The sequence below is a fragment of the Acidobacteriota bacterium genome, assembly GCA_016196035.1.
Taxonomy (GTDB): Bacteria; Acidobacteriota; Blastocatellia; order RBC074; family RBC074; genus JACPYM01.
In genome coordinates this window covers 1-228,106 of the sequence record JACPYM010000064.1, presented here as the reverse complement: position 1 = coordinate 228,106, position 228,106 = coordinate 1, and the positions used below count along the sequence as shown (strand labels likewise).

146 protein-coding genes, 5 tRNA genes and 1 other RNA gene are annotated in these 228,106 nt (G+C 58.7%); 92 read left to right on the top strand and 60 right to left on the bottom strand.

All coding sequences use genetic code 11. The features are described from left to right. Nucleotides 1-1,549 (top strand): amidohydrolase (locus HY011_19965; GenBank protein MBI3425216.1); only part of this gene is annotated, 1,549 nt, incomplete at its 5' end. Between the two features lie 357 nt (nt 1,550-1,906). Here HY011_19965 and HY011_19960 read toward each other — a convergent pair. From HY011_19960 to HY011_19935, 6 genes are all read right to left on the bottom strand, one after another. Continuing rightward, on the bottom strand, nt 1,907-5,203 hold the full coding sequence (locus HY011_19960) for a protein kinase (protein MBI3425215.1): 3,297 nt from the start codon (nt 5,201-5,203) through the stop codon (nt 1,907-1,909). Further along, on the bottom strand, nt 5,142-6,647 hold the full coding sequence (locus tag HY011_19955; protein ID MBI3425214.1) for a serine/threonine protein kinase: 1,506 nt from the start codon (nt 6,645-6,647) through the stop codon (nt 5,142-5,144). Before HY011_19955 ends, HY011_19960 begins: the two co-directional genes overlap by 62 nt. Before the next feature lie 16 nt (nt 6,648-6,663). Beyond that, complete coding sequence (locus tag HY011_19950) at nt 6,664-9,900, bottom strand: protein kinase (GenBank protein MBI3425213.1); 3,237 nt, start codon at nt 9,898-9,900, stop codon at nt 6,664-6,666. Between the two features lie 186 nt (nt 9,901-10,086). Next, a complete protein-coding gene (locus HY011_19945) occupies nt 10,087-10,509 on the bottom strand; it encodes a hypothetical protein (GenBank protein ID MBI3425212.1) in 423 nt (140 codons plus the stop codon). Nucleotides 10,510-10,825: 316 nt separating this feature from the next. After that, on the bottom strand, nt 10,826-14,128 hold the full coding sequence (locus HY011_19940; GenBank protein MBI3425211.1) for a protein kinase: 3,303 nt from the start codon (nt 14,126-14,128) through the stop codon (nt 10,826-10,828). A 227-nt stretch (nt 14,129-14,355) separates the two neighbouring features. Continuing rightward, entirely contained in the window at nt 14,356-17,445 is a 3,090-nt protein-coding gene (locus tag HY011_19935) for a protein kinase (protein MBI3425210.1), read from the bottom strand. A gap of 383 nt (nt 17,446-17,828) precedes the next feature. Between HY011_19935 and HY011_19930 the strand changes: the two genes are divergently transcribed. The 5 genes from HY011_19930 (at nt 17,829) to HY011_19910 (ending at nt 23,177) form a co-directional block, all read left to right on the top strand. After that, nucleotides 17,829-18,782: a MoxR family ATPase gene (locus HY011_19930; protein MBI3425209.1), complete on the top strand. Its 954-nt coding sequence runs from the start codon at nt 17,829-17,831 to the stop codon at nt 18,780-18,782. A gap of 96 nt (nt 18,783-18,878) precedes the next feature. After that, the gene (locus HY011_19925) at nt 18,879-20,231 is read left to right on the top strand and encodes a DUF58 domain-containing protein (GenBank protein MBI3425208.1); all 1,353 of its coding nucleotides are present in this window, start codon (nt 18,879-18,881) and stop codon (nt 20,229-20,231) included. A gap of 172 nt (nt 20,232-20,403) precedes the next feature. Then, entirely contained in the window at nt 20,404-20,730 is a 327-nt protein-coding gene (locus tag HY011_19920; protein ID MBI3425207.1) for an SdpI family protein, read from the top strand. Nucleotides 20,731-20,879: 149 nt separating this feature from the next. Then, the gene (locus HY011_19915) at nt 20,880-22,097 is read left to right on the top strand and encodes a Gfo/Idh/MocA family oxidoreductase (protein MBI3425206.1); all 1,218 of its coding nucleotides are present in this window, start codon (nt 20,880-20,882) and stop codon (nt 22,095-22,097) included. 27 nt (nt 22,098-22,124) lie between these two features. Then, nucleotides 22,125-23,177, top strand: a complete 1,053-nt coding sequence (locus HY011_19910) for a WG repeat-containing protein (protein MBI3425205.1) — start codon at nt 22,125-22,127, stop codon at nt 23,175-23,177. A gap of 364 nt (nt 23,178-23,541) precedes the next feature. Here the strand turns inward: HY011_19910 and HY011_19905 are convergent, their stop codons facing one another. The 8 genes from HY011_19905 to HY011_19870 all read right to left on the bottom strand — a co-directional run bounded on the left by HY011_19905 (nt 23,542) and on the right by HY011_19870 (nt 32,917). Next, a complete protein-coding gene (locus HY011_19905; protein ID MBI3425204.1) occupies nt 23,542-25,452 on the bottom strand; it encodes a serine hydrolase in 1,911 nt (636 codons plus the stop codon). Nucleotides 25,453-25,645: 193 nt separating this feature from the next. Further along, nucleotides 25,646-26,662 carry an inositol monophosphatase gene (locus HY011_19900; protein MBI3425203.1) on the bottom strand — a complete coding sequence of 339 codons (1,017 nt, stop codon included), beginning with the start codon at nt 26,660-26,662 and terminating at the stop codon, nt 25,646-25,648. 7 nt (nt 26,663-26,669) lie between these two features. Further along, the gene (locus HY011_19895; GenBank protein MBI3425202.1) at nt 26,670-27,089 is read right to left on the bottom strand and encodes a nuclear transport factor 2 family protein; all 420 of its coding nucleotides are present in this window, start codon (nt 27,087-27,089) and stop codon (nt 26,670-26,672) included. Between the two features lie 99 nt (nt 27,090-27,188). Next, nucleotides 27,189-28,013 carry an enoyl-CoA hydratase/isomerase family protein gene (locus HY011_19890; GenBank protein MBI3425201.1) on the bottom strand — a complete coding sequence of 275 codons (825 nt, stop codon included), beginning with the start codon at nt 28,011-28,013 and terminating at the stop codon, nt 27,189-27,191. 4 nt (nt 28,014-28,017) lie between these two features. After that, a complete protein-coding gene (locus HY011_19885) occupies nt 28,018-28,578 on the bottom strand; it encodes a hypothetical protein (GenBank protein ID MBI3425200.1) in 561 nt (186 codons plus the stop codon). Then, nucleotides 28,578-29,306, bottom strand: a complete 729-nt coding sequence (locus HY011_19880; GenBank protein ID MBI3425199.1) for a hypothetical protein — start codon at nt 29,304-29,306, stop codon at nt 28,578-28,580. Before HY011_19880 ends, HY011_19885 begins: the two co-directional genes overlap by 1 nt. A 349-nt stretch (nt 29,307-29,655) precedes the next feature. Next, nucleotides 29,656-32,310, bottom strand: a complete 2,655-nt coding sequence (locus HY011_19875) for a protein kinase (protein ID MBI3425198.1) — start codon at nt 32,308-32,310, stop codon at nt 29,656-29,658. Between the two features lie 22 nt (nt 32,311-32,332). Next, nucleotides 32,333-32,917 (bottom strand): sigma-70 family RNA polymerase sigma factor, encoded by a 585-nt coding sequence (locus tag HY011_19870; protein MBI3425197.1) that lies wholly within the window; start codon nt 32,915-32,917, stop codon nt 32,333-32,335. A gap of 715 nt (nt 32,918-33,632) precedes the next feature. Here HY011_19870 and HY011_19865 point away from each other — a divergent pair. Then, the gene (locus tag HY011_19865; GenBank protein ID MBI3425196.1) at nt 33,633-36,125 is read left to right on the top strand and encodes a VCBS repeat-containing protein; all 2,493 of its coding nucleotides are present in this window, start codon (nt 33,633-33,635) and stop codon (nt 36,123-36,125) included. 98 nt (nt 36,126-36,223) lie between these two features. Here HY011_19865 and HY011_19860 read toward each other — a convergent pair whose 3' ends face one another. The 6 genes from HY011_19860 to HY011_19835 form a co-directional block, all read right to left on the bottom strand. Beyond that, on the bottom strand, nt 36,224-36,691 hold the full coding sequence (locus HY011_19860) for a DUF1801 domain-containing protein (protein MBI3425195.1): 468 nt from the start codon (nt 36,689-36,691) through the stop codon (nt 36,224-36,226). Further along, complete coding sequence (locus tag HY011_19855; GenBank protein MBI3425194.1) at nt 36,688-38,283, bottom strand: DUF1957 domain-containing protein; 1,596 nt, start codon at nt 38,281-38,283, stop codon at nt 36,688-36,690. Before HY011_19855 ends, HY011_19860 begins: the two co-directional genes overlap by 4 nt. Before the next feature lie 100 nt (nt 38,284-38,383). Next, nucleotides 38,384-39,430 (bottom strand): DUF4912 domain-containing protein, encoded by a 1,047-nt coding sequence (locus HY011_19850; protein ID MBI3425193.1) that lies wholly within the window; start codon nt 39,428-39,430, stop codon nt 38,384-38,386. Nucleotides 39,431-40,201: 771 nt separating this feature from the next. Further along, nucleotides 40,202-44,035, bottom strand: a complete 3,834-nt coding sequence (locus HY011_19845) for a TonB-dependent receptor (protein ID MBI3425192.1) — start codon at nt 44,033-44,035, stop codon at nt 40,202-40,204. 414 nt (nt 44,036-44,449) lie between these two features. Continuing rightward, complete coding sequence (locus tag HY011_19840; protein ID MBI3425191.1) at nt 44,450-48,397, bottom strand: VCBS repeat-containing protein; 3,948 nt, start codon at nt 48,395-48,397, stop codon at nt 44,450-44,452. A gap of 196 nt (nt 48,398-48,593) precedes the next feature. After that, the gene (locus tag HY011_19835) at nt 48,594-49,037 is read right to left on the bottom strand and encodes a BrxA/BrxB family bacilliredoxin (GenBank protein ID MBI3425190.1); all 444 of its coding nucleotides are present in this window, start codon (nt 49,035-49,037) and stop codon (nt 48,594-48,596) included. 221 nt (nt 49,038-49,258) lie between these two features. Here HY011_19835 and HY011_19830 point away from each other — a divergent pair, with 221 nt between their 5' ends. The 4 genes from HY011_19830 to HY011_19815 all read left to right on the top strand — a co-directional run bounded on the left by HY011_19830 (nt 49,259) and on the right by HY011_19815 (nt 53,063). Next, the gene (locus HY011_19830; GenBank protein MBI3425189.1) at nt 49,259-50,899 is read left to right on the top strand and encodes a GMC family oxidoreductase; all 1,641 of its coding nucleotides are present in this window, start codon (nt 49,259-49,261) and stop codon (nt 50,897-50,899) included. Between the two features lie 79 nt (nt 50,900-50,978). Then, on the top strand, nt 50,979-51,599 hold the full coding sequence (locus HY011_19825) for a 1-acyl-sn-glycerol-3-phosphate acyltransferase (GenBank protein ID MBI3425188.1): 621 nt from the start codon (nt 50,979-50,981) through the stop codon (nt 51,597-51,599). A 74-nt stretch (nt 51,600-51,673) separates the two neighbouring features. Beyond that, nucleotides 51,674-51,747 (top strand) — tRNA-Met (locus tag HY011_19820). A gap of 380 nt (nt 51,748-52,127) precedes the next feature. Continuing rightward, nucleotides 52,128-53,063 (top strand): esterase family protein, encoded by a 936-nt coding sequence (locus HY011_19815; protein ID MBI3425187.1) that lies wholly within the window; start codon nt 52,128-52,130, stop codon nt 53,061-53,063. An 87-nt stretch (nt 53,064-53,150) separates the two neighbouring features. On the opposite strand, the gene HY011_19810 is transcribed toward HY011_19815, so the two are convergent. Further along, nucleotides 53,151-53,471 (bottom strand): hypothetical protein, encoded by a 321-nt coding sequence (locus tag HY011_19810; protein MBI3425186.1) that lies wholly within the window; start codon nt 53,469-53,471, stop codon nt 53,151-53,153. 1,132 nt (nt 53,472-54,603) lie between these two features. On the opposite strand from HY011_19810, the gene HY011_19805 reads away from it, so the two are divergent. From HY011_19805 to HY011_19790, 4 genes are all read left to right on the top strand, one after another. Beyond that, nucleotides 54,604-55,737 (top strand): hypothetical protein, encoded by a 1,134-nt coding sequence (locus HY011_19805; GenBank protein MBI3425185.1) that lies wholly within the window; start codon nt 54,604-54,606, stop codon nt 55,735-55,737. A gap of 170 nt (nt 55,738-55,907) precedes the next feature. Further along, on the top strand, nt 55,908-57,089 hold the full coding sequence (locus HY011_19800; protein MBI3425184.1) for a hypothetical protein: 1,182 nt from the start codon (nt 55,908-55,910) through the stop codon (nt 57,087-57,089). 476 nt (nt 57,090-57,565) lie between these two features. Beyond that, a complete protein-coding gene (locus HY011_19795; protein ID MBI3425183.1) occupies nt 57,566-64,945 on the top strand; it encodes a DUF11 domain-containing protein in 7,380 nt (2,459 codons plus the stop codon). Between the two features lie 290 nt (nt 64,946-65,235). Next, entirely contained in the window at nt 65,236-73,347 is an 8,112-nt protein-coding gene (locus tag HY011_19790) for a putative Ig domain-containing protein (GenBank protein ID MBI3425182.1), read from the top strand. A 101-nt stretch (nt 73,348-73,448) separates the two neighbouring features. Here HY011_19790 and HY011_19785 read toward each other — a convergent pair whose 3' ends face one another. Both HY011_19785 and HY011_19780 read right to left on the bottom strand, forming a co-directional pair. Then, nucleotides 73,449-73,982: a hypothetical protein gene (locus HY011_19785; protein ID MBI3425181.1), complete on the bottom strand. Its 534-nt coding sequence runs from the start codon at nt 73,980-73,982 to the stop codon at nt 73,449-73,451. 13 nt (nt 73,983-73,995) lie between these two features. Then, the gene (locus HY011_19780; GenBank protein ID MBI3425180.1) at nt 73,996-74,946 is read right to left on the bottom strand and encodes a tetratricopeptide repeat protein; all 951 of its coding nucleotides are present in this window, start codon (nt 74,944-74,946) and stop codon (nt 73,996-73,998) included. 495 nt (nt 74,947-75,441) lie between these two features. On the opposite strand from HY011_19780, the gene HY011_19775 reads away from it, so the two are divergent. From HY011_19775 to HY011_19750, 6 genes are all read left to right on the top strand, one after another. Beyond that, entirely contained in the window at nt 75,442-77,745 is a 2,304-nt protein-coding gene (locus tag HY011_19775) for a PD40 domain-containing protein (protein ID MBI3425179.1), read from the top strand. A 118-nt stretch (nt 77,746-77,863) separates the two neighbouring features. Next, a complete protein-coding gene (locus tag HY011_19770) occupies nt 77,864-78,520 on the top strand; it encodes an N-glycosylase/DNA lyase (protein MBI3425178.1) in 657 nt (218 codons plus the stop codon). 60 nt (nt 78,521-78,580) lie between these two features. Further along, nucleotides 78,581-80,215, top strand: coding sequence for an aspartyl protease family protein (locus tag HY011_19765; protein MBI3425177.1), 1,635 nt, complete (start codon nt 78,581-78,583; stop codon nt 80,213-80,215). An 83-nt stretch (nt 80,216-80,298) separates the two neighbouring features. Further along, nucleotides 80,299-80,760: a type II toxin-antitoxin system VapC family toxin gene (locus HY011_19760; GenBank protein ID MBI3425176.1), complete on the top strand. Its 462-nt coding sequence runs from the start codon at nt 80,299-80,301 to the stop codon at nt 80,758-80,760. 97 nt (nt 80,761-80,857) lie between these two features. Next, entirely contained in the window at nt 80,858-81,076 is a 219-nt protein-coding gene (locus HY011_19755; GenBank protein ID MBI3425175.1) for a hypothetical protein, read from the top strand. Between the two features lie 9 nt (nt 81,077-81,085). Then, nucleotides 81,086-81,868 (top strand): DUF3881 family protein, encoded by a 783-nt coding sequence (locus HY011_19750; protein ID MBI3425174.1) that lies wholly within the window; start codon nt 81,086-81,088, stop codon nt 81,866-81,868. A gap of 101 nt (nt 81,869-81,969) precedes the next feature. Here HY011_19750 and HY011_19745 read toward each other — a convergent pair whose 3' ends face one another. From HY011_19745 to HY011_19730, 4 genes are read right to left on the bottom strand one after another with little or no spacing between them, the layout of a single operon-like run. After that, nucleotides 81,970-83,001 carry a tetratricopeptide repeat protein gene (locus tag HY011_19745; protein MBI3425173.1) on the bottom strand — a complete coding sequence of 344 codons (1,032 nt, stop codon included), beginning with the start codon at nt 82,999-83,001 and terminating at the stop codon, nt 81,970-81,972. 3 nt (nt 83,002-83,004) lie between these two features. Then, the gene (locus HY011_19740) at nt 83,005-83,928 is read right to left on the bottom strand and encodes a putative sulfate exporter family transporter (GenBank protein MBI3425172.1); all 924 of its coding nucleotides are present in this window, start codon (nt 83,926-83,928) and stop codon (nt 83,005-83,007) included. A gap of 49 nt (nt 83,929-83,977) precedes the next feature. Further along, nucleotides 83,978-84,463: a DNA starvation/stationary phase protection protein Dps gene (gene dps, locus HY011_19735; GenBank protein ID MBI3425171.1), complete on the bottom strand. Its 486-nt coding sequence runs from the start codon at nt 84,461-84,463 to the stop codon at nt 83,978-83,980. A gap of 27 nt (nt 84,464-84,490) precedes the next feature. After that, a complete protein-coding gene (locus HY011_19730) occupies nt 84,491-84,901 on the bottom strand; it encodes a transcriptional repressor (GenBank protein ID MBI3425170.1) in 411 nt (136 codons plus the stop codon). A 328-nt stretch (nt 84,902-85,229) separates the two neighbouring features. On the opposite strand from HY011_19730, the gene HY011_19725 reads away from it, so the two are divergent. The 14 genes from HY011_19725 (at nt 85,230) to HY011_19660 (ending at nt 105,731) form a co-directional block, all read left to right on the top strand. Further along, nucleotides 85,230-87,824, top strand: a complete 2,595-nt coding sequence (locus HY011_19725; protein ID MBI3425169.1) for a sigma 54-interacting transcriptional regulator — start codon at nt 85,230-85,232, stop codon at nt 87,822-87,824. Between the two features lie 343 nt (nt 87,825-88,167). Continuing rightward, nucleotides 88,168-88,317 carry a hypothetical protein gene (locus HY011_19720; GenBank protein MBI3425168.1) on the top strand — a complete coding sequence of 50 codons (150 nt, stop codon included), beginning with the start codon at nt 88,168-88,170 and terminating at the stop codon, nt 88,315-88,317. A 123-nt stretch (nt 88,318-88,440) separates the two neighbouring features. Next, nucleotides 88,441-88,956 carry a DUF4136 domain-containing protein gene (locus HY011_19715; protein MBI3425167.1) on the top strand — a complete coding sequence of 172 codons (516 nt, stop codon included), beginning with the start codon at nt 88,441-88,443 and terminating at the stop codon, nt 88,954-88,956. A 524-nt stretch (nt 88,957-89,480) separates the two neighbouring features. After that, nucleotides 89,481-90,200 (top strand): hypothetical protein, encoded by a 720-nt coding sequence (locus tag HY011_19710; GenBank protein MBI3425166.1) that lies wholly within the window; start codon nt 89,481-89,483, stop codon nt 90,198-90,200. Next, the gene (locus tag HY011_19705) at nt 90,197-92,662 is read left to right on the top strand and encodes a carbohydrate-binding family V/XII (GenBank protein MBI3425165.1); all 2,466 of its coding nucleotides are present in this window, start codon (nt 90,197-90,199) and stop codon (nt 92,660-92,662) included. The genes HY011_19710 and HY011_19705 overlap by 4 nt, the downstream gene beginning before the upstream one ends. Nucleotides 92,663-93,541: 879 nt before the next feature. Further along, the gene (locus HY011_19700) at nt 93,542-94,906 is read left to right on the top strand and encodes a TolC family protein (GenBank protein MBI3425164.1); all 1,365 of its coding nucleotides are present in this window, start codon (nt 93,542-93,544) and stop codon (nt 94,904-94,906) included. Between the two features lie 52 nt (nt 94,907-94,958). Beyond that, entirely contained in the window at nt 94,959-96,359 is a 1,401-nt protein-coding gene (locus tag HY011_19695; protein MBI3425163.1) for an efflux RND transporter periplasmic adaptor subunit, read from the top strand. A gap of 118 nt (nt 96,360-96,477) precedes the next feature. Beyond that, nucleotides 96,478-100,134: an efflux RND transporter permease subunit gene (locus HY011_19690; protein ID MBI3425162.1), complete on the top strand. Its 3,657-nt coding sequence runs from the start codon at nt 96,478-96,480 to the stop codon at nt 100,132-100,134. A gap of 37 nt (nt 100,135-100,171) precedes the next feature. Continuing rightward, nucleotides 100,172-100,669 (top strand): protein kinase, encoded by a 498-nt coding sequence (locus tag HY011_19685; GenBank protein ID MBI3425161.1) that lies wholly within the window; start codon nt 100,172-100,174, stop codon nt 100,667-100,669. A 36-nt stretch (nt 100,670-100,705) separates the two neighbouring features. Further along, the gene (locus HY011_19680; GenBank protein MBI3425160.1) at nt 100,706-102,820 is read left to right on the top strand and encodes a protein kinase; all 2,115 of its coding nucleotides are present in this window, start codon (nt 100,706-100,708) and stop codon (nt 102,818-102,820) included. 187 nt (nt 102,821-103,007) lie between these two features. Next, nucleotides 103,008-103,424 (top strand): thioesterase, encoded by a 417-nt coding sequence (locus HY011_19675; GenBank protein MBI3425159.1) that lies wholly within the window; start codon nt 103,008-103,010, stop codon nt 103,422-103,424. Nucleotides 103,425-103,452: 28 nt separating this feature from the next. Next, nucleotides 103,453-104,772 (top strand): NAD(P)/FAD-dependent oxidoreductase, encoded by a 1,320-nt coding sequence (locus tag HY011_19670; GenBank protein MBI3425158.1) that lies wholly within the window; start codon nt 103,453-103,455, stop codon nt 104,770-104,772. Beyond that, nucleotides 104,769-105,443 (top strand): hypothetical protein, encoded by a 675-nt coding sequence (locus HY011_19665; protein ID MBI3425157.1) that lies wholly within the window; start codon nt 104,769-104,771, stop codon nt 105,441-105,443. Before HY011_19670 ends, HY011_19665 begins: the two co-directional genes overlap by 4 nt. A gap of 6 nt (nt 105,444-105,449) precedes the next feature. Next, complete coding sequence (locus HY011_19660) at nt 105,450-105,731, top strand: hypothetical protein (GenBank protein MBI3425156.1); 282 nt, start codon at nt 105,450-105,452, stop codon at nt 105,729-105,731. A 556-nt stretch (nt 105,732-106,287) separates the two neighbouring features. On the opposite strand, the gene HY011_19655 is transcribed toward HY011_19660, so the two are convergent. After that, nucleotides 106,288-106,524: a hypothetical protein gene (locus tag HY011_19655; protein MBI3425155.1), complete on the bottom strand. Its 237-nt coding sequence runs from the start codon at nt 106,522-106,524 to the stop codon at nt 106,288-106,290. 411 nt (nt 106,525-106,935) lie between these two features. On the opposite strand from HY011_19655, the gene HY011_19650 reads away from it, so the two are divergent. Further along, nucleotides 106,936-118,266 (top strand): DUF11 domain-containing protein, encoded by an 11,331-nt coding sequence (locus HY011_19650; GenBank protein MBI3425154.1) that lies wholly within the window; start codon nt 106,936-106,938, stop codon nt 118,264-118,266. A gap of 86 nt (nt 118,267-118,352) precedes the next feature. On the opposite strand, the gene HY011_19645 is transcribed toward HY011_19650, so the two are convergent. Further along, a tRNA-Ser gene (locus HY011_19645) sits at nt 118,353-118,435 on the bottom strand. 175 nt (nt 118,436-118,610) lie between these two features. Here HY011_19645 and HY011_19640 point away from each other — a divergent pair. Further along, nucleotides 118,611-119,399, top strand: a complete 789-nt coding sequence (locus tag HY011_19640) for an enoyl-ACP reductase (protein MBI3425153.1) — start codon at nt 118,611-118,613, stop codon at nt 119,397-119,399. A 10-nt stretch (nt 119,400-119,409) separates the two neighbouring features. Here the strand turns inward: HY011_19640 and HY011_19635 are convergent, their stop codons facing one another. The 4 genes from HY011_19635 to dnaX all read right to left on the bottom strand — a co-directional run bounded on the left by HY011_19635 (nt 119,410) and on the right by dnaX (nt 122,963). Further along, nucleotides 119,410-119,934 (bottom strand): hypothetical protein, encoded by a 525-nt coding sequence (locus HY011_19635; protein MBI3425152.1) that lies wholly within the window; start codon nt 119,932-119,934, stop codon nt 119,410-119,412. Nucleotides 119,935-119,961: 27 nt separating this feature from the next. Continuing rightward, nucleotides 119,962-120,576, bottom strand: coding sequence for a recombination protein RecR (gene recR / locus HY011_19630; protein MBI3425151.1), 615 nt, complete (start codon nt 120,574-120,576; stop codon nt 119,962-119,964). Between the two features lie 94 nt (nt 120,577-120,670). Further along, the gene (locus HY011_19625) at nt 120,671-120,982 is read right to left on the bottom strand and encodes a YbaB/EbfC family nucleoid-associated protein (GenBank protein ID MBI3425150.1); all 312 of its coding nucleotides are present in this window, start codon (nt 120,980-120,982) and stop codon (nt 120,671-120,673) included. Nucleotides 120,983-121,079: 97 nt separating this feature from the next. After that, the gene (gene dnaX, locus HY011_19620) at nt 121,080-122,963 is read right to left on the bottom strand and encodes a DNA polymerase III subunit gamma/tau (protein ID MBI3425149.1); all 1,884 of its coding nucleotides are present in this window, start codon (nt 122,961-122,963) and stop codon (nt 121,080-121,082) included. Between the two features lie 354 nt (nt 122,964-123,317). Between dnaX and HY011_19615 the strand changes: the two genes are divergently transcribed. Beyond that, complete coding sequence (locus HY011_19615) at nt 123,318-123,650, top strand: hypothetical protein (GenBank protein ID MBI3425148.1); 333 nt, start codon at nt 123,318-123,320, stop codon at nt 123,648-123,650. Nucleotides 123,651-123,669: 19 nt separating this feature from the next. Here HY011_19615 and ffs read toward each other — a convergent pair. From ffs to tadA, 4 genes are all read right to left on the bottom strand, one after another. Continuing rightward, an RNA gene (gene ffs, locus HY011_19610) (signal recognition particle sRNA small type) lies at nt 123,670-123,768 on the bottom strand. 71 nt (nt 123,769-123,839) lie between these two features. Continuing rightward, nucleotides 123,840-123,926 (bottom strand) — tRNA-Ser (locus tag HY011_19605). A 41-nt stretch (nt 123,927-123,967) separates the two neighbouring features. Then, nucleotides 123,968-124,057 (bottom strand) — tRNA-Ser (locus tag HY011_19600). Nucleotides 124,058-124,094: 37 nt separating this feature from the next. Next, complete coding sequence (tadA, locus tag HY011_19595) at nt 124,095-124,604, bottom strand: tRNA adenosine(34) deaminase TadA (GenBank protein MBI3425147.1); 510 nt, start codon at nt 124,602-124,604, stop codon at nt 124,095-124,097. Nucleotides 124,605-124,760: 156 nt separating this feature from the next. On the opposite strand from tadA, the gene HY011_19590 reads away from it, so the two are divergent. Both HY011_19590 and HY011_19585 read left to right on the top strand, forming a co-directional pair. Further along, nucleotides 124,761-125,102, top strand: a complete 342-nt coding sequence (locus tag HY011_19590) for a hypothetical protein (GenBank protein MBI3425146.1) — start codon at nt 124,761-124,763, stop codon at nt 125,100-125,102. Between the two features lie 114 nt (nt 125,103-125,216). Continuing rightward, nucleotides 125,217-125,426, top strand: a complete 210-nt coding sequence (locus HY011_19585; protein MBI3425145.1) for a hypothetical protein — start codon at nt 125,217-125,219, stop codon at nt 125,424-125,426. Between the two features lie 151 nt (nt 125,427-125,577). On the opposite strand, the gene gph is transcribed toward HY011_19585, so the two are convergent. Continuing rightward, nucleotides 125,578-126,237 (bottom strand): phosphoglycolate phosphatase, encoded by a 660-nt coding sequence (gph, locus tag HY011_19580; protein ID MBI3425144.1) that lies wholly within the window; start codon nt 126,235-126,237, stop codon nt 125,578-125,580. 123 nt (nt 126,238-126,360) lie between these two features. Here gph and HY011_19575 point away from each other — a divergent pair, with 123 nt between their 5' ends. From HY011_19575 to guaB, 3 genes are all read left to right on the top strand, one after another. Next, nucleotides 126,361-128,433: a thioredoxin domain-containing protein gene (locus HY011_19575; protein MBI3425143.1), complete on the top strand. Its 2,073-nt coding sequence runs from the start codon at nt 126,361-126,363 to the stop codon at nt 128,431-128,433. A gap of 143 nt (nt 128,434-128,576) precedes the next feature. Beyond that, on the top strand, nt 128,577-129,416 hold the full coding sequence (locus HY011_19570) for a helix-turn-helix domain-containing protein (protein ID MBI3425142.1): 840 nt from the start codon (nt 128,577-128,579) through the stop codon (nt 129,414-129,416). Nucleotides 129,417-129,585: 169 nt separating this feature from the next. Continuing rightward, entirely contained in the window at nt 129,586-131,052 is a 1,467-nt protein-coding gene (gene guaB, locus HY011_19565; protein ID MBI3425141.1) for an IMP dehydrogenase, read from the top strand. 227 nt (nt 131,053-131,279) lie between these two features. On the opposite strand, the gene HY011_19560 is transcribed toward guaB, so the two are convergent. Continuing rightward, nucleotides 131,280-132,068 (bottom strand): DUF3380 domain-containing protein, encoded by a 789-nt coding sequence (locus HY011_19560; GenBank protein ID MBI3425140.1) that lies wholly within the window; start codon nt 132,066-132,068, stop codon nt 131,280-131,282. A 33-nt stretch (nt 132,069-132,101) separates the two neighbouring features. Between HY011_19560 and HY011_19555 the strand changes: the two genes are divergently transcribed. From HY011_19555 to HY011_19530, 6 genes are all read left to right on the top strand, one after another. After that, nucleotides 132,102-132,440 (top strand): hypothetical protein, encoded by a 339-nt coding sequence (locus HY011_19555; GenBank protein MBI3425139.1) that lies wholly within the window; start codon nt 132,102-132,104, stop codon nt 132,438-132,440. Between the two features lie 248 nt (nt 132,441-132,688). Next, nucleotides 132,689-134,089: a TIR domain-containing protein gene (locus HY011_19550; GenBank protein MBI3425138.1), complete on the top strand. Its 1,401-nt coding sequence runs from the start codon at nt 132,689-132,691 to the stop codon at nt 134,087-134,089. Between the two features lie 168 nt (nt 134,090-134,257). Then, nucleotides 134,258-135,226 carry a MoxR family ATPase gene (locus HY011_19545; GenBank protein ID MBI3425137.1) on the top strand — a complete coding sequence of 323 codons (969 nt, stop codon included), beginning with the start codon at nt 134,258-134,260 and terminating at the stop codon, nt 135,224-135,226. Between the two features lie 2,819 nt (nt 135,227-138,045). Then, the gene (locus HY011_19540; protein MBI3425136.1) at nt 138,046-138,789 is read left to right on the top strand and encodes a formylglycine-generating enzyme family protein; all 744 of its coding nucleotides are present in this window, start codon (nt 138,046-138,048) and stop codon (nt 138,787-138,789) included. Nucleotides 138,790-138,869: 80 nt separating this feature from the next. Further along, the gene (locus HY011_19535) at nt 138,870-139,010 is read left to right on the top strand and encodes a hypothetical protein (protein ID MBI3425135.1); all 141 of its coding nucleotides are present in this window, start codon (nt 138,870-138,872) and stop codon (nt 139,008-139,010) included. Between the two features lie 278 nt (nt 139,011-139,288). Further along, a complete protein-coding gene (locus HY011_19530) occupies nt 139,289-139,828 on the top strand; it encodes a transposase (protein MBI3425134.1) in 540 nt (179 codons plus the stop codon). Between the two features lie 102 nt (nt 139,829-139,930). Here the strand turns inward: HY011_19530 and HY011_19525 are convergent, their stop codons facing one another. The 5 genes from HY011_19525 to HY011_19505 form a co-directional block, all read right to left on the bottom strand. Then, the gene (locus HY011_19525) at nt 139,931-141,013 is read right to left on the bottom strand and encodes an Rpn family recombination-promoting nuclease/putative transposase (protein ID MBI3425133.1); all 1,083 of its coding nucleotides are present in this window, start codon (nt 141,011-141,013) and stop codon (nt 139,931-139,933) included. Between the two features lie 24 nt (nt 141,014-141,037). After that, on the bottom strand, nt 141,038-142,339 hold the full coding sequence (locus HY011_19520; protein MBI3425132.1) for a hypothetical protein: 1,302 nt from the start codon (nt 142,337-142,339) through the stop codon (nt 141,038-141,040). Nucleotides 142,340-142,488: 149 nt separating this feature from the next. Then, nucleotides 142,489-143,178, bottom strand: a complete 690-nt coding sequence (gene lepB / locus HY011_19515; protein MBI3425131.1) for a signal peptidase I — start codon at nt 143,176-143,178, stop codon at nt 142,489-142,491. 202 nt (nt 143,179-143,380) lie between these two features. Beyond that, on the bottom strand, nt 143,381-144,322 hold the full coding sequence (gene rnc, locus HY011_19510; GenBank protein MBI3425130.1) for a ribonuclease III: 942 nt from the start codon (nt 144,320-144,322) through the stop codon (nt 143,381-143,383). A gap of 165 nt (nt 144,323-144,487) precedes the next feature. Next, nucleotides 144,488-145,657 (bottom strand): hypothetical protein, encoded by a 1,170-nt coding sequence (locus HY011_19505; GenBank protein ID MBI3425129.1) that lies wholly within the window; start codon nt 145,655-145,657, stop codon nt 144,488-144,490. A 509-nt stretch (nt 145,658-146,166) separates the two neighbouring features. Between HY011_19505 and HY011_19500 the strand changes: the two genes are divergently transcribed. The 7 genes from HY011_19500 (at nt 146,167) to HY011_19470 (ending at nt 157,345) form a co-directional block, all read left to right on the top strand. Next, nucleotides 146,167-147,300, top strand: a complete 1,134-nt coding sequence (locus tag HY011_19500; GenBank protein MBI3425128.1) for a M20 family metallopeptidase — start codon at nt 146,167-146,169, stop codon at nt 147,298-147,300. Between the two features lie 77 nt (nt 147,301-147,377). Then, nucleotides 147,378-148,643, top strand: a complete 1,266-nt coding sequence (locus HY011_19495; protein MBI3425127.1) for an HD domain-containing protein — start codon at nt 147,378-147,380, stop codon at nt 148,641-148,643. Beyond that, complete coding sequence (locus HY011_19490) at nt 148,640-149,605, top strand: energy transducer TonB (GenBank protein ID MBI3425126.1); 966 nt, start codon at nt 148,640-148,642, stop codon at nt 149,603-149,605. The genes HY011_19495 and HY011_19490 overlap by 4 nt, the downstream gene beginning before the upstream one ends. A 206-nt stretch (nt 149,606-149,811) precedes the next feature. Further along, nucleotides 149,812-151,206 carry a hypothetical protein gene (locus tag HY011_19485; GenBank protein ID MBI3425125.1) on the top strand — a complete coding sequence of 465 codons (1,395 nt, stop codon included), beginning with the start codon at nt 149,812-149,814 and terminating at the stop codon, nt 151,204-151,206. A gap of 37 nt (nt 151,207-151,243) precedes the next feature. Next, nucleotides 151,244-152,197, top strand: a complete 954-nt coding sequence (locus HY011_19480; GenBank protein ID MBI3425124.1) for a hypothetical protein — start codon at nt 151,244-151,246, stop codon at nt 152,195-152,197. Between the two features lie 765 nt (nt 152,198-152,962). Next, entirely contained in the window at nt 152,963-154,783 is a 1,821-nt protein-coding gene (locus HY011_19475; GenBank protein ID MBI3425123.1) for a CRTAC1 family protein, read from the top strand. 150 nt (nt 154,784-154,933) lie between these two features. Next, a complete protein-coding gene (locus HY011_19470; GenBank protein ID MBI3425122.1) occupies nt 154,934-157,345 on the top strand; it encodes a penicillin acylase family protein in 2,412 nt (803 codons plus the stop codon). A 122-nt stretch (nt 157,346-157,467) separates the two neighbouring features. Here HY011_19470 and HY011_19465 read toward each other — a convergent pair whose 3' ends face one another. After that, nucleotides 157,468-158,982, bottom strand: a complete 1,515-nt coding sequence (locus tag HY011_19465) for a B12-binding domain-containing radical SAM protein (protein MBI3425121.1) — start codon at nt 158,980-158,982, stop codon at nt 157,468-157,470. A 516-nt stretch (nt 158,983-159,498) separates the two neighbouring features. On the opposite strand from HY011_19465, the gene HY011_19460 reads away from it, so the two are divergent. The 3 genes from HY011_19460 (at nt 159,499) to HY011_19450 (ending at nt 165,140) form a co-directional block, all read left to right on the top strand. Next, nucleotides 159,499-161,883 (top strand): DEAD/DEAH box helicase family protein, encoded by a 2,385-nt coding sequence (locus tag HY011_19460; GenBank protein ID MBI3425120.1) that lies wholly within the window; start codon nt 159,499-159,501, stop codon nt 161,881-161,883. 139 nt (nt 161,884-162,022) lie between these two features. Beyond that, nucleotides 162,023-163,453: an N-6 DNA methylase gene (locus HY011_19455; GenBank protein MBI3425119.1), complete on the top strand. Its 1,431-nt coding sequence runs from the start codon at nt 162,023-162,025 to the stop codon at nt 163,451-163,453. Between the two features lie 376 nt (nt 163,454-163,829). Further along, on the top strand, nt 163,830-165,140 hold the full coding sequence (locus HY011_19450) for a restriction endonuclease subunit S (GenBank protein ID MBI3425118.1): 1,311 nt from the start codon (nt 163,830-163,832) through the stop codon (nt 165,138-165,140). Between the two features lie 321 nt (nt 165,141-165,461). Here HY011_19450 and HY011_19445 read toward each other — a convergent pair whose 3' ends face one another. Together HY011_19445 and HY011_19440 are read right to left on the bottom strand one after the other, a co-directional pair. Continuing rightward, the gene (locus HY011_19445; GenBank protein MBI3425117.1) at nt 165,462-168,680 is read right to left on the bottom strand and encodes a glycosyl hydrolase; all 3,219 of its coding nucleotides are present in this window, start codon (nt 168,678-168,680) and stop codon (nt 165,462-165,464) included. A 107-nt stretch (nt 168,681-168,787) separates the two neighbouring features. Next, the gene (locus HY011_19440) at nt 168,788-169,402 is read right to left on the bottom strand and encodes a Uma2 family endonuclease (GenBank protein ID MBI3425116.1); all 615 of its coding nucleotides are present in this window, start codon (nt 169,400-169,402) and stop codon (nt 168,788-168,790) included. A gap of 188 nt (nt 169,403-169,590) precedes the next feature. Between HY011_19440 and HY011_19435 the strand changes: the two genes are divergently transcribed. From HY011_19435 to HY011_19405, 7 genes are all read left to right on the top strand, one after another. Beyond that, nucleotides 169,591-170,889, top strand: a complete 1,299-nt coding sequence (locus HY011_19435; GenBank protein MBI3425115.1) for a TolC family protein — start codon at nt 169,591-169,593, stop codon at nt 170,887-170,889. Next, the gene (locus HY011_19430; protein MBI3425114.1) at nt 170,886-172,214 is read left to right on the top strand and encodes an efflux RND transporter periplasmic adaptor subunit; all 1,329 of its coding nucleotides are present in this window, start codon (nt 170,886-170,888) and stop codon (nt 172,212-172,214) included. Before HY011_19435 ends, HY011_19430 begins: the two co-directional genes overlap by 4 nt. Before the next feature lie 45 nt (nt 172,215-172,259). Next, on the top strand, nt 172,260-172,922 hold the full coding sequence (locus tag HY011_19425; protein MBI3425113.1) for a Uma2 family endonuclease: 663 nt from the start codon (nt 172,260-172,262) through the stop codon (nt 172,920-172,922). Further along, nucleotides 172,919-175,996 (top strand): efflux RND transporter permease subunit, encoded by a 3,078-nt coding sequence (locus HY011_19420; GenBank protein ID MBI3425112.1) that lies wholly within the window; start codon nt 172,919-172,921, stop codon nt 175,994-175,996. The genes HY011_19425 and HY011_19420 overlap by 4 nt, the downstream gene beginning before the upstream one ends. Before the next feature lie 271 nt (nt 175,997-176,267). Further along, nucleotides 176,268-176,642 (top strand): hypothetical protein, encoded by a 375-nt coding sequence (locus HY011_19415; protein MBI3425111.1) that lies wholly within the window; start codon nt 176,268-176,270, stop codon nt 176,640-176,642. 30 nt (nt 176,643-176,672) lie between these two features. Beyond that, nucleotides 176,673-177,692, top strand: a complete 1,020-nt coding sequence (locus HY011_19410; protein ID MBI3425110.1) for a YncE family protein — start codon at nt 176,673-176,675, stop codon at nt 177,690-177,692. Nucleotides 177,693-177,705: 13 nt separating this feature from the next. Continuing rightward, the gene (locus tag HY011_19405) at nt 177,706-180,279 is read left to right on the top strand and encodes a TonB-dependent receptor (protein ID MBI3425109.1); all 2,574 of its coding nucleotides are present in this window, start codon (nt 177,706-177,708) and stop codon (nt 180,277-180,279) included. Here HY011_19405 and HY011_19400 read toward each other — a convergent pair. From HY011_19400 to clpS, 4 genes are read right to left on the bottom strand one after another with little or no spacing between them, the layout of a single operon-like run. Beyond that, nucleotides 180,268-180,852, bottom strand: coding sequence for a Uma2 family endonuclease (locus tag HY011_19400; protein MBI3425108.1), 585 nt, complete (start codon nt 180,850-180,852; stop codon nt 180,268-180,270). The genes HY011_19405 and HY011_19400 overlap by 12 nt on opposite strands. Before the next feature lie 11 nt (nt 180,853-180,863). Then, a complete protein-coding gene (clpA, locus tag HY011_19395; protein ID MBI3425107.1) occupies nt 180,864-183,161 on the bottom strand; it encodes an ATP-dependent Clp protease ATP-binding subunit ClpA in 2,298 nt (765 codons plus the stop codon). Nucleotides 183,162-183,167: 6 nt separating this feature from the next. Beyond that, a complete protein-coding gene (locus tag HY011_19390) occupies nt 183,168-183,707 on the bottom strand; it encodes a hypothetical protein (GenBank protein MBI3425106.1) in 540 nt (179 codons plus the stop codon). Nucleotides 183,708-183,713: 6 nt separating this feature from the next. Beyond that, nucleotides 183,714-184,022, bottom strand: coding sequence for an ATP-dependent Clp protease adapter ClpS (gene clpS / locus HY011_19385; GenBank protein MBI3425105.1), 309 nt, complete (start codon nt 184,020-184,022; stop codon nt 183,714-183,716). Nucleotides 184,023-184,336: 314 nt separating this feature from the next. Between clpS and HY011_19380 the strand changes: the two genes are divergently transcribed. After that, nucleotides 184,337-186,406, top strand: a complete 2,070-nt coding sequence (locus tag HY011_19380; GenBank protein MBI3425104.1) for a hypothetical protein — start codon at nt 184,337-184,339, stop codon at nt 186,404-186,406. 396 nt (nt 186,407-186,802) lie between these two features. Further along, nucleotides 186,803-187,768 carry an aldo/keto reductase gene (locus HY011_19375; protein ID MBI3425103.1) on the top strand — a complete coding sequence of 322 codons (966 nt, stop codon included), beginning with the start codon at nt 186,803-186,805 and terminating at the stop codon, nt 187,766-187,768. A 114-nt stretch (nt 187,769-187,882) separates the two neighbouring features. Here the strand turns inward: HY011_19375 and HY011_19370 are convergent, their stop codons facing one another. Then, nucleotides 187,883-189,199, bottom strand: coding sequence for a nucleotide sugar dehydrogenase (locus HY011_19370; protein ID MBI3425102.1), 1,317 nt, complete (start codon nt 189,197-189,199; stop codon nt 187,883-187,885). Nucleotides 189,200-189,792: 593 nt separating this feature from the next. Here HY011_19370 and HY011_19365 point away from each other — a divergent pair. From HY011_19365 to HY011_19325, 9 genes are all read left to right on the top strand, one after another. After that, the gene (locus tag HY011_19365; GenBank protein MBI3425101.1) at nt 189,793-192,840 is read left to right on the top strand and encodes a hypothetical protein; all 3,048 of its coding nucleotides are present in this window, start codon (nt 189,793-189,795) and stop codon (nt 192,838-192,840) included. Then, complete coding sequence (locus HY011_19360) at nt 192,824-193,486, top strand: response regulator transcription factor (protein MBI3425100.1); 663 nt, start codon at nt 192,824-192,826, stop codon at nt 193,484-193,486. Before HY011_19365 ends, HY011_19360 begins: the two co-directional genes overlap by 17 nt. Nucleotides 193,487-193,733: 247 nt before the next feature. Next, nucleotides 193,734-194,141 (top strand): response regulator, encoded by a 408-nt coding sequence (locus tag HY011_19355; protein ID MBI3425099.1) that lies wholly within the window; start codon nt 193,734-193,736, stop codon nt 194,139-194,141. Between the two features lie 31 nt (nt 194,142-194,172). Continuing rightward, nucleotides 194,173-200,553: a putative Ig domain-containing protein gene (locus tag HY011_19350; protein ID MBI3425098.1), complete on the top strand. Its 6,381-nt coding sequence runs from the start codon at nt 194,173-194,175 to the stop codon at nt 200,551-200,553. A 250-nt stretch (nt 200,554-200,803) separates the two neighbouring features. Then, a complete protein-coding gene (locus tag HY011_19345; protein ID MBI3425097.1) occupies nt 200,804-201,739 on the top strand; it encodes a cobalamin-binding protein in 936 nt (311 codons plus the stop codon). After that, nucleotides 201,736-202,788: an iron ABC transporter permease gene (locus HY011_19340; protein ID MBI3425096.1), complete on the top strand. Its 1,053-nt coding sequence runs from the start codon at nt 201,736-201,738 to the stop codon at nt 202,786-202,788. Before HY011_19345 ends, HY011_19340 begins: the two co-directional genes overlap by 4 nt. Nucleotides 202,789-202,897: 109 nt before the next feature. Then, a complete protein-coding gene (locus tag HY011_19335) occupies nt 202,898-203,683 on the top strand; it encodes a hypothetical protein (GenBank protein MBI3425095.1) in 786 nt (261 codons plus the stop codon). A gap of 90 nt (nt 203,684-203,773) precedes the next feature. Beyond that, on the top strand, nt 203,774-204,229 hold the full coding sequence (locus tag HY011_19330) for a hypothetical protein (GenBank protein MBI3425094.1): 456 nt from the start codon (nt 203,774-203,776) through the stop codon (nt 204,227-204,229). A 15-nt stretch (nt 204,230-204,244) separates the two neighbouring features. After that, the gene (locus HY011_19325) at nt 204,245-204,661 is read left to right on the top strand and encodes a hypothetical protein (GenBank protein ID MBI3425093.1); all 417 of its coding nucleotides are present in this window, start codon (nt 204,245-204,247) and stop codon (nt 204,659-204,661) included. Nucleotides 204,662-204,801: 140 nt separating this feature from the next. On the opposite strand, the gene pta is transcribed toward HY011_19325, so the two are convergent. The 3 genes from pta to HY011_19310 are packed head-to-tail and all read right to left on the bottom strand — an operon-like array spanning nt 204,802 to nt 207,026. Further along, entirely contained in the window at nt 204,802-205,812 is a 1,011-nt protein-coding gene (pta, locus tag HY011_19320; GenBank protein MBI3425092.1) for a phosphate acetyltransferase, read from the bottom strand. 30 nt (nt 205,813-205,842) lie between these two features. After that, nucleotides 205,843-206,466, bottom strand: a complete 624-nt coding sequence (locus tag HY011_19315; protein MBI3425091.1) for a DedA family protein — start codon at nt 206,464-206,466, stop codon at nt 205,843-205,845. Continuing rightward, on the bottom strand, nt 206,463-207,026 hold the full coding sequence (locus tag HY011_19310; protein ID MBI3425090.1) for an HD family hydrolase: 564 nt from the start codon (nt 207,024-207,026) through the stop codon (nt 206,463-206,465). Before HY011_19310 ends, HY011_19315 begins: the two co-directional genes overlap by 4 nt. 119 nt (nt 207,027-207,145) lie before the next feature. Between HY011_19310 and dusB the strand changes: the two genes are divergently transcribed. The 3 genes from dusB to HY011_19295 all read left to right on the top strand — a co-directional run bounded on the left by dusB (nt 207,146) and on the right by HY011_19295 (nt 209,264). Further along, the gene (dusB, locus tag HY011_19305; GenBank protein MBI3425089.1) at nt 207,146-208,198 is read left to right on the top strand and encodes a tRNA dihydrouridine synthase DusB; all 1,053 of its coding nucleotides are present in this window, start codon (nt 207,146-207,148) and stop codon (nt 208,196-208,198) included. A gap of 61 nt (nt 208,199-208,259) precedes the next feature. Further along, a complete protein-coding gene (locus tag HY011_19300) occupies nt 208,260-209,057 on the top strand; it encodes a caspase family protein (GenBank protein ID MBI3425088.1) in 798 nt (265 codons plus the stop codon). A gap of 131 nt (nt 209,058-209,188) precedes the next feature. Further along, a tRNA-Phe gene (locus HY011_19295) sits at nt 209,189-209,264 on the top strand. A gap of 140 nt (nt 209,265-209,404) precedes the next feature. On the opposite strand, the gene HY011_19290 is transcribed toward HY011_19295, so the two are convergent. The 3 genes from HY011_19290 to HY011_19280 all read right to left on the bottom strand — a co-directional run bounded on the left by HY011_19290 (nt 209,405) and on the right by HY011_19280 (nt 210,790). Then, nucleotides 209,405-209,800, bottom strand: coding sequence for a helix-turn-helix domain-containing protein (locus HY011_19290; GenBank protein MBI3425087.1), 396 nt, complete (start codon nt 209,798-209,800; stop codon nt 209,405-209,407). Between the two features lie 35 nt (nt 209,801-209,835). After that, nucleotides 209,836-210,027 carry a cold shock domain-containing protein gene (locus HY011_19285; protein ID MBI3425086.1) on the bottom strand — a complete coding sequence of 64 codons (192 nt, stop codon included), beginning with the start codon at nt 210,025-210,027 and terminating at the stop codon, nt 209,836-209,838. 325 nt (nt 210,028-210,352) lie between these two features. Beyond that, nucleotides 210,353-210,790: a hypothetical protein gene (locus HY011_19280; protein ID MBI3425085.1), complete on the bottom strand. Its 438-nt coding sequence runs from the start codon at nt 210,788-210,790 to the stop codon at nt 210,353-210,355. A 1,563-nt stretch (nt 210,791-212,353) separates the two neighbouring features. Between HY011_19280 and HY011_19275 the strand changes: the two genes are divergently transcribed. After that, nucleotides 212,354-213,805 carry a VCBS repeat-containing protein gene (locus HY011_19275; protein MBI3425084.1) on the top strand — a complete coding sequence of 484 codons (1,452 nt, stop codon included), beginning with the start codon at nt 212,354-212,356 and terminating at the stop codon, nt 213,803-213,805. 320 nt (nt 213,806-214,125) lie between these two features. Here the strand turns inward: HY011_19275 and HY011_19270 are convergent, their stop codons facing one another. Next, a complete protein-coding gene (locus tag HY011_19270; protein ID MBI3425083.1) occupies nt 214,126-214,881 on the bottom strand; it encodes a hypothetical protein in 756 nt (251 codons plus the stop codon). Between the two features lie 432 nt (nt 214,882-215,313). Between HY011_19270 and HY011_19265 the strand changes: the two genes are divergently transcribed. Further along, nucleotides 215,314-216,567, top strand: coding sequence for an SGNH/GDSL hydrolase family protein (locus tag HY011_19265; GenBank protein ID MBI3425082.1), 1,254 nt, complete (start codon nt 215,314-215,316; stop codon nt 216,565-216,567). Nucleotides 216,568-216,631: 64 nt separating this feature from the next. Here the strand turns inward: HY011_19265 and HY011_19260 are convergent, their stop codons facing one another. Further along, entirely contained in the window at nt 216,632-217,459 is an 828-nt protein-coding gene (locus tag HY011_19260; GenBank protein MBI3425081.1) for a response regulator, read from the bottom strand. 201 nt (nt 217,460-217,660) lie between these two features. On the opposite strand from HY011_19260, the gene HY011_19255 reads away from it, so the two are divergent. The 10 genes from HY011_19255 to HY011_19210 all read left to right on the top strand — a co-directional run bounded on the left by HY011_19255 (nt 217,661) and on the right by HY011_19210 (nt 227,779). Next, nucleotides 217,661-218,236, top strand: a complete 576-nt coding sequence (locus HY011_19255) for a DUF1572 family protein (GenBank protein ID MBI3425080.1) — start codon at nt 217,661-217,663, stop codon at nt 218,234-218,236. 246 nt (nt 218,237-218,482) lie between these two features. Further along, entirely contained in the window at nt 218,483-218,902 is a 420-nt protein-coding gene (locus tag HY011_19250; protein MBI3425079.1) for a hypothetical protein, read from the top strand. 266 nt (nt 218,903-219,168) lie between these two features. Beyond that, nucleotides 219,169-220,209 (top strand): ketopantoate reductase family protein, encoded by a 1,041-nt coding sequence (locus HY011_19245; protein MBI3425078.1) that lies wholly within the window; start codon nt 219,169-219,171, stop codon nt 220,207-220,209. Nucleotides 220,210-220,534: 325 nt separating this feature from the next. Beyond that, entirely contained in the window at nt 220,535-223,549 is a 3,015-nt protein-coding gene (gene bamA / locus HY011_19240; protein MBI3425077.1) for an outer membrane protein assembly factor BamA, read from the top strand. A gap of 55 nt (nt 223,550-223,604) precedes the next feature. Beyond that, nucleotides 223,605-224,168, top strand: a complete 564-nt coding sequence (locus HY011_19235) for an OmpH family outer membrane protein (protein ID MBI3425076.1) — start codon at nt 223,605-223,607, stop codon at nt 224,166-224,168. A gap of 54 nt (nt 224,169-224,222) precedes the next feature. Continuing rightward, nucleotides 224,223-224,849, top strand: coding sequence for an OmpH family outer membrane protein (locus HY011_19230; GenBank protein MBI3425075.1), 627 nt, complete (start codon nt 224,223-224,225; stop codon nt 224,847-224,849). A 92-nt stretch (nt 224,850-224,941) separates the two neighbouring features. Further along, complete coding sequence (lpxD, locus tag HY011_19225; GenBank protein MBI3425074.1) at nt 224,942-225,973, top strand: UDP-3-O-(3-hydroxymyristoyl)glucosamine N-acyltransferase; 1,032 nt, start codon at nt 224,942-224,944, stop codon at nt 225,971-225,973. Between the two features lie 64 nt (nt 225,974-226,037). Next, nucleotides 226,038-226,472: a 3-hydroxyacyl-ACP dehydratase FabZ gene (fabZ, locus tag HY011_19220; GenBank protein ID MBI3425073.1), complete on the top strand. Its 435-nt coding sequence runs from the start codon at nt 226,038-226,040 to the stop codon at nt 226,470-226,472. Between the two features lie 90 nt (nt 226,473-226,562). Further along, nucleotides 226,563-227,333: an acyl-ACP--UDP-N-acetylglucosamine O-acyltransferase gene (gene lpxA, locus HY011_19215; protein MBI3425072.1), complete on the top strand. Its 771-nt coding sequence runs from the start codon at nt 226,563-226,565 to the stop codon at nt 227,331-227,333. An 11-nt stretch (nt 227,334-227,344) separates the two neighbouring features. Continuing rightward, nucleotides 227,345-227,779: a hypothetical protein gene (locus HY011_19210; GenBank protein MBI3425071.1), complete on the top strand. Its 435-nt coding sequence runs from the start codon at nt 227,345-227,347 to the stop codon at nt 227,777-227,779. The last annotated feature ends 327 nt before the right edge of the window (nt 227,780-228,106 follow it).

Here is a 228,106-nt window from a genome sequence, read left to right as displayed (position 1 = left end):
GGTGTCCACAAGCGTTATCTCAAAGACTACGTGGCGACCTATGAAGCCATGTACAACGCCAAACGCATCAATGCGATGCTCATTCGACGAATGTGCCGGACAGCAACGATGCAAACTGGTTACACATGAGCCACATTTTTTTGACGGCGGTGCGGGTTTGGCGAGCGTGCAGTTGCGTGATGCCAAAACTCCAACAGAATTCCGCGACCGCATCGGCGCGTTTGCCAAAAAGCTGCCCAAAGGCCGCTGGGTGCTCAACGGCAATTGGGATCACGAGAATTGGCCGCCCGCCGCGCTGCCTACGCGGCAGTTGCCCACTCGGCAATTAATTGATGCCGTCACGGCGGACAATCCGGTCTTCATCAACCGGCTTGACGGGCACATGTGTTTGGCGAATTCGCTGGCGCTCAAACTGGCAGGCGTTACGCGCGCGATGCTCGATCCGCCCGGCGGCACGATTGTGTGCGATGCCCAAGGCGAACCGACTGGCGTGCTCAAAGACGCCGCGATGAATTTTGTCTACCGCGTCATCCCCAATCCGACCGCCGAAGAGATTGCCGAGGCGCTCAAGGCCGCGATGCGCTACGCCGCCGAAAACGGTGTGACCAGCGTGCAGGACATGTCCGCTTCGCCGGATGTGCTGGCCGTTTATCAAATGCTATTGCAACACGGCGAATTGACCGTGCGCGTCAGCGGGCATCAACCGCTCTCGCAATGGGAACGGCTCGCCCGCGTAGGCATTCAGGCCGGCTTCGGCAGCGACAAACTCAAGATCGGTGGACTGAAAGGCTTCGCCGACGGCTCGCTCGGTTCGACCACCGCGTTGTTTTTTGAACCCTACCTCGACGACCCGAAAACAGCGGGTCTGCCCAGCGACGAGATGGTCAAAGCAGCCGAAATGCGCGACCGCATCAGCGCCGCCGACAAAGCCGGCTTACACATCGCCATCCACGCCATTGGCGACAAAGCCAACCAAACCATCCTTGATTTTTACGCCGCCGCCGCCCAAGCCAACGGCCTGCGCGACCGCCGCTTCCGCATCGAACACGCGCAGCATTTACGAACGGAAGAGATCAAACGTTTCGCCACGCAACAGGTCATCGCCTCGATGCAGCCGTACCACGCGATTGACGATGGCCGCTGGGCCGAAAACCGCATTGGCCCCGAACGCGCCAAAGGCACCTACGCCTTCCGCTCGCTGCTCGACGCAGGCGCGGTGCTGGCCTTCGGTTCCGATTGGTTCGTCGCGCCGCTGGTGCCGCTGCTGGGCATTTACGCCGCCGTCACGCGCCGCACGCTGGACGGCAAACATCCCGACGGCTGGGTGCCTGAACAAAAGATCACCGTCGCCGAAGCCGTGCGCGCCTTTACATACGGCTCGGCCTACGCGAGCTTTGATGAAAAGGTGAAAGGCACGCTGGAAGTTGGCAAGCTGGCGGATTTGGCCGTGCTCTCGGCGGATATTTTCAGGATTGATCCGGTCCAGATTGAGAAGGCGAAAGTGGTGCTGACCGTGTTTGATGGCCGCGTGATTTACCAGCGCGATTGAGATTGCTGGTCACGCTCAAAGCATTGGGTTTTGCCGCGTAGCGGCAGTTGGATTTAGCCGTGGGTTGCAAACAGGGCTTGTTCAAGCAGGCTGCAACTCTCGCTGCCAGGGCTACTGACGGCTGATTTCTTGAACATCAGGAGCCGGGAATCAGGGCATTACTTGCAGAACACAGGTTCGTGATTTTGCGCAAGCCTTGCTGACCAACCCTTTTTTGCAGCAGCAAGGGGGCGGGTCGGAATGGCTTTTGGGCGCGGCCTGAAAGCCAGTGAAGTAAAGCAACGCGGCGGCAACGGTCTCAACAGACCGTTGCCGCCGCGTTGCATATTTACGAAAGGGAAGTTTGGCAGGCGTCGTTCACAGCGCAGATGTTCTTGCCGGTACGGAACGCCGAAAGACACCCGTCAACGCCGCGAACCAGCTGCGCCGTTCAGCTCTTAACTGCTGGTCTAATTGTTCGCTGTGGGCGCTCGTCTCCGCCTTTTTGAGGGCGACGAGTTCGTTTTTGGCGGCGACGACGATGGGCAAATTGGCATCGGCGTCTTTCCACTGTTCGAGAAACTTTTTGTAATACAGACGGCTCTCTTCGGTATCGCCGATAAAGGCGCGCGCGCGCGCGGTGGCCAGGTGCGCCAGCGGATAAAGCAACGAGGCGGCCTCCAGCCCGTGATTGCCGATGATCCTTTTGAATTCGATCTCGGCTTCATAGCCGCGTCGCATTTTCAACAAGGCTTCGCCGCGCGCCCAGTTCGAGTAATTGGACGAGCTGCCTTCGTATTGCGCCTGGTGTTTTAACAGTTCCAGCGCCTGTTCGTAATTGCCTTGTCTGTTCGCCAGGATGGCTTTGGTGATGGGCAGCCAGACCTGGTTGGCGAGCGTGTTCTGCGGTTGGTTGCGCGCGACTTCGTCCCCCAGACTTTGGGCTTTATCGCTGGCGCCCGCCAGCGCGTAAGTCAGCGGCCCGAAGGGTGCTGTTGAAAGCACTGAATAGTGCGTGAAGTTATCACGCGCCAGCGCATTGGCTTCATCTAGCCAACGTTGTCCCTCGGATGTTTGCCCGGCCAGCGCCAGACTCAGGCCCGCCGCCAGCGCATAAGGCGCACCGAGTTCTTTTTGACCGCGTTGTTTCACGGCATCCATCGCTTGCCGCCAAAGCCCTGTCGCTTCTTTCAAGCGACCGCCCGCCGCCGCCCGTTGCGCCTGCCAATCCAGCGCCTTGTCAGGGTGCTGATTTTCGCGCGCCCAATTGATTTGCTGTTGCAGCAGGGCCTGATCGTCTTGCAACCAGGCGCATTGAAAGAGCGCCGCGCGCAACCCCAGCCCGTCAATCTTTTGCGCCTGCGATTCAGTCAGCTTCTGGTTGGCTTCATCCAACCGGTTCAACCGCATCAACGCCGTGGCGCGCAACAGATGCGGCGCGACTTCGTTGGGATCGAGTTTGAGGGCGGTTTCGGCCTCGGTCACGGCCAGGGGCAATTGCCCTGTCTGGCGGTAAACGCCCGCCAGGCCGCTGTGTGGCAGCGCGGAATTGGGATAGCTTTGCGCCATCAGTTTATAGGTTTCGACGGCCTTTTCGGTTTCGCCGGTCACGAGCGAGTAATAGAGCGCGGTGATGGTCAGGCGTTCGCGTTCGCTGGTGCGTTCGCGCAGGTTGAAGGCTTTGGTCGAATGTTCGATGCTCAAGCGCGGCTGGCCCAGCGTGGTGTAAATCATGGCCAGTTGGTAATGCGGCATGGCGAAATTCGGATCGAGTTCGATGGCGCGCTGATAAAGCGGAATCGCTTCGCGCAAGTTGGCTTTGAAATTGAGTTGCTGGTACCCCTGCGTATAGGCCTGCAAGGCTTCGAGCGAAGAGGTGGTGGCGTTCTCAATGGGCGCGTTGAATTTGGTCGTCGAAGCGAGCGATTCGCCCAGTTGTTCGCGTAATTTCAAGGCCGCCTGGCCCAGCGTTTTGATGACCTGGTCTTTGCTCTCGGCTTCAAAGAAAACGCGCGAGAGCGATGCGCCGGTTTCCGTATTCAGCGCTTCGAGCGTGAGCGCGTAATGGCGGTCGAGCTTGTCAATCTGCCCGGCGAAGATGGCTTTGAGGCCGCGCCGCTGCGCGATTTCGCGGGCGATGGCGCGCGTAATTTTTTCTTCGGGTTTGCGGTTCATAAAATGCAGCGTCTCGCGCACCTTGTCGTCGCCCAGCATGTTCAAGAAAGGCGATTGCGCCAATTGCACGGCCAGCGCCTGTTTGAGCGTTTGATCGAAAACCTCTTCGCCCGTCGTGTTGTCAAAATCGGCCAGCATGATTGTGTCTTTGGCGCTCAGTTTGGGGCGGCTGCTGAGATAGAAATAAACGCCTGCCATACCTGCCAAAAACACCACTGCGGCCGTGGTCAGCCAGGGCTTGTAATTCTTGGGGCGGGTGGTGTTGACCAGCATGGCGGTGGTAAAGCGCGAGGCTGCCGGCGCCGTGGCGTTGCTGGCGGATGTTTGCGCGGCGACGCCGGACGTTACCGCGCCCGCCGATCCTGTCGTTGAGACGAAGGTGGCTGACGAGGCGGTTTGGCTGATGCCGCGTGCGGGTGGCGGTGGCAGCGAGCGCTGTGCTGCCGAAGTCTGTTTGGCGGAACGAGGGCCGGAACTGGAAAGACTTGCTGACGGCGCACTGCCGGGGCTGACGTGAGTTGAGGTGAAGTTGGTCTGTGGCGCTTCGGTGGGCAGCGTGCCGAAATGATTGCGCACGGCGCGTTCAAACTCCTCGGCGGCGGCGGCGGCTGTGGCCGGGCGGTATTGCGGGGTTTTGGCGAGCAAGCGGTTGACCAGATTTTCGACTTCGAGCGGCGTGTCAGGGCGCAATTCGCGCAGCGGCGGCGGCGTTTCCAGCAAATGCAAGCGCACCAATTCATGGATGCTGCCTGCATCGAAAGGCAGCCGCCCGGTGAGCATGCGATACAAGAGCACGCCCAGCGAATAGATGTCGGATTGGCCGCTGATTTCCTCGCCGATGCGGAACTGTTCGGGACTGGCGTAATGCGGGGTGCCCAGCGCGGACGAAACCTGCATGTCCGACGCTTCGGTGGCGACCTTGGCCAAGCCGAAATCGAGCACCTTGACGGTGTCGCGCCCATCGGGGCGGGGCACGAGCATGACATTGCTCGGTTTCAGATCGCGATGGATGATGCCTTGCGCGTGCGCGGCATCGAGCGCGGCGGCGATTTGGTTTAAGAGCCGGGCGCAGCGCGCATAGTTGAGTTGGCCTTCCTGGCGCAACTCCCGTTCGAGCGTTTGCCCGTCCAGCCATTCCATCACCAGATAGGCCAAGTCGTCAGAGGTGTGGCCGCTGTCATGCACGGTGGCGATGTTTTCGTGCATCAGCAGGCCCGCCGTGCGGGCTTCTCGTTCAAACAGCGTGCGCATCATGTTGTTGTTGACGGCCAGATTCGGCAGCAGCACTTTGAAAGCCACCTGGCGTTCGACGCCCAGTTGCTCGGCGCGGTAAATCGCGCTCATGCCGCCGATGCTCATCAATGAACCGATGCGGTATTTGTCATTGATCACACGGCCTGTCATGCCATACAGGTCTTTGAGCACCAGCGCTTCGCCGTCATGCTGGCAAATGGTTTGCGAGGCGGCGAACGAGGTTTCGCACTTCGGACAATATTTCATGGTTCTCTCCGCGAATCGGATGTGATGTCAGGTGGTGGGATGCGGAGTCTGTGGAAGTAGCCGGCGTGGTGTGCTGGCTGGTCAATATCGGGTTGCGATGTAAGAAAAAGTAGCCAGCCAAGGCGACCAGCAATAAAGTTACCAAGCCGATCAACAGTAACGTGCCGGTCTCAAGGCGCGGCGGGTTGGCTTTTTTGGGCGCCGCCTTTTTGGACGAGGCCTTTTTGGACGACGTGGCTTTGGGCCGTGGCTGGTTGGGGGCGGTTGGCGCGGCGTTGACCGGCTTCACCGTGTCCTGGGCCGCAGGTGCGACGGGCGCCGGCGGGGTGAGTTGTTTCGTTTGCCGCACCTCATTGAAATCTGCCGCATGCCGGGCGGCGTGCGTGGATGCGGCTCTATTTTGCTTGCGCCCGCGTTGCGGTGTGAGCGGGTGTGTGCCGAGGGCCAGCTTGGCCTGTTCGGCGGACCGTGATTTGACCGGTAGCTCGCGTTCCCGTTCAGCCGCTGGCAGGGCCTGGATGATTTCATCAAACAGGTCTACGGCTTCCGTCGCCGTCGCGGGCCGGTAATGCGGCGTCTTGGCCAGCATGCGCGCGACCAGTTGTTCGAGGGCGGTGGGCACTGCGGGCCGCCAGCGCGCCAGCGGCGGCGGCACTTCCAGCAAATGCAGCCGAATCAATTCGTGAATATCCGGCGCGTCAAACGGCACGTGGCGCGTCAACAGGCGATACAGAATGATTCCCAGCGAATAAATATCGGATTGGCCGCTGATTTCTTCGCCCGGGCGAAACTGTTCGGGACTGGCGTAATGCGGCGTGCCCAGCGCGTGCGAGATTTGCAAATCCATGCTGTCGGCCAGCACCTTAGCCAACCCGAAATCGAAAACCTTGACCCAGTCGCGGCCATCCGGACGCGGCACGATCATAATGTTGGTGGGTTTCAGGTCGCGGTGAATGACGCGCGCCGCATGGGCTGCATCCAGCGCCGCCGCGATTTGGCGCAGCAGATAGGCAATGCGCTGGTAACTTAAAAAATAGCGTTGCTGCAAAGCGCTTTCCAGCAACTCGCCGTCGAGCCACTCCATCACGATGTATGCGAGGCTGTCCGGCGTCTGTCCGGCGTCGTGGATGATGGCGATATTTTCATGCGTCAAGCGGCCAGCCAGATGGGCTTCGCGCTCAAACCGATCCAGCATGCGCGGGTGTTCGAGCGCCAGATTGGGCAACAGGATTTTGAACGCCACGTGGCGTTTCACGCCGATTTGATGCGCGTGGTAAACGGCGCTCATGCCACCCAGGGCGGCCAACTCGCCGATCTGATATTTGTCAGCGATGACGCGCCCACTCAGTCCATAAGTGTCTTTCAAGGCCAAGGCCGTCCCGTCGGCGGGGCAGACCGCGAGCGTCACGGCAAAGTTTTTTTGGCATTGGGGACAAAATTTCATGGATGTCTTAGCCGTTTTATTCGCGCAACGCTGCCGCTTCTTTTTTGGCGGCGGCCAGCACGCTCAAATCCGCATCCGCTGCTTTCCAGATGCCCAAAAATTCGTCGTATGACTTACGGCTTGCTGCCGTGTCGCCCAGCAGCACTTGCGCCCGCGCCAAGCCCAGACGCGCCAGCGGGCGCATGGGCGAGGTCGGCTCGTAACCGCGCAGGCTGAGAATCTTTTCAAACTCGGCGGCGGCCTCGTGGCCTTGCTTCAATTTCAACAGCGCGTTAGCCCGCAACCAGGCGGGATAGAAAAACGCGCCGGCTTCGTAATTGGAAACCGTGCGCAAGAGTTCGAGCGCCTTGTCCGGTTGATTGCGTTGCAGCGCGATTGCCGCGCGGCTCAACGGCAGCCAGATCGAATTGGCCAGTGTGTTGTGCGGCTGGCGTTTGACCAATTCGGCGTCAAAAGCTTCGGCCTGTTGCACCGCGCCGCCCAGGGCCAGCATCAACGGCCCGAAGGGCGCGGCCTTGCTGGCCGAATAAAGCGAGAAGGTCGTGGGCGACAGGGTGACGGCTTCGTCTAACAGCTTTTGCGCCGCCTTAGTGTTGCCGCCCAGCGCCTGGCGCAAGGCATTTTGCATGGCCAGCGAGACGACCACTTCGGTCAGATTGCGCTGCCGGGCGCCTTCCATCGCGCGGCGATACAACTCGTCGGCTTCGCGCAGACGGCCCTCATAAGCCAGCGTTTGCGCCTGCCATTCATAGCTGCGGAATTCATCCGGCTTGCCTTTGACCCAGGCCAGTTGCTGTTGCATCAACGCGCCATCGCCTTTCAGAAAGCCGATTTGGAAGAGCGTGGCGCGGAAGCCCAGCCGATCCAGTTTCTGGGCTTGCGCGGCGGCGATAACTTGCAGCGCTTCGTCCTCGCGCCCCAAACGCACCAGCAAATCAGCCTGGTTTTGATAGGCCGTGCCGTTGGTCGGATCGAGGCGCACGGCCTCTTTGGTTTCGGCGACGGCGGCTTCCAACTGGCCCAAGCGGTTGAGACAGACCGAGAGATTGACGTGCGGCGCGACCAGGCGCGGATAGGTTTGCACGGTCAGGCGTTGCGCTTCGATGGCGCGCTCGACTTCGCCATTGACCAGGAAGTAAGACGCGGCAATCGCCAAGCGCTCGCGTTCGCTGACACGTTCGCGCAGGTTATAGGCTTTACCGGCGTATTCAATCGCCAATTCGCCCTGGCCGGTGTTCATGTAAATGATGCTCAGCCCGTTGTAAGCCAGCGCGAAATTCGGATCGAGTTCGATGGCGCGTTTATACAAGGCGACGCCTTCGATGTAATTGTCTTTCAAACTGTATTGGTCGCGGCCTTGCGAATAGGCTTTCAAGGCATCGAGCGATGACGTCGTGGCCTGATCAATTGGCGCGTTGAATTTTTGAATCGAACTGAGCGATTCGCCCAGGCGTTCGCGCAATTCGGCGGCGGCCTGGCCCAGCGCTTTGATGACGTTGTCTTTGCCGTCGGCTTCGACCAGCGTTTGCGCAAAGGGTTCGCCGCTTTGGGCGTTGAGGGCTTCGAGCGTGATCGAATAGTGGCGGTCGAGTTTGTTGATCTGCCCGGCGATGGCCGCTTTTAAGCCCAACCGTAACGCGATCTCGCGCGCGACTTCACGCGTGAGACGTTCATCGGCCTTGCGATTCATAAAGCGCAAGGTCTCGCGCACCTTGTCGTCGCCTAGCATATTCAGGAAGGGCGATTGCGCCAGTTGCACGGAGAGGGCTTGTTTCAGCGTGCGGTCAAACACGTCTTCGCCCGTGGCATTGCTGATGTCGGCCAGCAGGATCGTGTCTTTTTCGGTCAGCGTGAGTTTGGTGCGGAAGAATTGATAGCCCACCCACAGGCTGCCGAGCAAGGCCAACGCCAAGACGCCCAACCCTGCGCGGCGCAATTTCGAGGACGGTTCGGGCGGCGGCGGAATGGCTGGTGGCACGTCCAATTCCTGCGTGGAATTCAGCGGCGAATAAGCGGGCGCATCGTAAGAATTGGCTTCCGGTGCGCCCGTGTAAACGTAATTCCCCGAACGCCTGACGCTAGGGGAATCAAAGGGGCTATTCGTAGGCCGATTGAAACTGACAGGTTCAATGCGTGTTGAGCCGCTACGGCTGCTGGCGCCGGAACCGGAGCGGCGCCCTGAGTTGCCCGCGTTCAAACCGGAAGTGCCGCCCGAATTTGACCCCGAATTGTGCCCGCTGTTGCTGTGCCAGGGATTGCTGTTGATGTGCAGATTCTCTTCACTGGCCAGCAATTCGCCGCCTAATTCGTAATCGGGCAAGTCGCGGACGGCCTCGATAAATTCGTAGGCCACCTCTGACGCATGGCGTGGCCGGTAATGCGGCGTCTTGGCCAGCGTGCGATTGATCAGATTCTCGATCTCGCTGGGAATGCCGGGACGATACAGGGAAAGCGGCGGCGGCGTTTCGAGCAAATGCGAGCGAATCAATTCGTGGACATTGGCGGCCTCAAAGGGGAAACGGCCCGTCAAGAGCCGATAGAGCATGGCCCCCAGCGTATAAATATCGGAGCTGGGGCCGATCTCTTCGCCGGTGCGGAATTGTTCGGGGCTGGCGTAATGCGGCGTGCCCAGGGCGGAGGAGACTTTGATGTCCACGCTGTCGGCGATGACTTTGGCCAGGCCGAAATCGAAGACCTTGACTCGTTCGCTGCCATCGGGCCGTTTGGTGATCATGATGTTCGCGGGTTTCAGATCGCGGTGGATGATGTTGATTTCGTGAGCGGCATCCAGCGCGGCCCCCACCTGCTGCAAGAGAAAACCGATGCGTTCGTAGCTGAGATAACGGCGCGCGTGCAACTCGGCTTCCAGCGTGTGTCCTTCCAGCCATTCCATCACGATGTAAGCGACGTGGTCTTCGGTTTCGCCAGCGTCATAAATGGTAGCGATGTTCTCGTGCGAAAGCCGTCCCGCCAATTGGGCTTCGCGCGCGAACAGATAAGGCATGTCCGCGTTGTTGACGGCGATGTTGGGCAAGAGGATTTTGAAGGCCACGGGCCGGTGCACGCCGATCTGATGCGCGCGATAGATGGCGCTCATCCCGCCGACGGCGGCCAGGGCCGTGATTTCATATTTATCGGCGATGATGCGGCCCGTCAGGCCGTAGAGGTCTTTCAGCGAAAGCGGCTCGCCGTCTTCCAAACAAAACGCCTGGCTGGGCGGATAAGAGCGCTGGCATCTCAAACAATACTTCATCTGGCACCTCACTGAGTGCTCCCGGCACACCGGGAAAGCTACGATTTCAACTGGCTGCTACAGTCGGCGGCCAGCGCGTCCGGTCTAAAGCCGTGCGCGCCAACCGCTGACGATACTGAACAGCGGCTTTGCCTGGTCAACCTGATGCAGCGCGTCACCGCCTCGGGTTGACCAGGCACACGCTGTTCAACCAGCATAAAGATAAAGAACGGAGGCGCCCGCCAGCAGCGTAAGCAAAAGCGCCAGCGTCAGATTTTGCGGGTCTCGACGCAGCGTGCGAACGGCTGTGGTGAGGGCGTTAAAATTCAACCGAAGCCCGGACCGTTCAGCGCGCCTGACCTGCTTCGAGGGGGAAGCTTGGTCTGGCGTCTGGCTGGCAATTCTGTCGCTGAGCGCAACAAAACTCACCCGGGGCGGTTGATTGAATGTCGGCGGTGGAGCAAAGACGGCGTTGCTGGCTCCGGCAAGCGGTGCCGCGACGGGGTCAAGCTCATGCGCGTTGCGGTTACGGAAGCCGGGCTGGCCGTGGTGTGTAGGCGGCGCGCCAGCCGTTGGGCGGTAGTTTGGGGTAAGTGAATCAGCACCTGTGTGCTTCAAACGATGGTTCATGTCTCCTCCACTAGGGGAACCCGCGTGTCTGGCGCGGGTGTGTGGTCGTGGTTGCGGAGAGGCAGCAAGTGCCTTCCCATGAAGGGCAGTTCAAAAGCACCTTGTCCTGAAAGGCCGGGTGGGGCGTTTTCAGGGCAAATGACCTTTGAATACTGACGATGGAAAATGGCACCACACCGCCAGACAAAGTCGGTCTCAAGGCTTATGCAAAGGTGGCCACCGTGATGTTGCGGTGACGGTAAGCGGGGCAAAATGTCCGCTTGCCGTGGCCGCAGACCGCTGTGGCAAACACCTTCGCGATTTGCATAAGCCCCGATTATTTCAAAGCAGCAAACTCCTTTTTAGCTTCGGCCAGCACCGGCAAATCGGCGTCGGCCCCTTTCCAGAGCGTGAAGAAATCCTTGTAGTAAATGCGCGCGCGTGCGCGATCATTGGCCACTGCCTGGGCGCGCGCCATCGCCAGATGGGCCAGCGGATAAAGCAGCGAAACCGGATCAGCGCCGCGCTGCGAGAGAATCTTTTGAAATTCGGCAGCGGCTTCCGGGCCGCGCTTGAGATTCAGCAGCGCCAGACCGCGTACCCAATTGAAATAATGCTGGGTGCCGTTCTCATAGGCTGCTGCGGGCCGGAGCATTTCCAGCGCTTGCTCGGCCTGGTTGGCTTGCACGGCTCGCAAGGCGCGCGTGAGCGGCAGCCAGGCGTTGTTGAACAACAGATTTTGCGGACGCTTGTGACTGAGTTCGTCGGCCAGCGCTTGCGCTTTCTCCGGCTTGGCGGCGAGCGCGTAAGTGAACGGGCCGAACGGTAAATTGGTGTTGAGCGCGTGGCTCAAGAAACCATCCGGCGCCAGCGTCTCGGCTTCATCCAATAATTTCAGCGCTGCGGTTGGCTGATCGCTCAAGGCCAGGCGAATCCCGGCGGCCAGCGCATAACCGGCGCTCAACTCTTCGCGACCGCGTTGCTGGTTCAGATCAATCGCCTTGCGCCACTCGGCGGCGGCTTGCTTGATGCCGCCATTGGCGGCGGCGACCTGCGCCTGCCAATCCAGGGCTTTGTCTTCGAGTTGATGTTCGCGCGCCCAATCAATCTGCTGTTTCAACAAATCGCCGTTGCCTTGCAAAAAGGCGAGTTGGAAGAGGGCCGTGCGCAGACCCACACCGTCGAGCTTTTGCGCGCGGGCCTGTTCGATTTTCTGTTTGGCTTCGTCGAAGCGGTTGAGCCGGAGCAGCGCGCTGGCTTGCAGATTGTGCGCATTGACTTCAGCGGGAGCGAGGCGCAACGCCGTCTCGGCTTCGTCCAGCGCCTGTTGCGGCTGGCCTAGTAGCAACAGGAGTTTGGCTTGGCCGATATGCGCTTGCGCATCGTTGGGATAGGTCTGGGCCATCAGGCGATAGGTTTCGAGCGCCTTGTTGGCGTCACCGGTAACGACTGAATGGTACAGCGCGGTAATGGTCAGGCGTTCGCGTTCGCTGACGCGCTCGCGCAGGTTGTAGGCCTTGGTGGCGTTTTCGGCGCTCAAGCGCGCCTGCCCGGTCTCGCCGTAAAGCGCGCCCAACGCGTGATAGGGCATGGCGAAGTTCGGATCGAGTTCGATGGCGCGTTGATAAAACGGAATGGCCTCGAAGGGATTGGCATTCTGATAAAGCTGTTCGCCGCCGAGCGTGTAGGCTTTCAAGGCATCGAGCGAAGCGGTCGTGGCCTGCTCGATGGGCGCATTGAATTTCTTGACGGTGTTGAGCGATTCGCCCAACTCTTCGCGCAATTTGAGGGCGGCCTGACCCAAGGCTTTCAACACGTTGTCTTTGCCGGGAGCTTCGGCCAACGCGCGCGTGAGCGTTTCGCCGGTTTGGCTGTTCACCAGTTCGAGCCGCAGGCTGTAGCTTTGATCGAGCTTGTCGAGTTGACCGATCAGGGTGGCCTTCAATCCGCGCCGCAACGCGATTTCGCGGGCGATGTCGCGCGTCAGTCGCGTGTCGGGCGGACGGCTCATGAAACCGAGCGTCTCGCGCACTTTGTCTTCGCCCAGCAAGTTCAGAAACGGCGATTGCGCCAATTGCACGGTTAGGGCGGGTTTGAGCGTTTTATCGAAGACCTCTTCGCCCGTCGTGTTGTTGATGTCGCCCAGCAGGATCGTGTCTTTTCCGGTCAACGGCGCGCGGCCTCGGCGAATCAACGAGAACAGCGCCAGCCCAATGGCCACCGCGCAAACCAGCACCAGGGCGACTTTCTTCGGGTCTTTGGCGGCTTTGACGGCCTGGGCGGCGAAGCGGCTGGACAGGAATCCGGCCGGCACGGCTAGATTGGTCGTGGTGTTCGAGGTCACGCTGCTGGCGTTCGAGCCGTTGGCGGCGTTGACCGAGACAAACGTTGCGCCTGCCAACGTCGCGGGTAATGTTCCGGTGGATTTGACCTGGCCAGAGGAGGCTTGGTTGCCGCTAGCTAGATTGGCTGTTGCGCCATTCGTTTCAACCGTATGATTACCGGAATTGAGGACGCCAAGTGGCGCGGTCTGCGGGCCGGAGGGGGTGCCATATTTACCGCTCTGGGGTTCGCTGAAATTGCTAAAGGCCGTCAGTGAGCGCGTCGTGTAATTGCCTGAAAGAGTGCTCGTGGCAAAGCTGTTTTTGTGATTGCCGGAACTGCCATTGGCAAACAACTCCCCGCTGGAGAAATGCTCGCGCAAGGACTGTTCCAACGCTTCGATGGCTTCACCGGCGGTGCCGGGCCGGTAATGCGGCGTCTTGGCGAGCATGCGATTGACCAGATACTCGACTTCGCTGGGCACGTCGGCCCGACGGTTGCGCAAAGGCGGCGGCGTTTCGAGCAAATGCAGGCGAATGAGGGCGTGTACGCTGGTTGCCTCGAACGGCAGAAAGCCCGTCAGCATGCGGTAAAGGATGACGCCGAGCGAGTAAATGTCTGAGCGCCCATCAATCTCCTCACCGATGCGGAATTGTTCGGGGCTGGCGTAATGCGGCGTGCCCAGGGCCGAAGAGACTTGCAGGTCGGTGCTTTCACTGGTGACTTTGGCGAGGCCGAAATCGAGTACTTTGACCAGATCGCGATCTTCATCGCCGCGCGCGCCGCGCGGCAAAATCATAATGTTGGCGGGTTTCAAATCGCGGTGAATCACGCCCTGGGCGTGCGCGGTGTCCAGGGCGGCGGCGATCTGGCGCAAGAGGTGCAGCATGCGCCGATAGCTCATCTGCCCCCCGTTATTGAATTCCTCTTCGAGTGTTTTGCCTTCCAGCCATTCCATCACGATGTAGGCCAATTCGTCCGGCGTCCGGCCCGCATCGTGAACGGTCGCGATGTTTTCGTGCGTCAAGCGCCCGGCAGTGCGGGCTTCGCGTTCGAACAGCACCAACATGTTTTGATCATTGACGGCCAGGTTAGGCAGCAGGATTTTGAAGGCTACCTGCCGCTCGACGCCGATCTGGCGGGCACGGTAAACGGCGCTCATCCCGCCAATGGTGAGCATTGATTCGATCCGATACTTGTCATTGATGATGCGGCCCGTCAGACCATAGAGGTCTTTGATGAGCAACGCTGCGCCATCATTCTGACAAACGCTGTGCGAAATCGCGTAATGACGTTGGCATTGCGGGCAGTATTTCATTCAAAACCTCCAGACACCTAAACAAAACCAAATCACCGAATACTGCTAAGCGAATAACCGGTTGAAAATATTCGGCGGGCCATTGAGCGACGCTCAAGGTTCCCGCCCAAAGGTGGAAAACCTGCTGCTTTGACTTGGGAAAAGCGGCAAGTCCAAAACGGCCCGGCGATCTGCCGAAGCTTGGCCCGCGTTCCGGCTTACCTGTCCGCAGGCAGCCGTCACGGTGTTCAGCGCAGGGCCGCGAACTCTCGTTTGGCGGCGGTGAGGACGGGCAAATCGGCGTCTGCTTCGCGCCAGAATTTGAAGAGTGCTTGGTAATGTTTACGCGCTTCGGCGGCATCGCCCAGTTGGGCATAGGCCCGCGCCAAACCGAGTTCCGAAAGCGGATAAAAGACCGAAGCCGGTTCCCAGCCGCGCTGTGTCAGTAACTTCTGGAATTCACCGGCGGCTTCGCGCCCCTTGTTCAAGCGCAAATAAGCCTGCCCGCGCAGCCAGACGGAGGTATAAATGGCCGCCGGATCGTAAGTACTGACCGGACGCAGCGCTTCAATGGCTTTTTCCGGTTGCACCTGTTTGAGCGCAATGGCGGCACTGGTCACGGGCAACCAAAGATTGTTGGCTAGCGTATTTTTCGGGGCTTGTTGCGCGGTTTCGGCGATCAAAGCCTGGGCCTGCTGGCTATCGCCCGCCAGCGCCAACGCGAACGCTCCGTAAGGTGTCTGGTTGCTGACGGCATATTTGACAAACGCATTGCGCGAGAGAGCCAGCGCGCTGGTGAGCGTGGTGCGCGCTTCGGCTTCCAGCCCAAAGAGAGCCTGGCGCAAGGCCAGCGAAGTCTGAATGGAGGCTTGTTGCGCGGGCTGTTTGTTTAATTCCCCAAGATTTTGATAATGCCGCGCGGCTTCGCGTAATTTCCCGTGAAAGGCGGCTGTCTGGGCCTGCCAGGTGAGCGCGCGGTTGTCATCCTGCTTACTCAAGGCCCAATTGATCTGCTGCTGCACCAAGGCCGGATCGTCTTGCGCCATGCCCAATTGGAAAAGCAATCCGTGCATCGCGGCCGTGTCGAATTTCTGCGCCGTCATTTCACTGAGGGCCGCATTGGCCTCAGCGAAACGATTGAGACGAATCAGCAACTCGACCCGGTTATGCAAGGCGCGCAGGTTGCGCGGGTCAATCTTGATGGCTTCCTGCGCCTGATTCAGCGCGGCTTCAAACAAGCCCATCTGCCCCAGGCTGACCGATAGATTGATCAGCGGCGAAGCCGAGCGCGGATAGGTTTGATGGGCCAACCGCAAGGTCTCGATGGCTTTTTCCAAATCGCCCATCACCAGGTAGTGGTAAAAGAAGGCGGCGGTGAGTTTCTCAGATTCGCTCACACGGTCAATCAATTGGAAGGCGCGCTCGGCATTGGCGGCGCTCAACTCCGTTTCGCCCTTGTTGGCATAAATGGTAGCCAGGCCGATATAGGCCAGGGCGAAATTGGGATCGAGTTGAATGGCGCGTTGGTAAAGCGCCAAGGCTTCATTGGGATTGCCGCGCAGGCTGTTCTGTTCGCGTCCGAGCGAATAGGCCTTGAGCGCGTCGAGCGAAGAGGTGGTGGCGTCCTGGATCGGTTTGTTGAACTTTTCGAGGGAACTCAGCGATTCGCCCAGCTTCTGCCGAAACTCGGTGGCCGCCTGGCCGAGCGCTTGCAGCACCTGGTCTTTGCTTTGCGCCTCGACCAGCGTGTCGCCGAACGCCTCGCCCGTTTGGCTGTTGATCGCCTGTAACGAGATGGCGTAGTGATTGGCGATTTTATCAATGCGCCCCACGATAATCGCCTTCAAGCCTTGCCGCTGCCCAATTTCACGCGCGATGTCGCGGCTAAGCTGCTCGTCTGGCTTGCGGCCCATAAATTTCAGGGTTTCGCGCACCTTATCTTCGGGGAAAAGATTCAGAAAGGGCGATTGCGCCAATTGCACTGTCAGCGCGTGTTTCAGCGCGACATCAAAAACATCATCCTGCGTTTTATTGATGAAATCGGCGACGAGCACGGTGTCTTTTTCTGTCAGGAGCGGTTTGGCGGCGAAGAAAACGCCCAACGAGGACAGCAAGAGGAAAGTCGCCACGGCCCAGGCAGCCGCTACTTTGTGCTGTTTGAACCAGCGCAAGAAACGGTTGGGGGGCGGGGCGAGTGCCGAAGTGGCCAGCTCCGCCAGGCTCGGATAGTCCAAATTATCGTCGAGCAGGTTGACGCGCGAACCAAGCCCCGATGAGCGTTGTGAACGCGTTTGGAAGTTATTGGCTCCGCCGCTGCGGTGCGAACGGACTTGAAACGGATTGCTCGTCGTGTGGGCATCCTCTTCGGTCAGACCGCGGGTTTGTCCGTGATGCTGGGCATTGGCGTGCACGTGGGAGCCGTAAGGCAGGTCGGCCAGGGTTAATTCGGGTGGCAAATGCATGGAAGGGTCATCATCCAGCATTAAGGCCAAAGCCCGCTCAAACATAAATACCACTTCACTGGCTTTTTGCGGACGATAGTGCGGATTTTTGGCGAGCATCCGCTGCACCAGGTCGTCAATGGATTGCGGAATTTCCGGGCGTACCTCACGGACTGGCGGCGGCACTTCGAGCATGTGTTGGCGGATGACTTCGTGCACCGAGCCGGAATTGAACGGCAAGCGCCCCGTCAGCATTTGATAGACCGTCACGCCCAGTGCGTAAATATCGGTGCGCGCATCAATCTCGGCGCCGGTCTGAAACTGCTCCGGGCTGGCATAATGCGGCGTGCCGACGGCGGTCGAAACCAACACGTCTTTCGCTTCATTGGCGAGTTTGGCGAGACCGAAGTCAAGCACTTTGACCTGTTCCTGCCCGTCGCTACGGCGCGCCAGCATAATGTTGCTGGGCTTGAGATCGCGGTGAATGATCATTTTGGAATGTGCTACATCGAGCGCCGCGCAAATCTGGCGCAACAAGACGGCGCTGCGTTCCAAACTTAACGGGCCATTTTGGGCAATTTCGTCTTCCAGCGTCTGCCCATCCACCCATTCCATGGCGATGTAGGCGATTTCATCAGTCGTGTGGCCGGCGTCGAAGATGGTGGCGATGTTTTCGTGGGAGAGTTGACCGGCCGTTTTGGCTTCGCGTTCAAACAGGTTGGCGACGTGTTGGGCATTGTTGGCGAGATGCGGCAGCAGAATTTTGAAGGCGACGCGGCGGCCCACACCAATCTGTTGCGCCGTATAAACCGCGCTCATGCCACCGACGCCGACGAGGGCTTCAATTTGATATTTGTCCGCGATGATCCGCCCGGCCAAACCGTAGCGGTCTTTCATGGCGAGGACAGTTCCGTCCTTGGGACAGAAACTTTGGGAATTAGGATATGAACTTTGGCAGTTCGAGCAGTACTTCATCACCACCTCCAACACCTTTACCGTCGCAAAATGCTCGTGCTCCTACCGTGAGAGGCCATATAAATACTATATTCAATATGATAAAGCGAGCTAATTTTTACACTTTATATGCAAAAGTGACTAGGCTAATTACTGACAGCAGGGGATTTTACAAATTGCGGCACGTTGTAGGAGTGATGCTGACATGCCTTTGTAGGAATAGCGGAAGTATGAACGTCAAAATTTGTCGCCAGCGCATACTTTGGCTATAGTGGCAGCCTATCGCAAGTATTTCCCAGACCAAAACGCCGCACCCGTGAGATCGCATGAGTGAATATGTAAGCCAGATTGCCGCCCACATCCGCCACGAAGTCCACAAGGTCATCGTGGGCCAGGATGAAATTATTGACCAGATTATGGTCTGCCTCTTTGCCGAAGGGCACGCCCTGCTCGAAGGCGTACCAGGCACGGCCAAGACGCTGTTGGTCAAAACCCTGGCACGACTGATTAACGCCGGGTTCAATCGCATCCAGTTCACGCCCGACCTGATGCCTTCGGACATCACCGGCACCAATGTCTTCAACTTAAGCACTTCGCAATTCACCTTGCGCCACGGCCCGCTTTTTACCGATATCTTGTTGGCTGACGAAATCAATCGCACGCCGCCCAAAACGCAGGCCGCGTTGTTGGAGGCAATGGAAGAGCGCCAGGTGACGATTGACGGCGAAAGCCATCATCTTTCACCACTCTTTTTAGTGTTGGCGACGGAAAATCCGATTGAATATGAAGGCACCTATCCCTTGCCCGAGGCGCAACTCGACCGCTTCCTGCTAAAAATCCTGATTCAGTACCCCACGCATGAACAAGAGTTGCAGGTCGTCGCCAACTGGCAGGCCGGGTTCAACGCCCGCAAACTCGAAGCCGTCAACCTGGAGCCGCTCGAAGACCCCGCCGCCATCCCGCAGTGCCGTGCTTATGTCCGGCAAGTGCGCGTCGAGCCGGGCATTCAAAATTATCTGGTCACGCTGGTGCGCCGCACGCGCGAAAATCCCAACCTGCTCTGGGGGGCTAGCCCGCGCGCATCGGTGGCGATGCTCTTGTCAAGCAAAGCCCTGGCTGCCATGCGCGGCCGCGATTACGTCACGCCGGACGATGTGCGCGATGTCGCCCGTCCGGCCTTGCGGCACCGCCTTTTGCTGCGCTCTGAAGCGGAAATTGATGGGTTGACCGCCGATGCCGTACTCGACGAAATCCTGACGGCGGTTGAAGTTCCGAGATAGTAGTCAGTAGTCGGTAGTCAGTAGTCAGCATCAGCGGCCACCGACCACCAGCAACCAACTACTGACTACTGTCTACCGACTACTGTCTACTGCTTTATGATTTTCACCTGGCGTTTCTTCATCCTGATTGTGTTGGGCGCGTTGCCGTTGGCCTTTGTCTGGGATCAACCGGCGCTGCGATGGGGCTTGCTCGCATACGATCTGTTCTTGCTGGTCATGGCTAGATGGGATTATGGGCAAACTGAAGACGCAGCGGCCCTGGAAGTCAAACGCGACCTACCTAGCCGCTTTATGATCGGGGCCGAAAATGAGGTCGAGATTACGATTAGCCATCAACTGCCGCGTCAAATCACCTTCATCCTCAAAGACGAATATCCGCCCGAGCTGGAATTGCGTGGCGAACGCATCATGACAGTCACGCCCGTGCGGCAACCGGCGGCAAATACCTTTGGCTTGTCCGCCAGACAGCCATTGGCAGCAAGCGTCAATTACAAACTGTATGCAGCGGCGCGCGGCGATTATCACTTTGGCGATGTCGTCTTGCGCTGGCCCGCGCCGTGGGGCTTGGTGATCAAACAGGCTTCGGTTCCGGCAGCCCAACACGTCAAGGTCTATCCCAACCTGCACGAAGCGCGCAAATACGAATTACAGGCGCAGCGCAATCGCCTGTTGCAAGCCGGGCTGCGCCGCGTGCGCATGCGCGGGCAGGGCCGCGAATTCGAGAGCCTGCGCGATTACGTCCCAGGCGATGAATTGCGTCACGTCGCCTGGGCCACCACCGCCCGCCGGGGCCGCCTGACGACCAAGCAATATCAGGTCGAACGCAATCAAAGCATCGTCGTGATGCTGGATGCCGGACGCCTGATGACTTCACGCATAGACAAGCTGGCGAAACTCGATCACGCCATCAACGCCGCGCTGGCGATTGGTTATGTAGCGACCAGTGGCGGCGACAACCTGGGCCTGCTGGTCTTCAATCGCCAGGTCACGACCTATCTGCCGCCTCAACGCGGGCACGCCCAAATGGGCGCCTTGCTCGAAGCGCTTTACAACGTCAAAGCCCAAATGATCGAGCCGTCATACGCACGCGCCTTTCAATACCTGGCCAAACACTGCAAGCGCCGCTCGCTGGTCATTATCCTCACCGATCTGGTGGACAGGGAAGCTTCGGCGGAATTGCTGACCTACACCGAAACGTTGCTGCCACGCCATCTGCCGCTGATCGTGACCATCGGCGATAATGATTTGCGCGCGCTCGTCGCCAAAACGCCGCACACGGTCAAAGACGTCTATCAGCAAAGCGTCGCCGAAGAGTTGTTGCAACAACGCGAAGAGGCGCTGGCGCGGATTACGGAGTTGGGCGGTTTGGCGCTGGATGTGCCCGCCGGGAATTTGTCGTTGCAATTGGTGAACAAGTATTTGGAAGTGAAAGAGCGCGGCTTGCTTTGAATACAGTTGCTGGCTGCAAGCCAAAGTCTTCAAGAAAATGAAACCACGAAGCAACGAAGAGCACGAAGTGAGCAGGCAAACTTGCGAGTCTTTCTTCCTCTTCGTGTTCTTCGTTTCTTCGTGGTAAACACTCTTCATTGTTTTCAAACTACACCAAGCCAGGAGTCTCGCAATGGTCAATCTGTTATGGATGTTCGCGGGCATCGCGCTTATTGTCGCCGGCTATCCGCTGATGACGCGCCGCGTGCCGCCGAATCACTGGTACGGCTTCCGCGTGCCCAAAACGCTGCGCGATCCGTATGTCTGGTACGAAGCGAATCAAGTCGCGGGCCGCGACCTGATTCTTGCTGGCGTAGCCGTGTTGCTCGCCGCGCTGTTTGCCTTGTTGACGGCGTGGCTGTTGCCGCTGTGGCTCACAAATTCGCTTGTGTATGGCGTCTTCCTTGTGATGCTGCTGCTGGTCGTCGTGGACAGCTTCCGCGCCTTGCGCAAGCTCTGAAGCCGTAGGGACAGTACCGCGCGCGTCAGCAAGCGGTCGTGCGGTCTTGACCCACACAATCAAACAATGCCGCTGGCTAACGCGCGCGGTACCGCTTTTCAACAGTCGCGCTGGCTGACGCGCGGTACTGCTTTTCAATCGAGGCTGACATGAAAAACACAACGCTTTCGCGCCGCAACTTTCTCAAAACATCTGCGACGGGCGTCACCGTCACGACCGCGCTTTCCTATTCAAACGTCCTCGGCGCGAATGACCGCATTCGCCTCGGCGCCATCGGCACCGGCGGACGTTGCCGTTCGCTGATGGGAAACGCCAAGAAAAATCCTGACGTAACCTTCACCGCCATCTGCGATGTCTATTCGCCGCGTATGGGCGATACCATCGAACACGCGCCCGACGCCAAACAATACGGTGATTATCGCGCGCTGCTCGATGACAAAACCGTAGACGCCGTCATCATCGGCAGCCCCGACCACTGGCACGCCAAGATGACGACTGACGCCGTCAACGCGGGCAAGGATGTTTACTGTGAAAAGCCCGTCACGCACTCAATTGAAGAAGGCGCGGCGCTTGTCAAAGTCGTCGAAGCCAGCCGCCGCGTCGTGCAAACCGGCACGCAACAGCGCAGTTGGGAGCACTTCATCCTCGGCAAACAATTGGTGGACGGCGGCGCGCTCGGCCAAATCACCGCCGTGCGCATGTGGTGGTATCAGAACTATTATTCGCGCGTTGTGCCCAAAGAACTCAACTACGCCAAGTTCGATCAAAAAGCCTGGCTCGGCAACGCGCCTGCGCAGGAGGTCACGCCGCTCAAATACCGCACCTGGCGCTGGTTTTGGGATTTCGGCGGCGGTGCGCTGACCGACCTGATGTCGCACTGGATTGACGTCGTGCACTGGTACACCGGCTCGCCCACGCCCGCGAGCGCGCTGACGACGGGCCAACGCTACCTGCTCAAAGACCTCGAATGCCCCGACACGCTGACCTGCGTGCTCGACTATCCCAAAGATTTCAGCGCCACCTATCTCGGCCAAATGCATTCCGCCGTAGACGACGGCGGCCTCGAACTGCGCGGCACCAAAGCGACCATGAAACTCGACCGCAACGTTATGACGATTCACCCTGAAGGCGGCGAACCCGGCATCAACGCGGGCGAAATCAAACCTACGATCACGATTCGTTCGCGCGCCGACGGCACCATCGCGCACATCCGCAACTGGCTCGATTGCATCAAGAGCCGCCAAACGCCCAATGCGAACATCCGCGTGGCGGTCGAATGCGCGCGCGCTTGCCACATTGGCAATTTGGCATTGCGGCAGGAACGGAAAGTGAAGTGGAATGCGCAGACAGAGCGGGTGGAAGGGTAAGCCAGATTCACTTTGAGGTAGCGAGCCATGCAAATTGAAAGAGCAGTCGTAATTTGGGTGTACTTGTTCTTTGTAGCTATGCCGCTAACTGCATACGGACAAGGTAAGACGAGCAAATTGTTCCCAGTCGTTCAACGCGGCAAATGGGGTTACATCAACAACGAAGGTAAAGTCATTATCAAATTGCAGTTTGATAGAGCGGATGAGTTTAGCGAAGAGCTAGCCGTTGTCAGGGTCGGCAAGAAAAATGGCTATATAAACGAATCCGGAAAAATCGTAATTAGCCCGGCATTTGATGTTGCAGTCGGATTTTCCCAAGGCTTGGCAGGCGTGGTGATTAACAAAAAGGTGGGTTTTATTAACAAAGCGGGGAAGTTTGTTATTCAACCTCAATTCGACTGGATTGGATTCGGCCAGTTCGATGAAGAAGGTATGGCTATGGTGTCTCGAAGGAGGAAATTCGGCTTCATTAATCGCGCGGGCAAATTTGTTATTCAGCCTTTGTATACGTTGGACAGAGGCTGGTCAGAAGGATTGAATCCTGTCGTTATTGACGAGAAATGGTTGTTCATTAACAGAAAAGGGGCAGTAGTAATCCAACCGGCTTTTGACGACACCGATTCATTTTCTGAAGGATTGGCCGCTGTACAGATCGGTAGTAAGTGGGGGTACATTGATAAAACAGGGAAAATCGTAATCAATCCTCAATTTGATAGGGCCAGAGAATTTTCGCAAGACATGGCCGCCGTCGAATTCAATGGGAAATGGGGCTACATAAATAAGCAGGGCAAGCTAGTGCTTGCAATGAATTACTATAATGCGTGGCCTTTTGTTAATGGCCTGGCTCAAGTCGTTTTGGAGCCTAATCGCCAATATACAACGCCAGCAGGGACATTTATTGAAGATATAGGTTACAAATGGGGACTGATTGATGTGACTGGCAATGTAGTCTTAAAGATAGACGGGTATGCGAATAGCTTGGGCGATTTTGTTGAAGGGATCGCCAAAGTTGAATTTCGAGACGGAAACATCGGCTACATTGATAGAGCGGGGAAATATGTTTGGGGGCCAGCCAAATGACCTAAGCCAATAGGAAAGGATAACCGTTATGGAATATCAAATTTTTGTTGAATACGAGCCACAGATTGGCTTCGTTGCTACCCGCTTGGTTGGTCGGATTGTGTTGCCACGGGTCACACCAAACATGAAGCTATCGAAAACGTTCGTGCTGCTTTGGAAGAACGACTGGCACGCGGCGAGGTTTTGCACGTGCAAATCGGGGGCTCACAATCTAGCCAAGAACTTGATCCGTGGGAAACTATGATCGGCAGGTTTGCTGATGACCCAACTTGGGACGAGTATCAAGAAGAGTTGCGGCGCATTCGAGCAGAAGCGAATCGTGCTTAAAGTTTCAGGTAATCGCCTAGTTCAGACATAAACAACTTCACAAACTCAGCCGCGTCGTAAGATCCGAAAACTCATACTGCCGCGCCGTCCCTTTCGCCTTCCCCCGCCGATGCTTGATCTGAAAGGTCACGACGGTTTGGCGATCAATCTTCAATCCAAACTCTGTCGCCGTCGCCGCACCGTTGCGCGGACGTGCGGGCAGAAACGAGATGCGTTCGGCGGTCAGCGCATTCACATCCAACGCATCCAGCCGCGAATCCCATTTCACTTCGCCATCTACGCGGTCGAAGATGATGACGCGGCTGGCGTCGTTGCCGTGTTTGTAATGGCGCAGTTGCTTGAACAGGTGTTGCGCGGCGGCAAGGTTGGTCGCGCGGGCGCGGCTGAAATCACTAGCGGCGCAATCGCTGAGCGCGAGTTTGCGGATGAGGACTTCGGCGACCAGGCGCGCGACGTGGCGGTAATTGGCTTTCAACTCCGCTTCATCCGCGAAGCCCAATTCGCGGATCAGCCCGTCATATTCCTCACGCGACACGTTGAAATAGCGCGCCAGCCATTTGTTGAACAGGTCGGGCGTCTGGCCTTCGGCGACGGCTACCTTGTTCGATTTGTCGGTCTTGACCGAGACGGGCAGCGCCGTGCCGTCGGTGAATTCCAACCGCACATCAGCCGCGTGAGCATCGGCGAATTCGCGCGCCGTATGCCGCACTGTGGCGAGCGTTCTGCCACTGTCAGTCAGTAATGCTCGTGCGCCTTGCTGGGCGGCGCTGCGGATGTATTCCACCTCGCGTTGCAGGCGGGCGCGGCGCGCATCAGTTGCCGGCAACTGCGCGAGCGCGGCATTCAACTTGGTTTCGGTCTTGGTGACGGCAAAAGGCATTTGTGTGAGCTGGCCTTGCGCGATCAATTGATTCGCCAGCAGCAATTCGGCGTAAGTGCCGAGCGCGTCGTGAAAGTGGCCTTCGATGTTGTCGAAGGCTTGCTTGCTGAGTTGGGCTGATCCTTCTTCCTGTTTGGGTGGCGCGGGTTTTGTTTCGGGCGGTTTGCCCAAACCGTCGAGCAGTAATTCAGACAGCCGCGATAGCAGCAACAGGCCCGGATTGTCGGGCGACCAATCCGCCTCTGGCATGTAATCGGTCGTGATGGCGTAAGCGATGCGCCCGCGTGGCGCATAGAGAATGCCTACGTCCGCGCGCAACGCGTCGAGCGCACCGGTTTTGTTGGCGATGGTGACGCCTTTGAGGTGGCGGCCTACGCCATCGTGAACCTGCTGGCGCTTGAGGATGGCGATCATCTCTTGTGACGCGGCGGGCGAAATGATTTCGCCGCGTTCGAGCCGTTCGAGCAACGCGACCATCTCTTGCGGCGTGCTCATGCCGATGCCGTAGGTCGTGCCGTCCGCGCGTTTGTTGCTCGCGTCGCTGAAGGCCCGGCTCTCACCGCCGCCATTGATCTTGCGTAACGAACGCAGGTTTTTGAAGCCGAGCGCGTCCATCCGCGCATTGACTTCGTCCGCCGTCACCGCATCAAGCACCAGATTGGTGGCCGTGTTATCGCTGATCGTAATCATCAAATGCACGGAATCGCGCAGCGTGATTTTCAGCCCGTCGTGAAACTCGAACAGGATGCCTGAACCCGCAACTTTTTTGGCGTCGGTCAGCACGAGTTCATCCGTCCATTTGAGTTTGCCGTCGGCGACAAGGCCGAAGGTCGCCACCATAATCGGCAGCTTGATTGTGCTGGCGGTGCGCGTGCGCTGGTCGCCGTTGAGGCTATAGGTCGCGCCAGTGTCGAGGTTTTTGGCGTGCAGCCAGACTTGGCCTTTGAATTGGGCGATTTCGGCGCGGATTTGCGCGTCGAGCGGGCTAGTGGCTGGCACTTGCGCCAGCGCCTGCAAATGCGCCGTGAACAAGAGCACGAAGGCGAGGCTGAAACGAAGTGGTCGCATAGGTATTTTTAAGGATAGTTGCAAAAGAGCGCACACCCCTGGGCGCGCAGGCATCTCTGCCTGCTAAAAATAAATGCCGCGCAGCGTTCCTTATCCTTGCTTCCGCACCAAGCGAAAACAGAGGAAAGGAAGCTTGCGTGCCTTCTTTTATAACAGGCAAGGATGCCTACGCGCCCAGGGGTAGGCGCCGGTTTCAAAATAAGCCGTGTTGCGCCAACAAAGAAAGCAACACCGGCTCAACCTCCGCGCGAATCGCCGCATTTGCAAAGCCGATCCACGAGACATCGCTGGTCGTATCCATTGGCGCGTCGAAGGTCTGGCCGCGCCCATCGGTGAGCAACACGCCTGCTTCTGCGGCAATCAAGGCGGTGCACAGATCGTAAGGATGACAAGCGTGGCCGGTGGCCTTGCCCGCGCGCGCGAACTTTTCATAGAGCAGCCCGCGCACATCCACCAACAGCCGATCACGCCCGCACATCAATTCATAAAGCTGTCCGCCGGTGGTCAAGTACTGTTCGTCAAACAGCGCCGTCTTGCTGACTTCCAAGCCGCCGATCAGGCGTTGCGCCAGTGCCTCTTCCATTGCCGCGAAGACTTCTTTGCCGCCGGGAAAAGGGTGAAAGAAGGACGCAAAGCCGCCGCTGATTGTGATCGCGCGTGAGGGCTGCGGCGTAAAAGACGTGCGTTCGTTGGTGAATAGATTGAGCGTCTCGCCGTGTGCGCCTTGCCCGCGCAACGCCCAAAGATTATCGGTTAAGGCCGCGCGTGTCGTCGGGATTTCGACCTGCACGGCGATTTCGATGTCGCTGAGTCTGGTCGCCGCGCCTTTATTCGGCGCGAGGCCGGCCAGCCACCAGGCTGAGCGCTTGTTGTACATAATCGGGCGCGTGCCATCTATCGGATCAATGATCAGCCGCGCCGCGCATTCATCCAACGGCGTGCCAGCCGGGAAGGCCAGCGGCTCTTCGTCATTTACGCCTTCGCAAATCAGCGCGAACGAAGTCAGCGGCTGAATCTCGGCGACCAGCGCGGGCAGCATAATCGTTTCGACCGAGCGGTCAATGACGTAGATTTTGTCCGCCGCCGTTTCAAACGCGACTTCCGACAGCGCCTCGGTGGATTGCCGCCGCAATTCGGCCAGCACGTGATCGCGCACCGTTTCGCCTACGCGCAACAACCGCGTGCGCAACTCTTCCGCTTGATTCAGCATTCGTTGTTTATCCTTGCGCGAATTGCTCCCACATGCCTTGTTCGGCCAGCTTGCGTGCCATCGCCTCGCCCAGCGCCTGCAAGCCCTTGGCCGGGCGGATCAGCACCTCGAATTCTTCGATCTGGCCTGCGTCATTGAAGCGAATGATGTCCACACCCTTCAACTCGATGGCGCCGATGTGCGCGCTGAATTCGAGCGTCCACGACGTGCCATCGGTCATCTGGCGGTGATAGGCGAAATCCTCGAATATTTGTGAGGCTGCGTTCAGCACGAGTTTCAGCATCGCTTTGCCCGGTTTCGGCTTCCACAAAAAGGGCGAACGAAAGATGACGTTGTCGGCTGTCAATTCGTCCAGCTTCGCCATGTCGCCGCTCGCCACGCACTCGTGCCAACGCGCCAAACCCGTCTCTATTTCCGGTGCTGACATTCTTTCTCCCAAAACTGTCCTCCACGAAAGCACACGAAGAAGACACGAAGACAAGCAAATAACTTCGTGTCTTCTTCGTGTGCCTTCGTGGGCAAAACATCAGTGCCCGTTAAACACAGGCCGCCGCTTTTCGCCAAACGCCTGCATTGCCTCTTTGGTGTCTGCGCTCGCCAGGCATTGCATGATGCCGTTGATCTCGCGCCGCAAGTGATTGCGCAAGTCCGAATCCATCGAAGCCAGCAAGAGCCGCTTCGACAACGTCAGCGCCAGCGGCGGCCCGGCGGCCAATTGTTTGGCGTATTCGGCCACGCCCGCCGCAAAGTTTTCGGCAGGCAAGACGCGGCTGACCAAACCGATGCGCTCGGCCTCTTCGGGTTTGATGTCGCGCGCGGTCAAAATCAATTCCGCTGCGCGCGACCAACCAACCAGACGCGGCAGGAAGTAACTCACGCCCGCATCCGGGCAGAGCGCGATGCGCGTGTAGCCCGTGCTGATTACTGCCGCCTCGCTCAACAACCGAATGTCGCAAGCCAGCGTCAACCCGCAACCTGCCCCGATCACCGGGCCATTGATCGCGGCGATGACAGGCTTGTCGCAACCCGTCACGGCCAGCACCCAGCGTCCCACCCAATGCAAATCGTCCAGCCGTTCGTGGCGCGTCTTGTTGCCCGCTTCGCGCATCGCGGCGACGTTGGCGGGCGACAATTCCAAACCCGCGCAAAAGCCGCGCCCCGCACCGGTGATGACGACCACGCGCACGGCATCGTCCGCGCTGGCGGCGTTGAGCGCGTGCGGCAACTCTGCGGCGAGTTGCAGGTTCACCGCGTTCAGTTTGTCGGGGCGATTGAGCGTGATGGTGTGGACGCCTTCGGGCGTGGTTTCGATTAGCAGGTGTTCGTATGAAGTGCTCATGACTTGCCTCATTGGTTCAAATTGTTTCGTCAAGCAGAGGTTTCACTAACAGATATTTCACGTTGTTAGCCCGCGCCAGTGGTGCCAGCGTTCTATCATCGTCTGTCAGCAGTACGCAGTTTTCCTGCCGCGCCAACTCAATCAATGCCGTGTCGGTCGGCCCAATTTCGCAGACTGCTTGTTGTAAGCTGTTCTGGGCATATAAATCCAGCAGCCGGAGCAAGCGTTCATTCAGGTTTTTCTGTTGCAACAACTCCATTGAACATAACCAGAAATTGCGCAAATCTGCTCCATATAAACTTTGATCGTGAGACTTGATGCGCTTTTGCTGCCCTTGTAATTCACCGATAACGTGTGAAGTCGTGAGCATCACCGGAATGCTTGCAAACAGCCGTAAGTAATTTTCTTGCCGCGTGGGGCTCTCCAGAAGGTACCAATCAAGTCCTGCACCTCTCAGCAAATTTTGGCGTTTTTGTGCGGGATACTGTGTACGTTGGACAAAGTTCAGGACAAGAACGGTAAAAAGCGGGCCAGTATCAATGACTGCTTTTTGAATAGGGAGAGGGTTGTGCTTCATCAAAACCTCTGTAGGGCTGGGATGGCGTTATACTCTCTTGCCTCAAAATACGGAACATCGTATTCCAGCGAAAGAGTTAGGCGGCAGTTTTTTAGTAGTTCGACGAGTTTGCTTGTTGCTAGGCGTAAGGCGGCTCCCCGCTGGCACGTTGCCTCATAATGGGGCTTGATTGAAGCGTCTTTGAGCACTGCTAGGAACTCATCTCGATGGCGATTCCAAAGCGGGGAGGTTGTGTAGTAACTCTGTAGTTCACCAAGATTGTTGACGATATGCTGCGCCAGCGAAGCAAGATGATTTTCCAGCGGGTAGCCGCCGAAAAGGTCGGTCAGTTTGACTCCCAGTTCAGCCAGCGACTCTGGCGTCGTGGTCTTTTGGTAAATAGTCTGTAAGGCAGCACTCTGGATCAGCGTGTCATGTAACTGTCGGCAGGCATCGGCTAACCAATCCACCGCTTCATCGTGTTCAGCGGCGGCTGATTTGATTTCCTGGTGAAAATCAAAAAACTGCTCCGCATTACCGCGCATCCAGGTGTCGAGATATGCCTGCGTGTGCCGGAAGAATTCCAGTTGTTGCGGCAGATAACGCCAACTCCAATTTTGCCGAGTGAGAAATTCCTGCTCCTGTTCAAAGGCTTGTAAAAGCGGATTGATTACCGTATCGAACCAAGCGCGAACGATGTTTGGACCAACGGGTATTCTCTTTTTGGCAGTCATAGTTTTTTTGTTCATTGTGTTTCCTTCCATCATCGGCAACTTGGAATCCAAGCGACCGGCTCTTAACTGGGCATTAGGCCGATTGCTTCCAGCACCATTCTCGTTTACCAAAGGGCATTACAGCATAAATACTTGCTCAGTCGCGGTCCGCTTGGCAACATAGCCCTACCTTATCGCAATCACCCCAGGAGGGAAATAGTTATGCAGAAGTTCTACTCATCCATTGCTCTCATTGGTTGGACTTTGCTCGCCTTTACGACTTCAAGCTTTGCACAACAGTCGCCCACGCAAGACTATCTCCTCTATGTCCTCTCCGAATCCGCCGACAAAATTTCGCTGATCCGCTTCGGCGCCAACGTCGCCCTCAACGCTCGAGTTGGCTTTTGCATTTGGCAATTTCACTTTGCAAGGACGCCTCTTGTTGCGCGTCAACTTGCCGCACCAGTCCCTTTTCTTTGAGTTGTTGCAACAAGTCCAGGCTGCGTTGATAGCTTTTGAGCGCAGCTTGCCAATAGCGCTGGCTCTCTGCCCTTGTCACGCCGCGCCGTTCCGCGCAGAGGACGTTGACTTCGCCGTCGTAGCCGTAAATCTCCTTCGCCATATTGAGCAAGCCGGGCGCGGTCGCGTTGGTTTTGAGCAACGCCGCTAATTCGGTGAGCGCCTTGTCGCAGTAAGGTTGCGCCTGGGCGACGTGGCCCTGTTGTGCCAGCGTATAGCCGACATTTTGGCTGTTGACGATCAGGCTGCGCCGCATCTGCACGTTGTTGGGATCGTTCCTGACGCAAAGCTCATCCAGTTGCAGCCCTTGGCGGTAATGTGCTTCGGCTTGCGGCAAGTCTTTGGCCTCCCAGTAATAATTGCCAAGGGAAGTATGTTGCGCCGAGAGCGCGAATTGCGCCTGCGCGTTGTTCGGTTCGGCTTGCGCGAGGGCGGTGAACTGTTCCAACGCACGCAACGCCAGCGCCAGGCCCGCTTGCTGCTGGCCGCGCATCCATTCGACATCGCCGTATTTGCGCAAGTTGATCGCCAGGTTCCGCTGGTATCTGGCTTTGTCGGCAGGTGCAGTCGCCGTTTGAAAGAGCGCCTCAAAGCCCGACAGGCTCTTGCCATAGTTGGCCAGCGCGCCGTCGAAATTTTTGTTCGCGCGCAAGGCATTGCCGACGGTTTCGTGACTGCTCGCCAACAGTTGGCGGCCACGTTCGCTGGCGGGTTGCGTTTGCAATGCGCCGTTGCAAAGTCCCAAAGCGCGCTGCCCCAGTTTCAACGCGGCGTCCGCGCCTTCGGCATATTCGACCGCGCCGCAGAGTTTGAGCAGGCTATCGGCCAGATCAAGTTGCGCCGCCGCGTCACGCGGATTTTTTTGCAGGACGGCTTCGCGCAAAGCCAAGGCCTGGCGATAACTTTGCAGCGCGCCCTGGCCGTTGCCGAGATTGGCGCGATAGGGATTGCCCTGTAGGTCGCCGATTCTTTCATACGCTGTGGCGAGTTCGCGTTGCAGCGCAACATCGCTCGCGGCTTCGCGGGCGAGGCTGTCGAGATATTCAATTGAACGTTGCACGAGCAAAGCGCGCGCGGGCGTTGAGCCGGGCAAAGTTTCGATGGCGTCGTGCAATTCAAAAACGACGGTGTGCGCCAGCTTGCGCACGTCGTTGAAGCGTTGTTCGGCTTTGACCCGTTCGGCGCGGGCCACACGCGCTTGCCAGGCGGTCGTGATGATTCCGGCAATCAAGGAAAGAGTCACCAGCGCCGCCGCCGCTACGCCCGCCCGGTTGCGCCGCATGAATTTGGCGCTGCGATAGGCGAAAGTGTCGCGGCTGGCGCGCACCGGCAAACCGTCGAAGTGACGTTGGATGTCTTCGCTGAATTGTTCGACCGAGGCGTAACGCCGCTGCGGTTCTTTGCGCAGCGCCATCAGCACGATGTTGTCCAAATCCCCGGCCAACTGGCGGCACAATCTCTCCGGCGCTTCCTGACGCGCGCGACCGACTTCGGCAGGCGTGATGGTGGCCCGTTCACGGCCATCGCTGCCGGTGATGACTTCGGCGCGCGTCACGATGGCGCTGGGTTTGGGTGGTTCCGTTTCGCAAATCACGCGCGCCGTCTCGTGCAGCGAATGTACCGCAAGCTGATAAGGCCGATGGCCGGTCAGTAATTCGTAAAGCACGACGCCGAGGGCATAAACATCGCTGGCGGTCGTGATCGCCTCGCCGCGCACCTGTTCGGGGCTGGCATAGGCGGGCGTCATCAGACGCACCGAGGGCAGCGTTTGATCAATCGTTTGGTCAAAGCTTTCGGGATTGAGGATTTTGGCGATGCCGAAATCGAGCAGCTTTGGCGTGCCCGCTTGAGTGATGAGTATGTTGCTGGGTTTGAGGTCGCGATGCACGACCAGGTTTTGATGGGCGTAATGCACTGCTGAGCAGACCGTGCGGAAGAGTTGCAACCGTTCGCGCAGTGATAGCTGTTGGCCGTCGCAGTATTCATCCAGCGGCTGGCCTTCGACGTATTCGAGCACCAGGTAAGGCAGCCCTGCTGGCGTCGCACCGCCATCGAGCAAGCGCGCGATATTCGGATGTTCAAGCGAGGCGAGAATCTGCCGTTCCTGCCGGAAGCGGCGCACGATCAATTCGCTGTGCTGGGCTTGCATGGAAGAACCGACCCGCAAGAGTTTGACCGCCACCTGTTTTTTGAACTGCTTGTCATCGCGCTCCGCCAGGTAAACCGATCCCATGCCGCCGTGCCCAATTTCGCGCAAGATGCGATAGGGGCCGAGTTGTTGACCGACCATTGAGTCAGCGGTGCTACTGAGCGGCAACGTGGCATCGTCGAGCGCCTCTTGCAATAACGCAGCGGCGTCAATGTAACTGGTCTGTTCGTTGGCGGCGAGCAACTCATTCACTTCGGCGCGCAACGTCTGATCCGCTTGGCAAGCCGCAACAAGGAAGGCTGTGCGTTCCGCTGGCGTGCGTTCCAGGGCGGCTTGAAATAGCTCTTTGAGTTGGTGGTAACGTTCTTTCATTGAGCCTTTCTGCTTGCTGGCGCTACCGGCTAATTTCACGGTGCAACCAGGCGCGCGCCCATTGCCAATCGCGTTTGACTGTGGCGGGTGAAATCCCGAGGACTTCAGCGATTTCGTCTATTTCCAAACCGCCGAAGTATTTCAATTCAACAATCCGGCTCTGGCGCGGATCGAGCGCGGCCAGACTGGTCAGCGCATCATCGAGCGCCAACAGCGCGACCTCGCGCGGCTGAGCTACGTCCAAGGCTTCATCCAACGCCAAGCGGGTTTCGCCGCCACCGCGTATGCCTGCGCTGCGCCGCCGCGCATGATCCACCAAGATGCGGCGCATTAGCTCCGCCGCCACACCCAAAAAGTGCGCCCGGTTTTGCCACGTCAGGCGCTTGGTCTGGACGAGCCGCAGCCAGGCTTCGTGCACCAACGCCGTCGGTTGCAAAGTGTGCTCGTGGCGTTCGCGGCGCAACTGCCGCGCGGCAATTTGGCGCAACTCGGCATAGACGAGCGGCATGAGTTCGGCGAGCGCAGCCTGATCGCCCGCGTTCCAATCCAACAACAATTGGGTTACGTCTGTCGGCAAAACCCTCTCCCTTTCGGCTTTATGCGCCAGTGACGATCTGCCGCAAGTGATCCGCAAGAAGAATAAAGTGTGGATGGCGCGCAGCTTAAGTCTTGCGTTCAAGGCAAGTCAATTTTTGTCTCGCAATACTCAGTAACTGATGTTATGCAGCGGAAGTTTGACGATGTAGTTTGACGGCTAAAGACGGCAGTTCTTGTGCGCCGGAGGCGCCAGGGAGCTTAGCCGGTGGTGGAGCGCGGCGCGCAACCACCGGACGGCCAAAGCGCAGCGCGCCAAGCCCTGGAAGGGCGACAGACGAGCTGTGGTCTAGCGCCCTTTCAGGGCTGGGAATCAATCCTGACGCGGTTCCGGTGGTTCCGCCTGACGCTCCACCACCGGCTAATGTCCGCCGCGCCTCCGGCGCGAAGCAGACTGTCAAATTAAAACTCAATCTTTTCACTGCGTCACATGAGTCAGTAAGCTAGCAGTGCGTCAAACATTCCCTACTTTTTTATCCCGCGTGAGCTTCCTGGCCGCTCCGCTGCGCCTTAGTTGGTTGAAAGGCAAATTCTATGGGAAGTATGACGGGCCACCCGCAGCTTCCTCAACTTGGTCTTCCAAGCAACCAATCCTATGAGGTGTATTTATGTTCAGGCTTAACAGATTGTATCAACGACTCGCAATCGCCCTTATCGCTGGCTTGCTCTGCTGCGCAACACTGCTTTGGTCAACGCCCCCCGTTCACGGCGCAGCCGAAGTCGGGAAATTGCCGTCCTTATCTTTGCGCGGCGCGGCGGCCACCGCATACCTCAAGCAGCAAGGATTTGCTGTAGCGCTGGCTGAGGCCGCGCCTGCCAACTCATCCGCAACGGCGGCAGCGCTAGGGGCGTTGTCACCGGACGCTCCCTGCGAAACAAAAATCGTCGCGCCGGACGGATTGGCGGGAGCGCTGTTTGGCTCGTTAGGAATTGAGGGAAATACCTTAGTGATCGGGGCGCCCGGAGACACCGTCGGCGGCAACTTAAGTCAAGGGTCGGTTTACGTTTACGTGCGGGGCGGCACAAACTGGGTTCTCCAGCAAAAACTAACTGCGCCTGATGGTAGAAACGGCGATTATTTTGGGCGTGCCGTGGGCATCAGCGGCAACACAATTGTGATTGGCGCATCGCAAGCTGACCTGGGCACAACGGCAGCCAATCAAGGCGCGGCCTATGTTTTCGTCCGCAACAGCAATAACGTTTGGACGCAACAGGCAAAGCTCTTTGCCTCAGACGCTTCCGGCGGGGATATTTTGGGTGAGATTGTGCGCATTGAGGGCGACACCGTGATCGCCGGGGCGCGGGGCGCTGACCGTGTGGGGCCGCCCTTGCAAGTTGACAGCGGTGCGGCCTACGTTTTCGTCCGCAATGGGACGACTTGGACGCAGCAAGCGAAACTCACTGCCAGCGATGGCGTGGGCGGTGATAATTTCGGAATGAGCGCCGATATTTCGGGCGATACGGCGGTGGTCGGCGCTTGGTTCGACGCGGAAGGCATCAACACGCAGCAAGGCTCGGCTTATATTTTTACGCGCAACAGCGCGGGACAGTGGTCGCAGCAAACCAAAATACTCGCGGGCGACGGTATCGCAGGGGATTGGTTTGGCATTTCATCGGCAATTGATGGCGACACAGTGGTCATCGGCGCGCGGCAAGACAATCTCAATCCGGGTACGCCGGGCTCTGGTAACGGTGAAGGCTCGGCCTACATTTATGTTCGCAGCGGGGCGACTTGGGCGCTTCAGCAAAAGATCATTGCCAGTGACCCGTCTATAGGCGCGACCTTTGGTGAGAGTTGCGCGATTCTCGGCAACAGAATTGTCGTCGGCGGGTTTAATGTCGCCGGCAAAGGCGCGGCATATCTTTACCAGCGCACTGGAACGAGCTGGGGATTCCAACAAAAGTTCACCGCTAGCGACGGTCTGGCAAACGATTTTTTCGCTGATTTTGTGGCGCTTGGAAGCTCCACTGGCGGAGGTTACGTCGTGGTGGCGAGTTCTTATGGCGACGACATCGGCTTCAATATCAACCAAGGCTCGGCGTATGTTTACCAGATGATTACCCTTGATCCGCCGAGCTTGCCCAATAGTGTAATCGGTGTGCCTTACAATCAGGCGCTCACGGCCAGTGGCGGCACAGGGCCTTACAACTTCAGCCTCACTGCGGGCGCATTGCCGAACACCCTGACGCTCTCAGCGGCTGGTGTTATCTCCGGCACTCCCACAGCGCCCGGTACGTTTACCTTTACGGTCACTGCCACCGCTGCCAATGGGTGTAGTGGCGCCTACAATTACACGCTGGTAGTGCAGCAGCACAAAACTGCCAAAGCCGATTTCGATGGCGATGGCAAAACCGATCTGAGCGTCTTCAATCCCAGCGCTGCACCGCCGCTGCCGAATTGGACGGTACTCAATAGCGGCAATGGCGCGACCGCCACGCAGCAATGGGGCGCGGGTTATGCGCCCTACTTCGACAACATCGTGCCGGGTGATTACGACGGCGATGGCAAGACCGATCACGCCATCTGGCGCGGCCAGGATTCGATCTGGTACATCCGTAAGAGCAGCGATGGCCAAGCCATCCTTGATCTATGGGGGGCGAACTATGCGCCGTATTTCGATATTCCGGTGCCGGGCGATTATGACGGCGATGGCAAGACCGACATTGCGGTTTTCCGGCGTAGTGGCACTTGGTTCGTCAAACGCAGTTCGGATGGTTCGTTCCTGATTCAAACGCACGGGCAGCAGGACGACATCCCAGTGCCGGCTGATTATGACGGCGATGGCAAGACGGACTTAGCGGTCTTCCGGCCCAGCGCCATTGCGCCCACGCCGAACTGGCTCATCCTGAACAGTTCGACGAATACAGTGACCAGCATTCAATGGGGTGCGGGGTATGCGCCATACTTCGACACACCGGTGCCAGCGGACTATGACGGCGACGGCAAAGCCGACTTGGCGATCTGGCGCGGGGCGGATTCGATCTGGTACATCCGCAAATCTTCGGATGGGCAATTCATGCTCGACCTGTGGGGAGCGAATTATGCGCCGTACTTCGACATTCCCGCGCCCGCCGATTACGACGGTGATGGCAAGGCGGATATTGCAGTCTGGCGGCGATCGGGGACGTGGTTCGTCAAGCGCAGTTCAAACGGCAGCTTCCTGATTCAAAACCAGGGGCAAAGCGGCGATGTGCCGGTGCCTGCGAATGGCGTGCGGTGAAAATACGCAATCCCTTTTAACCGTGCCAAAAGAGGCGCGGGCAGTTGGTCGGTGGCACCACCACTGACCAACTGCCCGCGCTGTTTTGGATATGCAGCTTAACGCGGCCGACGTTTAGTCGGGCTGATGCCTTTGACGATGGACTTGGCGGCAGCGGTCTTGAGTTTGGGCGTGGTTTGTTTGTTGTGCTGGATCGCTGCGCATAGGTATTGTCGGATGTGCGGCTGTTTCAAATCGTCCGTCTCGGCGATGCGAAAGTGACGAATCAACTTGCCCGTGCCTTTGAGTACGCCCGCCGGATCGTCGAGTTCCGCACCGCGTTGAAAGCCCAGGTTGACGTAGCGACGGTACACCGCAATGTGGCAGAAGCCTTCCAGCCATTTGTCGGTGAAGGTGAACGCGATGGCAACAGCGTTGTAGGCGTCGTAGATAAATTCGTTGGCAGTGGGCGCTTCGGACAAAACTACCTCGCGCAAGGCCAGCGCGAGTTCGCCGACGGTTCGCTCATAAACGGCAAGGAATCTCAGCAAGTCGGTGCTGGGTGGTCGTGGCGCGGTCTTTTTCATAGACTGGGTGCGTAAACACGGTAATCAAGTTCAGCAAAGATATTATCTTTGCCTTCCACATCAGTCAGCCAGGCTTCGTCAAGCTCGCCCGCCTCGATCATTTCATACAAGCGCGTGAACCGGTGGATGTGGTCTTTGAAGCGTTTGACCGCGTATTGCACCATCGTGCCGGTTGTGATGATAAAGGCCCAGTCGGAGGATTGCGCCAGCAACAATTCGCGCGCGGCCTGATTCAACGCGCGTTGCAGCAATCCTTCTGTTTGTGGGAAGCGTTCGGCCAATTCGACCATGCGCAGTTCGGCGACTTGTTGGTGCAGGTAAAGCCAGTCGGTTTGCCGGTTGATCCAGACGCGGTTGTAGCCTTCGGCGCCCCAGGATGAAGCCGAGGGCGTTTGCGTCTGGTTGTCGGGATACATTTCCAGATAATCAATCGGCGAGATGGCCTGAATCTGGTTCTGGTCGTGATGCAGTTTCTGGAACAGGTAATAGAGAAAGAACGGCCCCTCGAACCACCAATGGCCGAAGAGTTCGGCGTCGTAAGGCGCAACGATGATGGGCGGACGGCCCAGCGTGTAGCTCAAATGCGCGGCCTGTTTCTGGCGGTTTTCGAGGAAGTTGCCGGCGTGTTCGGCCACGCGTTCCTGCGCCCATTCGGGCACGTAAGGTTCTTTGGCGTGCAGTGGGACTTTGCCGGTGATGCGGTGATATTTGAGGCCGATGTTGCGGCGCACGCCATCGTCGTGCAGGTATGGTTTGATGTAGTCGAAATCCTGTGCGTCGTAACCCAGGTCGCGATAAAACTCGCGGTACAGCGGGTCGCCGGGGTAGCCGATCTCGCTGCTCCACACCTGTTCGCTGGTTTCGCTGTCGCGGGCAAAGACGGCCACGCCGGTTTCGGTGACAACCGGCGCATAAATGCCCCGGCGCGGGCGCGGTGTGCCGTAAAGAATCGCGTGCGCGTCGGTGATGAAAAACTGGATGCCGGCTTCGGCCAGATATTTGTCATCGCCGGGATTGAAGGCGCATTCGGCCAGCCAGATGCCGCGCGGCGGGCGTCCGAAATGTTTGCTGTAATTGGTGCGGGCGATTTGAATCTGCGCGCGTTTGGCTTCCTCATTCGACATCAGCGGCAGAAAGCCGTGCGTCGCGCAGCAGGTGATGATCTCGACAAAACCCGCGTCCTGCAATTCGCGGAAGCCGCGCACCAGATTGCGTTCGTAGCGGTTGAAGACCTCGCGGCATTCGTTGAAATGACGTTGATACATCAACGCGGCAGAATGGAAATCGGGCGCTTCCCTGGCTGTGCGTTCGACCTCTTTTTCGGAAAGCTCGCAGAGCTTGTCCAGATGGCGCGCGTAACGTTCCTGCAACAAGGCATCGCTGAGCATCTCGCACAGCGGCGGCGTCATGGACATCGTCACGCGGAACTTGACGCCGTCATTGCGCAGCGTGTTGAAGGCCGTCAGCAGCGGGATGTAGGTCTCGCTGATCGCTTCGTACAGCCAGTCTTCTTCGAGGAAGTCGGGATATTCGGGATGACGCACAAAGGGGAGGTGCGCGTGCAGGATTAAGCTTAAATAGCCGGTTTCCATAATTGGTGGTCAGTGATCAGTGATCAGTGATCAGCGAAAAGTTAAGAGGCCGCAGCAACTGACCACTGACCACTGGTCACTGACCACTTTTCAAAAATGTCTACAGATTCAAACTCGGCAGCCATTGCCCGTGCACGATGCTGCCCGGCGCAATGGGCTGGGGCGTGACATTGGGGGCCTGTCCCGCGTTGTGTTCGGAGGCGACCTGACCCAGACGCTCTGCCAGATAGAGCGTGATGGGTTTGTCAATCTCCAATTCGCCACTGCTTTGCTTGCCCAATTCGGCATTCACGGCGCGCCTCAACACTTCGGGCAGATAGCGCAGCAAGAGCATATAGCCCAACTCGCCATCACCCATCTGCGCGATGGTGCGCAAAAACTCTTTCACCCATTCGGCCAATTCGGCTTCGCTCAGGCGTTCCCACCAGCGTTCATACTCGCGCCCGGCCTGCACATCAGCCATCGCGGTGATCAACTGGCGGAAAGAATCAGGCAGCGCTTCCCAAACGTGCACGTGGTCGCCATCCGCCTGCACGCCGTCGCTGGCGGGCAACAAGGCTTCGACGGTGTAAGCGCGCTCGGGCACCAGATGGCTTTCGCGCAGCACCTGCAAATAATCATCGGCCTTGATCTGATATTCGACTTCTTCGGCGATTTGGTCTGAAGGCGCGCCGCGCGGCATCCGTACCGATTGCGAACCCAGCAATTTGATGAAGCCGAACTGCGGCGAACGCAAGCCGAGTTCGACGCGATAGGTGCGATCCGGAAAAACGTTGAACCAGTATTCGCGCGCATACGCGGCGTCAAAGAACACGGCGATGGCATTGCTCTCGTCCACCAGTTTGAGCACGGTCTGAAACGATTCGGCGGCCTGCGCGGGAAACATCCGTTGCAGGCGTTCAAACGGATCGTCTTTCAACTGCCAGTGCACGAAGAGATGAAACGGGTCTTGCACCAGCGCGCGCATCAGATCGAGTTGGTACGAGGCAGGGATGGGCAAACCGCGATCCACGTGCGGCTCGGCTTCGGTTGCGGCCTCAGCCGCATAGCCCAACTCGGTTTCGACTTCATCCGCCACCACGACCGGCTCGAACGGATTGCGTTCGACAGTGGGCAGCAGCGACGAGAGATCAAAGAAAAATGGCACGCTTAGCTTCTCCGCCAGGGAAAGGGTACTGCTTTGATGAGATGAGTAAACTGCCGGTAGAACAGAAATGCGAATGACGACAGTTCAAAATTGAATTCGCAGGCAGCTTAAAAGCCGCTGGTCTGATGTGTCAAGCTAAGGGCCAGAGTCTATTCATTCGCGCCACTTTCGGGCCACAAGTTCCGCCAACCCAAGCCGGAATTTCACAGGATTGACCGGATGTTCAGGATTCACAGGATGGGAGCAAGGTTTATTATGACCGACTTTTTCGTCTCATCATGTTAATCCTGAACATCCTCTCCATCCTGTGAAATTCCGCTTTCGTCTTCCGGGAATGAAGAGCCCCTGGGTTAAGGGCTTGTCCTTACCCAAATCTTTGCACAAAACGTGCGATTTGGTTTTCAGCCCGCGCGAAGCCGGGCGGCAGCATAAAGCCCAGGGTGGAGCGCGCTCGGGCGCGGAACCCTGGGAACATTGGCGATGGCGCATCCAGCCCGCGAAGGCGGGCGACAGACCGTGGGATACTGCGCTCCGCTCTCTGCCGCCCACGCGCGTGGGCTTAGGCTTCAATTTGACACTCACCTGGGGTTGCGGCTCTGCCTTCACCCCAGGCTTTATGCTGCCGCCCACGTTCGCGGGCTGAAATCGTGTAAAGATTTGGGTAAAGACGAGGGCTAAGGGTAGCACAGGCAAAGCAAAGGCCGTGGCCGCTGTGCAAAACAAGCTTGCGCAGCGGCCACGGCCTCAATCTCACAATTCAAACGCCGCGCGTCAGAATTGCAACCGCGCGCCGAATTGCAGCACGCGGAAGGTGTCATTGGGCGCGACCGTTTGCGCCAGGCGGCCAAAGGTCGGGCTGTTGATGTTGAACAGCGCCCCCGCGCCGGTTTGCAGCGTATTCACGCCGTCCACGCCAAAGTTGGCGCGGTTGAACAGATTGAACGCTTCGGCGCGCAACTGGAATTTGATCTTCTCCGTGATTGCGAAGTTTTTCAGGATCGAGGCGTCCACGTTGGCATACAACGGCCCGTTGACAAAGGCGCGTTCCAGCGTACCCGTCGCCCCCGGCGGGACGTTGAAAAAGACCTGGCCGTCAAATGGCGTCGTGCCGAAACCGCGCGCGGCGCGGCCCGTGCCCGAACAATCGTTGAGGTTGATGTCCACGACTTTCGGGTCAATGAAAAAGACGCCGCATTTCGTCCGGCGCACCCCAATCAAATCTTTGATCTGGGATTTGCTCAGCGCGGACGTCGGCGTTTGCCGGGCCGAACGCGCCGTGCGATTGAGTGTGCCGCGCGCGTCAATGAACGTCAGCGGTGCGCCGCTGGCCAGCCGCACGATTGAGGTCAATTGCCAGCCGCCCAGCACTTTGTCGGTCACGCCGCCGCCCGACATCCAGCGCCGCCCTTTGCCGAAGGGCAGTTCATAGATGCCGTTGAAATTGAAGCTATGCGTCGTGTCGTAATCGGCGCGCGAATATTCGAGACCCGGCTGTTGCAAATCCAGATACGGATCGAAACGCGCCTGGGCCGTGCCGATGGCGTTCGTCAGCACTTTCTGGAAGGTGTAGTTGGCCTGCAAATACAGCCCTTGGGCGTAACGCTTGCGGGCTTCGACTTGCAGTGCGTGATAGTTGTAACCGGCGCCATTGGTCAGCACATCGGCGACGCCGGTGTTGGGATTGGGCAGGAATTTGAAGCCGCGCGTTTGCCCATTCGTGACGTAATCAGCGGCCAGATCGGCAGGCTGCCCCGACCGCAATCGGTTCAGGATGGTCGCCGCGCCCAGCGTACCGACTTGCGTTGTGCCGATGATCTGCAACGGCTGGCAACCGGTGAAATTTGGGCTGCAATTGAAATTGGTGCTGGCGTTGACGTTGCCATTGCCCGCCGTCAACAGATTGTTGCGCGCCCGCAGAAAATCATTCAGGAAGCCATTGCCGCGAATGTCTATCTGGTTGTAATCGAGCGCGCGAATCAGGTTGTTGCTGTGGCTGCCGACGTAACGCGCCTCGAGTGCCACGCCGCCCGCCAGTTCGCGCTGAATGCTGAAGTTGTATTCATACGTTTGCGGCGTGCCCAGATGCGGGTCTACCGCGAAGACCGTGCCGAAGTTGCCAAAGCCCGGGCCATTGTTGGCCGCATAGGATTTCGGCACCGTGATCGCCGGCGCGACGAAGCCTAGCGGCGACGCACCCAACCGTCCATTCAGCAAGGGCGTCGCCGTCCCGTTGATTGTTTGCACCGCATTGACTGCCGTGGCCCCCAGGCCCGCGTTGCCGACCAGCGCGTTGCGCGGTGCGGTCACGATTTCGTCATTGACGTAACTGATGCGATAACCGCCGCGCAGCACCGTCTTGCCGCCGCCGGGCAGCACGCGGCTCAACCATTTCTGCGAGAAGTTCGGCGACCAGGCCAAGCTCAGCACCGGCGCAAAGTTGTTGGTGTCCGCGTGATAAAGCTTGTTCCCGCCCGCGTTCGTGCCGACGAAGTTATACGTGCCATTCGGATCGAGCACGGCCTGCACCGGATCACCTTTGATAACGGGTTCGAGCAGCACGCTGTTGGTGTTGCGCAACGCCGACTGGTATTCGTAACGCAAGCCCAGATTGAGCGTCAGCGCGGGCCGCACGCGCCATTGATCGGCCAAGTAAAACGAGTGCGTTTCCCAAGCGTACTTTTGCAAGCTGGTCGCGCCCTGCACAAAGCCGGAATCGCGGCCCGTGACATTGAACGTCTGTTTCGCCAACCCCACGACGCCGCCCAGCAAGGCATACAACTGATTGGCCGTGGCGAGTTGTGTCGCGCTGATGGACGCGCCCGCTGGCAACACCGCCGCAAAACTGGCCGCCGTCAATTGCGGTGTATTGGCATTCGTCCCCAACAACACGGTCGGCACGATGCCCGCGTCGTTGTAGGGCGAGATGCGATAAAGCTGGCTGTTGAAGCCGAAGCGCAGCGCGTGATTGCCACGCTGGTAATCGGCGTTGTCCTGATAGTTGTAAACATTGGCATCGCGCCCCTGATTGAGGAACGAGACTTCCGGCCCGCTAATCAGCGATGTGCCGGCGGGCGTGATCGGATCGTTCGCAGCGGCAGCGGGCGTCACCACGCCGCCGATGAAAAAGCTCGGCGCGGCAGAGGTGCGGCCAAAGGTCGGGCGGGATAGGAAATAGCCGCCGCGCACTTCGTTGGTGAAACGCGTGCCCAGATTCAGGCGATAGGCTGCGACGAAAAGATGGTTGCGGTCGGGTTGGATGATGTTTGGCGTGGTGCTGTAACCATCCGGCTGATCGGCGTCCGGGCGCAGCAGATTGCCTTTCTTGTAGTTGTACACGAAGTTGAAGGTGTGATTCTGACTGAGGTCGAAATCCACGCGCGTCGCATAGCCATCACGGTTTTGATTGTTGGCCTGATCGAAGCCATAGCCCGTCGTGTTCAAGCCGTCGCCGATGTCGGTGCGATTCCCGGCGGCGGGCAGTTTGTCCAAAATGCGCGATTGAATCAGCGGGTCAATGCCCGTTGGTGCAGGCGCGCCGCCCGCGCCCGCCGCCGCCGCCAGCGCAAAGAGATTAACGCTGCGCCGCGTATTGGTGCTGTCCAGAAAGGTGAACACGCCCGTGCGCGCCGCGGGCGTCAGGATCGTGCGGCTGCGCGAGCTGAAATTGCGCCGCCGCAAGCCCTCAAAGGCGAAAAAGAAATACAACTTGTCTTTTAGAAACGCCGGGCCGCCCTGGCCGAAACGCGGCAATCCGGCGGGCCCTGAGATCGTGCCGCCATACTGATTGCGATTCAGGAACGGGCGCGGCAAGCCCGCCGCGTTGTTAAAGAAATCATTCGCCGCAAAGACCGAAGCGCGGTTGAAATAAAACAGCGCGCCGTGAAAATCCTGTTGCCCGCGCGGCGTGACCAGTTGCACCTGCGCACCGCCGTTTTGCGCCGCGTTGCCATTTTGTGTGGTCAATGTGAACTCGCCCGTGTCGTCTACGGTCGGGCGTTCGGGCGAAAAGGTGCCCGAATTTTGCCGGATAAAATTGTCATTGACGTTCAACCCATCGCGCGTGATGTTGGTGAATGAAGGCCGCTGCCCGTTGATGCTTTGAAAGCCGTTGGCCCCGTTGTTCGAGACGCCCGCTTGCATCGCGATCAGGTTGAGCGGATTGCGTCCGTTGAGGGGCAGGTCTTTGATCTGTTGCGAACTGATCGTCGTATTGAGTTCCGCGTTGGAAGCGTTGAGGACATCTGTGCCCGCCGTGATGGTGACGCTGTCTTGCGTGCTGCCGATTTCCAGCGTGGCATTGAGCGAGTATTCCTGCCCAATATCAATTTTCAGTTGATTGGCCGTAAAGGTTTTGAACCCGTTGGCGGAAACCGTCACGGTGTAAGCGCCGATTTCGAGTTGCGGCACGGTGAATGAACCCTCGCCGCTAGTGCTGACCGTGCGCGACTTGCCGGTCTGGTTATCTGTGACTTTGACCGTTGCGCCTGGAATTACACCGTCCGGCCCGGCCACCGTTCCCACCAACCGGCCCGTGTTGGTTTGCGCAAAGGCTGAAAAGGCTAGTAACGTCAGCCAGGTTACCGTTGCAAAAATTCTGTTAGGCATATTGCTCTCCTTACCTGCAATTGTTTTGTTGGGCTGTAACTATTTCCAAAATAGCCGCCAGTATTTTCCGCCACGTAAAAGGCAACCGCCGTACCGGCTGTCGCGTGGTGCAGCAATCCGCCCGGAGCGCTTGAAAAAGCGCTTGTTTGTTTGGAAATTCTTCCAGCTTACATGGGGAATGAAGGCGGGTTGACCGCGTCTGAAGTGGATGGTTGTTACTGCATTTGGATCGGCGGAGTTGGGGATTCAAACAAAGCGGGTGTCAGCTCTGCGAAACGCAAGAGAAACGCGATGCGGGCAATTTAGTATTTCGGATGCGTCGGCAAAAATTCGTTTGCCAGGTTGATTGCACGACGCGGCTGTTTTTTGGAGTTGAGGATGGTGTGAGTCTCAGCCGAAGCAATTGCGCTGAGATCAAAGCGTTCGATTCAGCAACGTCGTCAGTTGCCAAAAGAAATCTGCGGCCAGCACCAAATCCGGTTTGCCGTCCTGATCAAAATCGCCCAGCGCCACACCCACGCGCCGGTCGGTATTGGCAGTCGCGGGATTGATGCCCTTGGCGGCGCAGAAAGTTCCATCGCCCGCGCCCAGCAACAGCAACACGCCTTCAGCGCCCGTCATGCCCGTGAGGATCAGCAAGTCCGCGCGCCCATCCCGATCAAAATCCGCCGCCGCCAGCGGCCCCGCGCCCGCGTTGGTCGAACGCAATGTGAAGCCGCCCGCGCCATCGCCCAGCAAGATGAGCGTGACGTTATTGCGCGTTGCCGCTTCAATCCCCGTCACCGCCAAATCGGCTTTGCCGTCATTGTTGAAATCCGCCGCGAGGATGTAGCTGGTCGAGAAATCGCTGAACGGCAAGGACTGCGTGCGCGGCGCGGCAAATTCGCCGTTGCCCGTGCCCCGCAAGACCAGCAAGCTGGCGCGAAATGTCGTCACGGCCAAATCGGGCCAGCCATCGCGATTGAAATCGCCACTAACCAGCCGCGCGCCATCCGTCGGCAAGGCTATGTTGCGCGCCATTGCAAAGCCGCCATTGCCGTCGCCGAAGAGCACGGCGAGTTGCTGCTTGCCATCCACCAGGGCGGCAAGGTCTAAGCGGCCATCGCCATTCAGGTCGGCGCTCAGGGTGGTGAAGAAGGCTTGTGCAACTGCGGTGCGGCGGGGTGGCGCGAATGCGCCGGTGCCGTCGCCGAGCAGCACTTCCAGCACGCCGCTATCGGCCTCGCTGTAGCTATACGCCAGATCGGCCTTGCCATCCTGATTGAAATCCGCCGCCAGCAATCCGGCGGCAAAGCGCGCGGGCCGCAGCGTTTTCCATTTCTCCAACCGGCCCGCGCCAGTGTTGTGCAGCAGCGTGATTTCGGCGCTCGGTTCAGCGGGCAAATTGGTCGCGGCCAAATCCAGGTTGCCATCGCGGTCAAAATCCGCCGTGGCGAGCAAGGTTGGATGATGCGTCAGTGTGAACGTTTCGGCACTGAACGCCGGCGCGCCGCAAGCGCCCGGCAAGTTGACCGTCAGCGTGAAGCGCTGCGTGGCTGTTGCGCCACAACGATCCGTCGCTGTCACGAGCACGGTGTAAACGCCGCTGCTCACGGCGTTGGCAATGCGCACTTCGCCCGTCGTGGTGTTGATGGAAAGCGCGCCGTTGAAGCCCGCCGCACCGACCACCAGCGTGAAGCTGCCGTTGTCCGCCGGCGGCGCGCTGGGTTTGACGGTGAAGGCCGCGCCGCTCGTGATGATTGTCTCGGGATACGCGCCGAGTTGCGGCGGAGAATTTGGTTGAAGGTTTAGCGTCAAAGTTGTTTGCGCTTTGGCAAGGCATTGGTCGGTCAGCAATACCTCGAACGCCCGCGCGCCGAGCGCGGCCTCGCAAGGCACAGTGAAGCTGCCATAAAGCGCGCCACCTTCCACCGACAAGGTCGCGGCGAAACCCGCCGGCAAGTTGAGCGCGACGGCATTCAACGCGCCGGGCGCGGCGTCAACATCGGCGACATCCGCCAGCTTCAAACGCGCGTTTGCATCGCCTTGCGCCAGGTTCAACGATTGTGTGCTGGCGTGCAGCGTGGGCGCTTGATTGGCTTGCGTGAGGTTGTGCAGCAGCACGAGGCGATTGGTCGTTTGATTGATGACGGCGATGTCGCCACGCCCATCGCCATCAAAATCACCAACCACCGCACGGCCCGGCGTGCCGCCGATAGCATAACCGTTGTAGCCGCGCCCTGCCGCCTGATTGATGGGCAGGACAAAGCGCTCGACTGCCGGATTCAAAATCACGGCCAAAGCATCATTGCCAAGCTGCACCAGATCGTCCTTGCCGTCGTTGTTCAAATTACCCACAGCGAAGGCTGTCCCGCCGTATAACACCGTGCCGCCGGGGCCGCGTTGATAGTTGTAGCCCAGATGCACCTGCACGTCATTGTTTGAGGCGTCCAAATCCGCTGTTGCCAGATCGAGCCGTCCATCGCCATTGAAATCGCCCACTGCACCGGCCACGCCCGCGCCATCGCTGATCGAAACACCTTGGCGGATGGTGAAGCCGCCCGTGCCATCGCCCTGCGCCACGCGATAGCCGATGAAGCCGGTGGTGTCGAAGAAAATTACATCACCTTGCGCATCGGCATCGAATTGCCCAGCCAGAAAGCCCAGGCCAATCGGCCTGCCGACGTTGACGCTGGGCGCAGGCGTAAAGGCGAGTCTGTCCGGCCTTGTTTCATTGAACAGTACACGCAAACTGACGCCATCGTGCACGGCCAGATCGGGCCAGCCATCGGCATTGAAATCGGCGCTTTGCAACGCGCGCGTAGGAAAGGGCAGCGGCGTGTCGTTGAGCAAACGCAACGCGCCGTCAGCGCCGCTGGTCAACAGGTAAATGCCTTGCGCGCCCGCGACGGCGCAATCCGCGTTGCCATCGCGGTTGAAGTCAGCGGTCAGTAACGCGGCAGTCGTGAAGCTTTGCGTACCGACCGGCGGCAGCTTGAAGGTGCGCGGCGCGGCGAAGCCGTTGCGGCTGCCGAGCAAAAGGTTGACCTCATCCGTCTGGCTGGCCGTCACGACATCGGGGATGCCATCGCGGTTGAAATCGGCTTGGGCCAACAGGCGCGGCGCGTTTCCGGCGGCAAAGCCGGGCGGCAGGTTGAAGCCGCCCGCGCCGTTGTTCAGCAAGATCAAGACGCGCCCGCTGGCGTTGTCAGCGGCTGTCACGACCGCCAAATCCTGCCGCCCGTCTTCGTTGAAATCGCCGTTGGTGATGAAGCCGCTGGTGGGCGCGGCCATGAACGAAGACGCCGTGAAACCCGCCGGGCCGCCGCGCAGAAGCGTGAGGCGTCCGGCGAAGCTGACGGCCAGATCGAGCCATTCGTCGTTGTCGAAATTGGCTGCCGTCAGGCCTGCCGCGCCGTTGGTCGTGACGGTTTGCGAAACGAAACTGCCATTGGGTTGATTGAACAGCAGCGTGATGTCTTGGTTCGCGACGGCCAAATCCGTGCGGCCATCACGGTCGAAATCGCCCGTGACCAGCGCGGTAGGGCGGCTGGCAAGTTTGATGGGCGGATTGGCGGCGAGCGTGCCAGCGGCTTGGCTAAGCAGGATGGTCAACTCATTCGCCACCTGATCGGCCAGCGCCAAATCGGCCTTGCCGTCCTGATTGAAATCGGCGGCGGCGAGCAGCACGGCATTGGTATTGAGCTTGAATGGCGCGCCCAGGCTGGCCGGAAAGCGGCCCGTGCCGTCGCCGCTGAGCAAGGTGAGTTCGCGCGCCGTGCCGTCGGCCACCGCCAAATCGTTTTTACCGTCGCCGTTGAAATCCGCGCTGATTGCCGCGCTGGCGTTGCGATTGGTGTATGTGCCGAATGCGCCCGTTGTGGTTGTGAAGCGGCCATTGGCGGCGCTGAGTTGCAGCAACAAAGGTTCGTTGCCAAGGCCACGCGGCATTACTAGATCGGGTTTGCCATCGCCGTTGAAATCGCCTGTCGCGATGAAAGATTGGCTGCCCGGCCCGCCCAACGCGCCGTTGCTCAAGTCAAAGCCGAAATTGCCGCGCCCGTCGCCGGCGCGCAGCCGTGTGCTGCTGCCGCTGGCCGTGTCCAAATCATTGGGCAGCAAATCCGCATGGCCATCGCCATTGAAATCGCCCACCGCCACCTGTGTCAGGCAACAGCCGGTCGCCAAACTGAGCGGCGCGGCGAAGGCCGTTGTGAAACAGGTGCGCGAAGGCAGCACCTGGGCCGGATGCGCCGGGCGCGGCGGCACGGGCGGATTTTGAAACGCGCGGCTGCCGCTCAGCGCATGCGCGCATAGTGCAAACAGCAAGACCACGCAACTCGCGATACCAATGCGGCAGATTGCACGGCGGGAAGAGCGCATCTTGAACCTTGCGATGAGAGCGGAAATGGTGGGGCGCTTGTGGGGCGGGGAAAAGTATCTTTGATGCGTAGCGTCTTTGGAGTGCGCGCGGCACAGGCCGCCGCTTTGGTTTCCCTGTGTTAGCTATAGATCAAAGGACTACCAAAGCGGCGGCCTGTGCCGCGCGCACTCCAAAGGCCACGCCAACCGGAAGGCTCTAGTTCGCCGCCGCCGCCTGCGCCGGGGCGCAATACTTGTTAAAGGCGGCCTTCAAAATGTCCGCGATCTGATAGGCGTCGCGCCCTTCTATCTCGTGGCGTTGCAGCATCCAGATGATCTCGCCGTTTTTCAGCAACCCAATCGAGGGTGACGAGGGCGGATAGCCTTTGAAATAGGCGCGCGCGCGTTCGGTCGCGGCGATGTCGGCACCGGCAAAGACCGTGACGCTGTGCGCGGGTTTGATTTCGTTTTGCAGCGCCAGCATCACGCCGGGCCGCGCTTTGCCGGCGGCGCAGCCACAGACGGAATTGACGACGACCATCAGTGCGCCCGGCGTGTTTTTGACGGCGGCGTCCAACTGTTCGGGCGTGCGGGTTTCTTCGATCCCGAGCTTGGATAAATCCTCGCGCATCGGTTTGATCAGGATTTCGGAATAAGGCATAAGTTCACTTCTCCTTCGTTTTGCAGTGGTGAATTGGTTGGTTGAATGCATTGCTTCACACGCTGTGAAGACTGGGATAGTATGCGCCAGCAGACAGGCTTTCAAGCTGACTCGCTCATGGGCAAGTCATTCGGATTCGTCCTTCATTCAAACTTCGGGCAAAACTTCGGGCAATTACATCGCTTTTTAGGGACAAGCGCCGCAGGCGCTGAGGCGGCAGTATGCAGATCAAAAAGTCTCCGACCACCTACGATGTTGTCATCATCGGCTCCGGCGCGTCCGGCGGGATGGCGGCGTGGAATCTGACGCGGCAGGGCGTGAAGGTGTTACTGTTGGACGCGGGCGACCGCTACGACCCGGACAAATACTGGATGGCGCTGCTGCCTTACGAACGGCGCGAACGTTTGCAACGCGGCGAACGGCCTGAGTTGGGTTACTTGAGCACCAAAGAACAGCCTTATCTGGTGCCGGATGGCAAGACCTACACGCTCTATCGCGTCTGGGGCCACGGCGGCAAAACGAATATGTGGGGCCGCGTGTCGCTGCGTTACTCTGACGTGGATTTCAAAGTGAATGACGGCTACGGCATTCCGTGGCCGTTTGAATACAAGGACATCAAACCTTACTACGACAAGGTTGACCAACTGATCGGCGTCTGCGGCGGCAACGATGACACCGACACCTTGCCGGGCAGCCAGTTTCATCAACCCGCGCCCGCCTTGCGTTGCGGCGAATGGGCGTTGCTGAAGGCGGGCAAGCGCGTGGGCATCAAACTCGTCAATGGCCGCCGCGCGAATTTGACCAAGCCGCTGCATGGCCGTGCCGCCTGTCATTATTGCGGCGATTGCGGGTCGGGCTGCACGACGGGCAGCTTTTTCAATTCGGCCATGCATTTGTTGCCGGCGGCCATGCAAACAGGCCGCTTGAAAATCATCAGCAACGCCGTGGTCGCGCGCATCACCGTTGATCCGAAAACGGGCCAAGCCAACGGCGTGCAATACCATCACCGCCACACCAAACAGGAAGAGCAGGTGCGCGCCAAAGTCGTCGTGCTTGGCGCGTCTTCGGTAGATTCGACGCGCATCCTGCTCAACTCCAAATCGGAGATTTATCCCAACGGCATCGGCAATACGTCGGGCGTGATCGGCAAGTATTTCACCGAGCAATTCCGCTTTCACGTCACGGCATTTCTGCCGCATCTGTATGGCCGCGCGACGACGCACGACAGCGGCATCGGCGGCGAACACGTTTATATGCCGCGCTTCAACAATCATGGCAAGCGGCGTGATTATGCGCGCGGCTTCGGCATGCAATTCTGGTCGAGCGGCTGTCAGAACAACGCCTCGTGGGCCAGGAACCTACCCGGCTTCGGCGGCGCGTTCAAAAAAGAAGTGCTGGAAATGTATCCCGCGCTCATGCAATTACATCCTTACGGCGAAATCCCGCCGCGCGTCGAGAACCGCATTGAGGTGGATGAAACCAAGACCGATCAATACGGCGTGCCGCTGCCGCGCATTCATTTGAGTTACACCGACAACGAACGCAAGATGTCCGAAGAGATGTATGACACCGTCGAGACGCTGGTGCACGAGGCCAAAGGCGAACTCTTCAATTACCAGCGCGGCGAATGGGATGTGCCCGGTTCGGCGATTCATGAACATGGCACCTGCCGCATGGGCAGCGATCCGAAAACGTCAGCATTGAACGGCTTCAATCAAATGCACGCGGTCAAAAATCTGTTCGTGGTGGATGGCTCTGCGTTCCCGTCGGCGACCGAAAAGAATCCGACGCTGACGATTTTGGCCGTCGCCTGGCGCGCGACTGACTATCTGGCCGCGCAACTCAAGAAAGGAAGCCTCTGAACAGTGGCCGGTGGTCGGTGGTCAGTGGTCAGAAAAATGACGCACTGACCACTGACCACTGACCACTGACCACTAATGAATGGAACGTACCTGGGCATTTGTCATCACGCGTTGGATTGCGCTGACGCTGTTTAAGCTCTACAACCGCGTCGAATTTGAAGGCGAAGCGCACGTCCCGCTGACCGGGCCGGTGATCGTCGCGCCCAACCACGTCAGCTACCTCGACCCCATCTGGATTTCGCTGCCGATCAAACGGCCCTTGCGCTACATGACCTGGGATCGCATGTTCAAAGTTCCGCTGTTGGGGCCGCTGATGCGGGCTTACGGCGCGTTCCCGGTCAATGTGGACAAAGGCGACCGTGCGGCCTTCAAGCATTCGCTCTTGCATCTGCGCGCGGGTGGCGGCCTGGTGATCTTCCCCGAAGGCGGGCGCAGCCGTGATGGCGCGCTGATGCCGTTCAAACCAGGCGTGATCCGGCTGGCGTTGGATACACAAGTGACCATCGTGCCCGTCACGATCATCGGCGGCTATCGCACGTTCAATCCGCATCACTTATTCCCGCGCCCCTACAAGCTCAAAATCGTCTACCACCCGCCCCTCGCCTTGCAGCCGCCGAGTGATGAAACGCAGTTGAAGGAGTACATGCGCGCACAAGCCGAACAACTGCAAAAAATCGTGGCCGCCGCTTTGCTGGGCTAGTAGGCGTATGCTAGATTACGCGCTCGTTTTTGGGCCGGTCGCGGTGCAAACCGAGTTAATCACATTGATAACAGGGCGGCGTAGCTCAGTTGGTTAGAGCGAGGGATTCATAACCCCTAGGTCACTGGTTCGAGTCCAGTCGCCGCCATCAACTTTTCGATAGTTTTATCCCCTTGCTGCCACGTCGCAGGCGAGGGGCACCCACAGGGATACAGATGAGCCAAAATTCTTTTTAGCTCCCTTGTGTCCCTTTTGATTTTCCCGCATACCCTCTCAACGTTTTAGCTAGCCTGTTTGACTTGGCTGCGACCACCTTTGTTGGCGTGGCCCGTGCAATGGGCTGGCGGGTGAAGTCATTTTCCAGCCGGAGGAGTTTTCAACATGAGCAGAGCATTACGGTACGCCATCGGTTTCACGTTGATGGGATTGTCAGGGCTGGCCCTGGCCCAAACTCCCGTGCAGCAACCGCCGCCGGGGCAAGCGGCCCCAGGGCAGCAAGGTGCGCGCGGCAACAATCAACCGCCGCCGATGCCGCCCGGGCCGAATCCGAATTCGCAATACCGGCTTGGCCCTGATTCGCTGCCGCAGGAAGGCGTGCCGAAAGGCGAGGTGCGCGGGCCGTACACGCTGCTCAGCACCAGCGGCGCCTATCCCGGCACGCAACACACCTATTGGGTCTATGTGCCCGCGCAATATGATCCAGCGGTGCCAGCGGCGCTGATGGTGTATCAGGATGGGCAGGCCTTCAAAGAAGAGTTCGGCGACATTCGGGCCCAAAATGTGATGGACAATCTGATCTACCGGCGCGAGATTCCGGTGATGATCGGCGTGTTCATCAATCCAGGCCGCACGCCCGAACAGCCCGAACCCAACGCGCAGGAATGGGGCGACCGCACCACCAACCGGCCCACCGAATACAACACGCTCGATGACAAGTATGCGCGCGTCGTTACCGAAGAACTGCTGCCGGTGCTTTACAAAGATTACAACATTTCAAAAGACCCGGAGCTGCACGGCATCGGCGGTTCGAGTTCGGGCGCGATTGCCGCCTTCACCGTCGCCTGGGAGCGGCCCAACTATTTCCGCAAAGTGTTGAGCAACGTCGGCAGTTTTACGAATTTGCGCGGCGGGCACGTCTATCCCGAAAAGGTGCTGGCGAGCGAGAAAAAGCCTATTCGCGTGTATCTGTGCGACGGGCGCAACGACAATCGCGGCTTGTCGCGCAACGGCGTCTATGACGAAAAGCGGGACTGGTTTTATCAGAACGTGCGGTTGATGAAAGCGCTGACGCAAAAGGGCTACGACGTGAATTATTCGTGGAGCCTGAATCTGCACGGGCAAAAGTACGGCGGTGCCATCATGCCGGAAATGATGCGCTGGCTCTGGCGCGATGGCCCGGTGTCTACCGAGGTGAACGACATGGTGGAACGGTCCTTCCGCCAACCTGCGGCGAAAAAGAATTGAAGGCTGGCACAGCCGAATTCGTGCAATCCCAAACGACCCGCGCCTGAGTTTTCGCCACGGCTGTTTTGAGAGAATTGAGTCGCGCCATCACGGCTTGGGTTTCGCGGGCGGCGAGTTGAGGCGATAGCGTTTTTTGACTTTGCCCAAGTCCGGCTTGAGATAAAAATTAACTTGGTTTGGCGGGGCCGCGCCCGCTTTCACCAGGATGAGCGGGCCGAGTTCGGTGCGGCCTTTGTGCCAAACCAGGCGCGCGTCAAAGCGTTCGGGCAAGCCATCCACCACGGTTTCATAGCCCAGCGTCCACTCTTCCAACGTGACCCGGCCCGAAGGCGAGACCTCGATTCCGAAGCCCGTGATGTCTGGTTTATCTGGCAGCAGCGCCAATACTTCAAATCTCGTCAACCGCATAGACGCTACTTTACTAACTGATGTTCCGCGGCGGCCAATTGCTGTTCGAGTTTGACAAGCTTTGCGTAAGCGGATTTGACCGCCGAAAGATAGAGTTTGGACTTCAAAGCAAAGTCACTGAAACAGCCTAGACTAGAAAGGAGAAGAATCCAAAAGGCCGATGTCTATTGACGACTTGTCACAGGTTGAAAATGCGTGTAACTGGATAACATCGGCTTGGCGAGACTCATAATCCTTTGGTTGTAGATTCGAATCCTACAGGGGCCACCTTAAAAGCTGTCTTTGACCGGGCGTTGTTCCACTTGGTTTACACGTCAATCAAGCTGGCAGTAGCAAGATATCGGTCTTACCGATAGGCGCTTCAGCTGCCTTCGCTAACCGCCTTTTTTGCTCGCTTCGACTCTGCCGCGCAAGCGCATCTCGTTTTCTGCGGTCAATGACCTGAGGTGCAACAGCAGATAGAGATGGCGCATGACATTGTTCGAATGCTGAATTCCGGATGCTTTTTTGCCGTTCAAGAAATTTGATGATTTATGTGTAGCTCCTCAGGGCAATTCGCTATTTAGGGTTGTATTTTTTTTAGGCTTGGCTTTATAGTGCTTGGGCTGACTGAGTTTTTCTCACAAAGATGTATAGTTGGATTCTATAAAGAGTCAAACCCAAACTCTACTTAGTTAAGTTGCTTCATTATCGCTGGCACACGTTACCTGTCTTATAGCGCTCGTCCCAGGGGCTATTATGCCAGCGCTTTCGAAGACTGGGTCCTCCCGTAGAATAAAAGCTTTTTCAGCTCATCCCTACAATTAGCTCGTACTTGAAGTTTGTACCAGTCGTGGTCATCGGTGGAAGTGTGGTTCAGCCACGATAACAGCCCAAGTTTGGCTGTAGGTATAGTTTACTTGCCTGCCTGACAGCCAAGCTTGCGTGTGTTTAGTTAAGGTAGGAGCAAAAAGTGGTCGCACGGTTCACTTCTATTTTCGCGGAAGTGCCGGTGTGCTATCTGAGGTTTGTCTTCGTTTGGTGAATTATTCTGTTCGATGTGCTGATTGAATTGAAAAAGGAACCAAGCAACATGGAAAGGAGTGCGGTCGCCGCCAACCAGAAGGCGGATTGACTGTGAAAAGCGATGAATATGCATAAGCAAAACGTTGCCAGATTGATGACTGCTGTGCTGCTAGCGTTCCTGCTGACTTCGGCGGTATTGGCACAGCAGCCACAACCGACCCCAACCCCGATCCCGGTTCCTGCGGTAAATGCGCCGACCGAGGACAATTTCAATCGGTATAAGAGCGATTTGCTGACTATCCTGCCCGCGCTAAGGGCGATGATGGTTACGTTGGGTAACCCTGAGATGGTGAGCCGGATAGATTCTGGCTTTCAACAAACGCAGGCCATGAGTTTTGCGACTCTGGGAGCCAATTATCCCGGCTTTCCTGATCTGACTCAGTTGAAACAGGCCGTTGTGCAGCAGCAGCATTTGTTGGCTGAGGCTTATGCGAAGGGGGTCTCGAGGGTTGTCACCTTTTCGCCAAGCGACCCATTTCCACCGATCAAATACGCTTCGTTTTGTCCCTTGAATCCGCAACCGCCGGAAGTCGAATTCTCGATTGGGCTGACCTTGGCGATTGCTGAGGGAGTGCGGGAAATTGCAAAAGATTTTTGCGACCAGATCACCGAAATTTTGGGTGGCGGGGGAAACTTCTCCGTCGCTTGTATCGTGACTGAGATTATCTACTTCGCCCTGAAGTTCGCTGACTATCCGATCAAAGCCTGCCATGACGACACCAATCTTGTGGCGGCAGACGTCTTGCTCGAACGGATGAGGTACCTCCATGATCAACTGGATTACAGCATTGCCAATGACAACGCGAACAAGGCGAAACTGAGCACCCAGTTAACTAACGCCGAAAATCACATTGTCACGAACGACAATAATAACAAGGCCGCGCTCAGCAGCCAGTTGAATTCCTTCCAGACGCTTACCACCAGAATGTCGCTCGAGGCCAATCTGGCTGAAGACCCAACGAACTATGCCGGTGCAGGTTTATTTGAACTGCCAGCCAGTCGCGGAGGGTATTTGGAAGTCGCGCGCCAGGTTCTGATAGATACCTATAACGCGCACCTGGCCGCGGCCGGGGCTGGCGTGACGATTTATAACCCTTCGGCTGAATTGTCGCTGGGCGCCACGCTGACTGCGCAAGGGAAATATCGCGATGCTTATTACTATTACCGCAAGGCGTACCGCAGTGTGGTCAAGTACCCGTAATCAACGCGGTCCACGCTGCTCACCCGGCGGGTGCTTACGCCCAAAGTGCAGCAACGCCGGGACGCGCGCCCTTGCGCTTTTGCGATAACGACGAATGGGTAAGTCTGTCAAGAAAGGAATGCGGTGCTTGCCAGCCTAGTCTGGCGATTTGACTGCGAGGTTCACACACTATGAAGAATCGAAACGTTGTCAGAATTTCAGTTGCTATTCTGTTCACTTTGTTTTTGGCCGCACCGTTACTGGCGCAGCAGAGCCGCCAGACCGGGCCAGCGCGTGAGCGTGTTACACGTGAGATAGATGGCCGCGCGATCACGATGGAGGTCCCGGCGATGCTGCCGGTGACTGTGGCCAATTTCGAGCAATACCAGAACGATTTGCGCACCATCCTGCTGGCTGAAAAAGAAATCGGGAAATTGGTCAATGTCGGCGACAAGGTCAGTGAGATGTTGGACCCCATGTTGGAACAACTGCCGGGTCTGAAATACAGCGACTTGCCGCCGGATTATCCGGGCTTCCCCGATTTGTCTATCCTGAAGGCCGCCGTGATAGAGCAGCAACAAGTGATGGCGCGGGCCTTTGCCCAGAGCGCGACCAAGGCGGCGCAATTTTCGCCCACCGATCCATTTCCCGGTGCGCAGTATTCCTTAAACCTCTGTCCGTTGAATCCACAACCGCCGGAGGTGGCTTATTCCGTTGGCTTTGCGTTGTTGGCGGCGGAATTAGTCAGGGAACTGGCGCAACGCGCATGCAATCAGACGATTTTAGCGTTCGTTTTTGGGGGGAACTTCAAAATTGTCTGTGTTATTTCGGATGCAGTTTATTTCGCCCTGAAGGTCGCTTATTTCCCGATCAAATTTTGCGACGACGATACGGTTGGCGGCAACCTGAAAGGGGCCAACTTGCGCGCAGAGTATGTCCACAATCAACTGGATTACAGCATCGCCAACGATAACGCCAACACGGCGGCGTTGAGCACGCAAATGACCAACGCCGAAAATCACATTGTCACGAACGACAACAACAACAAAGCCGCACTGAGCAGCCAAACCGCAACGTTCCAGGCGCTCACGCTGCGCACGGCTGTCGAGCGCAATCTGGCGGCTGACCCGACCACCGTGGCTGCGGTAGGGCTGTTTCAATTGCCCGCCAGCCGTGGCGGCTATTTGGAATCAGCGCGGCAAATTGTGATTGACACTTACAACGCACAACTAGCGTCCGCCGGGGCTGGGGTTGTCGTCTACGACCCGTCGTCGGATTTGGCACTGGGGGCGTCATTCACCGCACAAGGTAAATACCGCGAGGCTTATTACTATTATCGCAAAGCCTATCGCAGCATCGTGAAGTACCCATAAAACATTTCGCTAACAAAACGTTTCGCTGGAAAGGTGATGAGGTGGCTCTTTGAACATCGGGCGGGTGAATTATCCTGGTTCATTACCTTGGACAGCTTGATTGCCAAAAAAGACTGAGATCGTGCTCTGCCAAAGCAGCTAGCTTATTGCCTACAAAATCGTAGTGCGAATTTTAGTTTGGCGCCTATCGGTTCGCTTGCGCCAAGCAAATAGAGACTCAAAAGAGGTCCACCGTGAAGCTCACAAACACACACACTTCTGTATTACGCCGTGCATTTTTACCGGCTTTTGTCCTGCTTATGTTGGCCGCGCTTGTGGCTGGCGTGACGCCCCTACCAGGGGTTGTCGCGCGACTAGGTGGGCAAACCGCTGCCGCTCGCCTAGAAGCGGGTCGAATAAAAGCAGGCCAACTTGCCGCGAAAATCCTCTCGCATACACCTGCTTCTCTGGCCAAGGTGCTTGGGAACAATTCGTTCGTGAAGTCGAGCCTGGCCGCGCCTGCCGCGAGTATGCTCTCGACCTTCACCAAAACTGCTTCGCCAGCAGGTGGCAGCACGGTGGCGGCGGGCGGCATGATCACTTACACCATCACAGTCATCAACGATGATTTGTTTGATGACCTGGGTGTTTTGCTGACCGATGCAACGCCAGCCAATACGACATTTGTTTCTGCTTCGATCAGCCAACAACCGGCCTTAAGTCCGAACTGGATTTGCGCGACGCCGGTGGCCGGGGGGACTGGCGCCATCATCTGCCAGCCCAATGATCTAAACCGCACGTTTTTTGCGGGCGCTGCCGGCACGAGTCAGGTATTCCAGTTTCAGTACACCGTGCAAGTCAATCCGACCCTGTCGGTCGGGGCGGTCATCACGGGCAATCCCGCGCATTACATCGCTGCGGCGGGTGACCCGAATACCTTTGGCGGGCCGGAAGATCAATTCTCTGATGCCAATGTGGCGGTGACGCACACCGTCGTGCACAGCACCGATCTGCAAATCAAAAAGACAGATTCGCCCGATGCCGTCTTTGCGGGCAATCAAATTACCTACACCCTGACCGTCAAAAACAACGGCCCCAGTGTGGCGAGCATCGGCGAAGTGCGCGTCACCGACGCCGTGCCGGTCAATACCACCGCCGTCAGCGTGACGGGCACGGGCGCGTTTGCCGGTTGCACTGCCGCCGCGCTCAATGGCGCGGGCTGCCTGAACACCGCCGTGATGAATGTGGGCGAATCCGCGACCATCACCTTTGTCGTCACGGTCAATGCCGGAACGCCGAACGGTTTCATCAATAACACCGCCAACGTCTCGACCGTCGGCGCGCAAGTCAGCGATCCGAATACGACCAACAATTCTTCCACAACCAACACGGGCGTGGGGCCGAATGCGGATTTGCAACTGACCAAGACCGCCAGCGTAGGCCCTGTCGTTGCCGGTGCAGGCACGATCACGTATACGATCAACATCAGCAATAGCGGCCCCAGCAATGCCAACGCTGTCGTCGTCACCGACAATGTTCCGGCCAATACGACGATTACCGCTGGCCCCACCTGGACGCCAGGCACAGGCGCGCCGCCGGGCGGTTGCGCGGTTTCGCCGGGCGGCACGATCACCTGCGGCCCGACGACGGTGGGTGGTGTACTGGCGGTTGGCCAGACGGCCACGATCACCTACACGGTGCGCGTCGGCGCCAGCGTTGCGCCGGGCACGTTGATTACGAATACGGCGAACATTGCTTCAACCGGCGCGAACGCCACGCCTGATCCGAATACGGCCAACAACCTGCAAGGCCCGACCAGCACGCTGGTCAATACGTTAGCCGACCTGGGCATCACCAAAACAACCAGCGCGCCCACCATTACCGCAGGCGGGGCGACTTTCACCTACACGCTGGTCGTCAACAACGCCGGGCCGAGCGACGCCCAAAACGTCATCATCAATGATCCGCTGCCGCTGGGCATTTCATTTGTCTCGGTGGCGCAAACCGTCGGCACAGGGTTCTCTTGCACCGGCCCCAGCGCCAATCAAAACGGCACGGTGACCTGCACCAAAGGCACAATGGCCGTGGGCGAAACAGCGACCTTTGTCATCACGGCTTTTGCGCCAGCCAATTCCGCCGCTGCGGTGCGCACCAATACGGCGACCATCCAAGCGAGCACGACTGATCCGGTGCCGGGGAATAACTCGGCTGCCGTCAACACCACGATCATTACCAATGCGGTGGTCAGCATCACCAAGATTGACAACCCCGATCCGGTCGTCGCGGGCAATAACCTGACCTATACGATCACCGTCACCAACGCTGGGCCGAGCAACGCCCAGGCCGTCACGCTGACCGATCCGATCCCTGGCAACACGACCTTTGTTTCGCTCAGCGGCGGCGGCATTTTCTCGAACTGTTCGCACAATGCCGGGGTGGTTTCTTGCCTGCCCGTCGTCCTGCCCGCCGGCGCTGCGGAATCGTTAACCGTCGTGGTCAACGTCAATCCGAACACGCTGCCGGGCATTGGCGCGATCAGCAACACCGCGACCGTCACCTGGACGGACAGCGATTCCAATCCGGGCACGCAATCAGCGACGCAAACGACGACGGTCAACAAACAAACGGACATCACTGTCACGAAGACAGATTCGCCGCACGCGGTGCTGGCGGGCAATCAGATCACCTACACGATCACGGTCAAGAACAACGGGCCGAGCACGGCTGCGGTTGGCGGCGTGAGTGTGGTGGATGCGACGCCCACCAACACGACAGATGTTTCGCTGACCGGTACGGGCGCGTTCGCCACCTGCACGCTGGCGGCTTTGCACGGCGGCCTTTGCACGAACACCACGGTGATGCAGCCGGGCGAACAGGCGGTGTTGACATACATCGTCGCGGTCGTGCCGGGCACACCCACCGGCTTTATCAGCAACACGGCGACGGTGGCGGCGATTCCGGCCAACCTCGATCCGAACACGACCAACAACGCGACCACGATCCAGACGGCAGTAGGGCCGAATGCCGATTTGCAATTGACGAAGACCTCGTCACCAGCGGCAGTCACGGCGGGCGGCCCGGCACCGGGCAGCGGACAGATTACCTACACGATTACTTATAAAAACAACGGGCCGAGCGATGCCGTCGGCGTCCAGGTCACCGATACGGTCGCGGGAAATCTGGTTGCAGTCGGTGCGATCAATGCGCCCGGCCTGAGTTGTAACGGCATCACGCCCACGCCGGGTGTGCAATTCCTTTGCACCCCGAATGCGAATGCCTTTGGCGCGAATGCGGTGGGCGTCTTGCCAGTCAATGCGTCGGGTACGCTTTCGTATTCGGTACGCGTGCCGGCCAATGTGGCGCAAGGTACTTTGATTGCCAACGCGGCGACGATCACTTCGGTGGCCGCTGGCGCGACGCCCGCGACGCCGGACCCGAATCCCTCGAACAACTCACAGAACGCCACCAGCACGCTGGTCAATACATCGGCCGATTTGGCGATCACAAAGACCGATTCGCCCGACCCGGTCATCGCGGGCAACAATCTGACCTACACGATCACCATCACGAACAACGGCCCAAGCGACGCGCAAAACGTAGTGGTGACAGACCAATTGGCTGCGCCGTTGAGCTTCGTTTCAGTGTCGAGCACGGATGTGGGGTTTGCCTGCACCGCGCCGCCCGTCGGCAGCGTGGGGTTGATTACCTGCACCAAAGCGACGTTGCCCGTAGGCGCGTCAACCACGATCACGCTGATTGGCAAGGTCGCTTCTGGCACGATCAGCGGCGCGACGATTACCAACACGGCGACCGTGGCTTCCAGCACCAGCGATCCGGGGCCAAGCCCGAATACGGCAACGACCACGACGACGGTCAATACCAGCACGACGCTTTCCATCTTGAAATCCGATTCGCCCGACCCGGTCGTGGCGGGCACCAATCTGACGTTCACCGTCACCATCTCGAACAATGGGCCGAGTGACGCGCAAAACGTGGTGGTGACTGATCCACTGCCGGTGAATACCAGTTTCGTTTCGGTCATAGGCACGGGCGTGTTTTCAACGGCAGGCGCGTGTTCGCACAATGGCGCGAATCCCGGCGTTGTCACTTGCAACGCGCTGCCCAACGGCGTGCTGCCAGCGGGTCAAACGGCGACAGCGATCATCACGGTCAAGGTCGCCTCGAGTGCGCCCGTCAGTCCACCGTTGATTGTGAATACGGCGACGGTGACTTCGCCGACCGATCCGGGCAGCCCGCGTTCGGCGACTTCTCAGACCACCGTGCGGCGCGAAGCCGATATGAGCCTGGTCAAGTCCGCGCCCAGTACGGTCATCGCCGGACAGAACATGGATTACACGCTGACCGTCAAAAACGACGGGCCCAGCGATGTGTCAGGCGGGGTTGCGCCGGGCAGCATTGTGGTGACCGACACCTTGCCGCTGGGCACGACGTTTGTTTCCTTCTTTGCCAGCGGGCCGGGCAATTTTACCTGCGTGGCGAACGGGCAAACGGTCACTTGCAAGAATGCGGCGGGCGCGGCGGGCGATTTCCCGAAAGGCAGTGTCGTGACCATCGTGCTCAAGGTCACCGCCGCCAAGAATCTGCCCGATAATTCGAATCTCAACAATTCAGCGACAGTTGCGTTGACCGGCCCCGAAGTTGATCCGATCCCGGGCAATAACACGGGCGCGGCCAGCACGGTCGTGCACACGAGCGCTGATTTGCAGGTCATCAAAGATGTGCTTGACCCCTTGCCGCCGGCGGGCGTCGTGGCGGGCGAAAACATCACCTATCGCATCCGCGTCAAAAACAACGGGCCGAGCAATGCGATGGCGGTCACGGTGCTGGACATCCTGCCCGGCAACACAACTTTTGTGGCGGGTTCGCTCACGGGTACCGGCGTTTTTGCGGGCGCGGCGTGCAGTTACAACCCGGCGGGCGGCACGAATGGCAGCATTACTTGCATTCCGAATGCTTCGCCCGGCCCGCCGCCGACGGTGCAAGGCGAATTTGTCTGCGGCGTCGAAGAGACGATCACTTATCAGGTCAAAGTCAACGCTTCGGTCAGCGGCGGCGTGATCGTGCCGAATCCGGCGCAGATTTCGTCCGCCCTCACACCCGACCCGAACGCGGGCAACAACACTTCGCTGCCCACCAGCACGGTCGTGATTGCGCGTTCGCAATTGACGATCACGAAGACGGTCTTCAGTTCGACCCCGGCTGTGAATCCGGCGGCTCCGGCGGGTGCGGTCATTCCGGGCACGCTGCTGACCTATCGCATCAAGGTCACCAACAACGGCCCCAGCGATGTGATCAACCTGCTGGTCAGCGACACGGTTCCGGCGAATGCCAGATACGTCACGGCCAATCGGTCGGGCGGTTTGGGAACGTCGCTGGTTTGCCAAGCGCCGCAGGGCGTGGTTGATCCGAACGGCAATGGCGGCATCGTCAATTGCCAGGCACCGTTGCTGTCATCCAACCCGACGCTGACGCCGGGCGATCCGGCGGGCGCGCAAAACGTCGTCCTGATTGACCTGACTGTGTTCATTGACGCTTCGACGAAGGTCAGTCTGGTGAATAACGCGACGGTCAGCGCGACGACTAATAACTTCAATCAACCGGTCAGCGCGACGACTACACTCACGACGCCGGTTTCGCCGACCTCCGATTTAGTCACCACCAAGTCGCACACGGTTGACGACACGGTGGCCAATACCAATACGGCAGGGAACACCTTCACTTACACGATCACGGTCAAGAACAACGGCCAGAGCACGGCGCAAATGGTTCAGGTCGTTGACACGCTGCCCACCGGTCAAACGCTGGCCGCCGCGCCCGATGTTTCGCAAGCGGCGGGGATGACCTGCGCGCCCAACACGGTTGGTTCGGGCGGCGTCATCACTTGCAGCGGCGGCACGCTGCTGCCCAATGCGACGGCGGTCATCAAGCTGTTGATCAGGATTGATCCGTGTCTTGCGCCGGGCATTTACAACAACACGGTGACGGCGACTTCGATGTCGTTCGATCCGACGCCCGCCAATGCCACGGTGGTTGATCCGGTGACAGTCGTCGCGCGGCCCGATCTGGCGATTACCAAAACGGCGGCGGCCACGGTCATTGCGGGCAACACGCTGACTTACACGATTGACGCCATCAACAACGGGCCGAGTTGTGCGCTGGACGTGATGATCACCGATCCGTTGCCGCCCAATACGGTGCTGGTTTCGGCGGTACCGAGTGCGGGCGGCGTGCTGGATGCTTCCAGCCCGGCGGTCGGTGCGAATGGCACGGTCAAGGTCACGTGGCCAGGACTCACCAGTCCCGGCGTGACGCGCAGCCTGACGATCATCATCCGCGTCGGTGCGAATGTGCTGTGCGATACGGTGCTGACCAACACGGCCACGGTGAGCTATACGCCGCGCATACCAAGCCCGAATCCCAATCCGGCGATTGTTTGGGATGTTGACCCGAACCTGGCCAATAACACTTCGACCGTGCGGACGACGGTGCAGGCGCAATCCGATTTGTCCATTACCAAGACGGGGCCAGTCCAGGCGAATTTCAGCACGCAAGCCGTCACCTCGACTGTCACCTATGTGCTGAACTTCTCGAACGCCGGGCCTTCCAATTCGGCGGGCACGATGGTGATTGACACCTTGCCGAAAGGCTTCACGGTGGTCGGACAGCCGACTTCGACCATTGCTGGCACGACCTTCACCATCACGACGGTGGCGGGCGTGACGACGGTCAAGGCGAACATCGGCGTGTTGGGCGCGGCCAATCAGGTCGGCACCAATTTCCCGACCAGCGGCACGATCACGATTGTGGCGAAGGTGCCGGACAAACATCCGCTGATCACCGTGACCAACACGGCGACGATCACGACGATGAATTGCCTGCCTGATCCCAATCTGGCCAACAACACTTCCAGTTGGGACACGCGCATCACGATGCCGGGCACGACCCCAGGCATCGGCTATCCGGCGTTGGCCGAGGCCAGCGATCAAAAGCCGGGTTCGGTGCTGTTCTATCCGATCTACGCTTCGGATGCGTCCAATCCGAATTCCCAAAACACGCGCGTCAGCATCACCAACACGTCGGATGCCGACCAGGTGTGCGTGCATCTGTTTGTCGTGGATGGCAGCAGTTGCTCGGTGCTGGACGCGTTTATTTGTCTGACGCCCAATCAGACGGCGGCCTTCCTGGCGTCTGATTTCGATCCGGGCAATTCGGGTTACATGATGGCCGTGGCGGTGGATTGCATGACGGGGTTGCCCATCGCTTTCAACTGCCTGATCGGGGATGAATTCATCAAATTCTCTTCGGGCCACGCGGCCAACCTGGGCGCGCAAACCGTCGCGGCGGCGATGTGGGCACCCGCTGGCGTAGACACCACGGCCACCAATGTCACGCTGCGCTTTGACGGCATGAGTTACAACCGGATGCCGCGGCTGCTGGCGGTGGATAGCATCGGCAGTTTGGCGGATGGCAATTCGACCATGCTGATCGTCAACCGCGTCGGCGGCGACTTCCGGGCGGTCGCGGCCAATATCGGCAATTTCAACGGCAATCTGTTTGATGACGCCGAAATTGGCTACAGCTTTACCGCGACGGGTGGTTGCCAGTTCCGCACCATCCTTTCCAACAGCTTCCCCCGCACCTTCGTGAGTTTCAGCCAGGCCATCTCGTCCGGACGCACGGGCTGGATGAAGTTTGGCACGGTGGAAGACCGGGCGCTGATCGGAGCGGTCATCAATCACAATCCGAATACGCTGTCGAATAGCGGCGCTTTCAGACAAGGGCACAACCTGCACGCGTTGACGTTGACCGATGTGGCGACCATTACCGTGCCGGTGTTTACGCCGAGTTGTCAATAAAGCGGCGGTGTCAGCCCGGCGTTGTCCGGGCGCGACAAAAGTTTGCGGCAGGCTGGCGACTGAACGCCGGGCCAGCCTGCCCGTGAAAATAAAACCAGAGGTTCATCATCGTTCATCATGGGGTGGCTCAGCAGGCCGCGCGATCAAGCTGGCGCTGGCAGTCTTGGTTGAATCGTTGCTGGGCCTCCTGTGCAAATTCAATTGAACAGTTAAGAAGCAGACAAGGTTCACCACTCTTTTATCAACTTACACACACAAGGCAATCTTGGTTGCTGGCATTAAGGAAAGCTATGAGACAAGTCATTGCTAAATTCGCCCTCTCTCGCACGGCCATCGTATGCATTGGTTTGGCCGGTCTGATTTCGATCTTTGGCTCTTATGTATCTGCGTCTGTCTCTGCCTCGTCGCGCGCCGCGCTTACCCATCTGTTGACGGCCTCACGCAGTGTGCAAGCGTCCAAAGAAGCCGCGCCACCACAGCCGAAATCCGTTTTTACGGCGCGCGATTCCCGTCCGCTGCCAAGCCTCGGTGCGGGCTTCGCGCCTGGAATGGATTTTTTGGCGTACTTGCGGCAGCCAGCGTTCAACGCCAGCACCCTGACCTTGCCAGCAGCTAACCCGTTTGTGGTTTGCGACCCCATCACGCTGTCTTATGCGAACCAGAGCGTCAATATCAACGGCTCGCTCACCGTTAACCCCGCGACCGGGCCGACAAATATCACTTCTTACGCGGTACAAGACAAAGGTGGTTATACGGGCAGCGTTACAGTCAATGGCTCAGGTGTGGTTTCGATTCCCAATGCCAACCCTGCTGGCACTTACACCATTACCATTCGGGCCACCAACAACAATATCCCTGCGGGCTGCACCCCGACGCTGACAGCGGATGTCACCTTTATGCTGACAGTGAATGCTCCGCCGACCTTCACACCGGCGATTGGGATTACGCGCACGGCGGGTGGCAGCGTCACGCCGGCGGAAGCGTTGAATGTGAAGATCCTTGACAATCTGTCTGACGATATCACGCCCCTGGCCAGCCTGACTGTGACTATCAACGGCGGTTCCAGCGCAACCGTGGGTGGCGTGACCGTGAACACCCTGTCCAGAACGAACAACATGTACTTTGCCAATATTGCGGCGGCCTGTAACGCCGCCACCGGCCAAGTGCCCTTCACCTTATCGGTCACCGATGGGGGCGGGTTGACCACAACCCAGTTGTTAACGGTCACGGTGTTTGCCAATCCGGCGCCGGTGCTGACTTATCCAAACCCCATGACGCCGCCCCTCATCAATCAAGGCGGGGCGCTTACGATCATGCCCGCCACCGGCCCGAGTGATAACGTCAGTGTGGCGAGCCTCACGATTGGGAATTTGAGTGGCTACACAGGCAGTTATTGCATTCGGGGTGGGATGCCCGCCTGCGCGATGGCCACGCCGGCAGGGACAGTGGAACTGTCGAATGCCGGGCCGGGGGGCGGCACGTTCACGCTCAGCGTGAATGCCACCGATAATTGCGGCCTGATCACACCGGCCCAGTTCACGATAAAGATCAATGCTCCGCCCGCGATTTCAGCCACCAATCCAGCCGTGCGCCAGGGCAATCCGGCCACCAATCTGACGCTGGCCAATATCAATGACCCGGAAGACCCAGGCTCGGCGTTGACAGTTACTCCGCTGGGAGCGGGACCCTTTACGAACAATGGTGTGACCTTGACCAACGTTGCGTTCAATACCGCGACGGGCGCGTTGACGGCTGACATCGCCGCGTCTTGTACGGCCACTAATGCCACCTTTAATGTGACGGCCACCGATTCCAATGGCCTTGTCACCATGACCCCGGTCATGGTGACGGTCGCGCCGAACACGCCGCCAGTCTTGAGCTATCCTGTTACGGTAAGCGTTGGGGCCGGTGCCCTCAGTACCATGATCAGTCCGTCTGCGGGCCCCAGTGACAACGGGACGATTAGCACTCTGAGTGTTCAAAGTTACAGTGGCGCGTGTGGTACGCTCGCCATCAACACGACGCCGGGGCCGAACTTCGGCAAGCTCACGCTGACCAACGCGCCTGTCATGGGCATGACCTGCCCGGTCACGATCAGAGCCGTTGACAATTGCGGCGGGGTGAGTGGCACAACAGACGCCATGTTTAGCATTAAAGTGACCGCGCCCATCATCGGGATCAGCAAGACGCACACGCCCATTGGGGCAATGGTGCAACCGGGTGAAGTCGCGTTGTTCCAGCTTAACTATTCCAATACCGGTGATCAGGATGCGACTGGAGCCATGCTGGCCGAAACGGTGCCTGCCAACACCACCTTTGAAGCCCTGGCTAGCGCACCGGGCTGGTCATGCGCGGACGGTTCTCCGGCGGGCACGCCTTGTACTTACAACATCGGCAACATTGGCATCGGCGGTTCCGGCACGGTCTTCTTTGCGGTGCGCGTAGTGAATCCCGTCGGCATCGGTGTGACGCAGGTGACCAATCAGTTCACCTACTCCGACAGCATCATTGCCTCGGCGATGTCCAACGTTGACAGCGTCCCCATCATTGCCTTTCCGGATATGGCGGTCGCCAAATCCGATCACGGCATCAGCTCGATGGCGGGCGGGACGGTTGTTTATGACTTGGGCTACAGCAATGTGGGCCGCCGGAATGCGGCCGGTGTTGTGCTGACTGAATTCGTTCCCGCGAATACGACGTTCAACGCGACGGCCAGTTTGCCTTCGGTGTGGTCATGCGCCGATGGCTCGCCTGTGGGGACGATGTGTACGATCAATATCGGCAACGTCGCGGGCGGCGGTTCAGGGCTGCATAAATTCGCCGTGGATGTGGCGGCCATACTGCCCCTCGGCGTCGTGCAAATCACCAACACCGCCTCCATCAGCGAGAGCAGTGGCACCGATCCGGTGCCGGCGAATAATAGTTCGACCGATACGACGCCGGTCGGCAATGGCTTGATCCTGAGTCCCGTGGCCGTGGGGCGCACGCAAGGTTCGCCCGCCACCAATTCCACCATCGCCACCGCGACCGATGTGCTGGCGCCGGTTTCGAGCGTGAACGTGATCGTGACTTCGTTGCCGCCGGGCATCAGCGTCACTAACATCACGCACACGCCTACGGGCACGATCAACGCCGATGTCGCGGCCAGTTGCACGGCGGCGCTCGGGCCGAATTTGGTCGGCCTCAAAGCCACCGACAACGCCGGTAATATGGCGACCGTCAATATGACGGTCAACGTTGCCGCGAACACCGCGCCGGTCTTGGGTGTCTATCCGGCCACAGGCCCGATCAACCCGGGCACGAGCGCGGCGGTGACGCCCAGCGCCGCGCCGACTGACAACGGCTTTATCGCCAGCATCGCCGCCGCCGCGCCAGGCTTCACTGGCACCTTCAGCGTCAACACGACGACGGGCGTCGTCAACGTCAGCAACGCCGGGCCGTCCGGGACATATACCGTCACGGTGACCGCGACAGATAATTGCGGTTTGACCAGCACGGCGATGTTCCAACTGATCGTCAATACGCCGCCGACGATTACGCCTGCTGCCACCCTGAACTTGACGCAGGGCATCACGTCTCCGGGCGTAGCGGTTGCGACGGTGGGCGATCTCAATACGCCCGCAGGCAGTTTGATTGTGACGATGGAGTCAGTGGCGCCGCCGGGCGTTCTGGTGTCGAACTTCGTCAATGTCGCGGGCGCGATCACCGCGACGGTTGCGGTGGATTGCACGGCGGCGCTCGGCAATCACACCGTCATGCTTAAAGTGACGGATGGCGGCGGTCTGACGACCACGGCCAATCTGATCGTCAACGTGTTGGCGAACCCTGCGCCGGTGCAGGGCAATTATTCGGCTTCCAATGTGAATGCGGGTGCGGGCACGACCATCACGCCGAGCGCCGCGCCGACCGACAACGGCTTCATCACCGGCATCGTCGCCAGCGCGCCGGGCTTTACCGGCGGGTTCAGTGTGAACACGGCGACCGGCGTCATCACGGTTACCAATGCCGGGCCGATGGGCACGTTTACTGTGACGGTCACGGCGACCGACAATTGCGGCGCGACCAGCGTCAAAACCTTTGCGCTGACGGTCAACTGTCCGCCCATCACGGTCAACCTGCCAGGCGTGAGCAGCGGGATGGTCAGCACGCCGTTTAGCCAGAGCTTCACGCAAACCGGCGGCGTGGGCGCGGTCAGTTTCACCGTGAATTCAGGCGTCTTGCCCGCCGGGTTGATACTGACAGCGGACGGCGTTCTTTCGGGCACGCCGACCGTGACGGGTACCTTCCCGATTACGGTGCGGGCGACCGATAGCAACGGCTGTTTTGGCATTAGCGTCACTTACAACCTGGTGATCAATTGCCAAACGATCACGGTTGCCCTGCCTGGGGCCAGCACGGGTACAGTGAGCGCGGCCTTTAGCCAGAACTTCTCGCAAAGCGGCGGCGTGGGCGCGGTTACTTATACGCTGAATACGGGCACGCTGCCGACCGGCCTTACGCTTGGCACGAACGGTGTAATCTCCGGCACGCCCCTGCAATCGGGCAATTTCCCAATTACGGTGAAGGTGACCGATGCCAACGGCTGTATGGGCGTCAGCCCGACGTATCCGCTGGTCATCGCTTGCCAGAACATCGCGGTCACGCCGCCTGTCGTGACGACGGGCACGGTCAGCGCCGCGTTTAATCAAAGCTTCACGCAACAAGGCGGCATTGGCGCGGGCAACTTCACGCTCAATTCGGGCACCTTGCCCACGGGATTGACACTTTCGACGAGTGGCACCTTGGCGGGCACGCCGACGCAATCGGGCAGTTTCCCGCTGACGGTCAAATACACCGACGCCAACGGTTGTATGGGCGTGAGTCCGACTTATGCGCTGGTCATTGGCTGCCAAACGATCACGGTGACGCCGCCCGCCGTCACGACGGGAACGGTGAATGCGCCTTTCAATCAAAGCTTCACGCAAACTGCCGGACTGGGCGCGGTGACCTTCACGCTCAACACGGGCACGTTGCCGACGGGCGTGACACTGGCGGCGAACGGCACCCTGGCGGGCACGCCGACGCAAACGGGCAGCTTCAACATCACGGTCAAAGCGACCGATGCCAACGGCTGCTTTGGGATCAGCACCTCATACACGCTGGTCATCGGTTGCCAAACGATCACAGTGACGCCGCCTGCCGTTGCGACAGGCACGATTGGCGCGGCGTTTAGCCAGAGCTTCACGCAAACGGGCGGTGTGGGCGCGGTCACGTTCACGCTCGATTCGGGTGTGCTGCCGACCGGGCTGGCGCTCTCGACTGCCGGGCTGATTTCGGGCACGCCCGCGCAACTGGGCAGCTTCCCGATTCAGGTCAAAGCGACCGATGCGAATGGCTGTATGGGACTCAGCGCGACTTATACGCTGGTCATCAGTTGCCAAACCATCACGGTGACGCCGCCCGCCGTCGCGACGGGCACGGTGGGCACGCCGTTTAGCCAGAGCTTCGCGCAAACGGGCGGCCTGGGGGCCATCACGTTTGCGCTTAACACGGGCGTGTTGCCGACCGGCATGACGCTGTCTTCGAGCGGCTTGCTATCGGGCACGCCGACGCAATCGGGCAGCTTCCCCATCACAGTCAAAGTCACCGATGTGAATGGCTGTATGGGCATCAGCGCGACTTACACGCTGGTCATTGTTTGCCAGACGATCACGGTCACGGCCCCGGCGGTCGCCACGGGCACAGTGGGCGTGCCGTTTAGCCAAACCTTCACGCAAGCGGGCGCGCTGGGCAATGCGGCGAACTTCACGCTCAACTCCGGTGCCTTGCCGCCGGGCCTGGTGTTGGCCTTGAACGGACAGCTTTCCGGCACACCGACGCAAGCGGGCACCTTCCCTATCACGGTCAAGGTGACCGATGGCAATGGCTGCACGGGCGTGAGCGCTACGTACACGCTGGTCATCTCGTGCCCGACCATCACGATTGCCCCGGCTAGCTTGCCGAATGGCACTTATGGCACGGCGTATAGCCAAACGGTGACGGCTTCGCCCGCAGGCGTTTGGAATTACACGGTGACGGCGGGCGCGCTGCCAAACGGCTTGTCGCTCAATGCGACTTCGGGCCTCATCAGCGGCACGCCCAACTTTGTCGGGACGTTCAACTTCACGATCACGGCCAAGTATTACGACAACTGCCCGGCGACGAAGGCCTACACCATCGTCATCAACTGCCCGGTGGTCACGCTTGCGCCCGCGAATTTGCTGACCGGCACGATAGGTTTGGGCTACAGCCAAACCGTCACGGCCAGTCCGGCGGGAACCTATAACTACGCGGTGACCACCGGCACCTTGCCGCCGGGGGTGACGATCAATGCCGCAACGGGCGTGATCAGCGGCACGCCGACGCTGGTCGGAACGTTTACGTTCACGATCACGGCCACCGGGGCGAATGATCTGGCGGGCTGCCCCGGCAGCAAGCAATACACGATCATCATCAATTGCCGGACGGTCACGATTTCGCCCACGACGCTGCCGGGCGGCAAAGTCGGCGTGGCCTACAACCAAACGATTTCGGCGACGCCAGCGGCGGCGTATGCCTTCACCGTCTCGCAAGGGACGTTGCCGCCGGGCCTAACGCTGAATGGCGGCACCGGCGTGCTGTCGGGCACACCGACGACGCTGGGCACGTATAACTTCACGATCACGGCGACTGACCCGGATACCTGTCCGGGCAGCCAGCCTTACAGCGTGGTGATTACCTGCCCGGTGCTGGTGCTCTCGCCCACGACGTTGCCCACAGGCACGGTCGGCGTGCTTTACCAGCCGCAGAATTTCGCCACGACACCAGCAGGAACCTATTCCTTCTCCATCACCAGCGGCACGTTGCCGGCGGGGTTGAGCTTGACCAGCGCGGGCTTGCTGAGCGGCACGCCCACGCAAAGCGGCAGCTTCCCGATTACGGTCACGGCGACCGATGCGAATCTGTGCACCGGCAGCCGCAGTTACACGCTGGTGATCAACAGTTGCCCGCCCATCACGGTTGATCCGCAAACGGTGGTCGCGGGCGTTTCAGGTTCGGCGTATACCCAGAGCTTTACGGCAACGGGCGGACTCGCGCCGTATACCTTTGCGCTGAGCGGTTCGTTGCCTGCGGGCTTGTCGCTGAGCGCGGCTGGCGTTCTTTCCGGTACGCCGACGCAAATCGGCAGCTACAGCTTCACGGTCTTTGCGAAAGACGCCAACCAATGCAACGGCGCGCGTGCTTACACGTTGAGCGTGACGTTGGGCTGCACCTTTGGGATTACACCCGGTGGACAGAGCTTCGCGGCCAGCGGCGGGACGGGCACGGTGGCGGTGACCGCCAACAGCGGCTGCGGTTGGAGCGCGACGAGCAGCGATCCGTGGATCACGATCAACAGCGGCGCCAGCGGAACGGGCAATGGCAGCGTCGCCTATACAGTTGCGCCGGATGCGGCCACGGGCGTGCGTGTCGGCACGTTGGTGGTGGCGGGCCAGTCCTTCACGATCACGCAAACCGGTGTGCCGCGCGCGCTGGCCGATTTCGATGGCGACGGCAAGACGGACTTGAGTGTCTGGCGCGGTTCGGTGGGCAATTGGGTGAGCATCAATAGCAGCAACAACGCGACCCAGACGATGTCGTGGGGCGCGGGTTATGCGCCTTACAACGATGTCATCGTGCCGGGCGATTACGACGGCGACGGCAAGACCGATCAAGCCATTTGGCGCGGGCAGGATTCGATCTGGTACATCCGCAAATCGTCGGATGGCCAGCCGATTCTGAAGTATTGGGGGGCGAATTATGCGCCTTACTACGATGTGCCGACGCCGGGCGATTTCGATGGCGACGGCAAAACAGACCTCGCGGTCTGGCGGCCCACCAGCGGGACGTGGTATGTGCAGAAGAGTTCGAACGGCGGCAACCTGATTGAGGTTTGGGGCCAAAATGGCGACATAGCCGTGCCGGGCGATTACGATGGCGATGGCAAGTGTGATTTTGCCGTCTGGCGTCCGTCAACCGGCAATTGGCTCATCAAGCTCAGCAGCGGCGGTACACGCACCATTCAATGGGGCGCTGGTTACGCGCCTTACAATGATGTGCCCGTGCAAGCTGATTACGACGGCGATGGCAAGACCGACGTGGCCATCTGGCGTGGGCAGGATTCGATCTGGTACATCCGCAAATCGTCGGATGGTCAGCCGATTCTGAAATACTGGGGCGCCAATTACGCGCCTTACAATGATGTACCGGTGCCGGGCGATTTCGATGGCGACGGCAAAGCCGACATCGCCGTCTGGCGACCCCTGGTCGGAACCTGGTTCATCAACCGTAGCTCGGATAATGCGTTTATCATCCAGGTTCACGGCCAGTCCGGCGACGTGCCCGTGCCCGGCATTAAGCAGTAGACATCACAGAGGCTCACGCAACGCCAAGCGTGGGCCTCTGTTGTTTTGGTGTAACTGCGCTCCCAGGCTGCGCAGTTACGTTCTGGTTTCGTAGTTGCCGCCTATTCAGGTTTGACGCGGTTGAACGTGAATTGCTGGCAATGAGGGTTGCCCGCGCGCAGGCCTTCCAGCCGCACCGTTAAGGTTGCGTCTGGTTCCAGGTGATAGATGAGGCGTTGGGGGAAGGCATGCCGCGGGCTTGTTAAAGCAGCCGTAAACGTGGCTGAGGCTTCCTGCGCTGCGGTCAGGCGCAAGTTGAGGGCGGGTTGGCGGCCAGCTTGAATGGTGAGCCAGACGGCCTCGGCAGTTTGGTGTATGCGCAAGAATTCAAACTCAGCGACGTTGCCATTGACGACGCTGCGCCCAAACCCCAGCAGCATACCGCCGCTGGGATTGCTCCATTGCATTTCTCGCACGCCTTGCGCTGACTGGCTCTCCCAGGCTCCGGCGAGCCACGCCAGCGCATTCACGCTGAGGACGCTGCTTTCTCCTTCGTTCAATTGATAAAGTCGCAGGGCCTGGCTGTCGTGCGTCGTGGCTATGAGTAGACCGCCAAGTACGAGCAACCTGAGTGCGAATTTGTTTTTTAGCGTCATGGGGTGGCCTCGCTCACTGCCCGCCTTTGGCCGGGTTTTTGCGGTGGTAAATTAAATCGTAGCTGACCTGCCACGTCTGCCCGCCGTCATTGGAGGTTTCGCCGAATTGCCGCACGCGATTCGCGTCCAGATTGAAGAAGGTCATGCGCTGCAAGGTTTTCTGTCCCTTCTGCATTTGCTCGGCCACATAGACCAGCTTGCCATCCTTGTACTCACCGTTTTTGTATTCGGTAAACGTGCCCTGATCGTCCACCCAAGTCTGATGCCATTTGTGGTCGGTGGTGTCGAAGACGTTGAAGCTCTTGCCGCTGACGCCGCCCGTGCCCGTCCAGTGTTCCAGGATGACGCATTTGCCCAGGATCAATTGAATGCTGCTTTGCCCAGCCATCTGCCCGGCGGTGTTTTTGACATCCCATTCGCCCAGCCAGAAATCGAATTGGCGCGCTTCGGGAATTTTGGTGCAGGGTTCGGCGTTGGCGCGCACGCTCTCGACCAGCGGTTTGTAGCGCGCATCGGCCCGCAAGCTCGCCAGGTCATCATCGTTCTCCAACGTCTGCGCTTGCCGGAAGCCGCGTTGCATGGCTTGGCTCAGCCATTCAAACGCCTTGTCTTTGTTGTTGAGCCGGGCGTAGGCGCAGGCCAGGTTAAACATCACCACCGGATTGTGGCCGATGGCTTCGGCCTTGAGCATGGCCTCGACGGCTTGCTGATATTGGCCCAGCGCATGATGCGCGATGCCCAGCCGGTACCAGGCTTGGCCGTTGTTGGGATATTCGGCGGTGACGGTTTGATAGGCTTTGACAGCGTTGGCCCAGTCCTGTTTTTGATAGAACTCGTCGGCGCTGGCGACCATTGCGCTGGACACGCTGGGAGTTGATTGCGCCAGGCTAGATACGGCCAGCAACATAGCCAGCAGGCTTGTCAGCAGCATCGTCGGCCACAGGGTGTGGATCAAGAGTTTCATGCATTCCTCACTTTCAGGGAGTAGAAACAGGACTTACGCAAGACACGAACAATTTAGCCACAGAGGCACGGAGACACAGAGCTTTTTCACCGTGTTGGCACCGTTCTCCGTCTTCCTCCGTGTCTCTGTGCCTCTGTGGCTAATCTTCGCGTAAGTCCTGGAAATAAAATGGGAGCGGAAGAGTTGGTTTCCACTCCCAGGGCTGACCTTCCGCGGTTTTATCCGTCCTGCGATCCGAAAGGCCAGTTTCGTGAAAGGTGATGGGTGCGCCTGCGCGGTCGCAGGCGCACCGTGATGCCCAGCAAGGCCCCGCAGCTTTCGCATTGCTCCGTGATGGCGGTTGCGACTAGAATGCGCCGCAACCTGATTTGATTTGACCTTCGACCATCTCTAAAGCAATGGATTGATATGCTGCGCTGGGCACTCTAGGAATTCGGGCTGAAGAAGTCCCGAAGAAATCCTGAAAAAAAGCTGGAAAAAATCTATAGCACCGTCATGCGCAGACAATTCAATCACTTATACGAATTCGGAGCGTTCCGTCTGGAAGTCGCCGAGCAACGGCTGACCCATCGTGGAGCGGTCGTACCTCTCTCGCCCAAGCTGTTTGACGCGCTCTTGCTGCTGGTCGAAAACCACGGTCGGCTGCTGGAAAAAGACGAACTCATCCGCACCCTCTGGCCGGATAGTTTTGTCGAAGAGGGCAATCTCACTCATTACATTTCGCAATTGCGCAAGGCGCTCGGCGCTGACGCCAACGGCCAATCCTTGATCGAAACCGTCCCCAAGCGTGGCTACCGTTTTGTCGCGCCCGTGCGCGAAGTGCGCGCTGAATGGCCCATCCCGCAAACAGCGGGAACAGGAATTTTTGTCGAAGAAACCGACACCGAGTCGCGCACTGAACCGCCCGTATTGAATAGTAGCAACGGAGCGGAGACGGACTGGCTGGATTGGCAGGACGCCGAACCGACAGCACGTGTTGAGCCGGTGGCCGCGCCCCGCGAGACGGTTGTGTTGGCAAAACAGCGGCCCCGCTCCCGCGCGTTGCCGTTGGGCTTGCTGGCGTTGGGCTTGCTCAGCTATGCCGCGTATTGGTGGTACACGCGCCCCGCGCCGAGCGCGCGCTTTGCCGCAGCGTTCCAAAAGATGCGGCCCACCAAACTCACGACCAACAGTTCCGTGACGCATTTGGCGCTCTCGCCCGATGGAAAGTATTTGGCGTATGTACAACGCGAGGGCGCGCAACGCGGCTTGTGGTTCAAACAAACCAACGCTGCCAACAGCGTGCAGATACAGCCTGCCGCTGAAGTCACGTATCGCGGCGTGACCTTTGCGCCCGACGGCACGCAGCTTTATTTCGTGACCTTTGAAAAGGGCAGCCTCATCGGCAAGCTCTATCAGATTCCAACGCTGGGCGGGACGCCGCGTCTGCTGGTTGAAGATATAGACAGCCCGGTCAGTTTTTCACCCGCTGGCAAACAAATCTGTTTCGTGCGCAACGATCCGGCGCGGCACACCAGCGCGCTGCTGCTTGCCAACAGCGACGGCACACAGGCGCGGCCCTTGATGATTTTCAATGCGCCGGAATATCTGACCATCGAAGGCCCGGCCTGGTCGCCCGATGGCGAATGGATTGCCTGTGTCACGGCGCAGCGCCGCGTCGCCGGGCCGAATCGCAAACTGCTCGCCGTGCGCGTGGCCGACGGCACGACGCAACTGCTGGCCGCGCGCCCCTGGCCCTGGATTGGGCAGCTTGCCTGGCTGCCTGGCAACAGCGGCGTCGTCGCCAACGCCTGGCACGAAGACTCCAATGCCTACAGCGATGAAATCTGGCTCTTTGCTTGGCCGCCCGGCGCGGCGCACTTGCTCATCAACGACCTGAATCGTTATTTGGGCGTCAGTCTTTCAGCGGATGCGCGCGCGTTGGCGACGATTCAATCCACCCGCATTTCGCGGCTCTGGGTGATGCCCCTCGGCGCGCCCGACGAGGCCCGCGCGCTCACAAAGGGGTTGGGCGATTTTTACAGCGAGGCCTTCGGCCTGATCTGGCCGCCCGGCGACCGCATTGTTTATGCCGCCAATGGCGGGGGCAATACGGACATTTGGGCGCGCCGCGCCGATGGCACACCGCCGCAACAACTCACGCGCGACAGCCGCGTCGAAATTTTGCCCACGGCCAGCGCCGTCGGCCAAACCATCGTTTATGTCGCCTATCGTGAAGGCCGCCCGCACCTCTGGCGCATGGAGGCGGATGGCAGCCGCGCCCAACAAATCACGGACGGGCCGGGCGAATCGGATCCCGCGCTTACGCCCGATGGTCAATGGGTGGTTTACACAATGGAGGAAGGCGAACAGACAGTACTGTGGAAGGTCGCCATCGCTGGTGGCACACCGGAGCGGCTGTTTGACGACGCGGCCACGAATCCGCTCTTTTCGCCCGATGGCAAATGGCTCGCCTGTTATTTGCTCGACCCGCAAACCAAACGCCAGCAAGTCGCCGTGCTCCCCGTTGACCGCTTGCGCGAAGGCCGCGCGGTAGCGAAGTTTTTCCCGCACATGCCTGCGCCGCTCTGGAAGCTGTTGCAATGGACGCCCGACAGCCGCGCCTTGACGTATGGCGTCATGAACAACGGCGGCGGCAATCTGTGGCTGCAACCCCTGGACGGCAGCGCGCCGCACGCGCTGACCGATTTCAAAGAAGATGTGATCTTCCGCTTCGCCTGGTCGCCCGATGGCAAGTCGCTGGTCTACGAGCGCGGCACGACGGTGAATGATGTGGTGCTGTTGAGCGGGGATAAGTAATTTGCCAGAGCGTACTCCGCGCCAGTCCAGTGCTGACCGAGTTGCTGTTTGACACTGTTGTAAACGCCTCTCTACAATGCGCCGCACCTGTAGACGTTCACCCGCACGCACCACCCGCATGAAGAATCAAGCGCTGATTGAGGAATTGCAGCAGAGTTATGCGACCAAACGCGCCGCCATTCGCGCCCGCTTGAACGAGTTCGCCGAGATCCAACGCAGCGGCGATGACGCGCGTTTGTTTGAAGAGTTGGCGTATTGCATCTTCACGGCGGGCGCGAGTGCCCGGATGGGTTTGAAGGCGGTAGAGCGCGTGCGGCGGCATTTGCTGAAGGGCAGTCAAGGCAAGCTCGAAGCGGTGCTGGTGGGCGCGCATCGTTTTCCGCGCGCGCGTTCCGGCTACGTCGTGACGACGCGCCGTTATTTGCAAAACGATTGCGGGCTGTGTTTGCGCGCCAAACTCGCCACCTTTGGTGATGATGCCGAAGCGCGCCGTGACTATTTTGCGCGCACGCCGGGCGTCAAAGGCATTGGCTACAAAGAGGCGAGTCATTACCTGCGCAACATCGGGTATCGGGGCTACGCGATCTTGGACAAACACATTCTGAATACCTTGCACGCCTGTGGCGTGATTGCTGAACCCAAGCCGCCGACGAACAAAAAAAACTATCTCGCGCTGGAAGAAAGCATGCGAGAATTCGCGGCGGACTTGAACATTGATTTTGACGAACTTGATCTCCTGCTCTGGTCGCACAAAACCGGTGAGATATTGAAATAAGGGAAGAGCGCTGCACATAAATCAGCTCTCCTCCCTCAGCCCATCAACAAGAGGTGTTTTATGAAAACTGCTCTCCGGCTTTCGCTGTTGGCGTTGGCCTTGCTGCTGGTTGTACCGTCGGCCTGGGCGCAAAATCGCAACAAGACCTTCAAACGTGCCGAGGACGAAGTCCGCAAAGGCAATCTCGACCTTGCCGAAAAGACGTACCGTGAGTTGCTGGCCCTTGATGACAAAGATAAAGCCGCGCGGCTCGGCCTGAGTTTTGTCCTGCTCAAACAATCCAAACTGCAAGAGTCTTACGACCTCGCCACGGCTGTCCTGGCGGTGGAGCCGGTTAACGCGCGCGCGCATTCGTTGATTGGCACGGCGCTCTTGCGCTCAGGTGAATTTCGCACCTCGGTCGAAGCCCTCTTCACGGCGCTCAAACTCAACGAACGCGAAGCCCTGGCATACGCCGGTTTGGCCGAGATCGAGTATTTCGAGAACCGCGCGCGCAACGCCTACGACGGCTTGCGCAAGGCGATTTCGCTTGAGCCGAACGAGCCGGATTATTACGTCTCGCTGGCGCGCGCCTGTTCACGGTTGGAGCAATACAGCGAAGCCGCCGACGCCTATCAGCGCTATCTCGAAGTTTCGCCCAAAAGCGACATTGAACGCCGCGAACGCATTCGCGGCCTGATCGCGTTTTACCGCTACCTGGGCAGCACCAAAATCCATCGCGCCGCTGGCAAGGAAGCTTCCTCGGTCAAATTCGATTTGGTGCGCTATCGCCCCTTCGTCAACGTTATGGTCAATGGCAAAGGGCCGTTGCGTTTCGTGGTGGATACGGGCGCGAGCCTCTCGGTGATTTCGGATGAGGCGGCGGCCCGGCTCGGCATCAAACCGGTGGCGCGGGGCGGCAAGGCGCGCGCTGTCGGCGGCAGCGGCACCTTCCCGATTGTGTATGGCTTGCTTGATTCCATGCAGCTTGGCGAAGTGCGCATCGAAGCCATTCCGGTTTACATTCGCACCGTGCACCACGCCGATGACGCCCCGGCGTCTGAGCGCGCCGATGGTTATATCGGCCTTTCGATGCTGGCGAATTACCTGATCACGATTGATTACCAGAAACGCGAATTGACGCTGGATCGGCATTTTCCGCAAGAACAACTCGCGCAGACTGAAACAAGCGGGCAGCCTGCCACGCCAACCAGTCCGGCCCCGCCGCTCGCGAACCCTGTGCCGGGTGGCGACGTCATCGCCGCCATCATCGGCACTGAAGTCCCGATCCGCAGCACCAGCGGCGGGCTGGCCAGCGCCGAAACCATCCTGCCGCGCTTGGACCGTCCGCTCAATTTCATCATTGATACCGGCGCGACCACCACGGTGATTTCAAAAGCCACCGTCGCCCGGCATCAACTCGAAGATCTGAAGATCGCCGGTGAAACCTATCGTGTCATCGGCGCAGCAGGCATCGAAGAGGGCGCCGAGGCGCTGGGTTTATCCGCCCTGACGGTCAGCGGGCTGCGCAAGAGCAACTCCCGCGCCTTGATTCTCGACCTAGGCGCGGTGAATGAAACCTCCGGTTTTGAGCAGCACGGCATTTTGGGCGGCGATTATCTGTCGCATTTTCTGGTCAGAATTGACCTGCGCCGTTACTCCATGAAACTGACGCCCCAGTCCAAAGCGATTTCGGTGGCGGACGGAAAACAGTGAAGGGAAGTAGTCAGTAGTCAGTGGCTAATGAAGACTGCGCAACCAACCAACTACTGACTACTGACTACTGACTACTGACTTATATGGCTTCCAGTATCTATCTCGAAACGTCAGTGATCGGCGCCTATTTGGACAAGGGCGAATCGTTCCGACGTGATTTGACGATGCGCTGGTGGGATCACGAATTGAAAAATTACCGCGCCTTTGTTTCGCCGCTGGTCGAGCGCGAATTGGAGCGCGCGCGCGAGCCATACCGGCGCAGTTACTTGAAATTGATTCGCGGCCTGCCGCAGTTGGAAGTTACCGAAGAGGCTGCCATACTGGCGGACGGTTACATCGCGCGCGGCATCTTTCGCCGCAAATATCTAGGCGATGCGTTGCACGTGGCGCTGGCTTCGTTTCATAAGATTGACTATCTGGTGACCTGGAATTTCGGCTTTATGGCGAGCGTTCACCAACAGGCGCGCATCCGCCTCTTTAACACCTCGGCTGGCTTTTTCGTTCCCGGCATCATCACGCCGGAGTTTTTAGTCAGCGAGTTGTGATTGAAAAGTAGACAGTAGACAGTAGTCAGTAGTCAGTAGGTTGTTATTTCAGCCGCTAACTACTGCCAACTGCCAACTGCCAACTGCCAACTGCTTTATGTACCAACGTCCCCGCTTCTTAGAAGAGTTGCACGCCATCCGCGAAGAGATGTCGCGCGAATGCGATTATGACGTGGACTTGTTCGCCGAGATGGTGCGCAGCGGCAAGAAGCCCGCGCACGGCCCGGCGCGCAACATTCGCGGCGTGCGCCAATACGCCCCGCCCAATCCGCTCACACTGAATCGCCCGATCAACAAGAAAGAGAGACATTCCTAAACCAGCATTATGGGTGAGCCCTTCGACGCCATCGGATTCAAAGTCAACGACGCCGCTTCTTATCAAGCGTTGGCCGAAGAGGCGCAGCAACGCGGCGCGCTCTCACAGGCGCGGCGCGAACAGGTCGTGCTGCACGGCTGTTGCTGGCGCCTGGGCGAAGGGCTGGAAGTCTGGACGGTCTTGCACGAGTCGCACGATGGTTTGTTTTATGCCGATTGCCGCCCGGCCTTTCGAGGCCGCCAACTCTTCAAACTCTATCCCTGGGAAATCATCGAATTCGAGCTGGAAGGCGAAGCCGTGATGCGCGGCAAAATTGCCGGCACGCAAACCGATTTGGTTTTCGAATTGCAAAACCTGACCGAAATCAACCCGCGCGAATTCCGGGATGGCGCGTTGACCGCGACGGTTTCCGGCCTGGCCTATCGCGCGCGTTTGAACAAACGCAGCCAAAAGCCCGTCTTTGCGCCGCTCAGTCAACGCTATCCGCGCCGGCAGGTTGCCGAGAATGATTATGTCGTGCGCGGCCCCATCACTTCGTGGCGCGAATTGAAAAACCCCCAAACGACCAGCGATCTCATTTGGGTGCAAATCGCCCTCGAACAATTCAGCCTGGAAGTGCTGGTCAATCGCCGCGATCTGGCGGGTGAGCTAAAACGCGGCGCCTTTCTCTCTGCCGAAGTTTGGCTGCAAGGCCATTTGCTGAATCGCGCTGAGTTGTCCGCCCGTTACGAAGGACTGGATCGAACAGATGGGCGACCGCAGATTTGGAAGCTGTTGCGGCGCACGCATTGAAGGCCTAGCTGTTCGTCCGAACTTACCCACTCGAAATTCTTTTTGGCCGCGCTCAGCACCGGCAAACCCGCATCTGCTTTCTTCATCTGTCTTTCACGCTTTCAAGGCGCCGCCGCCGGATTTGGCTTGTGCCGCAACGCTTCCGCCGCAGTGGCGTCCGCCAACTCGAACTGGCCGAGTTGGCGATACGTGCTGGCGAGGTTTTCATAAACGCTCAAATCACGCGGATAAACGCGCTGTTGCTGTTTCAATACCTCAATGCATTTTTCCAGCTTGCCCGTCACCAGCGAGTGATACAGAAACGTCAGGCGGAAATTCTCCAACTCGCCCACGCGCTCGCGTAAGTCATACGCTTTGGTTGTCGCCTCAATTGCCAGCGCGGGTTGCTGCGACGCGCCGTACACCGCCGCCAGCCCGCTGTAGGCGATAGTGGAATTGGGATCGAGTGTCAGCACGCGCTGGTAAAGCGGGATGGCTTCAAGATATTGGCCGCGCAAGTGCGCTGCGTTTGCCAGCGTGTATGCTTTGAGCGCCTCAACCGAACCGGTCATGACTTCTAGCGGTGAGGTGTAGCGGCGGACCGTAATGAGTTTTTCGCCCAGCCTGCTGCGCAATTCCGCCGCCGCTTGCGTCAGGGCACGCAGCACGGCATCCCGGCTTTCGGCGTCGGTTTCCACCAGCACGAGGCGCGCACCCGTCTGACTGTCGAGCGCTTCCAGCGTGAGCAAATAATAGCGATCAGGTTTGGCAATTACACCGGTGATGAAGGCTTTTAGGCCGTGTTGCCGCGCGATCTCGCGCCCAATGTCGCGCGTCAGGCGTTCCTCTGGTGCACGCTTCATCTGCTGCAAGGTCTGTTGAATGCGCGCGTCCGGGAAGAGGTCGAGAAACGGCGACTGTTGCAATTGCAGCAGCAGTCCCTGCCGCAATGCACCATCAAATAGCACATCGCCCGTGCGGTTCTCAAATTCGGTCAGCAGAATTGTGTCCTTGTCCGTCAGCAGCGCCGGTTTGGGGCGATTGACATAAAAGAACGAGGCGACCGCAGAGAGCGCAGTCAAGATCAGCAACAGACCAATACGGATGGGTACGGGAATCGCGCGGATAAATTGTATGCCGGGAATAGGAGCCATGTTTTACCACCCAATGACGCCGCCGCGTATCAATGCCAGCGAGAGCACGCCCACGATCAACCACAGCACGACGCCCAGCACCAGAGGCCGCGCGCCGACTTTCCTCAGCGTCGCAATGGAAATGCCGCTGCCGATCAGAAACAACGTCGCGCGCAACCCGGCCTTCGCCGCCAGCACCAACCAGTCATAAACCGGCGCGCCAAAGGCAACATAGGTTTTCAGCACTGCTGCCAAACAGAAAAACAAGATGAACCAGGGCCATTGAATCTTGGCTTGCTGGCGGCGCGTGAAGGCAATGCCCAGCGTCAGCGGCACGATCCACAGCGCGCGCGCCAGCTTGACCGTCGTACCCACCGCCAATGCCTGGGCCCCATATTTCGCCGCCGCGCCAACGACCGAACTCGTGTCGTGAATCGCCAAGGCCGCCCACAAACCGAATTGCGTTTGGCTCAAGCCCACCGCCGCGCCAATGGCCGGGAAGATCAGCAACGCGACCGAATTCAAAATAAAAACCGTGCCCAGCGAGATGGACATCTCTTCGTCTTTGGCTTTGATGACGGGGCCGACCGCCGCAATCGCGCTGCCGCCGCAAATCGCCGTGCCCACTGCAATCAGCAGGGCATTGGTTTCGGCGACTTTCATCATGCGTCCCAGTGCCAAGCCCAACAGCATCGTCGCCGTAATGCCGATGGCGGTGTAAAGAAAGCCCGACCGCCCGGCGCGCACAACCTCGTGCAGATTCATGCCGAAGCCCAGCCCGACGACGCTGACTTGCAGCAAGGTTTTGGCGTAGGTTTTTGCTTCTTTGGGAAAGGGATGAGCGAGGAAGAGTCCGAAGCCGATGCCCAATGCCAGCGCCAACGGCGGCGAAGCCCAGGGCGAAATGGAAAAGAGCAGGGCGGCTAGAAAGAGAAGCTTGGGAACCATGCGCGGCAGTATACGCACGGCTCCCAAGCCTGACAAATTTGTCGTGTGATTACGCTTGCAGATGCGCTTCCAGGAACCAGAGCGACTTATCCAGCGCGCGCGAAACGCCGGTGAAAAGATCCGCCGTGTTCGCGTCGCCCAATTTGTCCGCTTCCTCAATCGCCGCGCGCGTGGTGGTTGCCAGCGCGGCAAAGCGTTCGACCAGCGTTTGCAAGCTGACCTGGCCGGCGACGGCCTCTGCCGGGTAATCGCCCAGCCGCGTCGCCTTGGCCGCCATCTGCAAGGTGCCCAGCGCGGTGCCGCCCAAGGCTGTGGCGCGCTCGGCAATCGTGTCCACGTGATCAATCAATTCGGCGGCCAGCTTGTCGTAGAGTTCATGCAGTTGAAAGAACTGCGCGCCTTTGACATTCCAGTGCGCCTGCTTGGTCTGGCTGTACAAATCGAAAGTGTCGGCCAGATGCTGGTTGAGCAGCGCAATGATTTGCGCGCGCGTTTCGGCATCGAGATCAATACTGGTGTGGTAAGTTTTCGGCATACGTTTCCTCCTTCAAAATGGAAATGGTTATTGGCATTGGCGGCAGCGGCCCAAAAGTTCGACGCGATAATCTTCCACGCGGAACCCGCGCGGCGCTTTGATGTCATCACCCAACGCCGCTTGCGCCGCCGGTTCGACATCCGTGATGCGCCCGCATTGCAAACAGCGCGCATGGTAATGGTGGTCGGTGCGAATGTCATAGCGCGCCGCTGCATCGCCATAGGTCAATTTGGACGCCGCGCCACAGGCCACCAACGCCTCCAGGTTTTTATAAACCGTCGCCAAACTGAGCTTGGGCAATTGCGCCTTGACCGCCAGAAATACATCTTCTGCCGACGGATGGTGCACGGCCCGGTGCAAATACTCATACACCGCCGTGCGCTGCTGCGTGAGCAAGGCGCCCTGCTGCTCGAGCTTGGATTTGAGCGCGCGCCGCATTGCTTTGGAACTGACTTTCACCATTGCTGTCTCCTTACACGAAAAGCAGTCTAGGCGCGTCTTCGGCTTCTGTCAAGAATAATAATTACTATTGACCTTGTTCAATTGCGCCAAGCTGCGCTGACGGAGTAATGGCATCGAATCGAGGTTTAGAGTTCACGCTTCAGCGTGTTGACTCGACTTGGACACGCTGAAGCGTGAACTCTAAACCTCGATTCAATGCCATTGCCCTGCCGTGCGCGCAGGTGGTGCATGGTGCTGCTCGCCGTCACCATGTACACCGACGGCGATTCGCAAACCCGGCGGCCTTGCGTAAAATGGCGCGCGTATGAATCACGACCTGCCAACTCAGGATAGTCCCGTGTTGCTTCGGCAATATCGCGCACTGCTGCGCGCTTCGGAAGCCATTGCGGCGCAGCGCGATCTGACGTCCTTGCACCGGCACTTGGCCGAATTGCTTGGTGCGGTGGCCGAGTTCGAGGCTCTCGCCCTGATCTTATATGACCCGGCGCGCAATGTGTTGTGCGTGCAAACGTGCGCCGCGACGCCGCGCGACCAGCTCACGCCTGTGCTGGAACTGTCCGTCGAGGCCGCCTCCCATGATTGGGTTGGGCAGTTGCGGCAGCCATTGCTCATGGCCGATGTGGAACAGGAAACGCGCTGGCCGGAACTCGCTGCCTGGGCACGCCAGCAAGGGCTGCGGACGTCTTGCTTTTTGCCGCTTGCAGTGGTGGGGCGCTGGCTGGGCGCGCTGGGATTTGGGCGCGCCAACGTTGCTGAATACAGCGAGGCCGACCTCGAATTCTTACAGCAAGTCGCCCATCAGGTGGCGGTGGTGGTGGATACGGCGCACAACTTCGAGGACGCGCGCGCGCTTGAGCAGGAATGGCGCTTGTTGCTCGAAGTCAACAACAGCGTCGTGGCGCACCTCGATTTGCGCGAACTTTTCACCGCGATTGCGCAGTGTTTGGGGCGCGCCATTCCGCACGATGCGGCGCGGCTGACCTTGTTCGAGGCCGCCAGCAACAAGCTGCGGATTGTCGCCTTGGATTCGCAGATGGACGGCGACAGCCGGGTCACCACAGGTGGCTTGGTGCCAATTGAAGGCACGCCGGCGGGTTTGGCCTTCACCGAACGCCGGACGGTGTTGGTCAATCGCAGTGAACTCAAAAAGTTCGCTGCGCCCATCGTGCATCGCTTGCTTGCCAAAGGTGTCAAAGCGGGTCTGATCGCTCCGCTCCTGATACATGGACGGGTGCTCGGAACACTCGACCTTGCCAGTATGAAGGACGGCGCTTTCACCGAAACCGATGCGGGATTGCTGACGCAGATTGCCGGGCAAATCGCGATTGCCGTCGAGAACGCGCTGAATTTTGCGCGCGTGCGCCGGACCGAACAGGAAATGCGCCGCCAACTCGAGCGTGAGCGCTTGATGCTCGAAATCAACAACGCAGTCGTTTCCAACCTCGATTTGTCAGCGTTGCTGACCGCCATTGCTGCTGCGTTGCGCCGTGTCTTGCCGCACGATTTTACCGGGCTGGCGTTGTATGAGGCTGAGAGCAATCAGTTGCGCGTGCAGGCGCTCGATTACACGCGCAATCTGGAAGTGTTCGGCAAGACGGATTTGATCCCGCTGAAGGGGACGGGGGCAGGGAAGGCATTCACGTCGCGAAAGACTGTGTTGTTGCGCCACCACACGCCGAAAGCGTCAGCGATTGAGATTGTGCGACACTCCGCCGCCGTGGGTTTCAAATCCAGTTGTCATGTGCCGCTCATCTCACGCGACCGGGCGCTGGGCACGCTGGACGTCATGAGTTTTCAGCCCGACGCCTTCACCGAGGAAGATGTCGAATTGCTCACGCAGATCGCCGGGCAACTTGCCATCGCGGTGGATAACGCGCTGGCCTATCGCGAAATCGAAGCGCTCAAAAACAGACTCACCGAAGAGAAGCTTTATCTCGAAGAAGAAATCAGCACGGCCTACAACTTTGAGGAGATCATCGGTGTCAGCCCTGTGCTCAAACGCATTCTGAAACAGGTCGAGACCGTCGCGCCCACCGATTCGACCGTGTTGATTCAGGGTGAAACGGGCACGGGTAAGGAGTTGTTTGCCCGCGCCATCCATAGTCTGAGCAAGCGGCGCGAACGCACTCTGGTCAAACTCAACTGTGCCGCGATTCCGACCGGCCTGCTCGAAAGCGAATTGTTCGGGCATGAGAAAGGCGCCTTCACCGGGGCCATCGCGCAACGCATCGGGCGCTTTGAACTCGCGCACAAAGGCACCATGTTTCTGGATGAAGTCGGCGAGATTCCGATGGAGTTGCAGCCCAAGCTGCTGCGTGTCTTGCAAGAACAGGAATTCGAACGGCTGGGCAACACGCGCACGCAGCGCGTGGATGTGCGCCTGATTGCGGCGACCAACCGCGATCTGGCGCAGATGGCGGCGGAAAACCGATTCCGCAGCGATCTTTACTACCGGTTGAAAGTGTTCCCCATCACGATTCCGCCGTTGCGCGAGCGGCCCGAAGACATCCCCTTGCTCGTGCGCTTCTTTGCCAACAAATTCGCCGGGCGGATGAAGAAGCAGATCAAGACGATTCCCGCCGAGGCCGTCGCCGCTTTGCAACGCTATCACTGGCCCGGCAACATCCGCGAACTCGAAAACATGATCGAACGCGCCGTCATTCTCACCTCAGGCGCTGAACTCGAAATCTCGCTCGCGGATTTGAAAGCCGCGCCGCCCCCGGTTGACGCCACTCCCATCGCTACACTTGAAGATGCCGAACGCCAACACATTTTGCGCGCGCTCGAGGAAAGCGCCTGGGTCATCAGCGGCCCGCAAGGCGCAGCAGCCCGGCTCGGCATGAAACGTACCACTCTGAATTCGCGCATGCAGAAACTCGGCATTGCCCGCCAACGATAAAGCCGCATAAAGAGGATTGAGCCGCCAGTTCCGCTCACGCGCCGCAGCGCAGCGCGCCAGTTCCGATATTTCGGCAGTTGACGATATTTCGTCGGCAAACGCTTCGGCACGCAGCCTCAGCAACCGCGATTCATCCGTCCTTTGTCAGCCTAACCTATTTCACTTCAGCGGCTTGAACGCACTGCCGGAATTTTCGGCACTTTGGCCAAGCGCTTGCCCTTCTCTCCGGCGTCGCAAGTCATCCGGCAGAAGCCGCTCTCGAACGCGGCCTGACTGGTCAGAACAACGTGAAGAGCCATCGTGCTCAAAGAAAGGAGAACGGAGATCGAGTATGGAGTTCGTAATGTTCGCAACCATCCTGCTATTCACCGGGTTTTGCACCCTCATTCTGGTGCTGGCGATTTCAAACGTTTATGGCAAGCGGGTGGAAGAGACACCAGGCGACAACGGCGCCACAGAACCACAATCAACCGATCAACAAACGCGCGCGTGAGCCACGGCCCACGCGCGGCAACCAAGGGGCAACGCTGTGACGTTGCCTTCATCGCGCAGGCAACTGCGCCAACACAAGGAAAAGGACATGCAAAACAAGCTTCAACGCAAAGGAGAGATCACTATGAAATTAACACGTATCGTGCTGGGTTTTGGCTTGCTGCTGCTCAGTGTCAGCAGCGCGCTGGCGCAAAAGGTGAGCGTGGATGCCGACAAAGGCACAAATCTTTCGCAATACAAAACCTACGCCTGGGCGCCCGGCACGGCGGCGCGCAATCCCATGATTCATCAACGCATCGTGGCGGGCATCGAGGCGCAATTGGCGCTGAAAGGGCTGCGCAAGGTCGAGAGCAATCCCGATTGCGTCGTCGTCTATCACGCGGCCACCGACACACAGGTTTCGATCAACACCTTTGGCGGCGGCCCGTTGGGCGGCTGGCGCTGGGGCACGGGCACGGTGAATGTGGACAAGGTGCCGGTGGGGCAACTGATGGTGGACATCGGCGATACGCACAGCCAGAAATTTGTCTGGCGCGGCACCGCCAGCGGCACCATCAGCAGCAAGCTGGAAAAGAATGAGAAGGCGCTGCAAACGGCGCTCAACAAGATGTTCCAGAATTTCCCCTATTCACAGAAATAAAAAGGAGGCAGTAAGGGCGAGGTAGGGCCGCCTTGTGATTGCCGCAGCACGGCAATCGAAGTTAGTTGCGGGATTGAAAACGCCGGACTAGAGCGGTTTGCAGTTGCGTTTACGGGAGTCAGTTGACGTTGGGACAGTCCCGCGCGCGGGAGCAAGCGGACGTCAAGCTTGACGTTGGGACAGTACCGCGCGCGTGAGCAAGCGGACGTTGACGTTGGGACAGCACCGCGCGCGTGAGCAAGTGGACGTTGACATTGGGGCAGTCCCGCGCGCGTGAGCAAGCGGCGCGTCAAGCTTGCCCCCTACTGCCCCAATGTCAACGTCCACTTGCTCACGCGCGCGGGACTGCCCCGCTGCGCGGTTTCCCGTACACCGTAGTGAAAACCGAACTAAATTCAGGCTCGTCGTGACGCGGCTGCAAATGCGGCCCTGCATTTTTATCACTACCAATGAAAACAACGAGGCAAGCGGAGAGACTGTTCTCTCCGCTTGCAAACACAACGCGAGAAGGAAGGAGAATTTTGATGAACACCAAAAACAACAAGGCGAAATTGAGGGCCTGGATTGGCGCGGGGTCGCTCATCCGCTTGCTGCTGTGCAGCGTGCTGGTGGCCCAGGCGCAAGACCCCGGGCAACTCAAAGAAATGTTCGCCCGCGCGCAGCAACAGAACGCCCAGGCGCTGAAACAATACACCTGGAAGTCGCGCAACGAAGTCCGCAAGAATGGCGAGAGCAAGAGCACGCAAGTGTTCGCGCTGCGTTACGACGCGCTCGGCAATCTGCAAAAGAGTCAGATCGGTGGTTCTGCGCCTCCGGCTATGCCGAAAGGGCCAATCCTCGGGCGCATCGCTGAAAAGAAGAAGGAAGATTTCATCGAGACGGTCAATGCGTTGCGCGCGCAGGTGGAAGCGTATAGCCACCTCACGCCCGCCAAGATGCAGGCCTTTCTGGCAAGCGCGACCATTACCGCCCGGCTGGATCAGGGCGTCGTGCAATTGCATGGCGGCAACGTCCTGCAAGCCGGTGATACGCTGACGATTTGGCTCGACGCCCGAACCCGCAAACAGCGCCGCGTCGAAATCGCGACGGTGCTGGAAAGAAATCCGGTGCGCGCCGTGATCGAATTCGACGATCTGCCGATGGGGCCGACCTATATGGCGCGCACGGTCGTGGATTATCCGAAAGAGGCGTTGCAATTGCTCACGGAAAACTTTGATTACAAAACGAACGGAGGTGGTCTATGAAACGAAGTGCCACGCGCTTTTACGCGCTCTTAGGCGCGCTTTGCTGGCTGATGGCGGCCTGTTTGTCGGCCTGTGCGCAACCCGCTGCCCAGCCAAACGCGAAGACAAACGCCTTTACCGACAAAGGCTGGCCGCGCACGTTCACCAACGGCGCGACCTCCTTTGCCGTCTATCAACCGCAGATCGAAAAATGGCAAGACAACAAATTTGCCGCGCGCGCCGCCGTGGCCGTCACCAGCGGCCAGAGCAAACAACCGGCCTATGGCGTGGTCTGGTTCACCGCGCGCACGGAGGTAGACAAGGTCAACCGGCTGGTGACGCTGACTGATTTCAACATCACCAAAGTCAGTTTCCCCGCGAACACCGAAAGCGCCACCCATTACCACGGCATCCTGCAAGCGCGGGCGCTGAAGACCGACGAAGTGATCGCGCTTGATCGCTTGTTGGCTGAGATGTCCATCACGCAGGCCCGGACGGCGAGCGCAGGCTATCAGCTCAACAACCAACCGCCGCAAATCCTATTCAGTACGAGCAAGGCAATTCTGGTGTTGGTTGATGGCGAACCGGTCTGGCGTCCGGTCAAAGACACGCATCTGCAACGCATCATCAATACGCGCGTGCTGATCGTGCGCGACGCCGACAAAGGCAAATGCTATCTGCATCTGCTGGATGGCTGGCTGGAAGCGGACAGCGTGACTGGCCCGTGGAGCGTGGCGGCGAGTACGCCGTCCGATTTGAAAAAGGCGTTGGCCGTGGCGGCGCAAACAGCGCAGGTGGATTTGCTGGATGGCGCAGGCGACCAGCGGCCCACGTTGAGCGAAGCCATGCAACGCAATGCCTTGCCGGTGATTTATGTCAGTCTGAAACCGGCGGAGTTGCTGCAAACGCAAGGCGAGCCGCAACTCGCGCCCATCGCCGGGACGCAGCTTGTGTATGTGACGAACACCGAAAACGACATCTTTCTGGAAACCGTCGCGCAGGATCGCTATATGCTGATTGCGGGCCGCTGGTTTCGCGGCAAGTCCATGAACGGGCCGTGGGAATACGTGCCTGGCGAACGCTTGCCCGCCGACTTCGCCCGGATTTCGCCGAGTCATGAAAAGGCCAGCGTGCTGGCTTCAGTGCCGGGCACACCGCAAGCGCTGGAAGCCCTGATCGCCAACGAGGTGCCGCAAACCGCGACCATCTCGCGCAATGCGGCCAGTCTCACGGTGAGTTACGACGGCCAGCCGCAGTTCAGGCCCATCGAAAGCACGACGCTGCAATATGCCGTGAATACGGCGACGCCGGTGATTGCGGTCAGCGCCGACAGCTACTACGCAGTGCTGAATGGTGTCTGGTTTGTGGCGAGTGCGGCGACGGGGCCGTGGACTGTCGCGGCTTCGGTGCCGACGGTGATTTACACGATTCCGCCCAGTTCGCCGGTGCACAATGTGACCTACGTTAAGGTCTACGGCGCGACGGCGGAGACGGTCTATGTTGGTTATACGCCGGGCTATTACGGCACGGTCGTGTCTTCTAACAACGTCGTCGTGTACGGCACGGGCTGGCGCTATGCGCCGTATGTCGGCAGCTACTATTACGGCTGGGGCTGTACCTACGGCTATGGCGCGGGCTTCACCTGGAATACATACGCGGGTTGGGGCGTGGCCTTCGGCATCGGCTACGGCTGGAGTTCTTACTACTATCCGGGAGCGTGGACTGCCGCTGCTTACTATCCGGCGGCGTGGGGCGGCGTGGTGGCGGCGAATGTCTATGGGCATTGGGGCAATGTGGCGTATGCCGGAACGCGCGCGGCGTGGGCCAATCCTTACACCGGCAATGTCGGGCACGGCGGTGCTTTCTCCGGCGTGAACACGGCAACCGGCACGCGCTATAACGGGCGCGGGTTCACGAACACGAATGTCTACACCGGCACGACCGTTTCGGGCGCAGGCGGCGTGGCCTATAACCCCTACACGGGCCGCAGCGCAGTCGGGCAAGCGGGTGCGGTGAGCAATGCTTACACGGGCAACGCTGCGGCTGGCGCGCGCGGGGCGGGCTACAACCCGCGCACGGGTGTCGTCAGTGGCGGCGCGGCAGGCGCGACTTACGACGCCTCGACGGGGCAAGTGTCGGCAGCCGGACGCGGCTTCGCCTATAACACACGGACGGATACGGGCGTGGCCGTCGGGAAGAACAATGTTTACGCCGGGCACGATGGCGAAGTCTATCGCTACAACAAGTCCGACGGTTTGCAGCAACACACCGACAACGGCTGGTCGGGGGTGAACAAGCCCGCCGATGCCCAGCGCATTCAAGACCACCAGGCGGCGCGGGCCACTGGGCAGCAACGTTGGGACAGCTTCCGCACGGCGGGCGGCCTCAACGGGAATTCCGGTGTAGTCGGGCCACGCCTTGGTTCCGGTGGCGGCTTTGGCGGAGGAGGAGGGCTGCGTGGCGGCGGACGGTTGCGCCGGTAACGCGGACGGAACAAACCACAACATTTCAACTTAAACCAATTGGCCGAGGCTGGCCGTCATTTCAACCCTGATTGCAGGGGCAAAATTGACGAGCGCATCCTCGGCCTTTTTCTGTTTCGCAAAGACCGTGGTTCAGAGTTCACGCTTTAGCGTGTTAGATCGGTTTTCACTTCGATGTATGGGAAAACCACGTAGCGGGACAGTACCGCGCGCGTGAGCAAGCGGAGCTTTGGCAATTCAGCCAAGGGGGCAAGCTTGACGCGCCGCTTGCTCCCGCGCGCGGTACTGTCCCAGCGTCAACTGACTCCCGTAAACGCAACTGCAAACCGCTCTAATTCGACAGCGACACGCTAAAGCGTGAACTCTGAACCTTCAATCAATGCCCTCACCTTGAAAGCACCTGCCGCAAACCTTCACAAGCGCATACTCACGACGCGCCCGAACTGAATCCTGAACCCTGACAACTGTTAAGAGACCAGTTGTCAGGCATCAGGAAGCGGGATTCAGTTGCCGTTGTTCGAGTGGGCGAGCCGCCGTAAACAGTGCGCGGTGACTGACCCGCCATTCCTCACCAACCCTGATTCCGATATTTCGGCACTTGACGATATTTCGTCGGCAAACGCTTCGGCACTCGTCGTCATTTGCCTCGGCTTGCTGCCTCGCACGTCAAGAAAATCCTTTTCAGATCAGCAGCTTAAAGAGTTTGCACTCGCTGCTCGGCATTCTGGCAAAGCCGTTGCACTACTTAGTGGCGTCGCACAACGCAAGCAGTTGAAGCCGCCGTTCAGAGAAGGAGGCAAGCGGTTCGCGCCACAGGCAAAAGAAACGGCTGGCTTTACAGAGTGTCAATCCTGTGGCGCTGCAACCCGGAGGAAAACGATGCAAACTCGAATCACATTCTTATTCGCACTGCTGCTCTTGCTGGGCAGTTCACGCGCTGTCCAAGGGCAACAACCCACCGACGTCGCGCTGGCAAAGGGCGAGCAATTAACGCTGGAACACGCCATCGCGCTGGCGCTGTTGGATAACCGGCAGGTCAAAACCGCCGCGCTCGAAGTGGACAAGGCCAGTGACCGTGTGGCGGCGGCGCGCACGCAACGGCTGCCGCAATTCAAATTCACGGCGTCCAGTTCGCAATTGCTCTCGACGCTCGATTTCAAATTTGACCGGGGCGTGTTCGGCGATTATCCGGGGCTGGGGCCGATCCCTTCGACCGAGACCATCATCAGCACGCCGCGCAAGCTGAACACGGTGCTGGCCGGGCAGGTCAATCAGCCGCTCTCGCAGCTTTATCGCATCGGGCTGAATCTGAAACAACTGGGCGTCGGACGCGAGTTAGCCAAACAGGAAGTGCGGGCGCAGCAGCAAACCATCGTCAACAACGTCAAGCAGACTTATTACGCCATCCTGCAAACCCAGAGCGCGCTGCGCACCAATGAAGAGACGCTCAAGCTGTATCGCGAACTCGACCGCGTGACCGGCGAATACGTTGTGCAACAGGTCGCGCTCAAGGGCGAAAGCCTGGAAGTCAAAACCCGGTTGGCGAAAGCCGAATACGACGCGCTGGAACTCAACGACACGCTGGCGGCGCAAAAGGAACAACTCAATCAATTGCTGGGCCGCGACATTCACACCGCGTTTTCGGTCAGTCCGGCTCCGGTCTTCACGCACACCGAAATGGATTTGGACGCGGCGCATCAACAGGCACTCAACCAGCGGCCCGAAATGCAAGAGGCGCGGCTCAAGCTCAAACAGGCCAACTACGACCGGCGCATCAAGAAGTCGGAATATCTGCCGGAAGTCAGTTTGAGCTTCAATTACATCTCGCCGCAGAGCGGCAATTTCGTGCCGCGCCAGATCACCACGGCGGGCGTGAGCTTGAGTTGGGAGCCGTTTGACTGGGGCCGCAAAAAGCGCGAACTGGCCGAAAAGGATCGCAGCCTGACGCAAGCCGAACTCAATTTGCAGAGTGCCGAAAGCTCGGTGCTGAGCGAGGTCAACAGCAAGTTCCGCAAGCTGCAACAGACGCGCCAATTGCTGACCATCGGGCAACTGACCCAGGAATCGGCGCGCGAACAAGTGCGCGTCGCGGCGAACCGCTACAACGCGCAAGCGGCGCTGCTCAAAGACGTGCTGCAAGCGCAGACCACGCTGGCCGATGCCAATCACCAATATCAACAAGCGTTGTTGGCTTGCTGGACGGCGCGCGCCGATTTCGAGAAAGCCCTCGGCGGCGATCAATAAACCAGCAACTGCAAACGGCAAAAACGCAGACGAAGTTAGGAGGGAGAATCAAATGAAAGAAAACAACCATGGACAAGCAGTAAACGAACAACCGCAAGTGAGCGGCGCGACGGGCGGCAAAGTGATCGGCAAGTTGCAGCGGCATTCTCGCGCATTGATTTTTGCCGCCTGTCTTTTACCCGGCGCTCTTACGCTCACCGGCTGCCACGAAAAGACGGCGACGGCGGAACCGGCGGCGGTCTCCGTCAAAGTCAAAGCGGTCGAACAGCACACCGTCAACAAAGGCGTGCGTTATTCGGCAGTCATCATGCCGCATTCGCAAGTGGACTTGGCCTTCAAGGTCGGCGGCTATGTCGAAGGGTTGCTGCAAGTGCGCGGCGTGGATGGCAAGTTACGCGCGGTGCAGGAAGGCGATGTCGTGGCTGCCGGGACAGTGCTGGCGCGCGTGCGGCAAAGCGATTACGCAGTCAAGGTAAAGCAGGCCGAAGCGCAATCCGCCGAAGCCAAATCGGGGCTGGACGGCGGACAGTCGCAATTCGCCGATGCCCAGGCGGCGGTTGCTTCAAGCCGTGCGCAACTGGCCGAAGCCGAAGCCGCCTTCGGGAAAACGCGCCTGGATTTCGAGCGTGCGCAAAACCTCTTTGCCAGTCAGAGCATGACCAAGGCCGATTATGACGCGGCCAAGACGCAGTTCGAGAGCAGCGAAGCCAAACGCAACGCCGCGCGTTCGCAAGTCGTGATGCTGGAAGCCCGCGCCGAATCGGCCCGCGCGCAAATTGACGTGCTGCGCGCCAAGGTCAAAGGCTCGCAGGCCGTCATCAGCGAAGCGACGATTCCGCTGCAAGACACCGCGTTGCGCGCGCCACTCAATGCCGTCGTGCTGAAAAAAGAAGTGGAAATCGGCACGCTCGTTTCCGCCGGCAAAACGGGGTTCACCGTCGCCGATTTGAATTCGGTCAAGGCTGTTTTCGGCGTGCCCGACCTGGCTGTGGCGAAGCTGCAATTGGGCGCGGCGCTGACCGTCACGACCGAGTCGTTGCCGGGCACAGAACTGTCAGGCCAGATCACGCGCATCGCCCCCGCCGCCGATCCCAAGAGCCGCGTCTTTGAAATCGAAGTCACGATTCCCAATCCGCGCCGCCTGCTCAAATCCGGCATGATCGCGGCGCTCGAAGTCGCCGCCGCGCCCGCCGAACCAGTCACCGTCGTGCCCGTCACCGCCATCGTGCGCGCCAAAGGGCAATCTAGTCAGGCCGAGCAGGCCGGCCAATACGCCGTGTTCGTGGTGGAAGACAAAGGCGGCCAAGCCATCGCGCGCACACGCACCGTCAAGCTGGGCGAAGCGCTCGGCAACACGATGGTCGTGCTCGACGGCGTGCGCGCGGGCGAGCGCGTCATTACGACCGGCGCAACACTCACGCTCGACGGGCAAGCAGTGCAAATCATTCCGTAACCCAAAGATGCCAGATGCTAGATGCTGGATGCTAGATGCTAGGAACAGAGCCTAACGTTTCGGGTCTTTCCCCGCATTCAGCATCTAGCATCCAGCATCTCCTCCCAGGAGAAACCAAATGTCACAACATCGCAACGACGCAGACATCATCAACAAAACGCATAACACGTCGCGCTTCTTTGTCGAGACACGCCACGTCGCCTGGGTGCTGCTCATCGCCACCTGTTTGTGGGGCGTGTATGGCTACCTGCAAATGCCGCGGCGCAAAGACCCCGAAGTGCAGGTGCGCACGGCGGTCGCCCTGACGCCCTGGCGCGGGGCGAGCGCGGAAAAGGTCGAACAACTCGTCACCAAAAAACTCGAGACGCAAATTGCCACCAACGCCAAGGTCACGAAGATCGAATCCATCTCGCGCACCGGCTTGTCGGTGGTCTATCTCGATCTGGATGAAAACCTGAAAGAGACGGGCAAGGAACTCGACGACATCAAACTCAAACTGGACGGCATCCGTGATTTGCCCGATGGCGCGGGGCCGATCAACTTCATCAAGGATTTCGGCGACACAGCGGCGTTGATGCTCACCGTCGCCAGCCCGAAAGCCAGCGACCTCGAAATTGATTTGCGCGCGCAGGCAATTCAACCGGCGCTGGAACAAGCCCGCGCGCAAGCTTCAGTCGCGGGCGAACGTGCCGCGCTGATCGTTTGTTTGCCGCAAGCCGCGAGCGGGGACGCGAGCGACAGCGTGCAACTGGTGCGCAAGCATCGCGATCTGTTTGTCGAATACCTGAAAGAGCAGCACGTGCTGAGCGACGCGCGCCCGCTCGAAGGCGCCGGGTTCATCGGCGTGGATGGCGCGGTCAGCGTGGATGATGCCGCGTTGCGTCAAGCTTCCGCGCGTTTTATGCACGAGCGCTTGCAAGCTGCCGAATTCCACCCTGACGCCTGGCCGATGGCGGTGATTCGCAATCCGCAAGAGACGCGCACTAAATTGGCGGCGGTGGCGGGCGACAAATACAGCTACCGCGAACTCGATCAATTCACCGACTTGATCGAAAAGAGCCTGAAGACACTGCCCACGGTGTCCAAAGTCTCGCGCACAGGGCTGTTGGATGAGCGCGTCTTTCTTTATTACTCGCAGGAACGGCTGGCGGCCTATGGCATACAGAACGGCAAACTGCCCGACATCCTGAACGCGCGCAACATCACTTTGCCGGGCGGCCAGCTCGAAGTCGAAGGCAAGAACCTCTCGATTGATCCGACCGGCGAATTCAAAAGCGAAAAGGAAATCGGCGACGTGGCCGTGGGCACGTCAGCCAATGGCGCGCCGGTGTACCTGCGCGATCTGGCGGATGTGGTGCGCGGGTACAACAGCCCGCCGACGTTTTTGAACTACTACAACTGGCGCGATGCGAAGGGTGAGTGGCAGCGCACGCGCGCGATCACGCTGGCGGCGCAGATGCGTTCGGGCGAACAGATTGACAAGTTCGGTGCGGGTGTAGACGCGACACTCGCCGATTTGAAAAAACGCCTGCCCGCCGATTTGGTGATGGCGCGCACGTCCGACCAACCGTTGCAGGTGCGCGAGAATCTGGATTTGTTCATGAACAGCCTTTACGAAGCGATCATCCTGGTCGTCATCGTTTCGTTGATTGGTTTTTGGGAATGGCGTTCGGCGGCGTTGATGGCGCTCTCGATGCCGATCACGCTGCTGATGACCTTCGGGCTGATGCACGCGCTGGGCATTGATTTGCAGCAGGTCTCGGTGGCTTCGCTCATCATCGCGCTGGGCTTGCTGGTGGATGATCCGGTCGTGGCGGGCGATGCCATCAAACGCGGCTTGGCTGATGGGCAACCGTCCGTGATTTCGGCGTGGTTGGGGCCGACGAAGCTGGCCTCGGCGATTATGTACGCCACGGTGACGAACATCGTCGCCTATCTGCCCTTCCTGTTGATGAGCGGCGCGACCAGCGAATTCATTTATTCGCTGCCGGTCGTGCTGACCTGCTCGCTGGTGGCTTCGCGGTTGGTCTCGATGACCTTCATTCCGTTGCTGGGCTATTACCTGCTGCGCCCGAAAGCGGAGCCGAGTTTGGCCGAACGCCGCACCAAGGGCTTCGCGGCGTTTTACTACCGCGTCGGCAATGCGGCCATCAATCATCGCTGGAAGTTCCTGGCCGGGGCGCTCGCGTTTCTGGTGCTCGGCGGCTTTTTTGGCAGCCAGCTCAAACAGTCGTTCTTCCCGAAAGACCTGTCCTATCTGTCTTACGTGGATGTCTGGCTGCCCGAAGACGCGCCGCTGACCGCGACGAACGAGGCCGCGCATCGTGCCGAAGAAGTGATCCGCCGCGTGACCAAAGAATACGGCGAAGAGCACAAAGAAGGCGACGTGCTGAAATCGCTGACGACCTTTATCGGCGGCGGCGGCCCGCGTTTCTGGTTCTCCGTCGCGCCGGAACTGCAACAACTCAATTACGCGCAGATTATCATCCAGGTCAAAGACAAACACGACACCGGACACCTGATCGCGCCGTTGCAAAAAGCGCTCAACGCCGAAGTCGCGGGCGCGCGTGTGGATGTGCGCCAACTCGAATCGGGCAAGGCTGTCGGCTTGCCGGTGCAGATTCGCTTGTCGGGTGAAGACATCGCAACTTTGCGCGCACAGGCCGAACAGGTCAAAGCGCTGTTGCGGGCCACGCCGTTCGCCACGCGCGTGCGCGATGACTGGGGCGACGAGAGTTTCACGGTCAAGCTGCAAACCGATGCCGACCGCGCGAACTTGGCGGGCGTCACCAACTATGACGTGGCGGCGGCCTCGTCCACGGCGATCACCGGTCAAAAGGTGACGACCTTGCGCGAAGGCGACAAGCAGATTCCGGTTGTGGCGCGGTTGCGTATGGAAGAGCGCGCGCAACTGGCCGACCTCAACAACCTTTACGTTTATGCGGCGCAAGGGACGACGCGGGTGCCGTTGGGGCAGGTTTCCTCCATCGCGCACGGGATGCAGACCGAAAAACTGCGGCGGCGCAATCAGTTCCGCACCATCACGGTTTCCTGCTTCCCCAAAGACGGACACCTGCCGTCGGAAGTGATGAAGGCGGTGAAAGAAAATCTGGCTGCCTTCGGGGCCAAACCGCCGCCCGGTTACCAGATGGAAATCGGCGGCGAACAGGAAGACCAAATCAAAGGCTTCAAAGACCTGACGGTCGTGCTGATGATTTCCATCGTGGCGATCTTCCTGGCGTTGGTCTTTCAATTCAAACACACGGTCAAACCGTTGATCGTCTTCGCGGCGATTCCGTTCGGAATGGTGGGTGCGCTGGCGGCATTGTGGGTGATGGGTTCACCGTTTGGCTTTATGGCTTTCCTCGGTTGCGTGAGTCTGGTGGGCGTCATCGTCAGCCACGTCATCGTGCTGTTTGATTTTATCGAAGAGGCGCACGAACACGGCGCGCCGCTGCGCGAAGCCTTGCTGGATGCGGGGATCATGCGCTTGCGTCCGGTCTTGATTACGGTCGGCGCAACGGTGATCGCGCTGTTCCCGCTGGCTTCGCACGGCGGCCCGCTGTGGGAGCCGATGTGTTACGCGCAAATCGGCGGCTTGAGCGTCGCGACGTTCGTGACCTTGCTGCTGGTGCCGGTGCTTTACGCCATCTTCGTGCTCGACCTCAAACTCGTGAAGTGGGAGACGCCGGAGCAGGCAACGGAGCATCCGGCAGCGGACGGCTTTGCGCCGTCGGGCAGTGACCTGCTGGGAGTCGCGCACACGGAAAGCTAAGCGGCTTTTCAATCACAGACAGACAAGGAGCAAAGCAGTGACGGCAACTGGACGTTGGCAACCAAGCGAAAACATTTGTCAGGGAGAAAGCGATCTTCCCGCCGATCAGCGCGAGACCGATCTCGTGCTGCTCGGCGCGGAGGATGATCCCTTGCGCACCGCCGTGGACACGCTGCTGCTGCGGCATACGCAAGCCGGTGAATCCGTTGAGACAGAGCTTTTGACCGATGATCCCTTGATCGGGCGGCGCGTGGGCGCATACCGGCTGGTGCGCGAAATCGGGCGCGGCGGTATGGGCGCGGTTTATCTGGGTGCGCGTGCCGACAATGAGTTTCGCAAACAGGTGGCGGTCAAACTCATCAAACGTGGGATGGATTCGGATTTTATCCTGCGCCGCTTTCGCCGCGAGCGGCAGATTCTGGCCTCGCTTGATCATCCGCACATCGCGCGCTTGCTCGACGGCGGCACGACTGCGGACGGGCTGCCTTACTTCGTGATGGAACACATCGAAGGGCAGCCGCTTTACCGGCATTGAGACGTGTGCCAACTGGTCATCGCGGAGCGGCTGCGCTTGTTCCAACTCATCTGCGAGGCGGTGCAGTTCGCGCATCAAAATCTGGTCGTCCATCGGGACATCAAACCGTCGAACATTCTCGTCACGGCGGACGGCGCGCCCCGGCTGCTCGATTTCGGTATTGCCAAACTGCTGCAACCAGAATTGGCCGCCGACACGATTGATGTCACCGGGACGGCGCTGCGTATGATGACGCCCGAATACGCCAGCCCCGAACAGGTGCGCGGCGAACGCGCCAAACCGACCAGTGATGTTTACAGTCTGGGCACGGTGCTTTACGAACTGCTGACCGGCCAGCGTCCGTTGCGCTTGCGCAGCCGCGCGATGCACGAGATTGCGCGCGTCGTTTGCGAAGAAGAGCCGGAACTGCCGAGCGCCAGCCTCACGCGCGCCGATCATCTAACGCTGCCGGGCGCGCTGACGCTCGACGCGATTTATCACGCGCGCGGCGCTGATCTCGAAACGTTGCAGCGCGAATTGGCGGGCAACCTTGACCGGATTGTGCTCAAGGCGCTCAGAAAAGACCCGCGCCAGCGCTATCAATCCGCCGCCGAATTGCGCGAAGACATCGCGCGGCATCTGGATGGCCGCCCGATTTCCGCGCCGGTTTACATCCCCGACCCCAGAGCGACGAGGCCGTTGCCCGCGCCGCGCGAGCAAGCCAGCGGGACGACGAGCATTGCCATTCTGCCGCTCAAGTTGCTGGCCTTCCCGGTGCAGGAAGACACGGGCGAGAAATATCTGAGCGTGGGCTTTGCCGATGCCCTGATCACACGCTTGAGCAATGTGCGCAGCTTGGCCGTGCGTCCGACCAGTTCCGTCTTGCGCTATGGCGACGATACCGCTGACCCGCTGGCCGCCGGGCGCGAACTCAAGGTTGATTTCGTGCTCGACGGGCGTATCAAGCGCACGGGCGACCGCATGCGCGTGTCATTGCAATTGCTCGATGTGCGGCAGGGCGCGAGCGCCTGGGCGCAACAATTCGACGAACGCTTCACCGACGTGCTCAGTCTCGAAGACGCCGTCACCGCGCAAGTCGCCAAAGTGCTCGTGCCGCGTTTGACGGGCGAAGAGCGTCGTCAATTGAACAAGCGCGGCACCAACGACCCGGCGGCGTTCGAGGCTTATCTGCGCGGACGCTATCACTGGAACACCTTCACCGAGGAAGGTTTCGCCAAAGCGCTGGTGGCCTATCACCAGGCGATTGCGCTCGACCCGCAATATGCGCTGCCTTATGCCGGGATTGCCGACTATTACAACTGGCTGGGCGTGTATGGCGTGCTGCCGCCCCATGAGTGTTATCGCGCCGCCAGCGCCGCCGCTGCCAAAGCGATTGAACTCGACCGCGAGCTTTCAGAAGGCTACGCCGCACTTGGGTTTGCCGTCTTGGTCGGCGATTACGATTGGGCGCGCGGTGAAGAGGCGTGCCGCCGCGCCATCGAGTTGAATCCGCACAACGCGCACGCGCACATCTGCTATTCGCTGCAACTCACGATGGAAGGCCGTTTTGAAGAAGGCTTGGCGCACGCCCGGCGTGGTCTCGAACTCGACCCGCTGACGCCCTACAACGGTCACAACCTGGGCTGGTGTTTGTATTTCGCGCGCCGCTTTGACGAGAGCGTGGCGCAATACCGCCGCGTCATCGCCGCGCATCCGCTTTATCCGATGGCGCATTACGGGTTGAGTTGGACGCTGCGTTTGATGGGCGCGCGCGAAGAGGCTTTAAGCGAGGCCAAACGCTGGGTCGAGCTTTCCAACGAAGGCCCGCTCGTGTTGCTGCTGTATGGGCAGGCGCTGGCCGCTGCCGGCCTGCGCGAGGAAGCCGCAGCGATATTGGACAAGCTCATGGGCATCGCCACTGAACGCTACATCTCGTTTTATTTGGTGGCGCTGATTCATTGCCTGCTGGGCAACAACGAAAAAACGCTTGAATGTTTGGAGCGCGCTTGTACCGAGCGCGAAGCGTGGCTGGTCTGGCTGGCCGTTGAGCCAGCGTTTGACGGCTTGCGCAACGATCCGCACCTGGGGCCGCGCTTTGCCGCGTTGCTTCAGCAAACCAACAACCCAGCCGCAAGCTGGGAAACGCGGGGCTGCGCGGCTAACACAACTTAGATCGGTTTTCACTACGGTGTATGGGACGGTACCGCGCGCGTGAGCAAGCGGCGCGTCACGTAGGACGGATTAGTGCAGCGGCATAGTCTCCGCTTGCTCACGCGCGCGGTACCGCCCCGGCGTCCCGTAAACGCAACTGCAACCCGCTCTAGTTTTACCTGTTTCAATCAAGTAAGGAGATAAACCTATGGAAAGAGCACTACTCGAAGTCGGCGCGGAAGCCAGTGTCATCTGGCGCGTCGCAGAAGCTGATCTGGTCAGCGCCATTGCGGTTGGGTTGCCTGACGCTTTCCCCGCCGTTTTCGCCACGGCGCGCATGATTGCGTTGATGGAAGTGGCGGCGGCGCGTGTGTTGCGGCCACTGCTGGCCGCCGGCGAACTCTCTGTCGGCGTGACGGTGGACGTGGCGCATTCCGCCGCGACACCGCTCGGCGCAACCGTGCAAACGAGGGCGCGCTTTGTGCGGCAGGAAGGGAAAGTCTATGTGTTTGAAGTGTGGGCGGAAGACGAAGGCGGCGAGATTGGGCGCGGCCTTCACAAGCGCGCCATCGTCGCGACGGAGCGACCGCTCAACGGAGCCGCGCGCCGCTGTCCGGAAAAATAAGTTTTCAATTGGAGTAGGAGAAGATTGCATGAATCAAAAACGAACCAAACCAAAAGTCGTCATCATCGGCGGTGGCTTCGGCGGCTTGCGCGCGGCGCGCTTGCTCGGCAACCAGGCTGTTGAGGTCACGCTGATTGACCGCAAAAATCACCACACCTTTCAGCCGTTGCTTTATCAAGTCGCGACGGCGGTGTTGTCGCCGGGCGAAATCGCCATGCCGATTCGCCATATTTTGCGCCGTTACAAAAACATCAAGGTCGTGCTGGGCGAAGTTGTCGGCTTTGACCATCATCAACAGACGGTCAAGCTGAATGACGGCGCACAGGTTGACTACGATTATTTGATCGTGGCGGCGGGGGCGCGGCACTCCTACTTCGGACGCGATGAATGGGAGCATGCCGCGCCGGGGCTGAAGACCATCGAGGACGCGGTCGAAATCCGCCGCCGCGTCTTGCTGGCCTTTGAACTGGCCGAGCGCAAGGCCGTCGTGACCGGTGCGCCTGAACCGGTGGTCTTCGCCGTCATCGGGGGCGGCCCCACCGGCGTCGAACTCGCGGGCGCGATTGCGGGTGTTGCGCAAACCGTGCTTGCCGATGATTTCAAACTCATTGATACCCGCCAGACGCGCGTCCTGCTCTTTGAACACAAGCCGCACGTTCTGGCGACGTTTGCCGCAGAGCTTTCGCAAGCCGCCGAGCGGCATTTGCGCGAACTGGGCGTCGAGGTCTTTCCGCACAGTCTGGTGACGGAGGTTGAAGCCGGGCGCATCAAGGTCGGCGACGAATGGATCAAGTGCGATGTGGCCCTGTGGGGAACGGGCGTGGCCGCTTCGCCCTTGGGCAAAGCGCTGGGCGCGGAACTGGATCGCGCCGGCAAGGTGCGCGTGCGGCCAGACCTGTCCATCGTCAAGCACCCAAATATTTTCGCGATCGGGGACATGGCGTTCTTTGAAGACGAGCGCGGCGTCGTGCCGGGTGTCGCGCCCGCCGCCATGCAACAGGCCGAATGCGCGGTCGGAAATATTCTCAGTGATATGCGCGGCGCGCCGCGGACGACCTTCAGGTACGTAGACAAAGGGAGCATGGCGACGATTGGCCGCAACCGTGCGATTGCCCAAATCGGCGGCTGGCGCTTTTCGGGCAACGTGGCCTGGCTGCTGTGGCTGCTTGTGCACGTCGTGATGCTGCTTGATCCGCGCCATCGTTTGCAGGTCGTGCGGGAATGGCTGCTGGCCTATTTCACGCACGAACGCAGTGCGCTGCTCATCACCGGCGAGGCGCTGCGTGTGACGGCCACCAGCAAATCCAACGAAATAAGGCTGGCTCATAGCAATAGGAGTGAAAGATGAATATGCGCACGATGGGAATTTCACTGGTCGCGGCGGCGGCGCTCTTCTGGTTCGCGTGGCTGTTGATGCCTGGGGTGGGTGTGACGGATGCGGAGCAGATCTTCAAGCTGGTCGCGGCGCAGCGCTCGTTGGTCGCCTGCTCCGTGGTGGTGCAGCTTCTGTCGGCGGTGCTTTACGTTCCCGCCCTGCTTGGCGTCGTCTCTGACGCACGGCTAGGCAACATTCCAGCGGTGCGCTGGGGGGCGGGGCTGTTGCTCATCGGAGCCATGGGGTCGGCAGCCGATGCGGTTCTGCATCTGCTGGCCTACGCCATGACGGCGCCGGGCCTGGACAGCGCGACTTTGGTGCGCGTCATGGCGTTTATGCAGGGGCCGGGGTTGCGGCTACTTGCGCCGCTGATCGCGTGTTTCTTTCTCGGCGGTGGCTGGCTGGCGCTGGCGCTGGGCAAGGCGGGCGTCATCTCGCCGTGGAATGCGTGCCTGCATGTGATTGCGGTGGGAATTGCGCTAGTTGGGGGGGCGCTGGTTTCAACCGGAATGCTGCCGGCGCGCGTGGTGGGGCTTGCCGCTTTGGGCGTCATCAGCGTGGCGCAAGCCTGGGTTGGTATCGCACTGGCGAAGGCCGCGCAAAAAAGGCCACGGTCGAATTTGGCGGTGGGGCAGTTGGGCTGAAACGTTATGTTGAAGATCACGAATCACAATGATGGCGGCGTGACGACCTTGAAGCTCGAAGGCAAGCTGACCGGCGCGTGGGTGCACGAATTGCAGCGTTGCTGGCAACAGGTGTTGCGGATGGAGGGAGGGCAATCCATCCGCCTCGATCTGGCGGAAGTGGCGTGGGTGAGCGATGAGGGCAGGGCGTTGTTGCGCCTGATGCAGCGCCACGGAGCGGAATTGCTGGCGGCGAATTTGCTACTGGCGGGCCTCATGGCAGAGGTCAATGCGGCAACGGTGGATTGAAAAGGCGCAGCGCGCGGGCAATCCGGCGCCCTCTGACGCGGGCCGGCAACGCGGCGGGCGCAGCCTGTCACCAACATCACACCTTGGCAGTGATGCGTTTGACACGGCTTTGTCAGTGGCTCGGCTACATTGTGCGTGAGGAGGTGGAGCGCTGACGGCTCCAATGAAACAATGAAAAAAGCGAAACTTGTCAAAAAAACCGAACGCGTTGCGCCAGCGCAGGCAGGCCAGCAAACGGACGGCCAATCAACAGAAACGCTAACCAAGCTCTCGTCAAAGACGGTGCGGCAGTGGCTTGAAGCGCGCCAACAAACGCGTAGTCAGAATCCGCACGCAGCCTTTGCCGCTTTATTTACGGTGAAGGTTTAGTCGGGGCATCGGCGGAACGCAGAGCGACTGTGGCGGGCTTATCGCCGCCCGCGCCGCACCCGGAATCGTACCCAGGAGAAAAACAACGATGCCGCGGCAAAGAACCGGTTGTGTAATTCAGCGGAAGGATCGGCCCGGCTGGTGGGCACGCATCAGCTATGTAGACGAGAAAGGCAAGAACCGCATCCTACAGCGCAAGGCATAGAATCGAACCGCAGCCAAAGAACTGCTCAAGAAACTCCTGCGCGATTTCGATGATCACGGCGAAGAAATCATCACCGCTGACAAGAGGCTCTTCCGGGACCTCGCCAAGCTTTACGAGGAGCGCAAACTTACCCAGCCGAAATATCAGGGTGACGTCAAAGTCGCCGGCCTGCGTGCCTATCAGACCCAACAGCGGCGATTGAAAACACTGGTGGCCCACTTCGGCAAAAGCTGATGCGCCGCATCACCTATTCATGTTATTAGGAGTGATTCTTCGGAAATGCCTGACGAAAGAATACGTTTGACAGTTATCTGTCCTCTCCTTAGACTACGCCGCCGAAGATGGGTACCCTTATTTTCACGCGAATGCCCATCTCATTAGGCTGCGGTAATCCAATTAACCGTCCCATTCATGGCGCAGTCGGCTAGTTTGTTTGTCACTCAACCGAGCCTCACTGAGCGGATGCGATCACTGGCGCTACATTATGATCGCTCGCTGATGCTCTCCAATTTCGTACACACCTGAAGCCGCTTCCTGAGTCAGACGATGAGGTGTGTCTCAAGTGGAGACTGGCACTAGCCTTGGCTTCTTTGCTGTATTCCAGGTCAAAAATAGGATCATTCCCCCCTTATGAAACGGTTTGTATACATTACTGTCGTTGTTTTCAGCCTGTTATTAGGCGCCGTGGCTTTGAACTTTGCCCTCAGGTCTGCGCAAGCTGCCGCCAGCCTGTCGATCACCCCGATTGCCTGGAATGTCGTTGGCCTGGACAGCAACAACGTCAACGTTGGGCCAAACGACTTCCCGATTGGCGCGCGCGTCTGCAACACCGGCGACGCTCCGGCGACAAACGTCACCTCAGCGTTCGTTTGGGACTCGGCCAATGCCCTGGTCAATCTGCGGCCCGGCTCGCTCATGAATTTCAATGCCAGCCCGGTGCCGAGCCTGGCGCCCGGAGCGTGCTACGACTTCTATTACGAGGTCGAGGTGACGCGGAACGCGGCCGCCTACGACACCACGCGCCGCTATCACATCACTGCCACGGCAGACATCATTGGGACGGTGAGTACGCCGACGCCACGCGAGGTCTATGTCGAACACCTCATATCGCAAAACCGCAACTCGATCACCGACGTCAAGGTCGGGCCAAACATCGGCAGCCTTACCTCGGTTCCCGCTGGCGGCGCGATGAACCTCATCGTCGGCAATACATACACTATCCAACTCATCGGCGGCACCGCGACGCAGGGCTACAACCAGTTCGAGGAGTTCATCAATTTTCCGAACACCATCTTCCAGATTCTTGGCGTCTCGACGAGCTACTCTGCCGATGACTCGCCGTATGTACTTAATCCGAATAACAAGCTCTACGCCGACGCCTGCCAATGGCAGAACGATCCGAACGCGCCGACCTACCGCTCCTGCGTTGGCGGCGACTTCAAGGCGGGCGGCAACCTCGTCGTTACAACTTACACCATCAAGATCATCAGCGGCGGTGGCACCAGCCAGACGCTCGGTTCGCTGCTCTATGACTTCTCGGGCAGCAGCTTTCACTACAACGGCGACTACTCGACCGGCGCGCGCATCGCGAACGTGCTTGATCCGGCCAGCGCCACGATCAGCAAGTCGTTCAGTCCGAATCCGGTGGCGATCAACGGCGTCTCCGTTCTGACCATCACCTTGGGCAATCCCACCGGCGGCACCGTCTCCGGCTACAACTTTGTTGATAACCTCCCGGCCAACCTTCTCATTGCCAATCCCGCGGGAGCGACGACCACCGGTTGCGGCACGCCGACGCTTACCGCGAATGCTGGCGCGTCGTCCATTAGCTTCTCGAATGGCACGCTCGCCGCGAACAGCAACTGCATCGTCAAGGTGAATGTCGCGCCGTCGGCGACGGGGAGCCTGGTCAACACCACGAATAATCTGTTCATTGACAGCAACGACACCGGCCACAACGCTACGGCAACGCTGACCGTCAGCAGCGCGCCGCCGCCGGGTACGGGCTTGTGCGGCGTTACGCTCGCGAACTGGTCGGTGCCGAACGGCACGACCGCGAATCCGCCCGACCTCACGGGTGGCGTTCCGACCGTGAAGGCGGCGAATGTCGCCACCGCCACGCTCGCCGCGAACATTTCCGGCAGTACTTCCATCATCACGAACAACGGCCACACCGACACGACCTCCTGGTCAACCTATGGCTACAAGAATGCCGGTCAATATATCCAGTTCACGCTCGACACGACCAACTACACCGGCGTGCAGATGAGTTACTGGGTGGCGAACCCAAGCCCGGCGAACGGGCCGACGCAGATCACCGTCACCGTCAACAACGGCGGCGGCTTTGGCGCGCCAGTTCAGACAATTAACAGCCCGGCGTTGGCGTTCACCCAACACACGATTGACCTCACCGGCCTCACGAACACGAGCGGCAATACGCTGATCCGCCTCGCCGCGACTGGCGCGAATAATGACAGCAGCGGCGCCTCGCTACTCTACGACGACATGGTTTTCACCGGCTGCACCACGAGCGTGACCCAGCCAACCATCGCGAAGGCGTTCGCGCCGAACCCCATCGCGCTGAACGGCGTCTCGACGCTGACCTTCACTCTGACCAACCCCAACAGTGCCGCGCTCCACGGCGCGGCGTTCAGCGATACGCTGCCGACGGGCGTGCAGGTCGCCGCCACGCCCGCCGCCGCGACGACGTGTAGCGGCGGCACGTGGACGCCTGCTGCTGGCGCGACGACGCTCAGCTTCAGCGGCGGCACCATCCCCGCGTCCGGCTCGTGCACGGTCAGCGTCAACGTGACCGCGACGACCTCTGGCGGTCACTCAAACGTCAGCGGCACACTATCAACGACCGAGTCCGGCACGAACACGGCAAGCATCGCCAGCGCCTCGCTCACGGCGGTGCTGCCGCCGTCCATCAGCAAGCTCTTCGCGCCGAATCCGATTCTCGCGGGCGGCGTCTCGACGCTGACCTTCACCATCACCAACCCGAATCAGAACGATGCGCTCTCCGGCGTCGCCTTTGGCGATACGTTCCCGACTTCGCCCGGCGCGATGGTGGTGGCTGCGACGCCGAATGCCTCGACCTCAGGCTGCGGCTCGCCGACGTTTGCGCCAGCGGCTGGTGCGGGATCAATCGCTTTTTCCGGTGGCACCGTTGCGGCGGGCGGCACTTGCACGGTGAGTGTCAATGTCACTGTGCCGGCCACCGGCACGTACAACAACACCAGCGGCAGCGTCTCGCACGTCATCAATGCGCAGACGATCAACGGCAACACCGCCAGCGCGTCGCTCACCGCCAATCCGCCGAATCCGGCAATTCATCTGCTGAAAGAGGTCGGCGCGAGTGCCAGCGGCCCGTGGCTGACGTATCTCGCTACCAACAACTCCGTCTACTACCGGTTCACGGTTGAGAACACGGGCGACGTCCCGCTGCTTGCGCCGCAACTGACCGACAACACCCTCAACGTTGCTACCTGCAACGCGAGCTGGAGCGGAATCACGCTGCCTGTCGCCGTCGCGGCGAACGAAAACCACATCATCCGCTGCGTGGTTGGCCCGATCAGCGCCGCCAACGGCTCGCATACGAACACCGCGCACGTGAGCGCGACATACAATAGCAATCCGGTCACCTCGCCGAACTCCTCAGCGACCTACGCCACGACCGGCTTGACGCTGGCAAAGTCCGTGACCGAGTCGTCGTATACGCTGGCGGGCGACGTTCTCCACTATAGCTATCTCGTCACCAACAGCGGTTTCGCGCCGTTGGCTGGCCCGGTGAGCGTTGCGGACAACAAGGCGACCGTTACCTGTCCGGCGGTGAGCACTGTCGGCGATCTCGACAACTTTCTTGATCCGGGTGAATCGCTCACCTGCACTGCGACCTACGTCGTCACCGGCACGGACGTGACGAACGCGCAGGTGACGAACATTGCTACCGCTTTGGCGGACGGCGTCAACTCGAACAGCGCCAGCCGGACTGTCCCGCTGTCAAGCTCCGCCGACGTTTCATTGGTTAAGACATTGACCACCAGCGGGCCGTTCACCGCTGGTCAGAGCATCAGCTACACGCTCGTCGTGGCGAATGCGGGCCCGTCCACTGCAACAAGCATCCAGGTCACTGACACGCCGACCAACCTGACGATTACGAATGTCAGCGGCTCTGGCTGCGCGGCCCTGCCGTGCACCATCGCTTCGCTGGCCTCGGGCGCGAACACGACCATCAACGTGACGGCAACGATCAATGCGGCTGGCGCTTTCGACAACAGCGCCACCGCCACTGCGTCGCAGCCCGACCCGAACACCACGAACAATACGGACAACAGCGGCAACGGCGGCACTGCCAGCCAGTCGGCTGATGTCTCAATCGTCAAGACGTTGACCACCGCTGGCCCGTACCACATCGGCCAGTCAATCAGCTACACACTGGTCGTTGCCAACGGCGGGCCGTCAACGGCGACGAGCATCCAGGTCACTGACACGCCGACCAACCTGTCTATCACAAACGTGAGCGGCTCCGGCTGCGCGGCGCTGCCGTGCACCATCGCCTCGCTGGCTTCGGGTGCAAACACGACGATCACCGTGACAGCGACGATCAATGCCGCTGGCGCATTCGACAACAGCGCCAGCGCAAACGGCGCAGAGTCCGATCCGAACACGTCAAACAACACTGACAACACAGGCAATGGCGGCACCGCGTCCGCGTCTGCCGATGTTTCGCTGGTCAAGACATTGACCACCAGTGGGCCATTCACCACTGGTCAGAGCGTCAGCTACACGCTGGTCGTGGCGAATGCTGGCCCATCCACCGCGACGAGCATCCAAGTCACCGACACACCGACCAACCTGACGATTACGAATGTAAGCGGCTCTGGCTGCGCGGCACTCCCTTGCACCATCGCTTCGCTGGCCTCAGGCGCGAACACGACGATCACCGTCACCGCAACGATCAACGCGGCTGGCGCGTTTGACAACAGCGCCACTGCAACCGGTGTCGAATTCGATCCGAACACGACGAACAACACAGATTCGACGGGCAACGGCGGCAGCGCTTCGTCAGCGGCTGATCTCTCCATCACCAAGACGGACGGTGTCGCCAGCGTCAATGCGGGCGGCACGACGACTTACACCTTGGTGATCAGCAACGCCGGGCCATCGGCGGCCAACGGGGCCTTGCTGACCGATCCGGCAGTGACCAACTTGACCGTCACGAACGTGGCTTGCACCACTGCCAGCGGCGGCGCGGCTTGTCCTGGTTCCGGCGTGACGGTGGCGAATCTGCAAGGCAGCGGCATCAGTATGGACTTGCCCGTAGGCGGTTCCTTGACCTTCACCGTCGCCGCGACCATCGCGGGCAGTGCGACTGGCAACATCACTAACACGGCGACGATTACGCCGCCGAGTGGAACCACCGACCCTGCCGGCGGCAACAACAGCGCGAGCGATACCAATTCGGTGACGCCAGTGGCGGACTTGAGCATCACGAAGACGGATGGCGTCACGAGTGTGAATGCAGGCGGCACGACCACTTACACGCTGGTCATCAGCAATGCCGGGCCGTCCACGGCGACGGGCGCGTTGTTGACTGACCCCGCCGTGACCAACCTGAGCGTAACGAATGTGAGTTGCACAGGCGGAACCGGCGGCGCGGCTTGCCCCGGCGGTGGCGTCACCGTGGCTAACTTGCAGGGCAGTGGCATCAGCGTGAACTTGCCGTCAGGCGGAACGCTGACGTTCACCGTCGCCGCGACCATCGCGGGCAGCGCGACCGGCAGCATTATCAACTCGGCTACGATTACGCCGCCCGCTGGAACGAGCGATCCCAGTGGAGGCAATAACACGGCCAGCGACACCGACACTGTCAATCCCGTGGCAGACCTGTCAATCACGAAGACGGATGGCGTCACGAGTGTGAATGCAGGCGGCACGACCACTTACACGCTGGTCATCAGCAATGCCGGGCCGTCAGTCACAACCGGCGCGTTGCTGACTGATCCCGCCGTCGCCAATTTGACCGTGACCAACGTGAATTGTAGCGGTGGCACGGGCGGCGCAGCTTGTCCAGGCAGTGGTGTGACAGTGGCGAACCTGCAAGGCAGCGGCATTGCTGTGAATCTTCCCGTGGGCGGTTCCTTGACCTTCACTGTGACGGCGACCGTGGCAGGCGGCGCAACGGGCAGCATTATCAACAGCGCGACCATTGCGCCGCCCGCCGGAACCAGCGATCCCGCAGCAGGTAATAACACGGCGAGCGATACAGATACGATTAACCCAGTAGCTGACCTCTCGATCACCAAGACGGATGGCGTGAGTAGCGTCAATGCCGGTGGCAGCACCACTTACACGCTCACGCTCAGCAACGGCGGGCCTTCGGCAGTCGCCGGAGCCTTGTTGACTGATCCCGCCGTAGCCAATTTGACGGTGACGGGGGTGAGTTGCAGTGGTGGCAGCGGTGGCGCGAGTTGTCCAGGCTCCGGCGTGACGGTCGCCAACCTGCAAGGCAGTGGCATCAGTGTGAGCTTACCGTCAGGCGGTTCTATGACCTTTACCGTGATGGCGACCGTCTCTAGCGGCGCAACGGGCAGTATTACCAATACGGCGACGCTCACCGCGCCGGGCGGGACAACCGATCCAACGCCAGGCAATAACAGCGCGAGCGATACCGACGCCGTGACTCCTGTTGCAGACTTGAGCATCACGAAGACGGACGGCGTGACGAGCATCAACGCGGGTGGTACCACGACGTATACGCTCGTCGTTAGCAACGCCGGGCCATCGGCGACTAACGGAGCCTTATTGACCGATCCGGCAGTGGCTAACTTGAACGTGACAAACGTGACTTGCACCAACGCCAGTGGCGGCGCGGCTTGTCCCGGTGCTGGCGTCACGGTCGCGAACCTACAAGGCAGCGGCATCAGTGTGAACCTGCCTGCGAATAGTTCCTTGACCTTCAGCGTGGCCGCCACCGTGTCTGGCAGCGCCACTGGCAGCATCATCAATACCGCCACGATCGCCGTGCCCGGTGGCACCGTTGATCCGACGCCGGGGAATAACAGTGCCAGCGACACCGACACCATTACTCCTGTCGCCGACCTCTCGATCACCAAGACAGACGGCGTTACGAGTGTGAATGCGGGCGGCACGACGACCTATACGTTGGTCATCAGCAATGCGGGGCCGTCCACAGCGACGGGCGCGTTGCTGACTGACCCCGCCGTGACCAACCTGAGCGTAACGAATGTGAGTTGCACAGGCGGAACCGGCGGCGCGGCTTGTCCCGGCGGTGGCGTCACGGTGGCGAATCTGCAAGGCAGCGGCATTAGTTTGAATCTGCCTTCAGGTGGCTCCTTGACCTTTACGGTGACCGCAACCGTGGCAGGTAGTGCAACAGGCAGTATCACCAACACGGCCACGATCAGCGCGCCCGCAGGCACCAGTGATCCGACGCCAGGCAACAACAGTGCGAGCGATACGGACACGGTGACGCCCGTCGCGGATTTAAGCGTCACCAAGACCGATGGCGTAACCAGCGTCAATGCAGGTGGCACAACAACCTACACGTTGGTCATCAGCAATGCAGGCCCCTCGGCGGTGACGGACGCGGCGCTGACCGATCCGGCAGTCACCAACCTGACCGTTACCGTTGTGAATTGCAGCGGCGGCACGGGCGGCGCGACTTGTCCCGCCTCTGGTGTCACGGTGGCGAATCTGCAAGGCAGCGGCATCGGTGTGAATCTGCCAGCGGGCAGTTCCTTGACCTTCACGGTGATAGCGGCGGTGGCAGGCAGCGCCACCGGCAGCATCACCAACACGGCCACCATCACGCTGCCGAGCGGGACAATTGATCCGACGCCGGGCAATAACACGGCCAGCGACACTGACACGGTGACGCCCGTCGCCGATTTAAGTGTGACGAAGACTGACGGCGTGACAAGCGTCAACGCGGGCGGCACCACGACGTATACGCTGACCATCCAGAACAGCGGGCCATCCGCTGTGACGAGCGCGTTGTTGACTGATCCCGCCGTGACCAGCTTGACGGTGACGAGCGTCAACTGCACGGGCGGAACCGGCGGCGCAACTTGTCCGGCTTCCGGCGTGACGGTCGCGAATCTACAGGGCAGTGGCATCAGCGTGAATTTGCCGTCGGGCGGCACGCTGACCTTCACCGTTGCCGCAACCATCGCGGGCAGCGCGACCGACAGCCTGACCAACACGGCCACCATCACGCCGCCCAGCGGAACCACCGATCCCACTCCCGGCAACAATACGGCGAGTGATACTGACACGATTACCCCCGTGGCGGACTTGAGCATCACCAAGAGCGATGGCGTGAGCAGCGTCAATGCGGGCGGGACGACGACGTATACGCTCGTCATCAGCAACGCTGGGCCTTCGGCGGTGACCGGTGCGACGTTGACTGATCCAGCGGTGACTAACTTAACGGTCACGAGTGTGAATTGCACCAACGCCAGTGGCGGCGCGGCTTGCCCTGGTTCCGGCGTAGCGGTCGCCACCCTGCAAGGCAGCGGCATCAGTGTGAATCTGCCTTCCGGTAGTTCACTGACCTTCACCGTGGCGGCGAATGTGGCAGGCGGTGCGACTGGCAGTCTCACCAACACAGCCACGATTACCGTTCCCAGCGGCACAACTGATCCGACTCCCGGCAACAACACCACGAGCGACACCGACACCATTATTCCTGTCGCCGACCTCTCGATCACGAAGACGGACGGCGTCACGAGTGTGAACGCGGGCGGCACGACGACCTACACGTTGGTCATCAGCAATGCCGGGCCATCCACGGCGACGGGCGCGTTGCTAACCGATCCGGCGGTGGCGAAGCTGACGGTGACCAACGTGGCCTGCACAACCGGTACGGGCGGCGCAAGCTGTCCAGCCTCTGGTGTGATGGTCGCGAATCTGCAAGGCAGTGGCATCAGTGTGAATCTGCCATCCGGCAGTTCGTTGCCAATCACCGTCACGGCAACGGTGATTGGCAGCGCCACGGGCAGTGTGACCAACACCGCCACCATCACGGCGCCGGTCGGGACGACTGATCCGACGCCAGCCAATAACAGCGCCAGCGACACTGACACCATCACGCCCGTCGCCGATCTCTCGATCACCAAGACCGATGGCGTGACCAGCATCAACGCAGGTGGCACGACGACCTATACGCTGGTGGTCAGTAATGCTGGCCCTTCGGCGGTGACGGGCGCGGCGTTGACTGATCCAGCGGTCACGAATCTGACCGTGACCAGTGTGAATTGTGGCGCAGTGACAGGCGGCGCAGTCTGTCCGGCTTCCGGTGTGACGGTAGCCAATCTACAAGGCAGCGGTATCAGCTTGAACCTGCCTGCCAACAGTTCTATGACTTTTACGGTGGGGGCGACTGTTGCGAGTAGCGCAACGGGAAACATCACGAACACTACAGCGATTGCCGCACCGAGCGGGACGACTGACCCGACCCCCGGCAACAACACGGCGAGTGATACCGACGTGATTGGTTCGCTCGCAGATTTGAGCATCACCAAGACCGACGGCGTGAGCAGCGTACTTCCGGGCAGCGCGGCGACCTATACGCTGGTCATCAGCAATGCCGGGCCTTCCGCTGTGACGGGCGCAACGTTGACCGATCCGGTAGTGACCAACTTGACGGTCACGAATGTGACTTGCACCAACGCCAGCGGCGGCGCGGCTTGTCCCGGTTCCGGCGTCACAGTTGCCAACCTGCAAGGCAGCGGCATCAGCCTTAATCTGCCCGCAGGCGCTTCCTTGACCTTTACCGTGGCGGCGGCCGTTTCCAACAAGGCAACCGGCAGCCTTACCAACACGGCCACGATTACGCCACCAATTGGCACGACCGATCCAACGCCAAGCAATAACAGCGCGAGCGATACGAATGTGATTATCCTTGCGCCCACGATCAGCAAAGCCTTTGGCGTAGCGAGCCTGCCGCTTGGCGGTTCGACAAGTCTGAGCTTCACCCTTACCAATCCCGCGGCCAACACAGTGGCGCTCACGGGCGTCGGCTTCACCGATACGCTGCCCACAGGCTTGGTCGTCGCCACGCCAAATGGCGTAACTGGCTCTTGCGGTGGCGGCACGATCACGGCCACGGCGGGGACAGGCTCAATCAGCTTGGCAGGGGCAACGCTGGGAGTGAATAGCTCTTGCACCTTTGGCGTCAACGTCAACGGCACGACCGCAGGCATCAAGAACAACACGACCGGCAATGTCACTTCGACGAATGGTGGACAGGGCAACACGGCCACCGCGACGACAACGGTGGTCGCGCCTTCGACAATTGCGAAAGCCTTTGCCAGTTCCAACATCCTGCTTAACGGGACAACCGGCTTGAGCTTCACACTGACCAATCCGAATGCGACCGTGGCGTTGACTGGCGTAGCCTTCAACGATCCATTGCCAGCGGGTTTGGTGGTTGCCAACCCGGCTAATCTCAACGGCGCTTGTGGTGGCGCCGTCACGGCCAATGCGGGCGCTGGCGCCATTAGTTTGGCGGGCGGGACGATTGCCGCCAACAGTTCGTGCACGATCAGCGTCAATGTCACGGGCACGACCGTCGGCACCAAGAACAACACGACCAGCAATATCACTTCGACGAATGGGGGGCAGGGCAACACAGCCTCGGCGACGCTCAACGTCGGCAATCTATCCGCCAGCATCACCGACCCGGTCAAATGTTTGGGGCCGGGTGGCATCGTGGGCGTGTCCGCCTCCGTCACCAACGGCGCAGCGGTAGCGCAAAGCGTGAGCCTCACTGCTTCATTGCCCGCGCAATTGTTGGCACTGCCCGGTACCTGCACGGCCACCGCTGGCACCTGCACGGTGGTCAACGCTTCGACCATGACCTTTAGCGCCACGCTTGCTGCCGGACAGACCGCGACCATTAACTACCAAGCGCAAGTGGCTGACGGCACGCCATCCGGCGCGCAATTGTGTGTTAATTCAGCAGTGAGCTTTAGCGGCGGGCCACCCACCAATGTGCAAGCGTGTACGATGGTCAACTGCCAGCCGGTCGGCCCCGGGCTGACGCCCCCTGTGCTAGCCAGTGATCAAACGGCAGGCAGTGTGCTGGTCTACAATTTTTATAGCTCAAGCGCGACCAGCGCAACCGCGCAAAACACGCGCATCAATCTGACGAACATCCATCAAGTGCTATCTGCCAATGTGCATATGTTCTTCCTGGATGGTGCGGGCTGTTCAGTGGCTGACAAGTACATCTGTCTGACTCCAAACCAGACAGCGAGTTTTCTGGCCTCGGATATTGATCCGGGCACGACTGGTTATCTGGTGGCAGTCGCGGTTGATCGCACAGGCTGTCCGATCAATTTCAATTATTTGATTGGTGATGAATACGTGAAACTGACCACAGGCCACGCAGCCAATCTAGGGGCTGAAGCCTTCTCCGCGCTGGCTGGCAGTGTAACGCCTTGTGATGCGAATGCGACAGCGGCTGTGCTCAACTTCGACGGGGTGAGTTATGCCCGTGCGCCACGTGTCTTGGCACTCGACAATATTGCCGACCGCACCAGCGGCAACGACACGCTGCTCGTCCTTAATCGCTTTGGTGGAAATCTGGCCATCGGAGCCAGCACCCTCTCGACTCTCACTGGCGTGCTCTATGACGACGCGGAGAAGGGCTTCAGCTTTGGCTTTAACGGCAGCGGCTGTCAGTTCCTTTCCAGCCTGTCGAACAACTTTCCCCGCACGGCGCCGCGCTTCGAGCAGATCATCCCGGCGGGCCGCAGTGGCTGGTTGAAACTCTGGTTAGCGAATGAGGGAGCCTTGTTAGGAGCAGCCATCAATGCCAATCGGAATGCGGCGGCTGCCGCCAGCGCATTTAATCAAGGTCACAATCTACACAAACTGACTTTGACCACGGCTGCACAGTTGACCATTCCAGTCTTTCCACCAAGCTGTTGAAGTGGGTCTCGCACCCCGGCAAATTATCCCGTCGAAGCAGGGTTGCAAGTGATCGAAAGGACTCGGCTGAGCTTGAAGGGAAGAGGCGGAGAGTGAGGGATTCGAACCCCCATGCCCTTGCGGACGCCGGTTTTCAAGACCGGTGCAATAGCCATTCTGCCAACTCTCCATATTGCCAATGAACGCTGTCTCAAAAGCGGGGCGATGCTAGCACGTGGCCGGCAGGATTTCAAAGTTACCCCGCGCCCTCCGCGCAGATGCCAAGACGCCCGCAAACGTGCTATCGTGCCGGCAATTCAACAAGCATTCACCTCAAGGTTTACCACTACGGGAGAAATCAACTTATGTTACTCGAAGGCAAAAAGGGCCTGATTGTCGGCGTGGCAAACAAGGCCAGCATTGCGTGGGCGATTGCCGAAGCCGCCGCGCGCGAGGGCGCACAGTTACTATTCAATTACCAGAACGAACGGTTGAAGGACAACGTCGCAGGGTTGATCAAAGACCTGCCGGGCGCAAAAGCCTTTCCGTGTGACGCGGGCGATGACGCGCAGATCGCGGCGCTGCTGCAAAATGTCGCAGCGGAATTCGGCCAGTTGGATTTTCTGGTGCATTCAATCGCCTATGCGCCGCGCGAAGATTTGCTGGGCGAGTTCCTCAATACTTCGCGGAGCGGCTTTTTGACGGCCATGGATGTGAGCGCCTATTCGCTGATTGCCTTGTCGCGCGCGGCGCTGCCGCTGATGAAAGACGGCGGCTCGATCATGGCGCTTTCGTATTTGGGCGCCGAACGCGTGGTGCCGCATTACAAAGTGATGGGCGTGGCCAAAGCAGCCTTGGAATGTACCGTGCGCTATCTGGCGAATGACCTGGGGCCGCGTGGCGTGCGCGTCAATGCAATTTCCGCCGGGCCGATTCGCACGCTGGCGGCGCGCGGCGTCCCCGGCATCACCAAAGGCGTGGCGCACCATCGCGAGGTCGCGCCGTTGCGCAAAGCCACTGAACAAGCAGAAGTCGGTGATACGGCGTTGTTTCTATTGAGTTCATTGAGCCGGGGAATTACCGGCGAGGTGATCTATGTGGACGGCGGGTATCACATTTTGGGCACCTTGGCTGCGATGGAGGAAGGCGCATAAGCGGATTTAGTCAAAATTTCAAAACCAGGTCGAGGTATTGGCGCAGATAGGCTTCAGTGACAGCCGGGCCGAGTTGTTTGTATTTGAGTTCGTACCACACAACGCCCGTATCGTTGCATTTCAAAACCAACTCAGCTTTTGTCTGTGGCTCCAGCATCACGTTCGGGCTGAATCGCACGCGGCCGCGCGCCAACCCGCCCGCGGGAATAAAGCCGTGCTCTGGCAGTTGCGGCCAGCCGACTTCGATGATGAAGGTTTGCCCGCGATAACGCACGCCAAAGCGTTCACCCGCCATTGTGGCCTTGCCCGCATCGGTTTGAATTTCGAATTGCCAGGGTTGACGGCCACTTTGCAGTATTTGCCCATCGGGCTGGCCATCCGGTGGGGAGGCCAGTTGCCGGTTGATTTCAGCGCAGTGTTTTTCCAGCAACTCCCACAACCATTGTTTGCCGCGTTCGCGGAATTGGTCGTTGGCGGTTTTGAGCTTCAGGTACTCGGTGACGTAATCCTTGTTGTCGGCGTCTTCAGTCAACATCTCTCGCAAAAGCTAAAACAGGTCAGCTCAAATTTCGTGGCGGTGGAGCAGGGCTTTGTGCATCGTCACTTCATCAGCGTATTCAAGGTCGCTGCCGACCGGCAAGCCCATCGCGATGCGGGTGACGCGCGCGCCCAGCGGTTTAAGCAGCCGGGCCAGGTAATTGGCCGTCGCTTCGCCTTCAGTGTTCGGATTGGTGGCGAGGATGATCTCTTTGACTTCGGACGAGCCGTCTTCTTGCGGGCGCAGACGTTCAATTAGGTTTTTGATCCGCAACTCTTCGGGGCCGATGCCGCGAATGGGCGAGAGCGAGCCGTGCAGCACGTGATAGAGGCCGTGGTACTCGCGGGTCTTTTCGATGGCGACCAAGTTATACGGCTCTTCGACCACGCAAATGATCGAGCGGTCGCGCGCGGGACTGGCGCAATAACGGCACGGATCGGTGTCGGTTAGGTTGTTGCAGAGCGTGCAGAAAACGATCTTTTCTTTGACCTCACGAATGGCCTCGGTCAGCCGTTCGGCCTCTTCCAGCGGAATGCGCAGCAGATGAAAGGCCAGGCGTTGCGCCGATTTCTGACCGATGCCAGGCAGCCGTTTGAATTCGTCTATCAACCGTGTGACGGGTTCTGCGTAATCAAGCATGTGATTGCGGATGGCGGATGCGGATTGCGGATTGCGAATGCGGATTGCGGATTGAACGTAAGTCATCCCCGCAACCCGTATCGCCGCGAATGTCTTACATCAAGCCGGGGATGCGCATGCCGCCCAGGGCATTGCCAAGTTTCGATTGGACAACCTCGTCCACTTTGCGGCCCGCCTCGTTGACGGCGGCGACAATCAGGTCTTGCAGCATCTCGACGTCGCTGGCTGCTTCGGGATCAATTTTGATCGCGAGCAATTCTTTATTGCCACTCATTTGCACGGAGATAATACCGCCGCCCGCGCTAGCTTCAACGCGTAGCGCGTCCATATCAGCGGCCATCTGCTCTTGCATCTTTTGGGCTTGCTTCATCATCTGCTGAATGTTCATACCGCCCGGAAATTTCATAAATATTCTCCTTACTGATTGAAATGATTGCGCGATAAATCAAACGTGGTCATCATACACACGAACGCAGCCGTCAACAATACAGCCAAAGGTTCAATCAAGTCTGATTGCCGCCAGTAGCAGCGGCGGGCGCGGGACGCACACTGAGAATTTCCCCTTTGAATTTATCGAGTAACAAGCGGACAGCCGGATTTTGCTTGGCCTGGGCGAATTGTTCGGCGCGCGCCTGGGCAGCTTCGTCCACGATCTGCGTAATCTCACCGCTAATCCTGACTTCAATGCTGAGCGGTTGGCCAAATAGCTTTTCGCCGAGTTCACGAAAGACCGCCGCGCTCTCCCGTATTTTTTTGGCATTGAAATCTTCGTTGGCAAAGACAAAGACCAGCTTACCATTCGCATAACTAACTTGGGCTTCCTCAAACGCCAGCGGTAATAGTGGCGAACGGCTTATGCGATTCAGTTCCGCCAGCAGCGCGCTTACCTCGTTACCCGCCACCATTTGACCTGCTGGCGCAGCGGCCACGACAGGTTTCGCCGCGGGTGCCGGTTTGCGGCTGCGGGAAGTTTTAGCGGACGCAAAATCCAACTCGCTCAAATCGTCCGGCGGCAGATCGTCGAAGGAATTGAAATCAGGAAAGTCAGGCGGCTCTCCCGAAAAGGCCGGTGCGCTGGCGGCAGAAACCGGCTTACTTGCGGGCGCCAATGGCGCGGGAGTGATGCTAAGGGAGCGGGGCGCTGTTGTTGCCGGTGGCGTGAATTCTTTGTTATTGCGCGCGGGTGTTTCGGCGCGTGAAGCCGGGCGTGCGGGCGTAGCCTTGCCACTGCCGGTATTCAATAAATTAGTTTCTAAGGTCTCCAGTCGTTGTAATAACTCAGTCAAAGAATGCAGGCGCGCAGATTGCGCCAGCTTGACCAAGCCAATCTCCAGTTGAAAGCGAGGATGTGGCGAATCTTTGATTTGCTTTTCAGTTTCAGCCAAAAAATGAAAGCCGCGCACCAAATCCTCTTCAGAAAATTGTCCAGCCAGTTCGCGCAAGCGAGCTACTTCGACATCCGCGACGCCAAGCACTTGGCTATCCGTGATACCAGCTTGAATAACGAGCAGGTGCCGCCAATAAGCCATCAACTCGCGAGCAAAGTTACGTAAGTCGTAACCGCGCGCCGTAATTTCTTCAATCAAATTGAGCAGGGACGCCACATCTTGCGCGGCGATAGCTTCCGCGAATTTACCTAACGTGCGCACGCTGACCAGCCCTAACGAAGTAGTAACATCTTCCTCGGTAATTTGTGCGCCGCTGAATGCAATAACTTGATCAAAGGCCGATTGTGCATCGCGCAAGCTGCCCGCGCCTGCGCGAGCGATTTCCCGCAAGGCTGCGTCATTGATGCTAACCTGCTCGTTATTCGCGATGCTGCGCAGGCGTTGAAAGATTTTTTCAGCGGGAATTTGGCGAAACTCAAATTGCTGGCAACGCGAAAGGATTGTGTCTGGCACCTTATGTAACTCGGTCGTTGCCATAATGAAGACAACATGCGCTGGTGGCTCCTCTAAGGTTTTTAGCAAGGCATTAAACGCACTGTTAGAAAGCATGTGCACTTCGTCAATGACGAAAACCTTATAACGATCCCGCGCCGGCGCCAGGGCGATGTTATTGATGATGACATCGCGTACATTGTCTACACCCGTGTTTGAAGCCGCATCAATCTCGAGCACATCGAGTGAGTTCCCCGTCGCAATTTCCAAACAAGAGGGGCAATGCAGGCAAGGCCGGCTGGTAACACCTTGATGACAATTGAGTCCTTTGGCCAGGATGCGTGCCGAGGTTGTTTTGCCGGTGCCGCGCACACCGGAAAATAAATAGGCATGATGCAGGCGCTGATTGTCTAGGGCGTGGCCTAAGGTGCGGGAAATATGTTCCTGGCCGGTAAGATCGGCGAAGGTTTGTGGGCGATATTTGCGCGCAATGACCTGATAACTCAAATGACACTCCTACAAAAAATCGGCGGATAAAGACGTAATTACCTGTCTGACTTGTCAGCCCGGCAAGCATAGCTTGTTGCGCTGAGCGGCTCAAGCGGACGCCTCGACGTTTGGTGTAACGATAAATAATTTAGAGACATCGGCGTAAAAAGTTTGCTTTATTGTGAGTGAAGGCTTGGATTTTTTGCGAACTGATGCCTACAATGCGTGCAGTCTAACTAAGATTGTTCGGTGGTTGTTACCGGCGGGTGCTTTACGAACGACAACCCATCTTTAGGAAAAGAGCTTTAATGCAGGCCGGTTACTTACGGTAAAGGCTCAAACCAGAAATTAAATTGCTAAGGAGAAAATGATATGCCTAAAAAGGCGACGAAGCAGAGTGCTGATATGGTGGCGGAAATTGATGCAAAAATTCAGGGCGTCATTGCTGATATTGATGCGCAGATTGGGAAACTGGAAGATAAGAAAGCCGCGTTGCTTTCATTGTTTGGGGCGGCGGCGGCCAATGAAAAACGGCGTGGGCGTCCCAAAGGGAGCCGGAATGTTACTAAGAAAGCGGTGGCCAAAGCCGGAAAGAAACGGGTTTTTTCTGCGGAGACCAAAAAGAAATTGAAAGAAGCGGCCAAAGCGCGTTGGGCCAAAGCCAGGGCTGAAAAGGCTAAAACCGAAAAAGCCAAGGCCGCCTAAATTGCTTGAGAAATGGGACAGGCTCCGGTGACTACCGCGGCACATCCGAACTGTACTACCGTTGCTACCTTCCGGTCCTGGCGGGGTTCGCACAGCTAAGATTGCACGGAGGCCGGAGCCTGATAAGACAAGCTAAAGGCGGAAGGGTGAGAGTTATGTTTCACCCTTCCGCCTTTACGTTTTGGCAACTGGCGGAGAGAGCGGGACTCGAACCCGCACAGGCCTTTCGACCCGCCGCGCTTCCAACGCGGTGCCATACCATTAGGCGACCTCTCCTTGCCCAATCTCAAATTTGAAATCTGAGATTGGGAAATAACTGGCGGAGAGGGTGGGATTCGAACCCACGGTACCCGTAAAGGTACAACGGTTTTCGAGACCGCCCCGATCGACCACTCCGGCACCTCTCCGCATAAAAAACCTCGGTCTACCTGCAACAAAAGGAAGTTACTGATTGTTACTCCGGCGTTGCTTAAAAAAGTTTTGCATCAGTCCCCGGCACTCCTCAGCAAGAATGCCTGAAGTAACTCCCATCCGATGATTCAAAGAACTGTGGGTGCAAAGTTGTAACAGCGAATCCACCGCGCCAAAGCGCTCTTCGGCGGCGCCGTAAACCAGCCGTTTAACACGCGCATTGATCAGCGCGCCGGCGCACATCACACACGGTTCAATCGTGACGTACAACGTAGCTTCGACCAGCCGATAGTTGCTGATGTGTTGAGACGCCTCGCGCAAGGCCAGAATTTCGGCGTGCGCTATCGGATCGCAGCGGCCAATCGGTTGGTTATAACCACGTCCGATGATTTGGTTTTCAAGCACGATCACGGCGCCAACGGGGACTTCAGCAAGGGCATAAGCCTGCCGCGCTTCCGCCAAGGCGCAAGCCATGAAAAATTCGTCGCTAATTTTCAATTCAGACAGGTTGGAAACCTGCTTTTTCGCGGGTTGTTTTGACATAACCGGAAGGGCGCGCCAAAAAACGAAGGCGAATGGTAGCGGCCCGCCTACGCCATGTCAAGCAGGCCGTTTCGCTATGTTACAATTGCACGCCGCGTGAATGTTCATGGGCTTTTCAGCACCATTTCACAAACCTAGAACGCCAAAGGAGTCGCTATGAAACGTAGAAGCTTGCTCGCTATTTTCAGCGCCGCAGTGGTTGTCTTGTGCCTGGTGGCCGGGGTGATCGCACAGCGTTCCAGCAGTTCCAGCAAAGAACCCGTTGCCGAAACGCAATGGGAATATCTGGTCGTTGCGGGTGGTTCGGTCAATCTCACTTCTGAGGGATTGGGCAGCAGCCGAATGCGCAAACAACCCGATGATTCTTTTGCGCAAGAGGCCTATGGGTTGGAACGTAACTTCGATAAGCTCGGTGCGCAAGGCTGGCAGATGGTGGCGGTGCACGGCGCGCCGAACAATCCGGTTTACTATTTCAAACGCTTGAAAGAGCGGCCCTGAAATTTCCGAAACATCGCTGAATTGTGCGCCGTATGAGGCGCTGTGACGGGGAGCGATGTGAGCGCGCTTGAAAGTCACAATGTCCTTTCCAACCGCAAAAAGGGAGTGAATGTTATGGGCGAAGTTATCGGAAACATCATTGCAATTGTGCTCGTGATCGTAGCGTTGAGCATCGCGCTCAAAGTGATCTTTTTCGTGCTGGCTTTGTTCGGCCTATTCTTGGGTGTCTTCGGCTTGCTGGTTAAGCTGGCTGTCTTCGGCGGGCTGATTTATTTGGGCTGGGCGATCTTTTGCAAAGTCTTCAAACGAAAGGAAGCGTTCTAGTTGTGAGTTTCTTGTAGTGGGTCCTCTAGTGTAGTGACAGTGTGATACGACTGGCGCGTCACAACCGGATTTGACTGGTCTGTCTCCAAATGGCTCCTGAAAGGTGATCCTTTCGCTGGTCAGTCAAACCCGCTTGGGGCGCGCGTTTTTTTTAGCCCAAGACCAGCGCGGTTATTTCGCTGAAGCGTTCGATTAAATAATTTGCGCCTGCCGCTTCCAGTTCGGTGCGGCCGCGAAAGCCGCTGACATAGCCCGCCGTTTTCATCCCAGCCTTTCGTCCGGCCTCTACGTCTATCCAACTATCGCCAATCATCAAGCATTCCGCTGGTTCGACTTCGCAATGTCGCGCGGCTTCCAACAGCATGAGCGGCGAAGGTTTGCGTTCAGGCAGACTGTCGCCGCCGAAGACAACGCGGAAGTATTGGGCAATACCCAGGCCGTCGAGCAAGGGTTGTGTAAACGCAAATGGTTTGTTGGTGACAATGGCTTTGGGCAAAGCGTTGAGACTTGCCAATGTTTCGGTGACTTCGGGGTAAAGCTTGGTTTGGTCGAGCAGGTGGGCGTGATAATGGCGCTGATAAATTTTCAGCGCATGCTCTACTTCAGAGGATTGCACCTCAGCAGATTGCGTCGCCCGCAAGGCGCGCTCGAGCAAAAGCCGCACGCCTTCGCCGATGAAGAGGCGCACAGTTTCTGCGGGCAAGGTTGGGCGGCCTAGTTCAGCTAACGTCAGATTGAGTGAATTGGTGATGTCCGCGCGCGAATCCACCAGCGTGCCGTCCAGATCAAAAAGCAAACAACGAAACTTCATAAACCTCGCTTGAGTGAAAAATGCTGCCGGTCTGCATTTGGGCATTGGCGGCAGGTAAGGCATAGTATCGGTTCATCAACAATTCCCCAAACCAAGCAAACGAACAAGCTGGAACAAGGAGCCATGTCAGAACTAAGCGCTGCACCGAGACATACCAATCGGCTGATTCACGAAACCAGTCCCTATTTGCTGCAACACGCGCACAATCCGGTGGATTGGTACCCTTGGGGCGCTGAAGCGTTAGCCAAAGCGAAAGCCGAAAATAAACCGCTCCTGGTTTCGATTGGGTATTCGGCTTGTCATTGGTGTCACGTGATGGAACACGAGTCGTTCGAGAATGAAGCCATCGCCAAAGTGATGAACGACCATTTCGTCAACATCAAAATTGACCGCGAAGAGCGTCCCGACCTCGACACGATTTATATGAATGCGGTGCAGATGATGGGGCAGCGGGGGGGCTGGCCGCTGACGGTCTTTCTGACGCCGGATTGCGTGCCGTTTTATGGCGGCACTTACTTCCCGCCGGTTGATCGGCACGGCCTGCCTGGCTTCCCGCGCTTGTTGCTGGGAATTGCCGATGCCTTTCAAAACCGCCGCGCTGAGGTTGAACAGAGTGCGAGCGGGTTGCTGAGTGAGTTGCAACGGATCAATGAAGTCATACCGGCGGACGGCGCACTGACAACCGCCGTGCTGGAGCAGGCCGCGCAGCAAATCATGCGGGCCTTCGATCCGGTCGAAGGCGGATTTGGACGCGCGCCGAAATTTCCGCCTTCGATGACGCTGTCGTTTTTGTTGCGGCAATCTCAACGGACAAGCGCCCCGGCGTTGTTGGCGGCGGTCGAACTGACGCTCGACAAGATGGCGCGCGGCGGGATGTATGACCAGCTGGGCGGCGGCTTTCACCGCTATTCGGTGGACGAAAAATGGCTGGTGCCGCACTTTGAAAAGATGCTCTATGACAACGCGCTACTGGCGCGCATCTATCTGGATGCTTATCTGGTCACCGGCAATGAGTTTTATCAGCAGGTTGCGACTGAAACGCTGGATTACGTGCGGCGCGAAATGACGGATGCCAGCGGCGGTTTCTATTCGTCACAAGACGCCGACAGCGAGGGCGAAGAAGGGAAGTTCTTCGTTTGGACGCCGCCCGAAGTCGAAGCGCTGTTGGGCGCAGAAGATGCCAAGCTATTCAAGCGCTACTTCGATGTTTCCGCCGCAGGCAATTTTGAAGGGCACAACATCTTGCACGTTGATGAATCGGTCGAGACGATTGCCAAACTGCTCAACGTCACGCCGGAGCGTTTGCAAGAGGCACTCACGCGCGGCAAACAGCTTTTGTTTGAGGCCCGCGAACAGCGCATCAAACCGGGCCGCGACGAAAAGATGCTGACGGCCTGGAATGGCCTGATGCTGCGCAGCTTCGCCGAAGCCGCCCAGGTGCTGAGCCGCGCCGATTATCTGGAAACCGCTGTGCGCAATGCCGAGTTTGTGCTGACGACTTTGAAACACGACGGTCGGTTGTGGCGCACGCACAAGGACGGCATCAGCAAGCTGAACGCCTATCAGGAAGATTACGCTTACCTGATTGACGGGCTGCTGGCGCTTTATGAAGCGAGCTTTGACACGCGCTGGTTTGTCGAAGCGCGGGCGCTGGCTGACACGATGATCGGGCAGTTTTGGGACGCGGAAAACGGCGGCTTCTATTTCACCAGCGCCGACCACGAAGCGTTGATCAGCCGCACCAAGGATTTTTATGACAACGCGACACCCGCCGGAAACTCCATCGCCGCGCACGTGCTGTTGCGGTTGGCGCTTTTCACGGGCGAGGCGCGCTACCGCGAACTGGCCGAGCAGATTTTGCAACTGACCTCGCACGATGTGCAGCGCATGCCGAATGGCTTCGGCCACATGCTTTGCGCGCACGATCTTTATCTAGCCGAAGCGCGCGAGATTGCGCTGGTGGGTTCGTGGTCAGACCCGGCGACGGCGGAATTGATCGCCGCAATTTTCCAGCGCTATCTGCCAAACAAAGTGGTGGCGCTGGCGGCGCCGGAGGACGCCACGGCTGGGCAAACAATCCCGCTGCTGGCGCAACGCGGGCCGGTGGGCGGGAAAGCAACCGCCTATGTCTGTCGAAATTTCATTTGCGCTGCCCCAGTGACGGCGATGGCGGAGTTGGAAGCCCTGCTGCAATAAGCTGGCTTCAACGCTGTTCGCAAAATTGACAGTCTTTGGAGTTGTCCCTTAAGATGCGCCCTTAAATTTGGGCGGTTATCGGCAATGTTGCCGGCGGCATGGTGTCTCACCCACACAAAAGTGCTGAGAGAAAATAAAATAAAATGCCAACATTAGGCCAGGAATTACAACGTTTACGCAATGAGCGGGGCATCAATCTGCATCAGATTGCTGACGCTACGCACATCGGCGTGCGCTTCTTACAAGCGATTGAAAGCGACACCTACGACATTTTGCCGGGAGGGATTTTCAATCGCGCCTTCGTGCGCAAATTCGCCAAATACGTCGGCATGGACGAGGAGCAGGCGCTGGCGCTGTACGAGCGGCAACTCGAAGAAATGGGCGGCGAGGAAGCGCCGCGCAGCAATTATTTGCGCGCGGGCGAATTTGAAGAGAAGCAGCCCGGCAATAGCTGGTTGTTGTCGGCGATTATGTTTTTGCTGCTGTGTGCCGGGGCCTATGCCGCGGCGCAGTACTTCAAAGGACAACAAAAACCTGCTGAAGAAAAAGTTGCCGCCGCCTCGCCGACGCCAGAGGTGACGCCGACCGCGACGCCGGATGCGGCGGCTTCGCCGACGCCCGAGGTGTCACCCAGTCCGGGTGCTTCACCAACGCCCGAGGCCTCGCCGAGTCCGGGTGCTGCACCGGCCTTGACGCCCCCGCCTGGCGGAATGATCGTGCAATTGACGGCGACCAGCGGTGAGTGCTGGATCAGCGTCAAACCGGATGGCTTAAATACGCAACAGGCGTTGCTGAAAGCGGGCGAGACCAAAGAGGTCACGGCGTATGAAAAGGTCTTGATGAACCTGGGGAATTACCCGGCGCTCAACATCAAGGTCAATGGGCGCACGGTCAATCCCGAAAAACTCGCGCCCAATCGCACCAGTGTGATCGTCAAGAATGTCGTTATCACCAAGGACAATTTCCAGGGCTTCTTCGATTAAAGCGAAAAGCCCGGCAGCGCAGCGCAGGCCGAAACCCGTTCGCAAATGGCCTGACCAATGCGCGCGCCCTGACCAAGTTCCCTAAACTCGAAACGATTCCGCACCGCGCAGCCCTCTGGCTGCGCGGTTTTTGTTTCTCAAACCTTCCTAGCGCAAGCGTGGTGCATTTATGCTGACTGAAAATTTACTCGAAGCACTGACTTTTGATGATGTGTTGTTGATGCCGGCTTATTCCGAAGTCTTACCGACCGAGGTCGACACTTCGACGCATTTGACCCGGCATATCAAACTGAACATTCCCGTGCTGAGTTCGGCGATGGATACCGTGACCGAGGCGCCGCTGGCGATTGCCATCGCCCAGCAGGGCGGCCTCGGCGTCATTCACAAAAACCTTTCCATCGAAGCCCAGCGCGGCGAGGTGGACAAGGTCAAACGTTCGGAATCGGGCATGATCGTTGATCCGGTGACGATGACGCCGGAGCGCAAAATCCGCGAAGCGATGGCCGTGATGGAACGCTTCAAAATCTCCGGCGTGCCCATTGTCGAAGATGGCGGCAAACTGGTGGGCATCCTGACCAACCGTGATTTGCGTTTTGAAACGCGGCTGGAGTTGCCCATTGGCGAGGCGATGACCAAAGACAACCTCATCACCGTGCCGGTCGGCACCACGTTGCGCGAAGCCGAAGGCATCTTGCAACGCCATCGCGTCGAAAAGCTCTTGGTCGTGGACGAGAACTATCATCTGAAGGGGCTGATCACCGTCAAAGATATTCAGAAGGCGATCAAATATCCCAACGCCGCCAAAGACGATCTGGGCCGCTTGCGTTGTGCGGCGGCGGTGGGCGCGACGGGCGATTTCTTTGAACGCGCCACCGAACTGATTAACGCCCGCGTGGATGTGCTGGCGATTGACACGGCCCACGGCCACAGCATCCGCGTGCTCGAAGCCGTCAAACAAGTCAAACGCAAATTCCCCGAAGTGGATTTGATCGCGGGCAACGTCGCCACCGCCGAAGGCGCGAAAGCTTTGATCCAGGCTGGGGCCGACGCGGTCAAGGTCGGCATCGGCCCCGGTTCGATTTGTACGACGCGCGTGGTGAGCGGCGCGGGCGTGCCCCAGATCACGGCGATTTACGAATGCGTCAAAGGCGCGGCGGGTTCGGGCGTCCCGGTCATTTCGGATGGCGGCATCAAGTATTCCGGCGACATCACCAAGGCCATCGCGGCGGGCGCGCATTCCGTGATGATCGGCTCGCTGCTCGCCGGGACGGACGAAGCGCCGGGCGAGATCATTTTGTACCAGGGCCGCAACTTCAAATCGTATCGCGGCATGGGCAGCTTGGGCGCGATGAAGCAGGGCAGCAAAGATCGTTATGCGCAGGACAGCGTGGAGGTTGAAAGCAAACTGGTGCCCGAAGGCATCGAAGGCCGCGTGACTTATCGCGGTTCGCTGGCGGCGCTGGTCGGGCAATTGGTGGGCGGTTTGCGCGCCGGGATGGGCTACACCGGCTGCAACAGCATCGCCGAGTTGCAGCAAAACGCGCGCTTCATGCGCATTACCGCCGCCAGCCTGAAAGAATCGCACGTGCACGACGTGTTCATCACCAAAGAAGCGCCGAATTATCGAGCGGAATGAGCGACTGGGGGACGGAGGGAGGGGGAGACACGACCTGCCTTTTTATCTTGGTAGTGGCTCAAAGCGGGGAGGTCTGGCCGCAGATGGCCGCAGAAAAACGCGGATCAAACCTGTTAGCCATTCCATTGATCGGCGTTGGTCTGCGTGGATCGGCGTTGATCTGCGGCTTGGTTCTCTCCCCATTGACCCACTACCTTTGTCTTTACCTTCCTCCCCTGTCTCACACTCTAGCCAACAATCGCCGCTTGCTGAAGTGCCGCCAAATCTTCTTCAGTAACCTCGGCAGCAATGGGTAGCCCGTTTTGCTCTCGAAATTCATTCAACGCTGAGCGCGTCAACCGGCCCGTCAAGCCATCCACGGTTCCGGGCGAAAAGCCCAGATAGGTCAGAAAGGCTTGCGCGGTGCGCACGTTCAAATCGGGCAGGGTGCCCGCCTGAAAGGCTTGAAAGGCTGCCGCCAATTTTTTGTCGTATTTGTTGATGGCGAAATCCGCTCCGTTGTAGACGCGCGCAAACCCGGCCCAATCGTGGGCGCGCAACGCAGCGGCGGCTTTAGGCTGGCTGTTGATGAAATGGGCCATCGCCAGCAATTGAGCATTCTCGCTTTCCATCATTTCCACCACCATCGTTTCGGTATCGGCATACCCGGCGGCCTGGGCATTGAACCCCATCACCTGCCCCAAGCCCCAGGACGCGCTGCGCAAGGCTGCCTCGCGATCCAACGCCACCGCACGCAGCAGCCGGTCATATTGCTGCGCGCCGCCAGGGCCGTAGCCGCCGGGCTGCCGATTGCTGATGTTGGAATCCACGCCGTCGAACCGATGGCTGGTCTCGCGGCTGAAAATATGGCGCTCGAATAAAATGAGCGGCCGGCGGTCGGGCAGATACCCGAACCCGCGCGTCTCGACCGTGCCGACAGCGACCAACTCGGGGACGCCGACCTGTAACAGTTGCGTTGCTTCTTCAATGCCATTGATGTCGAGCGGCATTGCGGTTCCTTGAAACTCTAGTGTCATGCTTGACCTCCTTGAATTGAAACGGATGCGGCGGTGGCGATGCTCGGTGTTGCAAGAAACAGAAGCCGCCGGGCTTCCGTCTGTCTGCTGAATGCAGATTGGTTTGGGCAACGAACGCGCCGCATTATAGGCCTTCGGGGTAAGAATGAAAGCGACGCCGTTGCTGGCCTTGTCGTTGCCCAAACTTTTGCGTTTTTGCCCCGGAGGCGCGACCAGACATTAGCCGTCTATGAAAACGGTGCCGTGGTCAAACGAAAAATGGCAACACCTGTTCTGCCTTACCGCCTGGCAGGTTTTTACGCAGGTGAATTGTTTGGCAAACAACACGCGACACTGAATCCCGAATCCCGAATCCCGATTCCTGACTCCTGATTTTTACGAAATCAGGAGTCAGGAATCGGGATTCAGTCTTATGCCGCTCGGTCGGCGCGCCCGCTGACTTTGCAAAACGGCTGTGCCCCGTTGCCGCGCACATTGCCAAGCCGCGCCCCGCAGTGCTATACCTGCGCCCGTTTTCAGCAGGTTCAGCGCGCCCCAGTATATTCGGCTCAATTCACAGGCCGTCCTTCAAACAAGCAGTGCTCAGGCAGTGGGCGAACATTGGTTGCAACGAGGTGTGTATGGCATCCCCCATCAAAGTCTTTTACTCATACGCGCATCTGGATGAAACGCTGCGCAACGAACTCGACCGGCACCTGAAAATTCTCGTGCGCGCAGGCGTGATTGAACCCTGGCACGACCGCCAAATCGGCGCGGGCGAAGAATGGAAGAACGCGATTGACGAGCACCTGGAAAGCGCGCGGATCATCCTGTTACTCGTCAGTTCAGATTTCATCGCGTCGGACTACTGTTACGACATCGAAATGAAGCGCGCGCTCGAACGGCACGCCAGCCAGGCTGACCCGGCGCTGGTGATTCCCATCATCCTGCGTCCCTGCCGCTGGCAAAGTGCGCCCTTCGGCAAATTACAGGCGCTGCCCAAAGACGCCAAACCCGTCACCAGTTGGGCCAATCGCGATGAAGCCTGGTTGGACGTGGAAGAAGGCATGCGCCGCGCTATCGAACAGTTGCAAGCCAAACAACAGCCGCCTGCGAGCGCGCCTGCCGCTGCGCCTGAAGCCGCCACGCAGACCACTCCATCCGCCCAAACCGAACCGTCCGCCGCCCAAACCGAACCGTCCGCCGCCCAAACCGTCGTCACCGCGTTGCCCGCGTTGCTGCCGCATCTGTGCGACCGCGGCAAACAGGAAGCGGCTCTTGTGCAAGCGCTCAAACAACATCGCCAAAGCCAGTCGCGCCGTCCGGTCGTTTGCCTGTTGCACGGCCACAGATTCGAGAGCCACGTCGAGTTTTTAGAACGCATGTACAAAGGCCCGTTGAAAAAGTTGTTGACCCGCACGAGCAAGGCCGCCGGGCCACGCGAGATTCCGTTGCGCGCGGCACACACGGCGTTTGAAAGCCCCGCCGGATTTTGGTGGGAGCTGGCCGTCGCCTTGGAAGTCAGTGACGCCGACCAGGAGCCGCAGCAGGCGGTTTATGAATTGTTGAAACAGAGCGAAGACCCGCTGATCGTCACGCTCGACCTTTCGACCAAGCTATTCAAACAGCCCGGCGCTGACTTGTTGCCTGCGTTTTTGCAATTTTGCGCGGCGTGGGAAGACTTGCCGCTCAATCGCGTCGTGCTGCTCTGCCTCTGCTTCCGCTTTGAAGAGCAGCCGCAGCCACGCTGGTTCGACTTCAAACTCAAACAGCGGCAGGCCTGGGAGCAGCAGTTGCAAGTCTTGTTGCGGGAACTTGAGCAGGATTTTTCAGCTTACCCGCAATGTTGCGGCGTGGCCTTGCCCGAATTGCCCGCGTTGACGCAAGACGATGTCAGAGCCTGGTACCGCATTCATCAAATCGGCGAGCGTTTCCGCATTAGCAAACAGTGGATTGACGATTTGTTTAGCGAGGCCGAGCAAATTTCCATGCGCGCCTTTGAAATGAAACTCGAAGCCCTGTTGGAACAGCGGTCTTCCTGATCTTTGTGGGACAGTACCGCGCGCGTGAGCAAGCGGCACCTTGGCAATTCAGCCAATGCGGGTAGCTTGACGCGCCGCTTGCTCACGCGCGCGGTACTGTCCCGGCGTCAACTGACTCTCGTAAACGCCATTGCAAACGGCTCTAAATCTTTATTTGAGGAGTTCACCATGCCCTATCCTTTTTACCCGAATCCCACACACCGCGAGACTGACGGCACGGTGGCCTTGCCCGAATTCAGCCGCGCCCGCCAAACCGATCCGGCGGGCTATCTGCCCGATGACGGTCTGGTGGATGCCGTGAATGTCGCGCTGCTGCTGAGCCAGCCGCTTTTGCTGACGGGCGAACCGGGCACCGGCAAGACCGAATTGGCGCGACATCTGGCGCACACGTTGGGGCTGGGCGTGCCGCTCAAATTCGAGACCAAGTCCAACAGCACGGCGCGCGATTTGTTTTACAGCTACGACGCGGTCGGCCACTTTCGCGCCAAAGACACCGGGGCGAGCGCCGCTGTGCTCAGCTACCTGCGTTGGAACGCATTGGGCGAAGCCATTCTGCGTTCGCGCGCAAGCATCGCAGAGCGCTGGCGCACGCCGGGCTTTGAGCACACGGGCGCGCAACGTGCGGTCGTGCTGATTGACGAGATAGACAAAGCGCCGCGCGATTTCCCGAATGATCTGCTCAACGAGGTCGAGCATCATTACTTCCGCGTGCCCGAACTCAACAACGACCGGATCGAAGCCAATCCGCAACTGCGCCCGATCCTGGTGCTGACCAGCAATTCCGAAAAGCATCTGCCCGAAGCCTTCCTGCGCCGCTGCATCTATTACGACATCGAATTTCCCAAGGACACACGGCTGGTGCAGATCGTGACCAGCCGTGTCGCCAGTTACGCCAACGGGCTGCCGCCCATGTTGACCGAGGCGCTGGCGTTGTTTGAACACTTGCGCGACAGCGGTTTGCGTAAGCGGCCCGCGACCGCCGAGTTGATTGATTGGCTGACCGCGCTGCGCGAAATGGGCGCGGATTTCGAGCAGCCGCTGCGCGCGCAACGCAAGTTGTTGCAGCGAAGTCTGAGCGCGCTCATCAAGATCAAAGAGGATCAGGAAGCCGCGCACCGCATCGCCAAAGAATGGTGATGTCGTTCCTGAGAACGCAGTTGGAAGATGCTGTTGGCGAATTCGTCAGGTTGGATTAACAACCCTGAAAGGGCGTAATTCAATAGCCGTGGGCCACGCCCACGGAACGGCGCGTAGGAGTTCACGACCCTGAAGGGGTCGAATCTGCTTTCAAATGCGGCCCTGTCAGGGCCGGGAATGGCCGCTGCTCACGCCGTGGGCGTTGCCCACGGCTATTGAATTATGCCCTTTCAGGGCTTGGGGAACTCGTCGGCAAATTCGCATTGTTTATGCCCGCACCCAACCTCCAACTCGAAGACCTGCTGGCCCTGGCCGAAACATTGCGCGGCGCGGGCTTTGCCATCAGCGCGCAGCACTACATCACCGCGCACGAGTTGTTGGACAGGCTGGCCGCCGCCAAGCAATTGCCCGCCGACCCGCAACAGTGGCGCACGTTGCTGGGGCCGCTGTTCTGTTCGTCTAAACGCGAGCAGCAGGAGTTTGCCGCGCATTTTCAGGCGTGGTTGCAGCGGCGGCCACGCTTGCTGCAAGCGGCGGTTGAGGTGGCAGCGCCTGACGAAACAAGCGTGACGCCGCTGCCTGAAGCTCGCCGCTCTGCGTTCAAGCGGTTGGCGGAATTGCGCACGTGGATGCGGCAAGCGTGGCAGCGTCCGCCGGTGAAAGCCGCGCTGTTGGCGGTGTTGCTGTTGGCCGGTGTAATTGCTTATCTCAGCGCCAAGACCACACAGACGCTCCCAGGCAAGGTGCTTGACAGCGAGACGCGCACGCCTGTCGCCTTTGCCAATGTCATCTTTGCCGATGGGATGGCCTATACCAATCGGCAAGGCGAATTTGAATTGGCCTATCACGCGCGTAATTTCGATTGGCTTTGGCGGCGGCGCACTGACCGCGCGCTGGCTTCAAACAACAGTTACGAACCGGCGGTTTCACAGCCCGTGCTGTTGCATCAGCCCACGCGGCAAACCATCGTGCTGAAACGCTATTCGCACATTCCAGCACCAAAATTTGACTTGGCGGATGCAACGCCGACGCCGTGCCCAAATCCTCCGTGCGACATCGAGCCGGTCAACAAAATCCTCTGGCCCACCTTCATCCCCTTGCTGCTTTATGCGCTCTGGTTTCTCTGGCGCTGGTATTGGCGCACGCTGATTGCGCAACGCTTCCAAACCAGCGGGACGCCGAGGTTGCGGCAGCTCAAGTTGCAAGCGGATGGCGTGAGGCTTTTCGATTCGCCCGCCTTGCGCCGCGCGTTGGTGGATTTGCGCCGCCATCGCCACGTAGCGGCCACAGACCTGGATGTGCCCGCGACGATTCGCGCGACGATTCGGCGCGGCGGTTTGTTTACGCCCAGTTGGGGCAGGCGGCGCGCGTTGCCCGAATATCTGTTGTTGATCGAGCGCGCCAGCGCCCACGACGAACGGGCGCGCGTGGGCGAGGCGCTGGCCGAACGCTTGAAGGCCAGTGACATCGGCGTCGAGCCGTATTACTTCCAGGGCGACGCGCGCGCTTGCCGTCCTTATGCCTTCGAAGGCGAGGCGCGCGCCACGCTGCGGCCCGCGCCGTTTGCGCCGAGTGTGTCGCTCAATGAATTGGCGTCGCGTTACCCTGAGCATCGCTTGTTGATCTTCGGCGCTGGCGTGGAATTCTTTGATCCCTTCACGGGCGCGGCCCAGCGTTGGTTGGAAGAGTTTGCGCACTGGCCCGAACGCGCCATCCTCACGCCCGTCGCGGCCTCTGCCAATGATTACCGCACTGAGGCTTTGCGCGCGCACGAGCTGTTGGTGTTGCCCGCCGATGAAGCGGGTTTCGAGGCGTTGACCGCCTGGCTCAACACGGGCCTCAACCTTGAACTGCAAACCGAGGCGCGCCGCGCCGCCGCCGCAACCTTGCCCGCCTTTATCGCCGAGCGTCTGAAACGCTGGTTGGAAACGTCAGCCCCGCCGCCCGCCGAGATCACGCAGTTGTTGCAACACCTCGAAACGTATCTGGGCGACGCGGGCTGGCTCTGGTTGCGGGCCTGCGCGGTTTATCCGCAAGTGACCTGGGAATTGACGCTGTATCTGGGCGCGCGCCTGGTGGGGCAAGACACCGAACGGGCCGAACAGGTGTTGCGGCTGGTGCGGCTGCCGTGGTTCCGCTACGGGACGATGCCCGATTGGTTGCGCGGCGAATTGGTGGCGCGCTTCACGCCGACGGAACACACGCGCGTGCGTGGCGTGATCGAAGACCTGTTGCAACACGTGTTGACCAAACCGGGCGCGGCCATTCCGCTGGAAGTGGCAACGCGGCCCGCTGCTGATGAAGACGCTGAGCCGCGCTGGTGGCGGCGCTGGTTCAACGCCGTGGCCGAACCGCTGCGGCGTTGGCGGCGGCGGCGCGCGCTTTACCGGTTGTTGCAAGGGCAAGCGCCAGAGAGCCGTTTGCGCGATTACGTGCTGCTCAGCTTTCTGGCCGGGCGGCACATCAAACCGCTCAGCGTGCAAGCGCCGCGTTGGTGGGAGCGGTTGTTGTTTGAAGACGGACAGCGCGCCTTGGGCATGCATCCGTTGACGTGGGGCGTGGCGGCGCTGGCGTTGGCGGCGTTTTGTTTCTGGCGGTTTTATGCGGAGCCGATGTGGCGGTTGCCTGATCCCTTGCCCATCGGCGCGCCGCCGGTGACGCGCCCGACGTTTGACCCGCGCGTGTCGTTGACGCCTACGCCGACACCTGTGCCGACACCGACACCAACGGTGACGCCAACAGTTTCGCCGACGGGTTCCCCTGGCCCTTTGGCGGGCGGACCGGGCGAAGTGCAAGACCCTGACAGGCCGTTGCTGGGGATGGAAGGGAAAGGCCTCTGGGAGCTTATGCCCAGCGAGGGTGGCTACCGTGTCAGGATGGGCGCTGATGTGGTGCTGGATTTGGTCGCCCTGCCCGGCGGCGAATTCACGATGGGTTCGGACAAAATCACAGATGATGAAAAGCCACCGCATCAGGTACGCGTGGCGGGCTTTGCGATGGGCAAGTACGAGGTCACACAGGCGCAGTGGGAGGCGGTGATAGGCAGCTTGCCAAATGTCGTCTTCAAAGGCGCTGACCGTCCGGTGGAGCGCGTGTCGTGGAATGACGCACAGCAATTTTGTCAACGACTGTCACAAATGACCGGCAAGCAATTCCGATTGCCGACCGAAGCCGAATGGGAATATGCCGCGCGCGCGGGCAAGACGACTGAATACAGCTTTGGCGATGATGAAAAACTGCTTGATCAGTATGCGTGGTTCAGTAGCAATTCCGGCAACCAGACACATACAGTCGGGCAGAAGCAACGCAATCAATTTGGCTTGTACGATATGTACGGCAATGTTTGGGAATGGGTGCAAGATGTGTGGCATGACAACTACGAAGGCGCGCCGGTGAATGGCTCAGCTTGGTTGAGTGGCGGAGACTCAGGTCGCCGGGTGCTGCGGGGCGGCTCGTGGGGCTACGATGCGGACTACTGCCGTTCTGCTTTCCGCGTCTTCAATCTCCCCGCCATCGTCAACGACCTCGGTTTTCGTGTCGTTGTCTCTGCGAGGACTCAGTAACCCTCTGCACTTTTTACCCTTTTTACGCTTTTACCATGCGTGCGAAGCACGCATGAAATTTTTTGAGGGGGTGGCAAGAATTGAAAAAGAAAACTCCACCCGGAGAATTGCCCCTAATCGAACAAACGCGCGACTTGGTGTTGTGGTATGTGCCCCTGCTCAACCACCCGCCGCGTGATCATCGCTACACGCTGGGCGAACGCATCATTACCAGAGTCTGATGGGGACGGTACCGCGCGGGGACGGTACCGCGCGCGTCAGCAAGCGGCACCTTGGCTACTCAGATAGTGAGGGTGATTGGCCTGCTCCACCTGCGAGTGGAGTGATAGGGCTACTGCTGAGGCTTGGCCGTCGGCCAGTAGGTGTGATTTGATGGCGCCGCTGTTGGCCCGGCTTGCGGCCAGTGGGTTTGCTTGTCAGAGGCCGCTTGCTCACGTGCGCGGTACCGTCCTCGCGCGGTACCGTCCCCGCGCTGTCCCGCTTTGCAGGGAGGTCATACATGCCCAAACGTGAGTTTGACGAAGCTGCTCGGCCCTTGGCCTACTTTATCTCCTTCCGTTGTTATGGCACCTGGCTGCACGGTGATGCGCGCGGGTCAGTAGACCGGTCGCACAATCGCTACGGCACGCCCTTTCTTTCCCACGATGAGTTGCGTGAATACGAAGAGTTCCAGCGGCTTAACCGCGCGCCGGTGACGCTCGACACGGCACGTCGCACGGTGGTTGAGCAGACGGTGCGCGAAGTCTGCCAGCAGCGCCAGTGGTTGTTGCACGCGCTCAATGTGCGCACCAATCACGTCCACAGCGTAATCACGGCAGGCCGCGAACCTGAAGACGCGATGAACGACCTGAAAGCCTACGCCACTCGGCGCATGCGCGAGGCCGGTGTGTTGCCGCCCGATCAAAAACCGTGGTCGCGCCACGGCAGCACCCGCTGGCTCTGGACGCCACACAGCTTGGCTTGCGCCATAGACTACGTGCTCAATTGCCAGGGCGATGAGTTGCCGAATTTTGCCGCGTGGGAAAAAGAAGAAGACTGATGCCGGAACGGTACCGCGCGCGTCAGCAAGCGGTTCGTCAAGTACGGCACATTGGTTCAATGATGCAGGTGCCGCTTGCTCACGCGCGCGGTACCGCAAGGATCACGCAGTTTTTTCCGCCTTCGCCCGTAGCCAGGCGGACAGGTCTTTGGCCGACTTGAATTCCAGCAGCGCCTCGCCGAGTTCCATCAGTTGCTCAAAGGAAAGCTTGCGCAAACGCGCGGCCGTGCGCGCGCCCACCGCGCCGATTTGATGTTCCAGTAAACGCAACGTGAAGGTGAGCGCCGCCTCTTGCCGGCCTTGTTGCAAGCCCTCCTGCCAACCTTCTTGCCGACCTTCCTGCCGGCCTTCCTGCCGGCCTTCCTGCCGACCTTCTTGCCGGCCTTGTTGCAAGCCTTCTTGCCGGCCCTTTTGCAAACCTTCTTTGACCCAAGCGGAAGCCATTGTTTCCATAATCTCTCCGGTTTCTGTGGGGAACGCTGTTTTCAGTTCCTCAAATTCGTGTCTGGTCAAGGGGCGCGTGATCTCCGAAACGTAGCGGAGCACGGTGGCAAAGTATTCTAACGCACTCTGCTCCCAGATGGGCAAGAGCCGCACGATCTCTGGCAGCCGCGCGAGCAACTGGTCTTCAAAAGCGTATTTCAACACCAGCAAGGCGACGCGGGTGAACGCCGCGCCGACCAGCTCCGCCGCGCTGAAGGCTGAGAGGTCGAGCAGCAGATATTCCGATTCGTCCACGTATTGGCGCAGCCCGGCGAGTTCGCCGCCTTCCAACAGCGCGCCGAAACTGCGCGGGACGCGCCAACGTTTGCGCCCGTGGTAAAACACGAGCGGCACGATCAGCGGCAGCTTGCGTGGCTTGGCGCGCGCCAACCGTTCCCAAATCCGCACTTTGTAACGCAGCACTTGAAAGGCGACCAGTTCATCCGGTGCGCTCTTGTGCTCGAAGAGCAAATAGACATAAGCCGCGCCGCCGCGTTTGAGCCGCACGCGGTAAAGCAGGTCGGAGTAATGTTCCTGCAACTCGTCATCCACGAACGAGTCTTTGACCAATGCGGGTGCGCGCAATTCCAGCGCCGCCGCCGTTGCGGCGGGCAGGTAATGCGCGAGCACCTCAGCCGCGACTTCAGGCCGTCCAAAGGTGGCTTTGAAAAATTTGTCGTGCGGGTTGTTGAGTTGAGACATGGCTTGCTCCGCTGTGTAAGGCTGTTACGGGCGCATATATTCCGTCCGCAAAAACAAATACGTCCCCCAGCCACTGATCGCCACCGACGCCACGAACAGCAGCGCTTCAAGCCATGAGACTTTCTTTGGGCTGCTTTCCAGCAAGACCACAAACATCCACGGCAACAGCACCATCGCGTAACGGTAAGAGAACTGCCAGCCGCCCGGATTGCCGTGGCACCAGAGCACAAAGGTCAGCACCGCGATGGCCGCCCACGCCAGCCATTTCAACGTCGCGTCTTTGGATCCGCAGCGAAAGAGAAAGAGCAGGTACGGGCTGCTGAGCAGGATCGAACCGCCGAAGCCGGTCGGGACGAGATAGGGATACGTCGGGAGGCGCCGCCACGGTGTCAGCAGCATTTCCTGAAAGTTGAGCGGGATGGCGTGCAGCGAAAAGATGCCGTACCGATACCAAGGTTCTTCCAGCACTTTCGGGATGCGGGCATAGCCGAAATCCAGCAATGAACCGAACCGCGCGTAGTTGTAAGCCAGCGTGGCGACGCCGAGCAGGAAAGGGAAAAGCGAGAAGACAATGGCGGCGCTGACAAAACGTTCGCCACGAAGAAACGAAGTAAACGAAGAAAGGAAGGAAGAGAAAGAAGGCGTGTATGCGGAGCCTTCGTGTTCTTCATTTCTTCGCGGGTGCCTTTCTGGCTGTCGTTGGTGGCGATACAGCAGGTAATAGAACAGTGGCGCGAGCAGCAGGATTTCAGTGCGGTTGCCAAAGGCGAGGGCGAAGCAAAAGCCGGCAGCCAGCGGGTTGAAACGGATGAGCGTGAAATAGAGCGCGCCCAGTTGGGCAGCGACCGCTACGCCAAGCGCAATATGCCACGCGCCCGCAAACGCCAGGTTCGCCCACATCCAGGTGCCCAGCAGCGGAAAGAGGATCAACACGAGGCGGCGCGGCCCGGCGTCTTGATACTTGGCGGAAAGCAGATAGAGGAAGTAGGCGGACACGCTGGCCGTTAGGGCCGCGAGCGTAACGCCGGGAAAGGCTTGAACGAGGTGCAGTTTTTTTAGCAACGCGAGCGGCAGCATCGTCAAGACACTGCCGAGCGGGAAGGCCGAATAATACTGGCCGTTGTGCGGGATCATCTCGCTCAGCCACGTCGGCGGCGCTTCGGTTTCGCCCAGGCGGCCTTGTAGCAGGGCGGAGGCGATGCGCAGCGTGTAATCGTAAAACTCGCCGGTGAGCGGATTGGAAAGGTAGTAGATGAGAAAAATCCCCGCCACCAGAATGAGCGGCAGGGAAGTGGAAGCTTTTGGATCGTTGGATGGTTGGCTCATTGCAAACAAGCCCGCTTGAGGTACTTTGGAAAGCGGCGCAATCAAATGAGAAGAGCGCAACACGGTACAGCAACCTTTCCAGGTTGTTGGGTTCCTCGCTGGTTGCTCTTAGCGGAAGCCCACAGCAACCTGGAAAGGTTGCTGTACTTCTATTTGATCGCCGTGCCGGTGCGCCGCCAGTTCGAGCGCGTGAAGATGTCGGTCAGCCGGTTGCCGGTCGTGGGCGTTTCGGGGTCGCTTGGATTGAACGACCAATACACATAGAGCGCGTGACCGATGATGTTGCTGCGTGGGACGAAGCCCCAATAGCGGCTGTCCAAACTGTTGTCGCGGTTGTCGCCCATCGCAAAATAACTGTCGGGCGGCACGATGGCGGGTTCATTCACAGCGAAACGCAGTTGCGAATCGGCGTTGAATTCGGATGGTTCGTGATCGCGGTCGTCGTAATAGACGCGATAGTGCGCCCCGGGCGGGGCGGGTTCGGTCTTGATTTCCGGATGCGACGAATAGCGTGTGTCGAGCAGGTTGATGGTGACGCGCTGTTCGGGCAACTCCTGGCCGTTGACGAAAACGTGCGTGCCTTTGACTTCGACTTTGTCGCCGGGCAATCCGACCACGCGCTTGACGTAATTCACCTTGGGGTCTTGCGGAAATTTGAAGACGATGATGTCGCCGCGTTTGATCTCGCGCGTCGGCAAGAGCTTGCCCAAAATAGGTGTGGGGCGTCCAAAGAGAAACTTATTGACGAAGAAGTGATCGCCGATGTGGATGTTGTTTTGCATCGAACCGGTCGGCACTTGCACGGCTTGCGCGATGAAGGTCATCAGAAAGAGCGCCATGACGACGGTAATCAAACCTTGTTCGACATACTCACGCAACACTGATTTGGGCGGTGCGTTCGAGACGAACGGCAAATAGGGCGAGACCATTGGCTGGCCTGCGGGCGTGACATTGATAGTTTCCTGTTCGGTCATAATCCTGGGCAACGTTCGAGGCTTTGCTGGCGAACCGGCGCACCGCCTGGTTCACCGCAAAAGTGAGTTAGTCGGTTAGCGTAGCTTCCGGTTCAAGCGGCAAGATCACTGCTTCCAGCACTGCTGGTGCGGCGTCCTCTGCCGATGCAAGTGTTTCCGGCATTAAATTCACGCGCTCCAATTCCTGGGTCAGGTTATCCAGCGCCGAACGCGCTGCGGCCTGATGCGCGCCTTTGATGGTTGTGCCTTGGCCGGTGGCGATGCATTTGCCGCTGACGCGCAGTTCGATCTGGAAGACGCGGTGATGATCCGGCCCCAGGCTCTCGACGATGGCGTATTGCGGCGTTGGCAGCCCCAGCGATTGCAAGCGCTCTTGCAAGGCCGTTTTGTAATCGGCCATCGCCAGGTTTTGCGGGTCAACGATGGAAAACGTCAGGGCGAATTCGCGGCGGATGAATACTTTCGCGGCTTCGATGCCGCCGTCGAGATAGATGGCCGCGATCAGCGCTTCGTAAGCGTCTACCTGCAACGCCATCTTGTGGCGGCCACCGGTTTTCTCTTCGCCACGGTTGATGAGCAGATAGCCACCCAACCCCAAACGCACCGCGTGTTTTTGCAGATTGACGGCGCTGACGGCGTAAGCGCGCAGCTTGGACAATGTGCCTTCATTTTGCGTCGGGTAGAGTTCCAACAGCCAAGCGCTAATCAGGAATTCCAACACGGCATCGCCGAGGAATTCCAACGCTTCGTTATGGGGTGGACGCGGTTCTGCTTGTTCGTTGGCAAAGGAGCGATGGGTCAAGGAGCGGCGTAACAGGTTGCGATCACGGAAGGTGTAATGGATCAGCCCTTCGAGTTGCGTGAGCAAGTCTTCAAAGGTTTTGCTGGTTAAGGTGATCGCTTCACCCTCATCGCCGACAGCAGAGGTAGGCGCAACTTCCAGACCGACCTCGTTGACCATCGCATCAGTCGCGGCTTCTGATGAAGCGGCCGCTGGAGTGGCTGTCAAAGAGGCTGGCAGGGAGCCAGCAGGCAATGCAATTTCTTCGCTTACTTCGTTAATCACACAATCTTTAATGCCGGGGGAGATCATAGCTAAAGCCAGCTCCCGCGTTGGCGAGCTGGCTTTAGCAAAGGTTACTTGCGCGGGAGCCGCCACGCAAAAGTTGCCGGGCTAACGGCGTTTCTTTTTGACCGGAGCAGCTTTGCCTTTGGCCGGGGCCGCTTTCGTCCCATTGACCGCGCCACTGCCGCCGGGCGCACCACCAGCCCCCGCATTCAGCTTCACGGGGCCGCCAGTCGTCGGTGGGCCCGTGGGAGGCGCCATCGAAGTTTCTGCCTTCGCGGGCACTTCCACGTCGGGAATCGCCGGGTCGGCTTGGTAGTTTTTCAGATAAGCCGCGCCCTTTTCTGGTGCATCCGTGCGGTATTTCCAGAGCGAGTTAAAGGATTCGCGGGCCGCATCCAACAAGGGTTTTGCTGATGGCGCGGTCGCCACGGCAATCACGCGCGCATATTCCGCGATCAGCTTATCAACGACGGTGTTGATCTGTTTGAGTACTTCCTTGCCTGCGTCACCCGTTTTTTGGTCATCGGGCAGGGCTTGATACTGTTTGCTCAGTTTTCCGTATTCAGCATTGTAGATCGTGGAACGCAGCCAATAATTATTCGGGTCTTTCACCCCGATATTGTCTTTGCCTTTGACCGCGATGGATTTACCTAAATAGGCCAACGCCTGCTGCGGGTCGCCGTTGGTTTGGATGACGTACCAGCCCAGGTATTGATTGCCGAGAGCCTGAATGTCCTCACGGAATTGCGCAGTTTGCTTCTTTGCTTCTTCATCGGCTGGCGCAGGAGCCGAAGGATCAAAAAGCTTGAGCGCTTTTTCCATATAGCTCTTGGCTTTTTCTTTATCCTTGTACATTTCTCCTAATGCCGCGCTGCTACCAGCCAAAGCTTGCTGCGCTACCACGTAAGGGTAATCCGGTTGTTTGGCTAAGAAGGCGTCGCCCGCGCCAAGAAGCTTTTCAAGTTTCGGGCTATCCGGCCCGGCATAGTATTCGGCAAGCGCTGCTTTGAACTTTTCCCAAAGCTCACCAAAGTCTTTTTTCTCAATTATTCCATTGGCATTTTTGACATAAGTACTGCCCGGGAATTTCGCCCGTAGCTCTTTGGACATTTGATAGCACTCAGGCGACTCATCCTTTGGCTTCGGATAACAGGTCGCATACCAAGTTCGTTCAAATTCCGCTTGCGGATTGTCCTGCGCCTTGGCGCTGCTCGGCAAAAATGCAAACGCGCCCCACAACAGCGCCTGCACTAGCAAAAGGCTCAACTTCTTCATATTGAAAAGGTCCTCCATTTCATCCTCGGATCGGTGTCTTGAATTGGTGTGATATATGACTCTGACGGCGAATCCTATGTTCCCACGTTACGCCAGCGCAGCGGCATCGCCTGGTTGAACTTGCCCGTTTTGACTTGTGCGAGTTGGGCAGCCAGTTCGCCCCAACCGCAAGGAAGTCATTACGATCACACCCTTCGGCGCGCCGCCGACGCTAGCCAAAACTCGCAGGAGACAGTCTTTGGCGGAACGACGGATGAAATGCCGAGACGACGGAATCTATGACGGAGCAGCTTGATATACTGATGCTTGCGCAAACGGTTCTAGTTAGAACTTGTCAGAGTTTCGAGTATTGTGCATGATTCAAATGCTTTGTCAAACTTGCGGGAAACCGCGAAATCACTGGCGAATCATCGCTTTTCAGGGTGTTGCAAGAACGGCCGCAACGGGGTGATCTTGCAACACCTCCCATATTCAGTCACCAGGCCCGGCCTGCATTTCCTATGTCATCCTTGCTTACACATTTTACTGACCGCCAATCCGCCATTCTCGAATTGACCCGACTCCTGGTCGAACGCGAAACGACCTCGCGTGAAGAAGCGCGGTTGAACGAAATCGCCTCCTTTGTTGCCGCTCTTTTTCAGGAATTAGGCGCGATAGTCGAACCCTTTCCACAAGCGGGATATGGCACGCATGTGCGCGTTCGCTGCGGGTTCGGCCACGCAGCGGATGCGCAACACGTGTTGGTGATTGGTCATCTGGACACAGTCTGGCCGGTCGGCACACTACAACGAATGCCTTTCCGGTACACCGCTGACGGCGCGGCACATGGGCCAGGCATTTTTGATATGAAATCCGGCATCGCCTGTCTGATCGAGGCCCTGCGCACGATCAAAACGCAAGGTCTGGCTACGCAACGGCCCCTGACCATCTTGCTGACTTGCGATGAAGAGATCGGCAGTCGCACCTCACGCAGTTTGGTCGAAGCGGAGGCCGTGCATGCGGCGGCGGCCTTAGTGCTGGAACCGCCCATTCCCGGCGGCATCGTCAAAACAGGTCGTAAAGGGATAGGCGTGTTTTCCTTGCGTGCCCTGGGCCGGGCGGCGCATGCGGGGCTTGACCCCAGCAAAGGCGTCAACGCCATCGTTGAGTTGGCGCAGCAGACATTGCAACTGGCCGCACTGAATGATTACGAGCGCGGCACGACGGTCAATGTCGGCGTTTTTAACGGCGGCACGACGACCAATGTCGTGCCAGCGGAAGCGACGGCCAGCATTGACGTGCGTTTTTGGACGCAGGCCGATGGAGCATATCTGGAAAACGCGATCCGCAGCCTTAAACCGATTCTGCCTGAAGCGCAGCTTGAGATCGGTGGCGGCATCAATCGTCCGCCCATGCCGCGTTCGCCGCAAAATTTAGCCCTGTTTGAACACGCACGCGGCCTGGCTGGCGAGCTTGGGTTCGAGTTGAAAGATGGTGTCGTCGGTGGCGGCTCAGACGGCAATTTTACGGCGGCGCTGGGGGTGCCGACGCTGGACGGGCTAGGCGTGGATGGCGCGGGCGCGCACGCCGATCACGAGCACATCATCGTCAGCGACATCCCCCGGCGCGCCGCATTACTGACACGCTTGTTGCAAACGGTTTGAAACAGTGGTCAGTGGTCAGTGGTCAGTGGTTAGCAAAGACCCACTGACCACTGACCACTGACCACTGACCACTGACTATGGAACGTATTTACCGCGATCCGGTACATAACATCATCGCGCTCTCGACCGCGCGGACGGATGACGCTTTGCTCATTCGGCTAATTGACACGCCGGAATTTCAGCGCTTGCGGTACATCAAACAGTTGGGGCTGGCGCTTTACACCTTTCAAGGCGCTGAGCATTCGCGGTTCACTCATTCGCTGGGCGTGATGCACGTGATGACGCGCGTACTGGATCACCTGAGCAAGAAGTACCGCATTAGCAGTGAAGCGCGGCTGGTGGCGCGCGTGGCGGCGATGTTGCACGACATTGGTCATGGGCCGTTTTCGCATGTCATCGAAAAGATTTTACGGCAGCACCACGAAAACTGGACGGCGCGGATCATTGCTGAGCCAAACACGGTCGTGCATCAATGTCTGACAGAGGTGGATGCGGCTCTGCCTGAGAAGGTGATCGCCGCCATTGAGCACCGCTTTCAACCGGCGTTTATCGGTCATTTGGTTTCGTCGCAGTTGGATGTTGATCGGCTGGATTACCTCTTACGCGACAGTTTGATGACGGGTGTGAAGTATGGCAACTATGATCTGGAATGGATTCTGCACGCGCTGGAAATTGATGAAGTGAATGATCGCATCTATGTTGCCGCCAATGGTCTTTACGCGGTCGAAGAGTATTTGCAAGCGCGGTTTTATATGTTCCGCCAAGTGTACTTTCATCGCACCTTGCGTTCGGCGGAAGGCATCCTGGTGAGCATTCTGCGACGCGCGGTGGAATTGATGTGCGCCGGGGAACTGCAATTCGTCGTAGCCGGTTCGGTGATAGAGCGGGTCTTGCGCGGCGAGGAATTGGCGGTCAGCGATTATTTGAACTTCGATGATCACGACGTGATGTTTCATCTGAAACAATGGATGCGTGAGCCGGATGCCGTGCTCAGCGATCTGGCCGAGCGCTTTATCAAACGGCGTTTGTTCAAGGCGCTCGATCTGGAAATGGCCGCCGAGGCGCGTGCCGAATTTGTAGCTGCTGCGCGCAACTGCGTGACGGCGGGCGGTTTTGATCCGGCATATTATCTGGTCGAAGATCGCGCGGCAGATATTCCTTATTACGGTTATTACCGCCCGGACGGCAAGTCGCGGCTGATCGTGGAGCGCAGCACGGGCAGCCGTGAACTCTGCGATATTGCGGAAGTCTCGACCGTGATCCGGGGCATGCGCGGTTACGAAATCCACCGCATCTGCTACCCGCCGGAAGTGAGCGGGGCAGTTGAGCAATTAAAGCGATGAAACAGCGACGCGAGGTTCTCAAAATTCTGTTTGGGGCGTGTTCGTTTTGGCTGCTGGCGGGTACGTTGGCCGCTGCACAAACACCGTTGCGCCTGGCTGTGGTTGATTTGAGTGGTGATGAAGCCGGCGCGGTGACCGCACAATTGCGTGAGTTGGCGAAAGGCCGATTTGAATTGCTCGACCCAGCGCTGATACGGGTTGCCGCCCAAGGCGCGGGTTATAGCGGCAGCTTGAACCTGCGCCGTGAAGAAGCGCGCACGTTAGGCCTGAGCCTCGGCTGCGAATTCTATTTACTTGGCCGCGTCCAAAGCGGGCGGCGTTTGGGCGCCGACAATCAGCCGTATTACGAAGCCTGGACGGGCTTGTTTCTCGTCGAAACACGAACCGGAGACTTGGCTTTCTTTGGATTTGCCCGCGAGCAAGCGCCGCAGGAAGACACCGTGCAAAAGAAGCTGGCGCTCGTGTTGCCAGAGGTTTGGCAGCGCTTGGATAAGGCGCTGTGGTTGACTTATAACCGGCACCTAACTGAAATTGCCGAAGTTGGCCGCACGCCGTTGGCCGTCATCGAAGTGCTCAATGATGACCAACTTGGACAGCAAGGACAGCAGCCGATTTTTTATCAGCGTTTGAAGCCCGAATACACGTCAGCGGCTGAAGCCGCAGGCGTCACAGCCACGGTCGAACTCGAAGCGGTGTTTCAAGCCGATGGCAACATCGGGGAAGTGACGGTGGTGCGCTGGGCGGGATTCGGTCTTGACGAGTCGGCTATCAAGACAGTGAAGAAATTGCGCTTCAAACCTGCGCGTCAGGCCGAAAAAGAGGTCACGATTCGCGGCTTGGTACGCTATAATTTCCGCCGTCCACCCGCGATGGCTGAGCGTCTGGAAGAAGCGGAGCGACTCAAACGCAGCCTGCGCGAGCTGACAAGCCCCGTGATTAAAAGCCCGCTGCCTCATCCCTGAAGTCTTGTTTGGAAAGTTTCTTCAGTTTTGGCGCAGCCATGTCAGGTGCTGAATCTGGTGCCGAGTCAGGTGTTAGGTGTGGCGATTCATTCATTTGCTTCACGCCGCATAAACGGAACCATCACAATTCGCGAATAGCAAACGGCTTTGTAGAGGTCACAACCATGAGCTTTGAGAGCTTTGTAAAGGTTAGGGGAAAGGTCGAAATGAAGTTTGGCGGGTTACAGCTCTGGCGCGCTTCCTTTTTGTTGTTGTGCCTCTTTCTCGCGCCGGTGTTGGCAGTGCGCGCGCAGGAAGCCTCGTTGCCGAATGCGGAAAACACGCCCGCCGCGCGCGATATGCGCTTGAAAGTCTTTGATCAGGTGTGGCGCGCCATCAACGAGAGCTATTACGACCGCAATTTTCACGGCCTGGATTGGCTGGGGCAACGCCAGCAATATCGTCCGCAGGTCGAGGCGGCGCGGGACAATGCCGAGTTTTACCGTGTCCTGCGCGGCATGATTGGGAAACTGGGCGACGCCCACACGCGTGTTTATGCACCTGAAGATGGTTTTGATCGGTATCGCCCCGCCGGAACTACAGTGGGACTGACCGTCCGGCGGATTGAAGGCCAAGCTGTAATCACCGCGGTCGAACCAGGTTCTGAAGCGGCACGGCTGGGGGTTAGGCCAGGCCAGATTGTGGCGCAGGTGGACGGCATCCCCGTCGAAAAGATGTTGTTACGCTTGCTAGATGAGTTGGGTACGAGTTCAACGCCGACCGCGCGCGATTTGCAAAGCCTTGACCGGCTCTTTTATGGTCAACGCGATACTCAGGTCGGTGTCAGTTTACTAAATAATGACGACCAGCAAGTGCGCACGCTGAACCTCACGCGGCGCTATGTCGAGTTCCAACGCCGTGTTACGACGCGCGTCTTACCTTACAACATTGGGTATATCGAATTGACGGGCTTTGGCCCCGAAATCGAACGCGATTTTGATAAGGCCATGCAAACCCTGCAATGGACGCGCGGGCTGGTGCTGGATTTGCGCAATAACGGCGGCGGGTTTGTAAGCACGGTTGCCTGGATCGCCAGTTACTTTTTCCCGGAAGAGACCGATCTCGGTGAATTCATCACGCGCCAAGGCCGTTCCAGCCGGCGCAAAACCTGGAAAGCGCGCCTTGCCTATCGCGCCCCGCTGGTGGTGTTGGTCAGTAACCGTTCGGCCAGCGGCTCCGAAATTCTCGCGGCGGCTATGCAGGAGCGCAAGCGGGGCTTGATCGTCGGCAGCAATCCGGCGACCTGCGGTTGTTTGCTCGGCGTGAGCCGGACCTTGCGGTTGGATGATGGCGGTAAGCTGAATATCAGCGACACCGATTACCGCACGGCCTATGGTAAACGCATTGAAGGGGTGGGCATTCAACCGGATCAGCGGATTGATATGCGCATTACCGATTTGCTGGCGGGCAGAGATAGCGTCTTGGAATCATCCGTAGATCAACTCAGCCGCAACTTCGTTTTTGGCGCGCGCAACACCGAGGTGGAATTCAAATTGAAAATTCCGCAACTGGTCTTCCAGTCCAGCGCACGTCACTTGCCAGCGTCTAATCTCAACCGATAGACTGCGCGCATCCCCAATCCCCACAGGAGAAGCGACCATGAAACATCAGCACCAATGGGCTGTCGTGCCCTTTTTCGTTATCCTTTTTTCGCTCGAAATCCACGCGCAATGGACGATCGCCTTTCAGGAACGCTCGAAACGTGATCTGAATGGGGTTTTCTTCATTGACCAAAACCGGGGCTGGATCATTGGGGACAACGGCATCATTCACGCGACGCAGAGCAGTGGAACGGAATGGACCTCGCTCAATCCCCGCGTTAGCTCAAACTTGAGCGATGTTTTTTTCCGCAATCAAAACGAAGGCTGGTTAATCGCCAGTGGTGCACAAATCCTGAAAACACAGGATGCCGGCGAAACGTGGGAGTTCGTCTACCAAATACATCTAGCGCCGGGTAAACGAAAAGAAGATACCCCCGAACTTTACAGCCTGTCTTTTCCCAATGGGAAAAAGGGCTGGGTCGTCGGCACCGATGGCCGCATCTTGCACACCCAAGACGGTGGTCGCAGTTGGGCTAATCAGGAAAGCGGGACGACCGAAGAACTCGTACACGTCAAATTCGTCAGTGATCAGCGCGGTTGGGCTATCGGCGGCGGCGGAACCATTTTGTTTACGGATGATGGCGGACGAACTTGGGAGTTGCAGGCCAGCAATACCACAAAACACCTCTATCATATCGAAGCCCAAGGGAAAGATAACGCCTGGGTGGTCGGCGATGATGGCACGCTGCTGCGTACTTCAAATGCCGGGTTAAGCTGGGAAAAAGTGGCGCTGACGACGAAACAAAGCCTCATCAATATTGCCTTCGCCAACGTCCGGCAGGGGTGGGCTGTTGGCTGGAAAGGAACCATCCTGCGGACAGAAAACGGAGGACAGACTTGGGTTGAGCAAGAAAGCGGCACTCAGGAAAACCTATACGGCATCTCAGTCAAAAAGAATAAGGTTTGGGTGGTCGGCGCCGAAGGGTTGGTTTTGCGCTATGAAATCCATTAACAAAATGTTGCAACCGATAGAGCTTAGCGATCAAGCTTATCAAATGGTTAGCTCGAACAATGCCAATTGAGTGGCTATGATTGGGCTAAGCTGATGCAAGAGATGACTCTGCACTGCTTCAAATTATCGTAACGTAGTATTGTGCAGCTTATACTCCTGCTGTTCCTCGAACTAACCCCTTCAGGACTTACGCCAAGATTTGCCACAGAGGCACGGAGACACAGAGAAAGACCGCGATCTCCGGCAGAATTGTAACAAAGCTCTGTGCCTCTGTGCCTCTGTGGCTACCTCGCTCGTGTTTTGCGTAAGTCCTGCCCTTAATACACCGGCAACTAGGTTTCTTGGCAGTTACAGCCCCACCTGATAGTAACGACTTATGGTCTTTGATAATTAAATCCGGCAATGCCCCGCAGAGGCTACGGAAATTAGCCGGGGGTGCGAAGTGCCGCGCAGCCCCCGGACAACGCCGTAGCGGAGTGGCGCCCCGGCAGGAGCGCGGGACGTCGCTCGGGTCTGTCGCCCTGCCGGGGCTTGCGCATGGTTTCGCAGTGTTCCAGAGGTTCCGTTGCGCTTCACCCTTGGCTAATCTCTGGCCGCCCCTACCGGAGCTTCGAACTCGGTTGCTGGATTTAATTATCAAAGACCATCAGGCGGTTGTCGCGACGTCGCCGCGCTCAGCCGCCTGAAGGCGGAACTACAAGCGTGCCGTACCCCGAAGTGAAAACCGATTGAGGGGGCAACCGCCGATTCCCCAGGCATCTGGTAATGGATAGAACCTTTCAAAAAGCGCTCTGGTATTTCCTCTTCATTGCGCTGTTCTGGCGGCCCGCCCAAACACCAACCCAGGCGCAAGACCAGGCGCAGGGCGGCGCGAACACCGCTGGCGCCTTCAAGCCCATCAAGGATGAGCGCAATCGCCCCATCACTGCGGGCGGGTTCGTAGACGGCGCGCCCGTCTATTTCGCCGACAGCACCGCGCGCACGGGCCTGCAAAAATTCCGGCACGCCGGCGGCACTGCCGACAAGCGCTACATCCTCGAATCGCCTTCGGGCGGCATCGCGTTGCTGGATTATGACAACGACGGCTGGCTGGACGTGTATCTGGTCAACGGTTCGACCTTCGCCGCGTTGCAAGGCAAAGAACCCGCGCCGCGCGCCGCGCTCTTTCACAACAACCAAGACGGCACGTTTAGCGATGTCACCGCCAAAGCAGGCGTCGCCAACGAACGCTGGGGCTTTGGCGTTGCGGCAGGCGATTTCGACAACGACGGCTGGACGGATTTGTACGTCACCAACTTCGGCAAGAATCGCCTGTATCGCAACAACGGAGACGGCACGTTCACCGATGTGGCCGAGAAGCTGGGCGCGGCCATCAACAGTTGGTCAACCGGCGCGACGTTTGGCGATTACGACGGCGATGGCGATCTTGATCTGTTCGTCGTGGGCTACGTGCAATTCGATCCGGCGCATCTGCCCGAACCGAGCACGCTTGGCGGCGGGCAGAAGTATTGCTTCTTTCGCGGTCAGCCGGTGATGTGCGGCCCGCGCGGATTGAAAGGCGCGCCCGATCATCTGTTGCGCAACGACGGCGGCAAATTCACCGATGTCAGCAAAGCGGCGGGCGTCGCCGATGAGAAAGGCTATTACGGATTCAGCGCAGCCTTTTGCGACGTGAATGACGACGGCAAACTCGATCTGCTGGTCGCCAATGATTCGACGCCGAACTTCCTGTACCTGAACAAAGGCAACGGCACGTTTGCAGACGCCAGCTACGAGTCGGGCTTCGCGCTCAATGAAGACGGGCGCGAACAAGCGGGAATGGGCTTGGCCGTGGGCGATTATGACAACGATGGGCGGCCTGATGTTTACCTCACGAACTTCTCAGACGACACGAACACGCTGTATCACAATGAAGGCAACGGGCAATTCAACGATGTGACCTACGCCAGCGGGCACGGCACGCCGACGATTCCGTTTCTGGGCTGGGGCACAGGCTTTCTCGATTTCGACAATGACGGCTGGCGGGACGTGTTCATCGCCAACGGCCATGTTTATCCGCAAGTGGACAAGTACGATTGGGGCACAACCTGGGCGCAGCGCCCACTGCTGTTCAAAAACAAATCCGGCAAGACGTTTGAGTTGCTGCCCGCCGCGAGCAACAGCGGCTTGGCCGTGGTGAAGGCCGCCCGTGGCGCGGCTTTTGGCGATCTCGACAACGATGGCCTTGTAGACGTAGTCATCAACAATTGCGACGACACGCCGACCGTCTTGCACAATGAAACGCAGGCCGCCGGACATTGGCTGTCATTGAAATTGCTGACTGGCAAACGCGACGCCATCGGCGCCACCGCTTGGCTGACGGTGAACGGCCAACGCCAGCGTGCCGATGTCATCAGCGGCGGCAGTTATTGTTCGCAATCCGACCTGCGCTTGCATTTCGGATTGGGAGCGGCGACAACGGCTGAGAAGTTGGAGATTCGCTGGCCGAGCGGCACGCGTGAGACCATTGCGGTCAAAGCCGTCAATCAAGTGCTGATCGTGAAAGAAGCAGTAAGGCAAAAGCCAAAGCCAAAAGTTAGCGGATAAAAGCCAGCGCCTTTTTTCGCTTTTGCTGCTGTGCCGCAATAAATTCGCGCGGCGTTCTGACGAAGCCAGGTTGCCCATTGCTCTTCCTCTCACCAAGGCGCTAAGCTCCGCCGCAATTCGGAACCAACCGCACACTGAGGAGACTGACCCATGAAACCCCTGACCATCCTGTTCTTGGTTGTTTTCACTTGCCAGCTTGTCATTACTGCGCCGCCTGCTAGCAAGGCCCAACAGGCCGATTTACAACAACGCGCCCGCGCCGCGCTTGCACAGACCTCCGGCACGCTCAAGTTGGCTGGCTTGCAAAAGCCGGTCAGGGTGCTGCGCGACGACTGGGGCATCGCGCACATTTACGCCGAGACGCAAGACGATTTGTTTTTCGCGCAGGGCTTCAGTGCCGCGCAAGACCGCCTCTGGCAACTCGATCTGTGGCGGCGCACGGGCGAAGGCAAGCTCGCTGAAATCCTGGGTGAAGGTGCGCTCGAACGCGACAAGTTCGCGCGGCTGTTGCGCTATCGCGGCGATATGAAGGCCGAGTGGGCGGCGTATGCGCCCGATGCCAAGCCGATCATCGAGTCCTTTGTGCGCGGCGTGAATGCCTGGATCGAACAAACCAAAGACAACCTGCCGATTGAATTTCAACTCGCCGGTTACAAACCCGAACCCTGGACGCCCGAAGTTTGTTTGACGCGCATGGCCGGTTACGTGATGACGCGCAACGCCGCGACCGAAATTACGCGGGCGCAACTGGCGCGCGAATTCGGCGCGGCGTTTGTGGATGAATGGATGCCCGCCGAACCTGCGCGCAAATTGGAAATTCCAACGGGCCTCGATCTCGCAGGCATAGACAACAAGATTCTGTCCATTGCGGCGGGCGCAAACATCCCAGTGAGTTTCGGCCAAACAGCGCCGAATCCGAACGATGGCAGCAACAATTGGGTGATTGACGGGACGATGTCGGCGACGGGCAAGCCGCTGCTGGCGAACGATCCGCACCGGCAGATTGCGCTGCCGAGTTTGCGTTACATGGTTCATCTAGTGGCGCCGGGCTGGAACGTGATCGGCTCAGGCGAACCCGCGCTGCCGGGCGTCGCGGCGGGGCACAATGAAAGCGTCGGCTTCGGCTTCACCATCGTCGGCATTGACCAGCAGGATTTGTACGTCGAAGAGATTAACCCGGCCAATCCGAACGAATACAAACAGCGCGGCAAGTGGCAGCCAATGCGCGTCGAGCGCGAACAGATCAACGTCAAAGGCAAAGCCGAGCCGGTCACCGTCGAATTGAAATTCACCGCGCACGGGCCGGTGGTTTATGAAGACGCCGCGCGGCAGCGTGCCTACGCGTTGAAATGGGTTGGCAGCGAACCGGGCACGGCGGGCTATCTCGCTTCGTTGACGTTGAACCGCGTGCAGAACTGGAACGAGTTTTTGAAAGGCCTGGAACGTTGGAAAGTGCCTTCGGAAAATCTGGTTTACGCCGACGTAGACGGCAACATCGGCTGGGTCGCGGCAGGCATGACGCCTGTGCGCAAAGGCCCTTCCGGGCAGACATGGTCGGGCTTGCTGCCGGTGCCGGGCGATGGGCGCTTTGAATGGCAGGGTTTTTTGCCGGTCAAAGATTTGCCGCAAGCGTATAACCCAGTGAAGCATTACGTGGCGACGGCCAACCACAACATCTTGCCGCCGGGCTACAAACGCGAGTTGGGTTATGAATGGTCGAACCCGATTCGCTTCGAGCGTATTGATGAAGTGTTGCGCGGCAGTCAACGCAAATTCAGCGTGGCTGATTTCGAGCAATTGCAACACGACGCCGTCTCGCTGCCCGCGCGCGCATTGATCGCCATCTTGAAAGAAGCCAAGTTTGAAGACGCCGCGATTCTGCCTTACGTGCAATTGCTGACGAGTTGGGACGCGGTGCTCAGCAAAGATTCGGCGGCGGCGGCGCTGTTTGAATTCTGGGTGCCAAAGCTGCCGGCGCAAGTCTTCAAAAATCACGTCCCGCTCAAAGCCTGGCCGCTGGTCGCCGCGCGCATCGGTTTGCTGCGCACGCTGGAAACGTTGAAAGCCGCCGAACCACGCTGGTTCGCGCCGGGCAAGTCAGCAAAAGAAGCCCGCGCCGCGCGTGACCTCGCCTTGTATTGGAGCCTGAAAGAAGCTGTAGCCGAAGCGCAGTCGAAACTCGGCGCTGATCCCAAACAATGGCGTTGGGGCAAATTGCACGTCGCGCCGTTCACGCACGCGCTGGCGGCGAATGATGAAACGCGCGCCCTGTTCAACCTGCCCGCCGTCGAACGCGACGGCGACGCCAACACCGTGTTCGCCACCGGTGGCCCCAACTTCCACCAAAATAGCGGCGCGTCTTTTCGGGAAATCCTCGATGTGAGCAACTGGGATAACTCCGTCGCGACGAACGTGCCCGGCCAATCGGGCCAGCCGGGCAGCGCGCATTACGGCGATTTGTTGCCGCTGTGGGCGCGCGGTGATTACTTCCCGCTGCTGTACAGCAAGGCGAAAGTTGAAGCGCAAGCCAAACAACGCTTGACGCTAGAACCTGCACGTTGAGCCACAGGACTTATGCAAAAGAGCATGGAGTTCAGGCTTCAGCCTGTGTTCGAGATTTTCGACACAGGCTGAAGCCTGAACTCCATGCTCTTTTGCGTTGATCGTCTAAACTCTCGCGCAACCTATATCTTTTGCTGCTCCGGCGCGACCACCACAGGAATGACGACTGGGGCCGGGCGCTCTCTGAGTCCTTTGCGGAAGCCTTCGCGCACGAGCTTCGCAATCGTGCGCCGGTTTTGCCAAGCGACTTTCAGCCAAGCCAGCCGCCCCATTTGCGGGAAGTAAATCCCGCGAAAGCTCAGCCGTCCGATGAACATGCTGATTTGCAACCAGATCGGTTTGCCCGCCAACGCATCAACAGCGCGTTCAATTGCGGCTGGGCTGTACGAGTCTGTCCACGCTTGAAACACTTCGGTCTGCGCATCGTCAATCGAAATCTTCAGCGGCGTATGCGCCATCTTGTAGGGCGCAAAATCCAGCCAGTGTTTGGGCCGCGTCAAACGGCCCGCCGCCAGCAGCCGCGCATACAATGGCGTCGAAGGAAAGGGCGTCAATTGGCCGAAGACCGGCAAGCCCGGCGGCCAATCGCGCATCTGGGCCAGCGTGCGGTCAGCCACGCCCACGGTGTCGTTATCCAGCCCGAAGATGAACGACGTGATCGCCACGATGTTGCGTTGCGCCAAGCGATTCAGCACGGCGGCGTAATCGGCGGGCTTGTTGAAGCTCTTATTCACGTCGGCCAGATTCGCCGGGTCTAGGGATTCCATGCCGATGAAAATCCACTTGCCCCCGGCGGCGGCGATCAGGTCAACGAGTTCTTCGTCCTTGAGCAAGTTGGCGCTGATCTGCGCCGTCCAGAAAACCTGCGCCTCGGCGGCGATGATGTCGCGCAACAGCGATTTCGTCCGCTTGATGTTGATCGCGAAGTTGTCGTCAATAAAAAAGACAGCCGTCTGTCCGTGCTCGCTTTTCGAGCGGGCTTTCAAACGCAACAACTCGTTTACCACGCACTCATTGCTGCGGAAGCGGATCGAATCGCCAAAGAAACCCGTCACCGTGCAAAACTCGCAGCCATACGGACAGCCGCGTCCCGATTCGAGCGGGATGATGCGGAACGTGCCCCAGCCGCCGCCGATCTTGCTCAACCAGGGACTCAGGAATTTGGGGATGATGTCGAACTGTTCGAGATTCATCGTTTCCCACGGAATCTTCGGATACGGCTGCAAGCTCGGCTTGCGCTCCTTGCCGTTGGCATCCACAGGCGTGTAGATGTCTTTCAACTCGCCGCGCGCCGCATCGGCCACGATTTGCGCCCAGGTCTCATCGGCTTCGCCCAGCGCGATGGCATCGGCGTGTTGTGGCCCGCCGTCGCGGCCTAACGGTTCATCGGGCACTTCGGTGATGTGCGGCCCGCCCATCACGACGGGCACACCGACGGCGCGCACGGCATCGGCCATGCGGTAAGCCTTCGCAATCATCCGCGTCATCGCGCCGATGCCGACGAGGCCGATGTTGTTTTCGCGCACAAAACGTGCGAGTCCGGCTTCATCCATCGCCTGGGCGTTGCCGTCAATCAAGATGACTTCGTGCTCGGGCGGGGTGAGCGATTGCAACAGGAACATCCAGAGGTGCGGCATGAAATTGCGCGTCACCCCGTTGTCAGGGTTGTATAGGAGTATTTTCAGAAAAAGCCTTTCTGTAGCGGCGGTTTTTAGTTTGTGGAGTGTGGAATTGATTGGTGACGCAGGCAGTCTACGCTGTTATGGCTCGTGTGACCATAGCTGGCGGGAAAAACATGTCTTCCTTGGGAGCGCAGGCATCCCTGCCTGCTTAAAGAAAAGCCGCGCAGCCTTCCTTTTTCTGTGTTGGGGTTTCTATCCAGCGCGGAATAGGAACGCTCCGCGGCAATTTTTATAGCAGGCCAGGCTGCCTGTTCACCGCTGGGCGTTCAATAATTCGGGTGTATCGGTATAATCCGAGTGCCGCGCGGCTGGCGCCGGTTAAGGTGTCGCCGGGCTTGATTTGCCCCCGGCTCAACAAGCTTTATCTTTACTTTTATGGCACTACGGGCTTTTATCAGCAGGCAGAGTGCTGCTAGTCCGCTGAATCAAGATACGGAAAACAGCCGCCCCCCTCACTACAGGCAAGCGCTTATGATTGATAAAAAGTCCCTGTCCGAACGCGACATCTGCACGAAGTACATCACTCCCGCAGTTGAAAAAGCAGGCTGGGACAGGCACACCCAGTTCCTGGAAGAGGTTTCTTTCACCGACGGCAAGATCATCGTGCGCGGCAGGCTGCACGCGCGCGGGACGGCGAAGCGCGCCGATTACATTCTTTACTACAAGCCCAACATCCCGCTGGCTATCATCGAAGCCAAAGACAACAAGCACACCTTGCGCGCGGGCTTGCAACAGGCGCTGGACTATGCGCGCATCCTCGACCTGCCGTTTGTCTTCAGCAGCAACGGCGATGGCTTTCTCTTTCACGACAAGACCGCGACCGAGGGCAACATCGAAACGGAACTCGACAACGACAGCTTTCCTGCGCCCGCCGCACTTTGGGCGAAGTACAAACTCCAGCGCGGCCTCACCACGCCCGACGCCGAGACCATCGCCGCGCAGAGTTATTACGACGACGGCAGCGGACGCCAGCCGCGCTATTACCAGCAGATCGCCGTCAATCGCACCGTCGAAGCCATCGCCACCGGGCAGCGGCGCATCCTGCTGGTGATGGCTACCGGCACGGGCAAGACTTACACAGCCTTTCAGATTGCCTGGCGCTTGTGGAAGGCGGGCGCGCGCAAACGCATCCTGTTTCTGGCCGACCGCAACGCGCTGATCGAACAGACGCGGCGCGGCGATTTCAAACACTTCAAAGACAAGCTGACCGTCGTCAAACAGCATCAGGTGGACAAGGCCTACGAAATCTATCTGGCGCTTTATCAAGGGCTGTCCGGCGCGGAAGAAGCGAGCAACATCTACAAACAATTCTCGCGCGACTTCTTTGACCTGATCATCGTGGACGAGTGCCATCGTGGCAGCGCGCGCGACGACAGCGCCTGGCAGGAGATTTTGCGGTACTTCAACAAAGCCACGCAGATCGGCCTGACCGCCACGCCGAAAGAGACAGAAGAGACCAGCAACAGCGAATACTTCGGCGACCCGATCTATACCTATTCGCTCAAACAGGGCATTGACGACGGCTTCCTCGCGCCCTACCGCGTCGTGCGCGTCGCGCTGGACATTGATCTGGAAGGCTGGCGGCCGCCGCAAGGTTTCAAAGACAAAGCGGGCAAGCCGGTCGAAGACCGCATCTACAACCGCACCGATTTCGACAAAAACCTGGTCGTCGAAGAGCGCCGCAAGCTGGTCGCGCGCAAGCTCACCGAGTTTCTGAAAGGCACGGATCGTTACGACAAGACCATCGCCTTTTGCTGCGACATCGAACACGCCGAGGGCATGACCAGCGAACTGCGCAATGCCAACGCCGACATCGCCGCCGCGAATTACAAATACGTGATGCAGATCACGGGCGACAACGACGAAGGCAAACGCGAACTGGAAAACTTCACCAACCCCGAAGAGAAGTTCCCCGTCATTGCGGCGACTTCGGAATTGATGACGACCGGCGTGGACGCGCGCACCTGCAAGGTCATCGTGCTCGATTCCAACATCAAGTCCATGACCAAGTTCAAACAGATCATCGGACGCGGCACACGCATTGACGCGGATCACAACAAGTTTTACTTCACTATCCTGGATTTCAGGAACGCCACGGACCTGTTCGCCGATCAGGATTTTGACGGCGACCCCATCCGCATCAAGCCTGCCGGCGAAGATGAAGATTTGAGCAAGGTCATTGACGAAGAGGAACACGACCAGACGCCGCTCATTGACCCGGAATCCGGCGAAGAGATCACGCTCGTTCCGCCGCAAATCCGCAATCCTTTTTCCGGCGCGGTGTCGGTGCCGCGCGAAAAGGTTTATGTCAGCGGCGTGGATGTTTCGGTGTTGGTGGCGCGCGAATTGTCGTTCGACCGCGACGGCAAGCTGATTACGCGCAAGCTGACCGATTACACGCGCGAAGTCGTCACCGAACAGTTTGCGACGCTGAACGAGTTTCTGAACAAATGGCACGCGGCGGACAGGAAAGAAGTTTTGATCCGCGAATTGGAAGAACAGGGCGTGCCCATCGAAGCGTTGCGCGAATCGGTGGCCGGCCGGCTCGATCTCTTCGACCTGATCTGCCACGTGGCTTACGATCAACCGCCGCTCACCCGGCGCGAGCGTGCCAACAACGTGCGCAAGCGCGATTACTTCACCAAGTACGGTGCCCAGGCGCGCCAGGTGCTCGAAGCCCTGCTCGACAAATACGCCGACGAGGGCATCGAAGACATCGAAAACATCAAAGTCCTGAACGTCCGCCCCTTCACCGAAATCGGCTCGCCCCTCGAAATCATCCGCGAGTTCGGCAGCCGCGAGCAATACCTGGCTGCCGTGCGCGAACTGGAAAGCGAGCTTTACAAAACGGCATAACCTGGGTACGCAGCGCTTCCAGCGTGCGGTCTCGGCAGCAGACGGAATCGAACCGGCAGGCAAACCCCTCCGGCATTCGTTAGTCTGCTGCCGAGACCGCACGCTGGAAGCGCTGCGTACCCAGAGCGCACAATCACAAATGGCAAACTTACAAGGAATCGTTAAATCCATCCGCGACATTATGTGGCAGGACACGGGCCTCAACGGCGACGCCCAACGCATCGAGCAACTCGGCTGGATGCTCTTTTTCAAAATCTTCAGCGACAAGGACAAGGAGCTTGAACTCACCGATGACAGTTACAAATCGCCGATCCCCGACGAACTGCATTGGGAAAACTGGGCGGGCGATGACGAAGGGATGACGGGCGATGCGTTGCTCGACTTTGTTGATCGCCGGCTCTTCCCCGCGTTGCGCAATCTGGTCGTCGGCAATAACAAACGCGCGTTGATCGTGCGCGAAGTCTTCGCGGGCAACAACAACTACATGAAGAGCGGCATCAACATCCGCAAGGTGCTCAACAAACTCAACGAGCTGGATTTCAACATCGCGCGCGACCGCCACGCCTTTGGCGACATTTACGAAAGCTTCCTGCGCGAATTGCAGAGCGCCGGCAAGAGCGGCGAATTTTATACGCCGCGCGCCATCACGCGCTTCATCACCGAACGCATCAACCCGCGATTGGGCGAACGCGTGCTCGATCCGGCCTGCGGCACCGGCGGCTTCCTGATTGCCGCGCTTGAGCATTTGAAACAACAGGCCAACAGCGTCGAAGCGCGCCAGGCCTTGCAGGACGACGTGATCGGTTGGGAGTACAAGCCGCTACCGTTTTTGCTGGCGACGACTAATCTGATCCTGCACGACATCGAAGTGCCCAACATCACCTTCCGCGACGCGCTGGAACAGCCGCTGACCAACTACGTCGAACGCGAGCGCGTCCACGCCATCCTGGCCAATCCGCCCTTCGGCGGCATCGTGGCGAACAACAACGAAACCAACTTCCCGCAGAACTTCCGCACCAAAGAGAGCGCCGACCTGTTTCTGATTCTGATGGTTCACCTGCTGAAGATGGGCGGCCGCGCCGGCATCGTGCTGCCCGACGGTTCGCTGACCGGCGAAGGCGTCAAACAGCGCGTGCGCCAGCGGCTGCTCGACGAATGCAATCTGCACACGATCATCCGTCTGCCCAATTCGGTCTTTCAGCCTTACGCGACGGTGGCGACGAACCTGCTGTTTTTCGACAAAGGCACGCCGACGCGCGAAGTCTGGTATTACGAACACCGCCTGCCCACGGGCCAGAAGAGCTACAGCAAAACCAAAACGATCCGCCTGGAAGAGTTCACGCCGATCCGGGAATGGTGGGATGACCGCAAAGAAAGCGAGGTCTGCTGGCGCGTTCACATAGAAACGATCAAGGCGCGCAATTACGATCTGGACATCAAGAATCCGAACCGGCAGGAAGAGGCGCACGAACACACCAGCCGTGAATTGATCGAGTTGCTGGAAACGAGTTTTGCCCAAAGCCACGCGTTGCTGGAACGATTGAAAGCTGAGAGCCAGCTCGGAAATTAGATCGGTTTTCACATCGGTGGATGGGAAAAGTTGCGCAGCGGGACGGTACCGCGCGCGTGAGCAAGCGGCGCGTCGAGTTTATGCCGTTGGCTGAACCGCCCAGGCTCCGCTTGCTCACGCGCGCGGTACTGTCCCCGCCCAACGCGCTCCCGTAAACGCAATTGCAAACCGGTCTAGTGCCGTGGCACGGAATGTTTATAGAAACGCGACGAGTGATTCTCCCAAGCTCCATAGGAGCGGCATCTGTCACATTCCGCTCCTACGGAGCTTGCAGATCAGGTTCGATCATCGGCTATAAACATCCGGCTCCTACGGAGCCAAGACGGGAAACTGTGCTTGCTCGAAGCCTGCACACACGAAAGAGACAGAGAAGGAAATGACCTGGAAAAAAGTGAAGCTCGGTGATTTTCTGCGGAGAGTCAAAAACCTGGTTGAAATCGAAAACGAGGCGGCCTACAAACTCGTGACGGTGCGGCTCTATCACAAAGGCGTCGTGCTCAGAAAAGAGGTGCTGGGAAAAGAACTCAGTTCAAACGCGATGCACCAGGTTTCAGCCGGCGAGTTCACCCTTTCCGGGATTGATGCCAGACACGGCGCGTTTGGTATCGTCCCGCAGGAGTTGAGCGGAGCGGTTGTTTCAAATGATTTCTGGTGCCTCGATCTGGATGAGAACGTCATTGATAAGCATTTCTTTCTGAAGCTGACCTCAACCGCCTTCTTTGATGACTTGTGTAAGAAAGCCAGCGACGGCACGACGAACCGGGTGCGCCTGCAAGCCGATAAATTCTTCAACATAGAAATTCTTCTGCCATCGCTTGAAGAACAGAAACAACTCTTCGAACAATTTCAGAAGGTCGAAACCGGCAGCAAGCGGCTGGCCGCCGAACTCGATCACCAGCTTGAGATCGTGCGCCGGTTGCGGCAGGCGTTCCTGAGTGAAGCGATGCAGGGCAAGCTGGTCGCGCAGGACGCAGCGAATGAACCTGCCGCCGTGTTGCTGCAAAAGATCAAAGCCGAAAAGGAAAAGCTCATCGCTGAAAAGAAGTTGAAGCGGGGCAAGCTGCTGCCACCCATTAACTCTGATGAAGTTCTCTTTGAGATTCCCGACAATTGGGCGTGGTGTAGATTGGGAGAGATCACCAATTTTATTGATTACCGAGGCAAAACTCCGACAAAGATAGAGCAAGGAATAAAGTTGATTACAGCAAAGAACGTCAGGTTCGGGAGGTTCTCTAACGAGCCGGAAGAATTTATTTCAGAGCAGGATTACCGGAAACATATGACAAGAGGATTTCCAAGAAGTGGAGACATTTTGTTTACGACAGAAGCACCTTTAGGCAATGCCTGCCTGTTGAATTATGAAGGATCATTTGCGCTGGCACAGAGGATCATAAATATTCAACCAATCAGCTTTAGCAGTAAGTTCTTGTTAAATGCCATTCTCTCCAAAGTTGTCCAAGAGCAGTTGCGCAAAAAGGCAACAGGCGTGACAGCATTGGGAATCAAGTCCAGCAAGTTGGTCGAAGTTCTCATTGCCCTCCCGCCGCTCGCCGAGCAAAAACGCATCGTGGCGAAGCTGGAAACGCTGCTCGCATTCTGCGACGAACTGGAAGCGCGCATCCGGCAAGGCAAAGCGCGCGCGGAAAGCCTGCTGCAAGTGGCGCTGAAGGAAGCGTTGCAGGCGTGAACGCAACCCGCACAAACGCGCGCTCTTGGGCGGCTAAATCGAAACAGCCGAATTTGGAACATTCATTGAAACGCGAACCGTGGCGCGCAAGCGTTCAGAGTTCCGCCTTTAGGCGGCGGCGGCGCGGAGCGCCGGAATGACGCGCCTGCGGCGCGCTGCCGCCTAAAGGCGGAACTCTGAACGCTTGCTCCGGCTGGGGTTTGATTGAGTTGAATGTGCCAAGGTCGGTTGCTTCGGTTTAGTCGCTCGCATTCAGCGCCCGCGTTTGTAGTTCCGCCTTAAACGCGATACGAACGCACATTGCCACAGTTCATCGTTGCCCTACTTTGCCGATTTCACAAACACCGCTGGCACCTGTTTCTCCTGCACCAGCTTGTTAAAGGCAGGCACGTCCGCCGCCAGCACCTGTTTCAACTTGTCGAGTTGCGTGTTGATCCTGGCGACGAGGTCTTCGTAAACGGCGACTTGCTGGTCAGTCGGTTGCGTATCGCTGCCTGCGACCGAGCCGCCAAGCGCGGCGATTTTGTTGTTGAGTTTGATCGGGTAATTGAGCGGGTCTTGGCCGCTTTGGTTTTTGACTTGATACAACTCGACTTCAACGGCAGTGAGTTTGTCGTTGAGCGCTTTGGCCGCGTCTACGATGGGTTTCAGCTCGGCCTGACCGGCGACGCGTTTGGCGTATTCGTCGGTTTGGCGCTTGATGTCGCGGATGTTGGTGATGGCTTCGCTGGTCTCAGAGAACTTGTCGCGGATTTTGACGAGCAGATCGAATTGTTTTTGAAACTCGGCCAGCGTCGTCGGCACGCGCGGGTCTTTGCGTACCTCAAACGTCTCGGTCAGTGTCTTGCCATCAACAGTCAGTTTGACTTGGTAATTGCCGGGCACAGCGCGCGGGCCTGACGTATTGCCTGCCCACAAGATCATGCCCGGAAAGGTCGTCGCGTCGGGGTAGCGCAAATCCCAGGCGAAACGGTTCAAGCCTTTCTCGGCAGGCACGCGCGCGGGGCCGCCGAAGCCGCCACGGCGTCCGCCGCCTGTGGGCGCATCACCGCCTTCGGGCGCGCGGCTCGAAAACTTCTTCACCGACTTGCCAGCGGCGTCTAGGATTTCGAGCGCGATGTCGCCTTTGGGTTTGTCTTTCAGATAAAACCAAATCGTAGCGCCTGATGGTGGGTTTTCACCGATGGCCGCCGCCGCACCGCCACGTCCGCCACCACCGGGCATGCGATAGCTTTCTTCAGGCTTGAAGAGATGCACGTCGGCAATCGTGTTATTTCCCTGGGGCCACTGATGCAAGACCGTCAAATCATCAAGAATCCAGAAGGCGCGGCCTTGTGTGGCGACGACCAAATCTTTGTCGCGTTTGTGTATGGTCAAATCGGTAATCGGCACGACGGGCAGGTTGAGTTGGAAGGCTTGCCAACTGTCGCCGTCATTGAATGAGATGTACATGCCGGTCTCGGTGCCTGCATACAGCAAGCCGCGCCGGTGTGGGTCTTCGCGGATGACGCGCGTGAAGGCGTTGTCGGGGATGCCCGTCACGATCTTCTTCCACGTCTTGCCGTAATCGCTGGTCTTGTAAAGGTACGGATGGAAATCATCGGCCTTGTAAAGCGTCGCGGCGAAATAGGCCGTCGCGGCGTCGTGTGGCGAGGCTTCGATGGAATTGATCTGTGCCCATTCGGGCAAGCCGGGCGCGTTCTTCGTGACGTTTTCCCACACAGGCTTGGCCGCGTGGCAGTCGCGCGTGACGTGAACGAGGCCGTCGTCTGAACCTGTCCACATCACGCCTTTGGTGACGGACGATTCGGCCAGCGTGAAGATCGTGCAGTAATACTCGACCGAGGTGTTGTCCTTGGTAATCGGGCCGCCGGATGAGCCTTGCTTGCTCTTGTCGTTGCGCGTGAGGTCGTCGCTGATGATTTGCCACGACTGGCCTTCGTTGGTGCTTTTGAAGAGGTGGCTGCCGCCGGTGTAAAGCACGTTCTGGTCGTGTGGCGAAAACAGAATCGGGAAGTTCCATTGGAAGCGGTACTTCATCCCTTCGACGCCCCAGCCCATCGGATTGTCGGGCCACACATTCAAATCGCGCGACTGGCCGGTGCGGTGATCGAGGCGTTCAAGCAGGCCGCCATAATTGCCGCCAAACACGACCATCGAATCTTTGGGCGAAGGCTGCACCCAGCCGGACTCGCTGCCCGCCGTCGAATCCCAGTCCTTATCGGTAATGCCGAAGCCGGTCGTGCGCGACGCGATGCGCACGGTCGAACTGTCCTGCTGCGCGCCATAGACGTGATAGGGGAAATCGTTGTCGGTGGCGACGCGATAGTACTGGCCGGTCGCTTGATCTTGCTCGCTCCAACGGCGTCCGCCATCGAAACTCACATTCGCGCCGCCGTCGTTCGAGGTAATCATGCGGTTCGGATCATCGGGCGCGATCCACATATCGTGGTTGTCGCCGTGCGGCGGATTGAGTTGTGTGTAAGTGCGCCCGCCGTCAATGGATTTGTGAAAGCCGACGTTGAGCACATAAACGCCATCCACGTTTTTGGGGTCGGCAACAATGTGCGTGTAATACCAGGCGCGCTGGCGCAGGTTGCGATCGGTGCTGACCTTCGTCCACGTGCGGCCCGCGTCGCTCGAACTAAACACGCCGCCGTCTTCGGCTTCGACACAGGCGTAAACACGCTCAGGATTGGCGGGCGAAACGGCGACGCCGATCTTGCCCAGGATGCCGCGCGGTAGCCCCGGCGCGCGCGAAATATCCGTCCAGTTATCGCCGCCATCGGTTGATTTCCAAAGCCCGCTGTCGGGGCCGCCGCTTTCCAAACTATACGGCGTGCGTTTGGCTTCCCAGATCGCGGCGTAAAGCACGTTCGGATTGCTCGGATCCATGCTCAAATCCACCACGCCCGCTTTGTTCGATTTGAAAAGCACGCGCTGCCACGTCTTACCGCCGTCCTTGCTGCGAAAGACGCCGCGCTCGTCATTCGCGCCCGCCGCGTGGCCGAGCGCCGCGACAAAAACGATGTCGGGATTTTTCGGATGAATTCTGATCTTGCCGACGATGCGCGAATCGGCGAGGCCCGCGCGCGCCCAGGTCTTGCCCGCGTCCACCGATTTATACACGCCGTCGCCGTGCGAGAAATTGCCGCGAATGCAGGCCTCGCCCATGCCGGCGAATACGATATTCGGGTCGCTTTCTGAAACGGCCAGCGCGCCAACGGTGCCGGTGCCAAAAGGCTGGCCGTCGCTGACGGGCACCCAGTTATCGCCGCCATCGGTGGATTTGAAGACGCCGCCGCCGACGCTGCCGAAGTAATACGTATTCGGTTGCGAAGCCACGCCCGTCACCGCGACCGAGCGTCCGCCGCGAAAGGGGCCGATGTTGCGATAGCGCAAACCGGTGAACGGACTGGCCGGTTTGGTTTCTTGCGCGTGGGATGAAGCGTGGTTGATGAAGGCCGCGCTGCCCAAGGCGATGAGTGCGCCGAGCGCGAGCAAAGTCAGAGAACGAGCAGGGTGAAACGTGCGTTGCATAGTGGATTCCTCGCTACGTGAAATAGATTGAGTTGTTCGGGAAAAGTTACTGACGCGGGCATCATAGCCCGTCAGGGCCGATTTGTTTACTGCGCAGGTATGCAATTTCAGGTGGCTGGCTGGGTCGCGGCTGCGGCTGGCTCTGGGAATTTGACCCGCCGGTAAATATCGCGCAGCGAGAGCGTCACACTGAGCGATTCCAGCCTAACGGAGCTATCCAAGCCGATGATGTCGTCGCGCCACCACTGTCCGTTGGGCTGGCGCACATAGCGCGTGACGTGCGGACGTTGTTGTTCAACCAAGAGGTATTCCCGAAATGATTCGATTGCCTGATAGACCAGAAATTTCTCTTCGCGGTCATAAAGTTCGGTGCGTGGCGAAAGGACTTCGCAGATAAACACTGGGTTGAGCAACATCTCAATGCCGCGAAACTCTTCGATCAGCGGCTCGCCGCAAACGCCGCTCACATCCGGGTAGCGGAAGGGCTGGGCGCGCACGGTTTTAATGGCGACGTCGCTGCCGAAGACCTCACACGGGCCATCTGCCAGCAGGTTCTCGATATGGTGACCCAGGTTCTTAGCGATCCTGCCGTGCGCCAGCTTGCCGCCCGCCATCGAAACGATTTCGCCTTCAAAATACTCAAAGCGTTCATCCGAGTTGTGGAGCAACTCAATGTATTCCTCAATCGTGTATTTGCGTTGCAAGTTTGGTTGAGCCGTCATCGGTAATCCTCACAATCTTTCAGATGGCATCTTATCATAGACCACCGGCGGCGAAGCGCTCAAGCCGCGCATTCAGCCGCCTCGTTTATGGTGCGTTTATCTCGGCTGCGGTATGCTGCGGATATGTCGTTTCCCCTTGGTTACAAATTTAAGGGCCTAAAGTTGTGCCTAACGCTATGTTGGTTGTGATGATGAATTTGAAACGCGGCGCGGTGGTGCTGCTGGGATTGGCGGTGTTGCTGACGACTTCAACTGCGCAAACTTTGCTGACGCTGGCCGATTGTCTGCGCCTGGCCGAAGCCGCCCCCAACGATGTCCGTGTGGCCGAACAGGAACGTCGCATTGCCGACCGCGAACTAACCCAGGCACGCGCCGGCTTTCTGCCGCAAGCGCAGGCGCAAACCAATTTCATCTACAACAATCCCAGCGCGCGTGATCCCAACAGTCCCAGCTTTGTGCCGCTCAATGGCATTCGCGAATACGTGCTGCTGGGACAGGTCACACAGGAATTTGATCTTTCGGGCCGGTTGCGCGCCGAATCCCAACGCGCGCGCGCGGCGCAGGGTGTGGCCGGGGCCGAATACGAAATCGCGCGGCGCGATTTACGGCGCGCGGTGACGACGGCCTATTACCGCGTATTGCTAACGCGCCATTTGGCCGAAGTGCAACGCGCCGCCGTGCAAGAGAGCCGCGCGTTTGAAGAACGGACGCGGCTGCTGTTTAACAGCGGCGAGGTGGCCCAGGCGGATGTCATCAAGGCGTCAGCGTTGGCGGCTTCGTTGGAACAGGCGCGCAGCGCGGCGGAGTTGGAAGCCAGCTTAGCCAACCAGGAATTGGCTGCGTTCTGGACGAAAGATGTTGCGGAAGAATTGGCACTGGCTGATACGCTCAACACGCCGCCGCCCGCGCCAGAAGTTGGGCCAGAAGCCACGACGCCCAACCAGGGCGGCGCGCCTTATCTGCAACGCGCCGAGTTCAAGTTGTATGACTGGCAGCGGCGCAGTTTTGAAGCCGAAGCCAAACGCGCGCGTTCCGCCTTGCTGCCGGATTTCAATTTTGTATTTCAGTACGGCCTGGATTCGACGGTGGTGCGCGCCAGCGAACGCGGCTACGCGGCCTATTTCAATTTGCGCATTCCGATCTTTGACTGGTTTCGGGCGCGCAGTCAGGTCGAGCAATCCAAATTGCGCGGCGCGCAGGTCGAAACGCGGCGCGCGATTGCCGAACGCACCTATTCGCGCGATTACCAATTGGCGCTAACGCGCGTCAAACGTTTCTTTGAACAACTCAAACTGACGCAAGAACAAATCCGGCTGGCCGAAGAAGATTTGCGGCTCAGCCGTGTGCGTTACGAAGGCGGCGAAGGCCAGGCGCTAGATGTCGTGACGGCGCAAAGCCAACTCGCACAGGCGCGCGCCGCCTATTTCACGCTCCTGGCGAATTACTTGAACGCCAAGGCCGATTTAGAGGTGGCTTCAGGCCAATGAAAATTCATCGCAGCATCATCAGCATTATCATCGCGCTTTTGTGCAACCTGCCCTTCGCGGGTTGCAAAGCGGCGCATACCGAAGAAGAGAAGCCGCCCAAGCCCGTGGTCGAGGTCATGCTGGCGCAGGCCGAAATCGCCGATCTCACGCTGGCCGTGCGCGCGCCCGCCACGATCTTTCCGCGCGAACAGGCCAATCTGGCGGCGCGCATCACGGCGCGCATCGTCAAATTGAACGCGCGCAAGGGGGACCGCGTGAATGCCGGGCAGGTGCTGGCCGTCTTGGAAAACCGCGACCTGCTGGCGCAACGCGATGAAGCACGTGCCGCCATTGCTGAAGCCGAAGCCAATTTGCAAAAGACCACGTCAGGCACCTTGCCGACCGAAACCGAACGCGGGCGCGGGCAGGTCGCCACCACCAAGGCAGCGCTCGATCAGGCCCAGAAAATTTATGACCGCCGCAAAGCCCTGTTTGATCAAGGCGCCATTCCGCAACGCGAATTGCTGGTGAGCGAAACGGAATTGGCGCAAGCCAAAACCGCCTACGACGTGGCCGTTAAATCGCTCGACCTGCTGGAAAAACAATCGAACGAGCGCGACATCCGCAGCGCGCAAAGCCGCGTCGAGCAAGCGCGCGCGAAGCTGGCCGAGATGAATGCGCAACTCGAATTCACCACCGTGCTCAGCCCCTTCGCGGGCGTCATTACCGAACAGATGATGTATCCCGGCGATCTGGCTAAACCCGACGCGCCCATCTTCACCGTGATGAATCTGTCCGTTGCGATTGCCCGCGCGCAAGTGCCCGAAGCCAACACGCGCGCCGTGCGGCAAGGGCAGGCGTGCAGCTTTGCACCGACCGATCAACGCCCCGAGCAAAGTGAGGCGCTCAGTGGGCGCATCACGACCATCAATCAGTCGGTTGATCCACAGCGGCGCACGGTCGAAATTTGGTGCGAGATTCCGAATGGACAACGCAAGTTGAAAGGCGGCGAATTTGGCACGGTGAGCATTACCACGGGCAGCGCGCGCCAGAGCGTCGTCGTCCCCGTCGCCGCCGTGCAATTTGCCGAAGAAGGCGGCAAAGGCACGGTGATGGTTGTGGACGGCAAAAACATCGCGCACCTCAAAGAAGTCGAAACCGGCGAAGTCGTGGAGGGCAAGGTGCGCATCATGGCTGGTTTGAAGGGGGATGAAACGGTGATCGTTGAGGGCGGTTACAGCCTGCCTGACGGCACCGAAGTCCATAAGAAAGAGAGCGAGAAAGACGAGCAGAAAGGCGAGAAAGATAAAGATAGCGCTGAGAAGAAAGAGAAAGACAAGGAGTGACGCATGACGCACGCATAAGCGAGAATGCGCGCGGAGGAAAAACTTATGACGCCACAACGAATGCTGCAACCTTTGATTTCCGAAGAAGAATATCTGGCGCTCGAACGCGAGGCCGAAGAGCGCCACGAATATCTGGACGGGGTGATTTACAAGCTGGCGGGCGAGAGTCCCGAACACGGCAGGATCTGCATCAATCTCACCGGACAACTTTACAACCAACTGCTGGACACGCCTTGCGAAGCCTTTTCAAAAGACACGAAGGTGCGCAGCGGCCCTGTGCCCAAGCCGCACGCTTCCTTGAAAGGGTTTTATTCATACCCCGACCTGTTGGTGGCCTGCGGCGAGTTGAAACATCACGATAATTTCCGCGATGTACTGCTCAACCCAACCGTCATCATCGAGGTGCTCTCGCCGGCCACCGAGGCCTTTGATCGCGGCGAGAAGTGGGAGCGGTATCAATTATGGCTGCCGTCTTTAACCGATTACGTCCTGGTCTCGCAGGCCAAACCGCTGCTCGAACATTTCGAGCGCCAGACGGATGGCGCTTGGCTCTACCGGCGCACGGCGGGGCTGGAGGCGAGCCTGCAACTAAACTCGATTGCCTGCACGCTGCGGCTGACGGATGTTTATAACCGCGTCGTTTTTCCACCTGAACCTGAAGACCCAAGCGAAGAGTTACCGGACACAGAGTTGCCTGACACCCTATGACTGCAAGTCTCGCCCAATTCGTAGACGCGCACGGCCGCGCGCTGGTGCTGATCTTTCTCAGCCTTGCCTGCGCGGGTTTGCTGTTCACTTTTCGCCTGCCGATATCGCTCTTTCCTGAAACCGATTTTCCGCGCATCGTCATCCTGGTGGACAACGGCATTCAACCGGTTGACGTGCAGATGCTGACCGTCACGCGCCCGCTCGAAGAAGCCATTCGCAGCGTACCCGGCATCACCGATGTGCGCTCCGTCACCGGGCGCGGCTCGTCTGAAATCAGCGTCATCTTTCGCTGGGACGTAGACATTCTCAACGCCTTGCACCTAATGCAAGGCAAGATCGCGCAGATCGAACCGAGCCTGCCACCGGGCACGCGCTTCGACATCAACCGGCTGACGTTCTTTGCGTTCCCGATGCTGGGTTTCAGCCTGACTTCGCCGAAACGCTCGCAGGCGGAACTTTACGATCTGGCTTACAACCAAATCGCGCCGCGCCTCTTTCGCCTTTCCGGCGTGGCCGAAGCGCGCATCACCGGCGGGAAGCCGCCCGAATATCACGTGCTCGTCGAGCCAGAAAAGCTCAACAGTTACGGCATTCCGCTCACCAAAGTCGCCGACGCCATCCGCAAAACCAATCTCATCGGCGCGGGCGGGCTGGTCGAGGAAAATTACAAACTCTATCTGACCACCGTTACCGGTCAGCTCAAAAGCAAAGAGCAAATCGAAGACGTCGTCGTGGATGTCGTCAAAGGCACGCCGGTTTACATCAAAAACCTGGCGAGGGTGGTGAATGGCGAACGACCGAATTACGTTGTCGTCACGGCCGATGGCCGCCCGGCTACGCTCGTCAACGTGCATTCACAACCTGACGGCAACGTCGTCGAGACGGCGGCGGCGGTGAATCGCGAACTCGACGACATTCGCAAGACGTTGCCGCCCGACATTCAACTCGGCATCTTTTACGATCAATCGTTCAACGTGCGCGATTCGATCAGCAGCGTGACCGATAGCATCCTGATTGGCTTGGGGCTGGCGATTGTCGTCTTGATCGGTTTCTTGAAAAGCTGGCGCACAACGTTGGTCGCTGGGCTGGTGATTCCGATTGCCGTGTTGATCGCCATCATTTTTATGAAGCTCTTCAACATGAGCTTTAACGTGATGACGCTTGGCGGCATCGCGGCCTGCATTGGCGTCGTCATTGATGACGCCATCGTGATGGTTGAAAACATCATCGTGCATCTCTCGCTCGGCCAGCCGCCGCGCGCAGCCGCCCGGAGTGCCATCATCGAACTCACACCCGCGCTGATTGGCTCGACCCTGACACCGATTGTGGTGTTCGTGCCGCTGATTTTCTTGGGCGGCATCACAGCGATTTTCTTTCGTGCGTTGGCGCTCTCGCTGGTCACGGCGTTGCTGGCGTCGCTCTTTCTGGCGATCTTCCTGACGCCGGTCTTGGCGCGCCTGTTTTTCAAAGCCCGCACGGTGCAAGCCGCTAGCAACATCGAGGAGGCCGAACAGGCGGGCGAAGGCCGGATCATGCGCGGGTTGACGGCACGCTATGAAAAGGCTCTGCAGTGGTCGCTCGCGCACGCCGGGTTGATGGTGCTGGCATCGTTGGGCGTACTGGCGGCTTCGGTGTTTATCTATTTTCAATTGGGCAGCGGCTTTTTGCCCGAAGTGGATGAAGGCGCGTTCGTGTTGGATTACAAAATGCCCGCCGGCACTTCGCTGACCGAAACCGACCGCGTCTTGCGTCACGTCGAAGAGTTTTTGAAAGAAGCCCCCGAAGTGGCGGGCTATTCGCGCCGCACGGGCGCGGAACTCGGCCCGCTCATTACCGAACCGAACACGGGCGACTTTCTCGTGCGGCTCAAACGCGACCGCAAACGCGAGTCTGAAGAAGTGATCGAAGAGGTGCGCGACAAGATCAAAGAGAAGGAGCCGGTGCTCGAATTCGAGTTCATTCACATCATCGAAGACATGATCGGCGACCTCGCCCAAACGCCGCAGCCCATCGAAATCAAAGTCTTTCATCCCGATGACAAAGTTTATCGCGAGGTCGCCGGCCAGATTGCCGAATGGCTGGAAAAGAAAAGCGTCAGGGGCGTCGTGGATGTGGAAGACCGCACCACCGCCATCGGCCCGGCGCACAATTTCAGAGTGAACCTGGAAAAGGCCGCGCTGGCCGGGTTCAGCGCGCAGGACGTGCTCGATTTGCAAGCGGGCATTCTGGATGGCGAAGTCGCTTCCAACGTCATCCGCGACAACCGTCTGATTCCGATTCGCGTGCGCTATCCGGCGGAATATCGCTCCACCAACGACAAACTTAAAAGCCTGCTGCTGACTTCGCCCAGCGGCCACAGCGTGCCGCTCGCTTCCATCGCGGACGTTGAAACCGAAGAGACAAGCTATGAAATCCGGCGCGACAATTTGCGCAACTTCTCTTCGGTCACGGCCCAACTCGAAGGCCGCGACCTCGTCTCGGCAATGGACGAGATCAAGCTGCGGCTGGCGAAAGAAGTCCCGCTACCGCCCGGCACGCAGATCGAATACGGGGGGCTTTACGTGATTCAGCAGGAATCGTTTCGCGGCCTGACGATGGTGCTGCTCGGTTCGATCCTGTTGATCTTCATCATTCTGGTGTTTGAGTTTCGTTCGTTCTCGCACCCGATTGCGATTTTGATTGCCACGATCCTGTGCGGCTTCGGCGCGTTGCTGGCGCTGTGGCTGACCAAACAGACGCTCAACATTTCGTCGTTTATGGGCGCGATCATGGTCATCGGCATCGTGCACAAAAACGGCATCCTGATGCTCGACTCTGAACAACACTTCACTGCGCAGGGACTGGAATTGCGCGACGCCATTTATTACGCGGCGCGGCGGCGCTTGCGTCCGATCTTGATGACGGCGCTGGCGACGATCTTTGGCATGTTGCCGCTGGCGGTCGGCATCGGTTCCGGTTCGCAGTTGCTGCAACCGCTGGCGATTGCCGTGATCGGCGGTGTAACCGTTTCATTGGCATTGTCCTTACTGGTGACGCCCGTGCTGTTTTATTTACTGCGCAAACGCGGGCTGTAAACCGGTTGCAATTTCGTTTATGGAAGTATGTAACGCCGGTACGGTACCGCGCGCGTCAGCAAGCGGCAGTCTGACATTGACCCCATGCGCCACTGTTGATGCACTGCTTGCTGACGCGCGCGGTACCGTAACCCTGAAGCTGCTCAACCCCCAATGTTCGTAACCAGAGGATTCCATGCAACACAATAAATTCGCCTTCACGCTCGCGCTCATGTTGGCCGCTCTGTTTGTTGGCAGCAGACCAACCCCAGCGCAGGAACAACGCGTGCAAATGAGAAATCTGCCACCGGCAGTTCAACAAACGGTTAAGGAGCAAAGTAAAGGCGCCAAGGTGCGCGGCCTCTCAAAGGAATTAGAGCAAGGCAAGACCGTCTATGAACTCGAAACCATCAGCAACGGTCAGACGCGCGATTTGCTGATTGACGCCGACGGCAAAGTCATCGAAATCGAGGAACAAATGGCGCTCACCGCGTTGCCGCCCGCCGTCAAAGACGCCATTGTCAAACAGGCGGGTAAAGGCCGCATCGTGCGCGTCGAAGCGGTCACCAAAGACGGCAAACTCGAATTTTATGAGGCCCAGGTCAGAAGGCTGGGGAAACTTGGCGAGATCAAGGTTAGCCCGGAAGGGCAGCCTATCGCCAAATAATCAAGCATTGTTTCAATTGCGAGGTTCGATATGAAAAAGATCAGTCAGCTTATTTTCGTTACGCTTGCGCTGCTGTTGCCCTGCGTCGTCTATGCACAAGGCTCCGGCTATCACGTCGTCAACAAGATCACGCTCGGCGGCGAAGGCGGCTGGGACTATCTGGCGGTAGATAGCGCTGCGCAGCGCTTGTATGTCTCGCACGCCACCAAAGTCATTGTCGTGGATGTCACCACGGGCAAAGCCGTCGGCGAGATTCCCAACACGAACGGGGTGCACGGCATCGCCCTTGCGCCCGACCTCAAGCGCGGCTTCACCAGCAATGGCCGCGATGCGACGGTCACGATTTTTGATTTGCAAACGCTGGCCGTGCTGGGTACCGCGAAAACCGGCGGCAACCCCGACGCGATTCTTTACGAACCGGTGACCAAGCGCGTCTTTACCTTTAACCGCACCCGCGCCGCCGCCGAAGCCAGCACCACGGTGATTGACGCGGCCAAAGGCGAAGTCATCAAGACGGTCATGCTCGGCGGGCGGCCTGAATTTGCACAGACCGACGGCAACGGTACCGTCTTCGTCAACATTGATGACAAGAGCGAAATCGCCGTGATTGATGCCAAGACGCTGACGATCAAGTCACGCTGGCCGCTTGCGCCCGGCGAAGCGCCCAGCGGTTTGGCGCTGGATGCCAAGAAGCGGCGGCTCTATGCGGTTTGCGAAAACAAAAAGATGATTGTGATGAATGCCGACAACGGCAAGGTGCTGGCCGACGTGCCCATCGGCGCGGGCACGGACGGGGCGGCCTTTGATCCGGGCACGGGCCTGGCCTTCAGTTCCAACGGCGGCGACGGCACGCTGACGGTCGTGCGCGAAACCGCGCCGGGCAAATTCGCAGCGGAAAACATCCCGACACAACGCGGCGCGCGCACGATGACTTGCGATCCCAAGACGCATCGGCTGTATCTCCCAACGGCTGAATTTGCCCCAGCCACCGGCGGCGGACGCCCCGCCGCCGTACCCGGCAGCTTCATGGTGTTGGTGTTGGAGAAGTAAAAAAAGAGGGTTTATGTTGTACCGCACGCTTTTGCTGGGCACGTTGCTCAGCCTGTTGCTGTTGACCGCACAGGCGCAAACCACAGCGTCCATCAGCGGTTTCGTGTTCGACCAAAACGAAGCTGCCTTGCCCAAGGCGCGCGTGACGCTGTCCAATACCAGCGACCAGCGCAAACAGACTGTGACGACCGATGCGAATGGCGCGTTCCGCTTCGACAAACTTGCGGCGGGCGCTTACGAGATCAAGGTCGAACGCGAAGGCTTCAAGCTGGCAACGATTCCTGTCAGCCTGGGCGCGCGACCGCCCGCGCCTTTGCGCATTGTGCTGCCCGTCGCCGAATTGCAACAGGATGTCACCGTCGAAGCCGCCGCCGCACAGGTCAACACCGACACCGGCAACAACCAGGACACCGTCGCAGTTGACCGCGAACTGCTCAAGCGGCTGCCGGCTTTCGATCAGGATGTGATCGGCATGGCCGCGCGCTTTTTGGATGCGGGCGCCATCGGCACGGGCGGCGTGACCTTGATCGTGGACGGCATGGAGGTCAAGAAAGCGGGCGTCACGTCCTCGGCGATTCAAGAGATCAAGATCAACAGCAACCCCTACTCCGCCGAATACGCGCGTCCGGGGCGGGGCCGCATCGAAGTCACCACCAAACCCGGCACGCCGCAATTTCACGGCGAATTCAACTGGACGTTCCGCGATGCGCGCACGAATGCCCGCGATCCGTTTGCGTTGACGCGCGCGGCTGAACAGCGGCGCATGTACGAAGGCAATTTCACCGGCCCGGTCAGCCCATTCAGCAAAGATAAAAAGCATCCGTTCTCATTCCTGCTCACCGCCGAACGCGACGAACAGGATCAGCAAGCGGTCATCTTTGCGCGCACGCCCAGCGGCGAATTGCGCCAGAATGTGCCGACGCCAACTCATCAAACCGAATTTGCGTTGCGGCTGACGCGGCAGATGAGCGAGCGCACGACGGCTTCGCTCCACTATTCGTTTGAAGGCCGCAACTCACATAACCAGGGCATCGGCGGCTTCAACCTGCCCGCAGTCGCCACCAATTCGCTCTTCCGCGAAGACGAAGTGCGCGTGAACTTCAACACGACCCTTTCGCCCAAGCTGGTGCATCAACTCTATCTGCTGGTCGGGCATTACAACTCGCCGGTCGTCAGCCAGAACCAGGCGCCGCGCGTCATCGTGCAGGAGGCCTTTACCAGCGGCGGCGCACAGGCTGATTTCACGCGCAGCGAATCGCACGGCGAATGGGTCGAAACCTTGTCTTATCAGTCTGGCAAACACTTCATCAAAACAGGGGTGCAGATCCCCGACATCAGTTGGCGCGGCGTCTTTGACCGCACCAACCAACTCGGCACGTTCTATTTTGCTTCGCTGGCCGATTATCAAGCCCAACGCCCCTACAACTTCATTCAGCAACAAGGCCGCACCGAATTGCATTTTTTGGAGGCCGTCGTGAGCGGCTTCGTGCAGGATGAATTTCGCGTGCGGCCCGCGCTGAACATCGCCGTGGGCTTGCGTTACGACTGGCAAAATTATTTCCACGATCACAACAATTTCGCGCCGCGTTTCGGCTTTGCGTATGCGCCGGGCAAAGCGCGCAAGACGGTGGTGCGCGGCGGCGCGGGCATCTTTTACGACCGCACGGGGCCGCAACCGATTTCGGATTTCTTGCGTTTTGATGGGCAAACCCTGCGGCGCTTTGTGATCCCCAATCCGGGCTTTCCGAATCCGCTGAGCAATGGGCAAACGCTCGCCGCGCAACCGGTCAGTGTGGTGCGCCTCGACCCGCAAGTCGTCATTCCCCACACGTTGCAATATGGCATCGGCGTCGAGCGGCAATTGCAAAAGGGACTGACGCTGGCGGTCAATTACGTCGGCACGCGCGGCTTTGATCTGTTCCGTTCGCGCGATGTCAACGCCCCGCTTGCGCCGCCGTCTACGCTGCGTCCGAATCCCAACTTTTCCGTCACGCGCCAGATCGAAGCCGCCGGGCGCTCGAACAGCCATGCGCTCGAAATCGCCTTGCGCGGTAAGGTCAACAAGTATTTCAACGGCATTGTGCAATACGCGCTGGGGCGCGCCCGCAACGACACGGGCGGCGTGGCGTGGTTCCCGGCGAACAGTTACGACCTGCGCGGCGAATGGGGCCGCGCCGATTTCGACACGCGGCAACGCTTCGTTATGACGGGCACCTTGAAGGCGCGCGCTTATTTTGATCTGGGCGTCGCGCTCACGCTCAATACTGGCGCGCCTTACAGTTTGACGACCGGTGAGGACAATAACAAAGACAGCTTCGCGCTGGATCGTCCGGCGGGCGTCGGACGCAACACGCTGCAAGGGCCGGGTTACGCGCAACTCGATCTGCGTTGGGGGCGTGAATTCGGTTTGGTTAAAGGGAAGAAAGACGACGGCCCGACGCTGGCGGTCAAAGTGGATGCCTTCAATGTGTTCAATCGGGTGAATTACGCGGGCTTTGTCGGGAATCAGAGTTCGCCGTTCTTTGGGCAAGCCGTGGCGGCGCGGCCCGTGCGGCGGATGCAGTTTGGGGTGAGCTTAAGTTTCTGAGGGAGCGGGCCACTCGACCTTGGCGTAAATGTCGCGTAGTGCGATGCGGCAGTTGAGCGTGAGCAATTCGACGCTATTTTCGAGTCCGGCGATTTTGGTGTACAGCCAGTTGCCGTCGGCTTGTTTAACATAGCGTTCGACGACTGGCTCATCTTGCGCGATCAAGAGGTATTCGCGGAAGGAAGAAATTTCCTGGTAGTACTGAAACTTCTTGCCGCGATCGTAGGCAGAAGTACGCGGTGAGAGTACTTCGACAATCAATTGCGGGTTGAGCAGCACATCTTCTTCATCGTCGGCGAATTTGGCTTCACCGCAAACCGCTGAGACATCGGGGTAGTGAAACTTCATTGAACTCGACACCCGCACTTTCATATCGCTGTTGAAGACTTCGCACTGTGTGTCTTTGAACAGGATGTACAGTTCACCGAAAACGCTGCCGGCCACGCGATTGTGTCGTTTGCTGCCGCCCGCCATCGCCAAGATATGGCCGTTGACATACTCGCTTTTGTATTCGGCCACACGTTCGCACGCCAAGTATTCTTCTGGGCTAATTAGTTTTAGTTCGGCAGCCATTGTTTGACCTTTCAGCTTGCGGCGGTGAATTCCAGCGCCAACTCTTTGTTCTTCTCATCCACAATCACCCTGCCGCCCTTCTCCAACGCGCCAAACAAAATTTCATTCGCCAACGGCTCTTTGATCTTCGACTGAATCAGCCGCGCCATGGGGCGAGCGCCGTAAAGTTTGTCGTAGCCCTTCGTCGCCAGCCACTCGCGCGCCGCATCGGTTAGTTCCAACTCGACCTTCTTCTCGATCAATTGCGAGCGCAATTCGTTGATGAATTTGTCTACGACCTGTTTGATGACTTCGGTGGTTAGCGGTTCAAAGGCGATCCAGGCGTCGAGGCGATTGCGGAATTCGGGGCTAAACGTGCGTTCGATGGCGCCCTGGGCTTTGCTGCCGGTGCCGCCGATGCCGGTCTGTTCGACCTGTTTGAAGCCCATGCGTTTGCCGCTCAAATCACGCGCGCCCGCGTTGGTCGTCATGATCAGAATGACATTGCGGAAGTCGGCCTTCTTGCCATTGTTGTCGGTCAGCGTGGCGTGATCCATCACCTGCAACAAAATATCAAACAGCGCCGGGTGTGCCTTTTCGATCTCATCCATCACCAGCAAGGCATAAGGCGTTTTGCGAATCGCATCGGTCAGCAGGCCGCCTTGATCAAAGCCGACGTAGCCCGGCGGCGCGCCGATCAGGCGTGAGATGGTGTGCGCTTCCTGGTATTCGCTCATGTCAAAACGAATGAATTCGACGCCCAGCGCGTGCGCCAGTTGTTTGGCGAGTTCGGTTTTGCCCACGCCCGTCGGGCCGGAAAACAGAAACGAACCGACGGGTTTGTCGGGGTGGCCCAGGCCCGAACGCGAGAGTTTGATGGCGTTGACCAGTTTGGTGATGGCGTGATCCTGGCCGTAAAGCACCTCGCGCAATTCACCTTCCAGGTTTTGCAGTTTCAGTTTGTCGTTGGTCGAGACGGTCTTGGGGGGAATCTTGGCCATCTTGGCGACGACCAGTTCGACTTCGTGTTCGGTGATGAGCGCGGGCCGTTCAGCGGCAGGTTTTAGCTTCATCGCCGAGCCGACCTCGTCAATCACATCAATCGCCTTGTCGGGCAGGTAACGGTCGTTGATGTATTTGGCCGACAGTTCGGCGGCGGCGGTGATGGCCGCGTCGCTGTAGGGGATGCCGTGCGCGGTTTCGTAAAGGCCTTTCAAGCCGCGCAGGATTTGGATCGTATCGGCGATGCTCGGTTGCGAAATTTCGATGATCTGGAAGCGGCGGGCCAGCGCGCGGTCGCGTTCAAACGATGCCTTGTATTCGCTGTGCGTGGTCGAACCGATGCAGCGCATTTCGCCGTTGGCCAGCGCGGGTTTCAGGATGTTCGAGGCATCCATCGAACCGCCGCTGGTCGCGCCCGCGCCAACGATGGTGTGGATTTCGTCAATGAACAAAATCACGTTGGGCTTTTCCTGCAAGGCCTGGATGACGGCTTTCAGGCGATTCTCGAAATCGCCGCGATAGCGCGTGCCGGCAAGTAGCGCGCCCATGTCCAGCGCGTAAACCTCAAAACCTTTGATCGGGTCGGGCACGGCGTTTTCGTGAATCTTGAGCGCGAGTCCCTCGGCAATGGCGGTCTTGCCGACGCCGGGATCGCCGACATAAAGCGGATTGTTTTTGCGGCGGCGGCAGAGCACTTGAATCGTGCGTTCGAGTTCGGCCAGACGGCCAATCAGCGGATCAATCTTGCCCTGCGCGGCGCGTTCGGTCAGGTTGGCGGTGAAGGCTGAGAGCGGGTCTTTGCCGTGCCGCGGCTGGCTGTCGCGTTTGCCCAAGATGGCATCCGGCTCGTCGGTATCGTCAGTCTCCTCCGCCAACAGGTCGTCATCGTCGGCGTCGAGTTTCGAGATGCCGTGCGCGATGTAATTCAGCATATCCAGCCGCGAGATGCCTTGTTTTTCCAGCAGGTAAAGCGCGTGCGAATGATTTTCCAGATAGAGCGAGGCCAGGATGTTGCCCGCGTCAATCTTTTCTTGGCCGGATGACTGCGCTTGAAAGAGCGCGCGCTCCAACACGCGTTCAAAGGCGGCAGTCTGTTCGGGAAAGCGTTCGACGCCCAGTGGCAACGGGTGCAGATTTTCGGCGAAGAACACTTCCAGCTCTTGCTGCAACTCGTCGAGGTTGCCGCCGCAATTGAGGATGATCTCGCCGCCTTGCCGGTCGTGTAATAAGGCAAAGAGCAGATGCTCCAGCGTTAAAAACTCGTGGCGCCGTGTGATCGCCTCGTTGGCGGCCAGGTTCAGGGTGGCTTGTAATTCTCTGGTTATCATAAAGCGTTAGTCTGGGTTGGAAATGCGCCGTGCCAGCGGCCCGAAAGAGGGGCTAAACACCAAGTCGTGATCGCCCGGCGGCGTCAGCCCATTTTGTCTGATGATGATGGCGACCTGCGCCCAATGCCGAATTTCGTGAATCAATATATGCGCGATCAATTTGCGCGCGGAGCCTTGAAAGTGCAATTCCGGCACTGCCAGTTCATAGGCGCGCTCCCAATCCTCGGCGCTGGCGCTGCCGGTAAAAGCGCGCATGGCCGCGCGCGTGATTTCACCGAGGCCAAAGACTGCGGCGGCTTGATCGTTGGGCCGCGCCTGATTCTCTTTGACCACCGTGCTGTCTTGCGAGAGCACTTCGCCGCGCAGCCAGTAAGCATAAAACCCTTCGGCCCAGAAAATGTGCATGATCAAGGCGCCCAGGCTGGTATGCGTTTCACCGGCGAGCGCCAGCTTCAACGGTTCGTCGCCATGCGCGGCGAACCAGCGTTGCCATTTGGCGCGCTCTTCGTCGGTGTAAGCGAGTAATTCGGCGATGGTCAATTGCATGGTGCTTTATTCGTTTTCTTCCAGGGTGCACAGCAGCGGGTATTCATGCGCCTTTGCCAGATTGTGTACCTGGTTGACTTTGGTCTCGGCGACTTCGTAGGTGAAAACGCCCGCCACACCGACGCCTTGCTGATGAACCGCGAGCATAATCTGGATCGCTTCTTCCTCGCCTTTGTGAAAGACCTGCACCAACACGAAGACGACAAAATCCATCGTCGTGAAATCATCGTTGTGCAAGAGGACTTTATAGAGCGGCGGCTTTTGCAGCTTCTGCTTGCGCTCAGTCAGGACATCATCTTCGTGTTGCGGATCAATGGTTGGCATGACAGCTACACCTAAACAACTGTGAACTCGGTCAAGCCAGATGCTAGCAAACTTTGTGGGCGGCGCAAAAGGCATCTCTTCAATCATTCAAGCGAACCACCCTGCCTGCTGTCTGCGATTTTGCCAATCGCTCCGTTAAAGCCTGCTGGTCTGGCAGTGTGACCGAAGTCACGGCTGATCTATGACACGTCCCATCCTGGTTAGCCAGCCCGCTGCATATAGTGATGCTGCGTGATTGAGAGGTGTTCGTGCAATCAAAACGTAAATGGATCAACCGAGCGAACCTGAACGAGGAGTGAACAGTGATGAAACAGCAGCAAAAGTTTGAGCGAGCAACGCAGGCAAAGCAGACGCGGCAACTACTGAAAACGGCTTGTCTCTGGGTGGCGTGCCTGGCGCTAGGCGGTGTTTCCGTGCTGGCGCAGTCGCTGGAAGATTTCGGCTACCGCAAGATGGGCAATGTCAAAGGGCTGCGTCCGCTTTTGCTAATTATCGCCCATTACGATGGCGGCGCGCCTTTTGCCTCCGACAAAGACAAAAGCTATTACAGTTCGCTGGTCTTTTCGCTGCAGAGTCGAGACCGCAGCGTCAGCAATTACTTTCTTGCCATATCCAACGGGCGGTTTAGCTGGCGCGTGGGCGGCGTTGTGGAAGTCAATCTTTCCGTGGCGGATGCCTTTGTGCAGGGCGGTGAGGGGACGGACATCGCGCGTTCCAACCGGGCCATATTGAAAGCGATGCAGGATGGGTTCAACTTTGCGCAATTCGATGCCAACGGCGACCGCTTTGTAGACAGCAGTGAACTGGGCGTGCTGATTATTCAAAACGCGCGGCGCCCGAACGATGGAGTTCCTGATACCGCCTACAACCGCCCCACCGGTTGTTTGCGCGCAGGCAATTCCAGCGTCAGTTTTTGCGGGCAAGCAGCAAACATTGAACAAAGCGCCAGCTTGATGTCCATCACGCACGAACTCAATCATCAATTGGGGGCGTTGGATTTGTACGGCGGCGGTGGGCTGAACAATGACCTCACCCTGATGGGCGCTACGGTTTACACCAACTACGACGACAAACGCAGCTACTATCTTGACCCCTGGCATCGCTTGCAACTGGGTTGGGTCGAGCCGCGCATTCGTGATTTGCGTGCGCCAGGAACCGAATTTCTGCACGCGCAGCAAAGCTTCCGGCCTGATGCGCCGGTCATTCTTTACGATTCGGCGCGCGGCGTCGGAGAATTCTTTATCGTCGAATACCGTTCACGCCGTGCGCCCGGCAACACCAATTTTGATAGCGAGGTGGCGTCGGAAGGCGTAGCGATCTGGCATATTCAGCAGGACGGGAACAAGGTGCCGACGATCCTGGAAAATCCGCACGAGTGGGCCGTTTTTCACGCGGGCGCGCCTGATCTGACACGCGGCGGCAACCTGTTGTGGAAGAGCGGCGAACTCACGCCCGCTTTGCAATGGCTGGACGAAAGCAGCAGCCCGGCGCGCATCTTTGTGCCGCCTTTCATCAACGGCGCTTCCACCATCTCGTTCAGTTGGGTTCACTGGACGGAAGCAGGTGGCGAGGTGTTCCAAAATCAAGGCACGCTGTACCGCGAGCCGCAGCAGCAGCAATTCGAGCAAGTGCCGGGCCGCCTCAAACAGATCGAAGTCGGTCAGGGTTTCAACAGCTTTATCTGGGGCATCAATGCGCAGAACGAAGTATTCCGCTACGACTGGGAGACGCAGACTTACACGCAATTTTACTGGCCGCTGACGCAAATCGCCGTGGATACGACCGGGCGTGAGGCCTGGGGCATCAATCCGTGGCAGGAAGTTCTCCGATTCAATTCAGACACGCAAGAGTTCGAGCTAGTACCGGGCCGCCTGTTGGCGCAGATTTCCATCAGTAACGGCAATGTTTGGGGGCTGAACGCGCAACAGGAAATCTTCGTTTTCAAGCGCGAGACTGGCGAATTCCAGCAAGTGCCGGGACGGTTGGTGCAAATCGCAGTTGGCTACAACAGTGTGTGGGGGCTGAATGCGAGCGGCGAGATTTTCCAGTTCAATCCGGTCGCCCGGGAATTTCAACAAGTGCCCGGTCGCCTGGCGCAAATCAGCGTCAGCAAATTCCAGGACGGCGCGGTGTGGGGGTTGAACGCCAACAACGAAATTTTCGCGCTCAACGGGGCCACCATGCGGTTCGCCCAAGTGCCGGGCCGTTTGGTGAAGTTGGCGGTGGGCCGCGCGGGTTCGGTCTGGGGCCTCAATGCGGCGCACGAGGTTTTCTGGTTCAATCCGGCCACCACACGCTTTCAACAGATGCCCGGCGAACTCGCCAGTCTTTCGGTCGGGCTTGACGGGTTTGTGATGGGCATCAATTCGAAATAGACCCAGCACGCTGAACCCGCAACCACGCTAACCCCACGCCACCGCCTCAGCGGCGCTGGCGTGGGGTTTAGCCGTTTTTAGCGCGGATGGTGTTTGGTTGCTGTGGTGCTACTTCCAGCGAAACATGCTCAACACGTTGGAGTAATCGTCGAGCCAGACACCGCCCAGCGCCGCTTGCCTCAGCAGATGGGTCGGCACGGCATCAGAGCGAGATCGGCTTGCAATTGAGTAGACGGTATCCGTTTGTGCTGCGGTGTTTTGTTAATCAAATAGCGCGGCTGATGATGGGCCGGGCACACGCCAGTCGCCTTGCTTGACAACGCAAAATGCCGAGTGCGTAAATGCCCGTGCGTCCAGCGCATCACATTCAAATCAAAAACACGAGGGAGAAGAATCATGAAATACCGCAAACTGGGCCGGACGGGGATTGAGGTTTCCGAGGTCGGTTACGGCGCCTGGGGCATCGGCGGCGTGCAATGGCGGGGCGGCGATGATGACGAAGCCAAACGCGCGTTGAACCTGGCGATTGATCAGGGCTTGAACTTCATTGACACGGCGCTGGCCTATGGCAGCGGCCACAGCGAAAAGCTGGTCGGCGAAGTCGCGCGCGCCCGCCAGGAACGTATCTATCTCGCCAGCAAAGTCCCGCCCAAAAACATGGAATGGCCGGCGCGTCCGGTGTCGGTGCACGATGTGTTTCCCTACGATTACATCATCGAATGCACCGAGCAGAGTCTGCGCAATCTGGGCGTAGATTGTCTGGACATTCAACAACTGCACGTCTGGCACGACACCTGGGCGCATCAGAACGAATGGCTGGATGCGTTCATGAAATTGCGCGAAGACGGCAAGGTGCGTTACTTCGGCCTCTCACTCAACGATTACCAGCCTGCCAACGCCATCGAAGTGTTGAAGCTCGGTTACATTGACACCGTGCAGGTCATCTACAACATCTTTGAGCAAGCGCCCGAAGACGAGCTGTATCCGGTTTGCCAGCAACATCACATCGGCGTGCTGGCGCGCGTGCCGTTTGATGAGGGCGGCTTGACCGGTGTGATCACACCTGATGTGACCTTTCCCGAAGGCGATTTCCGCAACTGGTTCTTCCGGGGCGACCGCAAACAGAAGGTGTTTGAGCGCGTCGGAAAGCTGAAAGAATCGTTGGGCAGTGAAGCCGCGACGCTGGCCGAATTGGCCTTGCGCTTCACGCTGCACCACGACGCCGTCAGCACCGTGATCCCCGGCATGCGCACGGCCAAACACGTCACGGCCAATCTTTCCTATTCGGATGGGCGAATGTTGTCGGCTGAATTGCTGGATAAATTGCGGGCGTTTGCGTGGGATCGCACGGGTGAGTGGTAGGAAAATCAAAAGGCAAAAGGCAAATATCAAAAGGCAAAAGGTCGGCACTTTTCTTTATTTCTAAAGATCAGTTCCACACTTTTGCCTTTTGATATTTGCCTTTTGCCTTTTGATTTATAGCCGAATGATCTTCTCATTCTCGCCCAAGGGCCGCGTCGCATTGCGCGTATCCACAACCAGCTTGGCGTTCTCGACCACCCATTTGTAATCCACGTTGCGATGGTCGGTGACGATGATGACGCAATCGGCGTTGGCGACGGCTTCCAATGTCAGCGGAATGCCGCTCAGGTGCGCGCCGTTTCCTTCCAGATGAACCTCGGCCACATACGGATCGTGGAAGCTGACTGCGGCGCCGCGTTTTTGTAGGTGTTCGATCACGGCGAGCGCCGGACTTTCGCGCATGTCGTCAATGTCGCGTTTATAGGCCACACCCAACACCAACACGTTCGAGCCGTTCACCGCTTTGCGATGACCGTTCAGGCCGTCGGTGACGAGTTCGACCACGTGCTCGGGCATCTTGGAATTAACTTCTTCGGCAAGGGAAATGAAGCGCGCTTCGAAGCCGTGCATGCGCGCCTTCCACGAGAGGTAATGCGGATCGAGCGGGATGCAATGCCCACCGATGCCGGGGCCTGGATAAAAGGCCATGAAGCCGAAGGGCTTGGTCGCCGCCGCCGCGATCACTTCCCAGGTGTCAATTCCCAGCGTGTGGCAAAGCTGTGCCAGTTCGTTGACCAGGCCGATGTTGACCGCGCGGAAGGTGTTTTCGAGCAGCTTGCAAGCCTCGGCCACGCGCGCCGACGTCACACGGTGCACCTTGTCCACCATCGTGCCGTAAGCCGCCGCCGCCACATCGGCGCTGTCCGCCGTGACGCCGCCGACGACTTTGGTGATGTTCTTGGTGTTGAAACTCTCGTTGCCGGGGTCAACCCGTTCGGGCGAGAAAGCCAGGAAGTAATCCTCATCAATCTTCAAACCCTTCGCATCAAAGATCGGCTTCAACACTTCGTCGGTCGTGCCGGGGTAGGTGGTGGATTCCAGAATTACCAACTGGCCCGGGCGCAAGGTTTCCTGAATCTTTTCCGCCGCCGCCAGGATGTAAGAGACATCGGGGTCTTTGGTTTTGCGCAGCGGCGTCGGGACGCAAATGATGATGATGTCTTGATCCTTGAGCGCCGAAAAATCGGTCGTGGCTTGCAGCTTGTCGGCCTTGACCAATGCGGCGACCTGCGCGGTGGGCACGTCCGGGATGTAGCTTTCCCCGCGATTGATGGCGTCGGCCTTGCGCGTGTCCACTTCAAACCCGGTGGAGACGAAACCGGCGTGGCCGAATTCGACCACCAACGGCAGGCCGACATAACCGAGTCCGATGACGCCGACGCGCGCGCTGCGCTGGGCGATGCGGTCGAGTAAAACTTGCTTGTTGCTCACAGCTAAACCTTCCTTTTATGAAAAACTGAATCTTTGCAGAATCTGTGCAAATGAAGCTTGGGGATTATTCAAAGGCGGATGCCATTAAGATGACTAGATCATTCATCTCATATCGTTGGGAAATCGGAAGCTCATTATTACACCTGAAACGGTGCGTCGCTCAAGCTTTTTCTTCGTTGGCACAATTCGCTAAAGCCAGACAAGCCAGACCGCGTTGAGCCGCGCGTTATATTGCCGGTCTGCCTGTTTTGTTTTAGAGTGCGCGCGCTTCTGCCCTCTGCGGTACTCAAACTGGTTCAAACACAATGTATCAACGAAGACTCGCATTAGTGGGATGGGCCCCGTTTTATTTCGTGATGTGGTGCTGGCTGCTCAATGTGGTGGCGCAGGCGCAGTACCGCTTTGACCAATGGATGGCGGACAACGGGTTGCCGCAAAACGCCGTTCACGCACTGCTTAAAACGCGCGCCGGCTATTGGATAGTGCGTGCCGCTTTTTTTGGTTGCAGCTATGATTCTCCGCCGCGATTGGCGCGCGCCCCAATCGGGGATATACATCGGCACTCACAGATCACAAAAGACGGCAGGCTGAGCATGTCCATCACTCAAATCATCTTCCTGATGTTGCTGCCCCTCGCGCAGGTGGCGGCGCAAGCCCTCCCGACACACTATGCCCAAACCAACTGGACGACCGAGAACGGCCTGCCGCAGAACACGATCAGCGCTATCTGGCAAACGCGCGCCGGCTATCTCTGGCTGGGCACGTTGGGTGGGCTGGCGCGGTTCGATGGGGTGAAATTCACGGTCTTCAACGCGACCAACACCCCTGGATTACGCAGCAATCGGATCAGTTTCCTTTACGAAGACCGGGCAGGCGCGCTCTGGGTTGGCACGGACAGTGGCGGCCTCACGCGTTTCCAAGCCGGAGTTTTTACCGCTTACACCACTGCGCAGGGGTTATCCAACAATACTGTTTATGTGATCACCGAGGATCGGCAGGGAGACTTATGGATCGGCACGGATGATGGATTGTCACGTTTCAGTCACGGTCAATTCAAAAACTACGGCGTAGCTGACGGGTTGCCGGACAAGGCCGTTCATGCGCTGGCCGAAGACCGCGAGGGCCATTTGTGGGTCGCCACGTCCGGCGGCTTAGCCCAGTTTCGCGCTGGTGTATTTGCGGTTGAGGCGGTACAGCAGCAGGCTGGGAAAAATGCAGTGCCGCCGATTCAATCGCTGTGCGTGCGGCGTAACGGGAGTCTGTGGGCGGCAGCAGGCCAGTATGTGGCGCAAATCCTCAATGGGAAATTTGAGCCGCCGACGCTGCTTGATTGCGGCGGAAACGTGCGCCAACTCTATGAAGATGCGGCAGGCATGCTGTGGGTGAACGGTTTTGGCGGAGTCGGGTTGCGCCAGGTGAGCGGCGGCCAATGCCGCCCGCATCCGCAGCAGCAGAGCCTGCCGCCCTTTACCGTCTGGGGTTTTCACGGCGACCGCGAAGGCAATTTCTGGATCGGCACCAATGGTGGCGGCCTCTTCCGCTGGCGCCGGAACCGTGTGGTGACTTACACCACCGACGATGGATTGCTCAGCAACAGCCTGCTGCCAATCGTTGAAGACGGCGCGGGCGCGCTCTGGCTCGGCACGCTGGGACGCGGCGTCATGCGCTGGCAAGCCGGACGCATCACCCCTTTCACACGCCAGGAAGGCTTGCCCGGCGACAGTGCGCGCGCGTTGCTGATTGACCGCGCGGGCGATCTTTGGATTGGTTTGGAAAACACGGTGGTTCGTCTCAAGCCCGGGCCCAAAGACGGAATCAAGGACGGGCAATTGACCAGCTACACCGCCGCGCAAGGCTTGCCGCCGGGCAACGTGTGGGCGCTCTATCAGGATCGCGCGGGCGAGATTTGGATCGGTTCGGCGAATGGGTTGAGCCGATTGCACAATGAGACGATCACTACTTACCGCACGACTGATGGTTTAGTGAACAACAGCGTGCGTTTCATCACGGAAGACGGCGCGGGCGCGCTCTGGCTGGGCACGGTCGAAGGCTTGAGCCGCTTTCAAGCAGGGCGCTTTACCAACTACACCACGGCGCAAGGCCTTTCACACAACTTTGTGCGCGCCATCCACATAGACCGCGATGGCAGTTTGTGGATCGGCACGTATGGCGGCGGCCTCAATCGTTTTCGCAACGGCAAGTTCGTCGCCATCACGACCAAAGACGGACTCTTTGACGACAACGTCTCGCGCATCATTGCCGATGAACACGACAACTTCTGGATGAGCGGCAATCGCGGCATCTATCGCGTGAGCCGTCAGGAACTCAACGATTACGCCGCTGGCAAGCTCTCGGCGTTCACTTGCGTTTCTTACCGCGCCGCCGACGGGATGAAGAGCAGCGAGACGAATGGTGGCGGACAGCCCGCCGGCTGGCGCGCGCGCGATGGCCGGCTCTGGTTTCCGACCATTGCCGGAGTCGCGGTGATTGATCCGCGCGAGATCAATGCGCTGCCGCCGCCCGTGGAGATTGAGCAAACGATCCTCGACCGGTCGCCCGTCAAGGCGCTTGAAAAGATTGAAGTCGGGCCGCAGCACCGTGATCTGGAGATTCATTACACGGGCTTGAGTCTGGGGCTGCCCGAGCACGTGCAATTCAAATATCAACTCGAAGGTTACGATCGCGACTGGGTGCAGGCGGGCGAGCGGCGCGTGGCCTATTACGCGTCACTGCCGCCGGGCCAGTATACGTTTCGCGTGACGGCAGCCAATGCCGACGGCGTCTGGAACAGCGCAGGCCGCCGTTTGCTGATCGAAGTCATCCCGCCGTTCTGGCGCAGGTGGTGGTTTGTGTCGCTGATGCTCGTGGGCGTCGCAAGCCTGGTGTGGTCAGCGCATCGTTGGCGGCTCGCGCTGGTCGAAAAAAAGCATGCCCAGCAGCAAGTCTTCTCACAACAATTGCTCGAATCGCAGGAACGCGAACGCCAGCGCATCGCTGCCGAATTGCACGACAGTCTGGGGCAACGCCTGATCGTCATCAAAAACTTGGCCTTGCTGCTCTTGCAAAACAAGTTCAGCCCCACGCAAACGCAAGCGCAAATCGGCGATATTTCCGCAGAGGCTTCGCGGGCCATTCACGAGGTCAAAGAAATCTCCTACAATCTGCGCCCCCACCAGTTAGAACAAGCCGGACTTACCAAAACATTGCACGGTCTGGTCAAGCAGGTCGCGCACGCTTCGGGCATTGCAATTACTGCCGAACTCGATCCGCTCGATGGCGTGTTCGCGCCCGCCGACGAAATCAATGTTTACCGCATCGTGCAGGAAGGCTTGAGCAACATCGTCAAGCATTCCGGCGCGACCGCCGCGCAACTCGTGATGCTGCGCAAAGACGCGCACGTCGAATTGACGTTGCAGGACAACGGACGAGGGATGGCGGATTGGGGATTGCAGATTGCAGATTCGCAGATGCCTTTCAATCCGCACTCCGTAATCCGCAATGCCCAATCGAAAGGTTTTGGCTTGACCGGCATCGCCGAGCGCGTGCGCATGCTCGGCGGCACGTTCGCGCTCGAATCCACGCCGGGCGCGGGCACACGTTTGCAGATCAACCTGGCATTGAAACATGAACCAAGCGCCTGACATTCGCCTCGTGATTGCCGACGATCATCCGATTGTGCGCAGCGGCTTGCGCACGATCATCGAAACCGAGCCGCGTTTGCGCGTCGTTGCCGAGGCGGGCGACGGCCCCACCGCGCTCGCCGCCATCGCGGAGCACCAGCCCGACATCGCCATCCTCGATGTGAACATGCCCGGCTTGAGCGGCTTTGAACTGCTGCGCCAACTGCGCGCGCGTCAGTCCGCCGTGGCCGTCATCTTCCTGACCATTCACAGCGATGAAGTGATGTTCAACGAAGCCCTCGATCTGGGCGCGCTCGGTTACGTATTGAAAGAGAGCGCCGTCACCGACATCGTCGCCGCCGTCAAAGCCGTCGCGGCGGGTCATCCGTTCGTGTCTTCGGCGCTCACCGGTCACTTGTTCAACCGCACGGCGCGCGCCGCCGGAATGGCCGAACACAAACCCGGCCTCGGCGATCTGACCGCCACCGAACGCCGCATCCTGCGCCTGATCGCCCAACAGAAAGAAAGCAAAGACATCGCCGAAGAATTAACCATCAGCTACCGCACGGTCGAAAACCACCGCGCCAACATCTGCCGCAAGCTCGCTCTGCACGGGCACAATGCGCTGTTGCGGTTTGCGTTGGAACATAAATCTGAATTGCTGTGACACCTGGGTACGCACCGCTTCCAGCGTGCGGTCTCGGCGGCAGACAGACTGATGCCGGAGGGTTGTCCTACGGTATCAGTCTGTCTAACGCCACGCCCGCACGCTGGAAGCGGTGCGTACCCAGGTGGCCGCATGAGTGGTACCACCTATGCCAACTGAGTGGTAGCCGCTATATCTTCCCCACCCGCCTTTCCGCATAGTTCCCCTCGTTCATCGGCAAGCCCGCCGAGATCACATACGACAAGTCATGAAGCTGTTGATCGTCGAAGACAATCCTGCGATTCGCGCGTTGCTGCGGCGCATCGCCGGGCCGCTGGCCGAGGCCGTTTACGAATGCGCGGACGGCGCGGCGGCGCTGGCGGCCTATCAACAATACCAATTGAGCGCGGCGGATTGGGTGCTGATGGATATTCAGATGCCGAACGTCAACGGCATCGAGGCGACGCGGCAACTCAAGGCTGCCCAGCCCGAAGCCCACGTTTGCATTGTCACGCAATACGACACGGCGGAATGGCGCGAAGCGGCGCGGGCGGCGGGCGCGGCGGGCTTTGTCGAGAAAGAGAATCTGCTGGCGCTGTGGCAAATCCTGCCCGCGCCAGCCACGCCGGCGGACGAGGCTGCGGGCCAGGCGTCACGCGGCAGCCGGTTTCCCTGAAAACAAACACACCCCAACCGGGAGGAACCTGATGAAATCGCAACCAACGAGACGCAATGAATTGTTCGGCAACCTGCGACGGCGCTTAAGCAAGTGGCTCCCGGCGGTGCTGTGCTGCGTGCTGCTGAGCGGCGGCTGGTGGGGCTTGCGCACCACGCACGCGACGGCGACTAGCGCGGCGGCGCTCGCCTGCACCACCAATCCCGTTGTGATGAACGGCAACGACAGCGGCGCTGGCAGCTTGCGGCAGGCGATTATAGATGCCTGTCCGGGCAGCACGATCACCTTCAGCGTCAGCGGCACGATCACGCTCGCTTCGACCCTGCCTCCCATCAACAACGACCTGACGATTGACGGCACGGGGAGGAGCATCATCGTCAGCGGAAATAATTCCGTGCAAGTGATGATTGTCAACAGCGGCAAGGCGCTCACGTTGCTGAACCTGACGATTGCGAATGGCAAATGTGGATGCCGCGGCGGTGGCATCGTCAACTTTGGCACGCTGACTGTGACCAACAGCACCTTCTCCGGCAATAGCGTAGGCAATGGCGATGGCGGTGCCGACGGCGGCGGCATCGAGAATGACGGCGGCACGGTGAATGTGACCAACAGCACTTTCACTGGCAATAGCGCCTACGGTGGCGGCGGGATTGAGAATAGGGCTGGCACATTGAATGTGATCAACAGCACTTTCTCGGACAATAGCGCCCGGCTTGGCGGCGGCATCTACAACCGCAGCACGGCGAACGTGACCAACAGCACCTTCTCCGGCAATAGCCTGGCAGACCTCAACTTTACCGGCGGCGGCATCCTCAACGATAGCACGCTGAACTTTGCCAACACCATCATCGCCAACTCATCGAGGGGCGTTGATTGCGCGAACTTGGGCACCATCGGCACCAACAAGAATAATCTGGTGATGGATGGCTCGTGCTCACCTGCCCTCAGCGGCGATCCGAAACTTGGCCCGCTTCAGAACAACGGTGGGCCGACGCAGACAATGGCACTGCTGCCGGGTAGCCCAGCCATTGACCTGGGCGACAACTGCGTCGTGCAGAATCCCGGTTGTCTGAGCACGCCGCTCACCACCGATCAACGCGGTGCGGGTTTCCCACGCAAGGTCGGTAGCGTAGTAGACATCGGCGCGTTCGAGGTCGGTTCGTGTGTGACTAATCCCATCGTCACGACTACCGCCGACAGCGGCGCGGGCAGCTTACGGCAAGCGATTGCCGATGCCTGTCCGGGCAGTGCGATTACCTTCAATCTGCCCGCCAACAGCACGATCACGCTGACGTCGGGCGAATTGGTGCTTGACAAGAACCTGACGATTCAAGGGCCGGGCGCGAATCTGCTGACGATCAGCGGCAACAACGCCAGTCGTGTCTTTGACATTCCTACAGACGTCACGGCAACGCTGTCTGGGCTGACGATTACGAATGGCAATGCGGTGGGGAGTGGCGGCGGGGGAATTTGTAATCAAGGCACGCTGACGGTGCGCGAGTGTCTGGTTTCTAATAGCAGTGCCGATAATCATGGAGGCGGCATCTTAAATACTAATCTGCTGACCGTGGTGAATAGTACCATCGCCAACAACCAGGATACCGCCGATATAGGCGGGATTGATAGTCATGGCACGGCCACTATCAGTAATAGCACCATCACCGGTAACAGTGGGTCGGGAATTGCTGGTGAAAGTGGGGCAATCTTGCTCACGGTAACGAACTGCACGATTACCAACAATGCAGCCGGCGGTTTCGGTGGGGGGATTTTCAAGAATTCTGGTATTGGCAATATCAAAGGTACCATCGTTGCGGGCAACACAGCAGGGCTCGGAGACCCGGATGCTTTTGGAAGCTACGTGTCACAAGGTTTTAACTTGATCGGCCAGAACGATTCCAGCACCGGCTTCACGAACGGCGTCAATAACGATCAAGTCGGCACGAGTGCGAATCCGCTCCCGGCGCTGCTCGCGCCGCTGGGCAATTACGGCGGCCCGACGCAAACGCACGCCTTGTTGCCCGGCAGTCCGGCCATCAATGCGGGCACGAGCAGTGGTGCGCCCGCCACCGATCAGCGCGGCATCAACCGCGTCGGCAACGTAGACATTGGCGCGTTTGAATCGCGCGGCTTCATGCTCGCCATTATGAGCGGCAACAACCAGACGGCGGCGCCCACCGCGCCTTTTGCCAATCCGCTGGCCGTCGCGGTCAGCAGCAATTTCAATGAACCGGTGCAAGGCGGACAAGTGAGCTTCACCCCGCCCGGCAGCGGCCCCAGCGCCGTGCTGAGCAATAGCGCGGTCACGCTGCCCGCGAATGGGCAAGCCAGCGTGATGGCGACGGCCAATGCGCTGTCTGGTGCGTATCAGGTGACAGCGGGTGGCGCAGGCATGAACCAGGTCGCCTTCGCCTTGAACAACTTCTGCGTCAGCAATCCCGTGGTCACGAATCTGAATGACAGCGGCCCCGGCAGCTTGCGACAGGCGATTGCCGATGCCTGTGTGGGCAGCACGATTACCTTCAATCTGCCCGCCAACAGCACGATCACGCTGACTTCCGGCGAGTTGGTGATTAACAAGCACCTGACCATTCAAGGGCCGGGGGCAAACCTGCTGACCGTCAGCGGCAACAATCAATCGCGCGTGTTCCAAATTGTCGAAGCCCCCCTGAATGTGACGCTGTCAGGACTGACGATTGCCGCTGGCTACCACAAAACGCCCGACGTGGTGAGCGCTGCTTCGTTTGTCGCTGCTGAACGCGCTTATGGCGGTGGTCTCTACGATCAAAGCTCGGGCACTGTGAATCTGACCGACTGCGTGCTGACGGGGAATCGCACACAGGGCGGGAATGCCACCGGCAGCAATAGCGAAAGTGTCGTGTCGGGAGAAGGCTTCGGCGGAGCCATTGCACAGCGCGGCAACGGCGTGCTGAACATCAACGGCTGCCGCTTTACCAATAATTATGCTTTCACCGGCACCGCCAGTGGTGGCAGCAATAACTTCGCCTTTCCCAGCCAGGGCGGAGCCATTAACTGTGATGGGACGCTCAACCTCAGCCAATGTACCTTGTCCGGCAATTCCGCCCTGAGGGGAGGCGCAATCTATCAAACGGGTTCTATGACCCTCGCGGCCAGCTCCATCTACAACAACGAAGCGAGGGATAGCGGTGGCGGCGTCGACGATGAAGGAACAGCTTCGACCATCATCAATACGACCATCAGCGGCAATCGTGCGGTGTTTGATGGTGGAGGCATTCGATCGCGCTCCCGCAATCGCACCATCACGAATTGCACGATCACCGATAATCACGTCGACGGCCAACTTGGCTTTGGCGGCGGCGGTCTTTTCGGCAACATCAATCCCCCGCTCCAACTCAAAAATACGATCATTGCCGGGAACACGGCGCCTGCGTCCCCAGACTTGCAAGATTTAGTGACCTCGCTGGGGAATAATCTGATCGGTGACGGTACCGGGGCGAATGGCCTGACGAATGGCGTGAATGGCGATCAAGTCGGCACCCCTGCCGCGCCGCTCGACGCCAAACTCGGCCCGCTCGCCAACAACGGCGGCCCGACGCTCACGCATCGCCTGTTGCCCGGCAGCCCGGCGATCAACGCGGGCACGAGTAGCGACGCACCCGCCACCGACCAACGCGGCGTCGCGCGTCCGCAAAACGGCGCGTTGGACATCGGCGCGGTCGAGTCAAATTACGTGCTGGCGGCCACGAGCGGCACACCACAAACGACCATCCCCGGTACGCCCTTCGCGGCACCGTTGCTGGCGACGCTGACCGAGAATGGCTTGCCGCTCGCCAATGTGCCGCTGACTTTCAGCGCACCAGGCAGTGGCGCAAGCGCTACTTTCCCCGGCGGCGCGACCGTCAACACCAACGCGCAAGGCCAGGCCAGCGCGAGCGCCGTAGCGAATCTGGTGCCTGGCAGTTACGCCGTGCAGGCCGCCGCGACAGGCCTGCCGCCCGCCTCGTTTGCCCTGACGAATGCTTGCCCGACGATCACGCTGGCCGCGTTGCCACAAGCCACGGCGGGAGTATTGTTCAATGCGGCGTTGAGCGCGAGTCCGGCGGGCGGCAATTATCAATTCAGCAGCGCGAATCTGCCTGGCTGGTTGACATTGGGCGGCAATGGCAGCTTGAGCGGCACGCCGCCTGCCGCAGGAACGTTTACATTCAATGTGAGCGTGACCGGCTTCGGCCAGTGCCAGCAGAACTTCTCCGTAAGGCTGACGGTGGTTTGCCCGGCCATTACGCTCACGCCTGTGAATCTGCCCGCCGCGACGATCAACACGGCGTATCCAACCACGCTCAGCGCCAGTCCGGCGGGGGCTTTCAGCTTTGCGCTGACCGGCGGCCTGTTGCCGGCGGGGTTGACGCTGAACAGCAATGGGACATTCAGCGGCGCGCCGACGCAAAGCGGGGTGTTCAATTTCCGCGTGACCGCGACGGCTTTCGGGGCGTGCAGCGGGTTCCGCGATTACGTGTTGCTGGTGGAATGTCCGGGCGTGACGCTCAGTCCCGCGAGTTTACCGGGCGGCACGGTGGGCACGGCGTATAACCAAACCGTCAGCGCGAGTCCGGCGGGGAGTTATAGCTACAACGTGAGCAGCGGCGCGTTGCCGCCGGGGTTGACGCTCAATGCCGCGACCGGCGTCATCAGCGGCACGCCGATTACGAATGGCACGTTCAACTTCCGTGTGGCGGCGACCAGCGGTAGTTGCAGCGGCGCGCGCGATTACACGGTGACGATGGCCTGTGCTGGCGTCACCATCACCACGACGACTTTGCCGGCGGGCACGGCAGGAAACGCCTATGCACAAACCATCAGCGTCACTTCGGTGGGAAGTTACAGTTTCGCGCTGGTGACGGGCAACTTGCCGAGCGGCTTGACGCTCAACGCGACGACCGGTGTGCTCAGTGGCTTGCCCACGGTGACCGGTAGCTACAGCTTCACGCTCAGGGCTACGGCGGCCAATGGCTGCGTGGCGACGCAAAGCTACACGCTGGTGGTGGGCTGTCCATCCGTCACACTGGCCGCGTTGCCCACACCAACGCTCAACGCGGCATATAGCCAAACCGTCACGGCGACACCAGCGGGCGGCAACTATGCCTACGCGGTCAGCGGCGGCGGCTTGCCCGCAGGCTTGGTGTTGAACGCGGCGACGGGCGTCATCAGCGGCACGCCGACCGTCGCTGGTGCGTATAGCTTCACGCTCACGGCGACGGGCTTCGGCGCGTGCACGGGCAGCCGTGTTTATAGCGGTACCATTGCAGGCAGCAGTTGCCCGGCGATCACCTTGTCGGCTTTGCCGAACGGTCAACCGGGGCGGCTTTACAACCAAACGGTCGCGGCCACGCCGAGCGGGAGTTACAGTTACGCCGTGACGGCGGGCGCGTTGCCGGCGGGGCTGACCTTGTATGGCGCGGCGGGCTTGCTTTTCGGCTATCCGGCGGTGACAGGCACCTACAATTTCACGCTCACGGCGACGGATGCGAATAACTGCACGGGCACGCGCGCCTACACGCTGAACATCAGCAACGCGCTGGCGGCGCTGGCCATGCAAGCGGATTACGATGGCGACGGCAAAGCTGACCCGGCGCTCTGGTCAGCCAGTGATGGTATGTGGCGCATCAGCCAGAGCAGTACGCAACAAACTGTGCAACAAAGCTGGGGCACGGCGGGCGATGTGACCTTGCTGGGCGATTACGACGGTGACGGCAAGAGCGACTTAGCGGTGTTCCGGCCCAGCGACGCGACGTTTTACGTGAAGCGCAGCAGCGACAGTGGCTTCCTCATCAGGCAGTGGGGCTTGAGCACGGATGTGCCGGTGCCGGGCGACTATGACGGCGATGGCAAGACTGACATCGCTATCTGGCGGCCCAGCGAGGGCAATTGGTACGTCTGCCGGAGCAGCGATGGCAACATTGATGTCACGAACTGGGGCGCGGGTACTGCGCCGTACAACGACGTGGCGGTGCCGGGCGATTACGACGGCGATGGGAAGTCTGATCTGGCCGTGTTCCGGCGCGCGAGCGGGACGTGGCTGGTGAAACGCAGCAGCGACAGCAAATTCATCGTCAGGCAGTGGGGCGTGGGGGCGGATGTGCCGGTGGCGGCGGATTACGATGGCGATGGCGTCACGGATTGCGCGGTCTGGCGGCAGGGCACATGGTACATCTGGCAAAGCGCCAGCAATCGCTACCGGTTGGAGAACTGGGGCACGAGCGCGGCGCCCTACTACGATCAAGCCTTGCCGGGGGACTACGACGGCGATGGCCTGGCCGACTTGGCTGTTTGGCGGCTGGCCACCCAAACCTGGTATGTAAAAGGCTCCGAGCAGGGCGTGGTGATCACCAAAAACGATGGGCTGGCCGAAGCCAGACCTGTTGGGTTACGGTGAGCAGACACGCCATTTACAGCGCAAAACAGACGGGCAGGTCATGGGCGGCTTGCCCGTTTTGTTTTAGCTGGCTGCTGCTTTTACCGTATGGGTTACTGGTAGTGTGCGACCAGACCCCGACAACGACCAGGCCGAAGACTGTGCCCGATTTTCCGCTTGCCAGTCCGTCGCGCCGGGGCCAGTTGGCTTGCGTTGACGGGTTTCCGAAGCGCGTGCTACGGTGCGCCCTCGTTTTCAGTGGATGCCCGTTATGTTCAGCATTATTCAGCATTGTCAGCAGTGGTTGGTTTGCGTCGCCGTCTTGCTCAGTTGCGCAAGCTGCCGCCCCGCGCCGTCAGTCAGTCAGGCCGGACGCCACGTTTTCACCGACGAACTCCAACGCCAGGTTGCCGTGATCGAAAACCCGCAACGCTTGATTTCGCTCGCGCCCAATGTGACTGAGATGCTGTTTGCGTTGGGGCTGGGCGACCGCGTGGTCGCCGTGACCAGCTATTGCGATTTCCCGCCGGCGGCCAAAGCCAAAGAGAAAATCGGCGACACTCTGCAACCGAATCTGGAGCGCATCATTGCTTTGAAACCAGACCTGGTCATCGCTTCGACGGCCAGTCAGGTGGAGCGGCTGACGCGGCAACTCGATCAACTCAACATCCCGCTGTATGTGACCAACCCGCGTTCGGTGCGCGATGTGGCAGTCGCTGTGCGCCATCTGGGCGAAGTCACCGGCGCGCAAACCGCCGCGCAAACATTGGCCGATCAATTGGCCGCGCGCATCCAGGCGGTGGAAGCGCGCAACGCGGACTTGCCCAAACCGCGCGTGCTGTTCGTGTTGCAACTCGCGCCGTTGATTACGGTGGGGCGCGATACATTCATCAACGATTTGATCACGCGGGCCGGGGGCGTTTCGATCTCCGGCGAAGAAAGCGCCGACTATCCGCAATTTTCGCGCGAAGCCGTGATCGCCCGCGCGCCCGAATTCATTGTTGCGCCTGAAATGCACGGCGACGGCGCGATTGGCGAAAGGGAATTGAGTGTAGCCTTCGCAACGACGCCTGCCGTGCGCAACCAACGCATCGTGCGCATTAGTCCTGATCTGACCAGCCGCCCCGGGCCGCGTTTGATTGACGGATTAGAGCAACTGGCGAATGCGCTGCATCCACCGGCAGCCGTCGCGCCGAAAACGCCATGAACCCCGCTTCAACTGCCAAGCAAGAGACTCGCGCCTATTTGACGCGGCGGCGCGCAGTGCTGGTGTTGACCACGCTGGTGCTGGCGTTGCTGGGGATGACATTGCTTGCGCTCACGCTCGGCCCGCAGCCCATTGCGGCAGGTGTTTTGATTAAAGGCCTCGCCGCCACCTTGTTTGGACAGCCCGCGCAGCTTTCGCCGGAGCACGCCGCCATCATTTTTGACGTGCGCCTGCCGCGCATCGGGCTGGCGTTGGCTGTGGGTGCCGCGTTGGCGTTGGCGGGCGCGGCGTTTCAGGCATTGTTGCGCAATCCGTTGGCCGATCCGCACGTGCTGGGCATTTCCAGCGGGGCGGCGTTGGGCGCGATTGCCGGGATCGTCTTTGCACAACAGCTTGGCGTGAATTTGTTGTTGAGCCGTTCGGTCTGCGGGTTTGCGGGCGCGTTGTTGACGAGCATCGCGGTTTACCGCCTTGGCCGCCGCGAAGACGACCCGGCGCGGTTGGTGCTGGCGGGCGTGATCGTCTCGGTGTTTCTGTCTTCGTTGACGGTACTGACGTTGGCTTTGGTGAATGACGTGCAATTGCGCAGCATCACGCTCTGGCTGCTGGGCGATCTGGCCAGTGGCACGGTGGAGGGTTTGTTGTTCGTAGCGGCCACCGTGGTGGTGTGTGGCGCGCTTTTGACGACCCAGGCGCGCGCGTTGAATTTGCTGATGATCGGCGAACGCGATGCCTTTGCCCTGGGCGTAGAGACAGCGCGCGTGCGCTGGCTGGTGTTTGCGGCAGCTTCATTATTAACAGGCGCGGCGGTCTCCACCAGCGGTTCGATTGGTTACGTAGGCTTGCTGACGCCGCATCTGGTGCGGCTGGCGGCGGGCGCGGACAATCGGCTGGCGCTGCCTGCTTCAGCACTGGCAGGCGCCTTGCTGGCCTTATTCGCCGATACCATCGCCCGCACGGCTCTGGCGCCGCGCGAATTGCCGACGGGCGCGATCACTGCTTTGTTGGGCGCGCCGTTGTTTATCTATCTTTTATTGCGGAATCGTTGAAGCGCTTCAAGGTGGCAGGAAATACGCGGGCTTGACAACCACGAAGAGCGCCCGCTATTTTGCCGCTTTCCTCATCGCCCCATTATTTCATCTGTAAGGAGTCACAACATTGGCAAAAGGGCAAGCACGTCAGTTAAAGAGCGATCCGTTGATGGATCAATACGTCAAAACGACCGGCTGGGTGCAGGAGCGTTCGAAACCGATTGCGAATTATTTGATCATCGCCGCCGTCGTCATCGCGCTGGCATTAATCGCCTGGTTGATTATGTCGCGGCGCTCCGCCAATGCGGCTGAATCGCTGGCTGAGGCTTTCCGCGTCAACGATGCCATCGTCGCCAATCCGGTCCCGCCGGGCGCGACGGGTTACGCCTTCACTACGCAGGACGAAAAGCATCACAAGGCTTACGAAGCGTTTACCAAGGCCGCCAATGATTACCCGTCGCAAAACGGCGAACTGGCGGGTTATTACGCCGCGACGCATCAACTCGCCTTTGAGCCTGAAAAAGCCGAAGCGACTTTGAAGCAACTGGCGGGCAACAATTCCGCTGTCGGGGCGCAGGCGCGCATGGCCTTGGCGGGCCGTTACGAAGCGGCGGGCAAGTATGATGAAGCGCTGGCCGAATACAACAAGCTCAAAACGAATCCGGGCGAACTCTCGCTGCCGCTAATCAAACTGAAGATCGCGCGCACGCTGGAAGCCTCGGGCAAGAACAAAGAGGCCGCCGACCTGCTGTTTGAAATCGCGAGCGACAAAGATGTACGCACCACCAGCGTCGGCACCGAGGCGGTTACGCGTTTGACCGTGCTTGATCCGGAACGGGTTGAAAAGCTGCCTGCACCTGAGACCAAACCTGGTTTGGGTGGTGGCGGCGGCATGCCGATTTCGATTCGCTAGTGGCCCGCGCGCATTTGCCAAATTGTCAGGACGAGTGACGAATCGGCTGATTCCTCACTCGTCTTTTCGTTTCAGGTGAGGAAATAAGGCATGTCTGAACGATTGCCCAAACGCATCTGGTTGCTGCTGAGCGTGCTCTGGCTGGCCCTGGCTGGGCTGGCGTGCCGTCAGACTACTGCGCCGCCGCGTGAGGCTATGGCACATGAGGCGATGGCACAAAAGGCGGCGCCAGCCGCAACGCCCCAGAGCGTGGCGGTGCACACGGAGGTCGGCTTCGCTTCGCGCCAGAAATTCCAGGAGCATTTTGCCAAGCACGGGCGCGAATTCGGCGCAATCAAGGCGGACGAATACTTGCGGCAGGCGCAAACGTTGCGTGATCGTCCAGCCAGTAAAGACGTGCTCGAAGTCGTGCGGGCCGACGGCGTGATCGCGCGCTTTGACCAACAGAGCGGGGCGTTCGTCGCCTTTAATCAGGACTTGACCATCCGCACCTATTTCAAGCCGAATGACGGCGTGAACTATTTCTGGCGGCAGAGTCGCCGCTGAACGAGGAGCAAGCTGATGAGCAACAACGATCCGGTACGCGAACTACTGCGCGAACGCGGCAGCGTTGCCCACGTCATCGAAGGCGGTCTGGCTGGATTGCTGGAAAGCTGGGAAACCCTCGTGCGCACGGTCGAAGAGGGGTACACGCTGGGTTTGGATGATTATTTGAATGATTTGGACGTGCGGCAATTGCTTGAAGACGCTTTGGCTGTTGCCGCTGTCGCCGAACGCAAAGCGATAGTGCCGCGTCTGCAACGCGCCGATGAGCAAATGCAGGCACAAGTGCAGCCCACCGATGTTTGTCTTTGGGGTGATGAAGTCGCCGAAGAGGAAGGCTGGACGGCCCGCAATAACTGGTGGTATTTCAGCCGCCCGCGCCACGGCGATCCTGATTTTTTGGCGGAACTAACCGAAGCAGTTGGCGAAGAGTAGGCGCTTCGCCAATGCTCGACAGGCGAGAAATTGTCTGCCGCAAAAAAGCCCAAAAGACGCAAGGGGAATTCAAAGAGGGAATTCCCCTTGCGTCTTTTGGGCTTTTTTGCGGCTATGGTTTTGTTTGAACGAAGCCGATCCTACGCGCCTCGTTTGCGTGCCTGCGCTTGTACCGCCGTGATGGCGACGGCGTCCACAATGTCTTCGGCCTTGCACCCGCGCGACAGATCGTTCGCCGGTTTATCCAACCCCTGCAAAATTGGGCCGATGGCCGTCGCGCCCGCCAGCCGCTCCGTCAGCTTGTAGCCAATGTTGCCCGCATTGATGTCTGGAAATATCAACACATTCGCCCGGCCCGCGACCGTCGAGCCGGGTGCTTTCGATGCGGCAATGCTCTGGATCAAGGCCGCATCGAGTTGCAATTCGCCGTCAATCGCCAATTCAGGCGCGCGGGCGCGGACGGTTTTGGTGGCTTCGATCACCTTGTCGGCCAGCGGGTGTTGCGCGCTGCCTTTGGTCGAAAATGAAAGCATCGCCACACGCGGTTCAGCATCGAGCAAGGCGCGGCAGGTTTCCGCCGAAGCCAGCGCAATCTCGGCCAATTGCGCCGCTGTCGGATTGATGACCACTGCCGGATCGGCAAAGATCAATGCGCCATCCACACCGAACTCTTTATTTGGCACAACCATCACGATCACCGAAGAAACCAAGCTGTAACCCGCTTTCAAGCCCAGCGTGATCAGCGCGGCGCGCACAGTATGCGCTGTGGTATTGGTCGCGCCCGCGACTGAACCATCGGCCTTGCCCGCGCGCACCATCAGGTTGCCGAAATAGAGCGGGTCGAGCACCTGCTTGGCCGCTTCGTCGCGCGTGGCCCCTTTGGCGCGGCGCAGTTCGTAAAGCTCTTGGGTGTAGCGATCTAAATCGGACGAACGGCGATGATCGAGAATCGGCACGTTGGTGAGCGAAACGCCCAGCGCAGCGGCCCGGCTGCGCAGCTTTTCTTCGTTGCCGAGAACAGTCAGACGCGCCAGCCGCTGTTCGGCAATTTGCGCGGCGGCGACCAGCGTGCGGTCGTCGTCGCCTTCGGGCAGCACGATGTGTTGGAGCTGGGTCGCCGCGCGCACGCGGATTTTTTGCAGAATGTCCATGGTCGGTAGTCAGTAGTCAGTAGTCAGTAGTCAGTTGCTGGTTGCGGTGGCTTTGCGGTTTTTATAGAAGCGCCAGGCGAAGAGGGCCAACAGTAAAAGGACGATAACGGTGGCGGCCTTGCTGTAAAGTTCGAGATACTCCGCCGCCTTGCGCCAGTTGCCCGCGAAGATTTTGCCCAGATAAAGCAGGATCGCATTCCAGGCCAGCGCGCTGATGGCGCATAGCGCCGTCGTCACGGGCAGATTCATTTTCGACATGCCCGCGAAAAACGACACGATGGCGCGTGTCCCGGCCAGAAAGCGGTTGGCGACGATCACACCGTAACCGTAGCGCTGAAACAAACCTTCGACCTGTTGAATCGTATTGACCGGCAGCCAACGGCTGAAACGCCCGTCCACGATGCTGCTTTGAAAATAGCGCCCCACCAGATAGGCCGTCAGAAAGCCCAGCGTGCTGCCCAGCGTAGACACCAGCAGGGAAGACGCGAAACCCACCGTCCCCACGCCAATCATCGTCCCCGCAAAGATCAACACCACATCGCTCGGCGACGGCGGAAAAACATTTTCGATGTAGGCGACGAAAAACATAAACGCCAACACCCAGAAAGGCGACAATTGCTGCAACCAGCCGATGCCTTGTTCGACAAAGTTCATACTTTGGCTCTGCTCGCTTTCAACTGCTCAACCAATTCCACAATCAAGCCATCAAGGTTCAAGCCGGAAAAGTCGGTCTCCGAATTCTCCCAAAACTCTTGCAGGTTGCGCGCGCCGCCGCGCTCGTATTCGCGCGCCTGCAATAACAGGTCGAGCTTGTCGGCGGCTTTGACAAGGCGGGATTCCAGCGTTTGCCGTTCCTCGTATTCGCGCCAAACATCCAGATATGTTGAACCAAGCATGCCGAGCGGGGCCAGAATCTCTGCCGTCGCGGTTTCATCGGCCCGTTCCAGCGCGGCTTTGTCAAAATAACGTTTGATCGTCGCGGGCAAATCGCCGGTGCGCGTTTCGGCCAGGTCGTGCAACAACGCCATGCGCAAGACGCGCTCGACGTTGACTGTCTGGCCTTGCACCTGCACTTGATCGGCCAGAATCATCGCAATCCAGGCGACGCCAAAGGAATGGTCGGCGACCGATTCGACGTCGCGCACGCCGCGCAATAACCAGCCGGTACGCGGCACGGCTTTCAGGCGCAACAACTCATCCAGAAATTCAATCAAAGGTACTGCTTCGGTTTTCACAGCCGCGAAGCTAACTGGTTTTGGCGCGGCGCGTCAACCGTATGCTATAGTCCCGCGTTCGCCGAGCAGGGCGAATTCAGACTGTTAGAATGGACGTTATGCAGTACCCAGATTCCTTCGAAATTGCCGGACGCAAAATCTCGCCGCCGCTGGTGCTATCACCGATGGCGGGCGTGACCGATTCGCCCTTTCGCCGCCTGGCCAAACGCTGCGGCGGCATTGGGCTGATCGTCACCGAATTCATCAGCGTCGAGGGCCTGACGCGCGGCAACATACGCTCGCACGAGATGATAAAGTTCACGCCCGAACAGCGCCCGCTGGCGATTCAGATTTTCGGCTACGACGAAGTGCGGATGCGTTGGGCCGCTGAGATTGCTGAGGAAACGGGCGCGGATTTCGTGGACATCAACTGTGGCTGTCCGGCCAAGAAAGTGGTCAATGGCGGCGGCGGGTCAAGCCTCTTGCGCGATCTGCCGCAACTCAAAAAGATTCTGACCGAAGTCAAACGCGCCATCTCGATCCCGATGACCGTCAAGATTCGCGCGGGTTGGGATGACCAGACGCTCAATTGCGTCGAGGTCGCCAAGCTCATCGAAGATTGCGGCGGCGCGATGGTCACGTTGCACGGGCGCACGCGCGTGCAAGGCTATCGCGGCCTGGCAAATTGGGATTTGGTGCAGGCGATCAAGAATAACGTTTCGATTCCGGTGTCGGGCAGCGGCGACATCCTCGTGCCGCAAGACGCGTTGCGGCGCTTTGACGAAACCGGCTGCGACGCCGTGCACATCGGGCGCGGCGCGATTGCCAATCCGTTCATCTTCCGCCAGACCTGGGAGGTGATGAACGGCTTGGAGCCGTACCAACCGCCGCCGCGCGAATTGCACGAATTGCTGTTGCTCTTCCGCGATTACCTGCGCGAACACATGCCCGAACGCGGCGTGATCGGTCGTATGAAAATGCTCTCGGCGCAATTCCTACGCGGCGTGCCCAACGGCGCGGCTATCCGCACCGCGGTGTTGCGTTCAGACACCGTCGAAGGGATGGAGCCGCTGTTTGAAGAATATTTCGCGCTGGCCGAAAAGTTTGGCATTGATCCGGCGTTGCAAAGTGCACCTGCCGAAGATGCTGAATTGATGGAATGCGGGGTTTAATCCGCCACGCCGAACCCTGCCTTTCGCTTCATTAACCAAAACCTCGGAAAGGAGTCTTGCCATGTCGAAGAAAGCGCTTTGTGTCGGAATCAACGACTATCCCTACGGTGAAGAGAACGACCTCAGAGGCTGTCTCAACGACGCCCACGGCTGGGCGCAACTGCTCAAAACTCATTTCGGTTTTACAGACGTAAAACTGCTGCTCGACGCCCAGGCGACCAAGGCCAACATCCTGGCTGGTCTGAAAGATTTGCTGGCAGGCGCCAAGGCGGGCGACGTGCTGGTGTTTACCAATGCCTCGCACGGCACCTACGTGGCCGATAAGGACGGCGATGAGCCAAAGTATGACGAAGCAATTTGTCCGTATGATGTGGACAAGAACCTGATCATTGACGATGAACTGCGCGTCCTGTTTGCCGGCTTGCCCAAGGGCGTCAGCCTGACCGTGATTTCTGATTCCTGTCATTCCGGTTCGGTCACGCGCGCGGTTGTGGGCGATACGCCCGATCAGCGCCGCCACCGTTTCTTACATCCTAGCCTGCGTGGGGCAAAGGCGCTCAGTACGGCGGAACTGAAGGCCGCCGACAAGAAGAAAGAGAAATATCCTGAGGAAGGGATGAACGAAATCTTGTTGAGCGGCTGCAAGAGCAACCAGTATTCATCGGACGCCACCATTGACGGCCAGCCGCACGGCGCGATGACCTACTATGCGATCAAGGCGATCACCGAGGCGAATTATCAACTTACCTACGAAGAATTGCTGGCCCAACTCGTGCCCGCGCTGGACGAGGAAGGCTACGATCAAGTGCCGCAATTAGAAGGCAAAGCGCTGCACAAACAGAAGCAAATCTTTACCTGAAACCAGCGTTGCTGGGCGGCCAATCGAGGCTGTCACGCTAGCCCTGCCCTGTTGTTTGTGCGGACAGCAAAGTCCCAAGGCGCGGTTGACAGACCTCCGACCGGTCAGTAAGATGCGCCTTCGTTTTTTGAGGCCAGGTAGCTCAGTTGGTAGAGCAGCGGACTGAAAATCCGCGTGTCGGGGGTTCAAGTCCCTCCCTGGCCACCATCTTTATCAATGGGCCACGGGCGTAATCAACGGGCCTCGGGCGCGTATTGGTTGAGAATACCAGTCAGCGCCACAAACGGTTTTAGAGAAAGGGGAGAGCAACAAACTGCTCTCCCCTTTTCCCGTGTATTGGGTAGCGATCAACCCTTTCCTTTTCTAGCAGGCCCGCCGCGCCGCAATGCCGTTGCGATCTTCCCTGCCGCCGCCGAGGGCGCTTTGCCTGGCTGGCTGTTTCTTGTATCAGTGGGCCGGTCTTTCGTGATGTTCATTAGCAATTGAAGGTCTGATTCCTTGATCAGCCAATCTCGCCCACGCTTCCGTGCGGGAAGCCTGCCTTGCATAATCAGCAGGCCCACCTGCTGCGGGCTTCGATCAATCTCCTGCGCGGCTTCGATGGTTGTCAGCAGCCTTTCGGGTTTTCCATGCGCAAGAATTGGTTCGGTTTCTTTGGTTGGCTGGTCTGCCGTCTCTGACTTTTGCATTAACGTTCCTTCCTTCTCTGTTTGCTCGGTTGCTCCCGCTGTGGCTGGCGGCACATCTGGGCGTTATCAACGTCGCGCGCCTGGCGCCGCTAGGCCCGCCTGACGTTTTCGGCCTGTGGGCCCTTCTTGCCTGTGACAGTGTCGAAGGTGACCACATCACCCTCTTTGATTTGATCCTTACAGCCCGAAGTGTGAACGAAGATGTCCTTGCCGCCATCCTCGGGTGTGATGAAGCCAAAACCCTTGGCTTCGTTGAAAAACTTCACGGTACCTTTATGCATTTTCAATTACTCCTGATGTTGCGATATGCCGCGTGAGCGGCGGGTGAATTATTTCTTTGTTTAGCCCCCGCACCTGCGCTCCGCCAAGTTAGGCGGGGCGGTGAGGCAAGCGCGTCAGCGCGCAATCAACGTCTTACCAATTCAGCCAGAAACAGAATGAGGATGGCTAGCGCAAGATAGCCCAGCCTGCGCTTCATCAGGGAAGACAGGTTGAATTTCGGGAACTGCATGGAATTAAAACGTTCGACGGACGGCAACGATTCACGGCAATACAAGCAGGTGCGGGCGTCCTGGGGGTTTAATGCTTTGCATTCCCGGCAGCTTTTCATCGGCCCCTCGTTTTTGCCGCCGCGCGCTTTTTGGCGGCTTTCGTCTTGGCTGGCGGCGTCAGGCGCGCGGCAGGTTTTTTGGGTACGTTCGTGAGCCGGCTGATCTCGTGTGAAAGCTCGTCAATGAGATGGGCCACTGGGTTGAGGGCAATCGGGTAAAACGCCAGCCGTTCAACCCAGTGCGCATCATCGTCACAAGGCAAATGCAACAAATACGGCTCACAAGCCTCAGCAATGTGGATCGCATGGATTACCCGCTCTTCCTCCGGCAAGCTCTCAGACGCTTGTCTGAGGGCGATTTCAAGGCGCGCTTGGATGCCCTTTAGAATTATTGCTAGATGTTCGTCATTCATAATGATGTTCGGCCTTTCGCTTTCGCGGTCTGTTTCTTTGCCACTGACGCTGGTGTTTTGGCTTGTAGTTGCGATCTTCACTGGCCTGTCCTAGCGATGTCTCTCAATGTCCGTCTGCGTTGATGCGAGCGCCAGCCTGTCGTTCACCACGCGGACTTGTTTCCTTCACCGCGCGCGTCAGCTTGTTCCCTCGAAACCACCTTTGTCAAAGGGCAGCGATTATTCAAAGCGTGCGGTAAAAAAGGGCTGGCCGTCATTCCGCTCAATCGCACTGGTTATCGGTTCGGTGGCGCGTGGCAAAGCGGCAAGGCCGAAGACAGCAAGGCGCGGCTGGCGGCTGGTTTCACGGGTTGGGAAAGCGATAACGCCAAGTTCGAGCGTGAATTCGAGCGCGGCGGCAAAGTCTTGCGCGCCGCTGATGGCGCGCGTGATGCGCCATCGCCGCCAAGCTGTGAAAGCGCAAAACAGGTATTTCTACGTATTGTTCGTGCGGCAACTAGGGCGGATACTGCTCATCGAAGCGGGGCTTACTTGGATGTGGGGTCCAAGGTGACCTGCTTTAAGTATCAATGAGCCGGAATCTTCGTGGGGAGGATTCCGGCTTTACTTTTTTGCGCCTGGAGTCCCGCTGTTGCTTTCGCTCTTGTCCGGGCGTTTGTGAGATCGATAGCGTCCAAAACAGCGCGTGAGACGTGCTTGCCGCAATGGCGAGAAAGGGGATAATGGCCTTAAGCGTTTGGCAAACAGGAGGTGCATTATGACTAAGTCTTTTCTGCGCGTAATCCTTATCGGTCTGTTATCTGTGCCGGGGGTTGCTTACCAGCAAACACCGCGACCGCCCAGAGCTAAAAAAGACTGTAACTGTGAGGCGAAATTTAAGGCGTGTAAGCAATATGCAAAGAATAAAGCAGCAAAGAAAGCGTGTGAAGAGGATCAAAGAAGTTGTTTAGCTGAGTGTAAAGGCGGACAGAGCTAAAGCATTAAAATTCTATTCCAGCCTTTAGAACTTTGACTTCAAGCCCATTCGCTCGCCACATGCTAAATTGCACGGGTCTATCTTATATCGCTTCTTTCCTTAAGCACCGATTCAAAAGCACCACGGTTCTATTGGGAATGTTGAATACCGTATTTGGCATAATTGAACGGTAAATTATTAGCCTGCTTTGCCCGCTGTAGGCGTATACACGCAACGCTCACCGATTAAAATCAGAAAATGTGAAGCGGGGTTATTTACAAGCCCACGCTGCTAGGCTAAAAGGTACGCGCACCAAACAACACTCCCCTGAACAACTCGCCTGAAAAGGCAATCAATCAATCGCAGTCTTGCGCGACTGCCATAACTCACACGATAGCCCCGTACCCGTTTACCCAACGCTCTTATAACTCAACCACAAGTGTGTCCAGGTAGACACTGGCAAAGTGGCTTGGCTCGGCTGGCCGCAGTTTGCCGTAGGTTCGGAGTGTGCCCTCAGGTCGGCGTGAATTTGTACAAACCGCGCAAGCAATCCCGAAAAGGAGGGTCGTGGTTCACAAATGATGACGACAAAAAGCCACTAACTTGAGGCGCAGTAGCCATCGGCTCTTCAGAGAGGTGAGTTAGAGCCATCATCATTTGTGAACCACGACCGAAAAGGAGTAGCAGTAGTGTCTTTTTACGGAATTTCTTTGCGCCCGTGTCTTTGGCGGGTGCTCGGCATTTTACTGATCATTGCGCTCGCCGCAGGCTGGCGCTTCGAGCGTGTTGCGCCCGCGCAAACGGCGCTCGATAGCGAGGAACTGGCCTTTGTGCAATTGATCAACAATTATCGCCAGCAAAACGGGCTGGCACCCCTACAAGTCTCGGTCACCTTAACCAACGCCGCCAAATGGATGAGCGCGGATATGGCGGCCAGAGGTTATTTCAGCCGCACCGACAGCCTGGGGCGTGATCCATTTGTGCGCATGGCGGCGTTTGGCTACAACTACCAAACGTATAAGGGCGAAAATATCGCCGCAGGCAATTCGACGGCGCTGGCCACGTTCAATCAATGGAAGAACTCAGCGGGGCATAACCAGAACATGCTGACCTCGGCTTATACGGTCATGGGCATTGGCCGTGTCGCCGCGCCCGGCTCACCCTATGGGTATTACTGGACGAATGATTTTGGCGGCTACGTTGATCAAATCATCCCGATTGGGCCGCCGCCCAGCCCGATGCCTACGGCCACGCCGACGCCTTTGCCGATTCCGGTGTTCAGTTTGAATCGGGCCTTTGATTTCGATGGCGACCGCCGGGCCGATTTAGGGACGTGGCGACCGGTGACCGGCGTTTGGAATTTGCTGTATAGCTCGACCGGCGGACAGCAGACGCGCACACTGGGCACGCAAGAAGATATTTTGGTGCCCGGCGATTATGACGGCGATGGCAAGGTTGATCTGGCGGTCTGGCGTCCCAGCACGGGGCTTTGGTCAGTCGTGAATAGCGCCACGGGTATGCTCAGGACGCAAGCTTGGGGATCAGGGGCGGCGGCTTATGCCGACATCCCCGTGCCCGGCGACTATGACGGCGATGGCAAGACGGACATCGCTGTTTGGCGGGCGACGACGGCCACCTGGTACATTCTCACTAGCTCTAACGGGCAATACCGTGTGCAAGCGCACGGCGCGCCGGGCGATCAACCGGTACTGGGGGATTTCGATGGCGACCGCAAAGCGGATTTGGCGGTGTGGCGTCCCAGCACAGGGGCGTGGCTGATTCTCAACAGTTCGACAGGCGTCTTGCGCAACCAGGCTTGGGGTTTGGGAACTGCGCCGTATAACGACGTGCCGGTGCCGGGCGATTATGACGGCGACGGCAAAACGGACTTAGCGGTCTGGCGCACTTCAACGGGTGTTTGGTACATCCTCAATAGTGCGACCGGCCAATACCGCATCCAGCAGTGGGGTCTACAAGCCGCGCCTTACAATGACGTGCCGGCGCCGGGTGATTTCGACGGCGACGGCAAGACGGACATCGCAATCTGGCGCGCGGCGACGGCGACCTGGTACATCCTCAACAGCTCCACCGGCCAGGCGCGTGTGCAGCAATGGGGAGCCACTGGCGAGAAGCCGCTCTAAAGCTGTCTGATAAAAAGAGCGGCGGGGAGTTCGACCTACAGGCCGAACTCCCCGCCGTTTTGTTCGCTTGTCATGCGACCTTCGCAGCAAGCACGTGCGACAAGCAGACAGCGTTAGATCAGTTTTCATATCAGTGTATGAGAAAAACCGCGCAGCGGGACGGTACCGCGCGCGTGAGCAAGCGGAGCCTGGGCGGTTCAGCCAGTAGCGTCAGCTTGACGCGCCGCTTGCTCACGCGCGCGGTACCGTCCCGGCACAACGCACTCCCGTAAACTCAATTGCAAACTGCTCTAGTTTGAATTACCTGAAGAGAGGATTGGCTATAGTCGTAACATCGCCGCCACGTTGTCCAAGTGTTTGGCCGCCGCCGCCCAGATGGTGCTCAGCGTCACATCAAGGCGTAGATGATCGGTTTGTCCCAAGCCATTCACGCTGGGCTTGATCTCATACTTTTTCATCAGCGTCGCGCCCGGCTCACTGGCAATCTGTAAAATCCCGCTGGCGTGCATCGCGCCCCAGGCCTGGCCTGCTTCCGTGTAAGCTTCCAGGGCTTGCGCCATCTCAGCCTTGAGCGCGTTTTCGGGCAAGGTCGTCAAGACCTCCTCGACCGTCGGCTTGATCTCAAGCAGCAGGTTGCCATATTGCAAATAGGGCAAGCCGATCTGCGCGGCATCGGCGAGTTTGCGCAACGCCAAATAAGCTTTGCGCGTCGCCGCTGGCACGGGCGTCGGCGTGGCGGCGGGCGGATTTTGCGGCGCTTCTTCGCGCGGTTTGGTGGCCGCCGTTTCAGAATTGGCAAAATCCAGGCTGGCGATTTCATTCATTTTGAGCGTCAAGCGCCCGCTCACTGTTTCGATCTGCACGGTTTCGGAGTCAGCGCGCAAGAAGGCGCCCTTGACCGTTAGGCCTTGGTTGAAATGAATGATGACTGCGCGTTTGGCAGGCAGGGGGACGACCGGTGTGGCGGTGGCGCGCGGCGCGAGCTTTGACCTGTTGCGTGCGTTGCTTTGTCCCACGGCAATGCCCACCATGACGACAAGGACGACGAGTAACGTTGCGCTTCTAATCTGATTCATTGGTAAGGCCTTTCTGGGGAGAAAATCGAAATTGCCAGCCTTGTGTTTGAAAACACCACTTCGCGGCTAAGTGGAAAATCTATGCCAGACGCCGGATGCTTAATTACAAAGATTTCCCCCGTGCTTTTGCCCGAAAAATAGACTGATCGGCCTGGTCATTGGCCCGCAATGGTTCAGTCGGTGTACGTTCCCGAGCCGGTCTGGTGAGTCAAAAGTTCATTTGCGCAGGGTTTAAGCTGAGTTGGCGCGCGCGCTGGCAGCCCCCGAATTTGCAATGCGTTGCACTTCGGATGCTTGCAATCGGGCCGTAGTGTTGCCATCATCCCGCCCCCGATTCCCCCCAATTTAATGGTTCAAGCACCCGGAAAATGGCCCGCTGCAAGAGCGGGCCGCGCAACGCTTCGCCAGTGTTGGCGAGGCTGAGGAGAGATCATGAAAGCGCTCAAGAAATTTATCGGCCTCGGCCTGTTGTTGCTGCTGACGGCAACGGCGCACGCCCAGGACGGGTTTTACCTGAAGAGCGGTGACCGCGTCGTCTTTTATGGCGATAGCATCACCGACCAGCGGCTTTACACGACGTTTGTCGAAACCTATGTCCTCACGCGGTTTCCCAAATTGGAAATCAGCTTTGTGCATTCGGGCTGGGGCGGCGACCGCGTGACGGGCGGCGGCGGCGGCACGATTGATCTGCGCTTGCAGCGCGATGTCCTGGCGTATAAACCGAATGTCGTGACCGTAATGTTGGGGATGAATGATGGGCGCTATCGGGCCTTTGATGAGAAAACCTTTGAGGCTTATGCGAATGGTTATCAACATATCGTGCAGAAACTCAAAAGCGATTTGACCGGCGTGCGGATGACGTTGATTCAACCTTCGCCGTATGACGATGTGACACGCGCGGCCACGTTTGAGGGCGGTTATAACGCCCTGCTCCTGCGCTACAGCCAATACGTCAAAGAGTTGGCGGCCAAAGAACGGCTGGATGTGGCTGACTTGAACTCGGCGGTCGTCGCCGCCTTGAAAAAAGCCAACGCCGCCGATGCAGTCACGGCGCAGAAAATCATTCCCGACCGTATCCATCCGGTGGCCGCCGGGCATTTGCTGATGGCGACGGAGTTGCTGAAAGCCTGGAAAGCGCCCGCCCTGGTCAGCGCGGTCGAACTTGACGCAACTCTGGGCGTCGTCAAGCAGATGGAAAATACAAAGGTGATGGAGTTAAAGAATGAGGGCGGGTTGGCCTGGACGCAGACAGACAATGCGTTGCCGCTGCCCGTGGACATGAGCGATGCGGTGATGGCGCTGGCGGTGAAATCCTCTGACGTGATGGACAGCCTGAACCGGCAACTGCTGAAAGTTACGGGTCTGACGGCGGCGCGTTATCAACTCAAACTTGACGGCGAGGCCCTCGGCGATTTCACCAAAGAGCAATTAACCGAAGGCGTCAATCTGGCTTGGTTTTCAACTCCGATGGCCAAACAGGCGGCGGCGGTTCACGCGCTGACGTTGAAACACAACAACCTGCATTTCGCCGCTTGGCGGCAGGTGCAGGTGCCTTTCCAAACCAGCAAATCGCCCCACATCGCCAAAGCCATTGACGCGCTGAACGCGTTGGAACAGGAAGTCATCGCCGAACAGCGGGCGGCGGCGCAACCCAAGCCGCATCGCTATGAATTGCTGCCCAAGTAAATCCCGAAATACGAAAGGGCATCCAATGGATGCCCTTTCGTATTCGCAGTCTGGCGTATCAACCTCAGAGATATTTGACGAACATCAATTCGTTGCGCCGTTCGTTGTAAACCAGATCGTCCACCAGTTGATTGGTCAGCAAAATGCCGAAGCCGCCCGCGCGCAGGCCCTTTTCATCGCGCACGGTGACGTGACGGAAGGGGTCGCCGCTGGGATTGCCGATAGCCGCGTGTTCAAGCTGTTCGGGATCGAAGCCTTCGCCGGGGTCTTTGATGTGGTAGATGATCGCGTGTTTGAGGCGTATGCAAGAGACTTCGACGAATTTGGTCGGATCGAGTTTGCCGCCGTGTTCGATGGCGTTGTTGAGCATCTCGCGGAAGGCGTAGGCCATCGCTTCGCGCGTCTCTTCGGGCAAATCGGCTTTGAGTTGAGTCAGCAGCTTTTGCAGCCAGGGCACGGCGGCCAGATCGCAAGGTACGCGCAATTGCACCCATTGGGGCGCCGCAGAAAGGATTTCAATGCCGTTGAGTGGCTCTTCTTCGAGCGCGTGGTTGATCGCGCCGCGCAGGTCGGCCAGAGAAAAGGGTTTGACGAGAAAATCCTGCACCCGTTTGCGCAAGGCTCCCAGCACGGTGTCGGGCGTGCCATACGCCGTCATCATGATGCAGATCGGATGCGGTTGAAGCTGTTGCACACGCTCAAGGAATTCCAGCCCATCCATGCCGGGCAGCATGTAATCAATCAGTGCCAGTTCGACCGGCTCCTGGTTGAGGAGTTCCAAGCCTTCCTCCCCGCTCTGGGCGCAGACCAGCCGGTGCCCGTCGCCAGCCAACGCGGCCTCGATCAATTGATGCAACGCCGGATCATCATCAACTACGAGGATTTGACTCATTGCTTCCTCTTGCGCTTCGCTGTGCTTAGCGCGTTCAAAACTCGCTTGCTGCTGCGTCCGCTACGCAAGCGGAGGGTATTATGCCTATCACTGGTTTGTTTGACCAGCGGGCGTTTGGCGCAAAGTACATTACGCCAACGCCGCTGGCGGCGGATTGAAAAACTTATGGTCACTTGACCGTACCGCAACGAGGAAACTTGCATGACGAAAGAATCACCAAAGCTTTATAGCCTTGAACCGCCCGCCGCGCCCCTACCCGCTGCGCTGGCGTTTTTGCGCCAGGCACGCTTTCGTTTGCGCGAGGATTATCCGGTGAAACTCAGGCTGGCCCTCGCGCCAATGAATGAGGAGCAAATCTGGTGGCGGCCCAACAACGCCAGTAACAGTATCGGCAATCTGTTACTGCATCTGTGCGGCAATGCGCGCCAATGGATCGTCGCCGGGGTCGGCGACACGGCGGACGTGCGCACGCGGGCCGCCGAGTTTGCCGCGCAAGGCGCGTTGGACAAAGAAGCCTTATTGACCCTGCTGGAAGCTACTTTGACGGAAGTAGACGGCGTGCTGTGCAGTCTGGAAAGTGAAGTCAGCGCAAAAGCCTCCGACGCGCCATTGCAACGTCTGATCGTGCCGCAAGGCTTTCCGCAAACCGTGCTCGACGCGATCTTTCACGTGGTCGAGCATTTCAGCTATCACACCGGACAGATCGTTTATCTGACCAAGCAAGTGAGTGAACAGCCCACGCGGTTTTACGATGAACGCGCGCTGAATCAGGAATGAGCGCGAAACGCCGCGTGTGAAGGCCGCCTTGCCTAGCCTGAACCGATGCCGTAAATTACCAATCGTTGTACGCCCCCGTAGCTCAGGGGATAGAGCATCTGCCTTCAATCAGGAGCCTGTTTGGGGAAAAACAACTCAAACAGTGGAGGGTGCTATATCGGTGAATCTCTAAGGACTGCCGCGTGCAGTCTATGACAACACCGAGGAAACCTGACAATTTTGCCTTTACCTAGAGGTGAGGTGTTTATGGAAATTCAGCGACATCACACCAAAAGTAAAGGCGACTTAGGCGTGGCAAAGGCTTACTGTGATTTGGTTGAAAAAGGGTATTTGGTTTTATTCCCTTCAACCGAGCACGCGCCGTTTGATCTGGTTGCTTATGATGGCACTCGCTTCATAAGAATTCAGGTTAAATATCGGCGCGCGAACCGAGGCGTTTTGTTAGTCAACCTGATGAATTGGTGGGCTGACAGAAATGGCTCGCACGGTAAGCAAGTTGATAAAGCGCAAGTTGATGTTTTCTGCGTCTATTGTCCTGACACTGACAAGTGTTATTACTTTAAGGCAGAACAGGTCAATGTCTCTGTCAGCTTGAGAATTGAGTCGCCTAAGAATCATCAGATGAAGAACGTGAATTTCGCTGATGATTACATTGGGGTTCCGTAGAGGCCATACGCATCCAGGCTGAAATGCCTAAGATATGGTCCAGACTACAACTCGTGCGAAGTTCGTGCGGGGCCGGGGAAATCCGGAGTGGTAGGCTAAGCAGAGGGTCGCACGTTCGAGCCGTGCCGGGGGTACTTCCAAGCGAGCAGAGATCGGCAGCGCACTGAACCGGTCTCTGCTCTTTCCTTACAAACAACGTTTCCCGCATTAGCACGACTTCCCCTAAGCACGCAGCTTGATGGCAACAGGTATTCACGGAGGCAGCGATGAGATTCATCATTCATGGCGCAGGTGCCATCGGCACCCTGGTGGGCGGTAAATTGGCGGCGGCGGGCGCAGAGGTTGTCTTAGTGGCGCGTGAGCTTTACGCCGAAGCCATCAATCGCAACGGCTTGCGGTTGCTTACGCAAGCCGGGGAAGCGCAGGTGCGCAACCTCACGGCAGTCACGCATCCGGCCCAACTCACGCCCCGCGCTGAGGATGTCATCCTCTTGACCGTCAAGACGGCCCAGACCGAAGAGTCGGCTCATGTGTTGCGCGACGCGCTCGGCGAAGAGACGCCGATTGTTTGTTTGCAAAATGCGGTGCGCAATGAAGAGTGGGCGGCGCGGCGCTTCAAAAATGTGTATGGCGCGATGGCGGGCATCAGCGCGACCTTGGTGGAACCGGGTGTGGTGGCATGGACGATGGGCGACACAATCAGCTTGGGCAATTACCCGCTCGGTTTTGATGAATTCGGCGCTGAACTGGCCGCCGCCTTGACGCAAGCGGGTTTTCGCACTACCACGCACGAACACATTATGGGAGTGAAATGGAGCAAGCTCTTGCTCAACCTCAACAACGCCACGCTGGGCATTATAGATAGCTATGTGCAATTGGCGCAGGTGACGCCCGCCTTGGCGTACTTTATGTCCGAAGTGCTTGAGGAAGGACTGCATGTGCTGACGGCCGCGCACATCGTACTGGATGCTACTCCTTATAATGTGCCTGCTGTTGCCAACCAATTGCGAAATTGTGTCGAAGATACCGAAAAGATCCGGGCCGCCCAGTCGCTGCCGGTTGAATTACGCACCTATCCCTCGACCTGGGTGGATTTGAAGCAGCGGCGCGGCGCGACCGAGGCCGGCTATTTTAATGGCGAGATCATCCTGTTGGGCGAAAAGTATGACGTGCCCACGCCCTATAACTCGACTGTACTCAACATCGTTGAGACGATGGCCGTCGAACAACTCGAGCCTGGCAAACATAGTTTGGATGAATTAGTGGGGCTGGTGGAACAGCGGCGCTTGATGATTTATCACAGTTGAGCGGCCCAAATGCGGCTTTTCCCTTGCAGAAAGAAACTTTGGCAAGGGCTTCTTTTCGCCAACGTTGGCTGTTCAACACCGGGCTGCATGCGTATAATGCGCGACTTGTAATTTGTCACTGCAACCTTCACAACCGTAGACGTTCATGACGTTGCGGCGCTGAAAGCTGCCAACTCGGACAGCGCGGCCTGAAACGTAAGAGGAAATTTGCGCGCTGTTGAATCACCCCAATCATCCATGACGAAAGTTTTCTGAATGCAGAGTTGGCCGTCATTCCGCAGTGTGTGTAGGGGCAATGGCCGATCATTTAAGTGGGAGAGGTTTCATGACCAAGCGCTTTAATCTTCAGACGAGCGCCTTGATCGCAGCAATTTTTTCGGCATTTCTATCGTTCGTGATCGTGCGTCCCGTGTTGGCGCAACAAGCTGCGCAGGACGTGTTGGTCGAAGATGTGGAAATCCGCGGCAATCGCCGCATTCCGAAAGAATCCATTCTTTATTATGTGCAGAGCAAGCCGGGCGACCGCTATAGCCAGGCGTTGGCGCAGCGCGATCTGGAAGCGATTCTGGGTTTGGGTTTCTTCGATCCGCTGCAAACCAAACTGCTGCTGGATGACGGCCCGCGTGGCGGCAAGGTCATCATTTTTCAGGTCAAGGAATACCCGATCATCCGCGATTTGCAGTATCGCGGTCTGAAATCGGCGACCGAAAGCGATGTCCTGACCCGCTTCAAAGAACGCCGCACCCAAGTCAGCAAGGAAAACCAACTCGATCCGGCCAAGGTGAATGCGGCCAAGATCGTCTTGCGTGAATTGCTGGCGGAAAAGGGACATCCCCAAGCCGATGTTTCAATCGAAGTCGAAGACATTTCCGCCACCACGGTCGCGTTGATCTTCAATGTCGAAGAAGGGCCGCGCGTGCGCGTGAAAGAAATCGTCTTCACTGGTGAAAAGGGCGATTTCTCGCAACGCCGGTTACGCGGGGCGATGAAGTTGGTGAAAGAAGCGGGCATTATCTCGACCTTCAAATCCGCTGACATCTATTTCAAAGAAAAATTGCAGGACGACCTGGAGCGCGTGCGCTTTTTCCTGGGACAAAAAGGCTACCTGCAAGCCAAGTACAGTGAGCCGATTGTTGAAGATGCAGGCAAGGTGAGCGGCGGGTTGCCGCTGCCCTTCTTGCGAAAGACAGGCCCTGGATTGCGGGTGACGATTCCCATCGAAGTTGGGCGCCGCTACAAAGTCACCAAAGTCGAAGAAAAAGGTGTGACGATCTTCCAACCCGGCGTGATCACGGCGGTGTCGGGCATTAAGGTCGGCGAATACATCAACATGAAAAACATTCAGGAGAATGTTTTCAAAGGCGTCAAAGACCTATTCGGCACGCAGGGTTATATTCAAGCCGAGGTCAACTTCAATCCCAAATTCAACGACACGTCCGCGACCGAGGGCGAAGTCGAAGTGACGTTGGAAGTGGACGAAGGCCGCCAGTTCACCATGCGGCGCTTGGAATTCATCGGCAACACCAACACGCGCGACGTGGTGCTGCGCCGCGAAGTGCTTGTCAACGAAGGCGACCCGTATAACAAACGGTATTGGGATTTGTCGGTCTTGCGCTTGAACCAACTCGGCCTCTTTGACGAGATCAAGGATAAAGATGCGATCACGCGCACGAACGACCGCGACCAAACCGTAGACATTGATTTGCAGGTCAAAGAGAAAGGCCGCCAGCAGATTTCAGTCAACGGCGGCGTATCCGGTTTCCAGGGCAGCTTTTTTGGTGTGCAGTACGAGACGAACAATCTTTTAGGTTACGGCGAATCGCTGGGCATTTCGCTATCAGGTGGTAACCGGCAATTGGCGGCCAGCATTAGTTTCACCGAGCCATACTTTCTGGGCAAACCCGTCAGTCTGGGCTTGCAGTTGTTTGCGCAGAAGTATCAGTTCATCGGCTCCGGGTTCAATTTCAATAACGCGACCGAACAACTGCAAGCCAGTTTCTTCGGGCTGTCCAGTTTGAACGCCGATACGCTCTTCACGCAGAACACGGTGGGCGGCACGGTCAGCATGTCGGCGCCGGCGGCGATTTTTGCCAACACCTTTTTTGGACGCAAGGTGCGCAGCTTCGCGGGACTGTCGCGGTTAGGGTTGTCATACTCGCTGACTGCAACGAGCACGCAAGACCCGAAGGTCAATCGTGACGGCGACCCGAAAAACGACATCCCGGTGACCTTTGCGCAACCGCGCATCATCACCAGCCGCATTGTCCCGTCGCTTTTTTATAATTCGACCAACGCTTCGCTTGATCCGACCCGTGGGCAGAGCCTGTTCCTGGGCCTCTCACTGGCAGGCGGCTTTCTGGGCGGCGACGTCAGCACGTTTGCGCCCTCGCTCGAATACAAACGCTTCATGCCGGTCTTCCACCGTCGTTCGGATAAACCGCACGTGCTGGCGATGCGGTTTCGCGCTGACCACATTCGCACCTATGGCAGTTCTTTCGACGGTTGCGACCGCGTGCGCGACATTTGCTCGCTCTCGTTTATCGGCGGCATCCCGATTTACGAACGCTTTTTCCTGGGCGGCGAATACGACATTCGTGGCTATAACATCCGCTCCATTTCGCCGGTCGTGGCGAGCGATTCGTTCCTTTCGACCAAGAACGTCGTGGCGAAAGTCGTTGATCCGAACGATTCGACCCGGCTGATTAACCCGCCCGTCGGGCAGGTGGATTCCAGCGTGATTCGCAATTTTACTTTCCAAGCGCCAGAGAAAGGCTGCACCGAAACGCCGTCGGCGAATTGCAACGTCGTCAATGCGCAGCGCTTTTTCACGCCCATCGGGGGCGACACCCAGTTCATTTACAACCTGGAATACCGCGTGCCCATCGTCAGCATTCTGGCAATCGCCGCCTTTGCCGACATCGGTTCGGTCTTCAACGCGCGCAAATACAAAGATCAGACCACCAATACCGGCTATATCAATCAGCAGATTGCCCCCAACGGCGTGACGCTCAATCAGGCGGGTCGCGTGGCGACGGCGGAAGAATTGGCGAGTGCGCCGCGTGATGATTCAGGCAATCCGATTGGTTACCGCACGATCTTCTTGGAAGGCGATTCGCGTAGTTACAACATCCTGCGCAACTCGCAAGCCAATCAGAAATTGTTTTCCGACATCCGCTCTTCTTTCGGCATGGAAATCCGCGTGCAGATGCCGGTGATCAACGTTCCGTTCCGGCTGATTTTTGCCTACAACCCGCAGGCGAAGACCGATTTGACCGATCCCAAGGTGCTCTTTCTCGAACGGCGCACCGCAGTGCGGTTTAGCGTGGGACGCACGTTTTAAGCAAGGTTGGGGCGCTGGTTGAGGCGCTTACGAAAAGATAGGAGATGATTTTTCAATGAAACTGAAATCGAATTTTATCCTGCGGCTATCCGCACTCATGCTGGTGCTGTCGTTGAGTGCCGTGGCGCAGGATGCTGGCAAAACCAAGGTCGGCATTCTTGAGTTGGCCGCCTTTCGCACCGAAATCGGCGAACTCAAAGTGAAATACGAAAAGCTGCAAGTCGAATTTGGGCCGAAACAGCGTGAACTGGAATCCATGCAAACCTCGCTGGAAGCCAAACAAAAGACCTTGCAGGAAGCGACGAACCTGACCCCGCAACAGTCGGCTGGCCTGCAGGAACAGATTCAATCCCTGCAAAAGGAAATAGCGCGCAAGGGCGAAGACGCCCAGGCGCTGGCGCAGAAACGCGAACAGGAGGAAACCGGCGCGATCTATGACAAGATCAGCAAATTCCTCGAACAGTATTGCGCGCAAAAGGGCATTACCCAAGTGCTTGAAGCCGGGAAGTTGCGCGAATCCGCGTTAGTCGTGTATGCCGCGACAGCGGCCTTTATCACCGACGATTTCATCAAAGAATATAATAAAGCGAACCCTGCGCCGGCGACGGCGGCCAAGTAGCTGTGGCAATTCTATATTTCGATCCCGTAAGGAGCCGTAAGGAGTATGACAAAGATGAACAGAATGTTTTTCACCGTGGCGTTGCTCAGCGCATTGTCGCTGGCCGCTTTCGCACAAACCCCAACCCCACCGTCGCGCACCACTGCGGCACCCGCTGCGGCTGCCGCGACGGGCGGCACGGGCGCTGAGGGTAAAATTGCGGTGCTCAACACCGCCGCGTTTCGCGTCGGCCTCAATGATCTAAAAGTAAAGCTCGATGCGCTCAACACTGAATTCGAACCGAAGCGCAAAGAACTGGAGGCCTTGCAGGCGGATGTCGAGAACCTCAAAAACAAAATCAATACCCAGGGCGCCACGGTCAGCGCCGCCGTGCGCAATGGCTGGGTCGAGGAAGGCACTGAAAAAGAGCGCCGCCTCAAACGGTTGAATGAGGATTACGAAGCGCTCGGCCAAAAGCGGCTGGGCGACGTGCAAGGGCCGGTTTATGACAAGGTTGGCAAGTTGCTCGAAACCTACTGCCAGCAGCGCGGCATTGTGTTGGTGATTGAAGCCGGCGCGGCGCAACAGGCGGGCGTGCTATTGTTTGCTTCGGCGACCTCTGACATCACCGAAGATTTCATGAAGGAATATAACAAGGCCAACCCCGGTGGCGCGGCTCCGGCAGCAGCGCCGAAGAAGTAGGCAGTCAGCGGTAAGCAGTAGGCAGCAGGCAGCCCGGAAAAGCAGCGTTCCGCGGTTGGCTGCTGCCTTTTGTTTTGTGCGGAGAAGATGCGATGAAGTTGGCGGCACTAGCAGAACGAATCGGCGCTGAGTGGCATGGTGACGGCGACGCTGAAATCACCGGCGTGGCGCCGCTCGACGCTGCACAAGCGGGCACCGTGACTTTTGTCGCCGAAGCCGCGCGGCTGGCCGCTGCCGCCAGTTGCGCCGCCACGGCCTTAATCGTGCCCCGCAAACTGGCCGAACATCCGGCGCTGGCCCATAGCAATTTGCTCAGCGCCCCCAACCCAAAACTCGCCTTTGCCCGCGCCATTCAACTGTTTTACGGCAAGCCTTACGTCGCGCGCGGTGTCAGCGCAGACTTGGCAATGGGCGAAGGCTCAGCCATCGGCGCGGATTGCTCCATCCACCCGCGCGTCACGATTGGACGCAACTCGCACATCGGCGACCGCGTCACGCTGCATCCCGGTGTGGTCATCGGCGATCACTGCACGGTCGGCGACGACTCGGTGTTCTTCGCCAATGTTTCGGTGTATGACGACACGCTCATCGGCGCGCGCTGCCGCATTCACAGCGGCGTGGTGATCGGCGCGGACGGTTTCAGCTTCACGCCCGATGAGCAGGGGCGGCAATGCAAGCTCTTGCAAGTGGGCCGCGTCGTGATCGAAGACGATGTCGAACTCGGCGCGAACTGTTGCGTAGACCGCGCGGGCTTTGGCGAAACGCGCATCCGGCGCGGCGCGAAATTCGACAACCTGATTCAGCTCGGCCACAACGTCGAAATCGGCGAAGACACCGTCGTTGCCGCGCTCGCGGGCTTTTCCGGTGGGACGAAAATCGGCAAGGCCTGCATCATCGCCGGGCAAATCGGCACCAACCAGCACATCACGGTTGGCGACCGCGTCACCATTACCGCGCGCACCGGCGTGACCAAAAGCGTCGCAGCGGGCAAACTGGTCGGTGGTATGATGCCGGCGATGGATTATCAGGCCTGGCGCAAATCGCAGGTGCTGTATGGGCGTTTGCCTGAACTGTTCGACCGCTTGAAAAAACTGGAAAAAGAGCTTGATAAAAGTGCCCAATGATCAACGGCTAGTCGAATGGCTTTTTCACTGACCACTGACCACTGACCACTGACCACTGACACCAATGGACATCAACGAAATTCAAAACATCATCCCGCATCGTTACCCGATGCTACTGGTTGACCGTGTACTTGAGATCGAGCCGCTCAAACGTTTGGTGGCGATCAAGAACATCACGATGAATGAGCACGTCTTTCAGGGCCATTTTCCCGGCGCGCCCGTATTTCCCGGCGTCCTGATTATCGAAGCGATGGCGCAGGCCGGCGCGATTTTGCTGTTTCGCGAAATCCCCAACCGCGACGAAAAGCTGCTCTATTTCACCGGCATTGACGAAGCCAAATTCCGCCGTCCTGTCGTGCCTGGCGATCAGGTGCGCCTCGAAGTCACCGTGCTCAAATACAAAATGGGCTATGCCAAGCTGCATGCTGAGGCGTTTGTGGATGGTCAATTGGTCGCCGAGGCCAACATCTCTTCCGCGCTGGCTGACCGCAAGAAATAGTTGCCAGTTGTCGGTCGTCAGTTGTCGGTTTGAAAGAACCCTTTCGATTGGCAACCGACAACCGACAACTGACGACCGACAACTGAAGCTATGCTCCATCCCACCGCGATCATCAGTGCCAGCGCCGAACTCGGCAGCAATGTCAGCGTCGGCCCGTATTCGCTCATCGGCGCGCACGTCAAATTGCACGACGACATAGAAATTGCCGGGCACGTCGTCGTTGAAGGCCCCTGCGAAATCGGCAGCGGCACTAGCGTCTATCCCTTCGCCTCGATTGGCCAACCGCCACAGGATTTGAAATTCAAAGGCGAAGAGACGCATCTCGTCATCGGTCAGCGCAATGTCATCCGCGAATACGTCACGCTCAATCGTGGCACGACCAACGGCGGCGGCATCACGCACGTGGGCGACGACAATCTGTTTATGGCCCAGGCGCACGTCGGGCACGACAGTCAGGTCGGATCGCACAACATTTTTGCCAATGCCGCGACGCTGGCCGGGCACGTCACGATCTGCGATCACGTGACGGTGGGCGCTTACAGCGGCGTGCATCAATTTTGCCGCGTCGGCGATCACGCTTTCATCGGCGGCTATTCGGTCGTGGTAAAAGATGCGTTGCCTTACGCGCGCACGGTCGGCAATCACGCGTCGTGTTATGGCGCCAACACGCTTGGCTTGCGGCGCAAAGGCTTCAGCAACGAAGCGATTCGCCATATCCAGCACGCCTTTCACTTGCTGCTGTCGGCGAAGCTGAACACTGCGCAGGCGTTGGAACGCATGAAAGCCGAGCTGAGCGGCACACCTGAGATTGATTACTTAATCCAATTCATCGAAACGTCGGCCCGCGGCGTGACAAAGTGACGAGGTTCCCCATGGAATGGCAACGGCTGGAACAACTGCGCGACCTGCTGCAAAACGAAGAGGAATTCGGCAAGGTTTTCGCCTTCTTTTTCGATCATCTGGGTGAGAACGAAACCTTCATCCAGGCCGGTGTCGCGGCGACCTCCGACTTCCAGGAAGAGTTGATGCCCATCCTTGAGAGCATTCTCAAACGCATGGTCAACCGCGAGGTGCTGATCGCCCAGTTGCTGCTCACCGAAATCCAGACGCAGCGCTTTTTTCACGGCCCCTGCTTGTCAGACGCGGGCTTTGGCTGCGTGCTGTATTTCGATGATTTGAAGATGGGGCTGGTTTCACTCTCGCCCGGCCTGGGTTCGGGGATGGTGCATTACGCGCGTTTCACCACCTTGAATGTGAGCGGCAAACATTTTGTGCTGCCGCCGCGCAAACGCGAGACCTCGCATTGAAGTCGCTCGGCAAACGTTCCGTAGCGCGCCCGCTGATGCATTATCAACTGATGTTAGGCAGGCGAAGAATTGCAAGAAAGGTTGACACCCTCTGTGTGCCGAAGGCACAGCGGATTTTAGCCGGTGGTGGAGGCCTAGCCGCAACCACCGGAAGCAGGCGCACACGCCCCGCGCCCCGGGAGGGGCGCAGGACAAGCCTCCCCAATCAACAGCCACACAACGGTGTCTAACCTTGCTCCCGTGTCCGCATAGAAGTTGCAATAGCGTAGCGGGCAAGCTCAGTCCTGCGCCCCATCCGGGGCGTGCGTGGCTGGCGTGCCGGGTTCC

Coding starts and splice junctions, on each gene's coding strand:
- HY011_19745 (MBI3425173.1), bottom strand. CDS start 83,001: ATGGCTCCTATTCCCGGCATACAATTTATCCGCGCGATTCCCGTACCC.
- HY011_19930 (MBI3425209.1), top strand. CDS start 17,829: ATGAGTGAATATGTAAGCCAGATTGCCGCCCACATCCGCCACGAAGTC.
- HY011_19800 (MBI3425184.1), top strand. CDS start 55,908: ATGAAGAATCGAAACGTTGTCAGAATTTCAGTTGCTATTCTGTTCACT.
- clpA (MBI3425107.1), bottom strand. CDS start 183,161: ATGATAACCAGAGAATTACAAGCCACCCTGAACCTGGCCGCCAACGAG.
- HY011_19470 (MBI3425122.1), top strand. CDS start 154,934: ATGAAACCCCTGACCATCCTGTTCTTGGTTGTTTTCACTTGCCAGCTT.
- HY011_19425 (MBI3425113.1), top strand. CDS start 172,260: ATGACGCCACAACGAATGCTGCAACCTTTGATTTCCGAAGAAGAATAT.
- HY011_19660 (MBI3425156.1), top strand. CDS start 105,450: ATGTTGAAGATCACGAATCACAATGATGGCGGCGTGACGACCTTGAAG.
- gph (MBI3425144.1), bottom strand. CDS start 126,237: ATGAAGTTTCGTTGTTTGCTTTTTGATCTGGACGGCACGCTGGTGGAT.
- lpxD (MBI3425074.1), top strand. CDS start 224,942: ATGAAGTTGGCGGCACTAGCAGAACGAATCGGCGCTGAGTGGCATGGT.
- HY011_19340 (MBI3425096.1), top strand. CDS start 201,736: ATGAACCCCGCTTCAACTGCCAAGCAAGAGACTCGCGCCTATTTGACG.
- HY011_19570 (MBI3425142.1), top strand. CDS start 128,577: ATGCCAACATTAGGCCAGGAATTACAACGTTTACGCAATGAGCGGGGC.
- pta (MBI3425092.1), bottom strand. CDS start 205,812: ATGGACATTCTGCAAAAAATCCGCGTGCGCGCGGCGACCCAGCTCCAA.
- HY011_19405 (MBI3425109.1), top strand. CDS start 177,706: ATGTTGTACCGCACGCTTTTGCTGGGCACGTTGCTCAGCCTGTTGCTG.
- HY011_19455 (MBI3425119.1), top strand. CDS start 162,023: ATGGCAAACTTACAAGGAATCGTTAAATCCATCCGCGACATTATGTGG.
- HY011_19670 (MBI3425158.1), top strand. CDS start 103,453: ATGAATCAAAAACGAACCAAACCAAAAGTCGTCATCATCGGCGGTGGC.
- HY011_19700 (MBI3425164.1), top strand. CDS start 93,542: ATGCAAACTCGAATCACATTCTTATTCGCACTGCTGCTCTTGCTGGGC.
- tadA (MBI3425147.1), bottom strand. CDS start 124,604: ATGTCAAAACAACCCGCGAAAAAGCAGGTTTCCAACCTGTCTGAATTG.
- HY011_19960 (MBI3425215.1), bottom strand. CDS start 5,203: ATGAAATATTGTCCGAAGTGCGAAACCTCGTTCGCCGCCTCGCAAACC.
- HY011_19705 (MBI3425165.1), top strand. CDS start 90,197: ATGAAACGAAGTGCCACGCGCTTTTACGCGCTCTTAGGCGCGCTTTGC.
- HY011_19775 (MBI3425179.1), top strand. CDS start 75,442: ATGCGCAGACAATTCAATCACTTATACGAATTCGGAGCGTTCCGTCTG.
- HY011_19615 (MBI3425148.1), top strand. CDS start 123,318: ATGCCTAAAAAGGCGACGAAGCAGAGTGCTGATATGGTGGCGGAAATT.
- HY011_19410 (MBI3425110.1), top strand. CDS start 176,673: ATGAAAAAGATCAGTCAGCTTATTTTCGTTACGCTTGCGCTGCTGTTG.
- HY011_19590 (MBI3425146.1), top strand. CDS start 124,761: ATGAAACGTAGAAGCTTGCTCGCTATTTTCAGCGCCGCAGTGGTTGTC.
- HY011_19805 (MBI3425185.1), top strand. CDS start 54,604: ATGCATAAGCAAAACGTTGCCAGATTGATGACTGCTGTGCTGCTAGCG.
- HY011_19400 (MBI3425108.1), bottom strand. CDS start 180,852: ATGGCTGCCGAACTAAAACTAATTAGCCCAGAAGAATACTTGGCGTGC.
- HY011_19790 (MBI3425182.1), top strand. CDS start 65,236: ATGAGACAAGTCATTGCTAAATTCGCCCTCTCTCGCACGGCCATCGTA.
- HY011_19945 (MBI3425212.1), bottom strand. CDS start 10,509: ATGAACCATCGTTTGAAGCACACAGGTGCTGATTCACTTACCCCAAAC.
- HY011_19475 (MBI3425123.1), top strand. CDS start 152,963: ATGGATAGAACCTTTCAAAAAGCGCTCTGGTATTTCCTCTTCATTGCG.
- HY011_19550 (MBI3425138.1), top strand. CDS start 132,689: ATGGCATCCCCCATCAAAGTCTTTTACTCATACGCGCATCTGGATGAA.
- HY011_19915 (MBI3425206.1), top strand. CDS start 20,880: ATGAAAAACACAACGCTTTCGCGCCGCAACTTTCTCAAAACATCTGCG.
- HY011_19265 (MBI3425082.1), top strand. CDS start 215,314: ATGAAAGCGCTCAAGAAATTTATCGGCCTCGGCCTGTTGTTGCTGCTG.
- HY011_19560 (MBI3425140.1), bottom strand. CDS start 132,068: ATGACACTAGAGTTTCAAGGAACCGCAATGCCGCTCGACATCAATGGC.
- HY011_19845 (MBI3425192.1), bottom strand. CDS start 44,035: ATGCCTAACAGAATTTTTGCAACGGTAACCTGGCTGACGTTACTAGCC.
- HY011_19505 (MBI3425129.1), bottom strand. CDS start 145,657: ATGAAGAAGTTGAGCCTTTTGCTAGTGCAGGCGCTGTTGTGGGGCGCG.
- HY011_19270 (MBI3425083.1), bottom strand. CDS start 214,881: ATGAATCAGATTAGAAGCGCAACGTTACTCGTCGTCCTTGTCGTCATG.
- HY011_19875 (MBI3425198.1), bottom strand. CDS start 32,310: ATGAAAGAACGTTACCACCAACTCAAAGAGCTATTTCAAGCCGCCCTG.
- HY011_19230 (MBI3425075.1), top strand. CDS start 224,223: ATGAACAGAATGTTTTTCACCGTGGCGTTGCTCAGCGCATTGTCGCTG.
- HY011_19245 (MBI3425078.1), top strand. CDS start 219,169: ATGAGATTCATCATTCATGGCGCAGGTGCCATCGGCACCCTGGTGGGC.
- HY011_19485 (MBI3425125.1), top strand. CDS start 149,812: ATGAAGTTTGGCGGGTTACAGCTCTGGCGCGCTTCCTTTTTGTTGTTG.
- HY011_19345 (MBI3425097.1), top strand. CDS start 200,804: ATGTTCAGCATTATTCAGCATTGTCAGCAGTGGTTGGTTTGCGTCGCC.
- HY011_19860 (MBI3425195.1), bottom strand. CDS start 36,691: ATGAAAAAGACCGCGCCACGACCACCCAGCACCGACTTGCTGAGATTC.
- HY011_19720 (MBI3425168.1), top strand. CDS start 88,168: ATGTTCGCAACCATCCTGCTATTCACCGGGTTTTGCACCCTCATTCTG.
- HY011_19495 (MBI3425127.1), top strand. CDS start 147,378: ATGGAACGTATTTACCGCGATCCGGTACATAACATCATCGCGCTCTCG.
- HY011_19760 (MBI3425176.1), top strand. CDS start 80,299: ATGGCTTCCAGTATCTATCTCGAAACGTCAGTGATCGGCGCCTATTTG.
- HY011_19445 (MBI3425117.1), bottom strand. CDS start 168,680: ATGCAACGCACGTTTCACCCTGCTCGTTCTCTGACTTTGCTCGCGCTC.
- HY011_19375 (MBI3425103.1), top strand. CDS start 186,803: ATGAAATACCGCAAACTGGGCCGGACGGGGATTGAGGTTTCCGAGGTC.
- HY011_19880 (MBI3425199.1), bottom strand. CDS start 29,306: ATGAACAAAAAAACTATGACTGCCAAAAAGAGAATACCCGTTGGTCCA.
- HY011_19815 (MBI3425187.1), top strand. CDS start 52,128: ATGCCGCCCGGGCCGAATCCGAATTCGCAATACCGGCTTGGCCCTGAT.
- HY011_19710 (MBI3425166.1), top strand. CDS start 89,481: ATGAACACCAAAAACAACAAGGCGAAATTGAGGGCCTGGATTGGCGCG.
- HY011_19695 (MBI3425163.1), top strand. CDS start 94,959: ATGAAAGAAAACAACCATGGACAAGCAGTAAACGAACAACCGCAAGTG.
- HY011_19390 (MBI3425106.1), bottom strand. CDS start 183,707: ATGCAATTGACCATCGCCGAATTACTCGCTTACACCGACGAAGAGCGC.
- lpxA (MBI3425072.1), top strand. CDS start 226,563: ATGCTCCATCCCACCGCGATCATCAGTGCCAGCGCCGAACTCGGCAGC.
- recR (MBI3425151.1), bottom strand. CDS start 120,576: ATGCTTGATTACGCAGAACCCGTCACACGGTTGATAGACGAATTCAAA.
- HY011_19855 (MBI3425194.1), bottom strand. CDS start 38,283: ATGGAAACCGGCTATTTAAGCTTAATCCTGCACGCGCACCTCCCCTTT.
- HY011_19750 (MBI3425174.1), top strand. CDS start 81,086: ATGGGTGAGCCCTTCGACGCCATCGGATTCAAAGTCAACGACGCCGCT.
- HY011_19925 (MBI3425208.1), top strand. CDS start 18,879: ATGATTTTCACCTGGCGTTTCTTCATCCTGATTGTGTTGGGCGCGTTG.
- HY011_19525 (MBI3425133.1), bottom strand. CDS start 141,013: ATGTCTCAACTCAACAACCCGCACGACAAATTTTTCAAAGCCACCTTT.
- HY011_19365 (MBI3425101.1), top strand. CDS start 189,793: ATGTCCATCACTCAAATCATCTTCCTGATGTTGCTGCCCCTCGCGCAG.
- HY011_19250 (MBI3425079.1), top strand. CDS start 218,483: ATGGAAATTCAGCGACATCACACCAAAAGTAAAGGCGACTTAGGCGTG.
- HY011_19585 (MBI3425145.1), top strand. CDS start 125,217: ATGGGCGAAGTTATCGGAAACATCATTGCAATTGTGCTCGTGATCGTA.
- HY011_19520 (MBI3425132.1), bottom strand. CDS start 142,339: ATGAGCCAACCATCCAACGATCCAAAAGCTTCCACTTCCCTGCCGCTC.
- HY011_19770 (MBI3425178.1), top strand. CDS start 77,864: ATGAAGAATCAAGCGCTGATTGAGGAATTGCAGCAGAGTTATGCGACC.
- HY011_19440 (MBI3425116.1), bottom strand. CDS start 169,402: ATGACGGCTCAACCAAACTTGCAACGCAAATACACGATTGAGGAATAC.
- HY011_19725 (MBI3425169.1), top strand. CDS start 85,230: ATGAATCACGACCTGCCAACTCAGGATAGTCCCGTGTTGCTTCGGCAA.
- fabZ (MBI3425073.1), top strand. CDS start 226,038: ATGGACATCAACGAAATTCAAAACATCATCCCGCATCGTTACCCGATG.
- HY011_19825 (MBI3425188.1), top strand. CDS start 50,979: ATGGAACGTACCTGGGCATTTGTCATCACGCGTTGGATTGCGCTGACG.
- dps (MBI3425171.1), bottom strand. CDS start 84,463: ATGCCGAAAACTTACCACACCAGTATTGATCTCGATGCCGAAACGCGC.
- HY011_19360 (MBI3425100.1), top strand. CDS start 192,824: ATGAACCAAGCGCCTGACATTCGCCTCGTGATTGCCGACGATCATCCG.
- bamA (MBI3425077.1), top strand. CDS start 220,535: ATGACCAAGCGCTTTAATCTTCAGACGAGCGCCTTGATCGCAGCAATT.
- HY011_19835 (MBI3425190.1), bottom strand. CDS start 49,037: ATGCCTTATTCCGAAATCCTGATCAAACCGATGCGCGAGGATTTATCC.
- HY011_19755 (MBI3425175.1), top strand. CDS start 80,858: ATGTACCAACGTCCCCGCTTCTTAGAAGAGTTGCACGCCATCCGCGAA.
- HY011_19955 (MBI3425214.1), bottom strand. CDS start 6,647: ATGAAATTTTGTCCCCAATGCCAAAAAAACTTTGCCGTGACGCTCGCG.
- guaB (MBI3425141.1), top strand. CDS start 129,586: ATGCTGACTGAAAATTTACTCGAAGCACTGACTTTTGATGATGTGTTG.
- HY011_19540 (MBI3425136.1), top strand. CDS start 138,046: ATGGAAGGGAAAGGCCTCTGGGAGCTTATGCCCAGCGAGGGTGGCTAC.
- HY011_19910 (MBI3425205.1), top strand. CDS start 22,125: ATGCAAATTGAAAGAGCAGTCGTAATTTGGGTGTACTTGTTCTTTGTA.
- HY011_19285 (MBI3425086.1), bottom strand. CDS start 210,027: ATGCATAAAGGTACCGTGAAGTTTTTCAACGAAGCCAAGGGTTTTGGC.
- HY011_19420 (MBI3425112.1), top strand. CDS start 172,919: ATGACTGCAAGTCTCGCCCAATTCGTAGACGCGCACGGCCGCGCGCTG.
- HY011_19430 (MBI3425114.1), top strand. CDS start 170,886: ATGAAAATTCATCGCAGCATCATCAGCATTATCATCGCGCTTTTGTGC.
- HY011_19325 (MBI3425093.1), top strand. CDS start 204,245: ATGAGCAACAACGATCCGGTACGCGAACTACTGCGCGAACGCGGCAGC.
- HY011_19330 (MBI3425094.1), top strand. CDS start 203,774: ATGTCTGAACGATTGCCCAAACGCATCTGGTTGCTGCTGAGCGTGCTC.
- HY011_19765 (MBI3425177.1), top strand. CDS start 78,581: ATGAAAACTGCTCTCCGGCTTTCGCTGTTGGCGTTGGCCTTGCTGCTG.
- HY011_19885 (MBI3425200.1), bottom strand. CDS start 28,578: ATGAAGCACAACCCTCTCCCTATTCAAAAAGCAGTCATTGATACTGGC.
- dusB (MBI3425089.1), top strand. CDS start 207,146: ATGCAGTACCCAGATTCCTTCGAAATTGCCGGACGCAAAATCTCGCCG.
- HY011_19840 (MBI3425191.1), bottom strand. CDS start 48,397: ATGCGCTCTTCCCGCCGTGCAATCTGCCGCATTGGTATCGCGAGTTGC.
- HY011_19950 (MBI3425213.1), bottom strand. CDS start 9,900: ATGAAGTATTGTTTGAGATGCCAGCGCTCTTATCCGCCCAGCCAGGCG.
- HY011_19810 (MBI3425186.1), bottom strand. CDS start 53,471: ATGCGGTTGACGAGATTTGAAGTATTGGCGCTGCTGCCAGATAAACCA.
- lepB (MBI3425131.1), bottom strand. CDS start 143,178: ATGGCGCTCTTTCTGATGACCTTCATCGCGCAAGCCGTGCAAGTGCCG.
- HY011_19640 (MBI3425153.1), top strand. CDS start 118,611: ATGTTACTCGAAGGCAAAAAGGGCCTGATTGTCGGCGTGGCAAACAAG.
- HY011_19235 (MBI3425076.1), top strand. CDS start 223,605: ATGAAACTGAAATCGAATTTTATCCTGCGGCTATCCGCACTCATGCTG.
- HY011_19415 (MBI3425111.1), top strand. CDS start 176,268: ATGAGAAATCTGCCACCGGCAGTTCAACAAACGGTTAAGGAGCAAAGT.
- HY011_19665 (MBI3425157.1), top strand. CDS start 104,769: ATGAATATGCGCACGATGGGAATTTCACTGGTCGCGGCGGCGGCGCTC.
- HY011_19255 (MBI3425080.1), top strand. CDS start 217,661: ATGACGAAAGAATCACCAAAGCTTTATAGCCTTGAACCGCCCGCCGCG.
- HY011_19715 (MBI3425167.1), top strand. CDS start 88,441: ATGAAATTAACACGTATCGTGCTGGGTTTTGGCTTGCTGCTGCTCAGT.
- HY011_19300 (MBI3425088.1), top strand. CDS start 208,260: ATGTCGAAGAAAGCGCTTTGTGTCGGAATCAACGACTATCCCTACGGT.
- HY011_19260 (MBI3425081.1), bottom strand. CDS start 217,459: ATGAGTCAAATCCTCGTAGTTGATGATGATCCGGCGTTGCATCAATTG.
- HY011_19460 (MBI3425120.1), top strand. CDS start 159,499: ATGATTGATAAAAAGTCCCTGTCCGAACGCGACATCTGCACGAAGTAC.
- HY011_19545 (MBI3425137.1), top strand. CDS start 134,258: ATGCCCTATCCTTTTTACCCGAATCCCACACACCGCGAGACTGACGGC.
- HY011_19355 (MBI3425099.1), top strand. CDS start 193,734: ATGAAGCTGTTGATCGTCGAAGACAATCCTGCGATTCGCGCGTTGCTG.
- HY011_19905 (MBI3425204.1), bottom strand. CDS start 25,452: ATGCGACCACTTCGTTTCAGCCTCGCCTTCGTGCTCTTGTTCACGGCG.
- HY011_19895 (MBI3425202.1), bottom strand. CDS start 27,089: ATGTCAGCACCGGAAATAGAGACGGGTTTGGCGCGTTGGCACGAGTGC.
- HY011_19480 (MBI3425124.1), top strand. CDS start 151,244: ATGAAACATCAGCACCAATGGGCTGTCGTGCCCTTTTTCGTTATCCTT.
- HY011_19575 (MBI3425143.1), top strand. CDS start 126,361: ATGTCAGAACTAAGCGCTGCACCGAGACATACCAATCGGCTGATTCAC.
- HY011_19350 (MBI3425098.1), top strand. CDS start 194,173: ATGAAATCGCAACCAACGAGACGCAATGAATTGTTCGGCAACCTGCGA.
- HY011_19730 (MBI3425170.1), bottom strand. CDS start 84,901: ATGCGGCGCGCGCTCAAATCCAAGCTCGAGCAGCAGGGCGCCTTGCTC.
- HY011_19315 (MBI3425091.1), bottom strand. CDS start 206,466: ATGAACTTTGTCGAACAAGGCATCGGCTGGTTGCAGCAATTGTCGCCT.
- HY011_19740 (MBI3425172.1), bottom strand. CDS start 83,928: ATGGTTCCCAAGCTTCTCTTTCTAGCCGCCCTGCTCTTTTCCATTTCG.
- HY011_19675 (MBI3425159.1), top strand. CDS start 103,008: ATGGAAAGAGCACTACTCGAAGTCGGCGCGGAAGCCAGTGTCATCTGG.
- HY011_19830 (MBI3425189.1), top strand. CDS start 49,259: ATGCAGATCAAAAAGTCTCCGACCACCTACGATGTTGTCATCATCGGC.
- HY011_19920 (MBI3425207.1), top strand. CDS start 20,404: ATGGTCAATCTGTTATGGATGTTCGCGGGCATCGCGCTTATTGTCGCC.
- HY011_19635 (MBI3425152.1), bottom strand. CDS start 119,934: ATGTTGACTGAAGACGCCGACAACAAGGATTACGTCACCGAGTACCTG.
- HY011_19435 (MBI3425115.1), top strand. CDS start 169,591: ATGATGAATTTGAAACGCGGCGCGGTGGTGCTGCTGGGATTGGCGGTG.
- HY011_19380 (MBI3425104.1), top strand. CDS start 184,337: ATGAAACAGCAGCAAAAGTTTGAGCGAGCAACGCAGGCAAAGCAGACG.
- HY011_19530 (MBI3425134.1), top strand. CDS start 139,289: ATGCCCAAACGTGAGTTTGACGAAGCTGCTCGGCCCTTGGCCTACTTT.
- HY011_19450 (MBI3425118.1), top strand. CDS start 163,830: ATGACCTGGAAAAAAGTGAAGCTCGGTGATTTTCTGCGGAGAGTCAAA.
- HY011_19650 (MBI3425154.1), top strand. CDS start 106,936: ATGAAACGGTTTGTATACATTACTGTCGTTGTTTTCAGCCTGTTATTA.
- HY011_19900 (MBI3425203.1), bottom strand. CDS start 26,662: ATGCTGAATCAAGCGGAAGAGTTGCGCACGCGGTTGTTGCGCGTAGGC.
- HY011_19625 (MBI3425150.1), bottom strand. CDS start 120,982: ATGAAATTTCCGGGCGGTATGAACATTCAGCAGATGATGAAGCAAGCC.
- HY011_19690 (MBI3425162.1), top strand. CDS start 96,478: ATGTCACAACATCGCAACGACGCAGACATCATCAACAAAACGCATAAC.
- HY011_19780 (MBI3425180.1), bottom strand. CDS start 74,946: ATGAAACTCTTGATCCACACCCTGTGGCCGACGATGCTGCTGACAAGC.
- HY011_19490 (MBI3425126.1), top strand. CDS start 148,640: ATGAAACAGCGACGCGAGGTTCTCAAAATTCTGTTTGGGGCGTGTTCG.
- HY011_19785 (MBI3425181.1), bottom strand. CDS start 73,982: ATGACGCTAAAAAACAAATTCGCACTCAGGTTGCTCGTACTTGGCGGT.
- HY011_19935 (MBI3425210.1), bottom strand. CDS start 17,445: ATGAAAGACCGCTACGGTTTGGCCGGGCGGATCATCGCGGACAAATAT.
- HY011_19210 (MBI3425071.1), top strand. CDS start 227,345: ATGGAATGGCAACGGCTGGAACAACTGCGCGACCTGCTGCAAAACGAA.
- HY011_19940 (MBI3425211.1), bottom strand. CDS start 14,128: ATGAAATACTGCCCGCAATGCCAACGTCATTACGCGATTTCGCACAGC.
- HY011_19465 (MBI3425121.1), bottom strand. CDS start 158,982: ATGCCGCACCTCTGGATGTTCCTGTTGCAATCGCTCACCCCGCCCGAG.
- HY011_19890 (MBI3425201.1), bottom strand. CDS start 28,013: ATGAGGCAAGTCATGAGCACTTCATACGAACACCTGCTAATCGAAACC.